Origin of the sequence: Streptomyces sp. NPDC090499 (assembly GCF_044769305.1) — a bacterium.
Lineage (GTDB): Bacteria > Actinomycetota > Actinomycetes > Streptomycetales > Streptomycetaceae > Streptomyces.
The window spans coordinates 167,447-397,042 of record NZ_JBIVXP010000008.1 but is presented as its reverse complement, the minus strand read 5'-3'; the positions used below and the strand labels follow the sequence as shown (position 1 = coordinate 397,042).

Below are 229,596 nucleotides of genomic sequence, written 5' to 3'. Positions count from 1 at the left end.
CTGGTTGATGGTGGCGGCGGTGGCGCCGGGCTTGACGACGTAGAACTGGTCCAGCGGGATGGAGGTGCCCGCGTTCGCCGGCCAGGAGACTCCCCGGGCGTTGGTGCGCTTGGCCGGGACGAAGACCTTGTAGTCGTTGCCGTCGAGGTAGAGGAACGGCTTCTCGCGCGAGACCGGGGTGTTGTCCAGCGTGGTGTAGGAGCCGGTGGCGAAGTCGGTCGCGGGTGCGCCCTGGACGCCGGAGAAGGTCATGTTCCAGACGCCGTTGGTCCAGCCGCCGACCGAACTGTCGCGGGTGTACCACTGCTGCTGGGAGTACGGGCCGACGGTGCCGTCGATCTTCGAGTCGGCGATGTAGCCGCCGGAGGCCCAGCCGTAGCCGTTCGGGGCGAGGTTGAGGCCGCCCTTGACGTGGATGCGGCGGAAGGGGGCCGCCTGAGCCACGGCCCACCGGTCGGTGCCGTTCGACGGCGTGATGGCGAGGTTCTCCGCGGAACGCCAGAAGTTCTGGGTGGCGTTGCCGTTGAACCAGCCGGCGTCGACCGTGACGTCACCGTTGATCTGGGTGTCGTCGGGGTCGAGGCCCAGCCCGGAGATCGAGGTGTAGAAGCCGATCTGGGCGTTGATGCCGCTGTAGGTGCCCGGCTTGAGCAGGAACTGGTAGCGGCCGGTGCCGAACTGGGCCGACTCCTGCTGGGCGAAGACGGAGTCGAACTTGGCCTGGAGGTTCGGCGTGGACGGGTCGACGACGATCACGTTGGGGCCGAGGTCGCCGCCGCCCTGGACCGGGGGCGTGCCGGTGGTGGTGCCGAAGACCTGGAACTCCCAGAGCGAGTAGCCCCACTGGGTGGCGCGGTGCACGCCCAGCATCCGGACGTAGCGGCCCTGCCCGGAGACGGTGAGGGTGTCGGTGCCGCCGTCGCCGCCGGTCACGGACTGCAGGTCGGTCCAGTTGCTGCCGTCGGCGGAGATCTGGACCTTGTAGTCCTTGCCGTAGGCGGTCTCCCAGTTGAGGACCACCTGGCTGACCTGGGCGGTGGCGCCGAGGTCGACCTGGAGCCACTGGTCGTCGGTGAAGGCGGACGACCAGCGGGTGCCGGTGTTGCCGTCGACCGCGTTCACGGCGGTGGTCCCGGCGTTCTCCTCGGAGGAGGCGGTGGCCGTCTTCCCCTGCGACAGCGGGGCGTCGGCCGCATGGGCCGCCGGCGCGTGGGCGGCGGGCAGGGCAAGCAGCGCCGCCATGGCGGCGAGCACTACGCCCAAGGATCTCAGTCGTCTCATCAGCGGCTCCCTGAAGTGGACGTGGGGGCGCGGACAACGACCGCGACCCACGGCTTAGTTCAGGTTTTGATTTAAGTGGTGAGGCAACTGCGCGACAAGCCTTCGGGAGCGGATTTCTCAGCCGCCGCGGCCCCGCGGCAGGTCACCGGGACCGCCGCGGGACGAACGCCGGACGCCGTCAGAGGCCGCGCTGCGCGTACATGGCGGCGAGGTCGCCCGACAGGGCGCCCTTGGCCCAGCGGGTGATGTCGTCGGCGAGCACCTCGTGGGCGCCCGACTCGACACCGTCGAGGGCCGCCGCGGCGATGTCCTCGGGCTTCGCCTTCGGCCCGTCGGCGTGCGCGGCCATGTCGGTGTCCACGTAGCCCATGTGCAGGCCGGTGACGCCGATGCCGCGCGGCTTGAGCGCGAGGCGCAGGCTGTTGGTCTGCGACCAGAAGGCCGCCTTCGAGGCGCTGTAGGCGCCGCCCTCGGCGAGCCAGGACAGCACCGAGTGGACGTTCAGGACGTGGCCGCCGCCGTTGCGCTCGATGACCGGGACGAAGTCGCGGGCGAGCAGCAGCGGGCCGTAGAAGTTGATCTCGAACTCGCGGCGGATGTCGTCGAGCGGCGAGGTCAGGAACTGGGTGCCGAGGGCGATCCCGGCGTTGTTGACCAGGACCGTGACGTCCTGCGCCTGCTCGACGACGGCGGCCACGGAGGCGGGGTCGGTGACCTCCAGGGGCAGCGCCACCGCGTCGGGGTGGGTGACGGAGCGCGGGTCGCGGGCGGTGGCGTAGACCTTGCCGGCGCCGCGCGCGTACAACTCCTCCACCAGTGCCTTTCCGACGCCGCGGCTGCCGCCGGTGACGAGGACGACGGAATCCTTGATCGCGGTCATGACACTCACGCTCCAGACGTGCACAGAGATCGGAAACCGATCGGTTCCCTCGGTTCCCGGCCATAGTAAACCGATCGGTTTCCATCTTCAATCGCCGGGGGTGCCACCGGGCCGTTGCCCGGAGCGGATGTCCTTACGGGCAGGGCTGGTTACTCGATCCAGTTCCTTGCGTCCGACCTCTGGCTACGGACTCCTACCGGGCGGTATACAGACCCCCGACACACGCGTGCGGGCCGCCCGTCGGGACCGGTTCCGTACGCGTCCTGGTTCCAGGGGGGATCTGCATGGCGTACGGCATCCCGTCCGACGGTTCGGCGAGACGGCACCGGCGGAGGGCCACCGTGGCGGCGGCGCTGGGCGGCTGCGCCCTGGTGGCCGCGTCCACGGCACCGGCCGCGGCGCACGGCGGCGGCCACGGCTCCGGCCACGACCGCGGCACCGGCTATGTGGCGCTCGGCGACTCCTACACCGCGGGCCCGCTCATCCCGACGCAGGTCGACGCGAACTGCGCCCGGTCCGACCACAACTACCCGTCACTGGTGGCGGCCGCCCGGCACGTGAGCGCCTTCAAGGACGTGAGCTGCAGCGGCGCGACCACCGCCGAGATGTGGAAGGCACAGGGCACCAACGGCCCCCAGCTCGACGCCGTGCAGCGGAGCACCGACCTGGTGACCGTCCAGATCGGCGGCAACGACGTCGGGTTCAGCTCGATCATCGGCACCTGCGCGGCCCTCAGCTCCAAGGACCTGACGGGCAACCCCTGCCAGCAGTACTACAACGCGTCCGGCACCGACCAGCTGACGGTCAGGATCGCGCAGACCGCGCCCAAGGTCGACAAGGTGCTGCGGGCGATCCGCGCCCGCGCCCCGCACGCCCGGATCCTGGTCGTCGGCTACCCCGACCTGCTGCCCGACGACGGCAGCGGCTGCTACCCGACGGTGCCGTTCGCGGCCAAGGACTTCCCCTACCTCCGCGACACCGGCAAGCGGCTGAACCTCATGCTGCGCCTGGTCGCCGCCTGGAACGGTGCCCGGTACGTGGACACCTACGGCCCGACCGTCGGCCACGACATGTGCAAGGCGCCCGCCGACCGCTGGATCGAGCCCCTGCAGCCGACCTCGCCGGCGGCCCCGGCCCACCCCAACGCGAAGGGCGAGGCGGCCATGGCGCAGGCGGTGCTCGACCGGCTGGAGCGGCGCCACTGAGCGCTCCGCCGGGACTGCCGCGAACTCCCGGACTCCCCGGTGGGCTCCTGAGCGGCCCCGGCGCCCCGACACCGCGGGCCGTACGGCCCCACAGGAGGGACCGCGGAGCGGTTCGCGATAGGTTGACCTGCATGAGCGACAACGTTTATTTCGACATCTCGATCAACAACGAGCCGGCCGGCCGGATCGTGTTCAGCCTGTTCGACAAGGTGGTGCCCGACACGGCCCGCAACTTCCGTGAGCTCGCCACCGGGCAGCACGGCTTCGGGTACGCCGGTTCCGGCTTCCACCGGATCATCCCCCAGTTCATGCTCCAGGGCGGTGACTTCACCCGCGGTGACGGCACCGGCGGCAAGAGCATCTACGGCGAGAAGTTCAAGGACGAGAACTTCGAGCTCAAGCACGACCGCCCGTACCTGCTGAGCATGGCCAACGCGGGCAAGAACACCAACGGCTCGCAGTTCTTCGTCACCACCGTCGTGACGTCGTGGCTGGACGGCAAGCACGTCGTCTTCGGTGAGGTCGTCGAGGGCCAGGACATCGTCGACAGGATCGAGGGCTACGGCTCCCAGAGCGGCGCTCCCAAGGCCAAGGTCGAGATCACGGCGAGCGGCACGGTCTGATCCCGGACCGGCGTCCTTCCACGGGGGGACCGGGCGGCTCGCCCGGTCCCCCCGTGCCGTCGGTCACCGCGGGCCGCGCTCGCGCCGCGGTTCCGCCTGCGGCGGGGACCGCCCGGCCGGGGAGCCGTGCGCGGTGAGGTGCTCCAGAACCTCGGCGAGTTCCTTGCAGGCCTCCTCGACGGAGCGCCGGGTGTTGTGCTGCTCGGTGATGACGGCGGACAGGAGCAGTGCGGTCAGCGCCAGCGAGCCGTTGAACAGCTGCAGCTTCAGCATCACCTGCACCGGGGAGAGCCGGGCGAACGCGCCGACGCCGTCCCTCGCGGCGATCGCCGCCATGACCGACGTGAACAGGGCGCACAGCATGCTCCCCGCCAGCCGGAACCGCAGCGCGGCCCAGATCACCACCGGGTAGACGAGGAACAGCGCGCTCATGGTGCTGTGCGTGGCCACCGTGACCAGGACGACCGTGACGGCCGCGAGGGCCAGCGCCTCCTTCCAACGGGCCGCGGACGGGGGCCGGCGGGCCTCCCACAGCACCAGCAGGACCGGGGTGACGATCAGTACGCCCATCGCGTCCCCCACCCACCACGCCAGCCAGATCGACCAGAAGTGGCTCGCGGCGAGCTTGCCGACGAGGAGCAGGGCGACCACGTCGACGGTGGAGCTGACCAGCATGGCGGCGAGCGCCCCGAGGAACACCAGGGCGAGGCCGTCCCGCAGCCTGCCCAGGTCGGTGCGGAAGCCGGCCCGGCGCAGCATCACGCAGGCGCAGACCGGTCCCGCCGTGTTGCCGACGATGATGCCCACGACGTCGAGCCCGGGCGGGCCGAGCGACAGCACGAGGAGGAAGGCGCCCAGCGAGACGCCCGGCCAGCAGCCCAGGCCGAAGACCAGCAGACAGGCCAGCGCCACGCCGGTCGACGGATAGACCGGGGTGAAGACGGCACCCTGGACGGTGAGCCGGCACAGCAGACCGAGCCGTCCCGCCGCGAAGTAGCAGGTGGCTACCGCCAGCGTCCGGAGGGCGAGGACGGCCGGCCGGCGCAGCTCCCGGTAACCCACCACACCAGACATCACACACCGAGGCGGCCGCCTCGGCGAGGCGGGAAGCACGCGCACCCGGCCCGGCGGACGCCCTCCGGTGCCCGGAGGCTACGGCCGGACGTCGTCCGGGTCGTCGTGGCCGAGGACCAGCACGGCCGCGTCGTCCTCGTGGCCCACCCGTTCCGCGCCCTTGATCACGGCGGCGGCCAGGGACTGCGCCTCCAGGCCGGCGACGGCGGCGACTCCCGCGAGCCGCACCACCTGGTCGAGCCCCTCCTCGATGGGCATCGACGGCCCCTCCACCACCCCGTCCGTGAGCAGCACGACCATGCCGCCGGTGGTGAGCCGGTGACGGGCCACGGGGTACTCGATGCCCGGTCCGATGCCCAGCGGCGGGCCGCCCTCGTCCTCCCCGAGGCCGGACTTTCCGTCGGCGGTGGCCCACACGAACGGGACGTGGCCGGCCCGGGCGCTCTCCAGCAGCCCGGTCTCCGGGTCGAGCCGCATGAAGGTGCAGGTCGCGAAGAGGTCGCTGCCCAGGGACACCAGGAGGTCGTTGGTACGGGCGAGCAGTTCGCCGGGCCCGCCGGTCACCGTGGCGAGCGCCCGCAAGGCCGCCCGGACCTGGCCCATGAAGGCGGCCGCCTCGATGTTGTGCCCCTGGACGTCGCCGATGGACAGGCCGATACGGCCGTCGGGCAGGGTGAAGGCGTCGTACCAGTCGCCGCCCACGTTGAGTCCGAAGCAGGCGGGCGCGTACCGGACGGCCAGGTGGAAGCGGGGGGTGTCGGGCAGGTCCCGGGGCAGCATGCCGCGCTGGAGGGCGACGGCCAGCTCCACCTGGGAGCGCTGGTACTCGGCCCGCTCGCGTGCCTGGGCGGTGAGCGACCTCAGTCTGGCCAGCAGCTCGTCGTCGTCCGTTGCGCGCTTGCGGGGCATGGATCACTCCGGCCGAGGCTTCATCCTTACCAGGGCAAACCCCTAGGTTTTTACCTTTACAGGATCATAGTGCGAACGGTGGGCGAGCGGACGCCGCGGCGGCGGCCGGGCACGGCCGGACGCCGCCGGACGGGTCGGTTCACCCCTCGCGCATACCGTCCGGGCGGCGGGACGCCCGGAGTGTGCCGACCGTCTTGAGCAGCCGGTCCGCCGGGTCGCGCAGCCGGGGATGGGCGAGGACGGTGTTCCGCAGCCCGCGGACCGGCCGGCGCCACAGGCGGTGCGCCGCGGCCACCGGATGGGCGCGGGTGGCGAAGCCCTCGCCGACCCGCAGTTCGCGGGTCTTGAGCCAGTCCTTGTACTCCTTGTCGCCGCGCCCCAGGTCGACGAGGGTGACACCGCCACGGGCCGCCGCCTCCGCGGTGCGCAGATGCATCATCAGCCCCGGTGAGTAGTAGTGCAGGTCGGGGTCGTAGGCGGTGAACCAGGCGGCCAGTACGGTGGCCGAGCGCGGGCCGAAGTGCGCGGCCACCGGCCGGTCGCCGGCGTAGAGCACGGAGAGCACTCCGGTGAAGTGCTCCTCGCGGACGTGGAAGAGGTGGTCCACGAGGTCGACGATCCACGGGCGGGCGAAGCGGTCCATGCGGCCGGTCCGCCGGTACTGGGCGGACTTCCAGCGCATCAGGGTGCGCAGCGCCGCGGGGTCGCGCTCGTCGGGCTCGAAGCGCAGGTCGCCGATGTCGCGGCCGAGGCGCCGCTCCTTTTTCAGGGTGGTCTTCGCCAGGCCGGGGTAGGTGGCGCGCAGCCACTCGGGGTAGCCGCCGTCGCCGGGCTTCACGTCGATCACCGGCGAGGCGAAGGTGCCGGTCAAATGGGGGGCGAAAGGTCTCTGCTCGGCGACCAGGTGGTCGAACTCGAAGATGGACATCCCGCAGGCGCTCAGCACTTCCTGGGCGTCCCAGCCCACTCCGGGCCGGTGCACCAGCGCCTGGCAGTCGGAGAGGCCGAGGCCGACGGCCCGGCCGACGCCGAGGGCGTTGCGCTCGTACGGGAGGAAGCCGACGGGTTCCCCGCCCTCGCGCAGGACCGCCACCCGGACGCCGGCCCGGTGCTTGCCGACGCCGATCGTGAACTCCGGGGCCAGAAAAGGGTTTGCGTACTCCGGCGACTCGTCCATCGCGTGGTGCCAGGCCCGGCGGAGCGGCTCGGTCAGCTCGCCGGGTCTGTGGATCGTGATGTCCACCTCAGATCAACCGCCCCTCGGCCGACGAGGTGTGTGAAGCATGACTGCACTGGCCTCTGGATCGCATGGGCGACCGCTCCCCCCATAACGCGTGTTCCGCGTTCTGCCGTTTCTACGAACAGCTCCTGTTCCCCGCTGTACACCTTCGTTCCGGGACCGGCGACGGGGTCGCCGGTCCGGAGGTGTCGCTCAAACGTCGCGAAACAGTACGCACGCTGTCAAGGGTGCCACTGTCGGGGCAGGTTGGGGGTGGGTGACTCGGACTTTCCCGGCCCTTTCCGTCGGTTCGCCGCCGGATCGCCGTCCGGCGGGCGCCGTCAGGTCGCCGTCGCCGCGGCCGCCGCACGGCCCGCCGCGCGGCCGGAGAAGAGGCAGCCGCCGAGGAAGGTGCCCTCCAGCGAGCGGTAGCCGTGCACCCCGCCGCCGCCGAAGCCGGCGACCTCACCGGCCGCGTACAGGCCGGGGACCGGCGAGCCGCCGCTGTCCAGGACGCGTCCGGAGAGGTCGGTCTGGAGGCCGCCGAGGGTCTTGCGGGTGAGGATGTTCAGCCGGACGGCGATCAGCGGGCCGGCGCTGCTGTCCAGGATCTTGTGGATCGGCGCGGTGCGGCTGAGCGAGTCGCCGATGTAGCTGAGGGCGTTGCGGATGCCCTGGACCTGGACGTCCTTGGAGTACGGGTTGTCGATCTCCCGGTCGCGGGCCTCGATCTGCCGTTTCAGGTCGGCGAGGTCGATGAGGTTGTCGCCGGTCAGCTTGTTCATGCCGGTGACGAGGTCGGTGAGGTTGTCGGCGACCACGAAGTCGGCGCCGTTGTTCTTGAACTTCTCGATGGGCTCCGGGGTCTGCCAGATCCGGGAGAGCAGCTGCCAGACGTTCTTGTTGGTCAGGTCGGGGTTCTGCTCGGAGCCGGAGAGCGCGAACTCCTTGGCGATGATCTTCTGGGTGGTGACGAACCACGAGTAGTCGTAGCCGGAGGCGGTGATCGACCCGAGGGTGTGCAGGGTGTCGTAGCCGGGGATGTCGGGCGTGCCGAAGCGGCGGCCCTTGGCGTCGAACCACATGGAGGACGGGCCGGGCAGGATGCGGATGCCGTGGTTGGGCCAGATCGGGGCGTAGTTGCGCAGGCCCTCGGTGTAGTGCCACATCCGGTCGGGGTTGACGATCCGGCCGCCCGCCTGTGCGGTGATGCCGAGCATCCGGCCGTCCACGTGCGCGGGCACGCCGGTCACCATGAACTTGGGCGGGGTGCCGAGCCGGGCAGGCCAGTTCTGCCGTACCAGGTCGTGGTTGGCGCCGATGCCGCCCGAGGTGACCACGACGACCGGGGCCCGCAGCTCGAAGTCGCCCACGACGGTACGGCTGCTGGGCGTGCCGCGGGCCGCGCTGCTGGGCTCCAGGACCGCGCCGCGCACCCCGGTCACCGCCCCGCCGGTCGTCACCAGCTCGTCGACCCGGTACCGGAACTTGAAGGTCACCTTGCCGGCGGCGACGGCCGCGCGGACCTTCTTCTCGAAGGGTTCGACGACGGCCGGGCCGGTGCCCCAGGTCACGTGGAAGCGGGGCACGGAGTTGCCGTGGCCGTCGGCGAGGCCGCCGCCGCGCTCGGCCCAGCCCACGATCGGGAACCACTGCACACCCAGCCCGGAGAGCCAGGACCGCTTCTCGCCGGAGGCGAAGTCCACATACGACTCGGCCCACTTGTAGGCCCAGTGGTCCTGGCCGTCCGGGTCCTCGACGCCCCGGTCGAATCCGGCCGTGCCGAGCCAGTCCTGCCAGGCGAGGTCGTGGGAGTCCTTCACGCCCATCAGCCGCTGTTCGTCGGAGTCGACGAAGAACAGCCCGCCGAAGGACCAGAAGGCCTGGCCGCCGAGGCTCGCCTCCGGCTCCTGGTCGAGCAGCAGCACCTTGCGGCCGGCGGCGGCGAGTTCGGCCGTGGCGACCAGGCCGGCGAGACCGTGGCCGACGACGATCGCGTCCGCGTCCTGCGACTCGGCGGCGAACGCCCCGGCCTGGCCGAGAGTCATGCCGGCGAGCGCGCCGCCGGCCACCGTCAGCACCTGGCGGCGGGTGAACCGGGACGACTGCTCGGCGCCTTCGGGCGCGGCTGCGCCTGCTCTGGGATTCTCCATGGGGGGTTGCCTTCCGTACGGATGCGGGCGGTGCGGGAGACACGACGGGGACTGCCGGGGACGGCAGGGTGTTACCGACGGTAGCCCATGGTGGGAGCGGCGACCAGAGTCGTGCGCGACCGGATCGCGGGCGAACTGCCGCACAGGCGCGCCGAGTTGGGCCGCGCGGCGACCAGCTCCGCCCGACCCTGCCGCGATCGAGTGTTTCCTATAGGATTTTCTTCCGATTCCTCCCCTCTCGCGACACGGGAATCGCCATCTGTCGAATCAACCCAGATGGAAACGGTTCTTGTCGCAGACCTTGACGCGCACACCCGCCTGTCCCACGATCACCGCATCGATTTCCTATCTGATCCGGAAGGGGTGGGCGATGCAGTTCCCGACCAGATCCGTCCTGTCCGGGGTTCTCGCGGCGACACTGCTCGCTGCCGGGACCGCGGCCTGCACCTACCGCAACGCACCCGCACCCGCCGCCGGGCAGGCCCCGGCGGCCGGACACACCGGCGACGGCGCCGACCTGGCCGACGGGTCGGGGACCAGGGTGGCCCTGGTGCCCGGCGGCGCCCACCCGTACTTCCAGCCGTGGAAGGCCGCGGGGGCCGCCGCGAAGAAGGCCTACGGCCTCGGCGACGTCACCTTCGACGAGACGGCGGAGTGGGACCAGCAGAAGCAGAACAACCTGCTGTCCACGCTGGCGGCCCGCGGCTACAACGCCTTCGGGGTGTTCGGGGTCTCCCCCACCGACATCAACACGACCTTCGCCGACCTCAGGTCGCAGGGCTTCCCGGTGGCGTCCCTCGGCTCCTGCCCGGCCGGCGACGAGGACGAGGCCGACTTCTGCCTCTCCACGGACGTCGGACTCGCCGCCTACAGGGCCGCGAAGGCCGCCATCACGGCCATGGGCGGCAAGGGCACGCTGGTCCATCTGACCGGCAACAACGTCGACGCCAACACCCAGTTGCGGATCAAGGGCGTGGCCCGGGCCGTCAAGGAGTCCGGCGGCAGGGTGAAGCTCCTGCAGACCGTCACCGACATCGACACGGATCTGCAGACCGCCCAGAAGGCGGTGTCCGACCTCATGGCGGCCAAGGGCGGCCAGATCACCGGCATCGTCGCCACCGCCTACAACCCGGCCGTCGCCGCGGCCGACGCCGTGAAGTCGTCCGGCTCGAAGGCGAAGGTCGTCGCCATCGACGACGACGCCAAGATCCTGAGCGGCATCAGGCAGGGCACGGTCACGGCGACCGTCGTGCAGAACCCCACCGGCCAGGCCGAGATCGGCACCTGGGCGCTCGCGCTGCTCCAGACGAAGCAGTGCACCATGCGCGACCCCGGGGTGGCGGTCGACTCCGGCTCGTTCGTCGTCACCAAGGCGAACGTCGCCGACTACGACGCGGCGCGGCAGCAGAAGACCCGGCAGCTGAAGACGGCGTTCGCCGACAAGTACCTCTCGTGCGGCTGACCGCCTCGAAGGACCCCGAAGAGCCCTGAGAACCCTGAGAGCCCTGAGAACCCTCGGCACCCGAAGAAAAGCCCTCAGCGCCCGAAAGAGAACGGACATCGATGACCATCATCACGACCGCGGCCGCCCGGCTGGTCGACATCGCCGTCGAGACGGACCGCACCGACGCGGTGCAGTCCTTCGTCAAGCAGGAGACGATCCTGGTCGACCTGACGACGGCGGACGGTCTCGCGGGCACCGGCTACGCGTACACGATCGGCACCGGCGGCACCTCCGTCCTGGCCCTGCTGCGGGACCATCTGCTGCCCGCCCTCGTCGGGCAGGACGCCCGCAACGTCGAGGCGCTGTGGCAGCGGCTGTTCGCCCTGACCCGGGCGACCACCACCGGCGCCATCACCTCCCTCGCCCTCGCCGCCGTGGACACCGCCCTGTGGGACGTGCGCTGCAGGCGGGCCGGGGAACCGCTGTGGCGGCTGGCCGGCGGGCACCGCCGGGAGGTGCCGGTCTACGACACCGAGGGCGGCTGGCTCCACCTGAGCACCGAGGATCTGGTCAAGGGCGCCCTGCGGGCCCAGCAGGCGGGCTGGGCCGGCGTCAAGATCAAGGTGGGCAGGCCGCATCCCGCCGAGGACGCCGAGCGGCTGCGCGCGGTACGCGAGGCGGTCGGGCCCACGCTGCACGTCATGACCGACGCCAACCAGTCCCAGACCGCGTCCTCGGTGCTCCGGCTCGCGGCCGCGCTGGAGCCGTACGACCCGTACTGGCTGGAGGAGCCGCTGCCCGCGGACGACATCAGCGGCCACGCCCGGCTGGCACGGGCGACCCGGATCCCGGTGGCGGTCGGCGAGTCCATGTACTCGCTGATGCAGTTCCGCAGCTACCTGGAGACGGGTGCCGCCTCCGTCGTGCAGGTCGACGCGGCCCGGATCGGCGGCATCACCCCGTGGCTGAAGGTCGCGCACCTGGCGGAGAGCCACAACGTGGCGGTCTGCCCGCACTTCCTGATGGAACTGCACGTCAGCCTCGCCGCCGCGGTGCCCAACGGCAGCTTCGTCGAGTACATCCCGCAGCTGCGGGCCGTGACCCGGACCGAGCTGGCCATCCGCGAGGGTCTCGCCGTGGCCCCGGACGAGCCGGGTATCGGCATCGACTGGGACCAGGACGCGCTCGACGACCGGAGGGTGGCATGACCGCCTCCGTCAGTCCCCCGGACACCGTCCCGGAGGCGAAGACGGCCGGTCACCGGATGCCGTTCTGGGTCAACCAGCGGCTCGGTCTGCTGGTCCTGGTCATCGCCCTGAGCGTCCTGTTCGGCGCGCTGCGGCCCGCCTTCCTCGACCAGCGTCTGGTGCTCTTCCCACTGCTGCGGGACGTGGCCACGCTGACCGTGGTGGCGCTCGCCCAGACGGTCGCCCTGTCCGTGGGGCACATGAACCTCGCGGTCGGCCGGATGGCGGCCTTCGGCGCCATGTTCGCGGGCCTGGGGTACGACAGGCTGCAGCTGCCCATGCAGCTGGGCCTGTTGCTGTGCCTGGCCGCGGGCGCGGCGATCGGCGCGGTCACCGGCTGGCTGATCGCCCGTACCGGGGTGAGCTCCTTCGTCGTCACACTGGCGATGGACTTCGCCCTGCTGGGCCTGGTCTCCCTCATGTACTCGGCCCTCACCGAGGACGCCGCCTTCACCAGCCGCCCGGCCGGCATCGACGCCCTGCGGTCCTATTCGCTGGCCGACATCTGCGTGGGCCCGGTCTGCGGCTCGCCGGCCGTCCCGCAGCTGGCCCAGTTCACCGTGCTCGCCATGCTCGGCCTCGGCTTCCTGTACGGCTGCACCCGCGTCGGCAGGGAGCTGCTCCTCACGGGGGCGAACCCGGCCGCCGCCGAGCTGTCCGGCATCCCCACCGGACGCCGGATCCTGCTCGCCCACACCCTCTCCGGGCTGCTCGCGGCGCTCGCCGGGTTCATGGCCGCGGCCGGCACCGGTACGTTCCGCGCCTCCATCGGCGACGACTTCATGCTGCCGTCCTTCCTCGGCGCGGTGCTCGGCGGCACCCTGCTCACCGGCGGGGTGGTGTCCGTGCTGGGCACGCTACTCGGCACCGCACTGGTGGGCGTGATCCGCAAGGGGCTCGACCTGCTCGGCGTCGGCCTGGAGAGCCTGAACATCTACCTCGGCTGCATCCTGCTGCTCGCCCTGTCGGCCGACCGGATCCGCACCGTGGTGTCCTATCGCAAGGTGGTGCGCTCCACATGAACGGCATGAACCCCATGAACCACATGAGCCGGACGAGCACGATCCGCGACCCGCAGAGCCGGGCCGCCGCGGCGCTGCACCGGTTCTCCCGTACGACGGCGGCCATGCTGCTGGTGGTCGTCGTGGCAGGGGCGGTGGTGCTGGAGGTGGCGTCGTCGGGCTCCTTCTTCGAGGGCGCCTCGGTGCGGGTCTTCCTCCAGTACCTGGCCACCCCGGTCCTCATCGGCCTCGCCCAGATGGTGGCGCTCTGCGTGGGCCAGCTCAATCTCGCGGTCGGCGCCCTGGGCGGCTTCACCGCCTGCCTGACGGGCGTCCTGATGGCCGACCACGGGGTGCCCGCCCCGGTCGCCGTGCTCGCGGGACTGCTGACCGCGACCGCCGTCGGCCTGGTGACCGGTGTCGTCATCGTGGCCACGCAGATCAACGGCTTCATCGTCACCCTCGCCACGATGACGATCCTCCTGGGCGCGCAGTACCGGCTCGTCGGCACCCGGACCGTCGACGGCTACTCGTCCACGCTGCGCGACCTGGGCACGGCGGCACCGCTGGACGTCCCGCTCGTCTTCGTCACGGCGGTCGTGGCGGCGGTCCTGCTGGCGGCGTTCATGTACCGCACGGTCGCGGGACGGCGACTGCTCGCCGCGGGCGGCAACCCGCTGGCCGCCCGGCTGTCGGGCATCTCGACCGACCGGCAGATCGTGGCCGCGCACACCCTGTCCGGGCTGCTGGTCGGGGTGGCTGCGGTGACGGCGACCGCCTCGCTGCCGGGCGTGAACCGCAGCGTCGGCGGCGACTGGCTGCTGCCGAGCTTCGCCGCGCCGATCATCGGCGGGGTCGCCCTCACCGGGGGTTCCATCGCGGTGTTCGGGACCGTGCTCGCGGCCTTCGTGACCCGGCTCATCGACGCGGCCCGCGCCCAGTTCTCGCTGGACCCGAGCTGGGTGAACCTGCTGATCGGCCTGGTCGTCCTCGGCACGGTCGCCGGCGGGCACCTGCACCGGACGCGGCTGGCGCAGGCCGCCGCCACGCCGTCACCACAGCCGGGAGCCGCCCGATGAGCACGGTCCTCCTCGAATGCCACGACCTGGTGAAGGTCTTCCCCGGGGTCCGCGCCCTGGACGGCGTGGAGCTGCGGCTGACCGCCGGCAGTGTGCACGCGCTCCTCGGTGAGAACGGCGCCGGCAAGTCCACCCTCATCAAGGTCCTGACCGGGGTGCACTCCCCCGACGGCGGCACCCTCGCCTGGTGCGGTGAACCGGTCCGGCTGCGCTCTCCCCTTGAGGCGACGCGGACCGGCATCGGCGTCGTCCACCAGGAACGCAACCTCGTCCCGGGCTTCTCGGTGGCCGAGAACATCACTCTGCAGAAGCCGCCCGCGCGCCGGGGACTGGTCGACCACGCCGCCATGACCGCACCGGCCGTCGCCTGCCTGACCGAGCTGGGTGTCGACCTCGACCCGGCCCGGCCGGTGCGTGAACTGTCCGTCGCCCAGCAGCAGTTGGTGGAGATCGCCAAGGCCCTGTACACCGAGAGCCGGGTGCTGCTGCTGGACGAGCCCACCGCGTCGCTCTCCCCGGAGGAGACGGAGCGGCTGTTCGAGGCGGTCCGGCGGCTCACCGGGCGCGGCGCCTGTGTCGTCTTCGTCAGCCACAAGCTGGAGGAGGTCTTCGCCCTCTGCGACACCGTCACCGTGCTGCGGGACGGGAAGTCGGTGCTGGAGTCCGCGCCGCTTGCCGACCACTCGCACGACGACATCGTGAGCCTGATGGTGGGCCGCGCCCACGCGGCCGCCGAGATGCGCCCGCGCACGGTCGACCGGTCCGCGGCGCCGGTGCTGGAGCTGGACGGGGTCGCCACGGCCGGCGGGCACCGGGACATCGGTCTGGCCGTGCGTCCCGGGGAGATCGTCGGCCTGTACGGGCTGGTCGGCGCCGGGCGCAGCGAGCTGGTCAAGGCGGTGCTCGGCCTGGACCGCATCACCGCGGGCGAGGTCCGGGTGCACGGCAGGCCGGTCCGGATCGGCTCGCCCCGCCAGGCTCTGCACGAGTTCGGCATCGGCTACGTGACCGAGAACCGCAAGGAGGAGGGCGTCTTCCTGGAGCAGCCGATCGTCCGCAACATCACGGTGACGGTGTGGAAGCGGCTGGCCAGGGCGCTCGGGTTCGTTCCGGCGGGTGAGGAGCGCGCAGTGGCCCAGGACCTCGTCGACCGGCTCGGCATCAGGATCACCGGGCTCGCGCAGAACGCCGGTGAGCTCTCCGGCGGCAACCAGCAGAAGGTCAGCCTCGCCAAGTGGCTGGCCGCCGACACCCGGTTGCTGGTCGTGGACGAGCCGACGGTGGGCGTCGACGTCCGTACCAAACGCGCCTTCCACGAACTCATCCGGGACCTGGCCGACGGCGGGCTGCCCATCCTGCTGATCAGCAGCGACCTCGCGGAGACGGTCACCCTCGCCGACCGGATCGTGGTCATGACCGACCACCGCGTCCGCGGCGAGGTCGACAACGACCGGGACTACGACCGGATGAGCGGTCGCATCATCCGCCTGATCCACGACCGCGACGCGGTGCGCCCGTGAGGCGGACGGTCCGGCCGGGCCCGGGCGAGTGGTGGGCGACCGCGGAACAGGTGTTCCTCACGGCGTAGCCGGCCCGGCGACGCCGCCGCCGACCTCGCCGCGCTCCTCGCTGCCGCCATCCTCGCCGCCGTCGTCCTGGAGTTGGCGTTCCATGCTGCGGGTGAGGTGCTCGGTCATCGCCTCGGCCGCGCGATCGGGGTTGCGGCGGAGCACGGCCCGGACGATCCGGTCGTGCTCGGCGACGGTCGGGCCGCCGGCGCCGACGACGTCGCCGAGCCGGAAGATGTGCAGGTGCGCGTGGAGGCGCTGCACGGCATCCGCGAGGAGCGGCCGGTGCGCGGCCTGTCCGATCGCCTCGTGGAAGCGCTGGTCGAGGGCGGCGAAGTCACGGTAGGACGCGTACCGTCCGTCGGGGCTGGGCTGGTCCTGCATCTCCTCCACGATCCGTTCCAGACCGTCGAGTTGCTCCTCGGTGGCGTTGGCCGCGGCCAGGGCGGCGGCCCGCGGTTCCAGCAGCAGCCGCATCTCGTAGAGCTCCGCGAGGCCCTGACGGGTCAGCAGCTCCGTGGCCCGGTACCCGGACAGGGCGCGCTTGACCACGAGGCCGTCGGACTCCAGCCGGGCCAGCGCCTCCCGGACCGGGGTGGGCGAGACGCCGAGGGTGCGGGAGAGCGCGTCGATGCCGACGCGGGCGCCGGGGGCGATCTCGTGGTCCATGACCATCGCCTTGATGCTCTCGTACACGCTGTCCGACAGCGCCTGCCGGACGGGGGGCGGCTCGCCGGGTCCGTCGCCGTCGCCCGGGACCGCGGCCGCGGAAGAGCTGTGCGGCGGCATCCCGGCTCCTCCTTCTCAAGGCCTGCGTGTGGCCCACAGTTTACCCGTGCTACCGCGCCGAGCGGCCCGGAAGTCCTGATCAGGGGGTCGTCGCCCGCCGAGTCGAACCGGCGGGAACGGCTCCGCCCCGGTCTCGCGGAACGCCCCCGTCGGCTCGCACTGGCGTGCTATCACCGGTGCCATGGAGACCGTGGCGACCGAGCCCGTAACCCCGTCCACCCCGCGGCCCGTACGGCTGCCGACGATGGTGCAGGGGTGGCACCAACTGACCTTTCTGCACTGGCCGGTGGCGCCGGAGAAGGTGGCGGGGCTGCTGCCCGCCGGCACCCGGCCGGACACCCTGGACGGGGTCACCTACGTCGGGCTCGTCCCGTTCCTGATGCGGGGCACGGGCTTCGGGCCGGGGCCGGGACTGCCGTATCTGGGCACCTTCTGCGAGACGAACGTACGGCTGTACTCGGTGGACGGGCAGGGCCGGCGCGCGGTGGTGTTCAGGTCCCTGGACGCGACCCGGCTGCTCCCGGTGCTGGTGGGCCGGCTGGGGTTCCGGCTGCCGTACGTCTGGTCCGCGATGCGGCTGCGCCGCGAGGGCGATGTGATCACCTACACCTGCCGGCGGCGGCGCCCGGCGGCCGTGAGCCGGGCGGTCGTGCGGATCGGGGCGCCGGTCACCGAGCCCTCGCCGCTGGAGCACTTCCTGACCGCGCGCTGGGGGTTGCACGTGACCTGGCACGGCCGCACCGCGCACCTGCCGAACGAGCACGCGCCCTGGCCGCTGCACCGCGCGGAACTCCTCGATCTGGACGACGAGTTGGTGGAGGCGGCCGGCCTGCCGGCGATGGACGGACCGCCGGTCAGCGTGCTCTGGTCGCCCGGCGTGAAGGTGCGGTTCGGGACGCTGGAGCCGCTCCGCCCCGAGAGGTAAAGAAATCGTATGGTCTAGTCCAAAGTGAGCTCTGGTCCAGTCCAATTCATTGACGTGACCGCGACATCTGCGGAAGCTGGGGCCCACCCCACACCTCCCCGGCCCCCTGGAGGCACCAGTGAGACCCCTTCGCGCATGTCTGGGCGCGGCGGCCGCCGTCACCCTCGCCGCCGCCGGCACCACGGCGCTCGTCGCGAGCAACGCCTCGGGCGCGACCACCGCGCTGAGCAACCGGTGGTACGCCGCCGCCCCCTACCTGATGCCGCTGGACAACAACCCGCCGGACGCGGCGGCCATCATGGACGCCAGCGGCCTCAAGGCCTTCCAGCTGGCGTTCGTCCTGGCCCCCAACGGCGGCGGCTGCTCGCCCACCTGGGGCGGCACCGCGGCGGTCTCCTCGGACACCGCCGTCCAGTCGGTGATCAACACGATCCGGGCCAAGGGCGGTGACGTCTCCGTCTCCATCGGCGGCTACGGCGGCACCAAGCTGGGGCAGACCTGCGCGGACGCGGCCTCCACCGCGGCGGCCTACCAGCAGGTCATCACCAAGTACGGGCTGCACGCCATCGACTTCGACCTGGAGGAGCCGGAGTACGAGAACACCGCGGCGATCAAGAACGAGATCGGCGCCGCGAAGATCCTCCAGCAGAACAACCCCGGCCTGTACGTGTCGGTGACGACGGCCGGCACGGCGGACGGCACCGGCTGGTTCGGCAAGCAGATGCTGCTGGAGGCCAAGTCGCAGGGGTTCACGCCCAACAACTTCTCCATCATGCCGTTCGACGGCGGGTTCAGCGGGGCGGCCTCGCAGACCAGCGCGCTCACCAACTTCAACGCGATCCTGCAGTCCACCTTCGGCTGGGACCAGGCGACCGCCTACGCCCACGAGGGCTTCTCCGGGATGAACGGCCGCAGCGACACCGGCGAGTACTTCACCCAGGCCGACTTCCAGACCGTGCTCGACTACGCGACGAGCCACAACATGGATCGCTTCACGTTCTGGTCCCTGAACCGCGACCGCCAGTGCACCCCGGTCGACAACAACGGCACCACGTCCGGGACCTGCTCCAGCGTCGCGCAGAGCGCCTGGGACTTCGCCAAGTACTCGGTGAAGTTCGCCGGGGTCACCCCGCCGACCACCACCCCCACCCCCACCCCGACCCCGACACCCACGCCCACCTCGTGCAAGACCGCCTGGAGCGCGACGGCGGTGTACACGGCGGGGAACGAGGTCTCGTACAACAGCCACAACTGGAAGGCCAAGTGGTGGACCCAGAACGAGGTGCCCGGCGCCTCGGAGTGGGGCCCCTGGCAGGACGAGGGCGCCTGCTGACCCCTTGACGGGGCTGGTCCGGACCTTTAGCTTCTCGGGTCATCGACAGTTACGAATGCGTCCGGAGTTCACAGACATGAATGTCAGGTGAGTTCCGGACGCAGCTTTCTGACGAAAGGACCCCCCACGTGAACCGTTCCCGGCTGCTCGCGGCGCCCACCGCCGCGGGCCTCGCCCTCGCCGTCACCGTCCTGCTCGGCGGCAGCGCGGACGCGGCGGACCCGAACGTCGCGCCCGGCGGCAACTTCGACCTGTCCATATGGCAGCTCCAGGAGCCGGTCGGCTCCCCCGGCTCGCCGACCACCATCCCCTCGTCCCGGCTGCAGGGCGCGAACGGCTACCAGGACGCGTACTTCTACACCGACACCCGTGACGGGGCGATGACCTTCTGGGCGCCCGAGAAGGGCGTCACCACCCCGAACTCCAACTACGCCCGCTCCGAACTGCGCGAGATGAACCGGGACGGCAGCGCCGCCAACTGGTCGCTGAGCGGCAGTCACAAGCTGAGCGCGACGCTGCGGGTGGTCTCGGTGACCAAGAACGTCTGCGTGGGCCAGATCCACCTCGGCACCGGCGGCTCCTCCACCAAGCCGCTGCTGGAGCTTTACTACCACTCCAACGGCGACATCGTCCTCGGCACCGAGAACTCCCCGGACGGCGGCCAGACCACGCACGGCGTGGGACACGTGTCGATCGGCAAGACCTGGACGTACACCATCGCGGTCTCCGGCGGGAACACCATCGACCTGACGGTCAACGGCACCACGACCCACTACGCCATCCCATCCTCCTTCAACCAGTACAAGCAGTACTTCAAGGCGGGCTCGTACAACCAGTCGTCCTCCGACAGCACGACCAACGGCGCCCGGGTCGCGTTCTACGGTCTGACCGTCAAGCACGGCTGAGTTCGCCCGGTCCTCCCGCCACGGCGGACGGCCCCCGGTCGCGGTCGGCGCCCGGCATCCCGGCGCCGGCCGCCGAGGAGGCGCCACCGGCGGGCACGACAGGAACGGACTGGCGAATACTCCGCAAGTGGTAGATCTCGCAGGACGGTCGTAGCGTCGAAGAGGACCTGTACGACCGAACGGGCGGGAGCGACCATGCGACCAGTGGTGGGAACGGCGATCGGACTCGGGGCGGCCCTGCTGCTCACGGCGGGCATGACGACGGCCTCCGCAACGCCGCCGACACCGTCGGCGGCGGCGTCGGCCCAGCACCCGGTGCTCGTCGACTGCCTCTGGCACCAGCGGTACCGGCCGGCCGACTTCATCCTGGCCTGCGGCGACGGGAACAGCCTCCTCACCGGCATGCACTGGACCCAGTGGAACGACACCGCGGCGGTCGCCCAGGGCGTGAACATGGTGAACGACTGCAAGCCGTACTGCGCGGCCGGGAAGTTCCACAAGTACCCGGTGACCGTACGGCTCGACCGCCCGACTTCCTGGACGAAGCACCCCAACGTCCAGCACTTCACACGGCTGAACCTGACCTACTCCGGTGCGAAGCCGGAAGGATACGCGCAGGTCATGAAGTACGCCATGTGGAACTGAGCGGGGCCGTCACCCGGCTGCGCGGCATGCGGGGCCACGCCGTGCGCCGGGCGGGCGACGTAGCGGCCACGGCTGCCGCGGCCCGGGGGCGGACAGGCGTCATGTTGGTGTGACCGGTACGCCGGAGCACTGCGCTCCCGTCGAAAGAGGTCACATGCCCCGATTCCCCCGCCGGGCCGTCGTCGCCCCGGCCGTGGTCGCGATCGGCCTGCTCGCGGCGGTTCCGGCCGCGGGCGACGAGCCGGTCCTCTCCCGCCCGCACACCGTCGCCCATTTCGATCTGGCCCAGGGACAGACGCCCGAGAGCGTCGTCGCCGAGCAGGGCGGCTCGGTCGACATGTCCTTCGCGTTCGCCCGGCAGGTCGTCAAGGTCACCCGGGAGCGCCGGGTCCATGTCCTCGCCACCCTGCCCGACGAGAGCCATCCCCGGACGCCCCTGGTGAGCAGCGCGGTCACGCACGGCCTGGCCCGCGCCCACGACGGCACGCTGTACGTCAACTACGCCACCGGCACGAGCAGGACCGGCGTCTGGCGGATCCCGGCGGGCGGTGGCTCGCCCGAGCAGATCGCCCAGCTGCCGGCGGACGGCCTGCCCAACGGTCTGGCCCTCGACGAGCGGCACGGCGTGCTCTACGCCGCCGACTCGGCGCTGGGCACGGTGTGGCGCATCCCGCAGTCGGGCGGCACGCCCACGTCCTGGGCCACCGGCGCCGAACTCTCCGGGCTCCCGTCGGCCACCGGCTTCGGCGCCAACGGGGTCAAGGTGCACAAGGACGCGGTGTGGGTCACCAACACCGACCGGGGCACGCTGCTGCGCATCCCGGTCGGCGCGGACGGCTCGGCCGGGCCCACCGAGACGAGGGCGACCGGCCTCACCGGGGTCGACGACTTCGTCTTCCCCGGGCACTCGGACCTCGTGCTCGCCGCACTGAGCCCGTCCAACGAGGTCGCGCTGGTCGCCCCGGACGGCAGCCACGGCAGCGTCCTGACGGTGCAGGAGGGGCTGTCCAACCCGACCTCGCTGGCGGTGCGCGGCCGCGACGTGTTCGTGGCGAGCGCCGCCTACCTCACCCAGCGCGACCCCAACCTGCTGAAGGCCCTGCTGGGCGCGCACTTCTCCCGCTCGTAGCCGGGGAGGGCGGGGGGGCCGGGCTGACCCGGCCATCCCCCGCCCCTCGGGGCTGTCCGGCCTCAGGCGATCTCGACCAGCAGGTCGCCGCCCTCCACCTGCTGGATGCGGTTGATGGCGAGCCGGGAGACCCGGCCGGCCTTCGGGGCCGTGATGGTGGCCTCCATCTTCATGGCCTCGATCGTGGCCACCGTGGCGCCCGCCTCGACCTCGGCGCCCTCCGCCACCGCGAGCGTGACCACGCCGGCGAACGGGGCCGCGACATGGCCGGGGTTGGCGCGGTCGGCCTTCTCGGTGACCGGGATGTCGGAGGCCGCGGCCCGGTCGCGGATCTGGATCGGCCGCAGCTGGCCGTTGAGGCTCGACATCACCGTGCGCATGCCGCGCTCGTCGGCCTCGCCGACCGCCTGGAGCTCGATCAGCAGCCGGACGCCGGGCTCCAGGTCGACCGCGTACTCCTTGCCCGGGCGCAGGCCGTAGAAGAAGTCCTTGCTGTCGAGGACGCTGGTGTCGCCGTAGGTCTGGCGGTGCGTCTCGAACTCGCGGGTCGGGGCCGGGAACAGCAGCCGGTTGAGGGTGGTGCGGGGCTCCTTGGCCAGGCCCTCGCGGTCCTCGGCGGACAGCTCCGGGGCCGGCTTGGCGGGGGCGCGGCCCTGGAGGGCCTTGGTGCGGAACGGCTCGGGCCAGCCGCCGGGCGGGGTGCCCAGCTCGCCGCGGAGGAAGCCGATGACCGAGTCGGGGATGTCGAACCGGTCGGGCGTCGACTCGAAGTCCGCCGGGTTCACCCCGGCGCCGACCAGGTGCAGGGCGAGGTCGCCGACCACCTTGGAGGACGGGGTGACCTTGACCAGCCGGCCGAGGATGCGGTCGGCGGCCTCGTACATGGCCTCGATGTCCTCGAAGCGGTCGCCGAGACCCAGCGCGACGGCCTGGGTGCGCAGGTTGGAGAGCTGGCCGCCGGGGATCTCGTGGTGGTAGACGCGGCCGGTCGGCGAGGCGAGGCCCGCCTCGAAGGGGGCGTAGACCTTGCGGACGCTCTCCCAGTACGGCTCCAGGTCCTCGATCGCCCGCAGGTCGAGCCCGGTGGGACGCTCCGAGTAGTCGGTCGCGGCCACGATCGCCGACAGGGACGGCTGCGAGGTGGTACCGGCCATGGAGGCCACCGCGCCGTCCACCGCGTCCGCGCCCGCCTGGATCGCGGCGAGGTAGGTGGCGAGCTGGCCGCCCGCGGTGTCGTGGGTGTGCAGGTGGACGGGGAGGTCGAACTCGCTGCGCAGCGCCGAGACCAGCTTGGCCGCGGCCGGGGCGCGCAGCAGGCCGGCCATGTCCTTGACGGCGAGGATGTGCGCGCCCGCGTCGACGATCTGCTCGGCGAGCCGCAGGTAGTAGTCGAGGGTGTAGAGCCGCTCGCCGGGGTCGGACAGGTCGGCGGTGAAACAGAGGGCGACCTCGGCGACCGCGGTGCCCGTCTCGCGTACGGCCTGGATGGCGGGGCGCATCTGGTTCACGTCGTTGAGGGCGTCGAAGATGCGGAAGATGTCGATGCCGGTGGCGGCGGCCTCCTGGACGAAGGTGTCGGTCACCTCGGTCGGGTAGGGGGTGTAGCCGACGGTGTTGCGGCCGCGCAGCAGCATCTGGAGGCAGATGTTGGGGACGGCCTCGCGCAGGGCTGCCAGCCGCTCCCAGGGGTCCTCGGCGAGGAAGCGGAGCGCGACGTCGTAGGTGGCGCCGCCCCAGCACTCCAGGGAGAGCAGTTCGGGCAGGGTGCGGGCGACCACCGGGGCGACGGCGAGCAGGTCCTTGGTGCGCACGCGGGTGGCGAGCAGGGACTGGTGGGCGTCGCGGAAGGTGGTGTCGGTGATGCCGATGGTGGGTGACTCGCGCAGGGCGCGCGCGAACCCCTCGGGGCCGAGCTCGACGAGCCGCTGCCGGGAGCCCGCGGGCGGCTCCCCGGCCGGCAGCGGGGGCAGCTTGGTGGTCGACTCGATCAGGTGGGGGCGCTCGCCGTGCGGCTTGTTGACGGTGACGTCGGCCAGGTAGGTGAGCAGCTTGGTGCCGCGGTCGGCGGAGGTGCGGGCGGTGAGCAGGTGCGGGCGCTGCTCGATGAACGAGGTGGTGATCCGGCCGGCCTGGAAGTCCGGGTCGTCCAGGACCGCCTGGAGGAAGGGGATGTTGGTGGCGACCCCGCGGATCCGGAACTCGGCGACGGCACGCCGGGCGCGGCCGATGGCGGCCTTGAAGTCCCGGCCCCGGCAGGTCAGCTTGACCAGCATGGAGTCGAAGTGCGCGCTGATCTCCGTACCGGCGTGGGTGGTGCCGCCGTCGAGCCGGATGCCGGAGCCGCCCGGGGACCGGTAGGCGCTGATCCGGCCGGTGTCGGGGCGGAAGCCGTTGGCGGGGTCCTCGGTGGTGATCCGGCACTGGAGGGCGGCGCCGTGCAGCTTCACCGTCTCCTGGGACAGGCCGAGGTCGGCCAGGTTCTCGCCGGAGGCGATGCGCATCTGGGCCTGGACCAAGTCGACGTCGGTGACCTCCTCGGTGACCGTGTGCTCGACCTGGATGCGGGGGTTCATCTCGATGAAGACGTGGTTGCCCGCGGGGTCGAGGAGGAACTCGACGGTGCCGGCGTTGCGGTAGCCGATCTCGCGGGCGAAGCGGACGGCGTCGGCGCAGATGCGGTCGCGCAGTTCGGGGTCGAGGTTGGGCGCGGGGGCCAGCTCGATGACCTTCTGGTGGCGGCGCTGGAGCGAGCAGTCGCGTTCGAAGAGGTGGATGACGTTGCCCTCGCCGTCGGCGAGGATCTGCACCTCGATGTGGCGGGGGTCGACGACGGCCTTCTCCAGGAAGACGGTCGGGTCGCCGAACGCGGAGGCCGCCTCCCGGGAGGCCTGCTCGATGGACTCGCGCAGCGCGGCCGGGTCCTCGACCCGGCGCATGCCGCGGCCACCGCCGCCGGCGACCGCCTTCACGAACAGCGGGAAGCCGATCTCGTCGGCCGCGCGGACCAGTTCCTCGATGTCGTTGGAGGGCTGGGAGGAGCCGAGCACCGGTACGCCGGCCGCTCGGGCGGCGGCGACCGCGCGGGCCTTGTTGCCCGTCAGTTCCAGCGTCTGGGCGCTGGGCCCGACGAAGGTGATGCCCGCCTCCTCGCAGGCGCGGGCGAGTTCGGGGTTCTCGGAGAGGAAGCCGTAGCCGGGGTAGACGGCGTCGGCCCCGGCCCGTCGGGCCGCGGCCACGATCTCCTCGACGGAGAGGTAGGCGCGCACCGGATGTCCCGGTTCCCCGATCTCGTAGGCCTCGTCGGCCTTCTGCCGGTGCAGCGAGTTGCGGTCCTCGTAGGGGAAGACGGCGACCGTGCGCGCACCCAACTCGTAGCCCGCGCGGAATGCGCGGATGGCGATCTCTCCACGGTTGGCGACCAGCACCTTGCGGAACATCCCTGGATCCCTTCAGCCTGCCGGCGACGAACACCATGGTGTCAGCCGCGCCCTGCCGTAGCCCGCGCAACATTAGGGGTTGGCCGGACCGGCTGAAGTGCGAAAACCATCACATTGACGTGGTTGAGCGGTTCGGCGTGTCAGCCGCGTGACATATGGGGTTTCGGGGAAGCCGGGAGGGTTGGGGAGTTCGCGGGGCGGCGCGGGGAGGGTACGGAGTGGCGCGGTGGGTCCGGGCGGGGTACCGGCGGGTCGGACCGGGGCGGCCGCGGCGCGGCGTCGAGGCGGCCGGCGAGGCGGGCGAGGAGCGGCAGCCGGCGGCCGTGCAGCAGGCCCAGGACGATCGCGGCGGCCACGGCGATCAGGTGCTCGCGGCCGGCGAGGTTCGGTACGGCGACGGACTCCCACACCATGGAGCCGCCGGTGAGGGTGAAGACGACGGGGGCGCGGCGGACCACCGCGAGGTAGGTGAAGAGGCCCACCACGGCGGCGGACGGTCCCGTGTCCAGGATCCGGCCGACCTCCGGGGGCAGGCCGAAACCCCACCAGCCGGGGCCGAGCTCGACCATCACCCGCGCGGTCATCGTGCCGGCCAAGGTGGTGAGGTAGGCGACGGCGAGGGTGCGGCCGCGGCCGAGGGTGAGTTCGGCGAGCGCGAAGGCGAGGAAGAGCTGGGTGATGCCCGCCCAGACCGGCAGGTCGAGCGCCGGGACGTAGAGCGACACCGGGGTGCGCAGCAGGGAGAGCCACAGGGGCAGGTCGGCGGTGACCCCGCCGAGGTGCCACACCAGCCGCCGGCCGAAGGGGTGCTGGGCGATGCCGTGGAAGAAGATGACGCCGAACGCGGCCACGAACGCCAGCACGAGCCCGGACAGCCCGCGCCGCACCAGCTGCCGTACCGGCTCCACCACGATGGCGTGCCATTCGTCGCACAGCGTGCGCCGCACGAACCGGACCGCCCGCGCGGCCACCCGGCTCCAGTCGCCTTCCATGAAAGGCATCGCCCCCTCGACACCGTCCCCGCCGTCGGCCTGCGCCCTCCAAGAGGTTCTCCGCGGCCGGGCCGTTCCACGCGTCATCGTATAGACGTTTGGATCATTTGCGACGATGCGGGAGCTACGGTCGGCCGGATACCGGCGTCGGATTTATCACCCGTCCACGGCTGAACCCGCACGGCCGCGATCGCGTCCCCCTGAGCGTCGTCCCGGTAAAGGAGCAGTAATGCGCAACCTGTCGCGTCGCACGGTGCTGGCCTCGGCCCTGGGGGCGGCGGTGGCCGCCCGGCCCGGACCGGGGGCGACCGCGCGGCTGCGTGCCCTGGAACGCGAACACGGGGCCCGGCTGGGGGTGTTCGCCCGGGACACCGGTTCGGGGGCGCGGCTCGGGTACCGGGCAGGCGAGCTCTTCCCGATGTGTTCGGTGCACAAGCCGCTCGCGGTCGCCGCCGTCCTGCGCGACCTGGGCGAGGACGTGCTCGGCAGGGTCGTGCACTACGACGAGGGCGATGTCGAGCGGGCGGGCGGCGCCCCGGTCACCGGAAAGCCGGAGAACCTCGCCGCGGGGATGACCGTCGCGGAGCTGTGCGGAGCCTCGATCTCGTACAGCGACAACACCGCGGCCAACCTGTTGCTGGAGCAACTGGGCGGCCCGGTGGCGGTGACGAGGCTGTGCCGTTCGCTCGGGGACGGGGTGACGCGCCTGGACCGGTGGGAGCCGGAGCTGAACTCCGCGGAGCCGGGGCGGGTCACCGACACCACCAGTCCACTGGCCATCGCGACGACGTACGCGAAACTGACGGTCGGCCACGCCCTGGTCGGCCACGCCCTGGCCGGTGCCGACCGGCGGCGGCTCACCGGCTGGCTGCTCGCCAACACCACCGGCGGTGAGCGGATCCGCGCCGGGCTGCCCGCCGACTGGACGGTCGGCGACAAGACCGGAACGGGCGGCTACGGCACCGCCAACGATGTCGCGATCGCCTGGCCGCCGGGCCGGGCCCCGCTCGTCGTCGCCGTGCTCTCCACCCACTCCGACGCCACCGCCGGGGCCGACTCCCCGCTGGTCAGGGAGGCCGCCGCGATCGTGGCGGACACCTTCGGACACGGCGGCGCATAAGATCGTTCACAGCCGGAGCACAGCAAGTCACCTTTCCCGGTGCGGGATTTCTGCGATGAGACCGGAACCGTTCTGTTTCGATCACGAACTCTCGTATAGTGACGCGCAGTTCAGCACCGAGCGTCACAACTCCTTCACCGGACACACATCCCTACCTGCTCCGAGGACCAGACCGGACCGATGACCGCGCCCACGCATCCCGGCGAACGACCTGCCCTCCGTACGCTCGTTCCGACCTTCGCGCTGACCGCGGTGGTGTCGGCCCTCGCGGTCGTCGCCGCGGCGACCGCCGCGCCGGACTCGGTACGCACGCCCCTCGCCGTCGGCGCGAGCGCGGCCGCCCTGCTGCTGTGCGCGGCGGTGACCTGGGCCGTGCACGCGGCGCGGGCCGCCCGCGCCGCCCGGCGCCGGCTGGAGGCGGTGAGCCAGGACATCGGGCGGCTGCTCCAGCAACAGGCCCGGACCACCGAGGAGGCGCGCCAGGAGCAGCAGCGGCTGATCGACGAACTGGCGCAGCAGCGAAGCGAGTTCGCCGACTCCTTCGAGCAGGAGCGGGCGCGGATCCACCAGGACAGCGGCCAGGAACTCGACTGGTACCAGCAGGAGAACGCCCGGCTCACCGCTGAACTGGAGCGCGCCTCGCGGGAACGCGCCGCCGCGATCGCCGCCGCCGGCAACGCGGCCGGACGCATGCAGGCCCTGGCCACCGCCACCCTCGCCGACCTGCGGACCATGGAGGACCGGCACTCCGACGAGGAGGTCCTCGCCGACCTGCTGCACCTCGACCACCGCACGGCCCAGGCGGGCCGGCTCGCCGACTCCATCGCCGTGCTCACCGGGGCGCGGTCCGGCCGCCGCTGGGCGCGTCCGATCAGCATGGAGTCGATCCTGCGCGGTGCGATGGGCCGCATCAGCGGCTACCGCCGGGTGCGGGTGCACTCGGTGAGCGAGACGGCCGTCGCCGGGCACGCCGCCGAGGGTGTCATGCACGCACTGGCCGAACTCCTCGACAACGCGGCCAACTTCTCGCCGCCCACGGCCGAGGTCCACGTGTACGTGGAGGAGGTGCCGGCCGGGGTGATCGTGTCCGTGGAGGACAGCGGGCTGGTGATGGGCGAGGTGCAGCTGCGCCGCGCCGAGCGCGCGGTCGCCGGTGACAGCACCGAGCTGGGCGGTCTGGCCGGCACCCGGCTGGGGCTCGCGGTGGTGGGCCGGCTGGCCCGCAAGCACGCCCTGAAGGTGTCGTTCCGGCCGTCGGCGCGCGGCGGCACAGGGGTGCTGATGCTGGTCCCGCAGGACCTGCTGACCCGCCCGGTCGACGACGAACCCTCCTCGGCACAGGAGACGGATCCGGCCGCACCGGTACCGGCCCCGCTCGACCCCGTACCCGTGCACGAGTCGGCCGCCGAGCCCAACGAGGACGACGACGAGGACGGGGCCACCGGGCTGCCCAGGAGGCGCCGCGGCCGGACCCTCGCCGAGGCCGAGCGCCGGGCGGCGCCCCAGCCGCCGGAGCCGCGCCCCGCGCCCGCCGCCGCGGACGCCCAGGTCCGCGCCGCCCGCTTCAACAGCTTCCGGCAGGCCGTCCGCCCGGCCACGCACGACGCCCACTCCGCCGAAACCGCCGGCGCGGCCGGCGAACCGGCGGCCCCGTACTCCCCCACCCCCGCGCACGACCCGGTCCCCGCGCCCCACCCGGAGCCCGGTCCAGAGCTCACGTCCCACCCGCATGCGTACCCGGAAGGCGACCCCACTTCATGACCGGCAGGACCACCGCCGACGACAAGCTCACCTGGCTCATCGAAGGCCTTCTGGAGCGCACCCCGGGCGCGCGGCACGCCCTGGTGCTCTCCCGTGACGGGCTGAAGCTCTGCCGTACCCCGGAGCTCTCCGTCGACCAGGCCGACCAGCTCGCGGCGATCGCCGCCGGCATCCAGTCGCTGTCGCACGGGGCGTCCGTCGAGTTCGGCGACGGCAGCGGCGGCGTGCGGTCCGCGATGACCGAGTTCTACGGGGGCGTGCTGTTCATCGTGGAGGCCGGCGAGGGCGCCCACCTGGCCGTGGTGACCAGCGAGGACGCCGACCCCGGGCTGGTCGGGCACAACATGAGCGAACTGGTCGAGCAGCTCGGCGAGCACCTGACCGCGCAGCCCCGCACGTCATGAGCCGCCCGGGCAGGGACGACGCGCCCGACCGCCTGTACACCATCACCGGCGGCCGCAGCGGCACCGGCCCCGACAGCCCCTTCGACCTGGTCACCCTGGTCGTCGCCGAGTCGGAACCGACGCCCGGCATGCAGTCGGAGCACGCGGCGATCCTGCGCCTGGCCGAGTTCCCGACCTCGGTGGTGGAGATCGCCGCGGAGCTGAGGCTGCCGGTGAGCATCACCAAGATCCTGCTGGGCGACCTGCAGGCGGCCGGCCGGGTCAGCGCCCGCCACCCCCACCGGCCGGCCATCACCGACCCCGACATCCTGGAGCAGGTGCTCGTTGGACTCCGCAACCTCTGACGCGCGCACCCCGTTGGGTGCCTCCGCCGACCACGGTTTCAAGATCGTGGTCGTGGGCGGTTTCGGCGTCGGCAAGACCACTCTGGTCCGCTCGGTCAGCGAGATACGTCCCCTCAACACCGAGGAGACGATGACCCAGGCCGGCGAGGCGGTCGACGACATCCGCGAGGTGCGCGGCAAGTCCGCGACCACCGTCGCCTTCGACTTCGGCCGGATCACCCTGGACGCCCGCAACGTGCTGTACCTGTTCGGGGCGCCGGGCCAGGAGCGGTTCTGGTTCCTGTGGGACCGGCTGTTCTCCGGCACCCTCGGCGCGGTCGTGCTGGTCGACACCCGGCGGATCGGCGACTCCTGGTACGCCATCGACCGGCTGGAGAAGCACGGCACCCCGTTCATCGTGGCCTGCAACGACTTCGGCGGCCCCGTGCACACGCCCCAGGACGTCCGGCACGCCCTCGACCTGGACCCGCACGTCCCGCTGGTCAACTGCGACGCCCGGTCCCGGGAGTCCGGCAAGCAGGTGCTGATCACGCTTGTCCAGCACGTCAAGAACCGGTACGCCGGCCCGTCCGCACCGGCGGACCTGCCCCGACAGGAGTTCGTGTGACCCCCGAAGCCGTGCCGCTCGGCGGCCCCCGGTTCCAGACCGAGCCGGCGCGTCTGTACCGCGAGATCCGGCGCGACCACGGTCCCGTCACCCCCGTCGTGCTGGACGGCGACGTGCCTGCCTGGCTGGTGGTCGGCTACCGCGAGCTGCACCAGGTGACCGGCGACCCGGTGCTGTTCAGCCGGGACTCGGAGCTGTGGAACCAGTGGGACACGATCCCCGACGACTGGCCGCTGCTGCCGATGATCGGCCGCAAGCAGCCGTCGATCCTCTACACGGTCGGCGAACGGCACCGCGAACGGGCCGGGATGATCAGCGACGCGCTGGAGGCCGTCGACCCGTTCGAACTGCGCGGCCACGCCGAGCGGTTCGCGGACGAGCTGATCGACGGGCTGTGCACGAGCGGCGAGGCGGACCTGATCGGCCAGTACGCGATGCTGCTGCCGGTGCGGGTCCTTGCCCGGCTGTACGGCTTCGCCGACGAGGAGGGGCCCGGCCTGGTCACCGCGCTCAACGACATGATCGACGGGCGGGAGCGGGCGATCGCCGGGCAGCAGCATCTGGGCTCGTCCATGGCGCAGTTGCTGGCCGACCGGAAGGCGGACCCGGCCGACGACGTGGTGTCGCGGATGCTCCAGGACAAGAGCGGCTTCACCGACGAAGAGATCATGCAGGACCTGATGGTCATGATGGCGGCCGGGCACCAGCCGACCGCCGACTGGATCGGCAACTCGCTGCGGCTGATGCTCACCGACGACCGGTTCGCCGCCTCGCTGTTCGGCGGGCGCAACAGCGTCGCCGAGGCGATGAACGAGGTGCTGTGGGAGGACACCCCCAGCCAGAACATCGCGGGCCGCTGGGCCTCCCGCGACACGCAGCTGGGCGGCCGCCGGATCCGCGCCGGCGACCTGCTGATCCTCAGCTTCCAGGGCGCCAACTCCGATCCGCAGGTGCGCACCGACGCCTCCGCGCTGACCGGCGGCAACTACGCGCACTTCTCCTTCGGGCACGGCGAGCACCGCTGCCCGTTCCCCGCCCAGGAGGTCGCCGAGGTGGTCGCGCGGACCGGGATCGAGGTGGTCCTCGACCGGCTCCCGGACATCGACCTGGCGGTGCCCGCCGACAGCCTCACCCGCCGGCCCTCGCCCTGGCTGCGGGGGCTGACCGAGCTGCCCGTCCGGTTCACTCCCGTACCCGCCCTGTAGTCACCAGCGACAGTTCGGCGCAGCAGCACACCGATCGGCGCAGTACTCCGACCCTGCCCTGGGAGGCATGCCACGATGACGACCGGTACCGAAGAAACCCGGATCGCCCTCGACCCCTTCGTCACGGACCTCGAAGGCGAGAGCGCTCGGCTGCGCGCCGCCGGTCCGCTCGCCGCCGTGGAACTGCCCGGCGGAGTCCCCGTGTGGGCCGTCACGCACCACGCCGAGGCGAAGGCGCTGCTCACCGACCCCCGCCTGGTCAAGGACATCAACGTGTGGGGGGCCTGGCAGCGCGGGGAGATCGCGCCGGACTGGCCGCTGATCGGCCTGGCCAACCCCGGCCGCTCGATGCTGACCGTGGACGGCGCCGACCACCGCAGGATGCGCACGCTGGTCGCGCAGGCGCTCACCCCGCGCCGGGTGGAGCAGATGCGGGAGCGGATCCAGAAGCTCACCCAGGACCTGCTCGACGGCCTCCCGGCGGACCAGGAGACTGTCGACCTCAAGGCGGCCTTCGCCTACCCGCTGCCGATGTACGTCGTCGCCGACCTGATGGGCATCGACGAGGCCGAACTGCCGCGCCTGAAGGTGCTGTTCGAGAAGTTCTTCTCCACCCAGACCCCGCCCGCGGAGGTCATCGCGACCCTCACCGAGCTGGCCGGGATCATGGCGGCGACGGTCGCCGCCAAGCGGGAGGAGCCCGGCGACGACCTCACCAGCGCGCTGATCCTGGCCTCCGAGGACGGCGACCACCTCACCGACCAGGAGATCGTCTCCACCCTGCAGCTGATGGTGGCGGCCGGGCACGAGACGACGATCTCCCTGATCGTGAACGCGGTGGTCAACCTCTCCACCCACCCCGACCAGCGGGCCAGGGTGCTCTCCGGCGAGGTGGACTGGCCGGCGGTGGTCGAGGAGACCCTGCGCTGGTCCACCCCGACCTCGCATGTCCTGATCCGGTTCGCCACCGAGGACGTGCCGGTCGGCGACAAGGTGCTCCCGGCGGGCGACGCGCTCATCGTGTCGTACGCCGCGATAGGCCGCGACGAGAACGCGCACGGGCCGAGCGCCGGGGAGTTCGACGTCACCCGCGAGTCGCCGAACCGGCACATCTCCTTCGGGCACGGCCCGCACGTCTGCCCGGGTGCCGCGCTCTCCCGGCTGGAAGCGGGCGTGGCGCTGCCCGCGCTGTACGACCGCTTCCCCGGCCTGGACCTGGCGGTGCCGGCGTCCGAGCTGCGCAACAAGCCGGTGGTCACCCAGAACGACCTCTTCGAGCTGCCGGTCCGGCTGAACCCCTAGCGGGTGTGCACGGAGTACGACTTGGCTCCGGTGCCGGCCAGTTTCCCGCCGTCGACGATCAGGTACTCGTCACGGACGGGCCGGCCGGCCAGCCAGTTCTCCAGGATCTCCCGGGTGCCGGCGGCGTAGCGGGCCTGGGCGGAGAGACTGGAGCCGGAGATGTGCGGGGTCATCCCCTGGTGCGGCATGGTGCGCCAGGGGTGGTCGGCGGGCGCGGGCTGCGGGTACCAGACGTCGCCCGCGTACCCGGCCAGCTGCCCGCTGCGCAGCGCCCGGTCGACGGCGTCCCGGTCGACGATCAGGGCCCGCGCGGTGTTGATGAGGTAGGCGCCGCGCTTCATGGTGCCGAGCAGCTCGTCGCCGAACAGGCCCTCGGTCTCCGGGTGCAGGGGCGCGTTGACGGTGACGACGTCGCAGTGCGGGGCCATGGCGGCCGCGCTCTCGTGGAAGGTCAGGTTCAGCTCGCGCTCGACGGACTCGGGCAGCCGGGTGCGGTCGGTGTAGTGCAGCTTGACGTCGAAGGGCGCCAGGCGGCGCAGCACCGCGGTGCCGATCCGGCCCGCGGCGACGGTCCCGACGTGCATGCCCTCCAGGTCGTAGGACCGGCTCACGCAGTCGGCGATGTTCCAGCCGCCGTCGAGCACCACCTGGTGCGAGGGCAGGTAGTTGCGGACCAGGCCGAGGATCATCATCACCACGTGCTCGGCGACGCTGATGCTGTTGCAGTACGTCACCTCGGCGACCGTCACCCCGTGCGCGATGGCGGCGTCGAGGTCGACGTGGTCGGAGCCGATGCCGGCGGTGACGGCGAGCTTCAGGTTCTTCGCGGCGGCGATGCGCTCGGGGGTCAGGTACGCCGGCCAGAACGGCTGCGAGATCACGACGTCGGCGTCGGCCAGCTCACGGTCGAAGACCGAGCCCGCGCCGTCCTTGTCGGAGGTGACGACGAGGGTGTGGCCGGCCTGCTCCAGGAAGGAGCGCAGGCCGAGTTCGCCGGAGACGCTGCCCAGCAGGTGGCCGGGGGTGAAGTCGACGGCCTCGGGCGTGGGGGTGGTCTGGCCGCCCGGGTAGTGGTCGATGACGGGGATGTCGTCGCGGGCGTAGGTCTTCGGGTATCCGTCGGTCGGGTCGTCGTACAGGACGCAGAGCACCTTGGCCATGACGGCAGCTCCTCAACTCCGTTGCGGATGGTGCGTTCCACGATCCTCGGAGGTAAGTGCGCAGGTCAAAGCGAACGTCACTATCCGGTGATAGGCCGCGCCTATCACCGGTCGGCGCCGTCCAGGACGGCGTGCAGGCGGCTGTCGAGGGCGTCCCTGAGACCGGCCTCCCGGGCGACCTTCACCAGGGCCTGGGCGAGCACGGACTGGGGCTCGCTGCGGGCGACGACGAGTCCGACCCGGGGGCCGTGGGCGGGGCCCTCCAGCGGGACCACACGCATGCCCTCCGGGACGCCGAACATGTGCAGCCACGCGTGCGAGATCACGCTGGACCAGCGGCCGCCGGGAAGGTGGGCGTAGAGGCCGGCCACGCTGTCGGACTCGACGGCCGGGACGGGGGCGGCGCCGTCGGCGGCGAAGCAGTCGTCGATGATCCGCCGGTTGCGCATCCGCGGCCCGAGCAGGCACAGCGGGAGGGCGGCGGCCTGCGACCAGGTGGCCGTGGCCGCGCCGCCGAGGGGGCCGGTGAGCGGGGTGAGCAGGACGTAGCGCTCCTCGTAGAGCGGGAAGCGGCGGACCTGGCGCAGTTCGTCGTCGTCCAGGTAGGTCATGGCCGCGTCCAGTTCGAACCCGGCGAGGCCGCGCCGGATGTCGGCGGAGGACAGTGACTCCATGGCCACCCGGGCGTGCGGATGCCGGTCGCAGAAGGGGCCGGTGAGGAGGGAGGCGACCGGGACGGCGGTGGGGACGATGCCGAGGCGCAGGGTGCCGCTGAGGCCGTCGCGCAGCGCCGACAGCTCCTGGCGGAGCGCGTCGCCCTCGGCGAGGATGCGGTGCGCCCAGGCCAGTACGACCTCGCCCTCGGGGGTCAGGCCCTCGTAGCGGCGGCCCCGGCGCACGATCGGTACGTCGAGTTCGTGTTCGAGTCGCCGTATCGCGGCGGACAGGGAAGGCTGCGAGACGTGGCAGGCGGCGGCCGCCCGGGCGAAGTGCCGCTCGCGGGCGAGCGCGACGAGGTATTCGAGCTGGCGCAGCAGCATGCGGCCTCCGCGGGCGGTCCCGGCGACGGGTGAGGGATACGGGCTCCGGGTCCAGGTGTACCCGATCGGCGGTCGCCCGTTTGACTTCGAGTGCTCTTGAAGTCGTAGCGTCCATCAGGAAACGCGTCAGCGGGAAAGGCTGGGATTCACATGCGACAGCGCAATCTGCGGGATCTTCAGGTGAGCAGCATCGGCCTCGGGTGCATGGGCATGTCCGCCTTCTACGGCACCGCGGACGAGGGCGAGGGCGTGCGGACCATCCACCGCGCGCGGGAGCTCGGGGTGACCTTCCTCGACACCGCGCAGCTCTACGGACCGCTCACCAACGAGTCGCTGGTCGGCGAGGCGGTCCGGGGGCACCGGGACGCGTACGTGATCGCCACGAAGTTCAACTACCGGATGGACCATGCCGTCCCCGGTGACATGAGCAGCATCGGCCCGCAGGACGGCTCGGCCGAGCACGTCCGCAGCTCGATCCACGGCTCGCTGCAGCGTCTGGGCACCGACTACATCGACCTGTACTACCAGCACCGCGTCGACCCGAACGTGCCGATCGAGGAGACCGTGGGCGCGCTGGCCGAGCTGGTCGCCGAGGGCAAGGTGCGGCACATCGGGCTGAGCGAGGCGAGCGCGGAGACGATCCGGCGGGCCAACGCCGTGCACCCGATCGCGGCCGTGCAGACCGAGTACTCGCTGTGGAGCCGGGACCCGGAGGACGAGGTGCTGCCCGCCTGCCGGGAGCTGGGCATCGGGTTCGTCCCGTACTCGCCGCTGGGCCGCGGCTTCCTCGCCGGCCGGTTCTCCTCCCCCGAGGACCTCGACGCGAACGACTGGCGCCGCACCGGTCCCCGCTTCACCGGCGACAACCTGGAGGCGAACCTGCGGCTGGCCGCCAAGGTGCAGGAGATCGCCGCCGAGAAGGAGGTGACCCCGGCCCAGCTGGCCCTCGCCTGGGTGCTCGCCCAGGGCGAGGACATCGTCCCGATCCCGGGCACCAAGCGTGTCACCTACCTGGAGCAGAACGCGGGCGCGGTCGACGTCGAGCTGACCAAGGACGACCTGGCCCGGATCGAGGCCGAGGTGCCGCGGGCGGCCGGCGAGCGCTACGACGAGGCCGGGATGCGGTCCGTGAACCTCTAGGGAGCCGTGAACCTCCCCGGGGTGCCGTGCGGCGCCGCCGGGGAGGCGCCCGGCTCGCGGTGGCCGGTCCCCAGGCGGTGGCGCAGGCTGGTGGCATGGGCAAGCTGCAGGGCTGTGTGACGGGACTGCGGCGGTCGTGGCAGTCGTCGCACGCACTGCTGCTGCTCCCGGTCCTGCTCATCCTGGTGATCACGGTGGCGGACCTGCGTACGCCCGAGAACATCCATCTGGGACCCGCCCTGGTCATCGCCCCGGCGCTCACCCCGTCCTTCGCGGGCCCCCGGTCCACCGCGCTGATCGGGGCGATCGCGGTGGTCGCCCAGGTGGTGATCGCCGTGTTCCACGGCGGGCTGACCACCGCGAACCACATCGTGCAGATCGTCACCCTGACGGTACTCTCCGTGATGGTGGTGGTGTATAGTGCGGTCCGTGAGCGGCGCCGCGCCCAGCTGGCCCAGGTGCGCACGGTCGCCGAGGCCGCACAGCACGTCCTGATGTGGCCGCTGCCCGAGCACATCGGCCCGCTGCGGATCGCCTCGCTGTACCTGGCCGCCGAGGACGAGGCGCAGATCGGCGGCGACCTGTACGCGGCCACCCGCTGCGACGACGAGGTCCGGGTCCTGATCGGCGACGTACGGGGCAAGGGCCTGTCGGCGATCGGCGAGGCGGCCCTGCTGCTCGGCGCGTTCCGGGAGTCCGCCCACCGGCACGTCGGCCTGCCGGACCTCGCCGTCGCCCTGGACCAGAGCGTGCAGCGGTACGCCGCGGACCTGGAGCCGCCGGAGGAGGCGGGCGAGCGGTTCGCCACCGCGCTGCTGGTCGAGATCCCCGACGCGGACCCGGTCACCCGGATGACCAGCTCCGGCCATCCGCCGCCGCTGCTGCTCAGCCCGGGGCACGCGGTCACCGTGCCGAGCCTGCACCCGTCGCCGCCGCTCGGTGTGCCCGAGTCGGGCGGCGGCTCCGAGCACACCCTGGACGTGTTCTCCTTCGAGCCCGGTGACACCCTGCTGCTCTACACCGACGGTGTCGTGGAGGCCCGGGACGCGCAGGGCCGCTTCTACCCGCTCGCCGAGCGGGTCGCCCAGTGGACGGACGCCTCCCCGGAGGCGCTGATGCACCACATCCGGCGCGACCTGCTGGCGCACGCGGGCGGCCACCTCGGCGACGACGCGGCCCTGATCGCCCTGCACCGCACCCCGACCGTGCACCACCGTCACCACCACGGCGTCCTCGGCCACGGCTCCGCACGGTCCTGAGCGGTCGCGCCATCCCCCGTGCCCCTCTGGGGCGCCGCGCAACCGCCGGACCTCGCCGCACCCGCTCGGCGGGCCTCAGAACTCCGTGGTCTGCGACTCCAGGTACGTCTTCAGGAAGGCGAGCTTCGCGTCGCTGTCGGCCACCGCGATCGGGCCGGAGTTCGCGCCGAGCTCCATGGTCCGCGGGGTGTCGGTGGCGAGGGCGGGCCAGTTGGTCAGTGAGCCTCCGTTCGGGTCGCCGGTGGCGGCGAAACGGGCGACGTAGGAGGCGGTGGTGTCGGCGGTGTCGTAGTCCTTGGAGGTCCAGGGGCGGTCGGTGTTGTAGAGGTAGCCGAGCAGGTAGTAGACGTCGGAGCCCTCGAAGGCGCCGGTCGCGGCGGTGCCGATGACCGGGTTGGTGTCGTCGTAGCCGGGCGGGACGCGGGTCCAGAAGTAGGTGTGGACGGCGCTGGAGTTCGCGGCCGTGTCCTTGAACTGGGTCGCCCACAGGAAGGCGGAGACGCGTTCCTCGTCCCGGGCGTAGGCGCTGAACTGCCGGGCGGCCGCCGTGTCGCCGTCCGCCGGGTAGAGGTCCAGGAAGGTGTCCGCAAGCCCCAGCGGGCCGAACTCCGCGCGGGCGTAGGCCTGGAACGCGTCGAGGGTCAGTTTCAGGTCGGGCGAGGCGCCGTTCGCGTCCTTGCAGACGCCGGTCAGGACGGGCACGTCGGTCTCGGCGCGGGCTTCGAGGACGGCGGTGTAGGTGTCGGGCAGGACGTGCCCGTCGAGGACGTGACCGAAGTCGGCGGCGGTGTCGGCGACGGCGCCGCCGACGATGTCGTCGGCGTCCAGCGCGCGCAGGCCCGCGAGATCGGCCGCTCCCAGCCGGGCCGCGAAGTCGGTGCCGTCGGCCTCGGCGGCGGCGAGGGTCCGGTAGCGGCCGGTGTCCCGGGCGAGCGCCGGGTCCTTGGTGTACCGGACGCCCGAGGAGAGCAGGGCGCGGTGGTAGAGGCCCCTGGCCTGCCGGGACGCGAGCAGGATGTGCACGATGGACGCGCCCTGGGACCAGCCCGCCAGCGTGACCCGGTCCGGGTCGCCGCCGAACCCGGCGATGTTGCGCCGGACCCATTCCAGCGCCGCGACGACGTCCAGGATGCCCCAGTTGCCGGAGCCGCCGTACGCGGATTCCGCGGTCAGCTCGGGGTGGGCGAGACCGCCGAGCGGGCCGACACGGTGGTCGAGGGTGACGACGACCACGCCCTTGGACGCGAGCAGCGAGCCGTTGTAGATCTCCTGGCCCGACCACAGGGCCTGCTCGCCGCCGTACAGCCAGACCAGGACGGGGCTGCTGTTTCCCGAACCGGCGGCCGCCGTCCAGATGTTGAGGTTCAGGCAGTCCTCGCCGAGTTCGGGCACCTGGTCGGCGGGGACGCCCGTGACCGGCTGCGGGCAGGCGGGGCCCCAGGAGTCGGCGGCGCGGACCCCGTCCCAGGAGGGGGCCGGCTGCGGCGGCCGCCAGCGGTTGGCACCGGCGGTGGTGGCGGCGTACGGGATGCCCTTGTAGACGGTGACGCCGCGCAGGCCGCCCTGGACTCCGGTGACCTGGCCGGACTCGGTGGAGATCACGGTGACGGCGGCGGTCTTCGCCTCGGCCGGTGTGGCCTGCGTGCCGAGCAGTCCGGCCGCGGTGGCGGCGCCGAGGAAGCCGCGCCGGCTCAGCCGGTTCGGCCGGTTCAACGAGGCGGAAGGCATGTCTGTGTCGCTCACGGGGTCTGCCTCTCGGGGCGGTGGGGGGGGAGGAACCGACGAGCAGCCTGGCCTCGGGCACGCCCGGCGGCAACCGCATCCGGGGGACTCACAGCAGGTCAACAGCGTCTGACAGCAACCGAGTTGGGCGATCTGTTCAATTGTCTTTGGGTCAAAGTTAAGTCGTAAGGGTGGTCTTCGGCAGGAGCTGACTGCGAGACTCCGCTTCGCCTTTCACCGACAGGGAGTCCCCCATGACCGCACTGCAATCCCCCACCCGCAGACGGCCGCTCCGCAAGGCCCTCGCCGCCGCGCTCGGCGCGCTCGCGCTGGTCGTCGCCGTGCCCGCCACCGCGCACGCCGACGTCCTGACGCTGCTGCCGCAGAACGCCGACGGTCTGGAGCAGACGTTCTCCCCTGCCTACGACTACGACGGCGACGGCTGCTACGCCACCGCGGCCATCGGCGCCGACGGGACCATCAACCCCGGTCTCTCGCTCGGCGGCGACGTCAACGGCCACTGCCACGACTACGCGCAGCTCGCCAACGCCAACACCTACTCGCGCGAGAAGTGCAACAACGGCTGGTGCGCGGTGATGTACGCCAGCTACTTCGAGAAGGACCAGGCGACGTACGGGCCACTGGCCATCGGGCACCGGCACGACTGGGAACACGTCATCGTGTGGATCCAGAACAACCAGGTGCAGTACGTCTCGGTGTCCCAGCACAGCAGTTACCAGGTGGCGGCCGCCTCGGCGATCCGGTTCGACGGCACCCACCCGAAGATCGTGTACCACAAGGACGGCCTGTCCACCCACGACTTCCGGTTCGCCAACACCAACGACGACCCGCCGGAGAACGTGACCGGCGGCTGGTTCTTCCCGCGCCTGGTGGGCTGGGACGGCTACCCGGCGGGCTACCGCGACAAGCTGATGAACGCGGACTTCGGCGACGCCACCATCAAGATCAAGGACGGCTCGTTCAACGCCAACCTGGGGTACTCCATGCCGTCCGGGATCTCGTTCGACCCGAACGCCTGAGCCGGCCGCTCCCCGTGGACGACCGTGCCGGGGCCGGGAAGGTGAGCCCGGCCCCGGCACGGAACCCGTGCTACGGCTTGCGGGCGACCGCTCCGTACATCGCGATGTCCTCGTCGCGGATGCCCTGCTCGCCGGTGCCGTCCGGGTGCCACTTGTGCACCTGGACGATGCCCGGCTCCACCAGCTCCAGGCCCTCGAAGAACTCGTGGGCCTCGTCGATGGTGCGCAGCCGCATCGGCATGTTGCGGGCCGCGTACTCGCGGGCGACCCGGCCCACCTCGTCGGGCGCGAACTCGGCGGTGCCGATGGACATCGCCAGGTAGCTGCCGGACGGCAGCGGTTCGAGCAGCCGCCGTACGACACCCACCGCGTCGTCCGCGTCGAGCATGAAGTGGACGATGGCGATCACGGTGAGGGCGACCGGCTTGTCCAGGTCGAGGGTCTCGCGCAGTTCCGGTGCCTCGTAGAGGTCCGTCAGGTCGCGGAAGTCGGCCTCGATGTACGCCGTCCGGCCCTCCGGCGTGCTGGAGAGCAGACCCTGGGACAGGGTGAGGACGATGGGGTCGTTGTCCACGTAGACGACCCGGGAGTCCGGGGAGACCGCCTGGGCAATCTCGTGGAGGTTCGGGGAGGTGGGGATGCCGGTCCCGACGTCCAGGAACTGGCGCATCCCCGCCTCCTCGGCGAGCCAGCGCACGGCGCGGTTCATCCAGTCGCGGTTGGCGCGCATGTGGATCGGGAGCGCGGGCCACTCCCGGGACATCGCGTCGCCCGCCTCCTGGTCGGCGGGGTAGTAGTCCTTGCCGCCCAGGATGTAGTCGTAGATCCGTGCGGAGTGCGCGTTCTCGGTGTCGATGCGGTCGGCCGGCCATCCGTTGTCGGGCAACGCCGTGTCTCCCATTCAGGTGAGGGATGCGGGGGTGTTCGGGGGCTGCGCGGTGGTGCGTCGGGGGTGGGGGGTCGGGGGTGGGGGGTTGGTTGAACGATCAGCTATAGCAAGGTGGTTCCGGGAAATCCGATCACATCAGGAAGTCGGCGTCACCCGCCTTCACACCGGACAGGAAACTCGTCATCTCACGGGGTGTGAAGACCAGCGCCGGTCCGTCGGGGTCGGTCGACTGGCGTACCGCGACCCGGCCGTCGGCGAGCTTCTTCACTTCGACGCAGGCGCCGCCGGCGTCGTCGCTCCACGGCTTGGACCAGCCGCGCGCGCCGAGTTGCCGGGACGGGATGCCGTTGCGTATGGGGTGGTGCACGTCAGAGCTCCTTGCGAATCGCACCGAGGAGAGCCTCGGTCTTTCTGGCGGGCGTTGCCTGCGCGCCCAGCCGGTCCAGGGCCTCGCGATAGACCACGACGTCGTCGTTCTTGTCCAGGTAGACAGCGCCCACCAGGCCGTTGAGATAGACGATGTCGGGCAGCTCGGGGGCCTTGAACCGGAAGAGGTGGTACGCGCCCGCGCGCATGGCGGGGTGCGGGCCGTTGGCGAACGGCATGATCTGCAAGGTGACGTGGGGGAGCCGGTTGATCTCGATCAGGTGGTCGACCTGGGCGCGCATGACCTCGGACCCGCCGACCGGCCAGCGCAGCACGGTCTCGTCCATCACCACCCACAGCCGCGGCGGGGCCGGCCGGGTGATCAGCTCCTGGCGGCGCATGCGCAGCGCCACCATGCGCTCGGTCGCCTCGCTCGGCGCGTGCGGGTTGCCGGCGCCGAGCAGGGCGGCGGCGTAGTCGCGGGTCTGCAACAGGCCGTGCACGAACTGGTTCTCGTAGGCACGGATCTGCAACGCCGCCTGTTCCAGGCTGAGATAGGCGGCGAACCAGTCCGGCATCACGTCGCGGTAGGTGTGCCACCAGCCGCGCTTGTTGGCCTCGCGCACCGACTGCAGGAAGGTGTCGACCTCCTGGCGGTCCGTCACGCCGTAGACCTGCAGGAGTTTCTCGGCGTCGGCCAGCCGGAGCCGGGCCACCTTGGCGGCCTCCATCCGGCGGATCGTGGAGTGGCTGACCCCGATCGCGGCGGCCGCCTGCTCGTAGGTCAGCCCGGCCCGGGTCCGCATCTCCTCCAGCTGCCGGCCGAGGATCATGCGCAGGACGGAAGGGGCTCCGCCCCAGTCGGTCTCCGAGGTCACGCCGTACCCCCTCACACCAGGTTCCAGGGTCACCGTCTCACGTGGTCGTGATCGTTCACGTACGGGTTCGATCACTTCCTGCCGGGAGCAGCATGCACTTCGCTTCTTGCAATTTTCAACTTGCCGGTTGCGAGGCGATGTTGGCAGATGCCAGAGTGGAGGTACTGCTCCGGCCGACCAAGGAGCAGGCGAAGCAGTCCAGTTGGGGGAAACTGAGCTGCGGCCCGGAGCCGCCCAGGCGCGGGTCGTCGTCTGCCCCCGAGCGGCCCGGGACGGACGCGACCGATCAGCCCCCACGCTGCGAAGCCGGACGAAAGGCGCACGGCGATGGCCCCGCCCTCTCTCCCCCAGCCGCTCGACCGACTGCCCGAGGACCACATACCCGGCCTGCCCCGGCCGGCCCTGGCGGCCGCCGCCGAGGGCCCGTACCGCCCGTCCGACGCGACGGGCGTCCCCAGACCACCCGGAGGCGAACGCCTCGGTCGACTCCCTGGGCCGCAAGGCCTCGACCGGTTCGCCTCCGGGGACCGTCCCGCCCCGCGCAGCCGGGTCTTCGACCTGGCGCCGACGCCACGCGCGGTGGGCAACGCCCGCCGGAGCGTGGGCGAGCTGCTCGGCTCGTGGGACGTGTGCGAGGAGGCCCTCGACAACGCGGTCCTGGTGACCTCGGAACTGGTCACCAACGCGATCGTGCACTCGGCCGGCCGGCGGATCGTCTGCCGGGTGCACGCCGGCGCCGACCGGATCCGCATCGAGGTCGAGGACCAGAACAACGGGGGCATCACGCTCCCGGCGCCCCGGCGGGCCAAGCCCGACGAGCAGAACGGGCGCGGCCTGTTCCTCGTCGACGCGCTCAGTCTCGACTGGGGCGTCACGGCCGCGCCGGAAGGGCGGCCCGCCGCCCGCGTCGTCTGGGCCGAGCTGTCGACGGCACCGGACGCACCGCTCACCACCCCCCACGCCTCAGGAGGCCCCCCGACCCATGGACCGTCCCCCCACTCCTGAACCCGCCGCCGACCCCTCCTGGACCCGCACCCGCCCCAAACCCGGCCCGGAACAACCCCACACCGCTCCGGCCTGCTGAGCCGTCGGCACCGCACCACCGGCCGGGACGCGTCCGTCCCGGCCGCGCCGCTCCGCCGGCCGGGCACCGCCGTTCACTCCGCCGCGTGGGCCAGCAACGCGGTGGCGGCCGCCCGCAGTTGTACCGCCGCGGTCACACAGGCCGTCGCCTGCCGCTCCAGGGCGGCGCGGCTCCACTCCGGGGCCCCGGCGCAGTCGTCCAGCCGCTCGGCGGCGCCCCGCAGCCGCTCGGCGTAGCCGTCCATCCGGTCCGCGTCGGCTCTCAGGCCGTCGACGTACGCGAGGAGTTCCGGGGCGGCGGTGGCGGGACGGGGTTCGGTCACCATGAGGTTCACCTGCACTCGGAGGGACGCCTAGCGCGGCAGCACCGCGCCGGCGCTTCTGTGGGCCACGAACCGGGGGCTGGTCAGGACGAACCCCGGCCGCACGGCGTCGAGTTCGAGGATCTGGAGGTGCCGGGCGAGCGGCCCGTGGGCGCCGTCGAGCCGCAACCGCAGCCGGGGCCTGGCATGGACGCGCGGCCTGCCGCGGGCGCGGACCAGGGTGCGTACGGTGCTCCCGCCCCGGCGCCCGTAGAGCACCCAGTCCGGCTCGGGACAGCGGGCGCCCGGACCCGGCCGGCCCTCCACCGAGACTCCCAGCTCGGGGGCGTGGACGCGCAGTTCCCGCCCCTGCAGCTCGACGTCGGCGCAGCCGCGCACGGCCGGCTGGGCCCACAGCTCCGCGGCCACCGCCCGCGCCTCCTCCGTGCCGACGGCGAGCGCGACCACGTACCGTCCGGTGCGCCGCAGGTCGGCACGGCGCAGCAGGTCCGCGGCGAGGTCGTAGCCGTGCGGCCGCCACAGGTCGTCGACCAGCACCGACAGACCGAGCTCCGTGTAGGGGCCGATGGTGGTGCAGCGGTGCTCGTAGAGGGAGAGCACGGCGAGGGCGCGGCGGCCGAGCCGGGTGGGGACCATCCAGGCGACGTCGGGCAGCAGACTGCGGGCCACGTCGGTGTCGACGGGGAAGCACAGGTGCGCGGCCGAGGAGTCGTAGTAGCGCACCGGCACGTCGACCGGGCCCGCCGAGGTGGCGAGGCCGGTGGTGGGGACCGCCAGGAACGGGTAGCCCTCGGGCGGGCGGCCGCGGTCCCTGAGCCGGTAGACACGGGTGCGTTCGACCGGGCCCCGGTAGGGGGCGAGGGCCCGGTCGACGTCGGACCGGGCCTGCGGGATCACCGTCTCCAGGTCGTCGATGTACACGCGGAGCAGGTGGCAGCGCGGGAACTCGCGGGTGGGGCCGGGGTAGTCGACCCGGTACCGGTTGGGGTGCGGGGCGCCGGGACCGTCCAGGGCCGGGACGATGTCGTGCCGGTTGGTGATGCCGGCCACCCAGGTGCGCGGGTCGGCGGGCCTGCGGTCGTCGGTCTGCGCGCCGACGACGGCCACGTGGGTGACCCGGTAGGCGCGGCAGAACTCGTCGTCCTGCGCGAGGTTCAGCAGCGCGATCCCGCCCTCGCCGTGCCCGACCAGCGCGAGGTCGGCGCCGCGCGGGATGCCGTGGTCCCGGATCGCCAGCAGGATCGAGCGGGTGTACGGCGAGTCGGTCAGGAACAGGTTGCGCCAGGCGCCGGCGAGGTCCTGCGGGGAGTCGTCGCGGGGGCGGCCGGGGGCCGTGCCGGGCGCCTGGACGACGTACCGGAGCACCCCGTCGGGGCCGCGCACCTCCTGGACGAGCACGCGGGCGTCTCCGGCGAGCACGTCGATGTTGCGCAGGAAGCCGAGGAAGGAGCCCTCGGTGGCGAGGGACCCGGTCTCCTGCGCGGACGGTTCGACGGCCTGGGCGCCGCCCGCGCCCCGGTCTGCGCCCGCGAACTGGGAGGCGCCGGAGCCCCGGACCGGGCCGGCGGTCAGCTGCCGGCCCGCGGTCAGCGCCCAGGCGGTCTCGTCGCTCAGCGGGTCCTCGTCCAGCAGGCCCCGGACGGCGAGGAGCTCCGCCAGGATCGGCGCGAGCGCCGACAGCGAGCGCTGGGCGTCCCGGTCCTTGAAGAGGTCCCGCAGCGCGTGGACGGCCGCCTCCGGGTCGCGGTCGTCGCGCACCGCGTCCGCCAGCCGGCGCATGCCCGGGTCGCGCCCGACCTCGGGGTGGTCGAGGAGTACGGCGGCGGTCCTCAGCCGCAGCGCGGTGACCGCCACCAGCGCGGCCAGGCTCGCCCGGCCCAGCGCCTCCCCCGCCGCGCCGAGCAGGTGGCCGACGCCGTCCGGCGCGACGATCGCCGAGCCGCCGAGGCCCTGCCTGTTGGTGAGCGTCCGCAGCAGCGCCCAGCGGGCGGCCAGGCCGGTGCGCGGGCGGCGGCGTGCGGAACCCGTCAGCGCCGGGGCGAACAGGGCGGAGCTGGTCCGTGCGGAGACCTCGCGGATGCCCTCGGCGACGGCCACCACGTCACGGGCGCACTCCCGCAGCATCTCGGCCGCGGGCGGCCCGCAGGCACGGTGCTCCGCTGCCATCCGGCGCTCCCTCGGATCGACGACATGGCCTGCTCCCATCGTGTGCCCTGGCTCCGGGGCCCGCACCTTCGTCCGTCCGGGTGACCGGCGGCGGCGGACGGGTCAGGCCTCGCCGGCGAGGCCGGCGGCGACCGTCGCGCCCAGTTCCCAGCACGCCTCGATGTCGGCCTTGCGGGGCTCTCCGGTCACCGTGACCGGTTCGGCCGCCCGGCGCCAGCCGAGGCCGGTGGTGATGGAGTCGAGGGCACGCAGGGCGCCGGTGACGTCGTTGCCGCCGTGCACGTAGGCGCCGAAGGGGCGGCCGCGGGTCTCGTCCAGGCACGGGTAGTAGACCTGGTCGAAGAAATGCTTGAGGGCGCCGGAGAGGTAGCCGAGGTTGGCCGGGGTGCCGAGGAGGTATCCGTCGGCCGCGAGCACGTCGGTAGCGGTGGCGGACAGCGCCGCCCGGCGCACGACCCGCACGCCCTCGATCTCCGGGGTCGTCGCCCCGGAGACCACGGCCTCGAACATGGCCTGGCAGTGCGGTGAGGGGGTGTGGTGGACGATCAGCAAGGTGGGCACACCGGCACCCTGCCGTGCGCTGCCCGCCGACGGCAAACGGCGGCGGGCAGGGACTCAGGGCTGGACGGGCATGCTCCAGCAGTTGGAGCCGGCCGGTACGCCGGACAGCCGGGCGGTGAGCCAGGCGACGGCGTCGCCCTGGTCGGTGAGCAGGGGTTCGAGATGGTTCAGCAGGGCCCGGCCGGCGGACGGCAGGAGGACCGGCACGTAGGTGACGTCCGCGCCCTCGTCGCACCAGTCCACGGCGAGCTGCCGGGCCTGCGCGTGCGGGACGAGGTCGTCGCTGACGCCGGTGGCCAGCCGTACCGGGCTCGCGGGGGCGGTCCGTCCGATGCGCTGTGCGTCGAGGAAGGCCTGGAGGACGGGCTCCTCGGCGACGACCTCGGAGATGGAACTGCCGTCGTTCGTCCAGGCGGTGCTGTGCTGGGAACCGTAGGCGAGGAGAGCGTCGCCGACGCACATCGTCGACAGGTCGGTGAGGGCGGCCCGGCCCGCCGTGCCGAGGTGGGCGTCGACGATCGGCGCGAGCGCCGGATCGGCCTGCACGAAGCCGTTGACGGCCCAGCCGAGGGCGCCCGCGAGGTCGCTGCCGTCGATGGCCGCGGTGACGGCGGTGAGGTCGGCGGGCGGTGCCCCGGCGTAGGTGCCGGAGAGGGTGATGTCCGGGGCGTAGGCGGGCTGCAGTTCGGCGGCCGCGGCGGTGGCGCCGCCGCCCTGGCTGTAGCCGAACAGGCCCACGCGTGAGGCCGCGGTGACCGAGGCGCCGGGCAGGTTCCGGGCGGCGCGTACGGCGTCCAGGACGGCGTGGGCGCCGTCGAGCCGGTTGACGTAGGTGTGCAGCCGGTCCGTGGCGCCGAGCCCCACGTAGTCGGTGACGACGACCGCGACGCCCTCGGCGAGCAGCCGGTAGATCGACAGGTCCTCGTAACCGACGGACACCGTCTGGCCGTTGAGGATCAGCGGGTACTGCAGGCCCATGGAGGCGGCGCACTGGTCGCCCTGTCCCATGGTGCCGGGGGCCAGCGCGACCAGCGGGCGGGCGCCGGGGCCGAGCCAGGGGAGGGTGGGCTCGATGTAGGCGCCGGTGACGGCGACGGGGTCGCCCGCCGAGTCCGTGGACCTGTACATCAGCCGGGTCGCGGTGCCCGGCAGCGGGCCGGGCAGGCTCGGCAGGCTCAGGGCCAGCGGGAGGGCTTCGGTGCGGACGAGGGCGCCGTCGGCCGTGGGCAGGGTGGCCGGCGGGTCGTAGAAGGCGGGGATGGTGACACCCCTGGAGACCTCCGCCCGGGAGGCCGTGGCCTGCAGGGTCTGGAGACCGAGACAGGCGGCGACGGCGACGGCGGTGGCCAGCAGGCGGACGCGGACAGGCATGGGGAACCTCCTGGACGTGGGAGGTGCGGAGGACGTCCCCGGAGCGGCCGACGGGGCGGGTGCGGTTTACCCGACGGTAACGAGCCGTGCATTACCGGCGGTAGCAGTCGTCAGGTTACGGTTCAGTAATGTGACGGTCAGTCAACGGATGAGTGCACCAGGCGGGTACTGGGCGCGCATTCGTACGATGAGCGGGAGTGGCCGGCGCGGTCGGCAGGGGGAGGCCCGGGGTGGGAACCCTATGGAGGCGCGTGGCGCTGCTCGCGCTGTCGGCGGGGCTGCCGGCGGGGTGCCGGGTGTCGGCACGCTCGGCCGACGTCACGGTGTCGGGGCAGGGTTCGAGCGGGGCGGCCCAGCGCGCGGGCACGGTCGGCACCGCCGGTTCGGCGTGCGCGCTGCCGGTCACGTTCGGCATCGCCACGGGCTGGGCGGCGAAGCCCGTCGACGGGCTCGCCGCGGTCGCGTCGCACGGCGTGGACGGCGACACCATGGACGGCCTGCTGCGGCAGGGCCCGGTGACGCTCGTCTGCGAGCTGGACGCCAGGCCGGCCGGGGTCGTCGGCTTCCTGCGGGTGTGGACCGGGAAGCCGGGCAGCGGCGACGCCCGCGCGGTGCTGCGCGCGTTCGTGGCCGCCGAGGACGGCACCGGCCGGGCGGCGTACCGGAGCTTCACCTCCGGCGGGCTGTCCGGAGTGCGGGTCGACTACGTCCGCACCAGCGAGCTGCTGGGCGGGAGCGCGAAGGAGTCGGCGCTGGCCGTGGTCACCCGGCACGGCCCCGTCGTGCTGCACCTGGGCGGGCTCGACAGCGCGGAGCACGACGAGATGCTCCCCGCGTTCGAGCTCGCCCAGGACACCCTGCGCAGCAGGTGACAGGTCAGAACGAGGACCGCTTGGTGCGCCACAGCAACGCGGCCCCGGAGAGCAGCAGCAGGCCGCCGAAGACGGCCGGCCACAGGTGGGCGCCGGTCTCGGCGAGACCGCCCTGGACGGCCTGGGGCTCGGTCTGCGAACCGGTGGCCGGGGTCTCCTGGCCGGCCGGGGCGGCGACCGCGGTGCCGGTGGGCGAGGCGGCGGCGTTGCCGGTGGGCGACTCGGTGTCGGGGCGCTGTGTCGGTGCGCTGATCACGCCGCCGCCCGACGACTTCGTGGTCGACGTCTTCTTCGGCGACGGAGTCGCGTAGACCCTCGGCAGCCCGGTGCCGCCGGAGCCGGAACCGGAACCAGGGGCGGTGGCGGTCTCCGTGGCCGGGGCGCCGGCCGGGGGCTCGGACGACGGCTGGTCGGACGACGGCTGGTCGGACGACGGCTGCTGGGACGACGGCTGCTCGGTCGCCGGCTCGGACGGCTCGGCGCTCTGCGTCTGGGCCGGCGGCTCCACCGGGCTCGCGGTCTCGCTCGGCGCGGACGGCTCCGCGCTCTGGGACGGCGGCTGCTCGTCGGCGCCCGCGCCGCACGTGCGGCCGGAGTTGATGCAGTCGACCATCTTCCGCATCAGGCTCTCGTCGAAGACGTTGATGAAGTCGCCGTGGTCGGTGACCGGCTTGTGCAGCTGCTCGGGGAACGAGTCCACCGCGAACAGCGGGACCGTACGGCCGCCGTCCTGGAGGCTCGGCGCGGCCACGTCGTAGACGATGCGCTGCACCAGCTGCGGGATGGCCTGGAAACCGGCCGGGCAGCTGCCGTCGGGGCCTTCGAACGCCACGTGGGTGCGGTGGTTGGCGCTGTCGATGTTCCGGCCGTCCCAGCAGCTCTGGAACCGGAACGTGCGCACGACGTCGCTGCCGGAGGGGCAGAGCGGGTACTTGTCCTTGAGCTGCCGGTCCTCGTAACCGGTGCAGCTCCAGGAGGCGTTGGCATTGGTCGGGCCGTTGACGAACGCCTTGGCGTCGCCGGTGATGATGCGCAGCAGCCGCGGCATCTCGGTGACCTTGGAGGTCGGGTTGCCCTCGAAGGTCAGCGTGACCTCCTTCGCGGTGACGATCTGCCCGGCGTTGCCCTCGGTGCCGCCGCCCGGCTTGTCGGCGTCCCGCTCCTGCTTGCCGTTCTGCAGTCGCAGCACGGGCCAGTAGTACGTGGACTTGTCGCCCTGGTCCGCGCAGCTGGTGTCCGCGTTCGCGAGGTCCTGGTCGCTGGCGAAGGCGTTGTTGGACTGGTTGCCGATGTAGTCGTGGAAGTGGTGGGCACCGTTGGAGACGCCGGGTGCGACGATGACGTTGTCCGAGTTGAACAGGCCGTTCGCGTTGACGCCGCAGCTGGAGCCGAAGGTGCCGGTGGAGCCGCCGGACTGCTCGGCCGGGGTGGTGACGTTCGGCTGGACCGAGGTGATGTCCGCGTAGTCGGAGGCGACCGGTCCGTTGCCGCCCTGGCCGCCCGCCCCGGTGCCCTGGCTCGGCGCGGCGCTGCCCTGGCCGCTCTGGCTCGGCGTGGCGCTGCCCTGGGGGGCCGCCGACTGCCCGGCGCCCTGGTTCGAGGAGCGCAGGGTGCAGGCGGCGAGGTCGTCGAGGCCCTGCGGCCGGTCTCCCTCGCGGCCGATGGCGTCGGCGATGCGCTGGAGCGACTCGGACCGCTTCGCCTTCAGCGGGTCGATGATCGTCTGGCCGGCGAAGCCGGGGTTCTCCTCGATCTCGGCCGCGGACTGGGTGAGTTGCTGGTAGGCGGCGGCGACCTGCTGGTCCATCTGGGCGAGTTCACGGTCGACGTCCGCCCGGGCGCCGTCGGGCACCGCCGTCAGCCGGCTGCCGACGTCGGGGCAGTAGATCGTGGGCGCGGACAGCACCTGGCCGGTGGCGACCTGCCCCTGGCCGTCACCGTTCTCGGTGGCCGAGGCATAGACGTTCACCGCGACCAGTCCTCCGCCGCCGAGCATCAGGGCGACCGCTGCGAAGGTCGCGCGTTGTGCGCCGGTCGGGCGTCTGCGCCTGTTGCGTCTCAAGGTCGTTCCCCTGCATGTCGTGGGCGGCCGGGCATGGAAATCCCCGGCCCTATACGGCCCGCGGCGCCGCCGTGTTCAACAGTCCCGGGAATTCACGGTGACCTCACAGAAAGCGGGCGCCCCGGAAGCGGGGGAACGCGACCCACGGCAACGCTCCGGTGACCCTGCGAATGCACTGGATGCGCGCGAAATGCCGTTCCGTACGGTCGAGTTCCGAACGCTACGACGAACATCACAAATACGTATCGGACATTAGCCACTTCAACCTTCACACGAGTGACACAAGTTGGCTAAGTTGACGGGCAAGCCGCTCGGCTCCCCCCGGCGAATCCCGTCGGGCCGCGCGGCCTCCGCCGAGTCCGGTGCCCCTCAGGGGCTGGTCCGGAGCCGGGGACCCAACCGACCACTGGGGTGAATCGGCCGCCGTCCGCAAGGGCAAAGGCCGTAGGGCATGCCTTCCGGACTCGACCGCCCGAACCCGACAGCTAACCCGGTAGGCGGAGTACGGAAGGAGCACGACCCCTCAATGGCGCCCGAGAGCCGTGACGAGGTTCGACAGCGGATCGACAGCCTCTACGACCAGGCCGAGAACGCCACCGGGAACTACAACGCCACCCGTGCGATGAGCGGGGGCTCGCGCTCACGCGGCGTCCCGCTGTTCAAACGGACCCGTCGTGACGACCCGGGCCTCGACAACATCGCCCGGGAGTGGTTCGAAGGGGCGCGCTCGAGACTGGGGCCGAGCGTGCCGGCCGCGCTGCCCACCGACCGGCAGCCCGCCCGCCCCGGGCCGCGCCGGCCTGTCAGCGCCATGGCAGCGGACCTGCTCGGCCAGCTGGAGGACTCCGGCCCGGCCCGGCTGGAGCTGACCGCGGGGCCGTCGGCGCAGAGCGAGATCGAGGTCGTCCGCGAGCTGCCGGCGCGTCCGAGGCTGGAGTTGACGGCGGGGCCCGCCGCGGCGCTGCCCGCGGGACCCTCGGGTGCGCCCAGGGCGCTGCCTGCCGCCGGGCCGCAGCGGCCGACGCCGGGTGCTTCGAAGACCAGGAACCAGCTCAAGCTCGCCAAGGCGCGCGAGGTGCTGTCCCAGCGCACCGGGCAGCGCGCGATCGCCGCCCTCGACGCGGTCCCTGCCCCGGCCCCTGTCGCCCAGGCCGTTGCACCGTCGTCCAGCCCCTGGCCGACGCCCGAAGCGCAGGCCCCGGTGCAGCCCTGGCAGGCGCCCCCCGTCGGCATACCGAACCAGCGCACCGGCAGCGGCTCCTCCGCCGCCACCCGCGCGCTCCCGGCGGTGACCGAGACGGGCGGTATCCCGATCGTGTCCCCGTCGGACACCGGTACCTTCCGCATCATGACCCCGGGGGGTTCCGACAGTGCCCCGACCCGGGCCGCGGCGGACGCGGGCGGCTTCCGTGTCATGACCCCGGGCGGCTCGGGCGGCGGAACCTACCAGACCGCGCCCGTCATGGACGCGGGCGCCGCCCAGGCTCCGGCCCCGGGGGACACCGGCTCCTTCCGCATCATGACGCCGGGCGCCACGGGCTCGTTCCCGATGCCGACCCCGGCCGACGCGGGCGCGTTCCCGGCCGCGGACCCCATGGCGGGCACGAGCGCCTTCCCCACCGCCGACCCCATGATGGGCACGAGCGCGTTCCCGGCCGCCGACCCCATGATGGGCACGAGCGCGTTCCCGGCCGCGGACCCCATGGCGGGCACGAGCGCGTTCCCGGCCGCGGACCCCATGGCGGGCACGAGCGCCTTCCCCACCGCCGACCCCATGATGGGCACGAGCGCGTTCCCGGCCGCGGACCCCATGATGGGCACGAGCGCCTTCCCCACCGCCGACCCCATGATGGGCACGAGCGCCTTCCCCACCGCGGGTCCCACGAACAGCGGCGCCTTCCCGACCGCAGCGCCCACCGCTGCCGCCCCGGCCCCCGGGCCGATGGACGTCGGCGGTTTCCGGATCATGTCGCCGAACGCGTCCGCCGCCTACACCGACGTTCCACCGTTCGCCGCCGACACCGCCTACGGCAACGGCACGTACTCCACGGCGTTCCCCGCCGCCCCCGCCCCGCCCATGGCCGCCGTGCCGCCGGCCGCCCCCTTCGCCGCGGCACCCGTCGCCGACCTGCCCGGCGCCTACCCGGCAGGCATGCAGTCCGCCGACGGCACCTACGCCTACGCCTACGCGGCCACCATGGCCATGCCCACCGCGATGGCAGCACCCGCCATGGCGATCCCCGCGCCGATGGCGGCGCCTGTGGCAGCCCCCATGGCGGCGCCCTCCGCACCGCAGGCCTCCGCGATGCCGGCGGCCATGACCATGCCGCCCGAGGCGATGATGGCCGCCGCGCCCGCCATGGCGATGCCCATGGCCGCCCCCGCCCCGGTCGTCACCGCCCCGCTCCCCACCACGCCCCTGCCGACCGCGCCTCCGCAGGCCCCGGCCCCGGTGCCCACCGCAGCCGCGCCCGGCGGCTACGCCGACCCCGGTGCCTTCCTCCAGCCGGGCGTCGCGGCCGAGCCGGGCAAGGCGATGAAGGCGCTCGCGTTCGCGCGGGAGCAGATCGGCCGGCCGTGTGTCTGGGGAGCGACCGGGCCGGGGGCGTACGACGCGTCCAGCCTGACCCAGGCCGCCTGGCGCGCCGCCGGCGTCACGCTGCCGCGCACCGCGCCGGAGCAGACGCTGGCCGGCACCCCGATCACGCTGGCCGCCGTCGAGCCGGGTGACCTGGTCTTCTTCTTCGACGACGACAGCCACGTGGGGATCTACGCGGGCGGCGGCACGATGGTGCACGCGCCGAGCCCCGGGGCGGTCATCCGCGAGGAGTCGATCTACAACGCCGGGGAGTCGGCGATCCACCGGGTGATCCGCCCGGCCTGACCCCCGTGACCGTCGGGCTCAGACCCTCCGCCGCCGGGAGCGCCAGCTCGCGTGGTGGTCCAGGAGGGTCTGCTCGACGGGCCGGTAGGCGAGGCCCAGTTCGCGGATGCTGCGGCCGTTGTCGACGCGGAAGCGGATGCCGAGGTGCTTGCGTATGTAGTCCTGGGTGAGGCCGAAGAGCGGGCCCAGGACCCGTACCGGGCCGTGCGGGAGCGCGGTGCGCGGCAGGCGCGGGTCCCAGGGGTGGCGGGTGCGGATGATCCGGGACATCTCGTGGAAGGACGTCATCGTCTCGTTGGCCACGATGTAACGGCCCCTGGCCGCCGGGTTCTCCGCGGCCGCGATGTGCGCGTCGGCCACGTCGCGGACGTCCGCGGTGGTGAAGCTGAAGTCCGGGGCGCCGTAGCAGAAGTAGCCCTTGAACAGCTCGTCGAGCAGGAAGAGGCTGCCGGACTCGGAGGCGGGTGTGAGGGAGGGGCCGAGGATCAGGCCGGGGTTGATCGAGACCAGGCGCCAGCGGTCCTGGGCGGCCTCGGCGTCCCGGGCGGCGCGCTCGGCGACCGTCTTGGCGTAGTGGTAGGGGTTGTTCGCCACGGTGCTGGTGGTGTTGAAGTACTTCTCGGTCAGCACCTCGCCGGCCATCTCGCGGACGTCGGCGTAGTCGCCGAAGATCGCGCCCACGGTGGAGGTGAGGACCAGGGTCTCCACCTCCGGCGTGCGCTCGACGCCGCCGAGCACGTTGCGGGTGCCGAGCAGCGCCGGGTCCACCACGTCCCGTTGGCCGTCCCCGATCCGTTCCGGCATCAGGAACGGTGAGGCCACGTGGAAGACGGTCGCGCAGCCGCGGAACGCCTCGTCGAAGGAGCCGTCCCGGAGCAGATCGGCCTCGAACAGGTCGAGCCGGCCGGGAAAGGCCTCCTGGAGCTCCCACAGGGGCCGTACCTTCGTCGCGTCGGACGCGCGGCGGACGGTCGCACGGACCCGGTACCCGCGCTCCAGCAGCCGGCGTACCAGACGGCTCCCGACGAATCCGCTGCCGCCGGTCACCGCGACGGCCGTCTCCCCGCGTGCTGCCACGCTCTCACCCCTCGCCCTCCGGCCACCGCGCCTCGGTGCGCCGCAGGGGACAGGGTGGTGCATGTGCCGTGCGCACGCCAAGCACCAGGAGGCCATCGGGACGCCCCGGAGACCATAAGCCGGACCCGATACACCTCATAAGATCGGCTTATGAGGTCATAGAGCGGACCCGCGTACTAACTTAGGACTGCCTTAGTTTAGGCTTCCCGTTCGAGATCGACTGTCCTCACTCGAAGGGAACCTGATCATGCCGCGCCCCCTGCGGGTAGCCATCGTCGGAGCCGGCCCCGCCGGGATCTACGCCGCCGACGCCCTGCTCAAGTCCGGGGTGGCCGCCGAGCCCGGCGTGTCCATCGACCTCTTCGAGCGGATGCCCGCCCCGTTCGGCCTGATCCGCTACGGCGTCGCCCCCGACCACCCGCGCATCAAGGGCATCATCACGGCCCTGCACCAGGTGCTCGACAAGCCGCAGATCCGCCTCTTCGGCAACGTGGACTACCCCACCGACATCAGCCTCGACGACCTGCGCTCCTTCTACGACGCGGTGATCTTCTCGACCGGCGCCACCGCCGACCGCGAGCTGCGGATACCCGGCATCGAGCTGGACGGCTCCTACGGCGCCGCCGACTTCGTCTCCTGGTACGACGGCCACCCGGACGTGCCGCGCACCTGGCCGCTCCAGGCCGGGAAGGTCGCGGTCCTCGGCGTCGGCAACGTGGCCCTGGACGTGGCCCGCATCCTCGCCAAGACCGCCGACGAGCTGCTGCCGACGGAGATCCCGCCGAACGTCCACGACGGCCTCAAGGCCAACAAGGCCCTCGAAGTGCACGTCTTCGGCCGCCGCGGCCCGGCGCAGGCGAAGTTCTCCCCGATGGAGCTGCGGGAGCTGGACCACTCCCCCAACATCGAGGTCATCGTCGACCCCGAGGACATCGACTACGACGAGGGCTCGATCGAGACCCGGCGCGGCAACAAGCAGGCCGACATGGTCGCCAAGACCCTGGAGAACTGGGCGATCCGCGACGTCGGCGACCGCCCGCACAAGCTCTTCCTGCACTTCTTCGAGTCCCCGGTGGAGATCCTCGGCGAGGACGGCAAGGTCGTCGGCCTGCGCACCGAGCGCACCGCCCTCGACGGCACCGGCAACGTCAAGGGCACCGGCGAGTTCAAGGACTGGGACCTCGGCGCCGTCTACCGCGCCGTCGGCTACCTCTCCGACAAGCTGCCCAAGCTGCCCTGGGACATCGAGTCGGGCACCGTCCCGGACGAGGGCGGCCGGGTCATCGAGGAGAGCGGCGGTCACCTCCGGTCCACGTACGTCACCGGCTGGATCCGGCGCGGCCCGGTCGGCCTCATCGGCCACACCAAGGGCGACGCCAACGAGACGGTGTCCAACCTGCTGGACGACTACGCGAACGGCCGCCTGCAGACCCCAGAGGCACCCGCGCCGGAGGCCGTGGAGGCCTTCCTCGCCGAGCGCGACGTCCGCTTCACCACCTGGGAGGGCTGGTACCGGCTGGACGCCGCCGAGAAGGCGCTGGGCGAGCCGCAGGGCCGCGAGCGCGTCAAGCTCGTCGAGCGCGAGGACATGCTCCGCGAGAGTGGCGCCTGAGGCGCTGGGACGTGACGGGTGAGAGGGGGGCCGACGCACTGCCGCCGGCCCCTTTCTCGTGCCTCTTTCCCATGCCTCCCGGCGGCGGGAACGGGGCCCGCCCCTGGCGGATGGTCGGGCGGGCCCCGTTCCCGGCACCATTCTCCGAGGCCGGCCCGATCAGGGGCACGGGTGAACCGGCATCGGGTGGCGCACTCGGTTCGCACCCCGGGTGCGGGGCGCACGCGCCGTACGCGGGCGGCCCCCGCTCTATGAGACACGCTCCCGGGCGGCGATACTGGAGGACGCACTCCTCTCCCACCAGCAGATTGGCCCATGTCGAACTCCACCGCCGACCGTGCCGTCCTTCCGCCGACCGTCTGGGCCGCCCGCGGCCGCCACACGGGTCCGGACTCCGAGGAGGTGATCCGCAGGATCCTGCGCAGCCGCAAGGAGACCGGCGTCCTCGACGACTTCGCGGAACCCCCCGTGCCCGGGGACTCCGCCCGACGCCTCTTCGAGGCCCGCTGGCGCGTCGACGACGGCACCGTGACCGTGCGCGCCCGGCTGACCCTCGCCGTCGACCTCCAGGGCCGCCAGGCGGGCCGGGAGTGGCAGCTCGTCGCCGAGGCCGACCGGCCCTGGGACGAGGCCTGGCCCTCCCCCGCGGTGATGTTCTGGCCCGACGGCGAGGAGGCCGGTGACGGCGGCGAGGCCGCCTGGGACTACCACCCGGTGGTGGCGGGCGTCAGGCTCCGCACGGTCAACCCGCTGCCCGCCGACGACAAGGACATGCGCCGGGTGCTGCGGGACGCGGCGAAGGACGCCTGGTGCGTCAACCTCGTCGTGCACGAGGCGATGACCCCCGACGCGCTCGGCCGGCTGCCGCTGGTCCGGCAGCTGCCGCCCGCCCTCGCGCACCGCGTCGTGGAACACCGGGCCGCGCCCCAGCAGTTCCGTGCCGTCAACTGGGCGCTGCGGGACCTCGGCGTCGAGGTCCCGCGCGGCGGCGCCGTACTGCTGCCCCCGGACCCGGCGCCGTCGGGCTACGACGCGCAGGAGTACGCGGTGCGCAGCGTCTTCCTGGACGGCTCGGAGCCCGCCGAACTGATCGCCGCCGTGCGCCGGTTCGCGGCGCTGCCGAAGCCCGCGCCGCAGGGCGCCGAGGAGGCGCTGGCCGATCTGCGGGACAACTGGACCCTGATGACGCTGGAGGAGGAGCTGGCGCGCGAGCGCAAGCGCGTCGCGCAGTACGCCGAGGCGCTGGAGGCCATGACCAGGTCCCGGGACCTGTACCGGGAGGCCGCCGAGCGGGCCGACGAGGCGCTCGCCGCCCTCCGCGACCACCCCGCCCCGGCGGCTCCGGCACCCCAGACCGCCTCCCCCTTCCAGCAGTTGACCCGTGCCTTCAAGGGGCTGCGGCCGCCGAAGGACAGTGCCGGCCCTGCGGTCATGCCCGAGGACGAAACCGGGAAGACGGACCAGTGAGAGACCCCGGGCCGGATCGGGGCCGGACGACAGGACAGCCATGGACACCACCACGACCGTGCTCGTGATCTGCGCGATCGTCGCCGCGGCCCTGCTGGCCGGCGCCGTCGCGGTACTCGTACGGCTGGTCCGCACCCGGCGCACCCTGCGCCGGGCCGGGCTGCCGACCGGCTCGCGCTGGGTGTTCTGGGGCGCCGTCCTGTACCTGGTGCTCCCCACCGACCTGCTGCCCGACCCGATCTACCTGGACGACATCGGCGTCCTGCTGCTGGCCCTGCGCTCGATGCGCGCGGCCCTGCCGGCCGCGGAGGAGACGGAGCTCTGACCGGCCGGGCATGATGACGTCATGCGCGCCACGTTCACCGGTGTCCCCGGTCTGTCCTCGACGCCCGAAGTCGCCGTGGTCGTCGACGTGATGCGCGCGTTCACCGTGGCGGCCTGGGCGTTCCACCGGGGCGCCGAGCGGATCGTGTTCGCCGAGACCCGCGACGAGGCACTGGAGTTGAAGACCCGGCACCCCGGATGGCTGGCCTTCCAGGACGGCCCGGTGGTGCCGGGCTTCGACCTGGCCAACTCACCGGCCCAGCTGCGCTCGCTGGACATCGCGGGCCGTACGGTCGTGCAGAAGACCACCGCCGGGACGACCGGGGCGCTCGCCGTCGCCGGAGCCCGGCTGCTGCTGTGCGCGAGCTTCGTGGTCGCCGGGGCGACGGCAGCCGTGCTGCGGCGCGAGCGGTCCGCGGCGGTCACCTTCGTGGTCACCGGGGAGGGCGGGCGGGCCGCGGAGGACCTGGCCTGTGCCGAGTACATCGCTGGTCTGGTGGCCGACGGTTCCGTGGCCCCCGGCCCGTTCGTGGAGCGGGCCCGGAACTCCGGCGGTGCGGCGCGGCTCGCCGAGGGCCTGCGGCTGGGCTGGGAGGGCGTGCACCCCGAGGACGTGCCGATGTGCCTGGAGACGGACGTCTTCCCGTTCGCCATGACGGCGGCGCGGGAGGACGGTCACCTGGTGCTGCGGCCGGTGGGCGGGGGCTGAGCCGGCCGGTCCGCCGCCCGGTCCGTCTCCGGGGGTGCATGTTCGGGCCGTCGTGACGCATTCTTGCTGTGTCACCCACCCGGCGGTGCGCGGACGAGGTAGGACCCGATGACTGGGAGCGACGAGCACGTGGGCCGGGCGCGTGAGCGGCTGACCGCGCTGCTGGTCGAGGCGTCGACCGGCGCCCTCGGCGCGGCGGATGCCCACGTCGCCGGGGTGTACCTGCGCTCCGGCACCCCCGGGCTGCTCCGGCTGGCCACGCTGGTGGGGCTGCCCGGCCCGCTGTTCCGGCCCTGGTGGCGGCTGCACGTGGACCGGCCGTTCCCGGTCGCGGACGCCTACCGCCTCGGGACGCGGGTGGTACTGCCCAACGCGACCGAGATGGTGCGCCGCTATCCGCAGTTCGCGGCGGGCCTGCCGTTCCAGTTCGGTTCGGTGTACACGCCCGTGCCCGGGGCGGAGCCGTCCTTCGGGGTACTCACCGTGCTGCTTCCCGGTACCGCGGACACCGTGGACGAGCTGCCGGACCTGGACCGGCTGTGCCGGCTGGCCGAGCGGCTGGGTGCCGGGCTGCGCGAGCTGGTGGCCGTGGAGGGGGACGCGGCGGTCGCCTGGGAGGGCGAGCCGGTGTGCGTGAGGCCGCCCGTGCCCCGGCCGGGAACGGCCCGGGTGGGCCGTTTCACCTGGGATCCGGTCACCTCCGCGGTGCACGCCGACGACCGGCTGCACGCCCTGCTCGGCAGGGCGCCGGAGGATTTCCCCGGCACCGGCGCCGAGCTGGCGGTGGCCGTGACACCCGCCGACGCGGACGACGTGCTGACCGCGCTGCACGAGACCGCGGCCGGCAAGCCGCCGTACACCCCGCTGCGGGTGCGGGCCGCGGACGGCGCCCCGCTCCTGCTGGAGCTGTGGCCGCCGCCCGGCGCCGCCGACCCGTCGCTGGTCTCCGGGATCGTCGTCGACCCGGGCCCGGCCGCCGCCGCCGACGGAGCGGCCGACCTGCTCCCCGAGGGCGTCTTCTGCCTGGACCGCTCCGGATTCGTCCGGTACGTCAACCCGGCGGCCGTCCGGCTGGCCGGCCGGCCGCGCGAGGAGCTGCTCGGCCGCCCCCTGGCGGAGGCGATGCCGTGGCTGAGCGGGCCGCCGTACGACGACCACTGGCGCGGGGCGCTGCTCGCCCGCGGCCCGGTGCACTTCCAGGTCCGGCGCGGCGGCGCCGCGGAGGGCGACTGCCTCGCCCTGTCGGTGCACCCGGGCCCGGACCTGGTCACCTGCACGGTCGTCCCGGCCAGCCGGATCGACCCGCCCGTGGACCTGTCCCCCGCGGCCGGGCCGGACGCGCCCGGGCGGTCGGGCGGCCCCTCGATGACCCCGCTGTACCGGCCGATCGCCCTGGCGATCGCACTGACCGACGCGGTGACCGCCCGGCAGGTGTCCGCGGTGGTGATGCAGGAGTTGCTTCCCGCGTTCGGCGGCCGCCGGCTGGCCATCTACCTGCTGCAGGACCGGCATTTCTACCTGGCCTGGGAGACGGGCTTCCCGCCGGGCTTCCTCGCCCCGTTCGACGGCGTGGGTCTGGACGCCCGCATCCCCGGTGTGGAGGCCCTCACCACCGGCCGGCCCCTGTTCTTCGAGTCGATGCGGCGGCTGGCGGACACCTACCCGGGCCTCGCCCTGGACGCCGACGTGGGCGCCCGCGCCTTCCTGCCGCTGATCGCCTCGGGGCGCCCGGTCGGCACCTGCATCCTCGGCTTCGAGACGGAGCGGAGCTTCAGCAGCGAGGAACGGACCGTCCTGATGGCGCTCGCGGGCCTGATCGCCCACGCGATGGAGAAGGCCAGGCGCTACGACAGCGAGGCCGCCCTGGCCCGCGGTCTCCAGCAGGCGCTGCTGCCCCGCCGGCTGTCGGCGCACCCGCAGGTGGAGACCGCGGGCCGGTATCTGCCGGGCACCCAGGGGATGGACGTGGGCGGCGACTGGTACGACGTGGTCGGGGCGGGCGACGGCCTCGCACTGGTCATCGGCGACGTCCAGGGGCACGGCGTGCAGGCGGCCGCCACGATGGGGCAACTGCGCAGCGCGGTCCGGGCGTTCGCGCTCAGCGACCGGCCGCCCGACGAGGTGCTGAGCGGCACCAACCGGCTGCTCATCGACCTCGACCCGGGCCAGTTCGCGAGCTGCTGCTACCTGCGTCTGGACCCCGCCACCGGGCGCGCCCGGATCGCGCGGGCCGGTCATCCGCCGCCCCTGCTGCGGGCTCCGGACGGCTGTACCCGGGTCCTGGAGATCCCCGGCGGCGTCGTCCTGGGCGTGGCCCCGTGGGCCCGCTATCCGGTGACCGAGCTGGAGCTGGCGCCGGACGCGATCCTGGCCCTGTACACGGACGGGCTGGTGGAGCGGCCGGGCGCCGACATCGACGACGGCATCGCGGCGCTGGGGGCGGCCCTGGCCGAGGCCGGGGCGGTGTCGGGGCGGCGCGGAACCCGTAGCCTCACCGGGGTGGCCGACCGGCTCACCGCCATGGCCCGGCACGCCACCGACCGCCCCGACGACGTGGCGCTGCTGCTCGCCACCCGCCGTCCGGCGGCCGCAGACCGGGGGTGATCGGGACACAACGGGGTATCGACCCGGTTACCGCGGGGGACGCTCTCGCCTCGTGCGGCCCGGCAGTGTAGACATGGGCTCATGGTCCGTCAGCCCGGCCGGTCCGACACTCGGCCGTCCCGATCCGGGGCTCCGCGCGCGCCGCTCGCCCGGCGGGTGCGGGAGCCGAGCGGGCCGGGGCGCATCCGGTCCGGACGGCTGTGGTCGGCGCTGAGCGGCCGCAGCGTGGCCGGGCAGGTGTTCGTCCTGCAGGTCGCGATCGTGCTGCTGCTGATCGTGTCGGCGGTGCTGGCGCTGGTGCTCCAGGTGCGGCACGACAGCAGCATGGAGGCCCGCAACCGGTCCCTGGCCGTCGCCCAGACCTTCGCCGACGCCCCGGGCACGGCGGCGGCGCTGCGGCTGCCCGACCCGACGACGGTGCTCCAGCCGCGGGCGGAGGCGGCCCGCAAGTCGACGGGCGTGGACTTCATCGTCGTCATGAACACCGAGGGGATCCGGTACACGCACCCCAAGCCGGACCGCATCGGCAAGAAGTTCGTCGGGACCATCGGGCCCGCGCTGGCCGGCGGGACCGTCACCGAGGAGGTGCACGGCACCATCGGCGAGCTGGTGCAGGCCGTGGTCCCGGTCCGGGACGCGGACGGCAAGGTGGTGGGCCTGGTGTCCGCCGGCATCACCACCGCGCACGTGGGCGGCACCGCCGACCAGCAGCTGCCGCTGCTGCTGACCGCGGCCGCCGCGGCGCTGGCCCTGGCGACGGCGGGCACCGCGCTGGTCAGCCGCCGGCTGCTGCGCCAGACGCACGGTCTCGGCCCGGACGAGATGACCCGGATGTACGAGCACCACGACGCGGTGCTGCACTCCGTGCGGGAGGGTGTCCTGATCGTCGGCGGCGACGGCCGGCTGATGCTCGCCAACGACGAGGCGCAGCGCCTGCTGGACCTGCCGGCGGACGCCGAGCGCCGCCGGGTCCTGGACCTCGGCCTGGACGCGGAGACGGCGAAGCTGATCGCCTCCGGGCGGGTCGCCACCGACGAGGTGCACCTGGTCAAGGACCGGCTGCTGGCCGTCAACCAGCGCCCCATCGAGGTGCGCGGCGGCCCGCCCGGCAGCGTCGTCACCCTGCGCGACTCCACCGAACTGCGGGCCCTCTCCGGCCGCGCCGAGGTGGCCCGCGAGCGCCTGAACATGCTGTACGACGCCGGGGTGGGCATCGGCACCAGCCTGGACGTCACCCGCACCGCCGAGGAACTCGCGGAGCTGGCCGTGCCGCGGTTCGCGGACTACGTCTCCGTCGACCTGTACGAGGCGGTCCTCAAGGGCGAGGAGCCCAAGCCCGGGGACGCGCTGCGCCGGGTGGCGTGCACCGGCATCCGCAAGGACGCCCCGCTGTACCCGGTCGGCGAAAGGTTCCAGTTCGTGCCGTCCTCGCCGCAGGGCCGGAGCCTGCGCACCGGCGAGTCGGTCGTCGAGCCGCGGCTGCGGGAGGCGCCCGGCTGGCGGGCCCAGGACGTGGAGCTGACCGGGCGGATCCTGGAGTTCGGCATCCACTCGCTGATCACGGTGCCGCTGCGGGCCGGGAACATGGTGCTGGGCCTGGCCAACTTCTGCCGTTCGGAGAAGCCCGCCCCGTTCGACACCGAGGAGCTGGCCCTCGCGGAGGAACTGGTGGCCCGCGCCGCCGTCTCCATCGACAACGCCCGCCGCTACACGCGCGAGCACAGCATGGCGGTCACCCTGCAGCGCAGTCTGCTGCCGCGCAGCCTGCCCGCGCAGAGCGCCCTGGACATCGCCTACCGCTACCTGCCGGCCCAGTCGGGCGTGGGCGGCGACTGGTTCGACGTGCTCCCGCTGTCCGGGGCCCGGGTGGCGCTGGTGGTCGGGGACGTGGTGGGGCACGGGCTGCACGCGGCGGCGACCATGGGACGGCTGCGCACCGCGGTGCACAACTTCACGTCGCTGGACCTGCAGCCGGACGAGCTGCTGGGTCTGCTGGACGAGTTGGTGGGCCGCATCGACCTGGACGAGACCCCGGCGGACGACGCGGACACCACGGCCACGATCACCGGCGCCACCTGCCTGTACGCGATCTACGACCCGGTGTCCCGGCGCTGCACGGTGGCCCGGGCCGGCCATCCGCCGCCGGCGCTGGTCAGGCCGGACGGCAGTGTGGAGTTCGCGGACGTGCCGGCCGGCCCCCCGCTGGGCCTGGGCGGGCTGCCCTTCGAGACCGCCGAGCTGGAACTGGCGCCGGGCAGCAGCCTGGTCCTGTACACCGACGGGCTGGTGGAGGACCGGCAGCGGGACATCGACGAGGGGCTCGAACTGCTCGCCGGCGCCCTGGAGTCGGCGGCCGGCGGCACCCCGGAGGAGACCTGTGCGGCCGTCCTGGAACGGCTGCCGGCCCGCCCCAGTGACGACGTGGCACTGATCGTCGCCCGGACCCGGGCGCTCGGCGCGGACCGGATCGCCGAGTGGCAGGTGCCGGCGGATCCGGCGGCCGTCTCCGAGGTGCGGGCCAGGGTGACCCGGCAGCTGGCGCACTGGGACCTGGACGAGCTGTCGTTCACCACCGAGCTGATCCTCAGCGAGCTGGTCACCAACGCCATCCGGCACGGCCGGCCGCCCATCGGGGTACGGCTGCTGCGCGACAGGACGCTGATCTGCGAGGTCTCCGACGGCAGCACCACCTCCCCGCACCTGCGGTACGCGGCGAGCACCGACGAGGGCGGCCGGGGCCTGTTCCTGGTCGCGCAGATGGCCGAGCGGTGGGGCACCCGGTACACGCCCGCCGGGAAGGTCATCTGGGCGGAGCAGCCGCTGCCGTGACCCTCAGCCCAGCGCACGGTCCAGGTTGAAGGCGGCGCTGATGAGGGCGAGATGGGTGAAGGCCTGCGGGAAGTTGCCCTGCTGCTCGCCGGTGCGGCCGATTTCCTCGGCGTACAGGCCGAGATGGTTGGCGTAGGTGAGCATCTTCTCGAAGGCGAGCCGGGCCTCGTCCACGCGTCCGGCGCGCACCAGGGCCTCCACGTACCAGAAGGAGCAGATGGAGAAGGTGCCCTCGTCGCCGCGGAGTCCGTCGGGGCTGGCCTGCGGGTCGTAGCGGTAGACGAGGGAGTCGGAGACCAGGTCCTCGGTGAGGGCGTCCAGGGTGGACAGCCACTTGGGGTCGGTCGGGGCGATGAACTTGGCCAGGGGCATCATCAGGAGCGAGGCGTCGAGGACGTCGCCCCCCTCGTGCTGGACGAAGGCGGCGCGCCGCTCGGACCAGCCGCGGTCCATGATCCGCCGGTAGATGGTGTCGCGGCACTGCCGCCAGCGGGGCAGGTCGGCGGGGAGGCCGCGATGGTTGGCGAGGCGGATCGCCCGCTCGATCGCCACCCAGCACATCAGACGCGAGTAGAGGAAGTTCTTGCGGCCGCCGCGGGTCTCCCAGACGCCCTCGTCGGGCTGGTCCCAGTGGTCGCAGACCCAGCCCACGAGGCGGGTGACGTCGTCCCACTGTGCGCTGGAGATGGGTTCGGCCCATTTGTCGTAGAGGTAGATCGAGTCGATGAGGGCGCCGTAGATGTCGAGCTGGAGCTGGCCGGCGGCTCCGTTGCCGACCCGGACCGGGGCGGAGCCGCAGTGGCCCTCCAGGTGGGTGAGCTCGCGTTCGGGCAGGTCGGAGCGGCCGTCGATGCCGTACATGATCTGCAGCGGGCCGGAGGCGAAGCCGTCGCCGGGGCTGATGTAGGTGGTCACGAACTTCATGAAGGCCGCGGCCTCGCCGCTGAAGCCGAGCCGCAGCAGGGCGTAGACGGCGAAGGCGGCGTCGCGGATCCAGACGTAGCGGTAGTCCCAGTTGCGTTCGCCGCCGAACTGCTCGGGGAGGCTGGTGGTGGGCGCGGCGACGATGGCCCCGGTGGGGGCGTAGGTGAGCAGCTTCAGGGTGAGCGCCGAGCGGTGCACCATCTCGCGCCAGCGGCCGCGGTACCGGGACTGGTGGAGCCAGCGCCGCCAGTAGCAGACCGTGTCCTCGAACTGTTGTTGCGCCTCGGCCCGGGCGCAGCCGCGCGGTGCGATGTCCTCGCCGGCCTGGTCGAGGGCGAAGACCGAGGACTCGCCCTCGGTGAGCTTGAAGTCGGCGCAGGCGTCCGGGCCGTCGCTCTCCAGGGCGACCGTGGAGGTGAGCAGCAGGGACTTGGCCGGGGACTCGAACAGCGCGGTGTCACCGAGCATGCGCAGGGTGTGCGGGTCGGCGCCGTAGTTGAAGCGGGGGGCCACCCGGACCCGGAAGGGCACGGTGCCGCGCACGCACAGCACCCGGCGGATCAGCCGGTGCCGCGCGCACTCCTCGGACTCTCCCGTCACCGGCATGAAGTCCTGGACCTCGCCGACGCCCTCGTCCGTGAAGAACCGGGTGATCAGCACGTTCGTGTCGGGGAAGTAGAACTGCTTGGTCCGGGCCGGTACGGCGGCGGCCAGCGCGAAGAAGCCGCCGCGCTCGGCGTCCAGGACGGCGGCGAAGACGCTGGGGGCGTCGAAGGACGGGCTGCAGTACCAGTCGATCGTGCCGTTGCTGCCGACCAGGGCCACGCTGCGCAGGTCACCGATCAGTCCGTGTTCGGCGATCGGCAGGTAGCGGGGGCTCCCGGGCGCATTCTGGTAGAACGGCTGCTCGGCCATCGTGACGGCCTCCCCGGAACGGATGTACGGTCACCATACAGCTTAAAAGGGGCGAACAGCTCTCCGGGTCCGGCCCCGGCCGCTCGGGATGCGGGGCAGGGCCGGGCGGGCAATCGTGAGAGTGTGCACCCCGCTCCGTGAAGGAGGGACCATGTCGACCTCAGAATCCGAAGCGTCCCGGTCGTCCGAGGACCGCGCCACCCCCGACTCCCTGCTGCACAGCGCCCCCGGCACCGGGGTGGCGCCCGAGGACCTCGTGATGGCGTCGGGCCGGGACGTCACCCCGGAGACGCTGGAATGGGCCAGGAAGAAGATGGAGCGCGAGGGGCCGAACTGCATCGAGCGGCTCCTGCCCTGACGCCGGGGGCCCGCGGGGGCCCGTGACGCGCGCAACGGGCCTGGTCCGTACCGGATTTCACGCACAGGTTGCCCGTTCACCCTTTCGAAGCGGGGGCGGCTGCTGACAGACTCCGCAGGGTGCCCGACTTCGACATGCTCGTCATCGGTTCCGGACCCGGCGGCCAGAAGGCCGCGATCGCCGCGGCCAAGCTCGGCCGCCGGGCCGCCGTCGTGGACAGCCCCGACATGGTCGGCGGCGTGTCCATCCACACCGGGACCATCCCCTCCAAGACCCTGCGCGAGGCGGTCCTCTACCTGACCGGCCTGACCCAGCGCGACCTGTACGGCCAGAGCTACCGGCTGAAGGAGGACATCACCGTCGCCGACCTGACCGCGCGCACCCAGCACGTGGTCAGCCGCGAGGTGGACGTCATCCGCAACCAGCTCTCCCGCAACCATGTCACCCTCTGCTCCGGCACCGGCCGGTTCGTCGACCCGCACACCGTCGCCCTGCGCGAACCGAACGGCAACGAACGGCTGCTGACCGCCGAGCACATCGTGATCGCCACCGGCACCCGGCCGGCCCGCCCGGACAGCGTCGAGTTCGACGGCCGCACCATCATGGACTCGGACAACGTGCTGTCCCTGGAGCGGGTGCCGCGCTCCATGGTCATCGTCGGTGCCGGCGTCATCGGCATGGAGTACGCCAGCATGTTCGCCGCGCTCGGCAGCAAGGTCACCGTGGTCGAGAAGCGCGCGGCCATGCTCGACATGTGCGACGTCGAGGTCGTCGAGTCGCTCAAGTACCACCTGCGGGACCTGGCCGTCACCTTCCGGTTCGGGGAGACCGTCGCCGCCGTCGAACGGCATCCGCGGGGCACGCTGACCGTGCTGGAGAGCGGCAAGAAGATACCGGCGGACACGGTGATGTACTCGGCGGGCCGGCAGGGCCTGACCGACGGACTCGACCTGGACAAGGCGCGCCTGTCCGCGGACCGGCGCGGCCGGATCAAGGTGGACGAGCACTTCCGCACCGAGGTGCCGCACATCTACGCCGTGGGCGACGTCATCGGCTTCCCTGCGCTCGCGGCGACCTCGATGGAACAGGGCCGGGTCGCCGCGTACCACGCGTGCGGGGAGCCGGTCGGGCAGATGGACAACCTCCAGCCCATCGGCATCTACACGATTCCGGAGATCAGCTTCGTCGGCCGGACCGAGGACCAACTCACCGCGGACAGCGTGCCGTTCGAGGTCGGGGTGGCCCGCTACCGGGAGCTGGCCCGGGGCCAGATCATCGGCGACTCGCACGGCATGCTCAAGCTCCTGGTCTCCCCCGAGGACCGGCGGCTGCTCGGTGTGCACTGCTTCGGTACCGGAGCGACAGAACTGATCCATATCGGTCAGTCGGTGATGGGTTGCGGTGGCACGGTCGACTACCTGGTGGACGCGGTGTTCAACTACCCGACGCTCGCGGAGTCGTACAAGGTTGCGGCCCTCGACGCCACCAACAAACTGCGGCAGCTCGACCGGCTGGAGGACTGAGGGGCTGGAGGAACCGCTGCTTCCGGTGTGAGAGTTGTCGGCACCAAGTGGCATATGTGATTACCGGTCGGTCAGCTTGAAAGGTCAAAGCGTGCCGCTATAGTCACACCCACACACGCGGTGTGACCGTTCGCCGACTCTGGGCATGCGGCCCTCACCACCTTTCTCTTCCGACCGGTCCTCGCCCGAGGCCATCCCTCACCGGGTGCGGGGCAGGTCGTGCACCCCCCACCCGTACCGCCGCGGGTCTGCACTCCCGTGCGCCCTGCACGACCGGAAAGCAGCACAACCATGAGCAACAACAGGGGCAGAGGGCTCCAGGCCAACGCCCTCGGCACGTTCGACACCGTGGTCATGGCCGTCGCGGGCAGCGCACCGGCGTACTCGCTGGCCGCGACCACCGCGGTGCTGGTCGGGGCGGTGGGGCTGGGCAGTCCGGCGGCCCTGTTGTGGTGTGCGATACCGATGCTGGGCATCGCGCTCGCCTTCAGCTACCTGGGCCGGATCGACGTGAACGCGGGCGCGAGTTACTCCTGGGTGGGCCGCACCCTGCACCCGTTCCTCGGCTTCGTCAGCGGCTGGGCGCTGGTGGTGTCCGCGACCATCTTCATGGTGGCCGGCTCGCTGCCGGCCGGGTCGATGACGCTGTCCCTGTTCGACGCGGACCTCGCCGACAACGTGGCCCTGTCCACGGTGGTCGGCGCCGCCTGGTTCCTGGTCATGCTGGCGGTGGTGCTCGGCGGCGCCCGCCTGACCGTGCGCGCCCAGCTGCTGATGTCCGGCATCGAACTGGCGATCCTGCTGCTCTTCGCGGTGCTGGCCCTCTTCCACACCGGCAACGCCCGCGCCTTCGACTGGTCCTGGCTCGGCTTCTCGCACTTCGACGGCGTATCCGGCTTCGCCTCGGGCGCGTTGATCGCCGCGTTCTACTACTGGGGCTGGGACGTCACCAGCAACCTCAGCGAGGAGACCCGCAACTCCCGCCGGACCACCGGCCTCGCGGGCCTGATCGGCGTCGGCATCGTCTTCGCCCTGTTCGAGGTCTTCACCATCGCCGTGAACGTGATCCTGTCCGAGGACCAGATCGCGGCGAACAAGGCCAACGTGCTGGGCGTGCTGGGCGAGCAGATCTGGCCGGGCTGGGGCGGCAAGCTGCTCATCGTCGCCGTGATGCTGTCCACCATCGCTACCCTGGAGACGACCCTCATCCAGGTGACCCGCTCGCTGTTCGCGATGGGCCGCGACCGGACGATGCCGACCGCCCTCGGCAAGGTGCACCGCACCTGGAACACCCCGCACGTGGCGATCGGGGTGGTGGGCGCGGTGGCACTGACACTGTTCATCGCCTCCAACGCGCTGGGCTCGGTGGGCGAGATCCTCTCCGACGCCATCTCGGCGATCGGGCTGCAGATCGCCGTCTACTACGGTCTCGCGGGTCTCGCGGTGGTGGTGGCCTACCGCAAGATGCTCTTCAGATCGGCAGCCAACTTCCTGCTCGGCGGGCTGTGGCCGCTGCTCGGTGCGGTGTTTATGTTCTGGATCTTCGTCGAGTCGCTGGGCGACCTGAGCACCGCGGCGATCGCGATCGGCGTCGGCGGCCTGGCCGTCGGCCTGATCCCGATGCTCTGGTACTGGAAGCAGGGCAGCGACTACTACCGTCCGGCCAAGCTGGACGCCACCCGCACCGTCGAGGCGGACTACGTCCCCGACGAACCCACCACCGTGTACGCCCAGGCTTACGAAGGCCTCCCCACCGACTTCTGAGGTACGAGTCAGATGGCGCGCGACCGTTTCGCCCCCGACTTCGACCCGGACTGCGGGGATGCATCCCTCACCTCGGCCCGGCAGGACATCGTCATCGGCCGCTGGCAGGGCCTCAGGGAACTGCTGCGGACCACCGGCCCGGACTGGCTGGCCCGGGGGCACCGGGTCCGGCTGCTGGCGCAGGCCTGCGCGGGCAACTCGACGGCGGAGTCCTGGCTGGCCGCCGAGCCGCACGGCGCCGACGCGCTGGTGCTGCGGGCGGCGACCGAGACGGCCCGGGCGTTCACCCTGGCCGTCTCGGCGGGCCGGGGTGTCCCGATCGACCGGGCCAGGATCGACACCGCCGTGCTGGCCTGCCTGGCCGCCGCCGACGCGTACCCGCAGGACCCGACCCCCTGGGTCTCGCTGATCTCGGTGGCCCGGCTGTACCCGACCGGGGTCCGCCGGCAGGAACTCGCCCGCTGGTGGGACGAGTTGCACCGGCGCGACCCCTACAACGTGGAGGGCCACCTCCAGGTGCTCCACTACTACTCCGCGCGCTGGCACGGCACGCACGGCCTGATGTACGACTTCGCCCGGGACGCGGCCGGGGTCGCCCCGCCGGGCTGCCCGCTGCCCGTCCTGGTGCAGTACGCCCGCGTCGAGGAGTTCCGGTACACCCTGGACGCGGCGCAGGGACAGCAGAACGCGGTCGCGCTCAGCCAGCACTGGAAGCACGACGGCGCGGTCAGCGACGTACGGCGCACCTGGGAGCGCTGGATCGCCCAGCGCCCCGAGGGCCCGGTCGTCCCGGGCGAGCTGCGCGACCTCAACCACCTGACGCACGCGGCCTGTCAGGCGGGCGTCACGGACCTCGCGGTGGAGCTGCTGCGGCTCCAGGGGCGGCGGGCGACCCGCACGCCGTGGTCGTACACCGGGGACGCGGAGAAGCAGATCGTGAAGTGGCGGGCGGATCTGAAAGTACGCGGCTGATCAGCGCCCCCGAAGGGGCGCTGGGGGTACCCCCGGCCGAAGGCCGGGGGAGGAACTGCGCGACCAGCCACGACGGCGCCGCAGTCGACACCCGGCACAGCGCGGCGCTTCAGGCGGGGCGCTCAGCCCTCGGTCTGCTCAGCAGGCCGGGCGAGGCCGGTGGTCCACTTCTCCTCGATGCGCCCCGCCTTCCAGATCACCAGGGCGATCGCCCACGTGGCGAAGAAGAGGCCGACGATGACGAAGCCGACGGTGTTGAGGTCGAGCCCGGCGACCCAGTCCCAGAAGAGGCCGTGCAGGCCCATCTTGTCGGCGAGCAGGCCGAGGAGTTCGACCGTGCCGATGATCAGCGCGACGGCGACGGACAGGCCGGTGATGGTGAGGTTGTAGTAGACCTTGCGGACCGGCTTGGAGAACGCCCACTCGTAGGCGAAGTTCATGAACGAGCCGTCGATGGTGTCCAGGAGCGCCATGCCGGCCGCGAAGAGCACCGGCAGGGTCAGGATGGCGTACCAGGGCAGGCCGGAGGCGGCGCCGGAACCGGCGAGTACCAGCAGGGCGATCTCGGTGGCGGTGTCGAAGCCGAGGCCGAAGAGCAGGCCGAGCGGGTACATCTGCCACGGCTTGCGGATCGAGCCGGTGACCCGGCCGAGGAAGCGGTTCATGAAGCCGCGGTTGTTGAGCTGGGTCTCCAGGGCGGCCTCGTCGTAGGCGCCGGAGCGCATCTGCCGGAAGACCTTCCAGATGCCGGCCAGGATGACGAGGTTGATGCCGGCGATCAGGTAGAGGAAGGTGCCGGAGACGGTCGTACCGATCAGGCCGGTGACGTCGTGCAGGTGCGAGTTGTCGTCCTGGACCGGTCCGGCCAGGGTCTTCATGCCGAGCGAGAGCAGCAGGGCGAGGCCGAAGACGATGCTGGAGTGGCCGAGGGAGAACCAGAAGCCGACCGACAGCGGACGCTGTCCCTCACCCATGAGTTTGCGGGTGGTGTTGTCGATGGCCGCGATGTGGTCGGCGTCGAAGGCGTGCCGCATGCCCAGCGTGTACGCGGTCACGCCGATGCCGATGCCGAAGGACTCGGTGCCGACGCTGAAGTGCTGCGGGGCGATGATCCCGACCAGGGTGCCCCATCCGATGACGTGCAGGGCGAGCACGAAGCCGGCCATCCCGCCGACCCTGATCCACTCCTGCCGTGTCATGGAGCCCCGGACACGGTGCCAGGCCGAGCGCTTGGTCTCGGCCTGGGCGGGGAGGGACGGAGCGGAACCAGGGGCGGCCGTCATCGGGAGGTGACATCCTTCGGTCGAGCGATGGGCAGCTGCCATGGACAGCCTTGTGCCATCCTCCCGTACTTGCACATCGTTCGCAGTAACGCCCGCGACAGGGCTTCACCAAGAGAACACCATGGGAAGGTAAAGACCGGTCAGGCCGACAGCAGGCCGCTCCCCAGCCAGTCCTCGGCGTTCTTCACGCCGGGCAGGGCGAAGAAGTAGCCGCCGCCGGTCGGGGAGATGTAGTCGACGAGCGGCTCGTCGATCAGCCGGGTCTGGGTGGCCTCGAACTGGCGCTGGACGTCCTGGTTGTAGCAGCAGAAGACCAGGCCCATGTCGAGGTTGCCGACGCTGTCGATGCCCCGGTCGTAGTTGTAGCCGCGGCGCAGGATGCGGGAGCTGTCGGTCTTCGCGGTGCGCGGGTTGGCGAGCCGGATGTGGGCGTCCAGCGGGATGGCGCTGCCCTTCGGGTCCCTGGCGTAGTTCGGGATGTCGGTCTCCTTGGCGCCGTCCAGCGGGGCGCCGGTGTCCTTGCGGCGGCCGAACATCAGCTCCTGCTCGCTGAGCGAGACCCGGTCCCAGAACTCGACGAGCATCCGGATGATCCGGACGACCTGGTAGCTGCCGCCCGCCGCCCAGGCCGGCTCGCCCTGCCCCTCGCCGACCCAGATCAGCCGGTCGGTCTCCCGGGCCGAGTTCACGTCCGGGTTGGCGATGCCGTCCTTGAAGCCCAGCAGGTTGCGCTGGGCGCCGGTCGGCCGCGGGGCGTTCTGGAAGCCGTCGATGCGCCACTTGATCTGCATGGCGCCACGGGTGTGCTTGGCGATGTCGCGCAGGGCGTGCAGGACGGTGTCGGTGCTGTCGGCGCATATCTGCAGCGAGAGGTCGCCGTGGCACTCGGCGGCCTTCAGGTTGTCGTTCGGGAAGGTCCGCATCGGGGTCAGCCGGGCCGGCTTCGCCTTCGCCAGGCCGTAGCGGTCGTCGAACAGGGATGCGCCGACGCCGACGGTGACGGTGAGCGCGTCGGAGGGGACCTCGGGGCCGAGGATGCCGTTGTCGGCGGGCGGCGCGCCGACACCGAGGTCCTCGGGGGTGCCGCCGGAGGTGAGGAAGCGGGCCCGTTCGGTGATCGTCTTCAGCAGGTCGGCGAGCCCCTGCCGGCTGTCGGCGAGGACGTCGAGGGAGACGAAGGTGGCGGCGGCCGGTGCCGGGGTGAGGATGCCGGCCTGGTGGGTGCCGTGGAAGGGGATCTTCGCGGTGCCGGTCGCGTCGGCGGCCTGGGCCTCGGCGGTGCCACCGGCCTGGCTCAGCGCGAAGCCGCCGCCGGCCAGGACCGCGCCCGCGGCGCCGGCGCCCAGCGCCGTCCGCACGAAGGAGCGGCGGCCCGTGCCCATCGGGCAGGACGGGGTGTCGGCAGCGGACATCGGAGGGTTCCCTTCGTCGTACGGGTGCGGGTGCGGTGCGGGGTTCATCAGGCCGACTTCCTGATCTCCAGGAGGTCCGGCACCGGGGCGAGGTCTTCCAGCAGCTGTCCGGTCGCTCCGGCGATCCGCTGCCGGGTGACGGTGTCGAGCTGCTCGACCGGGGTCCAGCTCGCGCCCCGGTGCTCGGCGTCCAGGAGCTGCTGGAGGCGGGCGATGTCCGCGTCGACGGCAGGCAGCAGCTTCGGCGCCCGGGTGGTCAGCAGCGGCCGCAGCACGGTGAGCAGCTCGCGGGTGCCGGCGAGGTTGGCGTCCGCGGTGGCGAGGTTGGTGCCGCTGCCCTCGTCGGTGTCGGCGGTCAGCTCGAACTGGAGGGTGTTCTCCAGGATCTCGTGGGCGCGCAGCGGCAGGTCGCCCGGGTCGAACTCCTGGGTGGGGAAGGCCTTCTGGAGCCCGGCCGCGGCGTCGGCGAGGGCCTGGACCGGAGCCTTCAGCTGTCCGGCGGTCTGCGCGTGCCACAGCCCGTACTCGACCCGGTGGAACCCGGCGAAGTCCTTGTCGGTGACACCGCCCGGAAGCCCGTCGGCACGCCCGTTGATCTTCTGGTCGTAGTCCTCGAAGGTGCCGTAGGCGGCGCCGAGGGAGGAGTAGGTGAGGTGCGCGGCCAGCCAGTCGGTGCGGGCCTTGGCGAGGTGGTTGCCCGCGATGTCGGCGTCCAGGGTGCGGGTCTGGGCGACGAGGGTGGCCAGGCCTTGTTCGACGTACGCCCGGTAGGCCTTGAGCGGTGCCGCGAGGTCGTTCTCGGAGACGGGTACCACCGCCTTGGTGCTGCCCGTGCCGCCGCTGACGGTGACCGACGCGGAGGTGACGGCCTTGCCGCTGGAGGGGACGCAGCGCCAGGCGTAGGTGCCGCCGGCGACCGTGGCGACCAGGTCCCGGGTGGTGCCGGGGGCGAGGCCCTCGACCTCGCCGTAGACCGCGTTGCTGCTCGGGTCGATCAGGTACACCTCGGAGGTCTTGTCGCCGGTGTTCTGCATCTGGAAGGTCTGCCGGCCCGGCTTGGGCGCGGTGAAGCCCTTGCCGCACTCGGTCTCGGAGACGGCGACGGTCTCGCCGCTCGTGGACTTGGGCCCGGCGAGGGCGACGACGAGCCCGGCGACGACGGCCGGGACGGCTACCACGGCGACCGGCACCACCCAGACGGGCCTGCGCCGCACGGCCCTGGCGGGCCGCGGCTCGGACTCACGGACGGCGGGCTCCGGCTCCAGTTCCAAATCCGGCTCTGGCTCCAGTTCCGGTTCCGGCTCCGGCTCCTCCTCCGGCTCGGCAACGGCCGGCTGTGGTGCGGACGTGGCGGCGGCCGGCTCCGGCGCGGTGGCGCGCGCTCCGGGCACCCCGCGCACCCCGCGCACGAACAGGGTCATCACCACGGCGAGGTAGCCGACGTAGCCGACCACCTGGAGCCAGGTCATCGCCGGGGTGATGTTGAGGACGCCCTGGAGGAGGGTGCTGTACCAGGAGCCCGCGTCGATGTGGCTGCTGAGGTCGAAGACGTAGGCGGTGTTGCCCGGGAGGACGCCGCCCTCCTGGAGGTCGCGGAGCCCGTAGCCGAGGACGCCGGCCGCGATCACGATCAGGACGGCACCGGTGTAGGTGAAGAACTTCGTGAGGTTGATCTTCAGTACCCGGCGGTACAGGCCCCAGCAGAGTCCGGCCGCCAGGACCAGGCCGATCCCGGCGCCGGTCAGGGGTCCCGCCGACTCGCCGGCCGCGCGGGCGGTGGTCCACAGGAACAGCGCGGTCTCCAGGCCCTCGCGGCCGACCGCGAGGAACGAGGTCAGGATCAGCACGCCCGAGCCCATGGCCAGGGCGCCGGTGACCTTCTCCTTGATCTCGCCGGCGAGGGAGCGGGCCGAGCGGCGCATCCAGAAGACCATCGCGGTGACGAAGGCGACCGCGATCACGCTGAGGGTGCCGCCGAAGGCCTCCTGGGCGGTCGCGGAGAGGGAGGCGGCGGTGAAGGTGAGGACCGCGCCGAAGCTCATCGCCAGTGCGATCGCGGCCAGGACACCCGTCCACACCTGAGGCAGCCGGTTTCTGGCACCCGCCCGCACCAGCGTGGCGACGAGGATCGAGACGATCAGCCCGGCCTCAAGGCCTTCCCTCAGTCCGATCAGGAAACTCGGAAACGCGTCGTCCCACATCCGTCGCAGCCCTCCCCCGGCAGGCCCGTCCCCGCCCCTTGGCTCGAACTTAGTGAAGGCATGCCTTACTCCGCCGACCATGATGACTACACCCATGTAGTCACTCGGTCATGAACGGGCAATGGTGCGGCAAAAGCCGCGGCCGAACACGGCGCGCGCCCCCGGGAACGCCCACGGGACGGCAATCGTCTACATTCGGGTAGACCGTCTACAGGTTCGTAGTCACCACCCGCGTTGCACCGCATCACACCGAAGGGGCTGTCGTCGGCGTCATGGACCGCAGGAGGACCGCGGAGTTCGCGGGGAGTGTCGCGCTCGGGGCCTGGGCGGCCTTCGCCGTGCTCGCGCTGGTGGTGGCGGGCCGGCACGGCGCCCCGCTCGCCCTGGACCGCACCGCGCTGGCCTGGTCCCTCGGTCACAGAACCGACGTGGCGGTGGCCGTGGCCCGGGGGATCACCGCGACCGGCACCGGGGTCGTGCCGTACGCCCTGGTCGTGGCGGCCGGGCTGGTCGTGGGCCGCACCCGGCGGCAGCGGCTGGTCGCCGCGCTGCTCGGCGCGGGCTGCCTCGCCCTGGGGCAGACGGTCCGGCGGGCCGTGCTGGAGCTGATCGCCCGGCCCCGGCCGCCGCAGGCCGACTGGCAGACGTCGGCCTCCGGCTGGTCCTTCCCGTCCGGCCACACCACCACCGCCGCGCTCGCGGCCGGCCTGGTGATCCTCGCGATCCGGACGAGGGCCCCGCGGGGCCGCACCCCGTGGTGCGCGGCCGTCGCCTGCTGGGGGCTCGCCGTGGGGGCCACCCGGGTGTTCCTCGGCGTGCACTGGTGCACCGACGTGATCGGCGGCTGGCTGCTCGCGGCCGGGTGGCTCGGGCTCTGCGCGTGCCTGGCGGCCCGGTGGCTTCCGGACCCGTGGGCACCGGACGGCACACCGGAGAGACCGGTGGCCGCGCGCTGAGTCGGGGCCCGGCGCCCGGCCCGTCCGGGCGGGTGCGGCGCCGGCCCGCCGTCTTCCGGGCCAGGTCCCCGGTCGAGGTCGGGGCCGCCGGTCGCCGGGTGGTCGTCACAGCGCCCGGCGCCGTACCAGCAGACCGAGCACCACCAGGCCCGGCAGCAGCGGCAGCCACATGGTCAGCAGCCGGTAGCCGAGCACGGCGGAGGCGGCCGCGGCGGCCGGGGTCCCGGAGGCGGTGAGGGCGAACGCGAGGGCCGCGTCGAGGGAGCCGAGGCCGCCCGGGGTGGGCAGCAGCGCGGCGGCGCCGCTGGCCGCGAGGTAGAGCAGCGCCACCCGCGCCGGGGGCAGCGGCAGCGCGACCGCACGGGTGACGGCGAAGAGCACCAGCGCGTGCAGCCCGGCGAAGGCCAGCGAACCGCCCCACAGCGCGGCCGCGCGGACCGGACGGGCGTGCAGGGCCCGGATGTCGGCGGCCACCGCGGCCACCGCGCCCCGGCAGCGCGGCCACACCCGGGCCCGGAGCAGCAGCACGCCCGGGACGGCCGCGGCGGCCACGGCGAGGAGCGCGACCCCGGACACACGCGGGATCCGCAGCAGCCCCGGGCACGCGGGAGCGAGCGCGGCGATCAGCGCCAGCCGGACCACGGCCCCTGCGGCCGCCTTGACCGCGAGGGCCGACGCACCACGGGCCGCCGTGATTCCGCAGCGCATCAGGAACCGCAGGTTCACCGCGCCCGCACCGAGTCCGGCGGGCAGCACGTGGTTGGCGGCCGACGCGGCGAACTGGGCCGCCACCAGCCGGCCGCCGGGCAGCCGGCGGGCGACCGAGCCCTGCTGGGCGAGCGCGGAGGACACCCACGTCCCGGCCGCCGCCACTGCCGCCACCAACAGCCACCTCTGGTCGGCGCCGGCCAGCCGGACCGCGCCGTGCGCCACGACCGGCCAGTGCCGCCGGACCAGCCAGCCCGCGCCGAGCAGCAGCACCAGGCAGGCACCGCTCTGCCAGTAGAGTCCCCGGCGGCCCATGACGGGCGTGGCGTTCACGTTCGAGACCATCGAAGCACCCACCCCTGTTCCCCTGCGGCGCGCAGGACCCTCCACGGGTTCAGGGACAAACACTGACAAATTAAACGGACTTACCGGCGGAGGCAGCGCGGGTACGTCCATACGAACGGCGGCACTACGCGCTGTAAGGTTGTGCCATGGCTGGCACAGGGTCCCGCGGCAGGACGGAGCGGCGCAGCGCCGGAGAGCTGGAGAGCGAGGTCCTGGCGGCCCTGTGGGCGACCGAACGCCCGTTGACCCCGGCCGAGATCCAGACCGAGATCGGCGGCGGACTCGCCTACAACACGGTCCACACCATCCTGAAGCGGCTGTACGACAAGGGGCTCGTCCTGCGCGACGCGGCAGGGCGGCGCGGCGCGTACCGGCCGGCGAAGAACGCGGCCGAGCTGACCGCCGAGGCCATGCACGAGGCCCTGGACCGGGGCCCGGACCCCATCGCGGCGCTCCAGCAGTTCGTGTCCGGGCTGAGCCCGGAGGAGGAGCGGGCGCTGCGGAACCTGTTCGCCGGAGGCGGCGCATGAGGTTCGACGTCTACACCCCGCTGCTGGTCTCCCTGCTGCTGCCCCTGGTCAGTCCGGTGATAGCCCGCCGGGTCGCGCCGGCGCTGGCGGCACGCGTCCTCACCGCCGCCGCGGTGCTGACCGCCGCCGCGGCCACCTGGTCGCTGATCCTGCTGACGACGGCCCTGCTGGGCGAGGCCCCGCCGGTGGTCCGGGAGGCCCACGAGGACGGACGCCCGCTGGCCGACCCGGTGCCCGAGGTGATCGGCCTCGCCGCCTGCCTGGCGCTGGTCATGGTGGTCTGGCGGGTGCAGCGGGCGGTGCGTGCCGAGCGGCGCACCCGGCGGGCGCTGCGCCGGCTGTGCGAGGGGCATCCGCGGGACACCGAGCTGGTGGTGGCCGCCTGCGAGGTGCCGCAGGCGTTCGCGATCCCGGGCCGGCCGGGCCGCATCCTGGTCACCTCGGCGATGCTGGGCGCGCTGGCACCGGCGGAACGGCGGGTGCTGCTCGCACACGAGCGCGCCCATCTGCGCCACCGGCACGGCCGGCTGGTGACGGCCGTGACGCTCGCGGCGGCCGCCAATCCGCTGCTCGCCCCGGTCCGTTCCGCGGTGACCTTCCTGGCGGAGCGCTGGGCGGACGAGCGGGCGGCGACCGAGGTCGGGGACCGCGACACCACCGCCCGAGCCCTGGCCCGAGCGGCCCTCAGCGCCCGGCCGGGCTGCGCCCTGAACTTCGCCGATCGCGCGGTGACCCGCCGGATCGCGGCGCTGCAGACGGCTCCACCGCCCTCGCTGTGGCCGGCCGCCGCGGCCGTCCTCGCGCTCGGCGTCGGAGCCGCCCTGTTCGCGGCGGACGCGACGGACGATCTGGTGCGGCTCCTCTTCAACGCCCTCACGTAGGCGCCCTGCAAGGGGCGCTGGGGGTCCCCCGGCCGAAGGCTGGGGGAGGAACTGCGCGATCAGCCACGACGGCGGCGCGGACGACCGACACCGCCGTAGGGGTCCGGAGGCATTGCGACGTGCCGGTCGAGTGTGGTTGATCGCGCAGTTCCCCGCGCCCCTTACGGGGCGCTCAGCTCGGTCGAGTCGGTGCCCGGTGTGGTGGCTGGCCGGGGGTCGGCCCGGGACGGACCGGGGGCACTGCCCGTACCGCCGGGCTCTCCGTGCCCACCGTCACCGGCTCTCCGTGGTGGTGCACGGTGAGCGGTGGGCCGTCCAGCAGGGTGTACGTCGCCTTGTCGGCGCCGATCTCCACCCGCAGTCTGCTGTCGCGCAGCTGCAGGCTGAAGGTGAGCCGGCGCAGCCGCTCCGGCAGCCGGGGGGCGAACCTGGCCCCGTCGTCGTAGTGCCGCAGCCCGCCGAAGCCGGCCACCAGGGCCATCCAGGTGCCGGCGAGGGAGGCGATGTGCAGTCCGTCGCGGGTGTTGTGCTCCAGGTCGTCGAGGTCCATCAGCGCGGCCTCGGCGGTGTAGGCGTGGGCGAGCGTGAGATGGCCTGCCTGGGCGGCGACGACGGCCTGGCAGCAGGCGGACAGCGAGGAGTCGCGGACGGTCAGCGGCTCGTAGTAGGCGAAGTTGCGGGCGATGTGCTCCGCGTCGAAGTACGACTCGCAGGTGTACATCGCGAGGACCAGGTCGGCCTGTTTGACGACCTGCTTCCGGTAGAGGTCGAAGTAGGGGAAGTTCAGCAGCAGCGGGTACTGCTCGGGGCTGGTGTTCTCGAAGTCCCAGCGCTGGTAGCGGGTGAACCCGGCGCTCTGTTCGTGGACGCCCAGCTCGTGGTTGTAGGGGATGTGCATGGACTCGGCCGCGTCCCGCCAGGCGGCGCTCTCCTCCGCGTCGACGCCGAGCTCCGCCGCCTGCCGCGGGTGGCGTTCGACGGCGTCCGCGGCGGCCAGCAGGTTCGCGCGGGCCATCAGGTTGGTGTACGTGTTGTCGTCGGCGACCGCGCTGTACTCGTCGGGGCCGGTGACGCCGTCGATGTGGAAGGCGCCGCGGCTGTCGTGGTGGCCGAGCGAGCGCCACAGGCGGGCGGTCTCCACCAGCAGTTCGACGCCGGTGTCCCGTTCGAAGTCGGTGTCGCCGGTGGCGGCGACGTAGCGGACCACGGCGTCGGCGACGTCGGCGTTGACGTGGAAGGCGGCGGTGCCGGCCGGCCAGTAGGCCGAGCCCTCCGGTCCCGCGATGGTCCGCCACGGGAACGCGGCCCCCTGCAGACCGAGCTGAGCGGCGCGTTCGCGGGCGGCGGGCAGGGTGTTGTGCCGCCAGCGCAGCGCCTCGGCGACGGCGCCGGGGGCGGTGTGGGTGAGGACGGGCAGCACGAACATCTCGGTGTCCCAGAAGGCGTGCCCGTCGTATCCGGAGCCGGTGAGGCCCTTCGCGGGTATCGCCCGCTGTTCGGCGCGGGCGCCCGCCTGCAGGACGTGGAAAAGGGCGAAGCGGACGGCCTGCTGGACCTCCTCGTCGCCGTCCACCTCCACGTCGGCGCGGGACCAGAAGTCGTCCAGGTACGCCTGCTGCTCGTCGGCGAGCCCCTGCCAGCCCTCGTGGGCGGCGGCCGCGAGCGCCGCGTCCACCTGGTCGGCCATGGCGGGCAGCGAGCGCACCCCGGACCAGCCGTGGGCGACGAACTTCTCCACCCGCAGCCGCTGCCCGGGCTCCAGGACGGAGGTGACGGTCATCCGGGCCACGTCCACGCCGCTCTCGGAGCGCACCGAGGTCCGCTCGGGACCGGAGACGGTGTGGTCGGCGGCCACCGCGACCCGCAGACCGCTGCGCCGGGTGCGGTGCACGAGGCGCAGCCGCTGCCCGGCGGCGAAGTCGTCCTCCTGCTCCAGCGGCGACTGCAGCGCGAGCGCCGCACGGGGGTCGCCGTTCGACTCGGGCAGTTGCTCGTTGGCGACCAGCTCGGACTGGACCACGATCCGGCAGCGGCGGTCGACGGCCTCCACCTCGTAGGCGACGGCGCCGATCGCCCGCTGGGTCAGCGACACCAGCCGGGTCGACCGCACCCGGACGGTGGAGCCGGCCGGCGAGGTCCACTCGCAGGTCCGCTGCAGGACGCCGCGGCGCAGGTCGAGCACCCGCTCGTGGGCGACGAGGCGGCCGTAGCGCAGGTCGAAGGGCTCGTCGTCGACCAGCAGCCGCAGGATCTTGCCGTTGGTGACGTTGATGACGGTCTGCCCGGACTCCGGGTAGCCGTAGCCGGCCTCGGCGTACGGCAGCGGGTGCACCTCGTGCACGCCGTTGAGGTAACTGCCCGGCAGGCCGTGCGGTTCGCCCTCGTCGAGGTTGCCGCGCCAGCCGACATGCCCGTTGGACAGGGCGAAGACCGACTCGCTCTGCGCGAGCACGTCCAGGTTGAGCGTGGTCTCGCGGACCGTCCAGGGCTCCACGGCGTACGACCGTTGGGTGATCACTCCTTGCCTCCCAGCTCGGCGAGGTCCTTCACGACGGTGTCCGCGCCGTGTGCGTACAGGGCGTCCGTCTGCCCGACGCGGTCCACGCCGACGACGTACCCGAACCGGCCCGCCCGGCCCGCGTCCATCCCGGCGAGGGCGTCCTCGAAGACGGCGGCCGCGGCGGGCTCGACCCCGAGGTCGTGGGCGGCGGCCAGGAAGGTGTCCGGGTGCGGCTTGCCGGGGAGCTGCCGCTCGACGGCCACGACGCCGTCGATCCGGACGTCGAAGAAGTGCTCGGCGCCGATCGAACGCAGCACGTCGCGGCAGTTGGCGCTGGAGGAGACGATCGCGGTGCGCAGCCCGTGCGCGCGGACCGCCTCCAGGTAGCGCAGGGTGCCGTCGTAGGCCTCGACGCCCTGGGTGCGGATCTTCTCGAGGAGCAGTTCGTTCTTGCGGTTGCCGAGGCCGTGCACGGTCGGGGCGTCCGGCGGGTCGTCCGGGGTGCCCTCGGGCAGGTGGATGCCGCGGGAGTCGAGGAAGGCGCGGACCCCGTCGGCGCGCGGGCGTCCGTCGACGTACTCGTCGTAGTCGGCGACCGCGTCGAAGGGCCGCTGTCCGTCGTGGCCGCGCAGGAAGGCGTCGAAGGTCTCCTTCCAGGCCGCCGCGTGCACGACGGCCGTCTTGGTGACGACCCCGTCGAGATCGAAGAGACAGGCCTGGATGGTGTCGGGCAGACCGAGTGCACTCATGTCCGGCATCTTCCCCAGCGAACGGCTTCCAGGGGGTGGCGCCCGCCACACTTCCCGGTCCTGATGTCACACTTTTTGCGTGCCGCTGACTTTCGACGACCTTCTCGACCGCGCCTGTTCACTCGCAGGACGGGCGGCTCCGCGCGCGATCCTCGGCATCGCGGGCAGCCCCGGGGCCGGCAAGACGACCCTCGCCGAGCATCTGGTACGGGAGCTGAACGGCACCGGTGAGCCGTGGGCCGTGCACGTGCCGATGGACGGATTCCACCTGGCAGACGTCGAGTTGGACCGCCTCGGGCTGCGGGACCGCAAGGGGGCGCCCGCGACCTTCGACGCGGGCGGGTACGCGGCACTGCTGCGGCGGCTGCGGGCCGAGCCGGACGTCGTGGTGTACGCGCCGGGCTTCGAACGGGTCCTGGAGCAGCCGATCGCGGGCACGATCCCCGTCCTGCCGACCGCCCGGCTGGTGGTGACGGAGGGCAACTACCTGCTGCTGACGGACGGTTCGTGGGCACGGGTGCGGCCGGCCCTGGACGAGGTCTGGTTCTGCGAGACCGACGAGGCTGAGCGGGTGCGGCGGCTGGTCGCCCGGCACGAGGAGTTCGGCAAGGGGCACGAGCAGGCGGTGGCCTGGGTGGCGGGCACCGACCAGCTCAACGCCGACCTGGTCGCGGCCACCCGGGACCGGGCGGACCTGGTGGTTCCGGAGACGGCGCTGCCCGTGCGGAGGACGTCGCGGGCCACTGTCGATCCGGCCGCCTCCCGTTCGACGCCGTGACGCAGCGGCGGCGCCCTCCCGTGTCCCGTGCGGGATGCAGCAGGCCCGTCGCCCGCGTGAACGGTGCCGTCGGGCGCGACCGGGCCGACGAGTGGCCCGCCGAGCAGCGCGGGCGCGCCGCGGCCGGTCGCCTTCTGGTCGCCGTGCCGTTCTTCGTGGCCGCTGCCGCTGTCTAGCGCACCACGCGGTGGCGGAGGTAGGTGACCCCCGAGTCGAAGGTACGGGTCTCGACGCGTTCGAGATCCACGCGGCGGTCGTGGCGGGGGAAGTACGGAGTGCCGCCGCCGACCAGCACCGGGTAGACCATGGTCCGGTACTCGTCGATGAGACCGCGTTCGGCCGCCTCGACGGCGAGCGTCGCGCCGCCGATCGCGATGTCGCCCGCTCCCGGCTCGGCGCGCAGGCGCTCGATCTCCTCCGCCACGCTGCCGGCGGCCAGCCGGGCGGCCTGGCCCCGCACCTCCGGCAGGGTGGTGGAGAACACCACCTTCGGGAGCGGGTTCCAGAGCGCGGTCCATTCGCGCTCGGCGGCGTCGAGCGCGGGATCCTGGTCGGCGGTCTCCCAGTACAGCATCGTCTCGTAGAGACGCCGTCCCATCAGGTGGACGTCGACCTCCCGGATCTCCTCGATCCAGAAGCGGAAGACCTCCTTGTCGGGCGCGGTCCAGTTGAACGTGCCGTCCGGCCCGACGATGTAGCCGTCGAGTGACATGCTCATCGAATAGGTCACGCTGCGCATCGGGAGTCCTCCTGCTCGGGAACGGGTTCGACAGTACGACCGCCGGGGACCCCAGGACTCATCGACGCGCGCGGGACGACCCCTAGCAGGCGGTCAGGGCCAGTTCGGGCACTCCGTGCTCGTCCTCGGCGCCGATGGCGGCCGTGAACTCCTCGGTGTGCACCGTCAGGTCGCCCTCGAAGGACGGCGCGAAGTCACCGCCGGGCCCGTACCGCACGGCGAACACGTGCAGGTGGTCCGGTGCGCCCGGCGCCGGTTCGGCCTCGTAGGCCGTCGAGGCGACCAGGTGGCGCCAGCCCTCGTCCGGGTTGCCGTACCCGCGCGGGTCGGCGGCGAGGGCGAACGCGGCCTGCTCCTGGGTGAGTTCGGCGCGCGCGTCGAAGTGGTCCGCGCCCTGCCCGGCGGGGTGCGTGAGGCGCAGGACGCCCGCCGCGGCCACCTCGCCCTCGGCGACCCGCCGTACCCGGTCGCCGTCGTCCGCCGCGTAGGGCAGCCCGGCCAGCAGGTACGGCGTCCCGCCGAGCCGTTCCACGGCCACCGTCACCCACAGCCGGGTGCCGTCCGTGACGTACAGCGATCGCACGTGGCGCAGCACGTGGTCGCGGCCCACCACCGGCTTGCAGACCAGCTTGGCGGTCAGGCCGTCGGCGTGGACGTCCCGGACCCGGACCTCGCCCATCGGGCGGCAGTACAGGAAGCCGTCCAGGACCGGGCCGAAGCCGTGCTGCCGGTTCACCGCCGCCGGCAGATGGTAGGTGCCGCCGGCCTCGATGAGAGAGGGGGTCATGCGGCTGTCGAAGGCCACCGAGACGTCGCCCGAGCGGAGTTGGTGGCGGGCCGGGTCCGTCGACGGTTCGCGGTGCCAGTCGGTGGGGTCCTGGATCTGCCAGACCAGCATCCACGCGAAGTGCCCGTCGACCCCGCCGTCCGGCTTGACCGCGTGCCGGCCCCAGTTGGTGTCGCCCCGGTAGCGGCCCAGGTCGGAGCCGATCCGGGCGCCGAAGTAGCGGAGCCCGAGGACGGATTCGAAGCCGGAGTGCTGTTCGCTGTAGCGGGGGCCGCCGTTGTCGAAGCCGCCGCTCGGCAGGCGGGCGTCGAGGTAGCGGGCGAGCGCGTCGCCGTCCTCGGCGAACATCTCCGCGCCGCTGATCCGGTGGGCCTGGGCCAGGAAGGACAGCGAGATCGGGCCGTAGTTGTTGTCGTAGGCGCCGCCGTGCTCGGGCGGCAGCAGCGCGCCCCGGTCGAGGACGCGGTGGGCGCGGATCCGGTCGGTGTACAGGGCGAGTGCCCGCTCGCGGACCGGCTCGGCCTCCTCGGGCGGGAGGTGCCGCGCCAGCATCAGTCCGCCGACCACGCAGCCGATGGCCTGGTTGCCGGCCTCCTGCGGGTTGAAGAAGGTGGCCTCGGTCAGCCAGCGCCAGTAACCGCGGCCCACGTCGAGCAGTTCGGTGCGCTGTCCGTCGTCGACCAGGCCGTCCGCGAGGTCGAGGATGTTCACGACCTGGAGCAGCGCCCAGACCGTGCTGGGCCAGTCCCCGATCGGGTGCGCGCCCGCTGCCAGGACGTAACGGGCGTACGGGAGACCGGAGTCGCGGACGGTGAGGTTGGGGTAGCCGGGGTTGTCCCCGGTGTAGACCCGTTCGCGCAGGTGGAAGGCGAGGCTGCGGCGCACCGCCTCCGGCAGCCGCGGGTCCTTGGACCGCTGCCAGGCCAGGGCCAGCAGGGAGGTGACGCCGAGGGAGGTGTCGCCGATGTCGTCGTCCGCGTCGGGGTGTTCGAGGTTGCCCTCGGGGGTGAGGCGGGCCAGGGCCTGTTCGACGACGTCGGCGAGGACCGCGTCGTACGCCTCGGGGGTGGACGGCAGGTCGTGCAGCGGGCCGAGTTGGCGCGGCAGGTGCATCGGAGGAGGTCAGCCCTTCGTTCCGGAGGTGGCCGTGGCGTGGGTTGTCAGGGGCGGCGGGCGCGCAGGGCGACGCTCAGCGTCTGCGGGCCGTGCCCACCGAGGTAGACGCGGTTTCCGGTGGTCGCGTCGGTGCCGCCCACCACGGTGTGGTCCTGCCCCGGGTCGTACCGTAGTACGTCCGCCCGGTCCGGTCCGGCGAGCGGTTCGCCGGCCTCGACGCGGGCTTCGACCCGGATCTCGTCGGCACCGGCCCGGTAGGTCATCGGCCCGGTCGTCAGGCACCAGCGGCCGTCACCGATCGGTACGGCGCCCTCGGGAACGCCGCCCGGCCGGAAGGTCAGTTCGAGGGCCCAGGGCACCGCCGGTCCGCTGATGTCGATCCGCAGGTCGGCGCCGTCCTCGCGCAGGTCGACCTCGACTCGGGTCGTGTGAGAGACCTCGTCCCGAGGGCGGTCGGGGAAGGCCATCGACGCGGAGAAGCGGCCCTCGTCCAGCAGGCGGTAGGCGCCGTCGTCGCGCCTCCGGTCCTTCGGCAGCGGCTGGTAGTAGGCGGTGGTGAGGGTTTGGGTGAGCCGGTACCGGTGGTCGGCGAGCTGTTCCATGTCGGCGGCGCGGAACGGGCCCAGGTCGAAGAACACCCGCGAGAGGCGGACCGCGTCGAGGACGGCGGCGCCGGCGAACATGCGCAGGAAGGTGGGGTTGCAGGCGAGGCCCGAGCGGATCCGCCGGTGCTCGGGCACGTCGGAGCCGCCGTACACCACGGTGTGCGCGGTGGCCGAGGCGTGTGCGGCGAGGCGTGCGGTGGGGAGGTACCGGTCGCGCGGGAGCTTCTCCGCGTCCGGGGCCGGCAGGGCTCGGCACAGATCCGGGGTGAGGAGGGTCTGGGCGAGCAGGTCGGAGTCGTCGATGCCGTCGGCGGCCGCCAGGCGGGCCGCGCGCGCGAAGTCGCCCCGGCCGGTGCGGATCGCGAGCAGCCGGTAGTGCGGCAGATAGGGCCACAGCGCGAACGACAGCTTCTGGTCCTGGCGGCGCGAGTGGACGGTCTCCACCGTGCCGTCCGGCCTGATCAGGTCCAGGGTCACGGCGAGGTTGCGTTCGACGGCGTCCAGCAGGTCGGTACGCCCGAGCACCTCGGCCAGCAACAGCAGCGACGGGTTGGTCACGATGGACGCGTAGACGGCACTGCGTTCCGAGTACAGGCCCTCCGTGTCGATGTCGACGCCCTCGGCAAGCCACTCGTCGACGCGGGCGAGCAGCCGGTCGTCGGGGAACGACCGGTGCAGACGGGCGAGCGCCGCGCTCAGCTCCCAGCGGTGGTTCGGGGTGTGCACGCCACCGGTCAGGAGACTGGCGGTGGCGGCGCCGGCGATCTCGGCGAGCGCGGCCGTCACCTCGGCCAGTTCCGGTCCCGCGGCGGCGGCGAGGACATACGCGTCGCACACGTCGTTGACGGTGAACGCGGAGTCGGGCGGCGACTGGACGTTGTCGCCGCCCGCGAAAAGACCGGAGGGCGTCTGCACGGCCCGCAGGGCGCGGAGGTGGGTCATCGCGGCGGCGACCGCCTGTCCGCTGCCGTGCAGTGCCGAGTCCGGGGAACGGTATGCCGCGACCAGCGTCTTCACCCGCCGCGCCAGACCACGGTGCGGCACGCCGGCGGGTTCCACGTCCGGGTCGGCCGCCAGGGGGACGGCCGTCTGGTCGGCGGCGCGCGCCGCCGCGCGGACGAACTCGTGGTCGAGCGGGGTGGGCACGGTCAGTCCTTCAGTCCGGCGTTGATGTCGGCGCTCATGACGTACCGCTGGAACACCAGGAAGACGAGGATCAGCGGAATCATGGAGATGACCGATCCGCCCAGCAGCACCGACCAGTTGATGTTCTGCGCCCCCACGAGACTCTGGATGCCGATCTGCACGGTGAACTTGTTGGGGTCGTTGAGCATCAGCAGCGGCCAGATGTAGTCGTTCCAGCGCCACTGGAAGGACAGGATGGCGAGGGTCAGCATGATGGGCCGGGAGATCGGCACCATGATCCGCAGGAAGATCGACAGTTCACGGGCGCCGTCGATGCGGGCGGCCTCGACGAGCTCGTCGGGGACCGTCAGGAAGAACTGGCGGAACATGAAGCAGCCGGTGGCGGTGAGCACGGCCGGCAGGATGATGCCGGCGAAGGAGTTGTAGAGGCCGAGGTCGCGGACGACCAGGAACTCCGGGGCGAGCATGACCTCGGACGGCAGCATCGTGGTGGCCAGGATGCAGATGAAGAAGGCCTTGAGCCATCTGTTGTCGTACTTGGCCAGCGCATACCCGGTGCAGCAGCTGACCCCCACCGTGAGGATCGTCGTGATCACGCACACGAGGGCCGTGTTGATGAAGTACTGGGAGAAGTTGGCGCTGTCCCAGGCCGCCTTGTAACCCGACAGGGTGGGGTTGTGCGGAAGCACCGTCAGCGGAAGGGAGAACAGGTCTCCCGCCGGCTTGAAGGAGCTGAGGACGAACCACAGCACCGGCAGCCCGTAGAGGGCGGCCAGGATCCACAGCAGTGTCGTCGCGGGTACCGCGCGCCGGAGCCCGCCGTCGCGCCCGCCGCGGGGTCGCTTCCCGGAGCGGGCCTTCACGGAACCGGCGTCGACCGGACGCGGCGTGTCTGTGGTGGTCATCGGTTCTCCATCCGCCGGTTGGCGATCAGCTGGATGATCGCGACGGCCATCAGGATGAGCATGAGCACGAACGACGCGGCGCTCGCGTAGCCGATCTGGCCCCGGTTGAATCCGGTCTGGTAGATGTACTGGACGAGCAGGTTGTTCGAGGTGCCGGGCCCGCCGTTGTTGAGGGAGACGAACAGCGGGTACTCCTTCATCGCGTTGATCGTGTTGAGGAGGATGACGATGAACGACGTCGGGGCGATGCTCGGCAGCGTGATGCTGATGAACTGGCGCCAGGGGCCCGCGCCGTCGAGCGAGGCCGCCTCGTAGTACGAGGTGGGCACGTTCTTGATCGCCGCGATGAACAGCAGCATCGAGAAGGCCGTTCCCCACCAGGCGCCCGCCATCACGACCACGCCCAGCGACAGGTCCGCGTTCGACTGCCACGCGATCGCGTGCCCGCCGAGCTTCTCGATGACGTAGTTGATCAGTCCGAAGTTCTCACCGAACAGCCACCGCCACAGGACACCGACGACGATGGGCGAGATGAGCCACGGGATGAAGAAGATGACCCGGGCGAACGAGGCGCCCTTGGCCTGCCTGCTCACCACCAGGTTGGCGATGAGGAGCGAGAGCACGAAGTTCAGCGGGACGACCAGCACGGTGTACAGCAGCGTCCGGAACAGCGCGTCGTAGAAGGTGGAGTCACCGAACAGGTTCGTGTAGTTGTCCAGTCCGACGAACTGGAACGCCCCCACGCCCGTGTAGTTCGTGAAGGAGTAGACGAGCCCGATCACCGCCGGCCACACGAAGAACAGTGCGAAGAGCACGACGTTGGCCGCGATGAGGACGAGCGGCGCGAGGGTGTAGGTCGTGCGTCGCCTGGGCGGGCTCCCGGACACTGCCGAGGCGCGTTTTGTCATCTTCCTGACTCCGTGCTGTGGGGATGGATTGCGGTGGGCTCACGCCGTGAGCCCGGCGTCACGTGGTCGCCCGGGGCGGGCGGCGGTGTCGCGACCCCGCCGCCCGGCCCGCGGGCCTGCGATCAGCCGCCGACCTGCTGGTTGTAGCCGTCCACGATGTTCTGGAGGGCCTTGTCGGCCGACTGCTGACCGTTGATCGCCTTGCCGAGCTCCGTCTTGGTCGGGTCGGTGGTGAGGCTCTTGCCCTTCAGCACCCACGCGGTCTGCGCGTTGTTGAAGTAGCCCGAGATCGGGGCGTAGAGCGGGATCTCCTCGTTGTAGAGCTTGAAGGCCGCCTGCGCCGCGTCCGAGGTGAAGGGGTACTTCGGGCTCAGACCGCTCTCGACCGGAAGGAACCCGGAGGTCTCGACCAGCTCGGTGTACTGCTTCGGGTCGTAGACCCAGGACATGAACTTCTTGGCGGCGGCGGACGCGTCGCTGTTGTTGTTGAAGCCGACCATCATGCCGCCGCTGTTGACGTCACTGGCCTGCACCGGCTGGGCGGGGGTCGGGACGCTGGCCCAGTCGAACTTCTTGATGCTGTCCGCGAAGGCGGCGACCTGCCACACGCCGGACCAGTAGGCGACCACGTCACCGCTCTGGAACATGGCGGACGGGTCGGCGCCGCTGGTCCACACCGACTTCGGCATGACCTTGTCGTCGTTCAGCCCGACGAAGTAGTTCACGGCCTTCTTGGTCGCGGCGTCCGCGGAGAACTTGCCGGAGGAGTCCGCGTGGACGTACTTCCCGCCCATCTCGTAAACCATCGCGCGCAGCCGGGACGGCGACTGGTCGAAGGTCAGCGAGTACTTGGCGCCGGTCTTCTCGCGGACCTTGTTGGCCGCCGCGATGAACTCGTCCCAGGTCCACGTGTCCGACGGCGAGGTCGGGACGGCGACGCCGGCCTTCTTGAACAGCGTCTTGTTGATGAACAGGCCGGACGCGGTGACGTCCGAGGGGATGGACAGCACCTTGCCGGACGAGTCCTTGGCGAGGAAGTTGCTGTTGATGTTGTAGCTCTTGTTGTTGGCGATGGAGCTCAGGTCGATCAGCTTGTTCGACCAGATCGGGTCGAGCGCCGGCACGTCCGCGACGTCGGGCAGCGAGTTCGCCTGGGCGGCGTTGTGCAGCTTCGTCGGGTAGCCGTCGTAGGGGATGTTGACGAGCTTGACGTTGACGCCGGTTTCCTTCTTGTACTGCGCCACCAGCTTCTTCCAGCCCGCGTCCTGTCCCGGGACCGTGGAGATCCAGAACGTCAGCGACTTGGAGGTCCCGCCCGAGCCGGAGCCCGACCCGCAGGCGGAGAGCAGCAGGGCTCCTGCCGAGGCCACGGCAGCGAGGGGAAGCAGGCGGCGCATACCGCCGCGGCCGAGTCGGCTGGAACGCCGCACACCCACAGTGGTCATCTTCGATCCCATTTCTTCGGAGGGACTGAGCACGGCGCCGGCTGAGGCGGCACGGGTGCATTTTGAAGGAAAAGTCGCTTTCCGGGGGGCGCGGCCTCGCCCGGCCGCATCGTCCACGCGGAGTGAGGTCCCCGGCCGTCCTGGCCGTCACCGCTCGGGCACGCCCTCGTGCGGTTGCCGTACGTCGCGTACGGGCTGGGAGGCTCGCCCCAAGCCGGCGTCCCGGCCGACTTAGAAAGCGCTTGTCCGGACATTGGCAGACCGATTAGGAACCCGTCAATCCTTCACCCGCGCGCCTTCGGTCACGGTTTGGACTCCCTTGACCACGGCGAGCCGGGCGGCACCCACCACGGTACCGAGATCGCCGATCTGGCTGCTGACCACCTCGGTGGGCCAGCTCAGCCGCCCCAGCTCGGCCCGCACTCCGGGCAGGACCTGCGGGTCCGCGCCCGTGCTGCCGCCCAGGACGATCAGCCCCGGGTCCAGTACGGCGGCCACCGCGGCGGCCAGCCGGCCCACGTCGGCGGCATGCCGTGCGACCAGGGCACGTGCGGGCTCCCGGCCCTGGGCCGCCAGCGCGAAGAGCCGTTCGGCGGTGCGCGGGCACGGACCGTCGGTTTCCGGCCAGGCCTCGGCGGCCCGGCGCAGCAGGGCCTGCGAGCCGACGTAGGCCTCCAGGGCCTCCTGGCGGGGCTCCCGGTCGTCGTCCCAGGGGTAGGGCAGCCGGGCGAGCTCACCGGCCGCGCCGTTGGCGCCGCGCAGCACGTGGCCGCCGATGACGATGCCCAGACCGATACCGACGCCGATCCGCAGGTAGCCGAAGGTGTGGCGGCCCCGGGCGGCGCCCTCGTGGAGTTCGGCGAGGGCCGCGCAGTTCACGTTGTTCTCCAGGTGGACGGGGACTCCCGGCGGCAGGGCGACGGAGACCGCGTCGAAGACGGGCCCGGCCTTGGCGGTCGCCGGGCGCATGCCGGTGCCCGCCCGGCCGGGGGCGGTGACGTCGCCGATGGCGACGACGATGGCCCGCAGTGGGGCGCCCGCCGGCAGCGCGTCCAGTGCCTCGCGGACGGCGTCGGCGGCCCGGGTGCGGGGCGTGTCCGCCTCGGCGAGCAGGGTGCCGTCCAGGGCGCAGGCGCGGACCCGGGTTCGGGCCGGGCCGAGGTCGACGGCGAGGACGGAGCCGGCGGCGGGCCCGAGGCCGTAGACGGCGGCGGAGCGGCCGGTGCCGCTGGAGGCGGTGCCCGAGTGGGTGGCGAGCCCGGCCCCCTCCAGCTCCACGACGGCGGCGGAGACCGTCGGCTTGGACAGGCCCGCGAGGCTCGCGAGCTGCGGCCGGGTGGCGCTGCCGGCCTGGGTCAGTACGGCGAAGACCGCGCCGGCGCTCTCGGTGAGCCGGGGGGCCTCAGCCACGACGTGTTCCACAGTTCCCCCATGGGTCAGGGGCCGCGCTCCCCCGGGTGGCGGGAGATGCGGCGATGCGGTGCCGTTGTGCCGCGCGGTTGTGGCCTCGACAGCGTCCCGTTGATCGAGTCCGCGGCAACTCTTGACGCACTGTACTTCGTTAGTTAACTTCCTAACGAAGTACACGGTACTCGCCTGCCGTGCTCCGCAAGAAGCCCGTCCCGGGGCTTCCCGACTTGCTCAACTCCGGTCCGGCCAGACACGGTTCGCCCGCCGTCGTAGCACAGCGCAAAGCTCTTCGGCGCTGTTCGCCCAGACGACGAAAGAGGATCCGTGCAGGACACACCTTCTCTCCCGTTGGTGGTCGGTATCGACGTGGGCGGCACCAAGACCCAGCTCCGCGCCGCCGTCGGCGCGGACCGGGTCGCCGACCTCGTCCGTCCGAGCAGCGGCTGGCGGCCGCACGACGCGGCCGCCGCGGCCCGCTGGCTGACCGCGCTGGTCCACGACGCCCTGCCCTCCGGCACCCGCCCGGCCGCCCTGGCCGTCGGCGGGCACGCCTGCGAGACCCCCCGTCAGTGCGCCGGCATCGCCGCTGCCCTGCGGGACCTCCTCGACGTGCCGGTCCGGGTGGTGGGCGACGCCGAGCTCCTCGTCCCCGCCGCCGGCCTGGACAAGGGGGTCGGCCTGGTCGCCGGCACCGGCTCGGTGGCCGTCGGCAGGCAGGCCGACGGCAGCCCCGTGCAGGTGGGCGGCTGGGGCGCGGTCCTCGGCGACGAGGGCGGCGCCGCCGGACTGGTCCGGGACGCCGCCCGCGCCGTCTGGGCCGCGCACGACCGCGGCGAGGCCCCGGACGCCCTCGCGGCCGGACTCGTCGCCGCCTTCGAGGTGGCGGAGGTGCCCGCGCTCGGCGCCGCCCTGGAGAGCGCCTCCGACGTCTCCGCCGAGTGGGGCCGGCACGCCCCGGTGCTCTTCGCCGCGGCCGACGCGGGCTCCCGGCTCGCGGCGGACGTGATAGCCGACGGCGGCCGTGCCCTCGCCGGCCTGGTGGCCCGGCTCGCCGCGCGCGGTCTCGCGGTGGACGACGTGGTGGTCGCGGGCGGCACGATCCTGTCCCAGCCGCGCCTGTACGACGCCTTCGCCGACGCGCTCGCCGAGGCGGTACCCGGCGCCCGGCCGCAGCCGTTGCGGCTCCCGCCGGTCGAGGGAGCGGTGGCGCTGGCGCGTTCGGTCCTGTGAGAAACCTGTCCGCAGCCCGTCGGGTCCCGCAGCACTGGACCACGGGCCGTTCGAGGCTGCGAACGCGCAGGTCCCGGGCGGTTCTTCCTGTGAACCACGGAACCGCCGTTCAACTCCGGGTCACACGACGGTCGTCGGGCGATGACCGCGGGGACACGAACTCACCCTAGAACTTCGCTCGTTCAACACTTTTCCCACGCGAACCCAGACGCTCGCGCGCAACTGGAGCATCTGGGTTCGCGTGAACTCCCCAGAATTCAAGAGAGGCACACCCATGCCGTCACCTGCCGGGCACCACTCCGCTTCTCCGACCCGTGGCCCCGCCGTCGGCCGACGGGGATTCCTGAAGACCTCGCTCGGCGCGTCGGCGGGTGTGCTGGCGGCCCCGACCTTCGTCGGCTGGCTCGCCGCCGCCGACGCCAAGGCCGCCACGGCCCTGGCGTTCGTCGACGACTACAAGACGAACATCAGCACCAACCTCACCGCCGACACCAACGCGGTGGTCCGCATCCTCGGCGGCTTCGCGCGGATCTGGAAGACCGGTACCGCCTGGAACACGGGCAGCGTGCTGCGCGCCGACATCCTGCGCGACAACATGCGCTACTGCGCCAAGATCACCAGAAAGCGCAGCGCCGCCGACGCGAAGAAGGCGTTCATCTACGACCGCCAGCACCAGAGTTACGCGATGATCGCCGGCCTCGGCCCGCTCGCCGACGTCTACCGGGCCGGTGCCCTCGCGGTCACCTCGATCACCAGCGCCCCCGACGGCACGCCCGCCACCACGGTCAACGACGCCGTCCCGGCCGGCGCCCCGGCGGGCGCCGCGCTCGGCGCGGGCTCGCACGACTCGGCGCTGGGCAAGGTGGCCACCCTGGTCGACACCCTGCGCGGCAACTACGCGTCCGGCAACCCGTCCAAGTACGCCTACCAGTACCCGCGTCCGTGGCGCATGAACGAGGACAGCCAGGTCGTCGACACCGGAAAGACCGACGCGTACGGCTTCCCGGTCTACGACTCCGAGGTGGCCGTCGCCCCGCAGCTGCTGCGCCAGCGCAGCACCTCCCCCACCGACGACGGCGGCTTCCCGTCCGGCCACACCAACGCCTTCCACCTGGCGGGCCTGGCCTACGCGTACGCGGTGCCGGAGCGCTTCCAGGAGCTGGTCACCCGCGCCCTGGAGCTGAGCGACACCCGCATCGTCGCCGGTATGCACAACACGGTCGACGTGATCGGCGGCCGCATCATGGCCACCGCGCTGGCCGCCGCCACCCTCGCCGACCCGGCCAACGCCGACCTCAAGGCGGCCGCCCGCGCCCAGGCCCTCGCCTACTTCGCGGCGCAGACCGGCTCCACCGCCGACACCCTGTACGCCTACGCCCACTCGGCCGGCACCGCGACCGACCCGTACGCCGACCGCGCGGCCAACGAGCGCGCGGCCACGCCCCGGCTGACGTACATCCTGGACCGGGAGGGCCGCGAGCTGCCGTTCGACGTGCCCAAGGGCGCGGAGGTGCTGCTTGAGACCCGGCAGCCGTACCTCACCGCCGACCAGCGCCGTGAGGTGCTGCGCACGACCGGCCTGCCCTCCGGGTACGTGCTGCTGGACGGCCCGGAGCAGTGGGGCCGCCTCAACCTGTTCGCCGCGGCGGACGGTTACGGCGCCTTCGACGCGGACGTCACCGTCACCCTGGACGCGGCGGCCGGCGGGTTCGCGGCGGCCGACGCCTGGCGCAACGACATCGACGGCCACGGCGGTCTGACCAAGAAGGGCACCGGCACGCTGGCCCTGACCGGCGACAACAACTACCGGGGCGGCACCGTGCTGGCGGCCGGCACCCTGGTCGCCGCTTCCGGGGACGCGCTGGGCCGCGGTGACGTCCGGGTCTCGGCCGGCACCCTGCGGGTCGCCTCGGAGCTGTTCGTGCGCGGCACGTACACGCAGGACGCGGGCGCCCTCGCCGTCACCCTGGCCAAGGGCTGCAAGGCGCCGCTGACGGTGAAGCACCTGGCCGTCCTCGGCAAGGGCGCCACCCTGTCGCTCACCCTCGACACCGAGCGCCCGCCGGCCGCGGGCAGCACCCTGCCGGTCGTCGACGCGCCCCGGCTGCGCGGCCAGTTCGACAAGGTGGAGCTGAACTCCGCCACGCTGCGGGCCGTACCCGTGTACACGGCAGACGGTCTGTCGGTACGACTCGTGAAGCGGTGACGCGCCCGGTGGCGGGAGCGATGCGACAGTAAGGCCCATGGCTGCTCGTGATCGCTCCCGTCACCGCGGGCCCGGTGTCCCCGCGGGGCGGATGATGGCAAGCGAACAGCAGTCGGTCCTCGAACCCGGCGTCCCCGACCTCCCCGACAGCCCCGGCCCCCTCCCCCGGCCCGCCGCCGCGGCCCGCCTGACCGCCGCCCTGCGCGCCCGCCGCAGGTGGCTGGTGCCGGTCCTCACGGTGCTGCTGCTCGCCCAGATGGCGGCGGCCATGGTGACCACCGCCGTGCAGCAGACCCCCACCATCGACGAGCCGGTCTACGTGGCGACGGCCACCGACTACCTCCACGAGCACCGGCTGCGCTACAACACCGAGCACCCGCCGCTCGGCAAGCTGGTCGTCATGGCCGGGATCGCCGTCGCCGACCCGCACTACGACGCGGCGTACCGGGGCGACCAGGGGCAGGTGGGCCGGCATCTGCTGTACTCGTCCGGCAACGACCCCTGGCGGGTGATGCTGTGGGCACGGCTGCCGGTGATCGCGCTGACGCTGCTGTTCGGTCTGGTGGCGTTCGCCTTCGCCCGAGAGGTCCTCGGTGCGGCCGCCGGGCTGCTGGCGCTCGCCCTGTACTGCTTCTCGCCGGACCTCGTCGCGCACGGCTCGCTGGCCACCCTGGACGTGCCGTCCGCCGGGTTCGTGCTGACGTCTGCGTGGCTGGTGTGGCGGGCCCGGCGCCGGCCCCGGCTGTACCTGCCCCTGGCGGGGGCCGCGCTGGGGGCCTCGGTGGCGACGAAGATGAGCGCGCTGCCCGCGATCCCGGTGCTGGTGGCGCTGGCGGTGCTGGCGGTGTGGGGGGCGCGCCCGGGGCGTGCGCGGCGCGCCCTCGCGGCCGCGGTCGTGGTGACGGTGACGGCGGTCGCCGTCGTCTGGCTCTCCTACCTGGCGGTCGATCCCCGGCTGCGTGCGCTGTCCGCCGAGCCGGTGCCGGCGGTGCACGGCCTGCGGGGCCTGCTGACCGGCCTGCTGCCCTTCCCCGAGTCCTACCGGGACGGCATGCGGATGCAGTTCGCGCTGGAGGACTACCCCTGGCAGGGCTATCTGTTCGGGCACCTCTACACCGGCTCGCGCTGGTACTACCTGCCGGCCGCCCTGCTGGTGAAGACCCCGCTCGGCATGCTGGCGCTGTGGGCGGCGGGTGCCCTCGCGCTGCTCGCGGTACGGCGGCTGCGGCGGGCCGCGCCCTACCTCCTGCTGCCGCCGGCCGTGCTGCTGGCCTCGGCGATGACCGGGTCACGGGACTTCGGGACGCGGTACGCGGTCTTCATGCCGATGTTCCTCGCGGTGGCCGGGGCCGCGGCCCTGACGGTGCGCCGGCGCTGGGCACGGCCGGTCGGCGGGGCGCTGGTGCTGTTCGTCGCGGTGAGTTCGCTGCGGACGTTCCCGTTCTATCTGCCGTACGCCAACGAGGCGTTCGGGGGTCCGGCGAAGACGCATCTGTGGCTGCACGACTCCAACGTGGACTGGGGGCAGGACCTGGGCAGGCTCGCCGACCGGCTGGCGGAGCGCTACCCGGGCGAGCGGATCTGGCTGGTCTACAAGGGCAGTGGTGTCCCGGCGTACTACGGGATCCACGCCGCCGACCCCCGCAAGGTGCCGCCGGGGCAGGTGCACGGGCTGCTGGTCGTCTCGGACTCGTCGGCCGCCAAGGCGCGGGGCGGACTGGCCGAATTGATCGACACCAGCCGTCCGGTCGATGATGTCGGTCATTCGATCACCATCTATCGGCGGTGACCGTACGATCCACCCGATCCGCCGGCGAGGGCCACCGCATCCGTCGCCGGCGGGCACCGGAATCCCGGTGCTGTTTCCGCATCCTGGGCGTTCGGCGCCAGGACGGTCCGGCGTACCGCACAACCCCTGGTCACCACGGTCCGTGAGCTATGTTGAGTCCTCGTGGGAGACAAAGGAGGCGCTTCGGTGCCATCGCCGCAGCAGGCACGAGCACAGGCATCCGCGATCACCTCGGGCAAAACCGTGCCGGAGGCGGAGGCCGCGCCCACCTCCCAGCTCCGTGAGCTCTTCGACGGCCCCCGGCTCTCCCCCGGCCAGCGCCGCATCGCCCAGTACCTGATCGACCACATCACCGAGGCGGCCTTCCTGTCGATCACCGACCTGGCCGAGCGGGCCGGGGTCAGCCAGCCGTCGGTGACCCGGTTCGCGGGTGCGGTCGGCTTCAGCGGGTACCCCGCGCTGCGCGAGCGGCTCCAGTCGATCGCCCTGCGCACCCTGGCGGGCGGCACCGGGGCCGCCACCGAGCAGCGCAGCAACGAACTCCAGGCCGCCGTGGACGCCGAGATCGAGAACCTGGAGAACCTGCGCCGGGACTTCGCCGACCCGGACCGGGTGATCTGGATCGGCCGCGAGCTGTCCCAGTCGTCGCCGCTGACCGTGCTGGGCCTGCGCATCTCCGTCTCGCTGGCGGAGTACTTCGCCTACGCCGCCCGCCGTATCCACCCCGACGTCCGGCTGGTGACCCGGGGCGGCAGCGTGGCCTACGACGCGCTGCTGCAGTCGCGCGAGGCGGGCGGCACCTGGGTGCTGGCCTTCGGCATGCCGCGACACGCACAGGAGACGCTGACCGCGATCCGGGTGGCGCGCACGGCGGGGCTGCGGGTCGCGCTGGTGACCGACCTGGCGCTCGGCGCGCTCGCCGACGAGGCCGATGTCACCTTCAGCACCGGCATCGGGGCCCGCCTGGTCTTCGACACCTACGCGGCGCCCGGCCTGATGGCCGCCGCCCTGCTCCAGGCCATGACCGACGCCGATCCCGAGCGCACCCAGGCGCGCCTGGAGGAGTACGAGCAGGTCGCCGAGGAACACCAGTTCTTCCTCAAGGACTGACCCGGATCCGGTGCCCCCGCGGGACCTCGTAAGGGGAGTATTCACCTCATTTCACGCATGAATGTTTTCATGCGTCTTGCAAACCGGACGGCATATATAAATACTGCTCACGGATCACCCACCCGGCCCACTCCGGGCATGTTCCGCACCGAGGACGCACCGCTCGCACCCGCCCCGAGAAAGCCGACGGACCGCCCATGCGCACGCAGCACCACCCGCAGTGCCGGCGGCCGGCGTCCGGGGCCTCGCACGGACACCCCCAGCCGCCGTCTCCTACCCGCGTCGGCGCCGGGGTTGTTCGAACGGGCATCGCCTGCGCGATCCGCCCGCGGCGGCTCCGGCCATCCCCTAGGCCGGAGCCGCCAAGACCTCCGTCGAGCACCCTCACGACGCCGCACACCCGGAAGCGATGACCATGACTCTGACGACGACCGCGCGCATCAGCCCCGACTGGCCCTGCCAGGTGAAGGCACCGGGCAGTTACGACTGGGAGCGCTCCGCCGCCAAGTGGCTGCGCGAGCTGGTCCCGGCCCGCTATGCCAGCTATCCGGCACTGATCAGGCACCCCGTGCTGCTCGCCCGGCACGCGCAGATCCAGGTCCAGCAGGAGGTCCGGGTGGCGCGCACGGCGCTGCAGACCGCACGGGCCGAGCTGCCCCTGCTGGGCCTGCCGGAGTCGGTCATCGAGCACACCATCAAGCTGTACGCGGCGGAGGTCATGCAGCTGCAGCACATCGCCCGCAGCGTCCGCGTGGTCACCGAGGCGCTCGTCGGGCACAGCACCGGCCGCTGACCATATCCGTTCACCGATGCCCATATCCTTCACGGATCGGGTACGAGTGTGATCGGAGGCACCGACTTGTGCCATGCTCGACCCGTGACGAGCGAGTACGTGCCTGCCGTGGAAAGCGGCGCCGTCGCCGAGCTGGCAGCCCTGGCCAGGATCGTCTCCAGGCAGCGCGCCGAGCTGGACCGGCTACGGGAGTCGGCGGCCACTTCCGCGGTGGTGGAGCGTGCCAAGGGTGCGCTGATGGCCACCACGGGCTGCTCCCCCGACGCCGCCCACGAGGCGCTGGCGCAGCGGGCCGAGGCCGGCAACCGCACGCTGCTGGAGGAGTGCTGGCTCACCCTCGGCGCCCTGATGCCCACCCCGCCCGCCGCCACGGTCCCGGACGCCGAACCGCTCGCCCCGGCCGCGCCCCCCGGGTCGCCCGCCCCGCCCGGCACCGCCGAGGTCCTCAGCCGTCTCGGCACGGCCCTGCTGCACGTCGGCTCCCCGCAGGACCTGGCCGAGGCGTTCCACGAGCACCTGGCGCCCCGGGTCGACGCCGACGCGGTGCTGCTGTACCGGCGGCTGCCCGGCGACGGGCTCGAACTCGTCGGGCACGCGGGACTCGACGCCACGCTCGCCGCCCGGTGGCACCAGGTGCCCCCGCTGCAGGGGATCGCCCCGCTGGAGGTGCTGAAGGCGGGCGAGCCGCTCTGGCTGGAGCACTTCGCCGAGGACCGGCAGGTCTACCAGCTCATCGACGAACCGCCCGGCCACTGGCTGTCCCGGGCCTGGGTGCCGCTCACGGCGGACACCGCCCTCGGGGTACTGCGCCGCCCCGCGGCCCGCTTCTCACACGCGGACCGTGAGCTGCTGCAGTCCGGCGCCCGGCTCGGCGCCGGCCGGCTCGGCGCGCTCGGCACCCTCGACACCCCCTCGGAGCCGGTGGCCTCGGGTCTCGCCACGGCCGTGCAGTCGGTGCTCGACGCACTGCCGGGAGCCACGGTCCTGCTGATCCCGCTGCGCACCGCGGCCGGGGAGGTGGAGGACTACCGCATCGAGGCGGCCACTCCGGGTGCCGTCGACATCCTGGGCCGCACCGGCCGGGAGCTGATCGGCTCGCACATCCTGGAGAGCTATCCCTCCGTCGCCGGGGAGTCCCTGTGGCAGGGGTACCTGAAGGCGCTCTCCGGAGACGAGCCGTACGAGGGCGAGCCGTTCGTCTACGAGGAGATCGTCGCGGGGGTGACCGTGACCGCCACCTACTCGGTGCGGGCGGCGCGGGCCGGCGACGGGCTGCTGGTGACCTGGCTGCGGCACGACACCGAGGAACGGCAGGAGCAGCGGCTGGCGGAGCTGCAGCGGCTGGGCAACCTCGGCTGGGCGAACTGGAACCTGGTCACCCGTCAGGTCAACTGGTCGCCGCAGGTGTACACGATCCTGGGCCGCGACCCGGGGCGGGGAGCGGTGCCGCTGGACCTGCTGCCCGACCTGGTACTGCCCGAGGACGCCCACGCGCTGGCCCGTGCCGTCACCGAACTCGCCCGTTCCGGCCGGTCGTTCGACGTGCCGTTCCGGATCAGGACCGGGAACGCGGTACGGCACCTGCGGGCCGTCGCGGAGGCGGTCAGCGCCGCGGACGGCACGGTCGTCGAGGTGCACGGCTTCGTGCAGGACCTCACCGCGCAGCGCAGCGCCGAACTCGCCCTGGTGGACAGCGAGCGCGCGATCCTCGTGCAGCGCGGCGTCCTGGACGCCGAACGGGCGCTCGCCGCCCGGCTCCAGCACGCGCTGCTGCCGCTGCCCAGCAACCCGCTGCAGCTGCACGGGCTGCGCGTCGAGGTCGCCTACCTGCCCGCACAGGCGGGGGTGCACGTCGGCGGTGACTGGTTCAGCGCCATCGAACTGCCCGACGAAGCCGCGCTGTTCGTGGTCGGCGACGTGGCGGGCCACGGTGTCGACGCGGTCGCCACGATGGCCCAGCTGCGGTTCACCGCCAAGGGCATGGTGAGCACCGGCTCCTCCCTGACCGGTGCGCTGGCCCGGCTCAACTTCCTGCTCCTGCACTCGCGCGACGCCCAGTCCACCGCGACGCTCGTCCTGGCCCGCTACGACCCTGCCGAGCGGCGCCTCGCCTGGGCCCAGGCGGGGCACCCGCCGCCGCTCCTCGTGCGCGGCGGCAGGGCCTACCGCCTCGACCGTCCGGCCGGCATGCTGCTCGGCGCGTCGGCGGATCCCGTCTACGAGTCCGCCGAGTTCCAGCTGGAGCCCGGCGACCGGCTGCTGCTGTACACCGACGGCCTGGTCGAGCGGCCCGGCGAGGACATCGACGCGGGCCTGGACCGCCTGGCCGCGGCCGCGCTCGCCGCCGGCCCCGCCTCCCTGGACGACCTCCTCGCCGCGACGCTGACGGGCGAACGGCGCGACGACGTGTGCGTGCTGGACATCCGGGTGCCGGTGCAGGGCGAGCGGCAGGCGCCGCTCCGGGCGGTCAGCCACCGGTGAGGCTGGTGCGGGACTCCAGGGAGCGGCGGGTGTCGTCGCCGTAGACACCGCGTTCGTCGCCGCTGATGCCGTACCAGACCTGGAAGCGTTCCACGGCGGCGGTCAGGGCGGCGTCGTAGGTGCCGCCGGTGGAGCCGTCGCGGTACACGTCCGGGATGCGCAGCAGACGCTGCTCCAGCTCGACGACGTCGGGGCCGGTGTCGCCCTGGCGGAGGGTGCCGGCGCCGTCGGGGTCGGTGGAGGTGTCGGAGGCCGGCGGGGTCGAGGCCGGTGCCGTGCTGGCCGGCTCGGACGGCTGGGCGGCCTCGGCGGTGCCCTCCCGGCCGGGCAGCAGCAGGGCGCAGCCGAAGCCGACCAGGGCGGCCGCGCCGACGGCCACCACGACGGCGGCCCGGCGCAGTCCCGGCCCGAAGCCGAAGACACGGGACGGGTCGGCGCCGTGGCCGTACCCGCGGCCGCCGGGCGCGGCGCGCGGGCCGTCGGTGACGGGCGGCAGTTCCTGGGTCTCGTCCTCCGTGCCGGAATCGAAGGAACCGACACCGGAGCCGAAGGAACCGGCCCCGGCCCCGGTGCCGGAACCGGCGGCCGGCTCGAAGGCCTCGAAGTCCGCGGGGCCCCGGTTCCCCGCCGCCTTTCCTTCCCTCGCGTCTGTCGCGTCTCTCGTCTCCCGCGTCCGCTCGGCGGCCTCCGCCTCCGCGTGGAACTCGCGCATCAGCTCCGCGAGGGTGTCGAGCCGGCGGGGGCGCAGGACCCGGACCGGTTCCAGGACCGGTCCGCGGTGCGGCCGTTCAGGGTCGGGCGGTGTCGACACACTGCTCTCCTTCCACTCCCCGTGCGCACGGGGAGTCCGCGATCCCCGAGAACACATACGGGGGGACCGCCCCACCGGTTCAGCGCGGGAGCCGGTGCGGGCCCAGGACGGCCGGCGGAGCACTCAGTCCCCTGCCTGATGCACCGAGTGCCATGCAGGTCGGCGGAGTGCTACGTTCGCGTCCATGAGCTCCAGCAGCGTGGCACCGCCCGTCAAGCCGCCCATGCGGGACGCCCTGGTGGGGGCCGCCTTCCGGCTCTTCCTCGAGCGCGGGTACGAGCAGACGACCGTCGACGACATCGTCGCCCTCGCGGGGGTCGGGCGCCGGTCGTTCTTCCGTTACTTCCCGTCCAAGGAGGACGTGGTCTTCCCCGACCACGAGGGGTGCCTGGCCGACATGACCGCCTTCCTCGCGGCGGGCGACCCGCGGTGCGAGCCGGTGGGGCGGGTGTGCGACGCGGCCCGGCTGGTGCTGCGGATGTACGCGGAGAACCCGACCTTCTCGGTGCAGCGCTACCGGCTCACCAAGCAGGTCCCGGGGTTGCGCGCGTACGAGCTGTCGGTGGTGTGGCGCTACGAGCGCGCGCTCGCCGAGTACCTGCGCGGCCGGTACGCGGGCCGCCCCGACGGGACGCTGCGGGCGGACGTCGTCGCGGCGGCCGTGGTCGCGGCGCACAACAACGCGCTGCGCTCCTGGCTGCGTTCGGACGGCCGGGTCGACGCGGACGAGACGGTCGGCCACGCCCTCGGGTACGTGCAGGCCGCGTTCGGCACCACGGCCGCCGGCCCCGCCGCTGGCGGGGCGTCGGCGGCGCTGTTCGGCGGCGCGGCGGAACACCCGGACGACGTGGTGGTCCTCGTCTCCCGGCGGGACGCCCCGCTGTGGCGCGTGGTCCAGGAGATCGAGACCGCGTTCGGCCGCGCCTGAGATCCGGAAGACCTCATATTCGGGGTACGCAGTGCCTTTACGGTTGGCACTGAGTGCCATATTCTGTCGGCGTGCACGGTGGCACGGCCAACCGGGCACTGGCGTGCCCGGCCGGGTCCGGACACGCGGGATTCCGGGCGAGCGCAGGGAGTTGACCAGCGTGTACCACCACTCGACGAGCGCCGCGCAGTCGGCGGTCGGATTCGCGACGGGCGTTCTCGACCCCGCACCCGCGGACCGCGCCAAGGACGCCATCGTCTACCAGCGCTGCACCTGGTGCGGCACCGCGATGTACCACCGGCTGCTGTGTCCGGTGTGCCAGGGCAGCGAACTGCGGACGGAGCGCAGCGAGGGCACGGGCACGGTCCGCCACTCGACGGTGGTGCACCGCAACACACCCGCCGCGCGCAACGTGTCCCTGGTCGAGATGGCCGAGGGGTTCGTGGTCCGGGGCCGGGTCATGGGCCCGCCGATCGGCATCCACAGCGGTGACCGCGTCAGGCTCTCCACGGCCAAGGACCCGGTGCGGGGCGAGCCGGTCTTCCAGCTGCTGGACGAGCCGTACCGGGCCTGGACCTGACGGTCGGAAATCCGGTTGCCCGGCGGCCGGGGCGCCGGGCGAGGATGTTCCCATGAACGACGAACCGGCCCAGGTGGCGGCTGCGGTCGCTGGCGAGCTGCGGCTCATGGATCCCGCGGTGCGTGCCTCCCGGGAGTCGGCGGCCGAGCTGCTGGACCCGGAGTTCGTGGAGGTCGGCGCCTCCGGCAGCAGGTACGGGTACGAGCAGCTGCTCGCCGAACTGCCCGACAGACCGGGCGCGTCGACGGACGGCCCCCGCTACGAACCGTCCGGCATGACCGGCGTCGCCCTCGCCCCCGGCCTGGTACTGGTGACCTTCGAGGCCCGCCTCGGCGACCGCCGCTCCCGGCACAGCTCACTCTGGCGCCGACGCGACGAGCGGAGCGGCCGGCGGATGTACTACCACCACGCCACGGTCGTACCACCCGGCGTCGAGTAGCAGACTCCCCGCACGCGATCCATCCACTCCCGCCCCACAGGCAACCCACAGACTCGGCTCCCCGTCCTCCGGGACGCGAGGGGCTCCCCGGAACGGCCGGGGCGGCCCGTGCTCGCGTTCCGAGGAGGAGGAACATTGGTCCGTACCCGGCGCATATGGGTCACCGCGGCGGCGGTGCTCGCGCTTGCGGGAGGAGTGTCCGGAACCACGGCGCACGCTCAACAGGCCCCGGCCGCAGCCGTGTCCGACGGGAAGCTGCCGCCGGGCTGGCACATCGACCAGGGCCGGCAGGCGCCCCAGTTGGTGTGGCGGTCCGGCAGACGGGTGCCGATGGGGGACGCACGGGTCGAATTCCGTGCGGACGGGCGGCTGTTGGGGGTGCCGAGGCCGGAGCGGGACGGGCACACCTTCCGGCTCGGCCTGGACGGGGCGCCGACAGGAGCGCTGAAGAACCTGCAGGTCTGGTCCGGCGGACGCCGGTTGGACACCCGACCGAGCGCGGAGGCGTCCGGACCCGCGGCGGCGGTCACGCCCCCGGCCCAGCTGCCCGCCAATCCGGTGGACCCGGGCAAGCCCGGTCCGTACCGCACCAGGACGGGCTCGTACCGGCTCAGGTCGGTGCGGCTGCCCGGGTTCTCCGTCCCGGTCGAGATGCAGGCCGTGGTGGTCGCCCCCACCGGGGTCTCCGGGGCCCGCCCGCTCGCGCTGTTCCTGCACGGCCGCCACGCCACCTGCTACGCCCCGCACGGCGGCTCCGACGACGCCTCCGGCGCCTGGCCGTGCCCGGCCGGGACGCTCCCCATACCGAGCCACCGCGGTTACCTGCGTGACCAGCAACTGCTGGCCTCCCAGGGCTACCTGACGGTGTCGATCTCGGCCAACGGCATCAACGGCCAGGACTGGCAGGCCGAGGACGGCGGCGCGCAGGCCCGTTCGTCCCTGATCCGGCTGCACCTCGCACACTGGGCCGACTGGGCGCGCGACCCGCGCCACGCACCCCCGGTCGTGCGCGAGGCACCCCGCGCCGACCTCTCCCGGGTGCTGCTGATCGGCCACTCGCGGGGCGGCGAGGGCGTGAACCGGGCGGCGCTGGACAGCCTGTACCCGCCACCGGCCGGCCAGGACGGCTACCACGGCAAGGTGCGCTGGCACGTCAGCGGGACCGTGCTGATCGGCCCGACCGTCTTCGGCCAGAACCCGGTCCCGGACGTGCCGTCCCTCACGATCCTGCCGGGCTGCGACGGCGACGTCTCCGACCTCCAGGGCGAGGTGTACGTCGACGGCACCCGCGCCGTCAGCAGCGGCAAGGCCCTGCACAGCGCGGTGTACGTGATCGGCGCCGACCACAACTTCTTCAACACCGAGTGGACGCCGGGTCAGGCGCAGGCCCCCGCGGAGGACGACTTCTCCGACGACCCGGACCACCCGGACCCGGTCTGCTCCCCCGGGGCCGCGACCCGGCTGACCGCCGACCAGCAGCACCGGGCGGGCTCGGCGTACATCGCGGCGGCGGCCCGGCTGTTCGTCACGGGGGACGACAGGGTCCGCCCGCTGCTGGACGGTTCGGGGCGGCGGGCGCCGTCCGCGGACCCGGCGCGGGTGCTCGCGCACGCGGTCGGCGCGAACCGCGGTGCCGGGTTCCTGCCGGACGGCAAGGTGACGGTGACCGGTGGCCGGCTGTGCTCGGCGGTCGATCCCGACCCGGCGGTGGCCTGCCTGGGCGGGGGCACCACGGGTGTCTCGCCGCACTTCGCGCAGTGGGAGACGGGACGCGAGGCCGGCCGGCACGCGATCGCGCTGCACTGGACGTCCGCCGGGTCCGCGGCCCGCATCCGGGTGGCGCGGCCGGTCTCGCTCTCCGGTGCCGAGGCACTCGCGCTCCGGGTCTTCGTGCCGCCGAACTCCCGGGGCACCGCTCTCGACGTGTCCGTCACCGACAGCCACGGCCGGCGTGCCACGCTGGGCCGGGTCCGCGTCGACGGTCTGCCCGGCAGCGACCGCACCGCGTCCTACTGGGCGCGTGAACTGCGCGTACCGCTCACCGCCGCCCACCGGGCCGGCCTCGACCTGCGGTCCGTCACCTCGCTCGACCTGACGCCGCGTTCGGGGTCCGGACGGGCCTGGCTGATGGACGCCTGGGGCTGGCGGCCGGGTACCCCTGCGGTCCGCGCGGCCGGGCTGCCGCGCGTCGACGTCGGCCGGCTCACGGTCGACGAGGGCGACTCGGGCGTGCGCACCTACCACGTTCCGGTGCGGGTGTCCGGGCGGGGCAGCGGCCAGGTCCGGGTGTACGTCGTCGACCCGGCGACCGGTACCGCGAAGGACCGCCTGGTCACCGTGGGCCCCGGCGGCCACGGCATCGACGTGCCGGTCAAGGTGCGGGGCAACACCCGCTACGGCGCCGACGTGCCGTACGACGTGCTGGTCAAGGCCGTCCACGGGGCGGTCGTCGGCTCCTACCGGGGCGGGGTGACCGTGCACGACGACGACCCGGCACCCACCGTCACCGTGACTCCGCTCGCGGACCGGGTGACCGAGGGCTCGGCCCTGAAGTGGCGGATCTCGCTGTCGGAGGCCGCGGACACGGACATCGGCGCGCTGTTCGTGCCGGTGCCGGTCGGCAGCGGCGGCACGGAGCTGTCCACCAAGGACGTCGACCCCGGCTGGCTGGCCGACGTCTCCGGCGCGGCTCCCGACCCGGAGCGGCCGCTGTCCCAGGTGGACGGCCTGTACCTGTGGCTGGACGTGCCCGCGGGGCGGACGAGCCTCGACGTGACCGTGCCGACCGTACCGGACCAGGTCGCCGAACCGGCCGAGTCGGTGGCCTTCCGGCAGACGGACGACGGCGGCAACCCGCTGCCCGGTGGGCTCGCGCTCACCGGCACGGTGCTGGACGCCTCGTAGCGTTCCGCGCGCCCTGAGGAGGCCCCGGCCTTCTCAGGGCGCCAGGGTCACCCGGATGCCGACCGTGCCGTCGGCGCCCCTGCGCAGCCTGCTGCCGAGGAGGGTGAGGCGGCCGGTGATGCCGTACTTGCGGGCGATGAGGCCGCGGTAGCGGGCGGCGGTGGCCGCGTCGGTGATCTCGGCGGTGGCCCGGACGCGGTCGCCGGTCGGGTTGCCGCGCAGGTCGCAGGGGCCGACCGTGACGTCGGCCCGGCGGCGGATGCGCTTGACCTTGAAGGAGTCGGCGACCGTCCAGACACCGAGCGCGTCCCCGTCCCGAACCACCCACACCGGGGTGGGGACGGGGGTGCCGTCCTTGCGGTAGCTGGTGACCAGCAGGTACTTGCCGGAGCCGAGCCGGTCCAGGGCCTTACCGGTGTTGTCGTCCATGCCCGGAGTCTAGGCGGACCCGCGCGCCGGAGGGGGCTGGGGGGCACCCCGGCCGAAGGCTGGGGGAGGAACCGCGCGACCTGCCCCCACCGGCCCGCGGTCGGAGAACCGCGCAACCGGCGAAGCCCTCAGACGTCCGCCCGCCGGCGGAGCAGTTCGAGGTACCTGCGCGCGAACAGATACGCGTCACCGGGCCAGCGGGCCGACAGATAGGTGCCGTCCTCGACGACGAAGGCGTGGGTGTCGTCGGTCGCGGTGCCGCGCCGGGTGAGCTCGCGGGGGCCCCGCTCGAACTGGGCGGCGGGGTCGGCGAGGGCGGCGCGCACCTCGTCCTCGACGTACGCCGGGTAGGTGCGGTAGTAGCGGCCCAGGCGCCAGGCGGTGGTCAAGTAGGCGGTGCGTTCCATGTACTTGGGCAGGCAGGTGGTGCGGCGGCCGGACAGGACGCTGCGCCCGGTGGCCGGGTCCGCGGTGCGGGCGAGGACGAGGACGCCGTGGCAGATCGCGCCGACCGGGCGGCCGAGCGCCCAGAACTTCCCCACCTGGTCGCGCAGTTCGGCCGAGCCGAGGTACTGGCGCATGCCGGGTGCGTGGCCGCCGGGCAGCAGCAGCCCGTCGAAGCCGGTGACGTCCAGGTCGGACCAGGCAGCCGTGGCGGTGAACTCCGGTGCGGCGGTGAGCTGTTCGTAGAACCGCCTGGGTTCGTCCTCGGCACCGAGCTGCCCGAACAGGACGCCGGTGAGCAGCCGGGGGTCGGCCGCGGGCCGGGTGCCGGCGCGTTCGGTGGCGAAGACGACCTCGTGGCCGGCCCGGGTCAGCTCCCGCCAGGGCACGGCCACCTCGGTCACGTCGAAGTCCCGGTCGGGAAGCGGCATCAGCACACGCATGCGGCCATGATGCCAGCCGCGCGGTCACGCCTCACGCGAGCGTCACGCCGCACGCGAGGGTCATGCCGTTTGTGAGTGGCACGCCTCACGCGAGCGCCGCCGCCATCCGCCGTACCGCCTCGGTGATCACCTCGGGCGAGGTGGCCAGGTTGAACCGGACGTGCCCGGCGCCGCCGGTTCCGAAGCGGAGGCCGGAGTTGACGGCGACCCGGCCACGCTCCAGGAAGACCTCGGCCGGGTCGTCGCCGAGGCCGAGGGCGCGGCAGTCGAGCCAGGCGAGGTAGGTGGCCTCGGCGGGCCGGTAGCGGACGCCGGGCAGGTGGCGGTCGAGCAGGCCGGCCAGCAGGCGCCGGTTCTCGTCGAGGCCCGCGAGCAGGGCGTCCAGCCAGGCGGTGCCGTCGGTCAGCGCGGCCGTGTGGGCGAGGACGCCGACGTGGCTCGGGCCGTGGCTGACCTCCTCGGGCAACCGGGCGAGGTCGGCGGCGGCCCCGGGTCCGGCCAGGGCGAGCGCGGCCTTGAGGCCGGCCAGGTTCCAGGCCTTGGACGCCGACATCAGGGAGAGCCCGCGTTCGGCGCCCGGCACGCTCAGGTACGGCACGAAGCCGACGCCCCGGGCGGTGAGCGGGGCGTGGATCTCGTCGGCGACGACCCGGACGCCGTACCGATCGGCGAGGGAGGTGACGGCGGTGAGCTCGTCGGCGGTGTGGACGGTGCCGGTCGGGTTGTGGGGGCTGCACAGCAGATAGCCGGCCCGGCCGCCGCCGAGCCCGCGGAAGGCGCCCTCCAGCACGTCGAGGTCGATCCGTCCGCCGGCGCCGAGGGGGGCCTCCACCACCCGCCGGTCCAGGTGCGTGACGAACTGGTAGAACGGCGGGTACACCGGCGAGTTGACGACCACCGGGTCGCCGGGCCCGGTGACGAGTCGCAGCATCTCGACCACCCCGAGCATCACGTCGGGGACGATCGCGGTGCGGGCCGTGTCGAGCCCGTGCCAGCCCCAGCGTTTCGCGGCGAACGCGGCGAGCGCCTCGGCGTAGGCGGTGCCGGCCGGGTAGCCGGTGTCGCCGAGTTCCATCGCGGCCGTGACCGCGCGGACCACCGCCGGGGCGAGCGGCACGTCCATCTCGGCGACCCACACCGGGAGCACGTCCTCGGGGTAGGTGCGCCATTTCATGCTGGTACGACATCGCAGCCGGTCGAGGGTGAGGGCGCGCAGCGGGTTCGGCTCGCCCGGATTCTCCTGCGGGATGCTGGTCATGGGCTCAAGATAGGCGGCCGGGGCGGGGCCGGGAACGAGGCGTACGGCCGTGCCGCACTGCCACGGGATCGTAAAGATCACTGGCGCTGTGAACACCCTGGGGGCCGCCCGCGTATGGAGAGCAGGGCGCTCGACGACCGGAGGGCCCCGCGGTGCAGACACCGCGCGTTCGGGGTTTCGGGAGCCATGGATGAGGCACGCACGACGACGGGTCGTCCGGCGGGGGACACAGCTGGCGGCGGTCGGCGGACTCCTTCTGGGGGGCGCGATGGTCACTACGGCCATGGCGAGCGAGACGTCCGGCACGTCCGCCGTCCCGTTCAGTTCGGGCTCCGCGACCGAGGCCGGCAACACCGGTGCCGCACTGGTGGCGAAGCTCGGCACCGCGCGGACGGCGGGCAGCTGGATCGGCGCCGACGGCAGGCCGGTGGTGGCGGTGACCGACGCCGGGGCCGCGGCGATGGTGAAGCAGGCGGGCGCCGAGCCCAAGATGGTGTCGCACAGCATGAACGAGCTGAAGGCGGCGACCGCCACGCTGAAGGCCGCGCCGCGGGTGACCGGCACGGCGTGGGTGGTGGACTACAAGACGAACCAGGTGATGGTGGAGGCCGACAGCACGGTCTCCGCCTCCGACTGGTCGGACCTGAGCCGGGTCGCCGCGGGCATCGGCGGTTTCGTGCAGATGCAGCGCTCCGAGGGGAAGTTCACCACCCGGCTGAACGGGGCGCAGCCCATCCTGTCGACGGGCGGCCGCTGTTCGGCGGGGTTCAACGTGACCAACGGGACCACCGACTTCATCCTCACCGCCGGTCACTGCGGTCCCGCCAACACCATCTGGTTCGACGAGGGCCAGGGCAACGACCAGCAGGTGGGCACCACGATCGACACGCAGTTCCCGGGCAACGACTTCTCGCTGATCCAGTACGCGAACGGGAAGGCCGGTGACAACGCGGACGTGGTCGCGATCGGCAACGGCCAGGGCGTGCGGATCACGGGGGCGGCCGATCCGACGGTCGGCGAGAAGGTGTTCCGCAGCGGCTCCACCAGCGGGCTGCACGACGGCACGGTGACCGCGCTCAACGCGACCGTCAACTACCCGGAGGGCACGGTCACCGGCCTCATCCAGACCAATGTGTGTGCCGAACCGGGCGACAGCGGTGGCCCGTTGTTCTCCAACGGCATCGCGCTGGGGGTGACCTCGGGCGGCAGCGGTGACTGCACCACGGGCGGGGTGACGTTCTTCCAGCCGGTGACGCGGGCGATGGCGGCGCTGAACGTGCAGCTGATCGTGACGAAGCAGGCCGCCGGACAGGCCGCCCAGGGTGCGACGCCCGCGCCGTCCGCTTCGGCCAACCACAGCGCCATCGCGCCGAGCGCGGCCTCACCGGGTTCGTCGGCGCCGGTCACCGGGGACGACACCAGCCTGATCGCCCGGCTCACCGACACCCGCAACGTCGGTCCGGGCCTGCTGGTGATCGGGGGCAGTCTGATCGCGCTGGTGGGCGCCCGCTTCATCCGCGCGGAACAGGACCGCAAGGCGTACCAGCGCTACTACTCGGCCACTTGGGGCTGACGGGGGCGGCACGAGATCTGCCGCGCGAGGTCGCGCGAGGTCTTGCGAGAAGGGGCACCCGTCCGCTGCGGGTGCCCGGGACGGGCCGGTCAGGCCGTCTGGCCCGGCTGCTACGGGGTCGCCGCCGCCCATTCGAGGACGAGCCGCTGGTACTCCTCGCGCTGCTCGGTGCTCAGTGTCCCGCCCGACCGGAGCCACAGGGCCCGGATCTCCTCGTTGACCTCGTCGGCCGATCGCTCGGTGACGGTTTCAACAGTGGTGGACATGGTGTGAAGCATATGCCGGTCGACGTGAAGGCGCCGTGAGTAAGTACGATCGATCCGGACATATCGGACCGTGTTACTCATCACGTCAATGTGTCAAGCACCGGCGGGAGTTCGATGCGGCCCGGCAACGCCCGCACCTGCGGAAACGGCAGTTCAGCCGCCGGCCCGGCCGAGCACCAGGACCTGGATCGCCAGGACGGCCGCGCCCCGCGCCCAGTCGTGGAAGTCGGAGACCTTGGTCTCCAGGCCGATCGGGGCGGCGAGCGGATGCCGGTGGGCGCGGACCGTCTCGCGCACCGCGTCACCGGCCACCCCCATCAGGCCGACACCTTCCCCGGCCAGCAAAATCTTCTGCGGCATGACGAAGTTGGCGATCTGCGCGAGCAGCGCGCCCAGCGCCCGGCCGGCCTCGCCGATCACCCGTGCGGCCATCGGCTCGCCCGCGGCGGCGCCGGCGAGGATCTCCTCGTACGACGCGTCGCGGCCGGTGGCGGCCCGCACCTGGTAGCGGATGCTGGGGACGGTGAGCAGCGACACGGCGCTGCCGCGCTCGCCCTGCGGGGTGAGCGGGCCCAGCGGGTCGATGATCCAGTGCCGCCCGAAGCCGCGGTCCTCCTCGGCGCAGGGGACCCGCCTGCCGCCGAGCACCAGGCCGTAGCCGATGCCGGCGCCGATGGTCAGGACGACGAAGCGGTCGAGTCCGCGGCCGGCGCCGAACCAGGTCTCGGCCTCGACCAGGGCGGCCACGTCGTTCTCCACGACGACCGGCAGCCCGGTGCGCTCCCGCACCAGCCCGGCCAGCGGGACGTCGCGCCAGGACAGGTAGGGCGACTCGCCGACCACCGAGTTCTCGCGGACGAACCCGCCGACGCCGATGCCGATGCCCGCGATCGCGGGGTGGCGGCCGGCGAGTTCGGCGGTCATGTCGGCCAGCAGGTCGGCGACGCACTTCGGGTCGTGGCCGGTGAGCGGCCGGTCGAGGCGGGCGACGATGTCGCTCCTGAGGCTGGTGACCACGGCGTAGACCATCTCGTCGGTGATCTTGAAGCCGAGGAAGGACCGGGACTCGGCGACCACGGCGAGCGGCTGCGAGGGCCGGCCCTGGCGCGTCTCCGGGGCGCCCGCCCAGGGGGCCTCGACGAGCAGGCCGGATTCGATCAGCGGCTTGGTGAGGCGGGTGAGGCTGCCCTGGGAGAGGTTCAGCCGACGGGCCAGTTCGGTGCGCGACAGCGGGCCGTTGACGAGCACCTCGATCGCCACGGAGCGCTCCGCGGAGCTCAGCGGCAGCCAGTCGGTCACGGCTTTCCTTTTCTTCCGGAACTGAAGCAACCAAGCCACCTTACTGTGCGCCGGGTGCGCCGCATAAGCGCCCTGCTCGCACCTTCCTGACTTCCTTCCGCCCCTTGACGCCAAGATTCTTCCGCGACGAAAGTAACCCCCATGACTTTCTCACTCGGCATCGTCGGCGCCGGACAGTTCTCCGGCCAGTTCGCCACGCTGTTCCAGGCCCATCCCGGCGTCGGCGACGTGTACGTCACCGACCTGCTGCCCGAGCGGGCGGAGAAGCTCGCCGCCGCCCAGGGTCTGGCGGGTACCTTCCCGTCGTACGAGGCCATGCTGGAGTCCGGCGTCGACGCGGTCGCGATCTTCACCCAGCGCTGGACGCACGGCCCGCTGGTCCTGCAGGGCCTGAACGCCGGCAAGCACGTGTACTCCGCGGTCCCCATGGCGATCACGACCGAGGAGATCGCCGCGATCATCGACACGGTCAAGGCGACCGGGCTGACGTACATGATGGGCGAGACCAGCCAGTACAACCCGGCGACCGTGCACGCCCGCAACCAGATCGCCGAGGGCGCCTTCGGGCGGCTCTTCTACGCCGAGGGCGACTACGTCCACGACATGGACCTCGGCTTCTACGACGCCTACCGCTACAGCGGCGGCGAGAACTGGAAGGCCACCGCCAGCTATCCCCCGCTGCTCTACCCGACGCACGCGGTCGGCGGGGTGCTCGGCGCCTGGCAGACGCACGCGGTGAGCGTGTCGGCGATCGGGGTCGCGGACGACCGGGGCGACGGCGTCTTCGACAAGGAGGTCAGCCAGTTCGGCAACGACATCTCCAACGCGACCGCGCTGTTCGAGGTGGCGGGCGGCGGCTCGTTCCGTACCAACGAGTTCCGGCGGGTGGGCTACCCGTCGCACATCCGTGAGTCCCGCTTCCGGTTCTTCGGCACGGAGGCGAGCATGGAGCAGCTGGCGACGGTGGCGCTGTGGCAGGACAAGAAGGGCGTGCAGGACATCAGCGAACTGCTCGAACCCAAGCCCACCATGTCCCCCGACGACCCGTCCCTCCAGCACATCGCGCCGGAGCTGCGGGCCGCCTTCACCTCAGGGTCGGCGCCGGTGCACGACCGGGCCCGGCTGCCGCGCGAGTTCGACACGCTGCACAACGGGCACGAGGGCAGCCACCACTTCCTGGTGGACGACTTCGTGACCGCCGTCAACACGCGCAGCCTGCCGTCGGTCAACGCGTGGGTCGCGGCCCGCTACACCCTGCCGGGCATCATCGCGCACGAGTCCGCGCGGCAGGGCGGGGCCCGGCTGGAGATCCCGGACTTCGGGGACGCCCCCGAGAGCTGAGCCGCAGCCGCCGGCCGGAGCCGGCGGCGGGCCGGGTGCCGTCAGGTGCCCGGCTTGCGGCCGTAGACGTAGACGTCGTCACCGGTCTTCAGCAGCGACCAGTACTTCTTGGCGGTGGTGGTGGTCATGTTGACGCAGCCGTGCGAGCCCGGCGGGTTCCACATGCTGAGGCCCACCGAGTGGAAGGCCTGGCCGCCGTCGAAGAACTGGCTGTAGGGCATGGGCACGTTGTAGACGGACGAGACGTGGTCGATGTCACGCCAGTAGATCTTCTTCAGACCGGTCCGGGTCTCGAACCCGTTGCGGCCGGTACGGACCGGGACCGGGCCGTAGACGAGCTTGTTGCCGTCCTGGATCCAGCTCAGCTGGAGCGTGAGGTTGACGCAGGCGATGCGTCCCTTGTTGGTCGGGCACTTGCCGTCCTTGTTGGGCTTGTTCCCGACGGCCTTCTGCTTGTTCATCAGATCCATCACGCCCCAGGTGACGGGACCCGCGTACCCGACGGCCGGCGTGATGCCGTGCTTGTTCTGGAAGGCCCGGATCGCCTTGCAGTCGGCGGTGGACTGCTTGCCGTCGACCGGCCGCCCGAGGAACTTCTCCACCTGCTTCTGGTACGGCCCGGCCTGCGTGGTGCAGCTCGCCGCCTGCGCAGGAGCGGAGGTGAGGGCGAGCGTGAGCGGCGCCACAAGGCCCGTGACACCGAGCACAACGGCACTTCGTCTGCGTATGTCCCCCATATGACGTCTGTCTCCTTCTACAGTTTTTCGGTTTTTCCTGTGCTGTGGTCTCGTCGTACTGGACCGCCCGATGCGCGGCATTGGTTGTAGCCCGGGGCGGCCTGTGACGAAACGGTTAACTTAGCCGCCGCGGCCGCCGCGGCGGGCACCGGTCCACCTACCCGGAAGTGGACCGCGCCACAGCACCGTGGCCGACCTAGTGTGCGAGGCATGCATCCCGCGCTCGCCGGCGATCTCGCCCGGCTTCCCGAACTCCTCCAGTCCGCGCGCGACGAGGCCGCCCGTGCGGCGGCCGGGTCGGCCGAACGCCCGGTGGCCGCGCTGGGGCCCGCACCCGCGCGGGCGCCACTGCCCGAGCAGGGGGAGGGCGGTGCCGGCGCGCTGGCCCGGTTCACCGAGCGGTGGGCGCCGGGAATGTCCGCCTCGGCCGGGCCACGCTACCTGGGTTTCGTCACCGGCGGTGTGACCCCGGCCGCCCTCGCCGGCGACTGGCTGACCTCGGTCTACGACCAGAACCTGGCCGGCGACGCCGGTTCCTGGGGTGCCGCCCTGGAGCGCGAGACCGTCGCCTGGCTGGCCGGGTTGTTCGGGCTGGGCGACGCGCACGCCGGGGCATGTGTGACCGGGGCCACGATGTCGAACACCGTCGGGCTGGCGATCGCCCGGGAGTGGCTCGGGGAGCGGCTCGGGGTGGACGTCTCCCGGGCGGGCGCCGCCGCGCTCGGTCCGGTCGACGTGCTGTCCGGCAGCCCGCACTCCAGCGTCGGCAAGGCGCTGTCGATCCTCGGCATCGGCCGGGACCGGCTGCGCCCGGTGCCACTGCTGCCCGGCAACCGGGAGGCGGTGGACGTGACCGCCCTCGACGCGGCACTGGCCGGGCTGGCCGGACGCCCCGCGATCGTCGTCGCCAACGCGGGCACCGTGAACACCGTCGACTTCGACGACCTGCGCGCGATCGCGGCCCTGAAGCAGCGGTACGACTTCTGGCTGCACGTGGACGCCGCGTTCGGTGCCTTCGCCGCCCTCTCCCCCGCCCACGCCCCGCTCGTCGCAGGTCTCGACGCGGCCGACTCGGTCTGTGTGGACCTGCACAAGTGGCTCAACGTCCCCTACGACGCGGCCGTCCAGTTCACCCGCCGCCGCGACCTCCAGGTGGCCGTCTTCCAGAACGAGTCCCCGTACCTGGGCCTGCCGACCGGCACCCCGGACTTCCTGCACCTCACTCCGGAGACCTCCCGCCGGATGCGCGCGCTGCCGGCCTGGTTCGCGCTGACCGCGTACGGCCGGGACGGGCACCGCGAGATCGTCGAGCGCAACGTCACCGAGGCCCGCCGCCTCGGCGCCGGCGTCGAGGGGCTGCCCGCCCTGCGCCTGCTCGCCCCGGTCCGCCTCAACGTCGTCTGCTTCACCCTCACGGACCAGCCCACGCAGGAACGGGTGGCCGCCCTGGCGCGGGCGGTCGCCGCGTCCGGGGAGGCGTTCCTGACGCCGACGGTGTACCGCGGGGTCCCGGCGCTGCGGGCGGCGTTCAGCAACTGGCGGACCACCGAGGACGACACCCGGCGCGTGCTGGCGGTCCTCGCGTCCGCCTCAGCCGCGCTCTGAGCCGAGCCGGGCCTCCCGGTGCGGCCGCAGCGCCGCGTGGAACCCACTGTGCACGGCGGTGAGTCCGCCGTCGACGCTCAGGGTGGTGCCGGTGATCCAGGCGGCGTCGCGGGAGGCGAGGAAGGCGACGGCCGCGGCGATGTCCTCGGGTTCGCCGACCCGGCCGAGCGGGTACAGCGAGCGGACGGCGTCGAGTTCGTCGTCCCGGCCCGCCCAGGCCGAGGTGCGGACCGTGCCCGGCTCCACCAGGTTGACCCGCACCCCGCGCGCGGCCGCGTGCCCGGCGAGGGTGCGGGTCAGCGAGCCGAGGCCGGCCTTGGCGGCGCTGTAGGCGTGGTTGCCGAAGTCGGCGCGGGCGTTGACGGAGCCGATGCTGACGATCGCGCCCCGGCCGGAGGCGGCGAGATGCGGAAGGGCCGCACGGCAGCAGCGGTGGACGCCGGTGAGCGTGATGTCGAGGTCGAGGGCCCACGCGTCGTCCGGCTGGTCCTCGAAGCGGGGGAGGTCCGGGGTGCAGTGCGCGGCGCAGTTCACCAGGACGTCGAGTGTGCCGAAGACGCCGACGGCCCGCTCGACGGCCGTCTCCACCGAGTCCCGGTCGGCGACGTCACAGGCGAACGCCTCGGCAGCCGGCCCCTGTTCGCGCAGCGCGGCCGCCGTCCGCTCCGCCTCGACCAGGTCCCGGTCGGTCACCAGCACCCGCGCGCCCTCCTCGGCCAGCCGGCGGGCGACGGCCGCGCCGATGCCGCGGGCCGCGCCCGTGACGAGAACTCCGTATCCGGCAAAGCGAGTCAGTCCGGTCATGACGACGACCGTACGGGCCGGACGATCAACAGGACAGATACCGTGCGCACATGACCGCGTTCCTGCAGCAACTCCCGGCCCTGATGGGCGTCGTGATCGGCGCACTCGGTTCGTATCTCGCGGTGGTGCGCGGTGACCGGGCGCGGTTCCGGCGGGACCAGCAGGCGCGCTGGGAGGAGCGGCGGCTGGCGGTGTACAGCGACTACGCGCGGGCGCTGAAGAAGACGGTGAACCTCACCTACCGTGTCGCGGCCCATCTCGGCAACGATCCGCATCCGCACCCGATCTCCCCGGCCGAGGCCGAGCCGCTGCTGGCGGCGGCCACCGACGGCCGTGATCCGGCCGGGGAGGCGCTGATCATGCTGGGCAGCCGGGAGGTGGTGGAGCAGGCACGGGCGTGGGTGACCGCGGTGATGGCCATGGAGCGGTTCATGCGCTCCGGGACGGTCGACCCGGACGCCTGGCAGGACCTGCTGGCACGCCAGCGGGCCTGCCGGGAGCGCTACTACACCGCCGTACGCGAGGATCTCGCGCTGCCTCCCGGGCATCCGGCGCTCTGGCCGACCCGGCTGGAGTCGGACGGCTGAGGAGCGTGCCGGTCCCGCGGTGGCCGGTGGCGGGCCCTCCGCGGAAGCCGACTTCGCGTGCGGGTCAGTGTCCTCGGGCGATCCACTCCGCCAGCCCGGGTGCCTCGGCGCCGATGGTGGTCGAATCGCCGTGCCCGGTCAGGACCTTCGTCTCCGGCGGGAGGGTGAGGAGCTTGTCCCGGATGGAGTCGATGATCGTCGGGAAGTGCGAGTACGACCGTCCGGTGGCGCCGGGGCCGCCCTGGAAGAGGGTGTCACCGGTGAAGACGACGCCCAGGCCGGGTTCGTGGAGGCAGACGGCGCCGGGTGCGTGGCCCGGCGTGTGCAGGACGGTCAGGTCGGCACCCGCGGCCTCGATGACCAGCCCGTCGGACAGGTGGTTGTCGGGGTCGCGGTCGGGGTGGGTGAGCTTCCACAGCGGCAGGTCGTCGGGGTGCAGCCAGATCTTGGCGCCGGTGAGGTCGGCGAGGGCGGGCGCGGCGTCGATGTGGTCGTTGTGGGCGTGGGTGCAGACGATCGCCTTCAGGACGCGGTCGTCGACGGCCTCGGCGATGGCCTGGGCGTCGTGGGCGGCGTCGATGACGATCACTTCGCGTTCGTCGCCGACGATCCAGACGTTGTTGTCGACGTCCCAGGTGCCGCCGTCGAGGGTGAACTGCCCGGAGGTGACGAGGCGTTCGATGCGGGTGGTCATCACAGCACCACCACCGAACGCAGCACGTCCCCGCCGTGCATCCGCTCGAACGCCTTCTCCACCTCGTCGAGCTGGATGGTCTCGGTGACGAAGGCGTCCAGCGGCAGCCGCCCCTGGAGGTGCAGGTCGATCAGCATGGGGAAGTCGCGGGAGGGCAGGCAGTCGCCGTACCAGGACGACTTGAGCGCGCCGCCGCGGCCGAAGACGTCCAGGAGCGGCAGTTCCAGCTTCATCTCGGGGGTGGGCACGCCGACCAGGACGACGGTGCCGGCGAGGTCGCGGGCGTAGAAGGCCTGCCGGTAGGTCTCCGGGCGGCCGACCGCCTCGATGACGACGTCGGCGCCGAAGCCGCCGGTCAGGCCGCGGATCGCCTCGACGGGGTCGGTCTCGCGCGAGTTGACGGTGTGGGTGGCGCCCAGGGAGCGGGCCTTGTCCAGCTTCCGGTCGTCGATGTCGACGGCGATGATCTTCGCGGCGCCCGCGAGCCGGGACCCGGCGACCGCCGCGTCGCCGACCCCGCCGCAGCCGATCACGGCGACCGAGTCGCCCCGGCCGACGCCGCCCGTGTTGATCGCGGCGCCGATGCCCGCCATCACCCCGCAGCCGAGCAGTCCGGCGACCGCAGGGGAGACGGCCGGGTCGACCTTGGTGCACTGCCCGGCGGCGACCAGTGTCTTCTCGGCGAAGGCGCCGATGCCGAGGGCCGGGGAGAGCTCCTGGCCGGTCGAGGCGAGGGTCATCTTCTGCTTCGCGTTGTGGGTGTTGAAGCAGTACCAGGGCCGCCCGCGCAGACAGGCCCGGCACTGGCCGCACACGGCACGCCAGTTGAGGATCACGAAGTCACCGGGCGCGACGTCCGTGACGCCCGCGCCGACCGACTCCACCACTCCGGCGGCCTCGTGGCCGAGCAGGAAGGGGAACTCGTCGGTGATACCGCCCTGTTTGTAGTGCAGGTCGGTGTGACAGACCCCGCAGGCCTGCACCTGTACGACGGCTTCGCCCGGTCCCGGGTCGGGCACCACGATCGTCTCGACCCGCACGGGCTCGTCCTTGCCCGGTGCGATCACGCCGCGTACTTCCTGCGCCATGGGCCTGCCCTTTCGTCGCTCTGCTGACGTGCTGTCTTCCGACCCTACGCGGGAACGATCAGCGACGGCACGCATCCATCGACGCGGATCGTCCCGCACCGCCGCCGTTCGTGTCGCCACTCCCTCCCCCACATACCCCCCGGGGTACCTCTGCTACGGTGATGAACATACCCCCGGGGGTAATTCACCGGGGATCGAGGAGAGGAGTGTCCGCCGTGTCCTTCGTCGACACCATCGAGGTGCCCGGACTGGGCAACCGCAGCTATCTGGCGGGCGGGGCGCACGGCGCCGTCGTGGTCGATCCGCCCCGGGACGTCGACCGGGTGCTGGCGGCCGTCACCCGGCGCGGGGTGCGGCTCACCCAGGTCGTGGAGACGCACGTGCACAACGACTACGTCTCCGGCGGCCTGGAGCTGGCCCGGCTGACCGGGGCCGCGTACGTGGTGCCGGCCGGGGCGCGGGTGGCGTACGAGCGGGTGCCGGCGGCCGACGGGGACGTGCTGGAGATCGAGGCGGGCCTTGCGCTGCGCGCGCTGGCCACCCCGGGGCACACCCCGCACCACACGTCGTACGTGCTGGAGGAGAGCGGCCGTGCGGTGGCCGTCTTCACCGGCGGTTCGCTGCTGATCGGCACGGTCGGCCGGCCCGATCTGGTGGAGCCCCGGCTCACCCTCGAGCTGGCGCGGGCCCAGCACGCCTCGGCGCACCGACTGGCCGCCGAGCTGCCGGACGCGACGGCGGTGCTGCCGACGCACGGCTTCGGCAGCTTCTGCTCGGCCGGGGACGGGTCCGGGCCCGGGTCCGCCACCACCATCGGGCGGGAGCGCGCGGTGAACGAGGCGCTGCGCAGGGACGCCGACACGTTCGTCGCGGAGCTGCTGGCCGGGCTCGACGACGTACCGGCGTACTACGCCCACATGGGCCCGCTGAACTCCGGGGGTCCCGCTCCCGTCGACCTCACGTCGCCGGGCCGGGCGGAGGCGGCGGAGATCGCGGCGCGGCTGGCCGCCGGTGAGTGGGTGGTGGACCTGCGCAACCGGGTGGCGTTCGCCGCGGGACATGTCCCGGGCACCCTGAACTTCGAGGCCGACGGACAGCTCGCGACCTATCTGGCCTGGCTGCTGCCCTGGGGCCGGCCGGTCACGCTGCTCGCCGAGTCGGCCGCCCAGCTCGCCGCCGCCCAGCGCGAGCTCACCCGCGTCGGCATCGACCGCCCGGCGGCGGCGGCCACCGGCACGCCCGAGGCCTGGCTGCGCGCGGGCGAGCGGCCCCGCTCTTTTCCCCGGGCCACCTTCGCGGAGCTGTCCGCACGCGGCGCGCAGGACGTCGTCGTCCTGGACGTGCGCCGGGACACGGAGCGGGCCGAGGGCCACCTACGGGGTTCGCTCCACATACCCCTGCACCAGATACGGGACCGGCTGGGCGAGATACCCGGCGGCACGGTGTGGGTGCACTGCGCGGGCGGGATGCGGGCCGCCGTCGCCGCCTCCCTCCTCGACGCGGCCGGGCGCGACGTGGTCGCCGTGGACGACGGGTTCGCGGCGGCCCACGCGGCCGGGCTGCCGATGGCCCGGCTCACCCCGGCCGAGGCGCGGGAGCGCACGGACGCGGACGCCGTCCTGCTGGACGTCCGCGAGGCCGACGCGTGGGCGGCCGGACACGCACCGGGGGCCGTGCACGCCCCGCTGTCCGGGCTGGCGGCCGGGGCTCCGCTGCCGCCGGCCGCGGCGGACCGCGCGCTCGTCGTGATCTGCCGCTCGGGGCGGCGCTCGCGGGAGGCGGCCGCGCTGCTGACCGCCCGGGGGCTGGACGCCGTGGACGTGGTGGGCGGGATGACCGCCTGGCGCGCGGCAGGCCTCGCGGTGACCGCCGAGGGCACCGCCGGATGAGCGCGCTCCTGCTCGCCCTCGGCGCCGGAGCCGTCACCGGGCTGGCGCTCGGGGCCCTGGGCGGCGGCGGCAGCGTGCTGGCCGTACCGGCACTGATCTATCTGCTCGGCTTCACCCCGGCCGCGGCCACCACCGCGAGCCTGGTCGTCGTCACCGTCACCTCGGCCACCGCGCTGGTCGCGCACGCCCGCGAGGGCGCGGTGCGCTGGCGGGCCGGTGCGGTGTTCGCGGCGGCCGGGATCGTTCCGGCGGCGGTCGGTGGGGCGGTCTCCCGGCAGCTGCCGGCGGCGCTGCTGACCGGGGCGTTCGCGGTGCTCGCCGCCGTGGCGGCCCTGCGCATGCTGCGGCCGACGACCGCCCCGGCCACGGCGCCGGTACCGGCTCGGGCGTCCCGGGTGGCCGGAGCGGGCGCCGGGCTCGGCGCGGTGACCGGCGTGCTCGGGGTGGGCGGCGGCTTCCTCGCCGTGCCGTCCCTGGTGAACGTCGTGGGGCTGCGGATGCGCGCGGCGGTCGGCACGAGCCTGCTGGTCATCACGATCAACTCGCTCACCGCGCTGGCGGCACGCTCCGGTTCGGCGGCGGACGTCGACTGGTCGGCCGTGGGCCCCTTCGCCGGGGCCGCGATCCTCGGCGCCTGGGACGGCAGACGGCTCGCGTCCCGCCTCTCCGCGGCCACCCTCCAGCAACTCTTCGCCTACGCACTCCTCGCGGTGTCCGCGTTCATGCTGGCCGACGCGATCGCCTGACGCGCCCCCGAAGGGGCGCTGCGGGAGGAACTGCGCGACCAGCCACAACGACGCCGCACATCCGGCGCAACCCTGCGCCCCGCAAGGGGCGCGAGGAACTGCGCGACCAGCCACGACGGCGCCGCAGACGGCAGACGGCAGACGGCAGATCGCGGCGCCCGCGGCGAAGCCGCTCAGGCCAGCGACAGGAACAGCTTCTCCAGCCGGGCCTTCATCTGCTCCGTGGTCTCACCGTCCGCGCCACCCCGCCCGGGATCGGCGATGCACTGCTGCAGCCCGGTCGCGATGATCGCGAAACCCGCCCGGTCCAGGGCGCGCGAGGCCGCCGCGAGCTGGGTGACCACGTCCTCGCAGTCGCGGCCCTCCTCGATCATCTTGATCACGCCGGAGATCTGCCCCTGCGCCCGGCGCAGCCGGTTCAGCACCGACTTGAGCTCGTCGCCCTCGAACTGCAGCTCCACGACCACCACTCCTCACATACCCGTAGGGGTATGTTACCCGCCCCTCGGGCGAACCCGTCACCCATCACCGCAAGGAAGGATCGCACCCGCGATGACCGCTACTCCCCCGAACCCGGATCTCACGCCCGAACAGGCCCTCGCCCGCCTGCCGGAACTGACCGTCGTCGACGTCCGCACGCCCGGCGAGTACGCCGCCGGCCATGTGCCCGGCGCCCACAACATCCCCCTGGACACCCTGCACCGGGCCCTGCCCGCGCTCCGCACCGCGGACGGCGGCCTCCTCCTGGTCTGTGCCTCCGGCGCGCGGGCCGAACGCGCCCGGACCGTCCTCGCCGAGCACGGCATCCCGGCGGCCACCCTCACCGGCGGCACCAGCGGCTGGGCCGCGCGCGGTCACGCACTGCACCGGCCGCGGGGCGGGTCACGTGCCACCTGGGCCATGGAGCGCCAGGTGCGGTTCACCGCCGGGTCGGCCGTCCTCGTGGGCCTGGCCCTCGGGCTGCTGCACCCGGCCTGGCTGCTGCTGTCGGCGGGGGTCGCGGGCGGCCTGGTGTTCTCGGCGCTCACCGACACCTGCGGGATGGCCGCGGCCCTGGCGAGGCTGCCGCAGAACCGGCCACGTCCGGCCGACCTCGACGCGACCCTGGCGCGGCTCGGTTCCGCCCGTGGCTGACCGGGCGCCGGAGCCGGGAGCGGCCGTCGTAGCCTGGGGGCGTCGGAGGGCGCCGCCCGCCGCCCGGACGAGGAGCACCGTGACCGCCGCTGACGCACTTCCGACCAGGCAGCCCGGGGAGCCCGTGTTCCGGCTGCTGCTCTCCTACGTCCGGCCGCACCGCTGGGCCCTGCTGGCCGGTGCGGTGCTCTCGCTGGTGACGGGTGCGACCGGGCTGCTGCTGCCGCTGGTGGCCCGGGGGTTGATCGACGACCTGTCCCACGACCGTTCCATCACCGGCAAGTTGCTCGCGATGGCGGGTCTGGTGGTCGCCAACGCCGGGGTGGGTGCGCTGGGTTCGTACGTGCTGCGGCGTACCGCGGAGTCGGTGGTGCTCGGGGCTCGGCGCACCCTGTCGTCGTATCTGCTGAGGCTGCGGATCACCGCGGTGGACCGGACCGAGCCCGGTGACCTGATGGCGCGGATCACCTCGGACACCACCCTGCTGCGCGAGGTCACCACGGACTCGCTGGTCGCGCTCGGCACCGGCGGGCTCACCCTGGTCGCCACCGTGGTGATGATGGGGGTGGTCGATCCGGTGCTCCTTGCCGTCACCCTCGTCGTGATCGCCCTGGCGGGTACGGTGCTGGGCACGATCGTGCCGCGCATCAACCGGGCGAGCCGCCGGGCGCAGGACGCGGTCGGGGTGATGGGGGCCTCGCTGGAGCGGGTGCTGGGCGCGCTGCGCACGGTGAAGGCGTCGGGCGCCGAACACCGGGAGGAACGCGCCCTGCACGAGGCCGCCGAGGAGTCCTGGCGGCAGAGTGTGCGGGCCGCCAAGTGGTCGGCCGCGGCGGGCAACACGGCGGGGCTCGCGATGCAGCTGGCGTTCATCACGGTGCTCGCGGTCGGCGGGGCCCGGGTGGCGACCGGCGCGATCGGGGTGGGCACGCTGGTGGCGTTCCTGCTCTACGTCTTCTATCTGATGCAGCCGATCCAGCAGGTCGTCGGTGCGATCACCCAGTACCAGACCGGCGCCGGCGCGCTCGCCCGGATCCAGGAGGCGCTGCGGCTGCCGGCCGAACCCCCTTCCCGGCCCGCCGAGTTGCCGTCCACCGGCGCCGAACCGGCCTCCGTCGCCTTCACCGACGTACGCTTCCGCTATGCCGACGAGCTGCCGTACGTCCACCACGGCGTCAGCTTCGAGGTCCCCGCGCGGGGCATGACGGCGTTCGTCGGGCCGTCCGGCGCGGGCAAGACCACCGTGTTCTCGCTGATCGAGCGGTTCTACGACCCGGAGTCCGGCACGGTCGCGGTGGACGGCCGTCCGGTCGCCGACTGGGAACTGCCGCTGCTGCGTTCGGCCATCGGGTACGTCGAGCAGGACGCCCCGGTGCTGTCGGGCACGCTGAGGGACAACCTGCTGCTCGGCAACCCGGAGGCGGACGAGGACGCGGTCGCGCGGGTGCTGAAGACGACCCGGCTCGACGGTCTGGTCGCCCGGCTGCCGCAGGGTCTCGAGACGCTGGTCGGCCATCGCGGCACCAAGCTGTCGGGCGGGGAGCGTCAACGGGTGGCGATCGCCAGGGCGTTGCTGCGCCGGCCCCGGCTGCTGCTGCTGGACGAGGCCACCTCTCAGCTGGACGCGGTGAACGAGGCGGCGCTCCGGGACACCGTCGCCGACGTGGCGCGCTCGACCACGGTGCTGGTGGTCGCGCACCGGCTGTCGACGGTGACCATGGCGGACCGGATCGTCGTCATGGACGCGGGCCTGGTCCGCGCGGTGGGCACGCACCGGGAACTGGTGGCGGCGGACCCGCTGTACGCGGAGCTGGCGGCGACGCAGTTCCTCGCCTCGGAACACTGAGAGCACTGGGAGCACTGGGAACGGACGACAAGGAGGGCCGCCCCTGCCGGGACGGCCCTCGGTGTGCGGCGCGGTCAGGCTTCGACGGCCGGCAGCAGCCCCGTGGCGGGTGCGGCCAGGTCGGTGACCTGGTGCAGTTCGCCGAGCTTGTGGACTCCGTTCAGCCCCTGCACCTGCTCCGAGACCTTCGGCATCTTGTCCCGGTACTCGGTGGGGATGTCGCTGCGGGTGACCGAGTCGAGCACGCCGAGCGCGGTGAGCTTCCCGGGGTGCTGCGCGCCCGCGTCGGCCGCGTTCGCCAGCGGCGCGGCGAGGCCGGTGACCCCGACGGCAAGGCCGACGGCGGCGACGATACGTCGTGTTGAGATCATGTCCTCAGCAACGCCCCCGGCACCGGCCCGGACACGGGCAGCCGCTCCCCCTCACCCGCAAGGCGGAGCGCGCGGCCTGCGCTTGCCGACCCCGGCGGCGCGGGGGACGCTCGATGTGAGGGGCTCGCGCGGCCCGCTCCGCATCGGGTCGCGGGCTCCCGCAGGAGGTCACCATGGGCACCGCGACGGGTTCCACGTTCGACACCGACACGCTGCGCCGGGCGATAGAGGGGAACACCGGGAACAGTCTTCTGGCGCTCTACGCGGACGACGCGGAGATCCGCATCATCGACCGCAACACCCAGCCCAGCCACCCCAAGGTCCTGCACGGCCGCCGGGACATCGCCGCGCTGCTGGACGACGTCTACAGCCGCGACATGACGCACACCCTGGACCGGTGCATCGTCCAGGGCGACCAGGCCGCCTTCAGCGAGTCCTGCGAGTACGGGGACGGGGTCCGGGTGCTCGCCGAGTCCATGATCATGCTGCGCGACGGCAAGATCGCCGAACAGATCATGATCCAGGCATGGGACGAGTAGTCGCAAGGACCGGGAGGGTCCAGGTCAGCTCGCGGCTGACCTGGACCTTCTCGGCGCGGGCGACGCTGGGCCACGCCCACCGCCCACGGCCGCACGCCGGTACCGCGCTGCTGCGGGCGCTCCTGCGGACCGCGCACTGCCGGCGGAGACACCGGACGTCTCGGTTACCCTGAGGGCGGGCCGTGACTGGCGCTGAGGTGGAGCACCACCGGGGAGCGGTCCGCACTGTCGTTGCCGTGCGCCTGGGCGATCAAGGTCGAACCAGCTCAGGAGTGTGCACATGACCCAGGCCCGCCTCATCGACGGCACCGCCGTCGCCCGCCGCATCGTCGAGGAGACCGCGCAGCGGGCCGCCGACCTCACCGCACGGACCGGTGTCACACCGTGTCTGGCGACCGTGCTGGTCGGCGAGGACCCCGCCTCCGTCACCTACGTCCGGATGAAGCAGAACCGCAGCCGCAGGGCCGGTATCGCCTCCCGGCACGTGGCCCTGCCCGCCACCACGACCACCGCCGAACTCGTCGCAGTACTACGCGAGTTGTCGACCGACCCGGCCGTGCACGGCATCCTGCTCCAGCACCCGGTCGGCGAACACATCGACGAGCGCGCCGCGTTCGAGGCGATCGCGCCGCAGAAGGACGTGGACGGCGTGACCTTCGCGTCGTTCGCGACGATGAGCTTCGGCCTGCCGGGCTTCGTCTCCTGCACCCCCGGCGGCATGCTGCGCCTGCTCGACGCGTACGGCGTCGACCCGGCCGGGAAGCGCGCGGTGGTCGTCGGCCGCAGCGCGATCCTGGGCAAACCGGCCGGGATGCTGCTGCTCGCCCGCGACGCCACCGTCACCTACTGCCACTCCCGCACCCGCGACCTGTCGGCGGCCGTCCGCGAGGCGGACATCGTGGTCGCCGCCGTCGGCCGGCCCCGGCTGATCCGGGGCCGGGACATCAAGCCGGGCGCGGTCGTGCTCGACGCCGGCTACAACGAGGGCAACGTCGGCGACGTCGACTTCGACACCGCCGTCGAACGGGCGTCGCTGATCACGCCGGTGCCGGGCGGGGTCGGCCCGACGACCATCGCCGTGCTGCTGGAGCAGACGGTGGCGGCGGCCGCCCGGCAGCTCGGGGCGTGAGGGTCAGCGCAGCCAGGCGCGGTACTCCATGACGTCGCCGGCCCGCACCCCGTACGCGGGGTCGTCGCGGGTGAACGTGGTCTCCAGGCCGAGTACGGCACCGGTGGCCGGGTCCAGGATCAGCATCCGCCGCCCGCCGGTGCCCTCGGCCAGGACGTAGGCCTGCCCGGTGCGGCCCAGCCGGTCGGTGACCTGACCGGCGGGCCGCAGCCCCTTCGCGTCGGCGAACAGCTCGGCCAGGGCCGCCGTCTCGCGTGCCCCGAGCGTCCAGTTGTCCAGCAACTCCGCAGTGGCGTCGAGGAGTTCGGACGCGGTGAGGGTGCCGCTGTGGATCAGGTCGGTGAGGTAGGCGCGGAGCTTGGCGGGATCGTGCGGGGGCGTGGACAGGGGCGGGGCGTCGCCCCACATCGGCGGGAACGTCCGCCGGCTGAGCACCTGGCCGTCCTCGACCCGGCCCGTGCCGGTCAGGACGGGCCGGCCCGCGTGGTCCGGGTCGGTGGCCACGACCACCTCGGTGTGCGTGCCGTCCGCCCGCCAGCGCACCACCCGCTCCTCGGGCAGGGTCACCGGTGGCCTGTCGTCGCTCATGGCCAGGCTCCAGGACTGCACGTGGGTGCCCCGGCGCAGCGCCGGGGAGCCGTCCGTGGCGGCCACGGCGGCGAGTTCCGCGACCTGAGCGAGCGGGACTGCGGTGGAGTGGGCGCGGACGGTCAGCGGCCGGGGTGCGGCGACGGCCGGGGCGCCCGAGGGCCCGCCGAACAGCACGGTCAGCGTGGTGGCCGTCACGACGGCGGCCGCGGCCGGCCCCCACAGCAGGCGCGGCCGGGCCCAGGTCCGGCGGCCGGAGCCGGCGTCGTGCAGCAGCCGGACGAGGTGCCGTTCGGCGTTGTGGTCGAGAGGTCCGTCGCCGAAGTGGGGGCCGTCGGCGGGCGCCGGGTCGGCGGCGCGCAGCAGGTCGAGTTCGTCAGCCATGGCGGTGTTCCTCGGGAAGGGCCTCGGCGGCGGGCGGGCGCAGTCGGTCGATCTCGGCTCTGAGCCGGTGGCGGGCGCGGTGCAGCCGCATCGCCGCCGCCCGGCCGCCGCAGCCCAGGGCGACGGCGATCTCGTCGGCGCCGAGTTCCTCCCACGCGGCCAGCCGCAGCACCTCCTGGTCGGCCGGGGACAGCCGGGCCAGCGCGTCGTGCACCCAGGCGCCGGGGCGCTCGCTGTCCGGGGCGGCCACGATGTGCCGTGCGTGCGCGGTCTGGTCGTTGCCCAGCCGGTCCAGCAGCCGGCGCCGGCGCCCGTGTCCGCGTACCGCGTTGGCGAGGCAGTTGCGTGCCACGCCGTACAGCCAGGGCAGCGGGGCCGCCGGCAGGTCGGCGCGGCGGCGCCAGGCCACCGTGAACACCTCCGCCACCACTTCCTCCACCTCGCCGGTCCGCCCGTCCAGTCGCCGCGCGACATAGCGGCTGACCGCCCAGTAGTGCTCGCGATAGGCAGCGGCGAAGATCTCGTCGTTGCTCATGTCCCGTTCGTGTCCGGCACCTTCCCGATCGTCACACCCGGCTCCGTGACGCTCGTCGCATCCGTCGAGTGTGACCGGTGGGCACGGCGCGGACACAGGCGGGGCATGAGGAACCTCAAGTGGCTGACGACCACGGATCACAAGACGATCGGGACGCTGTACCTGGTCACGGCGTTCTCGTTCTTCTGCGTGGGCGGGGTGATGGCCCTGCTGATGCGCGCCGAGCTGGCCCGCCCCGGTCTGCAGATCATGTCGAACGAGCAGTTCAACCAGGCGTTCACGATGCACGGCACGATCATGCTGCTGATGTTCGCGACCCCGCTGTTCGCCGGTTTCGCGAACTGGATCATGCCGCTCCAGATCGGCGCCCCGGACGTGGCCTTCCCGCGCCTGAACATGCTGGCCTACTGGCTCTACCTGCTCGGCTCGACCATCGCGGTCGGCGGCTTCCTCACCCCGCAGGGGGCGGCCGACTTCGGCTGGTTCGCCTATGCCCCCCTCTCGGACGCGGTGCGCTCGCCGGGCATCGGCGCCGACATGTGGATCATGGGCCTGGCGTTCTCCGGCTTCGGCACCATCCTCGGCGCGGTCAACTTCATCACCACGATCATCTGCATGCGGGCCCCGGGCATGACGATGTTCCGGATGCCGATCTTCGTGTGGAACGTGCTGCTGACCGCCGTGCTGGTCCTGCTCGCCTTCCCCGTCCTCGCCGCCGCCCTGTTCGCGCTGGAGGCGGACCGCAAGTTCGGCGCCCACGTCTTCGACGCGGCCAACGGCGGGGCACTGCTCTGGCAGCACCTGTTCTGGTTCTTCGGCCACCCGGAGGTCTACATCATCGCGCTGCCGTTCTTCGGCATCATCTCCGAGGTCATCCCGGTCTTCTCCCGCAAGCCGATGTTCGGCTACCTGGGTCTGGTGGCCGCGACCATCTCGATCGCCGGACTCTCGGTGACCGTCTGGGCCCACCACATGTACGTCACGGGCGGGGTCCTGCTCCCCTTCTTCTCCTTCATGACCTTCCTGATCGCCGTCCCGACGGGAGTGAAGTTCTTCAACTGGATCGGCACCATGTGGCAGGGCTCGCTGTCCTTCGAGACGCCCATGCTCTGGACCATGGGCTTCCTGGTGACGTTCGTCTTCGGCGGCCTGACGGGCGTGATGCTCGCGTCCCCGCCGGTCGACTTCCACGTCTCCGACTCGTACTTCGTCGTCGCCCACTTCCACTACGTGGTCTTCGGCACGGTCGTCTTCGCGATGTTCGCCGGCTTCCACTTCTGGTGGCCCAAGTTCACCGGCAAGATGCTCGACGAACGCCTCGGCAAGATCACCTTCTGGACCCTGTTCACCGGCTTCCACGGCACGTTCCTGGTCCAGCACTGGCTGGGCGCCGAAGGCATGCAGCGCCGCATCCCCGACTACCTGGCGGCGGAGGGGTTCGCCACCCTCAACACGGTCTCGACGATCTTCTCGTTCCTGCTGGGCTCGTCACTGCTCCCGTTCTTCTACAACGTCTGGAAGACGGCGAAGTACGGGACGAAGGTCGAGTCGGACGACCCGTGGGGCTACGGCCGCTCCCTGGAGTGGGCGACGTCGTGCCCGCCGCCGCGCCACAACTTCACGGCCCTCCCGCAGATCCGCAGCGAGTCACCGGCCTTCGACCTGCACCACGCCACCGTGGAGCGGGAGTTGAGTGCACGATGACGGCCAGGGGGGAGGAACGGGCACTGGTCGCCCAGGTCGAGGGCCATCTGCTGCTGGCCGCCACCCGGGCGGAGGGCCGCGCGGCGGGGGTACGGGTGGCGGACCGGCTGGGGTGGCTGACCGATGTGCAGCGGGACGATCTCCAGCGCCAGTTGGAGTCGGAGTACCTGGCGCTGGCCCGTCTGTCCTGGCGTCGTACCGCAGAGCGCGCCGAGGACCTGCGACTGGAGTACGAGCAGAGATACCGGGCCGTGCGCCGACGACTTCTGACAGGCCTCCTGCTGATCTGCGCCTTGTTCACGGCGGCGACCCTGGTGATGCTGACGCCGTGAGCTGAGCGCCCCCGAAGGGGCGCGGGGCTGTGACTGATATGCGGCTGCCGCCGCGTGTGCGCGACCGGCCACAGTCCACCCGCGCCCGACGACCTACCGGCTCAACTCTGGCTCCACTGCTGGTTGGTCCCGCCGTTGCAGGTCCACAGCACCAGCGAGGACCCGTTGCCGGTGGCCGCGCCGTACACGTCCAGGCACAGCCCGGCGTTGACGTTCGTGATCGTCCCGTCCGAGTTCACGTTCCACTTCTGGTTGTTCTGCCCGTTGCAGTCCCAGATCACGACCTTGGTGCCGTTGGTGGTGCCCTGGTTGTACGCGTCCAGGCACTTGTTGCCGTACACCACGAACTCCTTGCGCGAGGTGTACGTCCAGGCCTGGTTCTGGCCGCCATTGCAGTCCCAGATCTCGGCCTGGGTGCCGTTGGTGATGGTGTTGTTGTAGACGTCGGCGCACCGGCTGGACTGTCCGCCCACGAGGAGGGTGCCGTTGGTGCCGGGGATCGGACTGACCGCGATCGAGCCGAGCGTCGGCAGCGAACTCCCCGTGAAGGTGAGCGAGTTGCCCGACCCCTTGCTCAGGTCGGCCTGCACCGAGACCGTGCCCTGCGAGGACCCGGTCGGCGGGAAGGAGACCGTGGTGGCGGTCTGGCCGTTGACCTGGAGGGTGCCGGTGACGGCGGTGGAGCCGGTGTTGGTGTAGGCGACGTCGACGACGTCCAGGCCGGTGCTCGCGGCGCCGACGCCGGTGTACCTGCCGGTGGAGGACGCGCTGTAGCTCGTGCCGGCCGCCTCCGTACCGCCGCTCACCTTGAGCATGACCGAGCCGCCGGCCGGCACGCTGGCGGTGTAACTCGTCGCGTACGAGCCGAGGTTCGACTGCGCCCACAGGTCCCGCACGGTCGACGAGGCGCCGGTCAGGCCGAGGTCGGACCAGCGGGCGGTGATGTTCGCCGCGGAGGAGGTGCGGTTGAGGAGGACGACCGCACGGTTGCCGGTGCCGGCCAGGACCTTGCTGTAGACCTGCAGACCGGTGGTGTCCTCGGCGACCTTGACGCCCTGCAGCCCGCGCGCGTCCTGGTCGACACCGATGACGTCGGAGTTCTTGAGGATGCCGGCCGTCTCGCTGGTCATCGTGGTGAGGTCGTTGCCGGCGAGCAGCGGGGCGCCGGAGATCGCCCACAGGGCCATGTGGGTGCGGTTCTGGGCCGCCGTGAGGCCGGACATGCCGACGGTGAGCATGTCGGGGTCGTTGTAGTAGCCGGTGTGCTGGGCGGCCGGGTGCAGGGTCTGGTCGAAGTTGGACAGGACGGCCGACTGGGACGCGGTGCCGCCGTAGTAGTAGATGTCCGTGCTGGTCCGCCACATGGGGGCAAGGCCCGTCGCCCAGTTCCAGGTGTTCTGGTAGCCCCAGTTGCAGATGGACAGGGTCAGCGGGCGGCCGGTGGTGGCCGCGGCCGTGGCGACGGCCGAGCTGATCGACTTGTAGGTGGTGGCCGCGTCCAGGCCCTCGGCGTCGCCGCCGCACCAGTCGACCTTCACGAAGTCGAAGCCCCACTCGGAGAACTGGAGCATGTCCTGGGCGTAGTGCCCCTCGCTGCCCGTGTTGGCGGCGGCAGGACGGCCGGTCGGGTAGTAGTAGCCGCAGCCGTTGGCGCCCGCGTCGGTGTAGATGCCGGCCTTCAGGCCCTTGCTGTGGATGTAGTCGGCGATGGCGCTCATGCCGCCGGGCCACTCACCGGTGTCGACGGTGATGTTGCCGGAGCTGTCGCGGGTGCCCTGCCACCAGCCCTCGTCGATGTTGATGTACTTGTAGCCGGCGGCCGGGAGCCCGGCCGCGACGAAGGCGTCGACCTGCGCCTTGATGACGTCGTAGTCGATCTTCGCCGCGAAGCTGTTCCAGGAGGCCCAGCCCATCGGGGCGGTGGGCACCGAGACCTGCGCCGCGGTCGCCGCCCGAGCCGGTCCCGGAGCGGCGAAGAGGAGCGCGGCCGCGGCCGTCAGGGTCAGGGCCAGGGTGCGTACGGCAGCGGCCCACAGGTGTCGTACGAGACCGCTGCCGGTCGATCTGGGCGGGGGGTACATGCGGCTCCTCCACGGGGGTGCGCGAGGGGTACGACTCACATTTGTTCGTGATACCGAACATGGATCGGTGTTCCGAACGTGTCGCGGGCCGACCGTAGAGCCGCCGGAGGGGTAAGTCAACGACTGCGACAGGAGTGAAGTCCCGTCCGCCTTCGGGTCGTTCACCCCACGCCCGCCCGCGTGCCGCCGATCCGGACCGCGGACCGATGCCGCCCCGCTCCCATCCCGGCCGTCCGCGCCGGCTTGCACATCACCGCAAGCGCGCGCTACGGTCCGGGCGACGTACGAAAGCCACTGCCCGGTAGGTAGTCCGGGTGACGCCTCAGCGTTCGTGCAACGGCCTGGTCAGGTCACCCGTGCGTCCTTTGTCGAACTCGAACAAGGGACGGTCATGTCTGACCTGAAGGTTCTCGTCGCCGGTGCCGGTCTCGGCGGTCTCACTCTCGCCCAATCGCTGCGCAACCACGGGATCGACGTCGCGGTCTTCGAACGCGACGCAAGCCCGTGGGACCGGCCCCAGGGCTACCGCCTCCACCTGGACGCCGACGCGCTCAACGCCGCTCGCGAGGTCCTCCCGGCCGACCTCCACGCGGTCTTCGACGCAACCGCGCAGTACACCGAGGCGTTCACCACGATCCTGGGCACCGACCTGTCGGTCATCAAGCGCCTGCCTGCACAGGACGACCACGGCCAAGGCGTCTGGCCCGCCCACGACGGACCGGGATCCCACGCCAACGTCGACCGCGCGACCCTGCGCCAGATCCTGCTCGCCGGCCTGGAGCACACCGTGCGTTTCGGAAAGACCCTCGACCACTACGAGAGCGACTCCGAGGGGGTGACCGCGTACTTCACCGACGGCTCCCGGGCGCACGGCCACGTCCTCGTCGGCGCCGACGGCATCCGCTCGGCCGTCCGCCGCGGGCGGGCCCCGCACCGCGACACGGCCGACGCCGGGATCACCGCGGTCTACGGCCGTCTGCCGAGGGCGGCGGCCGAGCCCTTCGTGCCCGCCGAAACCATGACGGACATCTTCACCATCGCTTCGGACGAACGGAAGGTGTTCCTCGGACTCGGCTGCGTCCGCTTCCCGGCCTCCCCTGCCGACGCGGTGGCGCGCTTCGCCCCCGGGGTCGCGATGCGCGACCAGGACGACTACGTCGTGTGCATCGTGGGCGGCCGCCACGAGTTCTTCCCGAACGCGGACGGCGCACTGCGCGCCCGCTCGGGTGAGGAACTTCGCCGCATCGCCGCCGAGGTCCTCCGCGACTGGCCGACCGGTGCCGCCGACCTCGTCCGCAGTGCGGATCCGGCCTCCTTCTTCCTCGTCGAGATGTACACCAGTGTGCCGACCGCGCTCGACGCACCCACCAACGTCACCCTCCTCGGGGACGCCGTCCACGCGATGACACCCACCCTGGGCCGCGGGGCCAACGTCGCGATGCGTGACGGAGCCCTGCTCGGCCGCGCACTCAAGAAGGTCGCCGACGGGCAACTCGCCCTTGCCGAAGCCCTGACCGCCTATGAGCGCGACATGCTCGCCTACGGCTTCTCCGTCGTACGAGAGGCGGCCCGGGTCGGCCGCCTGCGCATGGCCCAGAACCCTCTTCCCGAGTAACCGCCCGCGCGGAGCCGGTGCCGCACTCCGACCACATTCGCACCCACACCCGCACTACCAAAAGTAGTCACTGCCTTACGCCACGTGATGGCATGGGGCTGCGCGTCGACGCCGACCACCTCCCAGTGCGGCTCCCGCGGGAGCCGCGGCAAGGAAGGCACCAAACATGACTGTTCGTGTGATCACAGGCCAGGGCATGGACGCCTGCCCGGACGGATTCCTGGCACTGTACGAGCACAGCGACTACAACGGGCCCAACGGGGGCGGCCGGATCCTGCTCACCGACGAGTCCATTCCGAACCTCAAGACCCACGACTTCAACGACGTGACCTCGTCGGTCATCAAGAAGATGCCTGGCCGTTGGGTGACGCTCTGGACCGCCACCCAGTACGGCGGCACGAGCTTCCCGCTGCAGGGCGACATCATCGAGTACCGCACCATGACGGACTTCTCGAAGATCGACGTGAAGCAGAACGACACCATCTCCTCCGTACAGCTCAACTGACAGGTGCCGGTGCCGTGACCGCCTAGGTTCGCCGGGTGGGTGGTCGTGACACGCGGATGCGCGGTCGGTCTGCTACCGCGCGCCTCCGGGCGTCCACCCCTCCGGCCGCAGGATCCCCACCAGCAACCGCACCAACTCCTCCACGACGTCGTCCAGCGTCGCCTCCACCCACCCCGCGCTCCAGTCGTGCAGCAGCCCGTTCACGCTGCCGATGAACGCCGTCGCGGCCAGCCGGTAGTCACGCGGCGCCGCGTCCCCCCGCGCGACCGCCGCGTTCGCCTCGGTGCATATCAGCTCCACCCACCGCGCCCGCCGCGCCAGCCGCTGCTCCTCCAGCGGTGGACTGACCCCGATGATCTCCACGAAGGCGATGCGGATACGCCGCGGATCCGACGTGACGTCACGGGCGTAGGCCCGGAACAGCACCGTCACCCGATCGACCAACGGCAGCGGTTCCGCCTCCGCGAAGGCATCGGCCACCGCCCGCTCGGCCCACCCGTTGACCTCCAGGTGCAACGCGGCGAGCACATCCTCCAGGGTCTGGAACTCCTCGTAGAACTGACGGGTCGACAGACCCGCCGCCTGGCTCAGCGCGGCGACGGTCGTGGCACGGAACCCCGGTGCCTCGCCGAAGAGTTGGAGCGCCGCGTCCAGGAAGCGCCGACGCCGGTCGGCCTTGCGTTCCGCGGCGGACCGGCCGCCGTAGCGACCTGTCGGTGCCTTGAGCCTGCCCGCCAAGATTGCCCCCTCCGTCGACCGCCCGATGGCCAATTTTCTCGCGTACGCCTCTTGTGGAGTCATCCACCCCCTCCTTACTTTTCAGTAAGTTCGTTTTGAACGCGCCCGTGTTCAGATTCGTGACCCTGTGACCGCACGCGCGCGTCCCCACCCCCCTCAAGAGGAGAGAGCAGTCATGCCTGCTTTCAGACCCAGGCACCTTTGCTCCGTGGCCGCCGCCCTCGCCCTGACCGTCGCCGCGCCCGCGACCGCCGCCACCGCCGCGGCCGACGCCTCGCTGCGCGAGGTGCTGTTCGTCGGCAACAACTGGGACGGCACCGCGACCGTCCTGAACTCGTCCGGCGACTTCGCCAAGGTCGGCCAGATCAACGTCGTCCCCGACAAGGACGCGCGGATCGCCGAGATCAACGCCGACCCCATCAAGTGGATCTACTACACGTCGATCCGCAACGAGGTCGGCCAGGGCCACGACCAGTACGTGGACGACATGTACTCCACGCCGGACGGGAGGTCCGTGGTCGTCTCGCGCCCGAGCTTCGCGGACGTCGTCTCCATCGACCTCGCCACCGACAAGATCAACTGGCGCTTCCCGGTGGCCGGTTACCGTGCCGACCACATGGCCGTCTCCCCCGACGGCACCAAGGTCGCGGTCTCGGCGTCCACCGCGAACAAAGTGCAGGTGCTGGACATCAACACCGGCACGGAACTGGGCGAGTTCGCCACCGGTGACAAGCCGCACGAGAACGTCTTCAGCCCCGACGGGAAGTACATCTGGAACATGTCGATCGGTGAGGTCACCACCTCGCTGGACGACCCGGTCTGGGACTGGACGAAGGGCGACCGGCACATCACCGTCGCCGACGCCACGACGTACAAGCAGGTCAAGACCATCGACATGCGGGCCCGGCTGGACGCGATCGGGCTGACGGACTTCTCGGACGCGGTCCGGCCCGCGGCCTTCACACCCGACTGGTCGAAGATGTACTTCCAGGTGTCGTTCTTCAACGGCTTCCTGGAGTACGACATCGCCAGCGACAAGATAACCCGGGTGAAGACCCTGCCGGCGAACCCGGCGACCAGCACCGACCGCACCACCTGGCTCCTCGACTCTCGCCACCACGGCATCTCGATGAAACCGGACGGCACCAAGCTGTGCGTCGCCGGGACGATGGACAACTACGCCACGATCGTCGACCGCGCGACTCTGCAGGAGGGGCCGCTCATCACGGCGTCCACCCCGTACTGGGCCACGGTCAGCGGTGACGGCAAGGACTGCGTCATCTCGGAGAGCGGCGCCGACCAGGTGACGGCCATCGACTTCGGCACCGGCCAGAAGGTGACCTCGGTCCCGGTCGGCGACCACCCGCAGCGCGTCCGGCTCGGCCATGTGCAGACCGACTGGACTGGCGCGTCCGGTAGTTGACGGTTCATCAGGGCCTTCGGTCTCCGGGGTGCGCGGCACCCCGGAGACCGAAGCACTGCTCAGAACTTCGCAGCCACCCAGGCGGCCAGTTCCGCCTTGGCCGCAGTGAGCACGGTGGAGCTGGGCGAGGTCGCCCCGTTGGTGACCAGCGCGAAGTGCAGCACGCCGGAGTCCGAGTCGGTGAGCAGCAGTCGGCGGCTGCCCGTCCCACCCGGTTCCGCCGCCACGCCGACCGGGGTCGAGGACGTGTACGCCGGGGGCGCGTAGGACGTGCCCAGGTCGGAGACGACGGTGGTGGACGCGGTCGCGAAGGAGGCCGGTAGGTGGAGTTCGGTCGGTGCGGTGGCGCTGCTGGAGCGCCAGACCTGGACGGCGTACTGTCCGGAGCCCACCAGCGCGGCCACGTTCGGCAGCGAGCTGGGCACCGGGTTCCAGGTCAGGGTCGTGGAGCCGTCCCGGGAACGGTCCTCGTAGGTGAAGGCGAGGGTGGAGCCCGAGGTGGCGGACGGGTAGATCCGGTCGAGCAGCCGGGCGTCCTGACGGAGCGTCACGGTTCCGGAGTCGGTCATGTCGACGGCCGACATGTCCTCGTCGTTCCAGGCGTCACCGGAGGTGAGGACCTTGTCCGGGTTGTCGTTCATCAGCTCGTGGTGGCGGCCGTTGTAGATGTCCCACTGCCACTGGGTGCCGGAGAGGACCGGTCCGGAGGAGGCCGGGGTGGACCACCAGTTCGCCCCGGAGAGGCGGGAGTCGAGGGCCTGGTACATCGCCTTGTCGACGGTGGGCGCCTTGCCGGAGGTGGTGCCGGAGAGCGGGTGGCCGAACTCGCTGACGATCGCGGTCGTCCCGGCGGCCGAGGCGCGGTCGCGGACGGTGCCGAAGTCGGTGGAGTACTGGCCGTCGGAGGCGTTGCCCCACATCAGGATGCCGGAGATGGCCTTCTGGTCGTAGAAGTGGGTGTTGAAGACGTACCTGGAGCCGAGCGTGCCCGCGTCCAGCAGGCCGCCCTCCTCCTTGGTGACGTTGCCGTTCCAGAACAGGTTCGGTTCGACGAGGGCGGGCTTGCCGCTCCAGCCGGCGGCGTCCATCCGGGCCCGGAACTTCTGGTAGAAGGGCCACAGCCGGTTCTGCTCCCAGGTGCGGGAGGTCTCGCCGGAGTCGTAGCGGCCGGCGTACGGCTCGTTGTACGGGTCGAAGCCGACCACGCCCGCGAACTCGTCGGACGTGAGGTGCTGGGCCAGGTAGGCCATGCTGGTCTGGGCCGTGGCCAGGAAGGCGTCCTGGAGGCCGTAATTGTTGTGCCAGAAGTCGTACTGGGCGTCCTGGACGGCCGCGTTCTGGGTGATGTTCTGGCCCCAGAGCAGGCAGATGCCGCAGTACTCGGTCGGGTAGTCGCCGAGCTCCACCGCCCACTGCGGGGCGCCGTCGCCGGTGTACCAGCTGCCCGAGTTGAACAGGTAGCGGGAGTACAGGTCCTGGTGGAAGTCGGGGAAGACGCGGATGCCGGCGTCGAGGAACGCCTGCATCTGCGCGGTCGCGGCGGCCAGGTAGGCGGTGTCGACCTGGCCCTGGACGGGTTCGGCGTGCGCCCAGGAGAGCAGGAAGCGCACGGCGTTGCCGCCACCGAGGGCGCGCACCGCGGTGGCCGACTTCTTCGCGTCGGCCACCGAGGCGAAGGGCAGGCCGCTGTTCTCCTCCAGCTTGGTCTCGCCGGAGACGTTGTAGCCGCGCAGCACGACCTCACGGCCCTGGCCGTCGGTGAATCGGCCGTTCTGCACGGTGAGCGCGGTGCCGTCGAACCAGAGGGAGTCGGACGGGGTGGCTGCGGTGGCGGACGGGGCGCCCGCCACCGCGAGGAATCCGCAGAGGACAACCAGGACAACGATCAGTCGTGCCCGGATATTCGTCATGTCCATTACAGTCCGGTGATTTCCGGACACAGTCAAGACTTCTGACTCACGAGTAAGTTGGCGTACCGGTTCGCTCACCCGGCCACGCGACCGGTCACGTTCAACAGGTACTCCTTGCGGCTCAGCGGGTTGTGGTCGGTCCGCGGCCGCTCCGGGACCGGCCCCCGCACCACCGGCGCGTAGTGGTCGAAGGCGGTCTCCAGCTCGCCCTCGCCGCGGGTCAGCCCCGGCAGCCGCTGTTCGAGACCGTGCACCCGGGCCGCGGGCACCGCGCCCTCCAGGACCGCGAGCGTCCCCTCGGTCCCGGTCCGCTGCGGCACCGCACCGAGCACGGCGAGCACCGGCAGCAGCGCGCCCAGCGTGTCCACGGGGGCCTCCAGGCGGAAGCGGTGCATGGGCTCGTGCACCAGGGTGCCGGCCCGCCGCAGCGCCTCGGTGAGCACCAGCGGGGTGAGACCGCGGAAGTCGTAGCCGGTGCTGGACATGCTCTTGTCGAAGCCCTGGTGGGCATGGCTCTGCCGGGGCGAGTAGCCGGAGTGCGTCATGGTCACCGTGCAGTCCGGGATCCGCCAGCCGTGCAGCCCCTGGCCGAGGGACTCGCGCACGCTGTCCTCGACGGCCTTGAAGAAGGCGTACGGCATCGAGCCCAGCTCCACCTCCAGACGGAAGCGGACGCCCGCGCCCGGCGGGGCCGGCTCCACCCGCAGGCCGACCGTGGCCAGGAAGGGGTTGCCGTCCTTCTTGTTGACCTCGACGGCGGCTCCGCTGCCGGTGAGCCGTTCGACGCAGATGACGGTGGTCTCCCGGAAGGTGACGTCGAGGCCGTACTCGTCGGCGAGGGTCGCCTGGATCACCTCCTTCTGCACCTCGCCGTAGAGGGAGACGGAGGTCTCCTGCCGTACCTCGTCGTGCCGGACGTCGATCAGCGGGTCCTGCTCGGCGAGCTGGCCGAGGGCGACATGCAGGGAGCGGCGGTCGGTGCCGGGGCCGGGGACCACGACGGTCTCCAGGGTCGGGGACGCGAAGTGGTGCTCGTACGCCCGTCCCGGCAGCCCGAGCGTGTCGCCGATCCGGATGCCGCCGAGCCCCCACACCTTGACGATCCGCCCGGCACCGGCACTGTCCCGCCGGAGATCGGTGCCGTCCTCGAAGACGCTGAGCCCGGTGACCCGGCCCTCAGGCCGCCCGCCGGTCGCGGCGCGGCTTCCGAACGGGACCCGGTCGCGGACCCCGAGGGTCCCGGAGAACAGGCGCGCGTACGCGACCTTCTCTCCCGCCGGGCCCCGCTCCACCTTGAAGACCGTGCCGGAGAACGGGCCGGCCGGGTCGCCGTCGGCGGCCGGGAGCAGCCGCTCGATGCCGGCGATCAGCTCGGGCACGCCGGCGCCGGTGGCGGCGGAGCCGAAGTACACCGGATGGACCACGGCCCGCCGGGTCTGTCCGGCGAGGGCGGCGCGCAGCCGGGGCTCGGGGACCCCGCCGTCGAGGTAGGCGGCGAGCAGCGCGTCGTCGTGGTCGGCGAGCGCGTCCAGCGCGGCCGGGCCGAGGCCGGGCAGGAAGCGGGCGGCGCGGGTGCCGAGCGCGGTGGCGCGGCCCATCGGGACGAGCGGGACGGCGAGCCTGCGGGCCAGCTGGGCGAGCACGGCATCGTCGCGGGCACCGCGCCGGTCGATCTTGTTGACGAAGAGCAGCGTGGGGATGCGCAGCCGCCGCAGGGTCCGCATCAGGACCCGGGTCTGCGCCTGGACGCCTTCCACGGCCGAGACGACGAGGACCGCGCCGTCCAGGACACCGAGCACCCGCTCCACCTCGGCGATGAAGTCCGGGTGGCCAGGGGTGTCGATGAGGTTGACGGTGACCCCGTCGAGCGGGAACGACACGACCGCCGACTTGATGGTGATCCCGCGCTGCCGCTCCAGGGCGAGCGTGTCGGTACGGGTGCTGCCGGCGTCGACGCTGCCGAGCTCGTCGGTGACGCCGGCCGTGTGCAGCAGCCGTTCGGTCAGACTGGTCTTACCTGCGTCGACGTGGGCGAGGATTCCGAGATTGAGCATGTGCACTGGGCGTGATGTCCTTCGGCATGGGTGGGGTTCCTTCCTCGGCGGACATGCACGCAGTGCGCATCGGTGGTCCTCTCTCGGTGACGTCGGGTGAGGGAGCAGTGCAGCAGGACGGGCCCGGCGGCGGCAATCGATTAACGCTCAACAAATGCCCCGCCGCAGCACTCGCCGCCCCCTTGACACGGTTCTAGAGTGACCTACATCACGCCGCCTGGCTGAAATCCCCCGGTCCCGGTCCCTCGGGCCCGCAGCCCGGTCTGGAGGCCACATGACCCACATCAAGGTGACGGTGGACGGCACGCGCTACGAGGACGAGGTGGAACCCCGTCTGCTGCTGGTCCACTACCTGCGCGACCGTCTCGGCCTGACCGGCACCCCGATCGGCTGCGACACCTCGAACTGCGGCGCGTGCACGGTCGACCTGGACGGGGCGACCGTCAAGAGCTGCTCGGTGCTGGCCGTCCAGGCGGACGGCTGCACGGTGACCACCGTGCAGGGGCTGGCCGCGGACGGGGAGTGGACGGCGCTGCAGCGCGCGTTCCACGAGCAGCACGGCCTGCAGTGCGGCTACTGCACGCCCGGGATGATCATGGCGGCCCGCGATCTGCTGAGCGAGCACCCGCACCCCACCTCCGACGAGGTCAGGCAGGCCCTGGAGGGCAACCTGTGCCGGTGCACGGGCTACCAGAACATCGTCCGCGCGGTGCTCGCCGCCTCCGGACAGCCGGACGGACATCCGGACGGGCAGCAGGCCGGACGGCAGGCCCCCGCCGGGCAACAGGTACCCGAGGAGGCCACGGCATGACCGACCAGGCCGTGAAAGCCGCGGCACCCGAGATCGGCCGCGCCCGGCTGCGCAAGGAGGACGCCCGGCTGATCACCGGCCAGACCAACTGGACCGACAACATCCAGGTCGCCGGAGTGCTCCACCTGGCCGTCCTGCGCAGCCCGATGGCGCACGCCCGCCTCACCCGGGTCGACGTCTCCCCCGCCCTCGAACGCCCCGGTGTCGTCGCCGCGTTCACCGGCGCCGACCTCGCCGAGGGCCTGGGTTCGCTGCCCTGCGCCTGGCCGGTGACCGAGGACATCGTGCTGCCCGACCACCCGCCGATCGCCGTCGACGAGGTCCGGCACGCCGGCGACCCGGTGGCCGTCGTGGTGGCCCGCGACCGGTACGCCGCCGCCGACGCGCTGGAGGCGATCGAGGTCGACTACGACCCGCTGCCCCCGGTCCTCGACCTGGAGGCCGCCCTCGCCGACGACGCCCCGCTGGTCCACGCCGACAAGGGCACCAACCGCTGCTACACCTGGCCGCTCGCCACCGGCGAGAGCTTCGAGGCGGTACGGCAGCGCGCCGAGGTCACCCTCAAACGCCGCTACCACCAGCAGCGGCTGATCCCCAACGCCATGGAACCGCGCGCGGTCGTGGTCGCCCCGCTCGCCGCCTCCGGCGAGTACACGGTCTACTCGGCCACCCAGATCCCGCACATCCTGCGGATCATGCTGGCCGCCGTCACCGGCGTCCCCGAGCACAAGCTCCGGGTGATCGCCCCGGACGTGGGCGGCGGCTTCGGCTCCAAGCTCCAGGTGTACGGCGAGGAGGCCGTCGCGCTCGCCGTCGCCCGCAGGCTGGGCCGGCCCGTGAAGTGGACGGAGTCCCGCTCCGAGGGCTACCTCGCCACCCACCACGGCCGCGGCATGATCCAGGACGTCGAGGTCGCCGCCACCCGCGAGGGTCGGCTGCTCGGCCTGAAGGTGGACCTGACCGCCGACATGGGCGCCTACCTGATGCTGGTCACCCCGGGCATCCCGATCCTCGGCGCCTTCATGTACCCGGCGATCTACAAGATGGACGCCTACGATTTCACCTGCACTGGCGTCTTCACGACCCGGACGCCCACCGACGCCTACCGCGGTGCCGGACGCCCGGAGGCCACCTTCGCCATCGAGCGGATCATGGACGAGCTGGCCGCCGAACTCGGCCTGGATCCTGTGGAGTTGCGGCGCCGGAACTGGATCCGGCACGAGGAGTTCCCGTACACCTCGATCGCCGGGCTGACCTACGACAGCGGGAACTACGAGGCGGCGACCGAGAAGGCCCTCGCGCTGTTCGGGTACGAGGACCTCCGTGCCGAGCAGCAGCAGCGCAACGAACGCGGCGACCCGGTGCGCCTCGGCATCGGCGTGTCGACGTACACCGAGATGTGCGGGCTGGCGCCGAGCCGGGTGCTGCGGGATCTCCGGTACGCGGCCGGCGGGTGGGAGGCGGCGAGCATCCGCATGCTGCCCACCGGCAAGGTCGAGGTGGTGACCGGCACGAGTCCGCACGGGCAGGGGCACGAGACCTGCTGGAGCCAGATCGCGGCCGACGTGCTGGGCGTGCCGTTCGAGGACGTCGAGGTGGTGCACGGCGACACCCGGTCCTCCCCGCAGGGCATGGACACCTACGGCTCGCGGTCGCTGGCCGTCGGCGGCGAGGCCGTGCACCGGGCGGCGACGCAGGTGGTCGAGAAGGCGCGGAAGGTGGCCGCGCATCTGCTGGAGGCCAGCGAGCAGGACCTGGAGTTCACGGACGGCGTGTTCGCCGTGAAGGGCTCCCCGGAGGCGCGGAAGACCATCCAGGAGATCGCCTTCGAGACGTTCACCGGCCATGACCTGCCCGACGGCGTGGAACCGTCCATCAACGCCGAGACGGTGGTCGACCCGGAGAACTTCTCCTACCCGCACGGCACCCACCTGTGCGCGGTCGAGGTCGACACGGAGACCGGGCGGACGAGGATCAGGTCGTACGTCTGCGTGGACGACGTCGGCCATGTCGTCAACCCGATGATCGTCGAGGGCCAAGTGCACGGCGGTCTCGCGCAGGGCATCGCGCAGGCGCTGTACGAGGAGGCCGTCTACGACGACGAGGGCAACCTCGTCTCCGGGACCATGGCCGACTACCTGGTGCCGTCGGCGGCGGACCTGCCGGACTTCGTCACCGACCGGACGGAGACCCCGGCGGCCTCGAACGCCATGGGGGTCAAGGGGGTCGGCGAGGCCGGAGCGATCGCGTCGACGCCCGCGGTGGTCAACGCCGTGGTGGACGCGCTGCGCCCGCTGGGCGTCACCGACGTACGGATGCCGTGCACCCCCGAGCGGGTGTGGCGAGCGGTGAAGGAGGCGTCGGCATGATTCCCCCGGCATTCGAGTACACCCGTCCGGCCGACGTCGACGAGGCGGTGCGCGCGCTCGCGGACGCGGGCGAGGACGCGAAGGTGCTGGCCGGCGGGCAGAGCCTGCTGCCGCTGCTGCGCCTGCGGCTCGCCTTCCCGGAACTGGTCGTGGACGTCGGCCGGATCCCGGAGCTGCGCGGGGTCCGCGAGGACGGCGACACGCTCGCCATCGGCGCGCTGACCACCCACCACGACGTCCTCCACGACCCGCTGGTACGGCGGCACGCCGGGCTGCTGGCGGCGGCCACGGCCACCGTCGCCGACCCCGCCGTACGGCACCGGGGCACCCTGGGCGGCTCGCTCGCGCACGCCGACCCGGCCGGGGACCTGCCCGCCGTGGCGCTCGCCCTCGACGCCGGACTGGTCGTCGCGGGACCCGGCGGCCGGCGCACGGTCCCGGCCCGGGAGTTCTTCGTGGACTACCTGCAGTCGGCGCTCGCGCCCGACGAACTCCTGGTGGAGGTGCGGATCCCGAAGACGGACGGCTGGGGGTTCCACTACGCGAAGTTCCAGCGGGTCGCCCAGTCCTGGGCCGTCGTCGGGGTCGCCGCGCTGGTGCGGCGCACCGACGGGCAGATCGCCGAGGCACGGATCGGGCTCACCAACATGGGCTCCACCCCGCTGCGGGCCGCCGCGGCCGAGCGGGCGCTGTCCGGTGCCGACGGCCCGCAGGCCGTGGCGCGGGCCGCCGAGGCCGCCGCCGAGGGCACCCGGCCCGCACAGGACCTGTCAGGCTCGCCCGAGTACCGGGAGCACCTCGCACGGGTGCTGACCAGGCGGGCCGTACTGACCGCCGCCGGAATGGGGTGAGCGCCGATTCCCCCGATGGACGACCCGGAGCAGGTGGGGGCCCGACTGGCGGAGACGGGCTATCTCGTCGACGAGGGGCTGGCCGTCACCTGCTTCCTGGCCCTCAGACTGCACCGGCCGCTGTTCTGCGAGGGCGACGCCGGCGTGGGCAAGACCGCGCTCGCCGCCGCCCTGGCCGAGGCGCTCGGCTCGCCGCTGATCCGGCTCCAGTGCCACGAGGGCATCGACGCCTCCCAGGCCCTGTACGACTGGGACTTCCCGCGCCAGCTGCTGCACCTGAGAGCCGCGGAGGCGGCGGGCGTCCAGGACGCGGACCGGCTGGAGAGCGAGCTCTACGACCGGCGCTTCCTGATCGCCCGGCCCCTGCTGCGGGCGATCCAGCAGCATCCCTCGGTGCTGCTGGTCGACGAGATCGACCGGGCCGACGACGAGTTCGAGGCGTTCCTCCTCGAATTGCTGTCCGAGTACTCGGTGACGATCCCCGAACTGGGCACGCTGCGGGCCGAGGTGCCACCGGTGGTGGTCCTGACCTCGAACCGGACCCGCGAGGTCCACGACGCGCTGAAGCGGCGGTGCCTCTACCACTGGTTCGACCATCCCTCCTTCGCCCGCGAACTGGCCATCGTGCGCAGCCGGTTGCCGCGGGTGTCGGCCCGGCTGGCCGAGCAGGTCACGGCGCTTGTGCAGGCGCTGCGGGGCGCGGACCTGGTCAAACCGCCGGGGGTGGCCGAGACGCTCGACTGGGCCGAGGCGCTGGACGCGCTGGGGGCGAGCGAGGTGGACGCCGAACTGGCCGTGGCGACCCTGGGTTCGGTGCTGAAGTACCGGGAGGACACCGAGCGGGCGCGCGGGCTCGACCTCTCGGCGGTCCTCGCGGCCCGGGGCGGGTGACCGGGCATGGGCGCGGCGCTGTCGGGGACGGCCGGGGTACCGCCGGCGGATGCCGTACTCCTGGGCTTCGTACGGGCGTTGCGGGCGGCTGGGGTGGATGCGAGCGCGGAGCGCGGGTACGCGTTCCTGCGTGCCGTGGCCGAGCTGCGGCCGGAGGTGCGCTCGGACGTGTACTGGGCTGGGCGGGCCACGCTGTGCGGCGGTCATGACGACCTGGAGCGGTACGACAGGGTGTTCGCCGGCTACTTCGCCGCGTCCGGCGCCCCCGCCCGGCAGCCGGTGCGCACCGCTCCCCCGCCCCGGCTGCGGCTGGTCGTACGGGAGACCGGCCCGGCCCCCGCTGCCGGTGCCGCGAGCGAGCCGCCGGGGCCGCCCACCGCCGTCCTCGCCAGCGCCGCCGAAGTCCTGCGGCACCGCGACGTCACCGAGCTGGATCCCGCCGAACGGGCCCAACTGCGCCGCCTGCTGGCCGCGTTCACGCTGGCAGGGCAGACCCGGCGCTCGGCGCGGCGCCGGCCGGCCCGCCGCGGAGAGGTCGATCCGCGGCGCACGGTACGGGAGTTGCTGCGGCGCGGCGGGGAACCGGCCCTGCTGCGGCGGCACGCGCGGGTGGCCCGGCCGCGCCGGGTGGTGCTGCTCGTCGACGTGAGCGGTTCGATGGGCCCGTACGCCGACGCCCTGCTGCGGTTCGCGCACGCGGCGGTGCGCGCGGGCCGCACGGAGGTGTTCACGGTCGGCACCCGGCTGACCCGGGTGACCCGTGAACTGTCGCACCGGGACCCGGACCTGGCGATGGCGGAGGTCGCGGCCGCGGTCCCCGACTGGCGAGGGGGCACCCGACTGGGCGAACTGCTGCGCGAGTTCCTCAACCGGTGGGGGCAGCGTGGCATGGCGCGGGGCGCGATCGTCGTCCTGCTCTCGGACGGCTGGGAGCGCGGCGATCCGGAGCTGCTCGGGCGGCAGATGCGCCGGCTGCACGGTCTGGCGCACCAGGTGGTGTGGGCGAACCCGCGCAAGGCGCGGCCCGGTTACGCGCCGCTGGCGGCCGGGATGGCGGCGGCGCTGCCCAGCGTGGACGCCTTCGTGGCGGGGCACAGCCTGGCGGCTCTTGAGCGGCTCGCCGCGGTGGTGCGCGGGGCGCGGGCCGGCGACGCGCCGGAACAAGAGCCGGGAAGGCAACCGGGAACGGGCCCGGGAGAAGGACCGGAGAAGGGAGCGGACGGTGCGTGAGATTCTGCCGACGCTGGCCGGCTGGCACGCCGCCGGGATCCCGTTCGGCCTCGCCACGGTGGTCGCGGTCAGCCGCAGCGCGCCGCGCGGACCCGGCGCGGCCATGGCCGTGGGTCCTGACGACGAGGTGGTGGGCAGCGTGTCCGGCGGCTGCGTCGAGGGCGCCGTCTTCGAGCTGGCCCAGGAGGTCGTCGCGACCGGCGAGCCGTCCCTGCAGACCTTCGGCTACAGCGACGCGGACGCGTTCGCGGTCGGACTGACCTGCGGCGGCGAGATCACCCTGCTGGTCCGGCCGGTGACCGCGGACTCCGACCCGGCGTTCGGCGCGGTGGCCGGGTCGGTCGCAGCGGGCGAGCCGGTGACCGTGGCGACGGTGGTGGACGGGCCCGCACGGCAGGGCGCCACACTCGACGTCTGGCCGGACCGGGCGGCGGGCTCGCTCGGCACGACCGGCCTCGACGTCGCCGTCACCGCCGACGCGCGCGGCGAACTCGCGCTCGGCGCCTCCGTCCTGCGGCACTACGGCCCGCACGGCGAACGCCGCGAGGACGCGGTCACCGTGTTCCTGCAGTCGTTCGCGCCGCCGCCCCGGATGCTGGTCTTCGGCGCGATCGACTACGCGGCCGCGGTGGCCCGCATCGGCGACTTCCTCGGCTACCGGGTCACCGTCTGCGACGCCCGCCCGGTCTTCGCCACCCCGAAGCGTTTCCCGGCCGCCGTCGAGGTGGTCGTCGACTGGCCGCACCGCTACCTGAGCGGCACCGCCACCGACGACCGCACGGTGATCTGCGTGCTCACCCACGACCCGAAGTTCGACGTGCCGCTCCTTGAGGAGGCGCTGCGCAGGCCGGCCGCCTACATCGGGGCGATGGGCAGCCGCCGGACCCACGACGAACGGCGCGCCCGGCTGGCCGGGTCCGGTCTCACCGAGGCCCAACTGTCCCGGCTGCGCTCACCGCTCGGCCTCGACCTCGGCGCCCGTACCCCGGAGGAGGTCGCGGTGTCCGTCGCCGCCGAGATCGTCGCCCTGCGCTGGGGCGGCAGCGGCGCGCCGCTGGCCACGACCACCGGTGCCATCCACGCGCCCGCCGTCCGCTGACCGGGGGCCGCCAGGAGGAGCAGAAGGAGCGAGTCATGGAACTGCACCACGAGTTCAGCGTCCCCGTCCCGGTCGACGACGCCTGGCGTGCGCTCCTGGACATCGAACGGGTGGCGCCCTGCCTGCCGGGCGCGGTCGTGGAGGACTTCGACGGCAGGACGGTGACCGGCTCGGTGAAGGTCAGGGTCGGCCCGGTCACCGTGACCTACCGGGGCACCGCGGTCTTCGAGGAGCAGGACGGGACGGCCCACCGGATGGTGCTCGCGGCGAGCGGCCGGGAGACCCGCGGGCAGGGCACCGCCAGGGCCACCGTCACCGCGACGCTCACCGAACGCGACGGCGGTACGGCCGTGTCGGTGCGCACCGACCTCACGGTGACCGGCCGCCCCGCGCAGTTCGGCCGCGGGGTGCTGTCGGAGGTCGGCGACCGGCTGGTGGGGCAGTTCGCGGACTGCCTCGCGACCCGGCTGGCCGAACGGCCGCCCGGCCCCGGCGGCGCACCGGAGCCGCCGGGCGAGCACGTCGGGGAGGCCGAACCGGCTAAGCCGCTCGACCTGCTGCGTACGGCCGGGGTACCGGTGGCCAGGCGGGCCGCCGCGGTGGCCGCCGTACTCACCGTGCTCGCGGTGGCGGCGGCACGGCTGTGCAGGCGCCGGCGGCAGCACCCCCGGCACCGGTGACGTGTTCCGTCATCGGAAACATGTGAGACGAAAACGTGTGAGACGAAAACGTGTGAAAGAAACCGCGGTTCAGCACCGCACACGGAAGCATGCGGGAGGAAGGCCCGTATACGTCACCGGCAGTGCCGGCTCTGCATGCGCAAGTCCGACGCCCGTCCGGTTCGGCTCCCGTCGTCATCCGCGTGTGGTCATGTCACCGGACCAACCGCTGCCTGCAGCCACGTTCCCGGCTCGCTCGCCGGGCACCGGGCCTCGGTTGCCGCGGACTTCAGACGTGATCAGCGGGAACATGAGATGGGCTGTTCGGACCAGATGGTCTTGCGGTTCTGGCCATGGCGGCAGCCCCAGCGCTCGGCGAGCTGAGCGACGAGGAACAGGCCGCGTCCTCCCTCGTCCGTGGTGCGAGCGCGGCGCAGACGAGGTTGGGCGCTGTTGGAGTCGGTGACCTCGCAGACCAGAACACCGCGGCGGATCAGTCGCAGTTCCGCCGGCGGACGACCGTGGCGGATCGCGTTGGTGACCAGTTCGCTGACGATGAGTTCGGTGGGGAAGAGGAGGTCGTCCAACCCCCATGCGGTGAGTTGACGGGTCGCCCACCGCCGGGCCTCGGAGACGGCAGCCGGATCGGCCGGTATCCGCCAGTGCGCGGTGTCCTCGGCCGGTACGACGCGGGTGCGTGCCAGCAGCAGGGTCGCGTCGTCGCGCGGTGCTTCGTCCACCAGCTCGTCGAGGAGAGCCCTGCCGGTCTCGTCCAGAGCGATGTCGCGGCGGCAGGACGTGGCGAGCGCTTCGGTCAGCCGTCGGAGCCCGTCATCGATGTCGTGCGCGCGCCGGTGAACCAGCCCGTCGGTGTAGAGCGCGAGGACGCTGCCCGGCTCCAGGTCGATCACCGTGGTCTCGTACGGCATGCCGCAGACGGCGAGGGGTGGCCCGGGGAGGAGGTCGACCGCGCCGGCTGTCCCGTCGGGCCGGACGAGCACGGGCGGTGGGTGTCCGGCACTGGCCATGGCGCAGCGCCGGGTGACCGGGTCGTAGACCGCGTAGAGGCAGGTGGCGCCCATTGCGTCGTGGCCGCCGGGCGGTGCTTCCGCCGCGAGGCGCTGCACGAGGTCGGCGATGCGGGTGAGCAACTCGTCCGGTTCCAGTTCGAGGTCGGCGAGCGTCTGGATGGCGGCGCGCAGACGGCCCATGGTGGCGCTTGCGGGGATGCCCTGGCCGATCACGTCCCCTGCGACGAGGGCCACCCGGAGGGAGGGCAGGGGAATGGCGTCGTACCAGTCGCCGCTGGTGCCCTCTCCGCGGCCTGTGGGCAGGTAGACGCCTGCGGTCTCGGCTGCCGGGGTGTCGGTCGTGGCCGGAGGAAGGAGGCTCTGTTGCAGGGCCATGGCCGCTCTGCGCTCGCGCGTGTGGCGGCGGGCGTTGTCGATGGCGAGCGCGCCTCGTGAGGCGATCTGCCCCATGAGATCCACCTCGTCCTCGGTGAACGGTTCGGACAGCCCGGTGCGCCAGAGCACGATCGCGCCGAGGGTGAGGCCACGGGCGTGCAGCGGTGCTGCCATCACCGCGACCGTGTCCTGCGGGAGGAGTTGGTCGACCAGCTGCGGGCCGCCGGTCAGGGCGACGAAGTCGTCCCGGCCGTAGACGACCGTCTCGCCGCGCTGGAAGCGGCGCAGGAGCGGGTGGTCGGACAGGGGCGGGACGTTGCTTCCGGCCTTGATGCCGGGCGGCCAGACCGTTGTGGCCGGCGCCAGGGCGGCGTTGCGCAGATGAGGATCCCCGCCGCCCAGCCGCTCGACGGGTTCTTCACCGTCGAACACGGCCTGCGCGAGGTCGACCGCGGCGCGATCGCCGAAGGCCGGTACGAGGACGTCCGCGAGATCCTGCGCGGTCCGCGCGACGTCCAGGGAGTCTCCCACACGCTCGGCAACTTCGCGGGCGAGATCCAGCTGCCGGCGGGCACGCAGTCCGTCGGTGTCGTCGATGTACAGCGCGGCGACCCCCGTGGGGTGGCCTTGTGCGTCCTCCAGACGGAAGGCGGACAGCGACAGCGCGTGCCGCCGCACCGGATGGTGCCGCCAGCTCACGTGCTGGTTCCTGCCGAGCACCGGAATGCCCGTTCGAAGGACCTGGCGCAGTACCGCTTCGACGCTCTGGGCGTCCTCCGCGCACAGCACGTCACACAGCCGGGCGCCGGGCTGCACGGGACGGCCGTCGGGAGTGTCCGGCATGGCGTTCGTCTGTACGGTGGTGAGGTCCGTGTCGTGCAGGGCGATCGTGATCCGGTTCTGGGCGGACAGTGCACGCAGGAGCGCCGCGCCGCGCTGGCGGCCGGTGACGTGAGGGGTGGGGGCCGCGAGCACGAGGAAGTCCGCCGAGCCCTTCACCCGTGTGGTCCGGAAGGTGACGTCGATCGTGTCGCCGCGCTGGTGTCGCAGTCGTATCCGGCCGGTCGCCGGCCATTCCACGACCCTGCGCGGGCCGTGCGGGAGGTCGGCCACCAGTTCCTGCACCGGGCGGCCGTGGACCTCGTCGGCGCAGAACCCGGTCAGGTCCTGTGCTGTGCCGGTCCACCCCACCACCGTGCCTCGATCGTCGAGCAAGGCTGCGGCAATACCGTCGAAGGCGGGTGGCTTGCCGCCGGGGCCGATGCCGGAGAGGCTCGTCGCTCCTTGGGAGGCGCCTGCCGGGTCGGCGTTTTCAACACTGGATGTGTCCATGTATCTGGCTTCCATGAGGGTCCGCGGCTGCGGGGGAAGGTCGTCCTGCGACGGCTGCCGGCACTCAGACGGCGCCGGCGGTGGAGGGCAGGTCCTGTTCGGCCCAGACGACCTTGCCGTCTGCTGCGGAGCGGGAACCCCACCTGCGCGACAGTCGCGCGACCAGGTAGAGGCCGCGGCCGTGCTCGTCGAGAGTGCCGGGATGACAGGGGCGCGGTCGGCCGGTGCTGGTGTCGGAGACCTCGCACGTCAGCACCCGGTGCTGGATGAGCCGCAGGCGGCTCGGTCCGCCACCGTGGCGGATCGCATTGGTGACCAGTTCGGTGACGATCGACTCCATGGGTGCCACCAGCGGTTCCAGACCCCATTGCCTGAGCTGGCGGACGGCCAGGTGCCGGACTGCCGGGACGGTGACGAGCTCGTTCGGCAGGTCCCACGAGGCGACCTGGGCGGGTTTCAGTGCGCGGGTCCGCGCGAGGAGCAGGGTGACGTCGTCGGCTGATGCCCGAGCCGGCAAGGTGTCCATCGCCCGCGAGCACAGTTCCTCCAGGGAGGCACCGGGTTCTCCCAGGGCGGCGCCCAGGCGCTGCAGGCCGACGTCGATGTCCTCGTCGCGGGATTCGATCAGGCCGTCGGAGTAGAAGGCGAGGACACTTCCTTCGGGCAGGTCAAGTTCCACGGACTCGAAAGGCACCAGGCCGAGCCCCAGGCCCAACGGGGCCCCGGCGGGCAGGTCGGGGACGGTGACCCTGCCCCGCTCGTCGACGACCAGGGGCGGTGGGTGCCCGGCCCGCGCCAGCGTGCACCGTCGGGTGACCGGGTCGTAGACGGCATACAGGCAGGTGGCACCCACCGCCGTTGGGACCGGGTCGGAGACGTCGCAGTCTTCGTCGTTCAGCCGCCGGACCGTGTCGTCGAGGTGTGCCAGCAGTTCGTCCGGCGGCAGGTCGAGGTCCGCGAGCGTGCGTACGGCCGTGCGGAGCCTGCCCATGGTCGCCGCGGCGTTGATGCCGTGCCCGACCACATCGCCGACGACGAGGGCCACCCGCGCGCCGGACAACTCGATCACGTCGAACCAGTCGCCTCCCACGCCGTGGTCCATGTCGGCCGGCACGTAGCGCGAGGCCACCTCGATGGCGGCGCCGCCCTGCACGTGGTGGGGAAGCAGGTCGCGTTGCAGGGTGAGGGCCGTGGTGCGCTCGCGCGCGTACTGGAGGGCATTGTCCAGGCAGAGCGCAGCCCGGGTGACGAGTTCCTCGGCGAGGAGCAGATCGTCCTCCTGGAACGGCGTCTGTTCCTCGGAGCGGCCGAACAGCGCCAGCCCCAGCACGCAGTGCCGCGCACGGATGGGCACGACCATCAGGGAGTGGACGCCGCTGTCCCGCACCTTCCGCGCCCGCACCGGGTCGTGGTCGACCCACGGACCGGCCTGGGTGTCGAGCACTGGTTCGAGGTGTGACCTGCCCGTGCGCAGGGCGGCTGCGAACGATGAGCTCGGGTGGGCGTGGATCACCTCTTCCCGTACCCACGGCGACTCCAGGATCCCCAGGTCCACGGAGGCCAGACCGGCGCGCCGCAGCAGCGGCGGGCGGCCGTCTGTCGTGCCGATGCGTGCCGCGGGCTCGACACCGAACGGAACGGACTCGACCAGATCGACGAGGGCGTGGTCGGCCAGCAGGGGCACGGCGACCTCGGCCAGTTCCTGCCCTGTCTGCATGACGTCGAGGGTGCTGCCGATGCGTGTACTCGCCTCGCTGAGGATGGCCAGGCGCTCGCGCGCACGCCGGTTCCCGGTGACGTCCACGGTCATGGAGCACACTCCCATCGCCGTGCCGTCCACGTCCTGGAGGCAGAAGAACGAGGCCGAGAACGCGTGCTCACGGCGCCCGTCCGTCGGCGGCCACGCCCGGTACTCGTGGACCATGGTGGTACCGCTCTCCAGCACCTGCCGCATCACCACCTCGAGCGCTTCGGCCTCCACCGCGGGCAGCGACTCCTTCAGACGGCGTCCGAACCGCCGGTCAGGGGGAACGCCGTCGTTGCGCTCCATGACGTCGTTCACCCAGGTACAGCGCAACCGCGGGTCGTACACGGCGATGCCGATCGGTGCATGGGCAAGGAGAGACTCCCGCACCGGTCCGTCGGAGGGCCCCGAGGACAGGGCGCCTATGTCGGTCACGGACACCAACCACCGGGTACCGGCGTTCTGCCCCCACAACAGCGAGACCCGCAGCGACATCCTGAGCGTGCGGCCGTCGCGGTGGCGGACCGCGGCGGTGCCGGACCAGCCACCTCGGGCACGGCACTCCTCGGCGAACAGCGAAGCCCTTCGGGGCTCCTCGGGAGGCGGCAGCACGTGCACGGCGGATCGGCCCACCACTTCCGCGGCCGAGTACCCGACGAGTTGCTCAGCGGCCTGCGTCCACGCCGCCACCGTCCCGTCCGCATCGATCATCGCTATCGCCGCGTCCGGTATCTCGCTGGGGCTCACCGGCTCTGCGGGTGACGCGTGGTCCGTGTTCGTCATCGTGGTTGATCCCTTTCAGTGCGGAGGTGAGGGAGGGCCGGCGTGGGCGCGGCCGCCCGACCTTCGCCACTCATGGGTCGATTTACCCATTTCTGATGAAATAGTCAGATACGACCGCTTCATCGTCAAGGCCACCGAAACTGATCGTTCAATCAAATGGGGCCGCACAGTGCGACGAGGGAGGCGCGGCGACCCCTGTCGCCACCGGCACCGCCGACCGCCAGACGGCGGAGCCGGGCCATGACGTCCAGGTGGACAATTCAGACCATCAGCGCGATGATGAATTCATCAGGACTGGTGACTTTGTGTACGGTGTGTGATGTCGATGTCCGCCTCCCCCAGGAATCGCTTCGAACGCCGTCGGGCCGAGACCCGGCAGGCACTCGTCCGCGCCGCTCGGCAACTGCTGGCCGATTCGGGTGATACGGGCGCCAGCATCCGGACCATCGCAGAGCTCGCCGACGTGGGCTTCGGCTCGTTCTACAACCACTTCACGTGCAAGCCGGACCTGTTCGACGCGGCAGTGGCCGATGCCCTTGAGGAGTTCGCACGAGCCGTCGACGGGCATCTGTGCGGCGTCGACGACCCCGCCGAGCGCCTCTCCGGCGGTATGCGGCTCAGCGCACGCATGGCCGACTCACACCCGGAGATCATGCGGATCCTCTGTCACAGCGAGCTCGGACGCATCTGCGCCGGCCGCGGACTGGCTCCGCGCGCGAGGCGCGACGTGGAGCAGGGCATGGCTTCCGGCCGCTTCACCGTGGTCGACCCGATGGTCGCCCTGACCGCGCTCGACGGCAGCCTGCTGGCGCTCGTGCAGCTGTGGTTCCGTCAGCCCGAGGCCGACAGGGACCAGGCAGCGGGAAAAATGGCCGAGATGCTCCTGCACATGCTCGGCCTCTCCGCGGACGAGGCCCGTGACCTCGCCCGGCGGCCCCTTCCCGCTGCGGCGTGAAGACGATGTGCTGTCCGCCGACGGCACGGCTGCACAGGTGGACAGACAGGTGCCGGGGTCCGCGGAGCATGGCGCTCCGCCGGTACCGCGGCGGGTCCTCGACCTGGCGGGCGCTGCCCAGGCGGAGAAGCAGCGCGGCCCAGCCGCCTTTCCCTCACACACCGCGCGGCTGCGGTTCGCAGCCGACGATGCCGGCCGGTGGGGCGCAAGGAGCGACTCCCGCACCGTCATCCTGAACGTGTGGCCGTGGGGGTGGCGTATCGCCGCGGGCCTGTGTGCGCACCCCGGGAGTGCGACAGCAGGTGAGCGGCGGCGGCCGACCCTCTCTCCGGTGTCGGGCATCTCGCGGGAGCCCACCGGTTCGGCGAGGTGCGTGTGGTCGGCCGTCTACGTCCCGGTCCATGCCATCGGTGCGGAAGCAAGAGTGCGGCGGCACGTGCTGCGGCCCTCTGCGCAGCCGTCCGTCGTTCACCACGGCGGCTTCTGCCGGCCCGGCCGACGGGAGGGGGTTTCTCCCCGGCGCCCGTGATCGCTGTGGCCGCTTTCGGTGTCCAAGAGCCTCAACGGCCTTGGGACCGCCTGTGATCCGCAACGGCGGGTTTGCGAACGCCGTCGGGCGGGACGAGTATTTTCCTAGACCCGACGGATGCCGGCGCCGTTCGGATGCCGTACCGGGCCCCTTCGGCCCGGCACGCTCTCAGCCACCGGACACGCAAGCTGCGCGGCCAGGGCCTCGGCCGGGATGACAGGTGAGACATCCGGCCGAGTCGCCTGACAGGGGGCTCGAGAACCGCTCCACGCCTGCGTGACCACGTCGATGGCCCCGTGGGACGGAAAGCAGAGCGGAAGGAGTCTGCTCATGCGGATCGTCGTGGACCTGAATCGATGCCAGGGATATGCGCAATGCGTGTATCTCGCTCACGAGGTCTTCAGGTTGGGCGGCCAGGAGGCGCTCACCTACGACCCGAACCCCGATGACGAGCGGCGACTCCAGGTCGAGCGAGCCGCTGCGGCCTGCCCGGTGCAGGCGATCATGGTCGAACGCCTGGACGGCGCGGAGGGGAGTGCGTCGTCATGACCTTGCCGGCGACGGTCGCGGAGCTGGTGCGCGAGTTCAGGGCCAACGGGCGGATCGTCATCGTGGGTGCCTCGCTGGCCGGGCTGCGGGCCGCGGAAGCATTGCGGGAGGAGGGCTTCACCGGTTCCCTGACCATCATCGGGGACGAGCCGTACGAGCCCTACGACCGTCCCCCGCTGTCCAAGCAGGTACTCAAGGGCTGGGTGCCGGCCGACCACACCAAGCTGCCGCGCCTGCGCGAAGTGGACGCGCAGTGGCGGCTCGGGGTACCCGCCGTCGGGCTGGACCGGGTCGCCAAGCAGGTGCGCCTGGCCGACGGCGAGCACGTCCCGTACGACCGGTTGCTCATCGCCACGGGCACCCGGGCGCGGCGATGGCCGAACCCGGACGAGGCCGCCCTGGACGGGGTCCACACGATTCGCTCGCGTGACGATGCCGCCCAGCTGCAGAAGGCACTGGCCGAGTCGCCGTCCCGGGTCCTGGTCGTCGGCGCCGGGTTCATCGGCTCGGAAGTGGCCTCGGTCTGCCGCGAACTGGACATCCCGGTGACCGTCGTCGAGCGGGGTTCGGCGCCGCTGGTCGGCGCGCTCGGCGAGGTGATCGGGGAGGTCGCCGCTCAGATGCAGCGCGATCACGGCGTGGACCTGCGGTGCGGGCTGGGGGTGTCGTCGCTGGAGGGCGACCTGGGCGGGCACGTGCGGCGCGCTCGGCTCTCGGACGGCGCCGTCGTGGACGCCGACGTGGTGGTGGCCTCGCTGGGGTCGATCCGCAACGTGGAATGGCTGGAGGGCTCCGGGCTGGCGGCCGGCTTCTGGGGCGTCGGGTGCGACGCCGGTGGTCGTGCCTTCGACATCAACGGTGTGGTCACCGACAGCGTCTACGTGGCAGGGGACGTGGCGCGTGCGCCGCATGTGCTCTACGAGTACCAGTTCCTGGCGATGGAGCACTGGGACAACGCCGTTTTCGGCGCCCAGGTCGCGGCGCACAACATGGTGAACCTGGAGCCCCACTACCGCCCGCATCTGCTGCTGCCCGGCTTCTGGTCCGGTCAGTTCGGCGTGAACATCAAGTCCGTCGGCGTGCCGCCTTTCGGTGACGAGATCGTCTTCACCCAGGGATCGGTCGAGGAGCGCCGTTTCGCTGCCGCCTACGGTCACCGGGGCCGCATCGTCGCCGCAGTCACCTTCGACCACGGCAAGTGGCTGGAGTACTACGGGAAGCTGATCGAGCAGTCCGGTCCGTTCCCGCCCCCGCCGCCGGGCTGGGACCAGCCCACCGACATGAAGCCGATGCCGGCCGAGTTCCCGGACCCCCGGGTCCCGACAGCGGTCCCCGACGTCGTCCTGACCGGCCATGCCCCGAGCGAGCGGACGGCCGAGTTCCGGCCGCGCCGTCACTGACGCGCCCGCCGCATCGGGCCGGGCGGGCGGACAGCACCGACAGGAAGAAGGAGGGAGCCCCGTGGTCGAGGAAACCCCCTGGCAGCAGGCCCTCCGCTACGCCAACCGCGCCAACCCGTACCCGTTCTACGAGGAACTGCGCAAGACACCGGTGGCGCGGCAGCCGGACGGCACCTATGTCGTCAGCACCTACCGGGAGATCGTCGAGCTGCTCCACGACCCCCGGGTCAGTTCGGATCCACGGAAGTGTCCCGCCCCGGCCGCGGCCCAGGCGGCGGGCTCGGCGGAGCCGGTGGCCGAGCCGATCAGGCAAGCGCTGACCGAGCCGAACATCATCACCTGCGACCCGCCCGAGCACGACCGGGATCGCCGGATGATGATGCCGCACTTCGCCGGCCCGCCCCACGCGCCTCACCTGGTATCCGACCTGGAGCCTGACATCCGCCGCATCGTCGGCGGCCTCCTGGACGACATGCAGGGCAGGAACCGGATCGACGCCGTCGACGACTTCGCCTACCCTCTGCCGGTCACGGTGATCTGCAAGGTCCTGGGTGTGCCCCTGGAGGACGAAGCACGGTTCCACCAGTGGATCGAGACCGCCCTGGACGCTCTGGACTTCGGCCCCGAAGCCGCGTCCGAAGAGATCCAGAGCCGGCAGGCCGGAGGGCGGCAGGCCGTGCAGGAGTTCGGGCAGTTCGCGGCCGAACTCCTCGACAGGTACGCCCGGCAGCCCGGCCCGGGAATGCTCTCGGCGATGGTGAACGAGGACGGCCCGGAGGGACGGATGTCCAAGGGCGTACTCGCGAGCAACGCCCTGCTCCTGATCTTCGCGGGACACGAGACCACGGTCAACCTCATCGCCCACAGCGTGCTCACTCTGCTGCGCCACCCCGATGCGCTCGAAAAGCTGCGCCACCGGCCCGAGCTCATCGTGCCCGCGGTGGAGGAACTGCTGCGCTTCGAATCGTCGGTCCAGTTCTGGCACACCCGCTCCGCCGTGGAGGACATCGACATCGCCGGTACCACCATCCCGGGAGGAGCGCCGATCTTCCTGGCGTACGGCTCGGCCAACCGGGACCCGCAACGGTTCACCGACCCCGACCGACTCGACCTCGAACGCCGCGACAACCAGCACCTCGGGTTCAGCCAGGGCATCCACTTCTGCTTCGGCGCACCGCTCGCGCGGCTCGAGGTCCAGACAGCGGTCGGCGAGTTCGTCCGCCGGGTGCGGAACCCGCGCCTCGTCGAGGACCCGCCGCCGTACCGGCACAACCAGATCTTCCGCGGACCGCGGCACGTCCTGATCGACATCGACGGCATCCGCGACTGACTCAGAGGGCGTGAAGGACCACTATGCGAGCTCTCCAACTCGTCGGATGGCGGCAACCGCCCGAGCTGCGCGAGGTACCGGTCCCCCAGCCCGCGCCGGGGCAGGTACTGGTGAAGATCGGAGGTGCCGGTGCGTGCCACTCCGATCTGCACATCATGGAGGCACCCGCACCGCTGCCCGGCTTCACGGATCCGCCGTTCACGCTCGGCCATGAGAACGCGGGATGGGTGGAACGGCTGGGAGCGGGTGTCACCGGGTTCGCGCCCGGCGACCCCGTGATCGTCTACGGCTCCTGGGGCTGCGGGGTGTGCGCCAACTGCCGGGAGGGCCGTGAGAACTACTGCCACAACCTCGGTGGTCAGGGCCCCGGCCTGGGAGGTGGTCACGACGGCGGCATGGCCGAGTACCTGCTGGTGCCGGCAGCGCGCTACCTGATTCCGCTGCGCGGCCTCGACCCCCGCCAGGCCGCCCCGCTCAGCGACGCCGGGCTGACCAGCTATCACGCCGTCAAACGGTCCCTGCACCTGCTGGGGCCGGGGTCGACCGCGGTCGTGATCGGGGCCGGCGGCCTGGGCCAGATGACCATCCAGATTCTGCGCGCACTCAGCACGGCGACCACCGTCGTCGCCGTCGACACCGACGCCGGCAAGCTGGAAACCGCCCAGCGCATGGGCGCCGACGAAGCACTGCTCCCGGGTGACGAGACGGTCGAGCGCATCAAGGAGATCACGGGGCGACAAGGCGCTCAGCTCGTCCTGGACTTGGTCGGCGCGGCCCCGACCCTACGGATGGCCGCCCAGGTGGCCAGGGTGCTCGGTCACCTGACCATCGTCGGTCTCGGCGGCGCAGCCCTGCCCGTCAACTTCTCCAGCCCGCCGCACGAGTGCTCCGTCGCCTCGCCCTACTGGGGCTCCCTCACCGAACTGACGGAGGTGATCACCCTCGCCCGGCAGGGAAAGATCAAGATGCTGGTCGAGCACTTCCCCCTGGAGCGCGCCGACGCCGCCTATCGGCTCCTGCGCGACGGCAAGATCCAAGGACGCGCCGTCATCATCCCCTGGGCGTGAGTACCGACGCGTCAACCCGAACCGGACACCACCACATGCGCCACGGCCGCTGGTATCGGCCAGGAGACTTCGGATCCCGACCCGGCTTCGGCAGGGCACGCTCCACGAACAGGCCGGAGGAGCCTGCTCGTGGAGCACCCCCGGACGCCACGAACCGCCGCCCTTTCCACCGAGCGACATGAGGCTGATCGGGCGACGATGGACATGCAAGGCTCATGACGGCGCTGTTCCCAGAAGGAGGCAGGTGCCATGACAGCTCCTTCCGATTCCCCCGGCCCCGCTCCCTCACGCGGCACCGAACCACAAGAAGGCCCCCTCGCCGAAGGCATGGCCGCCCTGGCGAACCTGGGCTGGCAGATTCTGCTCACCATGGGCCTCGCCACCATCGCCCTGGGCGTCATCGCCCTGGTCTGGCCGGGCGAGACACTCCGCGTGGTCGGCATCCTCTTCGGTGTCTACCTGTTGGCCACCGGTGTCTTCCAACTCGCCGCCGCCTTCGGCACCCACGTTCCCCGGCATCTCCGCGTCCTGCACTTCATCACCGGCGCGGCCTCCCTCCTGCTGGGGCTCCTCTGCTTCCGGGGCACCCTGGAGACAATTTTCCTGCTCGCCCTGTGGATCGGCTTCAGCTGGCTGCTGCGCGGCACCTTGGAGACGGCCGCGGCGGCCTCCGCCCCGGACATGCCGGCGCGCGGCTGGCACGCGGCTTTCGGGATCATCGGCGCCATGGCCGGCATCGTGATGATCGTCATGCCGTTCGCCTCGATCGCGACACTCACTCTGGTCGTGGGCGTCATGGCCGTGGTTCTGGGCCTGACCGAGGTGGTCCGCGCCATCAGGACACGCGTCGAGATCGGCCACCTCGCTCCCAGCACAGGCTCCCGGGGGCGCCCCCTGTTCCACGCACGTCCGCACCCCCAGCACTGATCGGCGAAGCCGACGGGACCGGACAGAGCCGTCCCACGCGTCCGCCGATCACGACTCCGCCCTCGCCGAGAACCAGCTGGAACGGCTGTTCACCGGGCAGACGGCCCTGCAGGTCGACCTGCCCGGCCCGGCCTACCGATTCGCCTGCGCGGCGGCCCGTCCCGGCGACCGCCATCCGGTGGGCACGACGCCCGGCCGATGGCGGGGAACCCAGACCCGCAGTGCCCGAGGACTGATCCGGCACAGCACGGGAGTCGGCAGGGTGACGGCTTCGCCGTCCAGCCCGACGGAGACGACCGGGGCGTCGGCGTGGACGACGACGTCGTCGGGTGTCGCGAGACGGGTCAGCCCGTGCAGCTGCCCGCTGCGCAGTCGGGCGGCCGTTTCGGCGGGCGTCTCCGCCCTGGCGGCCAGTACCCCCAGCAGGCCCGAGTCGAGCTGTGCACGCCTGCCGAGCCCGGTCGGGTCGTCGACCTGGTAGGGGTTGTTGCTCACCAGCACGGCATCCGGCCGGTCCACAGTGAGCAGCCCGGCGCGCACCGCCAGCTCCGGACCCGCGTGCCGTGCCAGGAACTCCGGAAGGACCCGTACCATCGTGCCGATCTTGTCCTCCCGATAGGACGGATCCTGTACCAGGGCCGCATACGCTCCGAACGACACGTTGTTGACGAACGCCCGCTCCCCCGCGTACCCGAGATCGACACGCAGTTCGAGGCCGTCCGTGAGGGCCTTCAGGGCGGCCGAAGGGTCAGCGCGGTCCAGGCCGAGGTCCACCGCGAAGTGGTTGCGGGTACCGGCCGGAACGGCCATGAAAGGCAGGCCGCTCTGCGCAGCCACCGCGGCGACCAGTGCCAGCGTGCCGTCGCCGCCGACCACCCCCAGCAGATCCGCACCGTCGTCCACCGCACGGCGGGCGACAGTGGCCACGTCCTGGGCGAGGGAATGATCGATCAGGAAGACCTGGACTCCCAGCGCACGGGCCCGTTCCACGATCCGGAACCGGCTCGCCTTCCCTCCCCCCGAACGCGGATTCACGATCAGCCAGGGCCGCCGGGCCCCGGTCGCCGGTAGCGACGCACCCTCGGTCACGGCACAGACCGACAAGCCGCACGCATCGGCCATGCGCACATCAGCGGTGGCGGCAGAACTGCCGCTCCCACGTCCGCGGCTGACGTCGGCGTCTCCCAGCGGGCCGGCAGTCCGGCGCTCGCACCCGCGGCCACCGCCACCATGACATTTCCTTCGAAGGTTACGGACTTAGGGCACCAGCTTGCGGCCCGGCCCGAGCATCCGCATCCGGACGCGCGTGGCCGTCCCGCCACCGTCGTCGAAGCCCGAACGCACGGTGGGGGCGTCCTCCCTTCCTGGCACTCCTGCGCGTGGTCCGCCTCCGCCGCCTTCACCTTCGACATTTCCATACACCGTATGGTAATACTGTGAGGGCAGTTCCGTACGACGTATGGAAATGCTCGCCCCCACCACGCCAGGCGCCACATATCGCCTGACCGAACCGTCGTCGGCGCAGATCACGCCCTCGGAAAGGAAAGATCATGAAGAAGCTCACGAAGCGCATCGCCCTCACCGTCTCCTCCGTTGCGGTTGCGGGTGGCGCCGTCCTCTGCGCCGGGGGCACCGCATCGGCCGCCTCCCTTGCGCCCGCCCACGTCACACGGCCGTCCGACCGGGGCACCACCGCTGATCACAGCTGGGACCACGGTGTCGGCTACCTGCTCGAGCGGGGCTACTCCTGCGACGAGGTCCGCGGCTGGTACCAGGACCACGGCACCGGCTCGCCCCGGCACGACTGCGACGGGCTCTCCTACCGTGACGGTCACTTCTACCGCTGGCAGAGCGAAGCACACGGCGCGACGCCGGACAGGTCGTACCGGCACGACGGAGACCGCAGCGAGCACGACGGCCGGCGCGGGGACCACCGCGAACCGAGCCGCGACGACCGGTGAGACCGGGACTACGCCAGGCCGCGAGCCCGAGCGGTTTCCCCCGGCCCGTGCCCTGCCGACGGCAGGAACCCGCCCTGCGGTCGGGGTCGGCGTCCCCGACCGCGGGCCGAGTGAGTGCCGCGCAGCTCACCGTGCGCTCCGCCGGTGCCGTCCGTCGCCCGCGCCCTGCCGTACCGCCTCCTCCCGCACTGCCTCTAGGCCGCACGCCGGGCGTGCGGCCCCACCGAGCCACGCCCAGGAGCGGAAGCCGATGAAGAAGTCCTTGAAGACTCTGGAACGGCGGACGACCGTGCAACTGGTCGTCTCGCACACCTGCTCACTGCCCGTGGGCGTACGTCTTCGGTATGAGCCCACCGATCCCTATGTCGTCCGTGCGGTCTTCTTCGCCGACTGTGACGAGCCGGTGGAATGGGTCCTGGGGCGGGACCTGCTGGCCGACGGACTGGAGGGGCCCGCTGGCTACGCGGACGTCCGGATCTGGTCGGCCGCGGGGCGGGGCGACCGGTCGATATACATCGCCCTCGGGTCTTCCGCGGGCACCGCGTTGCTCGAGGTCCCCGTGCAGGACGTCACGTGCTTCCTTCAGGACACGGAGACTCTGGTGCCACGGGGCACCGAGTCCGTACACATCGACTGGGATGCCGAACTGGCGCACCTCTTCCCCCAAGGCTGACCGCCGGCCGTCCATGCCCAGAACCCGGAAGAAAAGGAACAAGTGTCGTGCCCCAGTACCAGCTTCGCGTCTACACCCTGCGCAGTCCCGACGCGCTCTCCGCCTACGAGAAGATCTGGGCCCAGCACATTCCCGGCATGGCCGAGCACCGGATCACCACACACGGAGTCTGGACGGTGCCCGCGGCGCCGGGAAGCGAGACTCCCCGGCTCTACGCCCTCGTTTCCTACCGGGACGCCGACGACGTGCCGGAGCGGCTGGAGGCCTACCTGTCGAGCCCTGAGTTCCGCGCGGACATGGAGGGCTTCGACATCGGCCAGATCGTCGGCCTCGACGAGACCCTGCTGACGCCCACCGTGGACTCACCCTTGCGCTGACGCCGCCAGGAGGGCCGGCCCCCGGCGGCTCTCCTGCTCGACGACGGCGACGCGTTCCTCGGGAAGGGCGCAGCACCCCCTTCCCGAAAGGCCACCTCGGCGGCTCGGCGCAACTCGGCCAAGGCGCTCGCCAGACGTCGACGGGCGTGAGCGAGAACGGCGAGTTCGGGGCTCGGTGTCAGGTCCGTCAACCGTGCCGCGGGCGTCCAGGGAGGCGTTCACCACCGCCAGGGCGATCCCAATGCGGTCCACGCGCGGCGATCGGTGATCAGGCCGGCGACGGGCAATCCCAGCCCGCAGGGACCCTCCGGGGTGATCGGCAGCACCGACGCCAAGCGCACGTGAGGGCCATCCGGCCACGGCGCAACCGACCGCAAGCCGACCGCCGAGGGCGCAACAGGCGGGAGCCGGGACGCGGAACGCCCGCGGACGAATCGGACGCGGGTCCGCTCCGGGCGGCGCCGACGCCACAGGTCGGCCGCCCGGCCCAGCCGCAACGCACCGCGCGCCCGCAGAGGCCGCATCAGGACGGTCTCTTCGCGGGGGACGACCCCCCTCGCACGTCACGGCGCGTCGCGGCCCACACCCGCCCGGCGATCGACGCGCTCGGGCCGCAACGCCTTGCAGCCACCGGCTCAGCGGCCGGCGCCCCGGCCGTTGCGACCGGCGGCGAGCCGGCCCTCCAGACCCGTGATGAGCGTGTCGATCACCAGCCGGAACATGTGGTCCCGGTCAGGGCGTGCCCGGTCTGCGTCCGTCACCCCGTCCGCGCCGACGACGGCACCTGGGGGCTTGAGGCTCGCCCACTGCTGGAGCGAGCCGTTGAGTTCAGCGCCGAGGACACCGACGACGACGGCCACCATGAGAGCGGCGGTCTCCGGGACCTCCGGCTGTGACACCCCGGCAGCGGCCACGATCGCGGTGAGCGCGGTCCAGAACGGGTCGTCGGGCTGAATGAAGTCCGGCTGACCGAAGGAGTAGGCCATCAGCTCGGGATGACGGTGCGCCAAGGTCCGGAAGTCGGTGGCGAGCAGTCGGATGCGCTCCTGCCAGGGAGCGTCCTGAAGCGTCACGGTGCGGAACTGGGCGCCGACCGTTCTCGCCACGCCGCGCAGCACGGCTTCCTTGTTCGGCACGTGGTGGTACAGCGACATCGGGTTCGCGTCGAGCGCGGTGGCGAGCTTGCGCATGGTGAGCGCCTCGACCCCGTCCTCGTCGATGAGCCGCAGGGCCGCGGCGTAGATCCCGGCCTCCGTCAGAGGCACGTCCCTCTTCCTCGTGCCCCGCGGGGGACGTCTCACCTGCTTTTCCATACCTCGTACGGTACCAGTTTCATACATCGTACGGAAATGATCCGCATCGCAGAGGCCGGACAGACGGCCGGGGTTGCCTCAAGTTTCCATACGTCGTACGGTACTGGTTCCATACGGCGTATGTTTCCGTACGGCGCCAAGGCATCGACCTGCGCAGCGCGCCCTTGCCCACCCCACCCCCTCCCCCCTCCATGCAGAGGAGCAAGCCATGACCACGCACTCCGCGAACGACCTTCGCCCCATCCGGTCCCCCCGCGGGATCCCCCTGCTCGGCCACACCCCGCAGATCCCCGACACCAACCCGGTGGAGTACTTCAACGAACTGTCCAAGCAGTTCCCCGAAGGCATCTACGGCATGGACATCGCCGGCATCGAGCAGGTCTTCGTCTACGACCCGGACCTGGTGGCCGAGGTGTGCGACGAGACACGGTTCTTCAAGCAGATCGAGAAGACGCCGCTGAACCATGTGCGGGACTACACGGGGGCGGGCCTGTTCACGGCCCACCAGCACGAAGAGGAGTGGGCCATGGCCCACCGGATCCTGCTGCCGGCCTTCAGCCAGCGGGCCATGAAGACCTATTACGGGCAGATGCTGGAGATCGCCCAGAACCTGGTCGGCAAGTGGGAGAGCCGGGAGGGCCGGCCGGTAGCCGTCACCGACGACTACACCCGGCTCACCCTGGACACCATCGCCCTGTCCGGGTTCGGATACCGCTTCCGGTCCTTCGACAAGGAGGAACTCCACCCCTTCCTCAACTCGCTGCTGGAGTCGCTCATCGAGTCGATGCGGCGCTCCCAGGAGCTGCCGATGATGACCAGGCTCCGCAAGGCGGACGACAGGAAGTACCGCGAGAACATCCAGCTGATGCGCGACCTGGTCGAGAGCGTGATCAAGGAGCGTCGTGAGGGGAAGGGCACCGGCGAGGAGGACCTGCTCGGCCTGATGCTGCAGGCCACCGATCCGGAGACCGGCAGGCTGCTGGCGGACGACAACGTCCGCGACCAGGTGGTGACCTTCCTGATCGCCGGTCACGAGACCACCAGTGGCCTGCTCTCGTTCGCCACGTACTCCCTGATGCGCAACCCGCACGTCCTGGCGCAGGCGTACGCCGAGGTCGACCGCCTGCTGCCCGGTGACACGGTCCCGGACTACGACACGATCATGCAGCTGGACGTGATCCCGCGGATCCTGGAGGAGACCCTGCGCCTGTGGGCTCCCATCCCGCTGATCGCCAAGGCGCCCATCGACGACACCGTCATCGGCGACCGGTACGAGCTGAAGAAGGGGACCAGGGCCAACATCCTCATGGGCGCGCTGCACTCCCACACCAAGGCGTGGGACCGGCCGGACGAGTTCGACATCGACCGGTGGCTGCCGGAGAACCGTGTGGAACAGCACCCGCACGCCTACAAGCCGTTCGGCAACGGTGTGCGTGCGTGCATCGGCCGCCAGTTCGCACTCACCGAGGCCCGCCTGGCGCTGGCGCTGGTGCTGCAGAAGTTCAGGTTCTCCGACACCACCGACTACAAGATGGACGTCCGCGAGGCCCTGACGCGCAAACCCGGCGACTTCCAGCTGGTCGTCCGCAAGCGCCAGGAGCACCAGCGCACCGTCTTCGGCGCCGCGGACCTGCAGACCGGCGACACGCAGGCGCAGGCAGCGGTCAGCGGCGTCGGCGTCAACCTGACCGTCGCCTACGGCTCCAGCCTCGGTTCCTGCGAAGACCTGGCGCGCACCATCGCCGACCGCGGGGAGCGCTCCGGCTTCGGCACCACGCTGATGAGCCTGGACGAGCTGGGCGACAACCTGCCCGCCGAGGGTCTGCTCGCCGTCGTCGCCGCGAGCTACAACGGCAAGGCCCCCGACAACGCCCAGCGCTTCGACGACCTGCTGGCCGCCGGACTGCCGGAGAGGTCGCTGTCGAACGTGCGGTTCGCGCTGCTGGGCGCCGGCAACACGCAGTGGGTGGCCACCTACCAGGCATTCCCGAAGCGGATCGAGGAAGGTCTGCTGGCCGCCGGCGCCACTCCGGTCGTCGAGCGCGGCATCGCGGACGCCGCCGGTGACTTCGACGGCATGGCCACCCGCTGGATGGACACCCTGTGGGCCACCCTCGCCGAGGAGTACGCCGCCGACACCTCCGAGGCGAGCGGCCCGCGCTACCAGGTCCAGCTGCTCGCCGAGTCCGACGTGCGCCCCGCCATCGTCTCCGAGCAGGCGTACCCGCTCACGGTGGTGGCCAACGAGGAACTCGTGGCGGATGCGACCGGCCTGTGGGACTTCGCCATCGAGCCGCCGCGCCCGTCCGCGAAGTCCATCACCTTCGAGCTGCCCGACGACGTCAGCTACGACACCGGCAACCATCTGGCCGTCTTCGCCAAGAACGAACTCGCTCTGGTGGAGCGTGCGTTGAGGCGGTTCGGGGTCGACTACGACCAGGTGCTCCGGCTCGACCAGCCCGGCGGCGGCCGCACCCACCTGCCGGTCGGCACCCCGGTCACCGCCGGCATCCTGCTCACCGAGTTCCTGGAACTGCAGGACGTGGCCACCCGCTCCCAGATCCAGACGCTGGCCGAGTACACCCAGTGCCCGTGGACCCGGCCGCAGCTCCAGGCGTACACCGCCGACACCGAAGAGGCGGAGGAGCACTACAGCAAGGAGATCCTCGGCAAGCGCATCTCGGTGCTGGGCCTGCTGGAGCGCTTCCCCGCGATCGAGCTGCCGCTGGCGGTCTTCCTGGAGATGACGGGCCCGATCCGTCCCCGCTTCTACTCCATCTCCTCCGCCTCGTCGGCCAACCCGCGCCACGTACGCCTGACCGTCGGCCTGCTGGAGGGCCCGGCGCTGTCCGGCGACGGCCAGTACCGCGGTACCTGCTCCTCCTACATCGCGGGCCTCGAACCCGGAGACGTCGTGTACGGGTACGTCCGCGTCCCCTCCCCGACGTTCGCCCCGCCCGCCGACCCCGCCACGCCGCTGATCCTCATCGGCCCCGGCACCGGCATCGCGCCGCTGCGCGGCTTCCTGGAGGAGCGAGCCTGGCAGCACGCAGGCGGCACCGAGGTCGGCATGTCGCAAGTCTTCGTCGGCTGCCGTCACCCGGAGCACGACTACTTCTACCAGCAGGAGATGCAGGACTGGGAGCGGGCCGGGATCGCACAGATCCACACCGCGTTCTCGGCCGTGGCCGGCCACCCGGCGCGGTTCGTGCAGAACGCCATCGCCCATGCCGCCGACACGGTGTGGCAGGCCATCGAGGCCGGCGCGTACATCTACGTCTGCGGTGACGGCCGCCGTATGGCACCGGCCGTCCGCGAGGCGCTGGCCGCCGTCTACCGCCAGAAGACCGGCTGCGGCGACGAGACCGCTCAGGCGTGGCTCGCCCAGCTGGAGGCCGACGAGCGCTACCAGCAGGACGTCTTCGCCTGACCGCCGCACGCCGTCAAGGCGTGTGACCCCCAGCCGCCGGGAGGCGTGCGGCACCCCCGCTGCCTGCCGTATGCCTCCCGGCCACCACAAGCCATTCAGACACCGCATGGCACCCGCCGCCCCGAAACCGTCGGGTGCCGCTCACAGAAAGCAGAACTTCATGGACACCATGCTCGCCGGACGCTTCCACCTGGACAGCAGGAAGTTCGCCGTGGAGGAGGTCCCCATCCCCGTACCGGGCCCGGGTGAGGTCCTCATCGAGGTCAAGGCCGCGGGCGTCTGCCTCTCCGACGTCCACCTGCTGGACGGCTCCCTCGTCCCGCTGTTCGCCGCCTCCGACACCGTCACCGTCGGCCACGAGGTCGCCGGTGTGATCCACACGCCCGGTCCCGACCTCAAGCGCGGCCTGGCCGTCGGCACCCGCGTCACCCTGGAGGCCGGCAAGACCTGCGGCAGGTGCGCCGGCTGCGTGCGCCGCCGCCCCTGCACCCAGATGCTCACCGCCGGCATCGACTACGACGGCGGCTGGGCCGAGTACGTGATCGCCCGCGAGGACACCCTCATCCCCATCCCCGACAGCCTCCCCTTCGACCAGGCCGCGATCATCCCCGACGCGGTCTCCACCCCCTACGCCGCCGTCGTCACCACCGCGGGCGTCCGTCCCGCCCAGTCCATCGGTGTCTGGGGCGTGGGCGGAGTCGGCGCCCACAACGTACGCGTCGCCCGCCTGGCCGGCGCCGCCCCGATCATCGCCGTCGACCCGCTGCCCAGCGCCCGCGAGCGCGCCCTCGCCTTCGGCGCGGACCACGCCCTGGACCCGGCCGCCCCCGACTTCGCCGACCAGGTACGCGCGGCCACCGACGGACGGGGCCTGGACTTCGCCTTCGACTGCGCCGGCGTCCCCGCCGTCCGCGAGCAGGCCGCCTCCGTCCTCGGCCTGGGCGGCTCCCTGATCCTGGTGGGCATCACCCCCAGGCCGCTCACCATCACCGAGGGCCTGACCTTCAACTACCTGCAGAAGCAGGTGCGCGGCCACTACGGCGGCACCCCGGAGTCGGTCACCGAGCTCGTGCGGCTGACCGCGGCCGGCCGCCTCGACCTGGCCCCCTCCATCACGGACCACATCCCGCTCGTCGACGCGGCCGACGCGGTCAGCCGTCTCGAGAACAAGACCGGCGACCCGATCCGCCTCATCCTCGTCCCCTGACGCCTGTCAGCAGGACACCAGGCCACCTCGGGCAGGGGTGAGTGGGCGCCGGTGCTTGAGGGAGCACCGGCGCCCACGGCTTTCCGGCGACCATGGAGAGACAGAACCATGCAGACGACCGACGCCCTGGGCCGTACTCCGCAGCGCAGGAATGCTCAATCCAACCGCAGGCGCATCCTCGCGGCCGCGCGGCAGAGTCTCCGGGAGGACCCCGACGCGAGTGTCGACGTCATCGCCGAGGCGGCCGGCGTCGCCCGGCGCACCTTCTACGGGCACTTCCCCAGTCGGCATGCGCTGATCGCCGACCTGACGAGCGAAGCAGGCGTTGAACTCCGGCAGGCGTTCGCCGCAGCCCGTACCCCGGTTGCCGGCCCGGCCGAGGCGCTGACGCGGATGGTGCTGGCGGCATGGGCGGTGGGTGACCAGTACCGCATGCTCATCGCCCTGGGGCGGCGCCATCCGGGCGAGGACGCGTTCCGCGCCACCCTGGCACCGGCCCGTGAGGAGGCCGTCGCGAACCTACGGCGCGGTCAGCGCGAAGGCGTCTTCGCGGACCACCTTCCAGCACCCGTCCTCGCTCAGGCGCTGGAGGCGCTGATGCTGGCCCTCGCCGAGGAGAGCGCCGCGTGCCCGTGGGAGGACGCCACCGGTGAGGCCGCGGCGACCACGTTCCTCGTCGCCGCCGGCGTGGCACCACGGGCGGCCGCGCTCCAGGTGCAGGACGTCGTCAGGCGGATTCGGGCAGCCGGCGCCGGGTGACCTCATGGGCGTCGTCCGGGGGGACGCCGAGCATGCGCAGGACCATCTCGGCCAGGTCGGAGGCGGCCTCGTCGCCGTCGAGGTCCGGGCGGTCCAGCCGGAGAGCCACCAGGGACAGCAGGGTGCCCCCCAGGGCGGACAGGGCGGTGGTCGCGTCGCCGCAGCTGAAGCGGCCCGACGCGATGCCGGTCTCCAGGTCGCGCAGGGCGCGCGGGGCGAGGCCGCGGTCGGAGTGGATATGGGCCAGTCCGCGGTCACGCAGGATCCGCAGGAGCTCCGGGTGGGAGTCGGCCATCCGGGCGGTGAGCCGGAAACCGGCCGAGACCAGCTCGGCCGGGTCGTCGATGCCTTCCACACGCGCGTCGATGACCTGCCCGAACTCCTCCAGGGCGTCCGTCACCGCCGCGTCGAACAGCTCCGTCTTCGACTCGAAGTGGTTGTAGAAGGACCCGAAACCGACATCGGCGCGCTCGGCGATCGCCTGGATGCTGGCGCTGGTGTCCCCGGTCTCCGCGAGGATCTGCCGGGCCGCACGGACGAGCGCCTGCCGGGTCTCGGCGCGGCGCCGCTCGAAGCGGTTCTTGGGCGGGGCTGACGTCGGCATACGGCCCAGTGTAACCACCGACACGATGACACTGCCATTACTGATGAGATCCTCAATTATTTGGGCCACCTCTATTGACGACGAGAAACGGCAGAGTTGATGATTTCCTCATTACGGCAGCGTTGCTTGGAGGGCACCATGTCCCACATCCCGGTTAACAAGGGCGGTCCTCTGACGCCCCACCAAGACCTCCACAGTGAGCAGGGCGCCCTGCGCGGAGAGCACCCCGGACGGTCCCGGAACCCCGTGATCAAGGTGGCGGACCTGGCCTGGCTGGAGTTCGAGAAGCCCGACCTGGACCGGGCCGAGGTGTTCGCAGGTGACTTCGGCTTCGCGATCGCCGCCCGCACCCGGCACGAGCTGTGGCTGCGCGGCACCTTCGAGGGCCCTCCCTGCATGGTCATCCGGCGCGGGAGCGCATCCCGCTTCATCGGGCCGGCGTTCCGCGCGGCCGAGCGGGCCGATGTGGACCGGCTGGCCGCCGCCGTCGGACACACCGCCCGGGACATCGACGTCCCCGGCGGCGGCCGATCGGTCGCCCTGTTCGACCCCTCGGGCCTTCCGGTCCGGGTGGTGCACTGCGCCGAACCGCTGCCCGCACTGCCCGGGCAGGAGCCGCTGGTCCTGAATTTCGGCACGGATCACCGCCGTACCAACGCCACCCAGCGCCCGCCCCGCGAGCCGTCCCGCATCCAGCGCCTCGGCCATGTGGTGCTGGAGACACGGACGTTCGCCCGCACCCTGGACTGGTACCTGGACACCCTCGGGATGATCGTGTCCGACTTCCTGTTCCTGGACGGGCAGCGCGAGCGTGGGCCGACCATGGCGTTCATCCGCTGCGACCAGGGCAGCCGGCCCGTGGACCACCACACCCTCGCCCTGCACCTGGGCCCCGGTACCGGCTACGTCCACTCCGCCTACCAGGTCACCGACCTCGACGCGATCGCCGCCGGCGGGGAGTACCTGGCCGAGCGCGGCTACCGGCGCAGCTGGGGGATCGGCCGGCACATCCAGGGCAGCCAGCTCTTCGACTACTGGCGCGACCCCGACCGCTTCATGCTGGAGCACTTCGCCGACGGCGACCTGTTCTCCTGCGACCTCGAACCCGGCTGGGCGCCGATGTCGGCGAGCGGCCTGGCCCAGTGGGGCCCGCCGGTCACCCGCGACTTCCTGGGCACCAACCCCTCCCCCGCCAAGCTCCGCGAGGTCATGACGGCCCTGCGCGGCGACAACGAACTCGACCCCGCACGCCTGCTGGGCCTGATGAAAGCGATGAGCTCATGAGCACCAACGTTCTGCGCACCCCCGACGGCTGGTGGGCCGTCCGGAGCGAGCGCGCCGTCCGCATCGAGACCAAGGCGGTCACCACCGCCGAACTGATCGCCGACCGGGAGGCCGTGCAGGAGGCCGCCGCCTCCGGCGAGAGCGGCACACCCCTGGCCGGCCTGGTGGCGCTGCCCCCGGTCACCACCCCCTGCCGGGTGGTGGCCCAGATGGTCAACTACCGCAGCCACGCGAAGGATTCGGGCTTCACCGGCGACATCCCGCCCACCTTCTTCCGCAAGGCGTCCGGCTCGGTGAGCGGCCCGCACGACACGATCGTCCGCCCGGCACACGTGAACTTCCTCGACTACGAGGTGGAGCTCGGCCTCGTCATGGGCGCACCGCTGCCCGTGGGCACCGTCGTGGAGGAGCAGGACCTGCCGTCGTATGTCGCCGGGCTCGTCCTCACCAACGACGTCAGTGCCCGCGACGTCCAGCTGACCAAGACCCAGTTCTACGAGAGCAAGTCCTACCCGACATTCACACCGACGGGGCCGTACCTGGCCCTGCTGGAGCCCGAGGACTTCACCCGTCTGATCGACCTGCGGCTGCGACTGAACGTCAACGGCGTACCGCGCCAGGACCGCACCCTGGCCGACATGATCGTACGACCGGCGCAGGCGCTCACCCTGCTCGCCCGCTTCCAGACCCTCGCCCCGGGCGACCTGCTGCTCACCGGCACACCCGGCGGCACCGCCCTGAAGGCCCCGCCCAAGCCGGTCGAGAAGATCGCCGCCCTGCTGCCGCCCGCGCTGAAGTGGAAGGCGTTCTTCAACGGCCAGGCCAAGAACCCCCGGTACCTGCGCGACGGCGACCTCGTCACCGCCACCATCGCCACCCCCGACGGGCACATCGACCTGGGCGAGCAGCGGACCGCTGTGGCGGACGCGAGGTGAGCACCGCATCCCGGAGACAGGTGGTCATCATCGGCGCGGGACCCGTGGGCGTTACGGCCGCGCTTCTGCTGGCCCGGCACGGAGTGCCCAGCCTCGTCCTGGAACGCCACCGGGACGTCTACCCCTTGCCACGCGCTGTCGTCGTCGACGACGAGGTCCGCCGGATCCTGCAGAGTGTCGGCGTCCACGAGAAGTTCGCCGCCCTCGCCCGGCCGGCACGCGGGCTGCGGCTGCTGGACGCCCGGCACCGCGTGATCGCCGAATTCACGCGGTCGCGGCACGGGCATCACGGCTTCCCCCAGACCAGCATGTTCGACCAGCCGGACCTGGAGCGGCTGCTGCGCGACGCTCTGGCGCGCCGCCCGGAGTGCGAGCTGTGGGGCGGCGCGGAGGTCGTGTCCATCGCCCAGGACACGGACGGGGCGGCACCGGTCCGGGTCACCTTCCGCCGCGACGGCAGCGACGAGGACGAGCACGTGTGGGCCGATGCCGTCCTCGGCTGCGACGGCGCGGGCGGCCTCACCCGCGAGGCCATCGGCGCCGTGTGGGAGGACCTGCACTTCGAGGAGAGCTGGCGGGTCATCGACGTACGCACCAGCCGCCCGGTGCGGACCTGGGAGGGCGTCGACCAGATCTGCTGCCCCACCCAGCCCGCCACCTTCATGCGCCTCGGCAAGGACCGCTACCGCTGGGAGTTCCGGCTGCCCGCCGACGTACACCTGGACGGCCCGGACGGCCGGGAACGCCTGCGCGAGCTGGTCGCCCCCTGGGTGGACCTGCCGTCCGCCGCCTCCTGGAGCGACGACTTCGAGGTGATCCGGCAGGCGCAGTACACCTTCCGGGCCCGCCTCGCCGACCGGTGGCGCCGGGGACGCGTCTTCCTGCTGGGCGACGCGGCCCACCTCACGCCTCCCTTCATCGGCCAGGGTCTGTGCGCGGGCCTGCGCGACGCCCGAAACCTCACCTGGAAGCTCGCCCGTGTTCTCCGGCAGGGCGCGGACGACTTGCTTCTGGACACGTACGAGCGCGAGCGCAAGCCGCACGCCCGCTACGTGATCCGGCTCGCGGTGGCCATCGGCTGGGCCATGACGGGCGGGCAGGACCGTGGCGCCGCACTTCGCCGGGCCGTCGTCGGCGCGGCCTGCCGCCTCCCCGCCGTGACCGCGGCGGTGAGCCGCGACCTCAGCCCCGCGCTGACCGCCGGCCCACTGGTTCGGCGCCGCCCCAGGCGCATCGGACGCGGGCTGACCGGCACCTTCTGCCCTCAGCCCTGGGTGATCGTCGACGGCAGGCGAACGCGCCTGGACGACGTCCTCGGAGACTCCTTCGCCCTGCTGACCGCCGTGCCGTCCACCCCGCACATGACGGCCCTGGCCACGGCACTCGACGCAGCCACGATCCACGTCGACACCCTGGATGACGACGGCGTCCTGGGCGCCTGGCTGGCGCGCGGCCGGGCCGACGCCGCCCTGCTGCGCCCCGACCGCGTCGTGATGGACACCGTCCCCGCCGGGACCGGCCGCTTCCCGGACCCCACGGCCTGGGCCTCCCTGCTCCACACGGCCCGCCGCACCACCGATGCCCGGTCCGTCCCCACGCCGAGGAGCACCACACCATGACCACCCAGCACTCCACACCGCTTCCGGAACCGTTTCTGCCGCCCGACCCGAAGACGGCCGCCGGCAGCCGCATCGCGGACTTCGCCCGCTGGGCCGCCCGGCACCAGGGCGCCGAAGGCATCCAGGACTCCACCGACTACCAGGCCCTGCACCACTGGTCCGTCACCGACCTCGAAGGCTTCTGGTCGGCAGTGTGGAAGTACTTCGACATCGACGCCGCCACCCCGTACGAGCGGGTGCTGGCCGAGGAGACCATGCCCGGCGCCCGCTGGTTCACCGGCGCCACCCTCAACTACGCCCACCACGCACTGCGCAACCTGCACCCGGACGCACCCGCGATCACCGCGCTGGACGAGACAGGGGCCGGCTACGAGATCACCGGCCGGCAGCTGCGCGCCCAGGTCGCCTCCGTCGCGGCCACCCTGCGCGACCTGGGCGTCGAACAGGGCGACCGGGTGGTCGGCTACCTGCCCAACACACCCCACGCCGTCATCGCCTTCCTCGCCACGGCCAGCCTGGGCGCGGTGTGGTCGGTGTGCGGCCAGGACTACGCCCCCACTGCCGCAGCCGACCGCTTCGCCCAGCTCCAACCCACGGTGCTCATCACGGCGGACGGCTACCTCTTCAACGGCACCCGCCACGACCGCCGCGCAGCCTCCCTCGAACTGGCCGACGCCCTTCCCGCACTGAGCGCCGTAGTGCTCGTGGACCACCTGGGCCTCACCTGGCCCGAGACCCGGCACGCCGGCCTGACGGTGCCCTGGGAAGACGCGGCCACCCGCACCGAACACCTCACCGTCACTCCGGTGCCGTTCGACCATCCGCTGTGGATCGTCTTCTCCTCCGGCACCACCGGCCTGCCCAAGGGCATCGTCCACGGCCACGGCGGCGTCCTGGTCGAACACCTCAAGATCCTCGCCCTGCACTGCGACCTGGGCATCGGCGACCGTCTGCTGTGGTACACCACCACCCACTGGATGATGTGGAACCTGGTCGTCTCCACTCTGCTGACCGGCGCCACCACCTGCACCTACGACGGCAGCCCCGCGCCGGTGGCCCGCCCGGACGTCCTGTGGGAGCTGGCGGCCCGCCACAGGGTCACCGTCTTCGGCACCAGCCCCCAGTACCTCCTGGCCATGGCCAAACTGGGCATCGAACCCGCCGCGCACGACCTGTCGGCCATCCGCGCCGTCGGCAGCACCGGCTCCGCCCTGCCCGCCTCCGCCTACCCCTGGGTCCGCGACCACGTGGGCACCGGTGTCCAGCTGGCCTCCACCAGCGGCGGCACCGACGTCGTCTCCGCCTTCGCCGGCAGCGCCCCCACGACCCCCGTCTGGGCGGGCGAGGTGTCCGCCCCCAACCTCGGTGTGGCGCTCGCGGCGTACGACGAAGCGGGACAACCGGTCGTCGACCAGGTCGGCGAACTGGTCGTCACCCGCCCCATGCCCTCCATGCCGCTGTACTTCTGGAACGACTCCGACGGCACCCGCTACCGCGACGCCTACTTCACCGCCTACCCGGGCCTGTGGCGGCACGGCGACTGGATCACCCGCACCTCCCACGGCTCGGTGATCGTCCACGGCCGCTCCGACGCCACCCTCAACCGCAACGGCGTACGCCTGGGCAGCGCCGACATCCACGACATCGTCGAACGCCTCCCCGAGATCACCGAGGCCCTCGTCATCGGTGCGGAGGAACCCGACGGCGGCTACTGGATGCCTTTGTTCGTCGTCCCCGCGCCCGGCGTCACGCTGGACGACGCCCTGCGCGAGACGATCCGCGAAGCCATCCGGACCGGCGCCTCGCCCCGCCACGTCCCCGACGAGATCCTCGCGGTGCCGGCCATCCCGCACACCAGGACCGGCAAGAAACTCGAGGTCCCGGTCAAGCGCCTCCTCCAGGGTGTCTCCGTCGAGCAGGTCCTCAGTCCGTCGGCCGTCGACAACCCGGACCTGGTCGCCTACTTCGCCGGCCTGGGAGCCGACCGCCGCCAGGCCCGTCAACCGCACACCGTCGAGGACGCTTCATGAGCCTCTCCGCCGCACTGGCCTGTGCCGGCTTCACCGTGCTGTGATCACCCACGTGCGCAAGGGGGCGGACCGCCCGGACCCGTCCCCACGGCGGGGTGTGCGGCCCTGGTCTCGTGGTATCTCGTGCTCCCTGCCGGTGTCGGGACGTGACCCCGGCCGAGCGGTCCTGCGGTACCTGTGACACGCAGGACCGTCCTGCTCGTCGGCTGCTGCGCGTCGGCGGCGCAGCCCCCTCAGTTCTGTGAGCGAGCCCGCGCCTGCGCTGGCAGACTGAATCTGTGGTTCCGCTGACGGCCGCGGCCGAGCAGGCCGCGGCCTCATCTCTCACCGGCGCCGGTGTGGTGTCGACCTGCGCGTTGCTCTTCACCGTCGCCTCGTTCTGGTGGCTCAACGCCAGGCAGGGTCGCCTGAAGTCGTGGGAGCCTCATGCCTTCGCAGCGATCGTGCACTCTTCCACGGCCCGCCTGCGACTCCCGCTCGTCCTTCACAACACGGGCCCGAAACCGATCGTCGTACAGGACCTCCTCCTGACCTTTCCTGACGAGCCCGCTTCCCACCTGCCGCTGCTGTGGGTGTCCTCACCGTCCCGACTCCAGCCGGGGCCGGACGAGGACGCGAGACTGCCGGCCGGCTTCGTCGTTGCCGGCAGGGAAGCACGGCAGCTCTTCATCGAGTTCGAGGCACCCTTCTCCGGGTTGATGCCGGAAGCCCGTGACTACAAGGTCCAGCTGCAAGCGAGGGTCGGCCACCGCAAGGGGTGGCGCCGCCTGCTGACGTTCACCCTGCGGGCCGCCAACATCATCGATCCGGATCGCTACACCGTCTACAACAACGCACCGGTCGAACTGACGAAGGAAGATCAGAAAAGAGCGGACGCCGCGCTCGTCGAGCTGCTGGAGGAGCAAGGGGACGGATCCGCTCCGGGCGGCGGAAGTCAGCGGAATTCTTCGCATGACGACGGCGACGCCGGCGCAAGCCGCTGATGCGGCACCCGCCGACCGAGAACGTGCCTGAGGCGAGCACAGGAGTGCACGACTGCTGCGGCTTCGCCCAGCCTGGGATCTCCACACCGATGCGGGCGGCCGCCGTCCCCATGAACCCCGCCGGGCTGGCAGGCCCTGGTGAGGATGCCGGTCGAGAACGCCCGCACGGGTCCGCCGAACGAGCCGTGGCCGACGTACCGGACCGCTCGCCTCGCCGACGGCCGCCCGACCGCAGCCCCCTCTCTCCGGCACCCCTCCCGCGCAGGCGGAGACACTGGCACCGACCGCCGTCTCCTGCCCATCGGAACTCGACGGCAGGGCCACCTGCTGCACCGGCCCGCCATGAAGGCCGCGCAGGAGAAGCGGTGGAGCAGGATCGACGGGGTCGGGACCGCACCCTGACGGACCGCACCCTGACGGACCCGCTCAGCGCGGCGGCAGCCGGTGCAGGGTCACCTCCGTCAGGGTCCCGTCCGCGACGGTCGCGGTGAGGTAGGTGCAGTGCGGCTGGCGTCGGCGGTCGGTCGGGGAGCCGGGGTTGAGCAGGCGCAGGCCGCCGGGGGCCGTGGTGTCCCAGGGGATGTGGCTGTGCCCGAAGACCAGCACGTCCAGGTCGGGGAAGCGGGCGGCACAGCGGGCCTCGCGGCCCTGGGCCGGACCGGTCTCGTGGACCACTCCGAAGCGCAGGCCGCCCAGCTCGGCGTGGGCCACCTCGGGGAGCCGGGCGCGCAGGCCCGGACCGTCGTTGTTGCCGTACACCCCGACGAGCCGGCGGCTGCGGCTCTCCAGCAGGTCGAGGGTGGCCTCGTCGACCCAGTCGCCGGCGTGCAGGACGACGTCGGCGCGCGGGAGTTCGGCGAGGAGTTGGTCCGGGAGCCGCTTGGCGCGCAGTGGGAGGTGGGTGTCGGAGGTGAGGAGCAGGCGCACCCGGCCAGGGTAGGCCAAGGGGCCCCGCGGAGATCTTCAGCCCTGACTAAACAGTTCTGGCTTAACAGTTCCAGCTGGACAGTTCCGACTGGACAGTTCCGGCTGACGGTTCTACGGTGGGCGCATGGCAGAGATCTCCGACTCCGCGACCCGCGCGGCGCGCGACCTGCGCGTGATGTTCAGCAGGATGCGCCGCCGCATCCGCGAGGTGGCCCAGGACGCGGACCTCACCCCGTCCCAGGAGTCGGCCCTCACCCTGGTCTCGAAACACGGCGCGGCCACGGCCAGTGCGCTGGCCTCCGCCGAAGGGGTGCGCCCGCAGTCGATGGCGGCCACCCTGGCCGCGCTCGACCAGCAGGGCCTGATCCGCCGCAGCCCCGACCCGACCGACGGCCGCCGCCAGCTGGTCACCCTGACCGAGGCCGGCCAGTCCCGGGTCGAGGGCAACCGCCAGGCGCGCGACGAGTGGCTGGCCCGCGCCTTCCAGGACCGGTACACCGAGGACGAGCGCCGGACCCTGCTCACCGCGATCGAGCTGCTCGAACGGCTGTCGCGCCCGTGATACCGAGGCTCACCGCAGGAACCCGCAAGGACACCCGCCCGGCCCCCGCCGGATTCGACCGGCGGCTGATCGCGCCGATGGTCCTCGGGTCCGTACTGAACCCGATCAACTCCTCGATGATCGCGGTGGCCCTGGTACCGATCGGCATCGCCTTCGGGGCCCCGCCCGCCGAGACGGCCTGGCTGGTCACGGCGCTCTACCTGGCGACCGCCGTGGGCCAGCCGGTGATCGGCCGGCTCGTGGACATGTACGGGCCGCGCAGGCTCTACCTCGCCGGCACCGGCCTGGTGGGCGTCGCAGGGCTGATGGGCGCCCTCGCCCCCACACTGGGCGTGCTGATCGCGGCGCGGGTACTGCTCGGCTTCGGCACGTCGGCGGCGTACCCGGCGGCGATGCGGCTGACCCGCAGCGAGGCCGAGCGCACCGGGCAGGACAGCCCGGCCGGCGTGCTGACCGCGCTCGCCGTGTCCGCCCAGACCGTGGCCGTGGTCGGTCCGACGTTGGGCGGGATACTGATCGGCGCCGGCGGCTGGCACCTGGTGTTCACCGTCAACGTGCCGCTCTCCGCGGCCTGCCTGGTGCTCGGCGTGAAGTGGCTGCCGAGGACCCCGACCGCCGGGCAGCGGCAGCAGCAGCGCATGGACCTGCCCGGCATGGCCCTGTTCGCCGTCCTGCTGGTCTCGCTGATGCTGTTCCTGATGAGCCCGGGACCCGGCCGCTGGTACCTGCCGGCGCTGACCGTGGCCACGGCCGCCGTCTTCGCCGCCCGGGAGCTGCGGGTGCCCGATCCGTTCGTCGACCTGCGCGTCCTCGGCGGCAACGTCCCGCTCGTCGTCACGTACGTGCGCCAACTGCTCGCGTACACCACCTCGTACGCCTTCCTGTACGGCTACACGCAGTGGCTGGAGCAGGGCCGCGGGCTCAGTGCCTCCACGGCCGGGCTCGCGCTGCTCCCGCTGTCGGCCGCCGCGCTCGTCACCGCCACGGTCACCGGCCGCCGGGAGGCCGTCCGCGGCAAGCTGGTGATCGGCTCCGTGCTGCAGATCGCGGGCTGCGCGGCCCTGCTCCTGGTCGGCGCCGGCAGCCCGGTCTGGCTGCTGCTCGCGGTCGGCGCACTGCTCGGCGTCCCGCAGGGCCTGCTCGGACTCGCCGCGCAGACCGCGCTGTACCGGCAGGCCGACCCGGAGCGGATCGGTTCCGCGGCCGGACTGCTGCGCACCTTCATGTACCTCGGCGCGCTGGGTGCCTCCGCCGCCACCGCGGCGTTCTACCCGCACCGCGCCGACACGGGCGGGCTGCACGGCCTGGCCCTGTTCATGCTCGCCGGCTCGGCACTGCTGCTGGCGATCACCCTGCCGGACCGCTCGCTGGCCCGGCTCACCCCCGCACCCCGTCAAGCCCCCCGAAAGGCCTGATCCACCCCATGTCTCTGAGCACGCTCGACCCGCGCACCGCCCTTGTCGTCATCGACCTTCAGCAGGGCATCGTGGGCATGCCCACCCAGCCGTACAGCGGCCCCGAGGTGGTGGCCCGCACGGTGGAGCTCGCCGACGCCTTCCGCGCCCGGGACCTGCCCGTCGTCCTGGTCCGGGTCTCCTTCGCGGCCGACTTCGCCGACGCCGTCCCGGGCCGCACCGAGCGCCAGGCCCGCGGCCTCGCCTTCCCGGAGGGCTGGGACACCGTCGTCGACGAGCTGTCCGGTCACGAGGGCGACATCCACGTCACCAAGCACAACTGGAGCGCCTTCCACGGCACCGACCTCGACGTCCAGCTGCGCCGCCGGGGCGTCACCCAGATCGTGCTGACCGGCATCGCCACCAGCATCGGTGTGGAGTCCACCGCCCGGGACGCCTACGCGCACGGCTACCACGTGACGCTCGCGACGGACGCCATGGCCGACGGCGACGGCGAGGCGCACGCCGGCAGCGTCGAGCGGATCTTCCCGCGGCTCGGCGAGTCCGGCAGCACGGCCGAGGTCCTGGAGCTGCTCGCCAAGACCCACGGCTGAACGCTGATACCGGACGGCTTCGCCGGGGCGGGTTCCCACTGCCCCGGCGAAGCCGTCCGGTACGCCGCAGGGCGGCCGACGTGCTCGATGAGCCGTCGGCCGCCCTGCGGCGCGTTGCTGCGAAGTGCTGTAGGCCTTACGCCGACATCTCCTTGCGGATGAGCGGGAGCCCCTCCGCGAGGGCCTGCCGCCAGTCCCGCAGCGGTTCCAGACCGGCCTCGGACCACCGGTCGTGCCCGAGGGCGCTGTAGGCGGGGCGGGGTGCCGGGCGGACGAACGCCTCACTGGTGGTGGGGCGGACCCGCTCGGGGTCGGCGCCGAGCAGGCGGAACACCTCCCGGGCCAGCTCGCACCAGGTGGCCGCGCCGGAGTTGGTGCCGTGGAAGACGCCGTGCGCGCGGTCGTCCCTGCCCAGGCGGGGACCCAGGTCGGCGATCCGGGCGGCCAGGTCGGCGCTCCAGGTGGGCTGGCCGCGCTGGTCGTCGACGACGTCGAGGGTGTCCCGGCGGGACTCCAGTTCGATCATCGTGCGCACGAAATTCTTCCCGTGCGTGCCGTACAGCCAGGCGGTGCGGACCACCGCGCTCGCGCCCGGGAGTTCTTCCAGGACGGCCCGCTCGCCCGCGAGCTTGGTCCGCCCGTAGGCGGTGCGCGGGGCGGTCGGGTGGTCCTCGGGGTACGGGCTGGTGCGCGCCTCGCCGTCGAAGACGTAGTCCGTCGAGACGTGCACGAGGCGGGCGCCGTGCCGGGCGGCGGCGCGGGCCAGCAGGCGCGGGCCCGCGCCGTTGATCAGCAGGGCCCGCTCCTCGTCGGTCTCGGCGTCGTCGACGGCGGTGTACGCGGCGCAGTTGACCACGAGGTCGGGCCGGTGCTCGGCGAGCGCCGAGTCCACCGAGTCGGCGCTGGTGATGTCGAGGCCGGCGCGGCCGAGGGCCACGGCCTCCTCACCACGGCGGGCGAGTTCCTCGGTCACGTCGTGGCCGAGCATGCCGCCCGCTCCGGCGACGAGCCACTTCATCAGTGCTTCTCCTGCTCCTTGCGGGACTCCAGGGCGGCGCGCTCCTTGAGCGGCTCCCACCAGTCCCGGTTGTCGCGGTACCAGGCGACGGTGTCGGCGAGGCCGGAGGTGAAGTCGTGCTTGGGGGTGTAGCCCAGCTCGTCGTGGATCTTGCTCCAGTCGACGGAGTAGCGCTGGTCGTGGCCCTTGCGGTCGGCGACCCGGTCCACGCGCTCCCAGTCGGCGCCGCAGGCTTCGAGGAGCAGCCCGGTGAGCTCCTTGTTGCTGAGCTCGGTGCCGCCGCCGATGTTGTAGACCTCGCCGGCTCGGCCACCGGTGCGGACCAGGTCGATGCCCTGGCAGTGGTCCTCGACGTGCAGCCAGTCGCGGACGTTGCTGCCGTCGCCGTACAGGGGCACGTTCTTGCCGTCGAGGAGGTTGCTCACGAAGAGCGGGATGACCTTCTCGGGGAACTGGTGCGGCCCGTAGTTGTTGGAGCAGCGGGTGACGCGGACGTCCAGGCCGTGGGTGCGGTGGAAGGCCAGCGCGAGCAGGTCCGAGGAGGCCTTGGAGGCGGAGTACGGCGAGTTCGGCTGCAGCGGGTGGGTCTCGGGCCAGGAGCCGGTCTCGATGGAGCCGTAGACCTCGTCGGTGGAGACGTGCACGAACGGGCCGACGTTGTGGCGCAGGGCCGCGTCGAGCAGGGTCTGGGTGCCGACCACGTTGGTGCGGACGAACGCGCCGGCGCCGTCGATGGAGCGGTCCACGTGGGACTCGGCGGCGAAGTGCACGACCTGGTCGGCGTCGGCCATGAGCCGGTCGACCAGCTCGGCGTCGCAGATGTCGCCCTGCACGAAGGTCAGGCGGGGGTGCGACGCGGGCAGGTTCGTCAGGGTGCCCGCGTAGGTGAGCTTGTCCAGCACGGTGATGTGCGGCGCGTCAGGGGCGGTGTCGGCGAGCAGGCCGCGGACGTACGTGGAGCCGATGAAGCCGGCGGCGCCGGTGACGAGGAGATTCATGAACGGATCTGCACCTTGCTGTGGTCTCCGAGAACGAGGCGGTGGGCGCTGGGGGTGCCGGGTGCCGGGGTGACCTCGACGTGCCGGCCGATCAGCGAGGACTCGATCCGGCCCACCCCGTCGATGGACGAGTCCCGCAGCACTATGGAGAACTCCAGCTCACTCTCGGTGATCCGGCAGTTCTCGGCGACCGACGTGAAGGGGCCCACGTAGGAGTCGCCGACGACGGTCCCGGCGCCGATCACGGCGGGGCCGACGATCCGGGAGTTGGTGACGCACGCACCGGCCTCGACGACCACGCGGCCGACGATCTGGCTGGCCTCGTCGACCTCGCCGTCGATGCGCGGCTCCTGGGACTCCAGGACGGTCCGGTTGACCTCCAGCATGTCGACGACGTTGCCGGTGTCCTTCCAGTAGCCCTTGATCACCGTGGAGCGCACGTCGGCGCGCTGGTCGATGAGGTGCTGGATGGCGTGGGTGATCTCCAGCTCGCCGCGCCAGGACGGCTTGATGGCGCGCACGGCGTCGTGGATGGCGGGCGTGAAGAGGTAGACGCCGACCAGGGCGAGGTCGCTCTTGGGCTCCTGCGGCTTCTCCTCCAGGCCGACCACCTGACCGTCGGCGTCCAGCTCGGCGACGCCGAAGGCGCGCGGGTTGGGCACGTGGGTGAGGAGGATCTGGGCGTCGGGGCGGGTCTGCCGGAACTCGTCGACGAGTCCGCTGATGCCGCCGACGATGAAGTTGTCGCCGAGGTACATGACGAAGTCGTCGTCGCCGAGGAACTCGCGGGCGATCAGCACCGCGTGGGCCAGGCCCAGCGGCTGGTCCTGGGGGATGTAGGTGACGTCCAGGCCGAACTTCGACCCGTCGCCGACCGCCTCCTCGATCTCGGCGGCGGTGTCGCCGACGATCATCCCGACCTCGGTGACGCCCGCGGCGGCCAGGGATTCGAGCCCGTAGAAGAGCACGGGTTTGTTCGCCACCGGTACGAGCTGTTTCGCCGATGTGTGGGTGATCGGCCGCAGCCGTGTGCCGGCACCGCCGGAGAGCACCAAAGCCTTCATTCGCTACACCTTATAGGTGAACATCTGGTTTAGACGTTCTTCTTTTTTCCTGACTGGTTACGACAGTATGGCCTTGGCGCGGACGTCATGTGACCACGAGGTGCCCCGGAACGGCATCCCGTCCGTTTTCTCTGCGTTTTCCCTGCGGTTTCTCCGCAGGTCAGGAGCCTTCCGGCCGGGCCGCGGCGCGTGCCACGTCGGCCTCGATCTCGGACCTGGACCGGCCCTCGTCGCGGGCGTACTCGTTCACCGCGGTCAGTTCGTCCCGGGCCAGGTCGCGCCAGGCGCGCAGGGCGGTCTCGTAGGTCTCCGACTGGGCGCCGCCCGGCTGCTGCCGGGCCGGTGGCCCGTAGGTGTCCCGCAGTTCCAGGACCATGTCGTGGGCCGCGTCGGCCGCGCGGTGCTTCGCCACCAGTTCTTCGAAGGTGTGTGCCACGTCATGGACACTAAGGAGAGTCGGGCCGCGCCGCCTGTCGAGAGCGCGGCGGTCAGTCCGCCAGGACGAGCTCGGCCCACACCTGCTTGCCGCCGCTGGCCGGCACGGTCCCCCAGGCGGTGGACACCGCCTCCACCAGGAGGATGCCGCGCCCGCCGGTGGCCTCCCAGCCGATGTTGGTCGGTTTCACCGGGCTGCGCGGTGAGGCGTCGGCGACGGCGATCCGCAGCCGCTGGTCCACCAGGGTCAGGTCCAGCCGGACGGGTCCGTCGGTGTGGATGAGGGCGTTCGTGACGAGTTCGGAGACCACCAGCAGCGCCGAGTCCATGGCCGCGTCGGTCACGCCCCAGGAGCGCAGGGTGCGCCTGCTGAAGCGGCGGGCGTGCCGGGCCGCCTCGGGGACCCGCCACACCGTCCAGCTCTCCCGCAGCGGGCGGACGGCCATGCCGTCGTAGCGCATCAGCAGCAGGGCCACGTCGTCGGCGCGGTGGGCGCTGCCGAGCAGCGTGTCGGCGACCAGGCCGAGGTGGGCCGGGTCGGTGCCGGCGAGGTCGCGGGCGAAGCGCGCCATGCCCTCGTCGATGTCGGCGTCGGGGGACTCGACCAGGCCGTCGGTGGTGAGCGCGAGCACGGTGCCGGGGCGCAGGCTGAGCTGGGTCATCGGGAACTCGGTCCGGCCGAGCACGCCGAGCGGCGGGCCGCCCTCGGTCTCGGCGATCCGTGTGGTGCCGTCCGGCTGGCGCAGCACCGGCGGCAGGTGTCCGGCGCGCACGCACCAGGCGGTGCCGTCCTCCATGTCGACGTCGACGTAGCAGCAGGTGGCGAAGAGGTCGCTCTCCATGTCCAGGAGCAGCCGGTTGGCGTGCGAGACGACCACGTCGGGGGTGTGCCCCTCGGCGGCGTAGGCGCGCAGCGCGGTGCGCATCTGGCCCATGAGGGCGGCGGCGCTCGCGTTGTGGCCCTGGACGTCGCCGATGACGAGGGCGACGTGGTTGTCGGTCAGCGGGATCACGTCGTACCAGTCACCGCCGACCTCCAGCCCGCCCTCGGTGGTGGGCAGGTAGCGGGCGACGGCCTCGGCGCCGGGCAGCCGCGGCAGCCGGCGCGGCAGCAGGGCGCGCTGGAGCATCCCGACGAGTTCGTGCTCGGCGTCGAAGGCGTGGGCGCGCATCAGGGCCTCGCCCGCGAGGCCGGCGGAGGCGGTGAGCAGGGCGCGCTCGTCGGGGCCGAAGTCGTGCGGGGCGTCCCAGCCGATCAGGCAGGCGCCGGCCATCCGGCCGCCGGCGGGCAGCGGGAGGACGGCGAGGCCGCCGGGACCGACCTCGGCGAGGGCGGGTTCCAGGGCGGCACGGGCGGGCCAGATCTGCGCGCGGCCCTCGCGCAGGGCGGCGGCGAGGGTGGGCATGGACCGCACCGGGGCGTCCGGCCACTCGCTGCGCCACTCGCTGCGCCACAGCTCCGGCCAGGACTCGGCCTCGGGCGGGTCGAGGACGGTGACGACCAGGCGGTCGTTCTCCAGTTCGGCCAGGGCGATCCGGTCGGCCTTGAGCGGCCCGCGCAGCGCGTGCACGACGGCCTGGCCGACGTCCTTGACCGTCCGGGCGGTGGCCAGGGCGGCTGCCAGCTGCTGCACACGGGTCACGTCGGTGACGTCCGAGCGGAGCGTGGAGGCGTCGGCGACGGTGCCGGCCAGCCGGGCCGGGTGCCCTTCGCCGCCGGGTACCAGCCGGCCGCGCAGCCGCAGCCACTTGGGCGGCCCTGAGGGCTGCAGGATCCGGAACTCCAGCTCGCGGTCGCCGATGGACATGTGGTCGGCCTCGACGACGGACATCAGGGCGGGCAGGTCCTCGGGGAGGGTGCGGCCCAGCAGTGTCTCGACCTTACCGTCGAACTCGTCGCGGCCCATCCGGAAGAGGTCGAGGATGCCGTCGCCGACCGCGATCCGGCCGGTGTCCATGGCGAGGCTGAAGGCGTTGGCGGGCAGTTCGCCGGCGTCCGCGGCCGGTGGCAGCGGGGCGGGCAGGGCGATCGCCTCGGCCACCAGGTCCAGGCAGGCGCGGTCCTCGGGGCCGAACCCGTCGTCGCGCTCGCTGACGGCGACGAGGAGCCCGGCGCCGCCGGGCAGCGGCAGGACGGCCAGCCAGAACTCCTGGGACGGCGTCCGCCGCGCCTCGGGGCAGTCGGCCAGCTCGTCGGGGCCGAGCCAGACGGAGCGCCCGGTGCCGTACGCCTCCGCCGCCGGGGACCGCCCGACCGCCGGGTAGGCGTCGCGCAGCCCGTACAGGGTGCGGGGCAGGCCCGCCGACTCGGCGAGGCGCAGCACGGTCCCGTCGTCGGCGGGTGTGTACACCCCGGCGAGGGCCGCGCCCGCGAAGACCAGCGCCTGTTCGAGCACGCGGCGGAGCCGATCGGGTGCGCCGGGATCGCCAGTGAGCGTTTCGAGGGCGATTTCGGCGCGATCCGTTCTCGTTCCGCGTATCGCAGCACCCTCACTGACCACGCCGCCATTACAGCGCTTATGAGGCGTCTGCGCAGCCCCTGTGACCGTTCCGTGGAGGTCGGGGGCCGGCGTGCTCGAAACCCACCGAACATGTCTTGACCCGTGCGTTCCGCACGGCGATCTCGTGACAGACGTGACTGTCCGCGACCGTGCGGTGCCTGGAAGTGTCGGGGCCGGCCCACGGAGGGGGAGGCGGATGGACGGACGGTACGAGGTCTACGCGCTGGCCGACCGGCACTTCTACGACACACCGGACCGGCTCGGGACCACCGGGCCGCGGACGGAACGCCTGTTCGCGGCGGCGCGTCGCGCGGTGCCCGAGGGCTGGCGCGCGGCGCGCTCCGGGGACTGGCTGACCATGACCCCGCTCGGCGCGGACGGCACGCAGCTGCCCTCGCCCGCCCAGGGCTGGAAGATCCACTCATCGGCCACCCGGGCGAACGCGGAGCGGATCGCGGCACTCGTGTGGGACTACTGCGTGCCGCGCCGCATCCCGTTCAAGTTCGTCCCGGGACCGCAGCTGCTGCACCTGCGCAACGCCAAGTACGCGGCCCGCGACACCAGCGGGAAGTTCGTCACCGTGTACCCGCCCGACGAGCACCGGCTGCAGGAGGTGCTGCGGGAACTGGGCGCGCTCCTGGAGGGATTCGAGGGGCCGTACATCCTGACCGACCTGCGCTGGAACGACGGGCCGCTGTACGTCCGCTACGGCGCGTTCGCGCGCACCTACGTCGTCGACGAGCGCGGTGCGCTGGTGACGGCGGTGCGGGACGGTGCCGGCAGGCCGGTGCCGGACCGGCGGACGCCGGCCTTCCAGGTGCCGGAGTGGGTGACGCTGCCGGAGTTCCTGCGGCCGCAGCTGGCGGCGCGGGAGGCCACGAGGGTGGGCGAGCTGCCGTACCGGATCGAGAAGGCGCTGCACTTCTCCAACGGCGGCGGGGTGTACGCCGGGACCGACACCCGGGACGGACGGCGGGTGGTGCTGAAGGAGGGGCGGCCGCACGCGGGGCTCGCGGCCGACGGCGCCGACGCCGTCGCCCGGCTGGGCCGGGAGAAGGCGGCCCTGGAGGCGGTGGCCGGCACCGGGGTGGTGCCCGAGGTCCGGGACTGGTTCACGCTGGGCGAGCACCGGTTCCTGGTGATGGACCTCCTGGCGGGCCGCCCGCTCAACGCCTTCTTCGCCGAACGGCATCCGCTGCTCACCGCGGACCCGGATCCCGCGGCGGTGCGTGACTACACGGCATGGGCGCTGCGCATCCACCGGAAGGTGACGGCGGCCGTGGCGGCGGTGCACGCGCGCGGGATCGTCTTCAACGACCTGCACGTCTTCAACATCATGGTCGGGCCCGACGAGGAGTCGGTGTTCCTCATCGACTTCGAGGCGGCCGCCCCGGTCGCGGAGAACGGCCGTCAGGTGGTCGCCCACCCCGGCTTCTTCGCCCCGCCGGACCGCAGGGGCGCAGAGGTGGACCGGTACGCCCTGGCCTGTCTGCGGCTCGCCCTGTTCCTGCCCGTGACCTCGCTGTTCGTCGTGGACCGCGGCAAGGCGGCCCATCTCGCGGACGTGATCGCCGGTCAGTTCCCGGACGTGCCGCGCGAGTTCCTGGACGAGGCGGTCGCGGAGATCACCCGGGGCGCTCCGGCCGCGCGTCCGGTCGTCCCGGCGGAGTGGCCGCACAGCCGGGACTCGATGGCCAAGGCGATCCTCGCCTCCGCGACCCCCGGGCGCGACGACCGGCTCTTCCCCGGCGACATCGCCCAGTTCGGGGACGGCGGCGGCCTCGGCCTCGCGCACGGCGCGGCCGGGGTGCTGTACGCCCTGGACTGGGCGGGCGCCGGACGGTACGAGGAGGGCGAACGCTGGCTGCTGGACCACACCGCGTCCCCGCCGCCCGGCACCCCGCTCGGCCTGTACGACGGTCTGGCGGGCGTCGCCCACGTCCTGGACCTGCTCGGCCACCGGCAGCGCGCCCTGGACCTGGTGGCCGGCGTCCTGCGGGAGAACTGGCGCAGCCTCTCCTCCGACCTGCACGGCGGCCTGGCCGGTCTGGGCCTGGTCCTGGACTCCCTCGCCGACGCGACCGGCGAGAGCGAGCTGCGCGCCCGCGCCGCCGAGGCCGCGGAGATCCTCCTGCGGCGGCTCGCCGAACCGCTCCCGGACACGCCCCGGCGGCGCGCCGGGCTGCTGCGGGGTGCGACCGGGCCCGCGCTGTTCCTGCTGCGGCGCCACGAACGGACCGGCGACGCCGGTCTGCTGGCGGCGGCCGGGCGGTCGCTGCGCCGGGACCTGGACCGCTGTGCGGTGCAGCAGGGCGGGGGCCTGGAGGTCGACGAGGGGTGGCGCACGCTGCCCTACCTCGGCGACGGCAGCGTGGGCATCGGCATGGTGCTCGACGACTGGCTCGCCCACGGGAGCGACGGGACCGGTGACTTCGAGCGCGCACAGGCCGCGATCCGCACCGCCGCCACCTCGCGTTTCTACGCCCAGCCGGGCCTCTTCCAGGGCCGCGCGGGCATGATCCTGCACCTCGCCCGCACCGGCGCCGACCCGGACAGGCTCGCTTCGCAGATCGACGGTCTGGGCTGGCTGGCGATGGCCTACCAGGGACAACTCGCCTTCCCCGGCCACCAGATGATGCGGCTCTCCATGGACCTGGCCACCGGAACCGCCGGGTGCCTGCTGGCGCTCACGGCCGCCCTCGACGGCGGCCGCGCCGCCCACCTGCCGTTCCTCCCGCCGCCACCGGCGGCCCCCAGAACACGGCTGCGCGCTTCGGCGCGGTCGTGACACAACCCCGTCCCCGACAACACCCGGGGGGCCGCTCGGTCCCCGGAAAGGACACGCTATGGCACTGCTCGACCTGCAGACGATGGAGTCCGAGGAAGGTCACGACGGCGGCGGCGCCAGCACGGTGAGCCTGCTGTCGTGCGTCTCGGCGGCGAGCGTCCTGCTCTGTCTCTGACCGGCACCACGAAACCGGCTCCGGGCGGCCCCCTCCTTCGGGAGGGGTCCCGTCCGGGGCCTTCGCCGATACGAGGGCTGCCGCGATGACCCGACCTCCGCACCCCGACCCGATGCGCACCGCCCTGCACCACGCCGGGGCGCGCTGCGCCGCCCTGTGCCTGGTGGGTGCGGCGGCCACGGCGACGGGGCTGCTGCTGCCCGCGGTGCTGGGCCACGCCCTGGACCTGCTGCTGGCGGGCGCCCCGGCGACCGCGTGGGAGGCCCGGGCCGCCGGCCTGGTGCTGCTGCCGGCCCTGCTGGACGGTTGCGCGAGCGTGCTCGCCGGGACCGTCGACGCGCGGGCCACGGCCGGGCTGCGCAAGCGGGTCACCGGGCACGTGCTGGCGCTGGGCCCGCGCGCGGCGGCCCGGTTCGGCGCCGGGGACCTGGTCGCCCGGCTGGTCGGGAACGCCGCGCAGGCCGGGACCGGGCCCGCGGCCCTCGCCGCGCTCCTCGCCGCAATCGCCGGTCCGGTCGGCGGGGTGGTCGCGCTCGGCCTCGTCGACCCGTGGCTCGCGGCCGTGTTCCTGGCCGGGGCACCCGTACTCGCCCTGCTGCTGCGGGCGTTCACCCGGGACACCTCGGCGTGCGTGGCCGAGTACCAGCGCGCGCAGGGAAGGATCGCGACGGCGCTTGCGGAGGCGGTCGGCGGCCACCGGACGATCGTGGCCGCCGGTCTCCAGGCCCGGGAGGCGGAGCGCGTGCTGCGCCCGCTGCCGGACCTCGCCCGCGCCGGGCACCGCATGTGGCGGGTGCAGGGCCGGGCCGCCGCCCAGGCGGTCACCGTGGGCCCGCTGCTCCAGCTCGCGGTCGTGGCGGTGGCCGGCCTGCTGCTCGCCCGGCACCGGATCTCGGTCGGCGAGGTGCTCGCCGCCTCCCGCTACGCGGTCCTCGCGACGGGCGTCGGCGTGCTGGTCGGACAGCTCACCACCGTCGCGCGGGCGCGCTCGTCCGCGAGCCGCCTCGGCGAGGTGCTGGCCCTTCCCGCGCCGGCCCACGGCACGCGGCCGCTCCCCCCGGGCCCCGGCCACCTGGAACTGCGCGCGGTCACCGCCCGCCGCGGTGGCCGCACGGTACTGGACGGCGTCGACCTGGCCGTGCCCGGCGGCACCGCCCTCGCGGTCGTCGGCCGGTCGGGCACCGGCAAGTCCCTGCTGGCCGAACTCGCGGGCCGGCTGGCCGATCCGGACGCCGGGGAGGTCCTGCTGGACGGCGTCCCGCTGCCCGCGCTCCGCCACGACGCGCTGCGCCGGGCCGTCACCTGTGCCTTCGCCCGCCCGGCCCTGCTCGGCGGGACCGTCGCGGACTCCATCGCCCTCGGCCTCACCTCCCCCTCCCCCGCCGAGATCCGCTCCGCCGCCGCCAAGGCCCAGGCGGACACGTACATCAGCCGCCTGCCCGACGGCTGCGCGACCCGGCTCACCGACGCCCCCCGCTCCGGCGGCGAGTCCCAGCGCCTCGGTCTGGCCCGCGCGTTCGCGCACCCCGGCCGGCTGCTGATCCTCGACGACGCCCTCTCCAGCCTGGACACCGTCACCGAACACCGCGTCGCCGCGGCCCTGCTGGCGCCGGGCCCGGGACCGACCCGGCTGATCGTCGCGCACCGCCCGTCGACCGCGGCCCGCGCGGACGCGGTGGCCTGGCTGGACGGTGGCCGGGTGCGGGCGGTGGGGACCCATGCGGAGCTGTGGCGGGACCCGGAGTACCGGGCGGTGTTCGGGGCGCGCCCGGAAAAGGGTGCGGCCCGGTGAGCGCCCCGCTGCTCCGGGTGGGCCGGGCCGTGCCGGTGCGCCTGGTGTACTGGTCGCTGCTGGAGGCCGGGCAGACCTTTCTGCTCGGCTACGCCCTGGCCCGCGCGCTCGACGCCGGGTTCCTGGCCGGGGACGCGCGGACCGGGCTGTGGTGGCTCGCCGCGGCCGCGGGCGCGGTGGGGGCGGGGGCGTACGGGACCCGGCGGGTGTACGGGGTGGTCGCCGACCTCGTGGAGCCGGTGCGGGACCGGCTGGTGGCGGGGGTGGTCGCGCGCGGGGTGCGGGAGGCCGACCCGGGGGCGTTGTCCGGGCTGACCCAGCAGGCGGAGATCGCCCGGGACACCCTCGCGGGGCTGGTGCTGGTGTCCCGGTCGTTCGTGTTCACGGCCGCCGGCGCGCTGACCGGGCTGTGCGCCCTCGCACCGCCCCTGCTGCTCGTGGTGCTGCCCCCGCTGCTGGCCGGGCTGGCCCTGTTCGCGGCGACGCTGCGCCCGCTGGCCCGCCGGCAGGAGGCCTTCCTGGCCGCCGACGAGGCGCTCGCGGCGGAACTGGGCGAGGTGTGCCCGGGGTTGCGGGACGTCACCGCGGCGGGGGCCGAGGAGCAGGTCGCCGCGCAGGCCGGGGAGCGGGTGGACGCCGAGTTCCGGGCCGCCCGGGCGCTGGCCCGCTGGAGCGTCGTACGGGTGGCGGCGCTCGCGGTCGGCGGCCAGCTGCCGCCGGTGCTGCTGCTCGCCGCCGCGCCCTGGCTGCTCGCCCACGGTGTGACCGCGGGCGCCCTGGTCGGCGCGCTCGCCTACGTCACGCAGTCCCTGCTGCCCGCCCTGCAGAACCTGGTGCACGGTCTGGGCACCGGCGGGGCACGCCTCACGGTAGTCCTGCGCAGGCTCCGCCCGCCCCCGGATCCCGGCCCGCCCCCGGCACCGGCCGCGGAGGCGACCGCGGACGCGACTGCGCAGGCGACCGCGGACTCCCCGGCTCTCTCCTTCTCCGCCGTCACCTTCGCCTACGGCCCGGCGAGCTCCCCCGTCCTGGACGGACTCGACCTCGTCGTGCCGTGCGGCGGTCACCTCGCCGTCGTGGGCCCGAGCGGGATCGGCAAGTCGACGCTGACCGCGGTGGCCGCCGGGCTGCTGAGCCCGGCGCACGGCGTGGTCCGGGTGTGCGGCCGTCCCGTGCCGGGGGCGCGGGCGGCCGCGCTGCGGGTGCTGATCCCGCAGGAGGCGTACGTCTGCACGGGCACCCTCGCCGAGAACCTGGGGCTGCTGCGCCCGGACCCCGTGCCGGGTCCCGAGCTGCTGGCCGCGGCCGAGGCGGTCGGGCTCACGCCGCTCCTCGACCGGCTGGGCGGTCCGCACGCCCCGGTGCGGCCGGCGGCGCTGTCGGCGGGTGAGCGGCAGCTGATCGCGCTCACCCGGGCCTACCTCTCCCCCGCCCCGCTCGCCCTTCTCGACGAGGCGACCTGCCATCTCGACGCGGAGGCCGAGGCCCGCGCCGAGCGGGCGTTCGCCGCCCGGCCCGGCGGCACGCTGGTGGTCGTCGCGCACCGGATCGGCTCGGCCCGCCGCGCCCGGCGGATCCTGGTGATGGACGGCCCCCGCACGGCCTACGGCAGCCACGAGGAGTTGCTGCGCGGCTGCGCCCTCTACCGGGAGCTGACGGCGCCCGGCGAGGCCGTCGGGTCACAGCCACCCCTCGCCCTGTGAGATCCGGATCGCGTCGACGCGGTTGCGGGCCCCGGTCTTGCGGGTGATCGCCGCCATGTAGTTGCGCACGGTCCCGTGCGACAGGTGCAGACTGCCGGCGATCTCCGCGATGGACGCCCCGCCGGCCGCCAGCTCCAGCACGCTCAGCTCCCGTCGGGTGAGCGGGATCTCGGCCGCCCTGAGGAAACCGAAGCCCAGCGAGTCGTCGACGAAACGTTCCCCCTCGGCGGCGCGCCGGATCGCCTGCACCAGCCGTTCCGGTGCGCCCGCCTTGTCGACGTAGCCGAGCGCCCCCGCCTCCGCCGCCCGCTTGAGCAGCCCCGGCCTGTTCGCACCGGCAAGCACGACGAGCCGCGGCGCGGGCGCACCGGGCTCCGCCGGGCGCAGGTCGGCCAGCGGCGGCACGCCGTGGGTGCCGGAGCTGTCGAGGTCCGCCGCGCACACGTCGGGCCGCAGCTCCCGGACCCGCCCGCGTGCGCGGTGCCACGGCGTGTCGTCCACGCTCAGCCCCGGTTCCCGGCGTAACCACTCCGCCAGGACCGATCTCACGAGACACACGTCGTGCACCAGAAGTACCCGGATCACCGCCGCCCCCTCAGCCAGACATACGTCGGTTCTTCCGTTCAAGGTGTGGAACGCGTGCCCCATTGTTGGCGCCGTCCACCATGCGTGGGCGCGAAGATCCGGCCATCAGGGTGCGCGGGGGCGCACGCCCGGCGCTCGTACCCCGGCCCGCGCTTCTGCTGCGGGGGAATGTGCCGGGGCGAACGGGGTACCCCGGCCGGTCCGCTGCGGGGGCCCACGCGGCTCTCGCCGTGCGCCGGTCGCCGCCACGAGGGAGCCTTGATCCCGAGGAGCGACGCGCGACCGGACGAGGAGGTGGTCGGGCGTGTCCGACGGGATGGGGGCGCCTCCGGCCGGAGCGGAGCCGGCTGCCGAGGTGCCGGCGACCGACGGCAGCCGCTCCGGCAAGCCGCTGTTGTCACTGGCGCTGGCCTCCATGATGGAGGAGGTCCAGGCGCACTCCGGTGCGGTCTACCTGCTCGCGGCCGACGAACCGGTCCTGGAGATGTCGGTGACGGCGGGGCTGCCCCGGGCCTTCGCGGCGCCCTGGGAGCGGGTCGGGCTGAGCGCGCCGATCCCGGTCGCGGACGCGGCCCGCGAACGGCGGCTGGTGTGGGTGGGCGGCGAGGAGGACATGGCCCGCAGGTACCCGCGCATCGCGGTGGTCCTCCCGTACGCGTTCGCGCTGGCCGCACTCCCGCTGGCGACGCCGGACACGCTGTACGGGGCGGTGTACGTGACCTGGCCCGGTGCCCATCCCACGGTGCTGTCCGACCGGGAGCGGGAGTCGCTGACCGCGGCCTGCGACCGGCTGGCGGTGCGGCTGGAGCGGGTCGCCCGGGAGCACCGTCCGCTGCGCACCGAGCCGGATCTGCTGGCGGCGCCCCCGTCGGGGGTGGCGGGCACGTTCGGCACGGTGGAGGCGGCGCGGATGGTGGGGCGGCTGCCGTACGGTCTCGCCTCGCTCGATCTGCACGGCCGGGTCGCCTTCGCCAACGGTGCGGCGGCCGAACTCCTCGGCATGCACATCGACGACCTGCTGGGCACCCAGCCGTGGGTGTCGGTGCCGTGGCTGAACGACCCGATGTACGAGGACCGCTACCGGGCGGCGCTGCTCAGCCAGCATGTGACGTCGTTCGTGGCGCTGCGACCACCGGGCGACTGGCTGTCGTTCCGGATGTATCCGAGCACGACCGGGCTGACCACCCGGATCAGCCGGGCGCGGGCGGTCGCCGAGATGGTGGGGGCGACGCCGCGCGCGGACTCGGCGCCGGCGCACCGGCTGGTCACCATCTCGCAGGTGCTGAGCCTGGCCGGGGCGCTGACCGAGGCCGTCGGGGTGCAGGACGTGGTGCAGCTGGTGGCGGACGAGGTCGCCCCGTCCGTCGGCAGCCAGGCCGTGGTGGTGCTCGGCTCGCGGGGCGGGCGGCTGCACGTGCTGGGGCACCGCGGGTACGAGGAGCCGCGGACCGTGGAGCGCTTCGACGGCCTCCCGCTGGCCGAGCGCACGCCCGGCACCCATGTCCTGAACACCGGCGTACCGGCGTTCTTCGAGTCTGGGCAGCAGCTGGAGCGGCTGTACCCGGACCGGCACGAGACCCCGGACGGGTTCGCCGCCTGGGCGTACCTGCCGCTGATCGCGTCCGGCCGCCCGGTGGGCACCTGTGTCCTCGCCTACGCCGAGCCGCACGCATTTCCCGCCGACGAGCGTGCCGTCCTCACCAGCCTGGGCGGGTTGATCGCGCAGGCGCTGGAGCGGGCCCTGCTCTACGACGCGAAGAACCAGCTGGCGCACGGTCTGCAGGCGGCCCTGCTGCCCCGCTCGCTGGCCCCGCCGGCCGGTATCGAGGCGGCGGCCCGCTATCTGCCGGCCATGCACGGCATGGAGATCGGCGGCGACTTCTACGACCTGGTGCCCACCCGGCCGCTGGCCGCGGCGGTGATCGGGGACGTGCAGGGGCACAACGTGACGGCGGCCGGGCTGATGGGGCAGATCCGTACCGGCGTACGGGCCTTCACGAGCGTCGGGCAGGCGCCGGAGGAGGTGATGTGCAGCACCAACCGGCTGCTGATCGACTCCGGTGCCGAACTGTTCGCGAGCTGTCTCTACCTGCGGCTGGACCCGGAGCGCGGGCGCGCGGTGATGGCGCGGGCGGGGCATCCGCCGCCGCTGCTGAGACGTCCGGACGGGCGGGTCCGGGTCCTGGACCTGGCCGGGGGCCCGTTGCTGGGCATCGACTCGGAGGCGACGTACCCGACCACCGAGGTGTCGCTCGCGCCGGGCTCGGTGCTCGCCCTGTACACCGACGGGCTGGTGGAATCCCCCGGCGTGGACATCGAGGACGCCCTGGTCGGTCTCGGGGAACTGCTCTCGGAGAACGGCGACCAGCCCCTGGACCGGCTCGCCGACACGCTCGTGCGGCACAGTGCGGCGGCGCAGGAGCGGGTCGACGATGTCGCGGTGCTGTTGCTGCGGGCCGAGGCCGACAACTGACCTGTGCCGACGGTGTCCGGTCCGGCCCTCCCGCCGGAGGGCCGGACCGGACACCGTCGGCGGGGCAGCGCCGGCAGGCCGAGCGAGGGTCGGTCAGTGGGAGGACGAGGTGTTGTCCGCGCCGGTCCCGGACTGGTCGCCGGTGCCCGTCTCGTCGCCCGTGCCGGACTGGTCGCCGGTACCGGTCGCGTCCCCGGTGCCGCTCTGGTCGCCTGCGGTGGCGGACGGGTCGGCGGTGCCGCCGATCTGGTCGCCGCCGGCCTGGTCGCCCGCGCCGGCCTGGTCGCCGGCGCCGTTCTCGTCGCCCGCGGTGGCGGACGGGTCGGCCGTCGCGCTGCCGTCACCGGCACCCGCGCCCGCGCCCGCGTCGCCGAGGGTCGCGCCGGTCGCCTGGAGGGCGGCGGTCACCGGCTGGAAGAAGGTCTCGCCGCCGGAGGTGCAGTCACCGCTGCCGCCGGAGGTCATGCCGACCGCGCCGCCGTCCTGCGTGAACAGCGAGCCGCCGCTGTCGCCGGCCTCGGCGCAGACGTTGGTCTGGATGAGACCGGTGACGGTGTCGACTCCGTTGGGGTCGGTCTCGCTCTGGAAGTTGACGGTGGCGTCGAGGCCGGTGACCTGGCCGTCGTGCAGCCCGGTGGTGGAGCCCATCCGGAACACGGTCTCGCCGACGGTGGCGTCGACGGCCTGGTTGATGGCGACGGTCTGGCCGTTGCCTATGTTGACCTCGCTCGGCGCCTGGGTGGTGGCGTCGTTGTACTTGACGAGCGAGAAGTCACCGTTGCCGGGGAACTGCGCCTGGTCCACGGTGGCGATGGGCTGGCCGGTCTCGGAGTCGGACCAGTCCTTGGCCGCGACCCCGCAGTGCCCGGCCGTCAGGAAGGCGGGGCTGCCGTCCGAGGCGGTGACGTTGAAGCCGAGGGAGCAGCGGACGGTGCCGTCCTGCACCTGGGAGAAGATCGCGTCGCCGCCGGAGACGAGGGTCTTGAAGGTGCCCGACGACTTCTTGAGGGTCGCCATGTTCGAGCCGAGGCTCTGCACCGTCGACTGCAGCGTGTCCCACTTGGTGCCGGTGACGGTGGAGTCGGCGGTGACCACGACCTTGTTGGTCTTCGGGTCGACGGCCCAGGCGGTGCCGGGGATGGTCGCCTTGGTCTTCAGGGTCTGGGCGACGGCGGCCAGTTCGGAGTTGCTGTTCTGCACCTGGCGGACGACCGCGCCGGCCTTCTCGGCCTGCACGACGATGTTGTTGTCGCCGCTGATGACGTTGACGACGAGCTGCTGCTTGCCGCTGTCGTAGTAGGACCCGGCGAACGCCTGGCCGAGCAGGTCCTGGAGCTGCGAGGCAAGGTCCGAGGCGTCGGTGGCCTTCAGGGTCTTGGGGGCAGCGGTGGTGGCGCCGGAGGCGTTGTCCTGGGACGCGTTGGCCATCGGCAGCAGGAAGGCCGCAGCACCGAGTGCCGCGACACCGCCCACCGCGACCGCGGCCTTGCGCTTCGGAATTCGCTTGTGACTCAAACTTCTCGACCTCCAAGGGACGGAGTGTCTGCCGTTGCGGGGCAGTCGTTCGTGAGCGGCGCCTGGATGGCCATAGGTACGGGCGGGTCACGTGGTGCGTTCAATTCCGTTTGCCAACTTCCTTGACCCGGTGCTGAATCGGCCATGGCGCGCCCGTGGGGGGACAGATCCGCGTGCCGGGCCGCCGGGCCGGGAACAATCCCCCATATGACGATGACCACCGCCGAAGCCGACAAGATCCTCTCCGCCAACTTCGCCCCCTGGGTGCTCGATCTCGGGCTGGCCGTCGAGGCGCTGGGCGACGACCGGGCGGTACTGCGTCTGCCCTGGTCGGACCGGCTGTCCCGGGAGGGCGGCGGGCTGTCGGGGCAGGCGCTGATGGCGGCGGCCGACACGGCGACGGTGATCGCGGTCTCGGCGGCCCGGGGCGGCTTCGTGCCGATGACGACGGTGCAGCAGTCGACCTCGTTCCAGCGCGCGGTGACCGGTTCGGATGTCCTGATCGAAGCGGTGCTGACCAAGCTGGGCCGCCGGATGGCGTTCGCCGAGATCACGATGAGCGATCAGCGGTCGGGTGCGCTCGCGGCACGGGCGAGCACGGTGTACGCACTCCTGGGCTGACACCGCGCACCGCAGGCCGCACAGAAGGAAACGGTCAGCGACCGTCCCTTCACGGTCCGTTGCGATCACGGACCGGAATCATTGCTTCAGGGAATCTGCACATCCAATACCCAAGCGGGTCACGGGAAGCGGCGGATCTGCACAACCGCGCGCCCCTCGCCGTGCCCTTGGCCCGGAGTGCCGGATTCGCCGCCGGGTGGGCAAGCCGTGCGGCCGGGGCGAAGTCGTGCGCCTTGTGAAGGAGTCGCCGACAAGCGGTGCGCGCGCCTGCACGGTTGCGCCCTTTTGGGACTCAAGTGCCCAGGTGAGACGCATGGTTGATTGGAAGCGCGGACCGTGGGCGTGCTTTGATCCATCGCACCGCGGGGGCCGCGAAGGGCTTCCGGAAACGGGCGCCCGGCGCTCGCGGTCGCGGCCGTCCGTTCGTCCCCCCAAGGGCCGTGTTCGTCCCTGAAGGGCGTCGGGGGGCCGCTCTCCCCCTTGTGAATACCCATATGAAGGGAAGTTCCATCATGAACTCCACCCCCCAGGTTGAGACCGTCGAGATCTCCGACGCCGAGCTCGACAACGTCTCCGGCGGCCTGTCCCTGAACGCCGTCGGCACCGTCACCGGCCTGGTGGACAGCGTTGCCCCGGTTTCCGGCCTGGTCAACACGGTCGTCGGCACCGTCGAGGGTGTCACCGGCCTGAACACCCAGCCGGTCACCAACCTGGTCGCCGGTCTCTGATCGCACCTCGTTACCGCTGAGTCCCGGAGCCGGTTCCCGGCTCCGGGGCTCTCGGGCGTTCTGAAACACCCGTGTCTCTCCCCTAGGTGAGGGAAGTTCCGTGCAGTTCCGCCAACAGGCCCTCGCCAAGCTCCAGTCACCGGAGGAGCTGGATCTCCCGGTGCGGTTCGCCCGTCCGCAGGGCTGGCTCGCGCTGTCCGTCTCGGTCGTCGTGATGGCGGCGGCGTCGGTGTGGGCGGTGACCGGTTCGGTCGCCTCCACGGTGAGCGCGCAGGCCATCCTCACCCACGGGCAGGGCAGCTACATCCTGCAGAGCCCGGTCGCCGGGCAGGTCACCGCCGTCCTCGCCGAACAGGGTGAGCGGCTGCCGGCGAACTCCCCCGTCCTGAAGGTGCACACGAGCCAGGGCGACTCGGTCGTCCGCACGGTCGCCGCGGGCCGGATCAGCGCGCTCGCCGCGACCATCGGGCAGATCATCCAGACCGGTACGAACGTCGCCGCCGTGGAGAAGGTCGCCCACACCTCGGACCCGCTGTACGCCACGGTGTACGTCCCCGCCGAGAACGCCTCGTCGATCCCCGCGAACGCCCCGGTCGACCTGACCGTGTCGTCGGTGTCGACGCAGGAGTACGGCGTGCTGCGCGGCCACGTGAAGTCGGTGGACCGCGCCGCCCAGTCGGCGCAGTCGATCGCGGCGTTCCTCGGCGACAGCCAGCTCGGCGACCAGTTCACGAAGAAGGGCCGCCCGGTGGCCGTACTGGTCCGGCTGGATCCGTCGCGGAAGACGAAGAGCGGCTACAAGTGGTCCTCGGCGGACGGGCCGCCGTTCCGGCTCGACTCCATGACCCTGGCCTCGGGCTCGATCCGGCTGGCCGACCAGCGCCCCGTCGATTGGCTGCTCCCGTGACCACCGCCCAGGAGACCCGCGGCCGCCGACGCGCCGCGCCGCCCAAACGACCGGTCCCCAAGGGCCGCGGCCGGACGGTCCGTACCCCCACCGTCCTCCAGATGGAGGCCGTCGAGTGCGGAGCCGCCTCCCTCTCCATGGTCCTCGGCCACTACGGCCGCCATGTCCCGCTGGAGGAGCTGCGCATCGCCTGCGGTGTCTCCCGCGACGGCTCCCGTGCCAGCAACCTTCTGAAGGCGGCGCGCAGTTACGGCCTGACCGCCAAGGGCATGCAGATGGACCTGGCCGCCCTCGCCGACGTGCAGGGGCCGGCGATCCTGTTCTGGGAGTTCAACCACTACGTCGTCTACGACGGCATGGGCCGCCGCTTCGGCCGCCGGGGCGTCTACATCAACGACCCCGCCAAGGGCCGCCGGTTCGTGCCGATGGAGGAGTTCGACGGCAGCTTCACCGGCGTCGTACTGGTCCTGGAGCCGGGCGACGGCTTCGAGCGGGGCGGCCGGCGCCCCGGCGTCCTCGGTGCCATGCCGGCCCGGCTGCGCGGCACCGCGGGCACCATGCCCGCCGCCGTCCTGGCCAGCCTGCTGCTGGTGGTCGTGGGCGCGGCGGTACCCGCGCTCAGCCGCCAGTACATCGACCTGTTCCTCATCGGCGGCCAGACCTCGCTGCTCACCGTGCTGTTCGCCGCGATGGGCACCTGCGTCCTGCTCACCCTGGTGCTGACCTGGCTGCAGCAGGCGAACCTGCTGCATGGCCGGATCGTCTCCTCCACCCTGACCAGCGCCCGCTTCCTGCGCCACCTGCTGCGCCTGCCGGTGACCTTCTTCGCCCAGCGCAGCCCGGCCGACCTGGTGCAGCGCCTGCAGTCCAACGACCAGGTCGCCGAGACCCTGGCCCGCGACCTCGCGGCGGCCGGCGTGGACGCCGTGGTCGTGGTCCTGTACGCGGTGCTCCTCTACACCTACGACGTCCAGCTCACCTTCCTGGGCATCGGCGTGGCGCTGCTGAACATCGTGGCGATGCGGCTCGTCGTACGGCTGCGCGCGACCCGGACCGCGAAGCTGCGCGCGGACACCGCGCGGCTCACCAACACCTCCTACACCGGCCTCCAGCTGATCGAGACGATGAAGGCGACCGGCGGCGAGGACGGCTACTTCCGCCGGTGGGCGGGGCAGCACGCGAGCACCCTGGAGGAGCAGCAGCGGCTCGGGGTGCCGAGTGCCTGGCTCGGCGTGGTGGCCCCGACGCTGGCCACCGTCAACAGCGCGCTCATCCTGTGGATCGGCGGCATGCGGGCGGTAGAAGGGGGTATCTCGGTGGGCCTCCTGGTCGCCTTCCAGTCCCTGGTCACCCGCTTCACCGCGCCGCTGACCCGGCTCAACGGCGTCGCGGGCCGCATCCAGGACTTCGCGGCCGACGTGGCCCGTCTCAAGGACGTGGAGAACTTCGAGGCGGACCCGATCTACGCCCGCCCCGGCACCGGCGACTCCACCCGGCGGCTGCAGGGCCATGTGGAGCTGCAGAACATCAGCTTCGGCTACAGCCCGCTGGACAAGCCCCTGCTCACCGGCTTCGACCTGACCGTCGGCCCCGGCCGCCAGGTGGCCCTGGTGGGCGGCTCGGGCAGCGGCAAGTCCACCGTCTCCCGGCTGATCTCGGGCCTGTACGCCCCCTGGGAGGGCGTGATCCGCATCGACGGGCAGCGCCTGGAGGACATCCCGCGCGGCGCGCTGGCCGCCTCCGTCTCCTTCGTCGACCAGGACGTCTTCCTCTTCGAGGGCTCGGTGCGCGACAACGTGGCGCTGTGGGACCCGTCGATCCCGGACGAGGCCGTGGTGGAGGCGCTGCGCGACGCGGCCCTGTACGACGTGGTGGCGCGCCGGCCCGGCGGGATCCACAGCAGGGTCGAGCAGGACGGCCGCAACTTCTCCGGCGGCCAGCGGCAGCGCCTTGAAATCGCGCGGGCGCTGGTGCGCCGGCCGAGCATCCTCGTCCTCGACGAGGTGACCAGCGCCCTGGACGCCGAGACCGAGCTGACCGTCATGGACAACCTGCGGCGCCGCGGCTGCGCCTGTGTCGTGATCGCGCACCGGCTGAGCACGGTCCGTGACAGCGACGAGATCGTCGTGCTCCAGCACGGCACGGTCGTGGAACGCGGGCGGCACGACGAGCTGGTGGCACACGGCGGGGCGTACGCCGCGCTGGTCAGGGAGCGATGAGATGACGACCGTGGACCAAGGCGACCTCGTACTCGGCGCGTTCGGCTCGCTGGGCAACCGGATCGACTGCACCGGCTTCACCCGCCTCGACCTCGAAGGCCCGCAGGTGCTGTGGCTGGTGGCGGCCGGCGCCCTCGACCTGTTCGCGGTGGACGCCGAACAGCAGGGCCACTGGCACCATCTGGGCCGTCTGGAAGCCGGCTCCCTCCTGCTCGGCCCGGTCGCGGGACCGCAGCACACCCTGGTGGCCCGCCCGCTCCGCGACTGCGTGGTCCACCGGATCGGCCTGCGCGAGCTGTACCAGCCCGCCCACACCCAGACCTGGTCCTACGACGAGTACGGCAACCCCCAGTACGTACCGCCGACCACGAGCCCGCTGGAGTACGCGCTCGCGCTCGGCGTCGGCCGCGGCCTGTCCATTCTCTTCCAGGCCCCGATGACCGACGGCGAGCGGGCCGCGACCCCCACCGACGACGACGTCTTCTGGATGCAGGTGCCGCCCGGCAGCGTGCAGTACGGCTCGCTGTACGGCACGGAGGCGGCCGCCGACCTGCTGATGGACCCCGCGCTGTGGCAGAGCATGGTCGACCAGCAGTACCGGCTGCTCACCACCCTCGACCGGTGGATCGAGCAGCTGGAGCGCACCCACGAGACGCGTACGGCGGCCGGTATCAGAGCCGGTGAGGCGGTCCGGGCGCAGGCCGACCGCACGCTCCTCGCCTCCATCGGCAAGGCGGACAGGCGCACCACGGCCGCCGACGCCGACGCCTCCTACGCGGCCTGCAGGCTGGTCGCCGAAGCCGCGGGCATCACCCTCGCCGAGCCCGCGCAGAGCGGTACGGAGAGCGACCGCATCGACCCGGTCGAGCGGGTGGCCCTCGCTTCCCGGGTCCGCACCCGGGCGGTACGGCTCGACGGCCGCTGGTGGCACGACAACGTCGGCCCGCTGGTCGGGCATCGCGCCCTGTCCGGCGCTCCCGTGGCGCTGCTGTGGCGGCGGGGCGGCTACGTGGCCGTGCATCCGGCGACCGGCCGCGAGACCCCCATCGAGAAGGCGAACGCACCGGAGTTCGAGCCGCGCGCGGTGATGTTCTACCGGCCGCTGCCCGACAAGGCGCTCAGCCCGCTCGGCCTGCTCCGGTTCAGCCTGCGCGGCACCCGCGGCGACCTCGGCAGTCTGCTGCTCGCCGGGCTGGTCACGGTGGCGATCGGCGCCCTCGTGCCGATCGCCACCGGCAAGGTGCTCGGCGACTACGTGCCCAAGGCCCAGACGGACCTGATCGTCCAGGTCTGCCTGGCGGTGATCGTCAGCGCTGTCGTGTCGGCCGCGTTCACGCTCCTGGAGAACATGACCATCCTCCGTCTGGAGGGCCGGATCGAGGCGACCCTGCAACCGGCCGTCTGGGACCGGCTGCTGAGGCTGCCGACGAAGTTCTTCACCCAGCGCTCGACCGGTGAGCTGGCCAGCGCCGCGATGGGCGTGAGCGCGATGCGCCGGCTGCTGGCGGGGGTCGGTCCGGTGGTCGCCCAGTCGGTGACCGTCGGGGCGATGAACCTGGGCCTGCTGTTCTGGTACAGCGTGCCGATGGCGCTGGCCGCCCTGGGCATGCTCGTGGTCATCGCCGCGCTGTTCCTGGGGCTCGGGCTGTGGCAGGTGCGCTGGCAGCGCCGGCTCGTGGTGCTCGGCAACAAGCTGAACAACCAGGCCTTCCAGACCCTGCGGGGGCTGCCGAAGCTGCGGGTGGCGGCGGCCGAGAACTACGCGTACGCGGCCTGGGCGGGCGAGTTCGCGCGCAGCCGGGAGCTCCAGCAGAAGGTGGGCCGGATCAAGAACCTCACCACGGTGCTGGGCTCGGTCTACCTCCCGGTCTGCACGCTGCTGATGTTCATGCTGCTCGCCGGCCCGGCGCGGGGCGCCATGGACGCGGCGGCCTTCCTCACCTTCAACACGTCGGTGACGATGCTGCTCACCTCGGTCACCTCACTGACCGGTTCCTTCGTGTCGGCGGTGGCCGCGCTCCCCCTCTTCGAGGAGATCAAGCCGGTCCTGGAGGCCGCCCCCGAGGTCCGCACCGCCAGCACCCGCCCCGGCCCGCTGTCCGGCGCCGTCGAGGCCCGCCGCCTGTCCTTCCGGTACTCGGACGACGGTCCGCTGGTCCTGGACGACGTCTCCTTCGCCGTCCGTCCGGGCGAGTTCGTGGCGGTCGTCGGCCCCAGCGGCTGTGGCAAGTCGACCCTGCTGCGGCTGCTGATCGGCTTCGACAGACCGGTCTCGGGAAGCGTGCTGTACGACGGCCAGGACCTGGGCGCCCTCGACCAGTCGGCGGTCCGCCGCCAGTGCGGGGTGGTGCTCCAGCACGCGCAGCCGTTCACCGGATCGATCCTGGACGTCATCTGCGGCACCGAGCCGTACACCCCCGAGGAGGCGATGGCGGCGGCCGAGATGGCGGGGCTCGCGGAGGACATCAAGCGGATGCCGATGGGGCTGCACACGATCGTCGCCGGGAGCGGTGCGATCTCCGGCGGCCAGCGGCAGCGGCTGATGATCGCCCAGGCGCTGATCCGGCGCCCACGCATCCTGTTCTTCGACGAGGCGACGAGTGCGCTCGACAACGACACGCAGCGCACGGTCATCGAGAGCACCCGCAAGCTGAACGCCACCCGGATCGTGATCGCCCACCGGCTGTCCACGGTCCTGGACGCCGACCGCGTGATCGTGATGGAGGACGGCAAGGTCGCCCAGCAGGGCCCGCCGGCCGAGTTGCTCGCCGACACCGGCGGCCGGCTGCACGAGCTGGTGCGGCGGCAGCTGGCGTGACCGGTCAGGCGTCGATGCCCGGAACGGGGGCGCCTGAGGGCAGGCCGGCGTCGCGATAGCCCTGGTAGTACTCCTTCCAGGGCGCGGTGACGCCGGCGTGCGGACCCTGGAAGTGCTCGCCGCGGGCCTTGGCGTCGAGGGCGGCGAGGCAGACCTCCCAGCCGGCGCTGTTGCGGGCGGCGGTGTTCTCCTCGGCCAGGACGTGCGTGAGGGTGAAGCGGGTGCCGTCGGGCCCGGCGTCCTCCAGGTCGAAGCGGATCTCGTCTCCGCCCCAGTCGAAGGTCAGGTTCCGGGGCGGGTCGACGGCGAGCACCGTGCCGTGCGACTCGGGCATGTTCGGGTCGCCGGTGAACTTGACGGCGCCGCCGGGGCGCAGGTCGAACTCGGCGCGGGACGGGAACCATCCGGCGAGTTCGTCGGGATCGGTCACGAAGTGCCAGACGCGGTCGACGGGGTGGCCGTACAGGCGGCTGAACCGGACGGCGGGCCGGCCGTCGTCGAGGGTGACGTAGGTGCCGGTGAGTTCGGCGGGCATGGGGATCAGTCCTTCGAGGTGGGGGCTTCCGGGTGGTCCGCCGTCTCGTCCAGGCGGCGGCCCAGGGCGTCCAGACTGCTGTTCCACAGCCGGCGATACGGGGCCAGCCAGGCGTCGAGTTCGGCGATGGGTGTCGGGTCCAGGGCGTAGACGCGGCGCTGCGCGTCCTGCCGCACCCGGACCAGGCCCGCCTCCCTCAGCACCTTGAGGTGCTTGGACGTGCTCGGCTGGCTGAGGCCGCAGGCGTCCACGATCTCGCCGACGGGGCGTGGACGGGTGAGGAGGAGGCCGACTATGGCGCGTCGGTGGGGGTCGGCCAGGGCGGTCCAGAGGGTGTCGGCGGACATGGCTTCAATATGCCCAGGCAGTTATATTCCTGTCAAGGAATATCCGACACCCTGAACGCATCGAGGCCCCGGGCGGTCCACCGCAGCCGTTCCGTCGACCATGATCGACCCGCACCCCCAGCGAAACGTTGCCGTTTCGCTGAAAGTGGTCTAGGCTCGATGTGTACGAAACCGTTTCGTTCGCGGTGCTGTAGACGCCGTGCCAACGAAACGGCTTTTTGGTAAATCCCGAACGACTTCCCTGGAGTGGTTCTCGCATGTCTGAGAAGACTTTGGCCGACGACGTCCGCGTCGGTACCGAGGAGGCCCCACCGGTCGCCTCCTCCAAGCGGTGGTGGATCCTCGCGGTCATCGCCATCGCCCAGCTGATGGTGGTGCTCGACGCCACCATCGTGAACATCGCCCTCCCGTCCGCCCAGGCCGACCTCGGGTTCTCCGACGGCAACCGGCAGTGGATCGTCACCGCGTACGCCCTCAGCTTCGCGTCCCTGCTGCTGCTCGGCGGCCGGATCGCCGACCTGTTCGGACGCAAGAACGCCTTCCTCATAGGGGTCGTCGGCTTCGCCGCCGTGTCGGCGCTGGGCGGTGCCGCGAACGGCTTCGGGATGCTGGTCACCGCGCGAGCCCTCCAGGGCGCCTTCGGCGCGCTGCTCGCCCCGACCGCGCTCTCGCTCCTCAACACCACGTTCACCGACGCCCGTGAGCGGGCCCGGGCGTTCAGTGTCTACGGTGCCATCGCCGGTGCCGGCGGTGCGGTGGGCCTGCTGCTCGGCGGTGTCCTCACCGACACGTTCGACTGGCGCTCGACCCTGTACGTGAACGTCGCGATCGCGGTCGTCGCCTTCGCGGGCGGCATGGCGCTGCTGCACAACCACCGTGACGCCGGGAACGCCAAGCTGGACGTGCCGGGTACGGTCCTGGTCGCGGCCGGTCTGTTCTCGCTGGTCTACGGCTTCTCCAACGCCGAGTCGCACGACTGGGGTTCGCCGCTGACCTGGGGCTTCCTGATCGCCGGCGTCGTGTTCCTGGCAGCCTTCGCGTGGTGGCAGACCAAGACCGAGCACCCGCTGCTGCCGCTGGGCATCCTCATGGACCGCGACCGGGGGGCCTCGCTCCTCGCCGTGCTGATCTCCGCCGGCGGCATGTTCGGCGTGTTCCTCTTCCTCACCTACTACCTGCAGCTGAACCTCGGCTTCAGCCCGACGAAGACCGGCGTAGCGTTCCTGCCGATGATCGGCGGTCTGATGGTGACGGCGCAGATCGGCACCCAGGTTCTGGTGCCGCGGCTCGGCCCCAAGGTGGTCGTCCCGCTGGGCTTCGCGGTCTCCGCGGTCGGCATGGCCTGGCTGACCGGGATCGGCGTCGGCTCCAGCTACGTCAGCGCGGTGCTGCCGCAGCTGATCATCACCGGCCTCGGCCTGGGCCTGGTCATGCCGGCGGCCATGCAGCTGGGCACCGGCGGGGTGACGGCCGACGAGGCGGGCGTCGCCTCGGCGACGGTCAACGCCATGCAGCAGGTGGGCGGTTCCATCGGCACGGCGCTGCTCAACACGCTGGCTGCGAGCGCGGCGACGGACTACCTGGCCGGTAAGGACGCGACCAGCAAGCTGGTGCAGGCGCAGGCGACGATCGAGAGCTACACGACCGCGTTCTGGTGGTCGGCCGGAATGTTCGCGGTCGGCGCGGTCATCGCCTTCCTGCTGTTCCGCAAGGGGGTGCCGCAGCAGGACCCGGACGCGGCGCCGGTCGTCCACATGTAGCTTCCGCAGAGCCGCAGGGACCGAGGGGCCGCCGTCAGCAGGGAGACGGCGGCCCCTCACCGTTGTTCTCCGCGGGTGGGCTGCCGCCGATCGCGCAGCCCCTCCCCCTCCCGACTCCCCTAAAAGGGCGCCAGGTCAAGCCCCTTCATGAAAGTTCACGCTGTCGAGTGAACCTGATCTTGCGCCGCCGGAAGCAGGGATGGCAGACCCGGCCAGCGGGTACCAACTCGGCCCCTGTCCGCCCCGGCGAGGTGGAGCTCTGAGATGACACCGCAAGCCGACGACCCCGAGCTGCCGGCCGGCAACTCCTGCGCGCGCACCCACCGCAGCGGGGCGTACCACGTCGTCGAGGTGTGCGGCGAGGTCGACATCGCCACCGAGGGGCTGCTCGCCGAGCATCTGCTCGCGGTGACCGCCGGCGCCGGGCCGGACGTGCTCGTCGACCTGCGGCGGCTGGACTTTCTCGACTGTTCGGGGCTGCGGGTGCTGTGCCGGGCCGAGGCACGGGCCAGGGAGCGGGGCGGGCGGCTGCGGCTGGTGTGCGAAGGGCCGCGGATTCCGCGGCTGTTACGGGCTGCGGGACTGCTGGGACGTTTTCCGCCGCTCCCCGGCATTCCCCGGGACGGGAACGCCGGAGAGCGGCGGTGATGCCGGGGGTCGGACGGGCAGCCCCACACCACCCGTCCGCCCCCCGGTGCGAGATCGCAGGTCCCCGCCCCAGGGGCCGCACTCCCCAGTTGCGGACCTGTCCGGCAGTCACGAGGACCGTGCGATCCCGGGCTCAGAAGGCGAAGACGTTCGTCCCGTAGGCATCCCTCATGCACTGGTTGCCGAAGGTGTGCTCGTAGGAGACGCGCTTGCCCTGCCAGACGCCTTCCACCGTGACCACGACGGGGTCGTACAGCTTGGTACACCACACGTCGGCTTTGGGTACGAGGGCGTTCAGGTCACCGCCGGCGCCGCGCAGTTCGGCGCAGGCCTCGGCGGCCGCCGGGTGGGTCCCGGAGGCGCTGGGGGCACAGTTCAGGGTGACGGCGCGCTCGGGCGTGGCGGTGGCCGCCGCTGTGCCGTGGCCCGTGGTGAGCACCAGGGCCGAGGGGGCGTAGAGCGAGCTCGGGGCGGCGACGGCGGCCCCCGTGAGGGGTCCGCAGACGGCGGCGGCCGTAAGGCCGATGGTCGCTGCCCAGCGCGCGGTGGTTCGCATTGTGTGCATCCTTCCGCTCGGTTCGACGGGTGCCGCCCTCGGCCCGGTGGGTGCCGGGGCGGCGGGCGCCACTCTGCCGAGTCCGCCGCCGAAACACACATCGAACCCACAGGTTTCAGTAACCTTGCGTATTGAATCAGTGGCGTGAAGTCACGGAATTGGAACGCGTCGACCGCTCAACGGAGCGGTTCTTGATCGCCCGAAGCGGCCAGATGGCCTGATCCCATCGCCTTGTTAATCGTCCTGAAACATTCCGCTTCCGCTGTCGGCGGACTTCCCGGCAAGCCCTTGCCTTTATTCTGCAACGGAGTAATCGTCATTACATGATTACTCAGGAGCAGCGAGACAAGATCCGCGGCTGGTTCGCCGGCCGCCTGCCCGACGACCTCTTCGAGGAGCTGGTCGAGGTGACGGTCGACCGCGAGGAGGTCACCGTCATCGGGCGCATCCCCGGCCCCAAGCTCGCGGACGGCGCGTCGGACGCCGAGCGGGAGGCGGCCGTAGAGGGCCGGGTCCAGGAGTTCCGGGAGCGCACCCGGGAGGGCCGGATGGCCGTCGCACGGGAGGCCGAGCACCAGTTCCGGCGCAAGGTCTCCTGGGGCGTGGAGTGTTCGGGGCAGCGGGCGCTGTTCACGCATGTGGCCGCACCGGTGATGACCCGGCTGCGCCAGCCCGAGCGGGAGGTCCTGGACACCCTGATCGCCGGCGGCGTGGCGCGCAGCCGCAGCGAGGCACTGGCCTGGTGCGTGCGCCTGGTCCAGCGCCACACCGACGACTGGCTGACGGAACTGCGCGATTCACTGGAGCACGTCGAGAAGGTCCGAGCGCAGGGCCCGGACGCCCCCCAGGACTGAACCGGCCGCCGGGCGGCGCCCCGAGGGGCGCCGCGGGCGGCCCGCGGAGCGCTCAGTGGCCGGCGAGTCCCGCCGGCTGCGCCGAAGGCCCCTCGCTCCCGGCGATGGAGAGCGAGCCACGGCTCTGCGACGGTACCGGGGCGTCGGTCAGCCAGTGCTGGCCGCTGGTGTGGTCCCGGACCTTGACCACGATGTCCGAGCCCGGGTCCACCCCACCCGTCGCGAGGGCGAGGGTCTCGTCCCAGCGGGGCAGCAACTCGCCCTGGGCGGTGAGGCCGTAGCGCACGTCCGCGCTGCGCTCGGCGCCCTCGTCGACGCAGGTGCCGAGGATGACCACCCCGGCGTCCGCGTGCGAGTCCAGGCACAGGTCCCGGCCGGCCGCGCTGCGCAGCTCGCCGTCGCTCTCGTACGTCCACTGCTGGGTGGAGGCCGAGGAGCACACCGCGAGCACGACGCCCGCCCCCGCCTTCGGGTCACCGTTGATGTCCAGGCAGAGCTGCGCGGCGGCGTTGCGCAGCCGGGTCGTGTGATCGGCGGCGGGCAGCCCGGCCGTGCCGGAGGTGGGGGTCGCCTCGGGCTCGGAGTCGCCGGGCACCAGGCCCGCGGTGGCGACGGCGTCGCTGCCCTCACCGCCGCCGGACAGCGTGCTGACGGCGAGGACGGAGGCGAGCAGTCCCGCACCGGCCACGCCGACACTGGTCAGCAGCGTCTTCGACGACCAGGAGCCGGGCGGACGGCGCACCTGCACGGGGATGCGGGCGAGGAGCCGGGTCCGGGCGGCCGCACGCCGGCGGCCGCCGCCTCCGGCACGCCGGGCGGCGGCGCGGGTGAGGGGAACGTCCGCTCCGCCCTTGCGTCCCGGGCGCGTGTCGAGGTAGCGGCGGGCCCCCCAGCCGAGCACCGCCTCGACCAGGAGTACGCCCAGTCCGCCCTCGACATGGCCGAGTTGCTCGGCGGCGGCCCTGCAGTACGGGCACTCCGCCAGGTGTGCCCGGACGTCCGGCAGCAGGGCACCGCCGCGGCGGATCGGCACGTCGAGGAGCCGGTTGTAGTAGCGGCACTCCTGGGACGGCGCGAGTTCCCGGTGGGCTCGGACACAGCCCTCGCGGAATTTCTCCCGGGCGTCTTCGAGAGCAGCCGACGCGGTTGCCGTGTCCATGCCCAAAAGACCGGCCGGTACGGTTATCGGTTCCGCCTCCACCTCGGCGTGCCAGAGCAGGCTCTGAGCGAGCGCCGGAAGGCCCAGGAATGAACGCTCCGCGAGGATGCGGTTTTCCGGGGTCATGGACTTCGTGGCGCGCATACCACGCCCGCCGGCCGGCTTCCCGAGGTCCGGGAGAACCTCCGCTATTCGGTCCTCCACGGCCCAGTTGGCGACCGTGTCGCGGACGGAGACCAGCAGGCGCGGCCGGATCGCGTCGGCCGTCTCGCCGAGCGCCACCCGGTCGAGGACCTGGTGGAAGGCGGCGGCCGCGACCATGTGCGCGACAGGACCGGAGGCGGCCAGGCAGATGACCGCGTATTCCTGGACAGGCCGCCAGTGCCGGGCCATGAGCAGCGCGGCGGACCGGGATGCCTCGATGTCCGAACCGGCTCGCAGCGGGGCGGCGAGCGACTCGTCGGACTCCCCCGCACCACCGCCCGGCGGCGGATAGGAAGGGCGAGGCGGGTGGGGGGTCGACACGGAGCGGATTCCTTTGGTGCGGTGGTGCGCACCTCATCGGCGCGCATGCGGGGAGCGGGAATTCGCCGACACGGTGTCGGTACGGTGTCGGTCGCGTTCCTCAACTGCCGAATTGGACCAGGCCATTACCCCGCGCGGGTATTCACCCTCGCACAAGTCTCACACAAGCAACAAGGCGCCTGTACAACATCGACAGCATTGACAGAAAGTCAGAAAGGCGGCGGTGGCTATTGCCCCTTCATGGCCGCATTCACCATTCCGCGCGCCCCGTGTGAACCGTGCGCCCGCGCCGGTCCCGCGCGCACGGTCCCGGCCCGCCCGTACGGGTGGTCCACTGATGACCGGCCCTCCTCACGAGGCCCCGCGCGGAACGGCGGCTCTTCCGCGCGAAACAGGCCGCCGGCCCCGTTCCTCCCGCCCTCGGCCGGCGGCCCCGAGGGCCGCGGGGGCAGCTCTCCCTGCACGTCCGGGCAGGCGTCAGAGCTGCCAGGAACGGAGCCGGTCCGCCGCGGCGTAGACGTCGGCCTTGCCGCTCATCAGATCGCGGGCGAGGTCGACGAGGGCGCCGTAGGGCGGGTCGATGCCGACATCGCTGACGTACATGTAGGCCACGGCGGTCGCGCAGGCGAACCGTGCGTTCGCCGAGGGCAGCGGCTTGAGCAGGGCGAGGGTGTGCAGCAGGGCCGCGGCCCGCCAGGCGGCGTCGGAGTCCACGCCGAGGCGCGGCGGGTCGACCCGGTGCCGGGCGACGGCGGCGACCAGCGCCGAGAAGTCGTTGATGGTGGGCTGCTCCGGCATGACTTCCTCATGGCGCTGGAGCAGCCAGGGCACGTCGATGTGGATGACCGGCGGCATGGCTCAGGCGGCCTCGCCCTTCGCGGGCGGCTGCTCGTCGTCCGGGAACGCCTCGGCGAACTCGGCGGCGTGCGCCGCGAAGAAGCGGCGGAACTCCTCCGCCCCCTCCTGGAGCGCCCGGTGCCGGGCGATGTCGGCGGCGGCCGCCTCACGGACGAGGGCCTTCATCGACGTACCGCGCTCCTTGGCGATCTGCCGGAGGTCCTCAAGTTCGCGGTCGCTGAACTCCACGTTGAGAGCTGGCATGCCCTTCACGGTACCGCGAGGGTACTCCACCGTAAATACCCGCAGGTCAAGACCGACTCGCGACGGTACCGGCGGGCCGGAGAGCCATGTCCGTTTTCCGCCGGTCGGCGAGGCTGCGGCGCGCCAGACTCGGTGTCACGACGAGAGTGAGGCATCAGATGGACGTGTACACCCTGTACGACAGCCCGCTGGGCGAGCTGTGCCTGACCGGCGCGGAGTCGGCCGACGGCTTCGTCCTCACGGCACTGTCCCTGCCGGGGCGGCGCGGCGCCGGGGGCGTCCGCGCCGACCGCCCGTTCGGCGCCGCGGTGCGCCAGTTGGACGCCTACTTCAGTGGCCGGCGCACCCGCTTCGACCTGCCCTGCGCCGCCCGGGGCACGGAGTTCCAGCAGCAGGTGTGGCGGGCGCTCGACGACATCCCGTACGGCACCACGACGACGTACGGCGAACTGGCGGCACGGCTCGGCGCGGCCCGGTCCGAGGTCCGGGCGGTGGGCGCCGCGATCGGCGCCAACCCCCTGCTCGTGATCCGGCCCTGCCACCGCGTGATCGGCGCCGACGGCTCGATGCGCGGGTACGCGGGCGGGGTCGAGAACAAGGTACGGCTGCTCACGCACGAGGGCGCGCTGCAGCCGATGCTCGGCTGAGCCGCCCGCCCGGCCGCCTCAGACGTCGAGGCGGCTGATCCGCACCGCGCCCGCGGCCGTCCCCGGGTGGGCACTGGTCAGGGTCAGCCGGATCCGGGAGCCGCGCGCCGCGGTGAACGTGATGGCGGTCGGGGTGTCCGAGGCGGACGCCCAGTCCACGGCCGTGTCCCGCACCGCCCGGTACGCCGTGCCGTCCCAGACGGCCACCTCGACCGAGGCGGGGAGGGCGTGCGTGGCGTCCACGGTGAAGGAGACGTCCACCCGGTCGTAGGTGCGGGTGCGCCCGTGGTCGACCGACACCCAGTCCGTGGTCCGGGCGCCGCCGAAGGCGGGCAGCAGGGCGGTGGCCGACTTGGCGAAGGCGTTGGACCAGCCGGTGGCCGGGTCGCCGTCGAGCATGGCTGCCGGGAGGGTGTCCGGACGGCCGGAGTAACTGGCGTCCGCGCTGGGGTGGTCCGGCGGCGGCGGGTAGTCCGGGCCGAAGACCGGGGCGGGGATGCTCGCCGCGGTGCGGGCCGGGGTGGTGTGCAGGGTGGCGGTGTCCGTGCGCAGGCCGGTCACCCGCGCGGTCACCTTGAGGGCCCCGGGCTTCGTACCGGAGCGGACGACGGCGAGAGCCTTGCCGTGGAAGGCGGTGCGGGTACTGGCCTGGTAGCGCTCGGCGCTCTCCTCGCGGCCGTTGTCGAGCCCGGCGAGCGAACCGCCGGTCACCGCGAAGGAGATGAGGTGCTCGGCGTCGGGCACCACCACGCCGTGCGCGTCGACGATCTCGGCGGTGACGAAGACCAGCGAACGCCCGTCGGCGGCCACGGACCTGCGGTCGGGGGTGAGGCGGACGCCGTGCGGGGCGCCGGCGGTGCGCAGCACGTCGGTCGCGACCACCTTGCCGTCGCGCCTGGCCACCGCCTTCAACTCGCCCGGGATGTAGGGGACTTTCCAGCTCAGATGCAGTTTGCCCGCGCTGCCGTTGGGACTGGTGTAACTGCCCGGGTAGGGGCCGGTGGTGAAGGTCCTGTCGTCGCCGGTGGCCTCGGTGGTCTCCAGGTAGGTGCGGCCGTCGGTGGTCTTCTTGGTGTCGAACTCCCTCACCCCCAGGGACGTTCCGTTCAGGAACAGCTCGACGGAGGGCACGTTGGCGTACGCCCACACCTCGACCGTGTCCCCCTCCTCGTGGTTCCAGCTCATCGGCAGCAGGTGCACCATCGGCTCGCTCACCCACTGGCTGCGGAAGAGGTGGTACATGTCCTTCGGGAAGCCGGCCGTGTCGACCGCGCCGAAGAACGACGACTTCACCGGGAACACGTCGTACGGTGTCGGCTCGCCGATGTAGTCGATGCCCGACCACAGGAACTGCCCCGCGAACCACTTCCGGTCCCGGTCCTTCTTGTGGCCGTACTCGCCGCTCATCGTCCAGGAGGCGAGGTTGTTGTCGTAGGACGAGGTCGCGCGGCGGCCGGGAGTGTGGTTCTCGCCCGTGTTGAGGTGTTCGGGCTCCTGGTACGCGCCGCGGGTGGAGGTCTCCGAGGAGGACTCGGACTCGAAGAGGAACAGGTGCGGGTAGGCCGCGTGCAGCGCGTCCACGGACCTGGCGGTGTTGTAGTTGAGGCCGAGGCCGTCGAGCTTGGCCAGCATCAGGTCGGCGGCGGAGCCCTGCCTGGGCACGCTGCGGTACTTGTCGGAGCCGATGACCAGGGGGCGGGTGTCGTCGGCGGCCCGGATCGCGGCGATGATCCGGTCGGCCATGGCGAGGCCGGCGGTGGAGGTGGAGTCGGGGATCTCGTTGCCGATGGACCACAGGACGACGGCGGGCGAGTTGCGGGCGGCGAGGACCATCTCGGTGGCGTCGGCCTCGCACCACTCGTCGAAGAAGCGGCCGTAGTCGTATCGGGTCTTGCCGGTCTTCCAGCAGTCGAAGGCCTCCACCATCATCACGATGCCCAGTTCCTCGCAGACCTCGATCATCTGCGGCGAGGGCGGGTTGTGCGAGGTGCGGAAGGCGTTGACGCCCATCGACTTCATGATGGTCATCTGCCGGCGCACCGCGTCGGCGCTGATCGCCGCGCCGAGGGCGCCCTGGTCGTGGTGGAGGTCGACGCCCCTGATCTTGGTGGGGACGCCGTTGAGGGAGAAACCCTCGTCGGGGTCGAAGCGGAAGCTGCGGATGCCGAAGACCGTACGGCAGGTGTCGGTGGTGGTGCCGCCGACCCGGAGTTCGGTGTGCAGGGTGTAGCGGTACGGGGCTTCGACGGACCACAACCTCGGTTTCGCGACGGTCAGTTCATGGGTCACGGCGGTCGCGTCGGAGCCGGTCCCGGTGACCGTGACCGTGGAGGTCGTCCGGGCGACGGTGCGCCCGCCGGGATCGACGATCCGGGAGACCACCGTGACGTCCGCGCCCTCGCCGGACTCGTCCACGACGGCGGTGCGCACCCGCACCACGGCCCGCTCCGCGGTGATGTCCGGGGTGGTGACGTACGTCCCCCAGCGCGCCACGTGCACCGGCTCGGTGACCACCAGGCGGGCCTCGCGGTAGATGCCGCTGCCCGAGTACCAGCGACTGCTGGGCAGCTGGTTCTGCACCTTGACCGCGAGCACGTTCTCGGTGCTGCCGTCGGTGTGCAGCAGGCCGGTGAGGTCGAAGGCGAAGCCGGTATAGCCGTAGGGGTGGCGGCCGACCTGGGTGCCGTTGCAGTAGACGTACGCGTCCATGTAGACGCCGTCGAACTCCACCGAGATCCGTTTGCCCGCACAGCCGGGCGGCAGCGTGAAGGCGAGCCGGTACCAGCCGAGGCCGCCCGGGAAGAAGCCGGTGCCGCTGGTGGTGCCGTGGTCGGTGGTGGGGGTCTGCTCGATGCTCCAGTCGTGCGGTACTGCGACCTGCCGCCAGGCCGAGTCGTCGTACCCGGGGTCGGCGGCGTCCGCGTAGCCGCCGGTCGGGTCGGTGATCCCGCCCGGATTGACCAGCGCGAACCGCCAGCCGTCCCGCAGGGCGACCGTGCGGCGCCCGCTGACCTGCAAGGACGTATCCGCGTCCGGGGCCGCCCAGGCGCCCGGGGCGCCCAGCAGGGCGCCGGCCGTCGGGGCTGCCGTGGCGGCTGCCAGAACCGATCTGCGTGTGACCGTCATGGTGCGGCTCTCCCTCATCAGGGCCCAGAACTACTCACAACTGATCGTGAACAAACAGATTCTGACGGGGTGGCACTTGTGCCCGTCAAGGGTCCGGACGGCTCCGCCCACCTCTTTCGTCCCGGCGGCCGGTCCCCGTTCGGCACCCCGGACAGGCCCCGGCCCCGACCGGCCGCCTCTCGCCGCTTGCCGGTCACGGGAGGGTCCGAAGCACTACCCTGAACACGAGTGGTGCACCTGTTGACTGTGAGTGTGCGCTTGGGAGTGGCGAGATGAGCCGGGTCTATCCCTTCGACGATGCGGCGACGGCCCGGGCTGTCATCGGCGAGGACGGCACACTGACCGAGTGGAGCGAGGGCGCGCAGCGGCTCCTCGGCCATCCGGCCGAGGAGGTCGTGGGCCGGCCCGCGGCGTTGTTGCTCGCCGGGGACCTCGCACCGCGCGCGCCCGTCGGCACCCGCTGGGACGGCACCCTCGGACTCCGCCACCGGGACGGCCGTACGGTCCCGGTCTGGCTGCTCGCCCACCACACCCCGGCCCACGACGAACGGCCCGGCCAGTGGGTGGTGGTCTCACCGCTGGACGGCGGCGGACCGCGCACCCCGGACGATCCGCTGGCCACGGCCGCGCTGACGCAGTCACCGTGCGCCATCGCGGTCTACGACGACCGGCTCAGGCTGCGCCGGATGAACGAGGCGATGGCCCAGGTCATCGGGCTGCCCGAACGGCGGGTCCAGGGGCTCAGGGTCACCGAGATCGGCGGCAAGCCGGAGAGCGGCGACCTGGAGCGGAGCATGCTCCGGGTGCTGGCCTCGGGCCTGCCGCTGGACGTGCAGACGTACATGCGGACCGGCGGCGAGGACCGGGCGCACGCCTGGCTGGCCCGGATGGCGCCGGTCACCGACGCCGCCGGGCGGGTGTGGGGCGTGAGCCTGGCCGCCCACGACTTCACCGAGAACTACCTGGCCAGGGAGCGGCTCCAGCTGGTCAACGCCGCGAGCGTGCGGATCGGCAGCACCCTCGACGTCGTCCGAACGGCCCAGGAGCTGGCGGACGTCTGCGTCCCGGCCCTCGCCGACCTCGTCACCGTCGACCTGCTGGACCCGCCGGAGGACGGCGGCGACCTCCCGGCCCGGCTGAGCGCGCCGGTCACCCTGCGCCGCATCGCGCACCAGTCCGTGCTCCCCGGCGTCCCCGAGGCGGTCCTCAAGCCCGGTCAGACCGAGGTCTACCCGGCCACCTCACCGCAGGCGGACTCGCTGACCGCGGGGCACACCATCGTCGCCTCGGTGTCGGCCGGCGAGCTGGACGAGTGGCTGAACTGGAACAAGGTGCGCGGGGAGCGGGCGCGTGAGTTCGGCGTGCACTCCTCGATGTCGGTGCCGATCCAGGCCCGCGGCACCACCCTGGGGGTCGCGGTATTCCGGCGGCACCGGCGGCTCGACCCGTTCGGCCCGGACGACGTGCTGCTCGCCGAGGAGATCACGGCGCGGGCCGCCGTGTGCATCGACAACGCCCGCCGCTACTCGCGCGAGCGCGAGACGGCCCTGGCCCTGCAGCGCAGCCTGCTGCCCCGGACCCTGCCGCGCACCGCTGCTCTGCAGGCCGCGTCCCGCTACCTGCCGGCGGCGCGGGCCGGGGTGGGCGGCGACTGGTTCGACGTGATCCCGCTGTCCGGGCTGCGGGTCGCCATGGTCGTCGGGGACGTCGTCGGCCACGGCGTGCAGGCGTCGGCGACCATGGGCCGGCTGCGGACCGCCGTGCGCACCCTCGCCGACATCGACCTGGCCCCGGACGAGCTGCTCACCCACCTCGACGACCTGGTGCTGCGGCTCTCCGAGGAGCAGGGCGGCGAAGGCAGCCCCGGTGAGGTCGGCGCGACCTGCCTGTACGCCGTCTACGACCCGGTGTCGCGGCGCTGCACGCTGGCCCGCGCCGGGCACCCGCCACCGGTCCTGCTGCGTCCGGGCCGCCTCCCCCAGCGGCTCGACCTGCCCGCCGGTCCCCCGCTGGGCCTGGGCGGGCTGCCGTTCGAGTCGGCCGAGGTGACCCTGGACGAGGGCACGGTCCTGGCGATGTTCACGGACGGGCTGATCACCTCCCGGCACCGGGACCCGGACACCGGCCGACGGCTCCTGCACGAGGCGCTGGCGGCGGACAGCGACTCGCTGGACGAGACCTGCGACCGGATCCTGCACGCCCTGCTGCCGTCGGGCGGCGCGGCCGACGACGTGGCGCTGCTGCTGGCCCGCACCCAGGGGCTGCCGCCGACCCGGGTGGCGTCCTGGGACATCCCCGCCGACCCCGCCCTGGTCGCCCCGATCCGCAAGCAGGTCGTGGAGCAGCTCGACGTGTGGGACCTGAGCATGGCCGCCTTCACGACGGAGCTGGTGGTCAGCGAGCTGGTCACCAACGCCATCCGGTACGGCGCCCACCCCATCGGGCTCCGGCTGATCCACGACACGACCACCCTGATCTGCGAGGTCTCCGACACCAGCCACACCGCTCCGCACCTGCGCCGGGCCAAGACCTGGGACGAGGGCGGGCGGGGGCTGCTGCTGGTGGCCCAGCTGACCCAGCGGTGGGGTACCAGGCATACGGCGGAGGGCAAGACGATCTGGGCCGAGCTGTCCCTCTTCGAGGACGAGATGCCCTGAGTGCGCCGCTGGACCGTGGGTCGGGTGCGGCGCCGTTGTGGCTGGTCGCGCAGTTCCTCCCCCAGCCTTCGGCCGGGGGTACCCCCAGCGCCCCTGATGGGGCGCGCTGCAGAACCGCAGGTTTTATTCGGCCGCCGCGGACAGGTGCTCGTGGACTGCGCGCCAGTCATCACCCGTCGTGCGGTGCAGGACGATGGTCTCGCGTTCGTGCAGGACCTCCTCGCCGGCCCTGGTGGAGACGCGGGTGGTCACCGAGTGGGTGAAGACGGCGGTGTCGCCGAGGAGTTGGAGGCGGCGGTCGGCCGAGTCGCAGGCGAGGACGCGGAAGCCGTCCTCGTCGCTCCACTTCTGCCACAGGGCGCGGTACTCCTCGGTGGAGTCCAGGCGCCGGCCGGTGGTGTGGAAGACGAAGGTGGCGTCGGGCGCGAAGGCGGCGAAGTAGTCGTCGGTGCGGCCCTCGGCGAAGGCGGCGATCAGGGCGTCCGCCGCGGCGAGGGCGGTGTCGTGGTCGTTGTTCAAGGCTTCGGCTCCGAGATCCGGGCCACGGCGCGGACGGGTGCGCCGTCCGCGCCGGGCAGGTGCAGGGGGAAGAGGCTGACGTGGACGTCGTGGCCGGTGTGCTGGGCGTCGAGGACCTCGGCGAGGTTGGTGAGGTTCTCGGCGATGACGGCGTCGGCGCCGCACAGGATGCGGTGGGCGGGGAGGGTGTCGCCGGGGGTCGGGTCGACGCTGAGGGCGTCGATGCCGACGGTGTGGATGCCGCGGGCGACGAGGAGGGCGGCCGCCGCCTCGGTCAGGTGGGGGTGGTCGTGGTAGGCGTCGGTGCCCCAGTGCGCCGACCAGCCGGTGGCGATCAGCACGATCCGGTCCGCCGGGACGCGGGCGAGCAGGTCGGTCCCGATGGCGGCCCGGGGCGCGAGGCCCCGGGCGTCGACGACGTGGGCGGGGCCGTCGAACCGGTTCAGCGGCAGCTGGTCCAGCGTGGGCAGGCCGTCCTCGATGTGGGACGGGGCGTCCACGTGGGTGCCGGACTGCGAACCCATGTGCACCTGGAGGACGTTGATCCCGTCCCGGGCCATGGTGAGCGCGGGCCGGATGTCCACCTGCGGGTCGCCGGGGTAGACCGGCATGCCGGTGCGCAGCGGCACGGACAGGTCGATCAGGCGCATCCCGCTCACACCTCCGCGGGCTCGGGGGCCGCGACGGGGGCGCCGTCGGCGGCGATGATCGGCGGCACCGGGGTGTCGACGGCGCGCACCAGCCGCGGGCCGTCGGGGCCGAAGACGGCGCGGGGTTCGGGGAAGAGCCACAGCAGGGCCAGGTAGAGGACCGCGGCGAGGCCCAGGCCGACGGGCAGGGAGATGTCCACGCCGCCCGCGAGGTCGCCGAGGGCGCCGACGAACTGGCCGGGGAGGTTGACGAACTGGACCGCGAGCAGGGCGGCGGCCAGCCAGGCGGCCATGCCGCGCCAGTTCCAGCCGTGCGTGAACCAGTAACGCCCGCCCCGCTGACGGCGGTTGAAGACCTGGAGCGAGTCCGGGTCGTACCAGCCGCGGCGGGTGAGGAAGCCCAGGGTCATGATGACCATCCACGGCGCGGTGCAGACGATGATCAGCGTCGCGAAGGTGGAGATGGACTGGGTGAGGTTGGCGGCGAACCGGCCGACGAAGATGAAGGAGATCGACAGGACGCCGATGAACACGGTGGCCTGCACCCGGCTGAACTTCGGGAAGACACTGGCGAAGTCGAGGCCGGTGCCGTAGAGCGAGGTGGTGCCGGTGGACATGCCGCCGATCAGCGCGAGCAGACAGACCGGCAGGAAGTACCAGGAGGGCGAGACGGCCAGCAGGCCGCCGACGTAGTCCGGGGCGCTCGGGTCGAGGAAGTTCCCGGCCTTCGCGGCGATGATCGAGGCGGTCGCCAGGCCGAAGAAGAACGGCAGGATCGTCGCGATCTGGGAGAGGAAGGCCGCGCCCATGACCCGGCGGCGCGGGGTGTCGGCGGGGATGTAGCGGGCCCAGTCGCCGAGGAAGGCGCCGAAGGAGACCGGGTTGGAGAGCACGATCAGCGCGGAGCCGATGAACGCCGGCCAGAAGCCGGGGGTGCTCAGCGAGTGGAAGCTGCCCTGGTAGCCGGGGTCGAAGTCGCCGCCGAAGGCGAAGAGGCCGAGGACGAAGAGCAGGGAGGCGGCGGCGACCGCGATCTTGTTCACGAAGAGCATGAACCGGAAGCCGTAGATGCACACCGTCAGCACCAGCGCGGCGAACAGGCCGTAGGCGAGCGCGTACACGCCGTCGTTGGTCGGCAGGTGGAACATCCGGTGCGCGCCGCCGACCAGGGCGTCACCGGAGGACCACACGGAGATGGAGAAGAAGGCGACCGCGGTCAGCAGGGAGAGGAAGGAGCCGACGACCCGGCCGTGCACGCCCAGGTGGGCGGAGGAGGAGACCGAGTTGTTGGTGCCGTTCAGCGGACCGAACACGGCGAGCGGCGCGAGGATCAGCGCGCCGACGGCGAGCCCGAGGCCGGTGGCCGCCAGGCCCTGCCAGAAGGAGAGCCCGAACAGGATCGGGAAGGCGCCGAGGACGCAGGTGGCGAAGGTGTTCGCGCCGCCGAAGGCGACCCGGAACAGGTCCAGCGGCCGGGCGGTGCGGTCGGCGTCGGGGATGCGCTCGACGCCGTAGGTCTCGATCTCGGTCAGCGACGGGGCGTCGTGCTGCTCCGCTTGGGGGCTGGGGGTCATGTCTGCTCCTCGCGGTGGACGGCGGAGTCCAGGGTCAAGAGGCTGATCAGGTCGTAGGCCACGTGGGACGCGGCGAACGACGTGATGTCGGCGTGGTCGTAGGCGGGGGCGACCTCGACGACGTCGCCGCCGACGAGGTTGAGCCCGGCGAGGCCGCGCAGGATCTCCAGCAGCTCACGCGAGGTCATGCCGCCGGCTTCCGGGGTGCCGGTGCCGGGGGCGTGTGCGGGGTCGAGGACGTCGATGTCGACGGACACGTACAGCGGCCGGTCGCCGATGCGCTGCCGCAGCGCGTCCACGGTCTCGTCGACGCCGCGGCGCAGTACGTCGGAGGAGGTGACGATGCCGAAGCCGAGCCGGCGGTCCTCCTCCAGGTCCCGCTTGCCGTACAGGGGGCCGCGGGTGCCGACGTGGCTGAGCGCCTCGGTGTCGACGATGCCCTCCTCGACGGCGCGGCGGAACGGGGTGCCGTGGGTGTACTCGGCGCCGAAGTAGGTGTCCCAGGTGTCGAGGTGGGCGTCGAAGTGGAGCACGGCGACCGGTCCGTGCCGCTTCGCGACCGCGCGCAGCAGGGGCAGCGCGATGGTGTGGTCGCCGCCGATGGTCACCAGCTTCGTGCCGTCGGACTGGAGGCGGGAGGCCTCGTGCTCGACGGTCTCGATCGCCTCGTTGATGTCGAAGGGGTTCACCGGGATGTCCCCCGCGTCGGCGACCTGCGCCGTCGCGAACGGGGACACGTCGAGCGCCGGGTGGTAGGGGCGCAGCAGCCGGGACGCCTCGCGCACGGCGGCCGGGGCGAACCGGGCGCCGGGCCGGTAGGAGACGCCGGTGTCGAAGGGGACGCCGACGACGGCGATGTCCGCGCGGGACACCTCGTCGAGACGCGGCAGCCGGGCGAACGTCGCGGGTCCCGCGTAGCGGGGGATCCGGGAGGAGTCCACGGGTCCACGGGGCTCGGTCGTCATGGGGAACCTTCCTGTCGAGCCTTGGGCGTGCACCGCCGGGTGGGCGGACCCTGGACCGGAGCTGGTGGTTCCGGTAACGGGGGGGATGCCCAAGTGTGCGGACGGCCGGCCGGCAGGGTCAATTGTTGACGGCACGAAGAACTACAGTGGTCTTGTGCCCGACCACAAAGCAACGCCGCGCTCCGTCCTCACCGTGGGCGACCTGCTGTCCTTCCCGGCGTTGCAGATGCGTCTGCTCGCGGGCGCCGGCGGCCTGGGCCGTACGGTCTCCTGGGCGCACGTCAGCGAGCTGGAGGACCCCACCCCGTGGCTGCAGGGCTCGGAGGTCCTGATGACCGTGGGCCTCGCCGTGCCGCGTGGCGGCGAGGCGCAGCGGCGCTATCTGGAGCGGCTGGACGACGCGGGCGTCGCGGCCCTCGTGCTCAGCACCCAGCTGCGCACCCCGCCACTGCGACAGGCCTTCCTCGCGGCGGCCGAGGAGCGCGGCTTCCCGGTCCTGGAGGTGCCGCTCACCGTTCCCTTCGTGACCATCGCGCAGGAAGTCGCCGCCGCGGTCAGCGAGAAGTCCGCCGAACGGCTCGGCGCCCAGCTCCAGGTCTTCGGCGCGCTGCGCTGGATGGCCGAGGAGAACCTGGACATCCCCGCGCTCTTCGACCGCCTGGAGCAGCTCAGCGGCTACCGCATCTTCCTGTGCACCCCCCAGGGCCGCCCGCTGCTGCCCGGCGTCCCGGCACCGGAGGACCTGTCGGTGCTGCCGGCGCATCCGGACGCCCCGCCGACCGTGCCCGGCGGCTTCGTGCTCCCGGTCCTCGGTCCGGGCGGCGCGGCCGGCTACCTGGTGGCGCTGGAACAGGCCGGCGCCCGCCCGGCCGGGCTGGCCGTCGTCCAGCACCTGGCCACCGTCGCCGCCCTGCGGCTGGCGATGGTGCGCCAGGAGCGTGAGGTGCTGCGACGGGAGGGCGCGGAGACCCTCGCCGAGCTGCTCCAGGACACCCTCGATGCGGCCGGCGCCCAGCGCCGCCTGGCCCACCACGGTCTGGACGCCCAGCGGCCGGTCGTCCTCGCGGTGCTCCGGCGTACCCAGGACGAACAGCTGGCCGGCGCCCTGGCCGACCACCCGCACCTCACCCTGCGCCGCGGCGAGGACCGGCTGGTGCTGGCGGAACCCGGCTTCACCGAGGCGCTTTCCGAGCTGCCGGGCGCGGTGTGCGGGGTGAGCCGGCCCGTCACCGTCGGCGAGCCGCTGCGGGTCGCCCTGCAGGAGGCGGAATGGGCGGCCGGCCGCGCGGAGGAGGCGGGCAAGCCGCTGCTCCACTACGGGGAGGACGCGACCGGACGCTGGCTGCCGGAGGACCGCCGGCTGCTGGCGGCCCTCGTCGAGCAGGTCCTCGGCGCGGCCCTGCGCTACGACCGGGCGCACGGGTCACAGCTGCTGGTCTCGGTCCGCACCTGGATGGAACGCGACCGTCGCACCGAGGACGCCGCGGCGGCTCTGCACATCCACCCCAACACCCTCGCCTACCGGCTGCGCCGCTTCGGCGAGGTGACCGGCCGGGACCTGTCGACGACGGCCGCCTTCACCGAGGTCTGGTTCGCCGTCCGGGCGGCGACCGAGCTCGGCGTGGCGGTCGCCGGACCGTAGCGGACGCCCGCGACACGTCGCCGCCCGCCGATCACGAAAGCAACGGTCACGAGCCCGCCCGGCATACAGTCGGTCACGCTCGGCACCGCACGCGGAAGGGACGGCTCAGTGTCGGAGAACCCACAGCACGCCCATCCCGGCGACGCCCCGGACGGCCCGAGCTGGACCCGGGCGGTGACGGTGCTCCAGGACGCCGCTCCCCTCACCATCCCCGAGGGCGCGTCGGCGATGACCATCCGCGTCGAGTGGGAGCCCGGCGATCCCGGAACCCCACCGCACCGCCACACCGGCCCGGCGTTCGGGTACGTCGTCAAGGGCGCGGTCCGCTTCGAGCTGGAGGGCGAGGCCGAGCGGATCGTGGCGGCCGGCGGCACCTTCTGGGAGCCGGGCGGTGACGTCATCCACTACCAGGACGGCAACGCCCTCACCGACGCCAGGACCGAGTTCGTGGTCACCATGATGTGCGCGCCGGGCAGGCCGATGCTGGAACTGGTCGAGGCCGAGGAGCTACGGCAGCGCGCCCATCTGCGCGCTCCCCGGCCTGCGGGCTGACCTGGGTGCCCGACCCTGCCCGACCCTGGCCGGGCGCTGCGCCGGAGGTGCCGTGTGTCGACTGCGGCGCCGTCGTGGCTGGTCGCGCAGTGCCTCCCCCAGCCTTCGGCCGGGGACCCCAGCGCCCCCTCGGGGCGCCGAACCCGCTCAGTCGCTCGTCAGGACCACCAGCTGTTGAGTCGCGCGGGTCATCGCCACGTAGCGGTCGACACCGCCCGTCACCCCCGTGCCGAACTTCTGCGGGTCGACGAGGACGACGAGGTCGAACTCGAGGCCCTTCGACAGTTCCGGGGTGAGCGCGCCGACCCGGGGCGTCGGTGTGAACCCGGGGTCGCCGATCACGCAGGCGACGCCCTCGGCGTGGGCGGCGAGCCAGGTGCCGAGGATCTCGTCCCGCTCGGACACGGATGCGTGGACCACGGGCAGGCCGCCGCCGCGGATCGAGACCGGCACGTTGGCGTCCGGGAGTACGGCCCGGATGACCGGCTCGGCCTCCGCCATGACCTCTTCCGGGGTGCGGTAGTTGATGCTGAGCGAGGCCAGTTCGATCCGGTCCAACCCGACCCGTGCCAGGCGTTCCTGCCAGCTCTCCGTGAACCCGTGCCGTGCCTGGGCGCGGTCCCCGACGATGGTGAAGCTCCGGGACGGGCAGCGCAGCAGCAGCATCTGCCACTCCGCGTCGGTGAGTTCCTGGGCCTCGTCGACGACGATGTGGGCGAACGGGCCGGCCAGCAGGTCGGGGGCGGGGACGGCCAGTTCGGACTCGTCGACCAGGCTGACCTTGGCGTCCTGGCCGCGGAGCATGATCACCAGGCCCTCGCCGTCGGCGCCGTCGGCGCCGGAGTCCCGGACGGCCCCGATCAGGTTGTCGACGACCTGGGTCATGCGCTCGCGCTGGGCGGCGAGCACGGCCTCCTGCCGCCGCCTGCGCCGGGAGCTCTCCGGGTCGCCGAGCCGCTGCCGGGCCGCGTCCAGGAGCGGCAGGTCGGACACCGTCCAGGCCTGGGCGTCGGCGCGCTGGAGCCGGCGTACGTCGTCCGGTCCGAACCAGGGGGCGCACAGCCGCAGGTAGGCGGGCACCGACCAGAGGTCCCCGACCAGGTCGGTCGGCTCCAGCAGCGGCCAGGCGCGGTCGAGGGTGTCGACCAGGTCCCGGTCCCGCTGCAGCGCCCTGCGGAACTCCTCGGGCGCCACGTCGTCGCCGCGGTGCCTCTCCAGCAGGATGGTGGCCAGCTCCTCCCAGATCTGGTCGCGTGCCTCGTTGTGCGGGGTGCCGGGAGCCGGTGCCCGGAACGCGTCGGCCCAGTCGTCGGCGGTCAACCGGAGGTCGCCCCAGTCGGTGGTGACGGTCATCCCCCGGTCCGGGGGCTCCTCGTAGAACCGGACGGCGGTCTCGACCGCCCGCACCATGTCCGCGGACGACTTCAGCCGGGCCGCCTCCGGGTCGGTCTCGACCGCGGCAGCGGCCCCCTCGTCGACGAGGTCCCGCAGGAGGCAGGTCTGCACGCCCTCCTCGCCCAGGCTCGGCAGGACGTCGGAGACGTAGTTCAGGTAGGGCCGGTGCGGGCCTACGAACAGCACCCCGCCCCGGCGGTGGCCGAGCCGCGGGTCGGAGTACAGGAGGTGGGCGGTGCGGTGCAGGGCGACGACCGTCTTGCCGGTGCCCGGCCCGCCGTCGACGACGAGGGCGCCGCGGGATCCCGCGCGGATGATCGCGTCCTGGTCGGCCTGGATGGTGGCGAGGACGTCCCGCATCCGCTCCGAGCGGTCGGCGCCCAGGCTGGCGATGAACGCGGACTGGTCGTCGAGCGCGGCGTGCCCGTCGAGGCCGTCGGCGGTGAACACCTCGTCCCAGTAGTCGCTGATCCGGCCGTCCGTCCAGCGGTACCTGCGTCTGCTGCGCAGCCCCGCCGGGTCGGCGTGGGTCGCCGCGAAGAACGGCTCGGCGGCGGGCGACCGCCAGTCGATCAGCAGCCGGCGCCCCGTGCTGTCGGTGAGGCCGAGGCGGCCGATGTACACGGGCTCGGGGTCGTCGGCGGCGACGATGCGCCCCAGGCACAGGTCCAGGCCGAAGCGGCGCAGGGTGCGCAGCCGGGCGGTCAGCCGGTGGACCTCGGTGTCCCGGTCCATCGCGGCGCGGCCGGTGCCGCCGGGGGCCCTGAGCTCGGTGTCGAGGCGGTCGGACAGCTCGGCGATCGTCCGGGCGAGGCACTCGCCGATGGCGGCCAGGTGCCGCTCGTCGTCGGCGATCAGGGCCGGGTCGGCCTTGGCGGAGAGCCGTTCGGGCAGGTCGAAGGGGCTGGTGGTCAGGGGGTTCAAAGAATCAGCTCCGTGGGGTGGCCGTACGGCCGCAGGCACGTACGGCAGGGCGTCCGGGAGGACGGGACGAACAGGCGAACAGGCGAACAGGCGAACGCGGGGGGACGGCGACCGCCGTCCGGGGTCGGTCTCGGGTCGTGGTGGGCGGCCGGCGGGTCGCGGGGCCGTCGTGGCCGGTCGTGCCCACGCGGCGGGGCCGCACCGGCGGGCAGCGCCCGCGGTGGCCGTGTGCGGGGGCTCAGGCGCCGGCGAGGAGCAGCCGCGCGGCCACGGTGGCTCCGTCGGTGCGCATCGTGCCGGCCACGGCGGCGGCACGGGCGCGGGTGCCGGGGGTGAGGGCGGTCGCGAGCGCGGCCGAGAGCGAGTCGACGGTCGGTACCGGGCCGTCGTGGGCCGCGCCGATGCCGAGTGCGGCCACCCGGGCGGCCCAGTGCGGCTGGTCCACGATCTGGGGGACGACCACCTGGGGCACCCCCGCGACGGCGGCCGTCGTCGTGGTGCCCGCGCCGCCGTGGTGGACGACGGCGGCGACCCGGCGGAACAGCGCCTGGTGGTTGACCTCGCCGACGGCGAAGCGGTCGGCGCCGTCGCCGGGGGCGAGGTCCGCCCAGCCGCGGCCGATCAGCACGCGCCGCCCCTGGGCGCGTACCGCCTCGACGGCCACCCGGGCGGCGTCCGGGGCGCCGCGCATGGCCATGCTGCCGAAGCCGACGTACACCGGCGGTTCACCGGCCGCCAGGAACGCCACCAGGTCGGCCGGCAGCGGGCGGGTGTCCGGCAGCAGCCACGCGCCGGTCTGCACGAGGTCCAGGTCCGTCATCTCCTGCCACGGGGCAAACCCCGGGTCGGCGGCCAGCCAGGGCCGGTCGGTGAGGACGTGGTCGCGGACGTTGTCCACCGGAGGCAGGCCGAGCGCGGCCCGGTGGGTGTTGAGCGCCTGGCCGTACAGGGCGTTCACCCGCTCGGCGTCCACCTTCCACAGCGTCGGCAGGTCGGCGTCGGCAGGGGCCGGGCGGCCCGGCCGGCCGGCGGGCGGGAAGCGCGAGGACGGCAGCCCGGCCGGGTGGAAGCAGGCCGGCACGTAGCGGATGCCCAGCTTCTCGGCCACCGACCGCGCACCGGCCGGCATCAGGCCGCTCGCCACCAGCGCGTCGCAGCCCTCGGCCGCCGGGCCGACCGTGTCGAAGTGCGCGGCCACCAGCTCGGGCGCGAGCTTGAACGCGTCCTCCGGAGCCGGGTTCGGCCGGGTCACCAGCGCGCGCACCGACGGCCCGA

Annotated in this window: 187 protein-coding genes and 2 riboswitches (2 of these 189 only partly in view); of the genes, 108 read left to right on the top strand and 79 right to left on the bottom strand. The window is 72.5% G+C overall.

Annotation, left to right across the window (positions count from 1 at the left end; genetic code table 11):
- Both ACIQVL_RS29360 and ACIQVL_RS29355 read right to left on the bottom strand, forming a co-directional pair.
- Positions 1-1,281: the 5' portion of a discoidin domain-containing protein gene (locus tag ACIQVL_RS29360; RefSeq protein WP_403476800.1), read on the bottom strand. It extends 855 nt beyond the left edge of the window; 1,281 of the gene's 2,136 nt are visible here — the first part of the coding sequence; its start codon is at positions 1,279-1,281; its stop codon lies off the left edge, out of view.
- A 178-nt stretch (positions 1,282-1,459) separates the two neighbouring features.
- Positions 1,460-2,161, bottom strand: coding sequence for an SDR family oxidoreductase (locus ACIQVL_RS29355; RefSeq protein WP_403425810.1), 702 nt, complete (start codon positions 2,159-2,161; stop codon positions 1,460-1,462).
- A 284-nt stretch (positions 2,162-2,445) separates the two neighbouring features.
- On the opposite strand from ACIQVL_RS29355, the gene ACIQVL_RS29350 reads away from it, so the two are divergent.
- A complete protein-coding gene (locus ACIQVL_RS29350; RefSeq protein WP_403476799.1) occupies positions 2,446-3,366 on the top strand; it encodes an SGNH/GDSL hydrolase family protein in 921 nt (306 codons plus the stop codon).
- Positions 3,367-3,497: 131 nt separating this feature from the next.
- Complete coding sequence (locus ACIQVL_RS29345; protein ID WP_403425815.1) at positions 3,498-3,989, top strand: peptidylprolyl isomerase; 492 nt, start codon at positions 3,498-3,500, stop codon at positions 3,987-3,989.
- A gap of 63 nt (positions 3,990-4,052) precedes the next feature.
- Here ACIQVL_RS29345 and ACIQVL_RS29340 read toward each other — a convergent pair whose 3' ends face one another.
- From ACIQVL_RS29340 to ACIQVL_RS29325, 4 genes are all read right to left on the bottom strand, one after another.
- Positions 4,053-5,063, bottom strand: coding sequence for an MASE1 domain-containing protein (locus ACIQVL_RS29340; protein WP_403425816.1), 1,011 nt, complete (start codon positions 5,061-5,063; stop codon positions 4,053-4,055).
- Positions 5,064-5,141: 78 nt separating this feature from the next.
- The gene (locus ACIQVL_RS29335) at positions 5,142-5,972 is read right to left on the bottom strand and encodes a PP2C family protein-serine/threonine phosphatase (protein WP_403476798.1); all 831 of its coding nucleotides are present in this window, start codon (positions 5,970-5,972) and stop codon (positions 5,142-5,144) included.
- Between the two features lie 139 nt (positions 5,973-6,111).
- Entirely contained in the window at positions 6,112-7,215 is a 1,104-nt protein-coding gene (locus ACIQVL_RS29330; protein ID WP_403476797.1) for a GNAT family N-acetyltransferase, read from the bottom strand.
- A gap of 317 nt (positions 7,216-7,532) precedes the next feature.
- Positions 7,533-9,344, bottom strand: a complete 1,812-nt coding sequence (locus ACIQVL_RS29325) for an FAD-binding dehydrogenase (protein WP_403425822.1) — start codon at positions 9,342-9,344, stop codon at positions 7,533-7,535.
- 370 nt (positions 9,345-9,714) lie between these two features.
- Here ACIQVL_RS29325 and ACIQVL_RS29320 point away from each other — a divergent pair, with 370 nt between their 5' ends.
- The 5 genes from ACIQVL_RS29320 (at position 9,715) to ACIQVL_RS29300 (ending at position 15,635) form a co-directional block, all read left to right on the top strand.
- Positions 9,715-10,806 (top strand): sugar ABC transporter substrate-binding protein, encoded by a 1,092-nt coding sequence (locus ACIQVL_RS29320; protein ID WP_403425824.1) that lies wholly within the window; start codon positions 9,715-9,717, stop codon positions 10,804-10,806.
- Positions 10,807-10,907: 101 nt separating this feature from the next.
- Positions 10,908-11,996: a mandelate racemase/muconate lactonizing enzyme family protein gene (locus tag ACIQVL_RS29315; protein WP_403476796.1), complete on the top strand. Its 1,089-nt coding sequence runs from the start codon at positions 10,908-10,910 to the stop codon at positions 11,994-11,996.
- Positions 11,993-13,057, top strand: coding sequence for an ABC transporter permease (locus ACIQVL_RS29310; RefSeq protein WP_403425828.1), 1,065 nt, complete (start codon positions 11,993-11,995; stop codon positions 13,055-13,057). The genes ACIQVL_RS29315 and ACIQVL_RS29310 overlap by 4 nt, the downstream gene beginning before the upstream one ends.
- A gap of 5 nt (positions 13,058-13,062) precedes the next feature.
- Entirely contained in the window at positions 13,063-14,115 is a 1,053-nt protein-coding gene (locus ACIQVL_RS29305) for an ABC transporter permease (protein WP_403476833.1), read from the top strand.
- The gene (locus tag ACIQVL_RS29300; protein ID WP_403476795.1) at positions 14,112-15,635 is read left to right on the top strand and encodes a sugar ABC transporter ATP-binding protein; all 1,524 of its coding nucleotides are present in this window, start codon (positions 14,112-14,114) and stop codon (positions 15,633-15,635) included. The genes ACIQVL_RS29305 and ACIQVL_RS29300 overlap by 4 nt, the downstream gene beginning before the upstream one ends.
- Before the next feature lie 57 nt (positions 15,636-15,692).
- On the opposite strand, the gene ACIQVL_RS29295 is transcribed toward ACIQVL_RS29300, so the two are convergent.
- Positions 15,693-16,472 (bottom strand): GntR family transcriptional regulator, encoded by a 780-nt coding sequence (locus ACIQVL_RS29295; protein ID WP_403476794.1) that lies wholly within the window; start codon positions 16,470-16,472, stop codon positions 15,693-15,695.
- A 181-nt stretch (positions 16,473-16,653) separates the two neighbouring features.
- Between ACIQVL_RS29295 and ACIQVL_RS29290 the strand changes: the two genes are divergently transcribed.
- The 5 genes from ACIQVL_RS29290 (at position 16,654) to ACIQVL_RS29270 (ending at position 21,409) form a co-directional block, all read left to right on the top strand.
- On the top strand, positions 16,654-17,397 hold the full coding sequence (locus tag ACIQVL_RS29290) for a YqjF family protein (protein ID WP_403476793.1): 744 nt from the start codon (positions 16,654-16,656) through the stop codon (positions 17,395-17,397).
- Between the two features lie 118 nt (positions 17,398-17,515).
- Complete coding sequence (locus ACIQVL_RS29285) at positions 17,516-18,730, top strand: carbohydrate-binding protein (RefSeq protein WP_403476792.1); 1,215 nt, start codon at positions 17,516-17,518, stop codon at positions 18,728-18,730.
- Positions 18,731-18,858: 128 nt separating this feature from the next.
- Complete coding sequence (locus ACIQVL_RS29280; protein ID WP_403476791.1) at positions 18,859-19,635, top strand: polysaccharide lyase family 7 protein; 777 nt, start codon at positions 18,859-18,861, stop codon at positions 19,633-19,635.
- Between the two features lie 195 nt (positions 19,636-19,830).
- Entirely contained in the window at positions 19,831-20,280 is a 450-nt protein-coding gene (locus tag ACIQVL_RS29275; protein ID WP_403425838.1) for a hypothetical protein, read from the top strand.
- A gap of 154 nt (positions 20,281-20,434) precedes the next feature.
- Positions 20,435-21,409, top strand: a complete 975-nt coding sequence (locus ACIQVL_RS29270; RefSeq protein ID WP_403425840.1) for an SMP-30/gluconolactonase/LRE family protein — start codon at positions 20,435-20,437, stop codon at positions 21,407-21,409.
- Positions 21,410-21,471: 62 nt separating this feature from the next.
- Here the strand turns inward: ACIQVL_RS29270 and ACIQVL_RS29265 are convergent, their stop codons facing one another.
- Together ACIQVL_RS29265 and ACIQVL_RS29260 are read right to left on the bottom strand one after the other, a co-directional pair.
- Positions 21,472-24,846, bottom strand: coding sequence for a pyruvate carboxylase (locus ACIQVL_RS29265; protein WP_403476790.1), 3,375 nt, complete (start codon positions 24,844-24,846; stop codon positions 21,472-21,474).
- Positions 24,847-24,986: 140 nt separating this feature from the next.
- A complete protein-coding gene (locus ACIQVL_RS29260; protein ID WP_403476789.1) occupies positions 24,987-25,847 on the bottom strand; it encodes a hypothetical protein in 861 nt (286 codons plus the stop codon).
- 220 nt (positions 25,848-26,067) lie between these two features.
- Between ACIQVL_RS29260 and bla the strand changes: the two genes are divergently transcribed.
- From bla to ACIQVL_RS29225, 7 genes are all read left to right on the top strand, one after another.
- The gene (gene bla / locus ACIQVL_RS29255; RefSeq protein ID WP_403476788.1) at positions 26,068-26,958 is read left to right on the top strand and encodes a class A beta-lactamase; all 891 of its coding nucleotides are present in this window, start codon (positions 26,068-26,070) and stop codon (positions 26,956-26,958) included.
- Positions 26,959-27,138: 180 nt separating this feature from the next.
- Positions 27,139-28,719 (top strand): ATP-binding protein, encoded by a 1,581-nt coding sequence (locus tag ACIQVL_RS29250; RefSeq protein ID WP_403425847.1) that lies wholly within the window; start codon positions 27,139-27,141, stop codon positions 28,717-28,719.
- Positions 28,716-29,123, top strand: coding sequence for a roadblock/LC7 domain-containing protein (locus ACIQVL_RS29245; RefSeq protein WP_123979438.1), 408 nt, complete (start codon positions 28,716-28,718; stop codon positions 29,121-29,123). The genes ACIQVL_RS29250 and ACIQVL_RS29245 overlap by 4 nt, the downstream gene beginning before the upstream one ends.
- Positions 29,120-29,467 (top strand): DUF742 domain-containing protein, encoded by a 348-nt coding sequence (locus tag ACIQVL_RS29240; RefSeq protein ID WP_366360709.1) that lies wholly within the window; start codon positions 29,120-29,122, stop codon positions 29,465-29,467. Before ACIQVL_RS29245 ends, ACIQVL_RS29240 begins: the two co-directional genes overlap by 4 nt.
- The gene (locus tag ACIQVL_RS29235; protein WP_403425851.1) at positions 29,448-30,074 is read left to right on the top strand and encodes a GTP-binding protein; all 627 of its coding nucleotides are present in this window, start codon (positions 29,448-29,450) and stop codon (positions 30,072-30,074) included. Before ACIQVL_RS29240 ends, ACIQVL_RS29235 begins: the two co-directional genes overlap by 20 nt.
- Entirely contained in the window at positions 30,071-31,279 is a 1,209-nt protein-coding gene (locus ACIQVL_RS29230; RefSeq protein WP_403425854.1) for a cytochrome P450, read from the top strand. The genes ACIQVL_RS29235 and ACIQVL_RS29230 overlap by 4 nt, the downstream gene beginning before the upstream one ends.
- Before the next feature lie 75 nt (positions 31,280-31,354).
- Positions 31,355-32,581, top strand: a complete 1,227-nt coding sequence (locus tag ACIQVL_RS29225; RefSeq protein ID WP_403425856.1) for a cytochrome P450 — start codon at positions 31,355-31,357, stop codon at positions 32,579-32,581.
- Here the strand turns inward: ACIQVL_RS29225 and ACIQVL_RS29220 are convergent.
- Together ACIQVL_RS29220 and ACIQVL_RS29215 are read right to left on the bottom strand one after the other, a co-directional pair.
- Positions 32,578-33,741, bottom strand: coding sequence for an NAD-dependent formate dehydrogenase (locus ACIQVL_RS29220; RefSeq protein ID WP_403425858.1), 1,164 nt, complete (start codon positions 33,739-33,741; stop codon positions 32,578-32,580). The two genes, ACIQVL_RS29225 and ACIQVL_RS29220, sit on opposite strands and share 4 nt — an antisense overlap.
- Before the next feature lie 104 nt (positions 33,742-33,845).
- Positions 33,846-34,781 carry a LysR family transcriptional regulator gene (locus ACIQVL_RS29215; RefSeq protein WP_403476787.1) on the bottom strand — a complete coding sequence of 312 codons (936 nt, stop codon included), beginning with the start codon at positions 34,779-34,781 and terminating at the stop codon, positions 33,846-33,848.
- A 150-nt stretch (positions 34,782-34,931) separates the two neighbouring features.
- On the opposite strand from ACIQVL_RS29215, the gene ACIQVL_RS29210 reads away from it, so the two are divergent.
- Positions 34,932-35,921, top strand: a complete 990-nt coding sequence (locus ACIQVL_RS29210) for an aldo/keto reductase (RefSeq protein ID WP_403425861.1) — start codon at positions 34,932-34,934, stop codon at positions 35,919-35,921.
- Positions 35,922-36,016: 95 nt separating this feature from the next.
- Positions 36,017-37,180, top strand: coding sequence for a PP2C family protein-serine/threonine phosphatase (locus ACIQVL_RS29205; protein ID WP_403425863.1), 1,164 nt, complete (start codon positions 36,017-36,019; stop codon positions 37,178-37,180).
- Positions 37,181-37,255: 75 nt separating this feature from the next.
- Here the strand turns inward: ACIQVL_RS29205 and ACIQVL_RS29200 are convergent, their stop codons facing one another.
- Positions 37,256-38,923, bottom strand: a complete 1,668-nt coding sequence (locus ACIQVL_RS29200) for a carboxylesterase/lipase family protein (RefSeq protein WP_403476786.1) — start codon at positions 38,921-38,923, stop codon at positions 37,256-37,258.
- Between the two features lie 233 nt (positions 38,924-39,156).
- Between ACIQVL_RS29200 and ACIQVL_RS29195 the strand changes: the two genes are divergently transcribed.
- Positions 39,157-39,942: an NPP1 family protein gene (locus ACIQVL_RS29195; protein WP_403425866.1), complete on the top strand. Its 786-nt coding sequence runs from the start codon at positions 39,157-39,159 to the stop codon at positions 39,940-39,942.
- A gap of 70 nt (positions 39,943-40,012) precedes the next feature.
- Here the strand turns inward: ACIQVL_RS29195 and ACIQVL_RS29190 are convergent, their stop codons facing one another.
- From ACIQVL_RS29190 to ACIQVL_RS29180, 3 genes are all read right to left on the bottom strand, one after another.
- A complete protein-coding gene (locus ACIQVL_RS29190; protein ID WP_351960557.1) occupies positions 40,013-40,828 on the bottom strand; it encodes an SAM-dependent methyltransferase in 816 nt (271 codons plus the stop codon).
- Positions 40,829-40,961: 133 nt separating this feature from the next.
- Positions 40,962-41,198 carry a DUF397 domain-containing protein gene (locus ACIQVL_RS29185; protein ID WP_177233215.1) on the bottom strand — a complete coding sequence of 79 codons (237 nt, stop codon included), beginning with the start codon at positions 41,196-41,198 and terminating at the stop codon, positions 40,962-40,964.
- A gap of 1 nt (position 41,199) precedes the next feature.
- Positions 41,200-42,075: a helix-turn-helix domain-containing protein gene (locus tag ACIQVL_RS29180; protein WP_403425868.1), complete on the bottom strand. Its 876-nt coding sequence runs from the start codon at positions 42,073-42,075 to the stop codon at positions 41,200-41,202.
- Between the two features lie 327 nt (positions 42,076-42,402).
- Between ACIQVL_RS29180 and ACIQVL_RS29175 the strand changes: the two genes are divergently transcribed.
- Entirely contained in the window at positions 42,403-43,080 is a 678-nt protein-coding gene (locus ACIQVL_RS29175; RefSeq protein WP_403425870.1) for an ATP-binding protein, read from the top strand.
- 152 nt (positions 43,081-43,232) lie between these two features.
- Here ACIQVL_RS29175 and ACIQVL_RS29170 read toward each other — a convergent pair whose 3' ends face one another.
- The 4 genes from ACIQVL_RS29170 to ACIQVL_RS29155 form a co-directional block, all read right to left on the bottom strand.
- Entirely contained in the window at positions 43,233-43,484 is a 252-nt protein-coding gene (locus tag ACIQVL_RS29170; protein WP_403425872.1) for a hypothetical protein, read from the bottom strand.
- 27 nt (positions 43,485-43,511) lie between these two features.
- On the bottom strand, positions 43,512-45,647 hold the full coding sequence (locus tag ACIQVL_RS29165) for a hypothetical protein (RefSeq protein ID WP_403476785.1): 2,136 nt from the start codon (positions 45,645-45,647) through the stop codon (positions 43,512-43,514).
- Positions 45,648-45,749: 102 nt separating this feature from the next.
- Complete coding sequence (locus tag ACIQVL_RS29160; protein ID WP_403425875.1) at positions 45,750-46,208, bottom strand: flavodoxin family protein; 459 nt, start codon at positions 46,206-46,208, stop codon at positions 45,750-45,752.
- A 54-nt stretch (positions 46,209-46,262) separates the two neighbouring features.
- Entirely contained in the window at positions 46,263-47,579 is a 1,317-nt protein-coding gene (locus ACIQVL_RS29155) for a lipase family protein (RefSeq protein WP_403476784.1), read from the bottom strand.
- A gap of 251 nt (positions 47,580-47,830) precedes the next feature.
- On the opposite strand from ACIQVL_RS29155, the gene ACIQVL_RS29150 reads away from it, so the two are divergent.
- A complete protein-coding gene (locus ACIQVL_RS29150; RefSeq protein WP_403476783.1) occupies positions 47,831-48,451 on the top strand; it encodes a lipoprotein in 621 nt (206 codons plus the stop codon).
- A 4-nt stretch (positions 48,452-48,455) separates the two neighbouring features.
- Here the strand turns inward: ACIQVL_RS29150 and ACIQVL_RS29145 are convergent, their stop codons facing one another.
- A complete protein-coding gene (locus ACIQVL_RS29145; RefSeq protein ID WP_403476832.1) occupies positions 48,456-50,447 on the bottom strand; it encodes a DUF1996 domain-containing protein in 1,992 nt (663 codons plus the stop codon).
- A gap of 407 nt (positions 50,448-50,854) precedes the next feature.
- Positions 50,855-51,029, top strand: a riboswitch (cyclic di-AMP (ydaO/yuaA leader).
- A 10-nt stretch (positions 51,030-51,039) separates the two neighbouring features.
- On the opposite strand from ACIQVL_RS29145, the gene ACIQVL_RS29140 reads away from it, so the two are divergent.
- The gene (locus tag ACIQVL_RS29140; protein WP_403476782.1) at positions 51,040-53,397 is read left to right on the top strand and encodes a C40 family peptidase; all 2,358 of its coding nucleotides are present in this window, start codon (positions 51,040-51,042) and stop codon (positions 53,395-53,397) included.
- Positions 53,398-53,415: 18 nt separating this feature from the next.
- Here ACIQVL_RS29140 and ACIQVL_RS29135 read toward each other — a convergent pair whose 3' ends face one another.
- A complete protein-coding gene (locus ACIQVL_RS29135) occupies positions 53,416-54,474 on the bottom strand; it encodes an NAD-dependent epimerase/dehydratase family protein (protein ID WP_403476781.1) in 1,059 nt (352 codons plus the stop codon).
- A 247-nt stretch (positions 54,475-54,721) separates the two neighbouring features.
- On the opposite strand from ACIQVL_RS29135, the gene ACIQVL_RS29130 reads away from it, so the two are divergent.
- The 6 genes from ACIQVL_RS29130 to ACIQVL_RS29105 all read left to right on the top strand — a co-directional run bounded on the left by ACIQVL_RS29130 (position 54,722) and on the right by ACIQVL_RS29105 (position 64,019).
- Complete coding sequence (locus tag ACIQVL_RS29130) at positions 54,722-56,086, top strand: FAD-dependent oxidoreductase (protein WP_403425884.1); 1,365 nt, start codon at positions 54,722-54,724, stop codon at positions 56,084-56,086.
- Between the two features lie 315 nt (positions 56,087-56,401).
- Complete coding sequence (locus ACIQVL_RS29125; protein ID WP_403476780.1) at positions 56,402-57,553, top strand: hypothetical protein; 1,152 nt, start codon at positions 56,402-56,404, stop codon at positions 57,551-57,553.
- A gap of 40 nt (positions 57,554-57,593) precedes the next feature.
- Positions 57,594-57,878 (top strand): YkvA family protein, encoded by a 285-nt coding sequence (locus ACIQVL_RS29120; RefSeq protein WP_403425888.1) that lies wholly within the window; start codon positions 57,594-57,596, stop codon positions 57,876-57,878.
- Between the two features lie 21 nt (positions 57,879-57,899).
- The gene (locus ACIQVL_RS29115; RefSeq protein ID WP_403476779.1) at positions 57,900-58,586 is read left to right on the top strand and encodes a 2-phosphosulfolactate phosphatase; all 687 of its coding nucleotides are present in this window, start codon (positions 57,900-57,902) and stop codon (positions 58,584-58,586) included.
- 108 nt (positions 58,587-58,694) lie between these two features.
- A complete protein-coding gene (locus ACIQVL_RS29110; protein WP_403476778.1) occupies positions 58,695-61,190 on the top strand; it encodes a SpoIIE family protein phosphatase in 2,496 nt (831 codons plus the stop codon).
- A gap of 81 nt (positions 61,191-61,271) precedes the next feature.
- Positions 61,272-64,019: a SpoIIE family protein phosphatase gene (locus ACIQVL_RS29105; protein WP_403425894.1), complete on the top strand. Its 2,748-nt coding sequence runs from the start codon at positions 61,272-61,274 to the stop codon at positions 64,017-64,019.
- A gap of 3 nt (positions 64,020-64,022) precedes the next feature.
- Here the strand turns inward: ACIQVL_RS29105 and ACIQVL_RS29100 are convergent, their stop codons facing one another.
- Positions 64,023-65,858: a glycoside hydrolase family 15 protein gene (locus ACIQVL_RS29100; protein ID WP_403425896.1), complete on the bottom strand. Its 1,836-nt coding sequence runs from the start codon at positions 65,856-65,858 to the stop codon at positions 64,023-64,025.
- 151 nt (positions 65,859-66,009) lie between these two features.
- Here ACIQVL_RS29100 and ACIQVL_RS29095 point away from each other — a divergent pair, with 151 nt between their 5' ends.
- The 4 genes from ACIQVL_RS29095 to ACIQVL_RS29080 all read left to right on the top strand — a co-directional run bounded on the left by ACIQVL_RS29095 (position 66,010) and on the right by ACIQVL_RS29080 (position 70,475).
- Positions 66,010-66,216, top strand: a complete 207-nt coding sequence (locus ACIQVL_RS29095) for a hypothetical protein (RefSeq protein ID WP_351714734.1) — start codon at positions 66,010-66,012, stop codon at positions 66,214-66,216.
- A gap of 119 nt (positions 66,217-66,335) precedes the next feature.
- On the top strand, positions 66,336-67,739 hold the full coding sequence (gene sthA, locus ACIQVL_RS29090; RefSeq protein ID WP_403476777.1) for a Si-specific NAD(P)(+) transhydrogenase: 1,404 nt from the start codon (positions 66,336-66,338) through the stop codon (positions 67,737-67,739).
- A 291-nt stretch (positions 67,740-68,030) separates the two neighbouring features.
- Positions 68,031-69,503, top strand: a complete 1,473-nt coding sequence (locus ACIQVL_RS29085) for an APC family permease (protein WP_403425900.1) — start codon at positions 68,031-68,033, stop codon at positions 69,501-69,503.
- A 12-nt stretch (positions 69,504-69,515) separates the two neighbouring features.
- Positions 69,516-70,475, top strand: coding sequence for a hypothetical protein (locus ACIQVL_RS29080; protein WP_403476776.1), 960 nt, complete (start codon positions 69,516-69,518; stop codon positions 70,473-70,475).
- Positions 70,476-70,597: 122 nt separating this feature from the next.
- On the opposite strand, the gene ACIQVL_RS29075 is transcribed toward ACIQVL_RS29080, so the two are convergent.
- The 3 genes from ACIQVL_RS29075 to efeU all read right to left on the bottom strand — a co-directional run bounded on the left by ACIQVL_RS29075 (position 70,598) and on the right by efeU (position 75,371).
- Positions 70,598-71,758: a HoxN/HupN/NixA family nickel/cobalt transporter gene (locus tag ACIQVL_RS29075; RefSeq protein WP_403476775.1), complete on the bottom strand. Its 1,161-nt coding sequence runs from the start codon at positions 71,756-71,758 to the stop codon at positions 70,598-70,600.
- Positions 71,759-71,898: 140 nt separating this feature from the next.
- Positions 71,899-73,170, bottom strand: coding sequence for an iron uptake transporter deferrochelatase/peroxidase subunit (gene efeB, locus ACIQVL_RS29070; protein WP_403476774.1), 1,272 nt, complete (start codon positions 73,168-73,170; stop codon positions 71,899-71,901).
- Between the two features lie 47 nt (positions 73,171-73,217).
- Positions 73,218-75,371, bottom strand: a complete 2,154-nt coding sequence (gene efeU / locus ACIQVL_RS29065) for an iron uptake transporter permease EfeU (protein WP_403476773.1) — start codon at positions 75,369-75,371, stop codon at positions 73,218-73,220.
- Between the two features lie 272 nt (positions 75,372-75,643).
- On the opposite strand from efeU, the gene ACIQVL_RS29060 reads away from it, so the two are divergent.
- Positions 75,644-76,327, top strand: a complete 684-nt coding sequence (locus ACIQVL_RS29060; protein WP_403476772.1) for a phosphatase PAP2 family protein — start codon at positions 75,644-75,646, stop codon at positions 76,325-76,327.
- A gap of 105 nt (positions 76,328-76,432) precedes the next feature.
- On the opposite strand, the gene ACIQVL_RS29055 is transcribed toward ACIQVL_RS29060, so the two are convergent.
- The gene (locus ACIQVL_RS29055) at positions 76,433-77,350 is read right to left on the bottom strand and encodes a lysylphosphatidylglycerol synthase domain-containing protein (protein WP_403426266.1); all 918 of its coding nucleotides are present in this window, start codon (positions 77,348-77,350) and stop codon (positions 76,433-76,435) included.
- A gap of 176 nt (positions 77,351-77,526) precedes the next feature.
- On the opposite strand from ACIQVL_RS29055, the gene ACIQVL_RS29050 reads away from it, so the two are divergent.
- Complete coding sequence (locus ACIQVL_RS29050; RefSeq protein ID WP_403425912.1) at positions 77,527-77,910, top strand: BlaI/MecI/CopY family transcriptional regulator; 384 nt, start codon at positions 77,527-77,529, stop codon at positions 77,908-77,910.
- Entirely contained in the window at positions 77,907-78,791 is an 885-nt protein-coding gene (locus tag ACIQVL_RS29045) for a M48 family metalloprotease (protein WP_403476771.1), read from the top strand. Before ACIQVL_RS29050 ends, ACIQVL_RS29045 begins: the two co-directional genes overlap by 4 nt.
- 172 nt (positions 78,792-78,963) lie before the next feature.
- On the opposite strand, the gene ACIQVL_RS29040 is transcribed toward ACIQVL_RS29045, so the two are convergent.
- Entirely contained in the window at positions 78,964-81,309 is a 2,346-nt protein-coding gene (locus ACIQVL_RS29040; RefSeq protein WP_403425917.1) for a glycoside hydrolase family 65 protein, read from the bottom strand.
- A complete protein-coding gene (locus ACIQVL_RS29035) occupies positions 81,306-82,040 on the bottom strand; it encodes a beta-phosphoglucomutase family hydrolase (protein WP_403425918.1) in 735 nt (244 codons plus the stop codon). Before ACIQVL_RS29035 ends, ACIQVL_RS29040 begins: the two co-directional genes overlap by 4 nt.
- A 79-nt stretch (positions 82,041-82,119) precedes the next feature.
- On the opposite strand from ACIQVL_RS29035, the gene ACIQVL_RS29030 reads away from it, so the two are divergent.
- Positions 82,120-82,818: a nucleoside/nucleotide kinase family protein gene (locus ACIQVL_RS29030; RefSeq protein WP_403425920.1), complete on the top strand. Its 699-nt coding sequence runs from the start codon at positions 82,120-82,122 to the stop codon at positions 82,816-82,818.
- Between the two features lie 172 nt (positions 82,819-82,990).
- On the opposite strand, the gene ACIQVL_RS29025 is transcribed toward ACIQVL_RS29030, so the two are convergent.
- From ACIQVL_RS29025 to ACIQVL_RS28995, 7 genes are all read right to left on the bottom strand, one after another.
- Positions 82,991-83,557, bottom strand: coding sequence for a dihydrofolate reductase family protein (locus ACIQVL_RS29025; RefSeq protein WP_403425922.1), 567 nt, complete (start codon positions 83,555-83,557; stop codon positions 82,991-82,993).
- Between the two features lie 82 nt (positions 83,558-83,639).
- On the bottom strand, positions 83,640-85,457 hold the full coding sequence (locus ACIQVL_RS29020; RefSeq protein ID WP_403476770.1) for a hypothetical protein: 1,818 nt from the start codon (positions 85,455-85,457) through the stop codon (positions 83,640-83,642).
- Between the two features lie 47 nt (positions 85,458-85,504).
- On the bottom strand, positions 85,505-87,211 hold the full coding sequence (locus ACIQVL_RS29015) for a hypothetical protein (RefSeq protein ID WP_403476769.1): 1,707 nt from the start codon (positions 87,209-87,211) through the stop codon (positions 85,505-85,507).
- A 2-nt stretch (positions 87,212-87,213) separates the two neighbouring features.
- Entirely contained in the window at positions 87,214-88,116 is a 903-nt protein-coding gene (locus tag ACIQVL_RS29010; RefSeq protein WP_403425927.1) for a carbohydrate ABC transporter permease, read from the bottom strand.
- Complete coding sequence (locus ACIQVL_RS29005) at positions 88,113-89,024, bottom strand: carbohydrate ABC transporter permease (protein ID WP_403425928.1); 912 nt, start codon at positions 89,022-89,024, stop codon at positions 88,113-88,115. Before ACIQVL_RS29005 ends, ACIQVL_RS29010 begins: the two co-directional genes overlap by 4 nt.
- A 122-nt stretch (positions 89,025-89,146) precedes the next feature.
- Complete coding sequence (locus ACIQVL_RS29000) at positions 89,147-90,469, bottom strand: ABC transporter substrate-binding protein (protein WP_403425930.1); 1,323 nt, start codon at positions 90,467-90,469, stop codon at positions 89,147-89,149.
- 276 nt (positions 90,470-90,745) lie between these two features.
- Positions 90,746-91,879 carry an ROK family transcriptional regulator gene (locus tag ACIQVL_RS28995; RefSeq protein WP_403476768.1) on the bottom strand — a complete coding sequence of 378 codons (1,134 nt, stop codon included), beginning with the start codon at positions 91,877-91,879 and terminating at the stop codon, positions 90,746-90,748.
- A gap of 324 nt (positions 91,880-92,203) precedes the next feature.
- Between ACIQVL_RS28995 and ACIQVL_RS28990 the strand changes: the two genes are divergently transcribed.
- The 6 genes from ACIQVL_RS28990 (at position 92,204) to ACIQVL_RS28965 (ending at position 101,488) form a co-directional block, all read left to right on the top strand.
- Positions 92,204-93,109, top strand: coding sequence for an N-acetylglucosamine kinase (locus ACIQVL_RS28990; protein ID WP_403476767.1), 906 nt, complete (start codon positions 92,204-92,206; stop codon positions 93,107-93,109).
- Between the two features lie 274 nt (positions 93,110-93,383).
- Complete coding sequence (locus ACIQVL_RS28985) at positions 93,384-95,315, top strand: phosphatase PAP2 family protein (RefSeq protein WP_403476766.1); 1,932 nt, start codon at positions 93,384-93,386, stop codon at positions 95,313-95,315.
- Between the two features lie 37 nt (positions 95,316-95,352).
- On the top strand, positions 95,353-97,104 hold the full coding sequence (locus tag ACIQVL_RS28980) for an ArnT family glycosyltransferase (RefSeq protein WP_403476765.1): 1,752 nt from the start codon (positions 95,353-95,355) through the stop codon (positions 97,102-97,104).
- A gap of 186 nt (positions 97,105-97,290) precedes the next feature.
- Entirely contained in the window at positions 97,291-98,214 is a 924-nt protein-coding gene (locus ACIQVL_RS28975) for a MurR/RpiR family transcriptional regulator (protein ID WP_403425938.1), read from the top strand.
- A gap of 409 nt (positions 98,215-98,623) precedes the next feature.
- A complete protein-coding gene (locus ACIQVL_RS28970; protein ID WP_403425940.1) occupies positions 98,624-99,007 on the top strand; it encodes a hypothetical protein in 384 nt (127 codons plus the stop codon).
- A gap of 84 nt (positions 99,008-99,091) precedes the next feature.
- Complete coding sequence (locus ACIQVL_RS28965; protein WP_403476764.1) at positions 99,092-101,488, top strand: SpoIIE family protein phosphatase; 2,397 nt, start codon at positions 99,092-99,094, stop codon at positions 101,486-101,488.
- Here ACIQVL_RS28965 and ACIQVL_RS28960 read toward each other — a convergent pair.
- Positions 101,475-102,299 carry a peptidoglycan-binding protein gene (locus ACIQVL_RS28960; protein WP_403476763.1) on the bottom strand — a complete coding sequence of 275 codons (825 nt, stop codon included), beginning with the start codon at positions 102,297-102,299 and terminating at the stop codon, positions 101,475-101,477. The genes ACIQVL_RS28965 and ACIQVL_RS28960 overlap by 14 nt on opposite strands.
- Positions 102,300-102,483: 184 nt before the next feature.
- On the opposite strand from ACIQVL_RS28960, the gene ACIQVL_RS28955 reads away from it, so the two are divergent.
- The 4 genes from ACIQVL_RS28955 to ACIQVL_RS28940 all read left to right on the top strand — a co-directional run bounded on the left by ACIQVL_RS28955 (position 102,484) and on the right by ACIQVL_RS28940 (position 107,150).
- Positions 102,484-103,227 carry a TetR family transcriptional regulator gene (locus ACIQVL_RS28955; RefSeq protein ID WP_403476762.1) on the top strand — a complete coding sequence of 248 codons (744 nt, stop codon included), beginning with the start codon at positions 102,484-102,486 and terminating at the stop codon, positions 103,225-103,227.
- 160 nt (positions 103,228-103,387) lie between these two features.
- Positions 103,388-103,807: a Zn-ribbon domain-containing OB-fold protein gene (locus tag ACIQVL_RS28950; protein ID WP_403426268.1), complete on the top strand. Its 420-nt coding sequence runs from the start codon at positions 103,388-103,390 to the stop codon at positions 103,805-103,807.
- Positions 103,808-103,859: 52 nt separating this feature from the next.
- Positions 103,860-104,246: a DUF4440 domain-containing protein gene (locus tag ACIQVL_RS28945; protein ID WP_403476761.1), complete on the top strand. Its 387-nt coding sequence runs from the start codon at positions 103,860-103,862 to the stop codon at positions 104,244-104,246.
- A 135-nt stretch (positions 104,247-104,381) separates the two neighbouring features.
- Positions 104,382-107,150, top strand: a complete 2,769-nt coding sequence (locus ACIQVL_RS28940; RefSeq protein WP_403476760.1) for a hypothetical protein — start codon at positions 104,382-104,384, stop codon at positions 107,148-107,150.
- 33 nt (positions 107,151-107,183) lie between these two features.
- On the opposite strand, the gene ACIQVL_RS28935 is transcribed toward ACIQVL_RS28940, so the two are convergent.
- The 3 genes from ACIQVL_RS28935 to ACIQVL_RS28925 all read right to left on the bottom strand — a co-directional run bounded on the left by ACIQVL_RS28935 (position 107,184) and on the right by ACIQVL_RS28925 (position 109,724).
- Complete coding sequence (locus ACIQVL_RS28935) at positions 107,184-107,579, bottom strand: PPOX class F420-dependent oxidoreductase (protein WP_403425953.1); 396 nt, start codon at positions 107,577-107,579, stop codon at positions 107,184-107,186.
- A 128-nt stretch (positions 107,580-107,707) separates the two neighbouring features.
- Positions 107,708-108,466 carry a type 1 glutamine amidotransferase domain-containing protein gene (locus ACIQVL_RS28930; RefSeq protein WP_403476759.1) on the bottom strand — a complete coding sequence of 253 codons (759 nt, stop codon included), beginning with the start codon at positions 108,464-108,466 and terminating at the stop codon, positions 107,708-107,710.
- Between the two features lie 85 nt (positions 108,467-108,551).
- Entirely contained in the window at positions 108,552-109,724 is a 1,173-nt protein-coding gene (locus ACIQVL_RS28925; RefSeq protein WP_403425957.1) for a MalY/PatB family protein, read from the bottom strand.
- 190 nt (positions 109,725-109,914) lie between these two features.
- On the opposite strand from ACIQVL_RS28925, the gene ACIQVL_RS28920 reads away from it, so the two are divergent.
- Positions 109,915-111,297, top strand: a complete 1,383-nt coding sequence (locus tag ACIQVL_RS28920) for a S1 family peptidase (RefSeq protein ID WP_403425959.1) — start codon at positions 109,915-109,917, stop codon at positions 111,295-111,297.
- A gap of 110 nt (positions 111,298-111,407) precedes the next feature.
- On the opposite strand, the gene ACIQVL_RS28915 is transcribed toward ACIQVL_RS28920, so the two are convergent.
- Both ACIQVL_RS28915 and ACIQVL_RS28910 read right to left on the bottom strand, forming a co-directional pair.
- The gene (locus ACIQVL_RS28915) at positions 111,408-111,563 is read right to left on the bottom strand and encodes a hypothetical protein (protein WP_351500593.1); all 156 of its coding nucleotides are present in this window, start codon (positions 111,561-111,563) and stop codon (positions 111,408-111,410) included.
- A 153-nt stretch (positions 111,564-111,716) separates the two neighbouring features.
- Positions 111,717-112,862: an ROK family protein gene (locus ACIQVL_RS28910; RefSeq protein WP_403476758.1), complete on the bottom strand. Its 1,146-nt coding sequence runs from the start codon at positions 112,860-112,862 to the stop codon at positions 111,717-111,719.
- Between the two features lie 141 nt (positions 112,863-113,003).
- On the opposite strand from ACIQVL_RS28910, the gene ACIQVL_RS28905 reads away from it, so the two are divergent.
- Complete coding sequence (locus ACIQVL_RS28905; RefSeq protein WP_403476757.1) at positions 113,004-114,203, top strand: Gfo/Idh/MocA family protein; 1,200 nt, start codon at positions 113,004-113,006, stop codon at positions 114,201-114,203.
- A 41-nt stretch (positions 114,204-114,244) separates the two neighbouring features.
- Here the strand turns inward: ACIQVL_RS28905 and ACIQVL_RS28900 are convergent, their stop codons facing one another.
- Complete coding sequence (locus tag ACIQVL_RS28900) at positions 114,245-114,940, bottom strand: L,D-transpeptidase family protein (protein ID WP_403425965.1); 696 nt, start codon at positions 114,938-114,940, stop codon at positions 114,245-114,247.
- 210 nt (positions 114,941-115,150) lie between these two features.
- Between ACIQVL_RS28900 and ACIQVL_RS28895 the strand changes: the two genes are divergently transcribed.
- A complete protein-coding gene (locus tag ACIQVL_RS28895) occupies positions 115,151-116,545 on the top strand; it encodes a pyridoxal phosphate-dependent decarboxylase family protein (protein ID WP_403476756.1) in 1,395 nt (464 codons plus the stop codon).
- On the opposite strand, the gene ACIQVL_RS28890 is transcribed toward ACIQVL_RS28895, so the two are convergent.
- A complete protein-coding gene (locus ACIQVL_RS28890; protein ID WP_403425968.1) occupies positions 116,531-117,349 on the bottom strand; it encodes an SDR family NAD(P)-dependent oxidoreductase in 819 nt (272 codons plus the stop codon). The two genes, ACIQVL_RS28895 and ACIQVL_RS28890, sit on opposite strands and share 15 nt — an antisense overlap.
- Positions 117,350-117,399: 50 nt before the next feature.
- Here ACIQVL_RS28890 and ACIQVL_RS28885 point away from each other — a divergent pair, with 50 nt between their 5' ends.
- Positions 117,400-117,936 (top strand): hypothetical protein, encoded by a 537-nt coding sequence (locus ACIQVL_RS28885; RefSeq protein ID WP_403425970.1) that lies wholly within the window; start codon positions 117,400-117,402, stop codon positions 117,934-117,936.
- Between the two features lie 64 nt (positions 117,937-118,000).
- Here the strand turns inward: ACIQVL_RS28885 and ACIQVL_RS28880 are convergent, their stop codons facing one another.
- Both ACIQVL_RS28880 and ACIQVL_RS28875 read right to left on the bottom strand, forming a co-directional pair.
- Entirely contained in the window at positions 118,001-118,630 is a 630-nt protein-coding gene (locus tag ACIQVL_RS28880) for an MBL fold metallo-hydrolase (RefSeq protein ID WP_403425972.1), read from the bottom strand.
- The gene (locus ACIQVL_RS28875) at positions 118,630-119,718 is read right to left on the bottom strand and encodes an S-(hydroxymethyl)mycothiol dehydrogenase (protein WP_403476755.1); all 1,089 of its coding nucleotides are present in this window, start codon (positions 119,716-119,718) and stop codon (positions 118,630-118,632) included. Before ACIQVL_RS28875 ends, ACIQVL_RS28880 begins: the two co-directional genes overlap by 1 nt.
- Positions 119,719-119,933: 215 nt before the next feature.
- On the opposite strand from ACIQVL_RS28875, the gene ACIQVL_RS28870 reads away from it, so the two are divergent.
- Together ACIQVL_RS28870 and ACIQVL_RS28865 are read left to right on the top strand one after the other, a co-directional pair.
- Entirely contained in the window at positions 119,934-121,607 is a 1,674-nt protein-coding gene (locus ACIQVL_RS28870; RefSeq protein WP_403476754.1) for a rhodanese-like domain-containing protein, read from the top strand.
- Positions 121,604-122,353: a sulfite exporter TauE/SafE family protein gene (locus ACIQVL_RS28865; protein WP_403425977.1), complete on the top strand. Its 750-nt coding sequence runs from the start codon at positions 121,604-121,606 to the stop codon at positions 122,351-122,353. The genes ACIQVL_RS28870 and ACIQVL_RS28865 overlap by 4 nt, the downstream gene beginning before the upstream one ends.
- A 173-nt stretch (positions 122,354-122,526) precedes the next feature.
- Here ACIQVL_RS28865 and ACIQVL_RS28860 read toward each other — a convergent pair whose 3' ends face one another.
- The gene (locus tag ACIQVL_RS28860; protein WP_361291823.1) at positions 122,527-122,814 is read right to left on the bottom strand and encodes a metal-sensitive transcriptional regulator; all 288 of its coding nucleotides are present in this window, start codon (positions 122,812-122,814) and stop codon (positions 122,527-122,529) included.
- A gap of 91 nt (positions 122,815-122,905) precedes the next feature.
- Here ACIQVL_RS28860 and ACIQVL_RS28855 point away from each other — a divergent pair, with 91 nt between their 5' ends.
- Complete coding sequence (locus ACIQVL_RS28855; protein WP_403476753.1) at positions 122,906-123,487, top strand: rhodanese-like domain-containing protein; 582 nt, start codon at positions 122,906-122,908, stop codon at positions 123,485-123,487.
- Positions 123,488-123,566: 79 nt separating this feature from the next.
- A complete protein-coding gene (locus ACIQVL_RS28850; RefSeq protein ID WP_403425981.1) occupies positions 123,567-125,333 on the top strand; it encodes an ABC transporter ATP-binding protein in 1,767 nt (588 codons plus the stop codon).
- 74 nt (positions 125,334-125,407) lie between these two features.
- Here ACIQVL_RS28850 and ACIQVL_RS28845 read toward each other — a convergent pair whose 3' ends face one another.
- A complete protein-coding gene (locus tag ACIQVL_RS28845; RefSeq protein WP_403476752.1) occupies positions 125,408-125,704 on the bottom strand; it encodes a hypothetical protein in 297 nt (98 codons plus the stop codon).
- A gap of 173 nt (positions 125,705-125,877) precedes the next feature.
- On the opposite strand from ACIQVL_RS28845, the gene ACIQVL_RS28840 reads away from it, so the two are divergent.
- Positions 125,878-126,243, top strand: coding sequence for a nuclear transport factor 2 family protein (locus ACIQVL_RS28840; RefSeq protein WP_403425985.1), 366 nt, complete (start codon positions 125,878-125,880; stop codon positions 126,241-126,243).
- Between the two features lie 172 nt (positions 126,244-126,415).
- Positions 126,416-126,498, top strand: a riboswitch (ZMP/ZTP riboswitch).
- Positions 126,499-126,523: 25 nt separating this feature from the next.
- Positions 126,524-127,372 (top strand): bifunctional 5,10-methylenetetrahydrofolate dehydrogenase/5,10-methenyltetrahydrofolate cyclohydrolase, encoded by an 849-nt coding sequence (locus tag ACIQVL_RS28835; RefSeq protein WP_403425987.1) that lies wholly within the window; start codon positions 126,524-126,526, stop codon positions 127,370-127,372.
- A gap of 3 nt (positions 127,373-127,375) precedes the next feature.
- Here ACIQVL_RS28835 and ACIQVL_RS28830 read toward each other — a convergent pair whose 3' ends face one another.
- Together ACIQVL_RS28830 and ACIQVL_RS28825 are read right to left on the bottom strand one after the other, a co-directional pair.
- On the bottom strand, positions 127,376-128,344 hold the full coding sequence (locus ACIQVL_RS28830) for a CU044_5270 family protein (protein ID WP_403476751.1): 969 nt from the start codon (positions 128,342-128,344) through the stop codon (positions 127,376-127,378).
- Entirely contained in the window at positions 128,337-128,879 is a 543-nt protein-coding gene (locus ACIQVL_RS28825) for an RNA polymerase sigma factor (protein WP_403476750.1), read from the bottom strand. The genes ACIQVL_RS28830 and ACIQVL_RS28825 overlap by 8 nt, the downstream gene beginning before the upstream one ends.
- Positions 128,880-128,984: 105 nt before the next feature.
- Here ACIQVL_RS28825 and ctaD point away from each other — a divergent pair, with 105 nt between their 5' ends.
- Complete coding sequence (gene ctaD, locus ACIQVL_RS28820) at positions 128,985-130,583, top strand: cytochrome c oxidase subunit I (RefSeq protein ID WP_403425992.1); 1,599 nt, start codon at positions 128,985-128,987, stop codon at positions 130,581-130,583.
- The gene (locus tag ACIQVL_RS28815; protein ID WP_403476749.1) at positions 130,580-130,915 is read left to right on the top strand and encodes a hypothetical protein; all 336 of its coding nucleotides are present in this window, start codon (positions 130,580-130,582) and stop codon (positions 130,913-130,915) included. Before ctaD ends, ACIQVL_RS28815 begins: the two co-directional genes overlap by 4 nt.
- 101 nt (positions 130,916-131,016) lie before the next feature.
- Here the strand turns inward: ACIQVL_RS28815 and ACIQVL_RS28810 are convergent, their stop codons facing one another.
- A complete protein-coding gene (locus ACIQVL_RS28810; protein ID WP_403476748.1) occupies positions 131,017-132,996 on the bottom strand; it encodes a ricin-type beta-trefoil lectin domain protein in 1,980 nt (659 codons plus the stop codon).
- A 391-nt stretch (positions 132,997-133,387) separates the two neighbouring features.
- On the opposite strand from ACIQVL_RS28810, the gene ACIQVL_RS28805 reads away from it, so the two are divergent.
- Positions 133,388-134,611, top strand: a complete 1,224-nt coding sequence (locus tag ACIQVL_RS28805; protein WP_403425997.1) for an FAD-dependent oxidoreductase — start codon at positions 133,388-133,390, stop codon at positions 134,609-134,611.
- Between the two features lie 166 nt (positions 134,612-134,777).
- Entirely contained in the window at positions 134,778-135,116 is a 339-nt protein-coding gene (locus ACIQVL_RS28800; RefSeq protein ID WP_403425999.1) for a peptidase inhibitor family I36 protein, read from the top strand.
- Between the two features lie 72 nt (positions 135,117-135,188).
- Here ACIQVL_RS28800 and ACIQVL_RS28795 read toward each other — a convergent pair whose 3' ends face one another.
- Positions 135,189-135,854, bottom strand: a complete 666-nt coding sequence (locus ACIQVL_RS28795) for a TetR/AcrR family transcriptional regulator (protein WP_403426269.1) — start codon at positions 135,852-135,854, stop codon at positions 135,189-135,191.
- Between the two features lie 175 nt (positions 135,855-136,029).
- Between ACIQVL_RS28795 and ACIQVL_RS28790 the strand changes: the two genes are divergently transcribed.
- Complete coding sequence (locus ACIQVL_RS28790) at positions 136,030-137,277, top strand: YncE family protein (RefSeq protein ID WP_403426001.1); 1,248 nt, start codon at positions 136,030-136,032, stop codon at positions 137,275-137,277.
- A gap of 59 nt (positions 137,278-137,336) precedes the next feature.
- Here ACIQVL_RS28790 and ACIQVL_RS28785 read toward each other — a convergent pair whose 3' ends face one another.
- Together ACIQVL_RS28785 and ACIQVL_RS28780 are read right to left on the bottom strand one after the other, a co-directional pair.
- Positions 137,337-139,193, bottom strand: a complete 1,857-nt coding sequence (locus ACIQVL_RS28785) for a cellulase family glycosylhydrolase (protein WP_403476747.1) — start codon at positions 139,191-139,193, stop codon at positions 137,337-137,339.
- Positions 139,194-139,261: 68 nt separating this feature from the next.
- The gene (locus tag ACIQVL_RS28780) at positions 139,262-141,247 is read right to left on the bottom strand and encodes a GTP-binding protein (RefSeq protein WP_403476746.1); all 1,986 of its coding nucleotides are present in this window, start codon (positions 141,245-141,247) and stop codon (positions 139,262-139,264) included.
- Between the two features lie 268 nt (positions 141,248-141,515).
- Between ACIQVL_RS28780 and ACIQVL_RS28775 the strand changes: the two genes are divergently transcribed.
- The 7 genes from ACIQVL_RS28775 to ACIQVL_RS28745 are packed head-to-tail and all read left to right on the top strand — an operon-like array spanning position 141,516 to position 149,172.
- Entirely contained in the window at positions 141,516-142,052 is a 537-nt protein-coding gene (locus ACIQVL_RS28775; protein ID WP_403426007.1) for a (2Fe-2S)-binding protein, read from the top strand.
- Positions 142,049-144,421, top strand: coding sequence for a xanthine dehydrogenase family protein molybdopterin-binding subunit (locus ACIQVL_RS28770; RefSeq protein WP_403476745.1), 2,373 nt, complete (start codon positions 142,049-142,051; stop codon positions 144,419-144,421). The genes ACIQVL_RS28775 and ACIQVL_RS28770 overlap by 4 nt, the downstream gene beginning before the upstream one ends.
- Entirely contained in the window at positions 144,418-145,272 is an 855-nt protein-coding gene (locus ACIQVL_RS28765) for an FAD binding domain-containing protein (RefSeq protein ID WP_403476744.1), read from the top strand. Before ACIQVL_RS28770 ends, ACIQVL_RS28765 begins: the two co-directional genes overlap by 4 nt.
- Before the next feature lie 15 nt (positions 145,273-145,287).
- Entirely contained in the window at positions 145,288-146,163 is an 876-nt protein-coding gene (locus ACIQVL_RS28760; RefSeq protein WP_403426013.1) for an AAA family ATPase, read from the top strand.
- A 6-nt stretch (positions 146,164-146,169) separates the two neighbouring features.
- Positions 146,170-147,393, top strand: coding sequence for a VWA domain-containing protein (locus ACIQVL_RS28755; RefSeq protein ID WP_403476743.1), 1,224 nt, complete (start codon positions 146,170-146,172; stop codon positions 147,391-147,393).
- Positions 147,386-148,492, top strand: coding sequence for an XdhC family protein (locus ACIQVL_RS28750; RefSeq protein ID WP_403476742.1), 1,107 nt, complete (start codon positions 147,386-147,388; stop codon positions 148,490-148,492). The genes ACIQVL_RS28755 and ACIQVL_RS28750 overlap by 8 nt, the downstream gene beginning before the upstream one ends.
- Positions 148,493-148,527: 35 nt before the next feature.
- The gene (locus ACIQVL_RS28745) at positions 148,528-149,172 is read left to right on the top strand and encodes an SRPBCC family protein (protein ID WP_403476741.1); all 645 of its coding nucleotides are present in this window, start codon (positions 148,528-148,530) and stop codon (positions 149,170-149,172) included.
- 278 nt (positions 149,173-149,450) lie between these two features.
- Here the strand turns inward: ACIQVL_RS28745 and ACIQVL_RS28740 are convergent, their stop codons facing one another.
- On the bottom strand, positions 149,451-151,889 hold the full coding sequence (locus ACIQVL_RS28740) for a SpoIIE family protein phosphatase (protein ID WP_403476740.1): 2,439 nt from the start codon (positions 151,887-151,889) through the stop codon (positions 149,451-149,453).
- Positions 151,890-151,953: 64 nt separating this feature from the next.
- On the bottom strand, positions 151,954-154,416 hold the full coding sequence (locus tag ACIQVL_RS28735) for a SpoIIE family protein phosphatase (protein WP_403426022.1): 2,463 nt from the start codon (positions 154,414-154,416) through the stop codon (positions 151,954-151,956).
- A gap of 319 nt (positions 154,417-154,735) precedes the next feature.
- Here ACIQVL_RS28735 and ACIQVL_RS28730 point away from each other — a divergent pair, with 319 nt between their 5' ends.
- The 6 genes from ACIQVL_RS28730 to ACIQVL_RS28705 all read left to right on the top strand — a co-directional run bounded on the left by ACIQVL_RS28730 (position 154,736) and on the right by ACIQVL_RS28705 (position 161,173).
- Entirely contained in the window at positions 154,736-155,371 is a 636-nt protein-coding gene (locus tag ACIQVL_RS28730; RefSeq protein WP_403426024.1) for a TetR family transcriptional regulator, read from the top strand.
- A gap of 859 nt (positions 155,372-156,230) precedes the next feature.
- On the top strand, positions 156,231-156,449 hold the full coding sequence (locus ACIQVL_RS28725) for a ferredoxin (protein WP_403426026.1): 219 nt from the start codon (positions 156,231-156,233) through the stop codon (positions 156,447-156,449).
- Positions 156,446-157,849, top strand: a complete 1,404-nt coding sequence (locus tag ACIQVL_RS28720) for an NAD(P)/FAD-dependent oxidoreductase (RefSeq protein ID WP_403426027.1) — start codon at positions 156,446-156,448, stop codon at positions 157,847-157,849. The genes ACIQVL_RS28725 and ACIQVL_RS28720 overlap by 4 nt, the downstream gene beginning before the upstream one ends.
- A gap of 61 nt (positions 157,850-157,910) precedes the next feature.
- Positions 157,911-159,179 carry a cytochrome P450 gene (locus ACIQVL_RS28715; RefSeq protein ID WP_403426029.1) on the top strand — a complete coding sequence of 423 codons (1,269 nt, stop codon included), beginning with the start codon at positions 157,911-157,913 and terminating at the stop codon, positions 159,177-159,179.
- Positions 159,180-159,202: 23 nt separating this feature from the next.
- Entirely contained in the window at positions 159,203-160,246 is a 1,044-nt protein-coding gene (locus tag ACIQVL_RS28710; protein WP_403426031.1) for an NAD(P)-dependent alcohol dehydrogenase, read from the top strand.
- A gap of 249 nt (positions 160,247-160,495) precedes the next feature.
- Positions 160,496-161,173, top strand: a complete 678-nt coding sequence (locus ACIQVL_RS28705; RefSeq protein ID WP_403426033.1) for an HdeD family acid-resistance protein — start codon at positions 160,496-160,498, stop codon at positions 161,171-161,173.
- A gap of 132 nt (positions 161,174-161,305) precedes the next feature.
- Here the strand turns inward: ACIQVL_RS28705 and ACIQVL_RS28700 are convergent, their stop codons facing one another.
- The gene (locus ACIQVL_RS28700) at positions 161,306-162,163 is read right to left on the bottom strand and encodes a diacylglycerol/lipid kinase family protein (protein WP_403476739.1); all 858 of its coding nucleotides are present in this window, start codon (positions 162,161-162,163) and stop codon (positions 161,306-161,308) included.
- A 560-nt stretch (positions 162,164-162,723) separates the two neighbouring features.
- On the opposite strand from ACIQVL_RS28700, the gene ACIQVL_RS28695 reads away from it, so the two are divergent.
- From ACIQVL_RS28695 to ACIQVL_RS28685, 3 genes are all read left to right on the top strand, one after another.
- Entirely contained in the window at positions 162,724-163,134 is a 411-nt protein-coding gene (locus ACIQVL_RS28695; RefSeq protein WP_403426037.1) for a hypothetical protein, read from the top strand.
- 250 nt (positions 163,135-163,384) lie between these two features.
- The gene (locus ACIQVL_RS28690) at positions 163,385-163,807 is read left to right on the top strand and encodes an SsgA family sporulation/cell division regulator (protein ID WP_403426038.1); all 423 of its coding nucleotides are present in this window, start codon (positions 163,385-163,387) and stop codon (positions 163,805-163,807) included.
- Between the two features lie 47 nt (positions 163,808-163,854).
- Positions 163,855-164,184: an NIPSNAP family protein gene (locus ACIQVL_RS28685; RefSeq protein ID WP_403476738.1), complete on the top strand. Its 330-nt coding sequence runs from the start codon at positions 163,855-163,857 to the stop codon at positions 164,182-164,184.
- Between the two features lie 635 nt (positions 164,185-164,819).
- On the opposite strand, the gene ACIQVL_RS28680 is transcribed toward ACIQVL_RS28685, so the two are convergent.
- Positions 164,820-165,449, bottom strand: a complete 630-nt coding sequence (locus ACIQVL_RS28680; protein ID WP_403476737.1) for a TetR/AcrR family transcriptional regulator — start codon at positions 165,447-165,449, stop codon at positions 164,820-164,822.
- Between the two features lie 256 nt (positions 165,450-165,705).
- On the opposite strand from ACIQVL_RS28680, the gene ACIQVL_RS28675 reads away from it, so the two are divergent.
- The 3 genes from ACIQVL_RS28675 to ACIQVL_RS28665 all read left to right on the top strand — a co-directional run bounded on the left by ACIQVL_RS28675 (position 165,706) and on the right by ACIQVL_RS28665 (position 170,893).
- Positions 165,706-168,927, top strand: a complete 3,222-nt coding sequence (locus ACIQVL_RS28675) for a bifunctional cytochrome P450/NADPH--P450 reductase (RefSeq protein WP_403426044.1) — start codon at positions 165,706-165,708, stop codon at positions 168,925-168,927.
- A 160-nt stretch (positions 168,928-169,087) separates the two neighbouring features.
- Complete coding sequence (locus tag ACIQVL_RS28670) at positions 169,088-170,134, top strand: zinc-binding dehydrogenase (protein WP_403426047.1); 1,047 nt, start codon at positions 169,088-169,090, stop codon at positions 170,132-170,134.
- A 108-nt stretch (positions 170,135-170,242) separates the two neighbouring features.
- A complete protein-coding gene (locus tag ACIQVL_RS28665) occupies positions 170,243-170,893 on the top strand; it encodes a TetR/AcrR family transcriptional regulator (RefSeq protein ID WP_403476736.1) in 651 nt (216 codons plus the stop codon).
- Here ACIQVL_RS28665 and ACIQVL_RS28660 read toward each other — a convergent pair.
- Positions 170,862-171,497, bottom strand: a complete 636-nt coding sequence (locus ACIQVL_RS28660) for a TetR/AcrR family transcriptional regulator (protein ID WP_403426052.1) — start codon at positions 171,495-171,497, stop codon at positions 170,862-170,864. The two genes, ACIQVL_RS28665 and ACIQVL_RS28660, sit on opposite strands and share 32 nt — an antisense overlap.
- 138 nt (positions 171,498-171,635) lie before the next feature.
- Here ACIQVL_RS28660 and ACIQVL_RS28655 point away from each other — a divergent pair, with 138 nt between their 5' ends.
- From ACIQVL_RS28655 to ACIQVL_RS28635, 5 genes are all read left to right on the top strand, one after another.
- Entirely contained in the window at positions 171,636-172,781 is a 1,146-nt protein-coding gene (locus tag ACIQVL_RS28655) for a VOC family protein (RefSeq protein ID WP_403426054.1), read from the top strand.
- Complete coding sequence (locus ACIQVL_RS28650; protein WP_403476735.1) at positions 172,778-173,716, top strand: fumarylacetoacetate hydrolase family protein; 939 nt, start codon at positions 172,778-172,780, stop codon at positions 173,714-173,716. Before ACIQVL_RS28655 ends, ACIQVL_RS28650 begins: the two co-directional genes overlap by 4 nt.
- Positions 173,713-175,335 (top strand): bifunctional 3-(3-hydroxy-phenyl)propionate/3-hydroxycinnamic acid hydroxylase, encoded by a 1,623-nt coding sequence (locus ACIQVL_RS28645; RefSeq protein WP_403476734.1) that lies wholly within the window; start codon positions 173,713-173,715, stop codon positions 175,333-175,335. Before ACIQVL_RS28650 ends, ACIQVL_RS28645 begins: the two co-directional genes overlap by 4 nt.
- A complete protein-coding gene (locus tag ACIQVL_RS28640) occupies positions 175,332-177,365 on the top strand; it encodes an acetoacetate--CoA ligase (RefSeq protein WP_403476733.1) in 2,034 nt (677 codons plus the stop codon). The genes ACIQVL_RS28645 and ACIQVL_RS28640 overlap by 4 nt, the downstream gene beginning before the upstream one ends.
- Before the next feature lie 278 nt (positions 177,366-177,643).
- Complete coding sequence (locus ACIQVL_RS28635; protein WP_403476732.1) at positions 177,644-178,348, top strand: hypothetical protein; 705 nt, start codon at positions 177,644-177,646, stop codon at positions 178,346-178,348.
- A gap of 426 nt (positions 178,349-178,774) precedes the next feature.
- Here ACIQVL_RS28635 and ACIQVL_RS28630 read toward each other — a convergent pair whose 3' ends face one another.
- Positions 178,775-179,275 carry a metallophosphoesterase family protein gene (locus tag ACIQVL_RS28630; protein WP_403476731.1) on the bottom strand — a complete coding sequence of 167 codons (501 nt, stop codon included), beginning with the start codon at positions 179,273-179,275 and terminating at the stop codon, positions 178,775-178,777.
- A gap of 124 nt (positions 179,276-179,399) precedes the next feature.
- Here ACIQVL_RS28630 and ACIQVL_RS28625 point away from each other — a divergent pair, with 124 nt between their 5' ends.
- From ACIQVL_RS28625 to ACIQVL_RS28615, 3 genes are read left to right on the top strand one after another with little or no spacing between them, the layout of a single operon-like run.
- Positions 179,400-179,837 carry a MarR family winged helix-turn-helix transcriptional regulator gene (locus tag ACIQVL_RS28625; RefSeq protein ID WP_403426065.1) on the top strand — a complete coding sequence of 146 codons (438 nt, stop codon included), beginning with the start codon at positions 179,400-179,402 and terminating at the stop codon, positions 179,835-179,837.
- Positions 179,834-181,252, top strand: coding sequence for an MFS transporter (locus ACIQVL_RS28620; RefSeq protein WP_403476730.1), 1,419 nt, complete (start codon positions 179,834-179,836; stop codon positions 181,250-181,252). The genes ACIQVL_RS28625 and ACIQVL_RS28620 overlap by 4 nt, the downstream gene beginning before the upstream one ends.
- A gap of 8 nt (positions 181,253-181,260) precedes the next feature.
- Complete coding sequence (locus tag ACIQVL_RS28615; RefSeq protein ID WP_403426069.1) at positions 181,261-181,845, top strand: hydrolase; 585 nt, start codon at positions 181,261-181,263, stop codon at positions 181,843-181,845.
- Between the two features lie 136 nt (positions 181,846-181,981).
- Here the strand turns inward: ACIQVL_RS28615 and rfbD are convergent, their stop codons facing one another.
- The 5 genes from rfbD to ACIQVL_RS28590 all read right to left on the bottom strand — a co-directional run bounded on the left by rfbD (position 181,982) and on the right by ACIQVL_RS28590 (position 187,861).
- Positions 181,982-182,863, bottom strand: a complete 882-nt coding sequence (gene rfbD / locus ACIQVL_RS28610) for a dTDP-4-dehydrorhamnose reductase (RefSeq protein WP_403426071.1) — start codon at positions 182,861-182,863, stop codon at positions 181,982-181,984.
- Positions 182,863-183,861, bottom strand: coding sequence for a dTDP-glucose 4,6-dehydratase (gene rfbB, locus ACIQVL_RS28605; RefSeq protein ID WP_403426072.1), 999 nt, complete (start codon positions 183,859-183,861; stop codon positions 182,863-182,865). The genes rfbD and rfbB overlap by 1 nt, the downstream gene beginning before the upstream one ends.
- Positions 183,858-184,925 (bottom strand): glucose-1-phosphate thymidylyltransferase, encoded by a 1,068-nt coding sequence (locus ACIQVL_RS28600; RefSeq protein ID WP_403426074.1) that lies wholly within the window; start codon positions 184,923-184,925, stop codon positions 183,858-183,860. The genes rfbB and ACIQVL_RS28600 overlap by 4 nt, the downstream gene beginning before the upstream one ends.
- A 160-nt stretch (positions 184,926-185,085) precedes the next feature.
- On the bottom strand, positions 185,086-185,361 hold the full coding sequence (locus ACIQVL_RS28595) for a hypothetical protein (RefSeq protein ID WP_403426077.1): 276 nt from the start codon (positions 185,359-185,361) through the stop codon (positions 185,086-185,088).
- 52 nt (positions 185,362-185,413) lie between these two features.
- Positions 185,414-187,861, bottom strand: a complete 2,448-nt coding sequence (locus tag ACIQVL_RS28590) for a SpoIIE family protein phosphatase (RefSeq protein WP_403426079.1) — start codon at positions 187,859-187,861, stop codon at positions 185,414-185,416.
- A gap of 196 nt (positions 187,862-188,057) precedes the next feature.
- On the opposite strand from ACIQVL_RS28590, the gene lanKC reads away from it, so the two are divergent.
- From lanKC to ACIQVL_RS28570, 4 genes are all read left to right on the top strand, one after another.
- A complete protein-coding gene (lanKC, locus tag ACIQVL_RS28585) occupies positions 188,058-190,649 on the top strand; it encodes a class III lanthionine synthetase LanKC (RefSeq protein ID WP_403476729.1) in 2,592 nt (863 codons plus the stop codon).
- Between the two features lie 58 nt (positions 190,650-190,707).
- Positions 190,708-190,824 (top strand): SapB/AmfS family lanthipeptide, encoded by a 117-nt coding sequence (locus ACIQVL_RS28580; protein WP_093506696.1) that lies wholly within the window; start codon positions 190,708-190,710, stop codon positions 190,822-190,824.
- Between the two features lie 85 nt (positions 190,825-190,909).
- On the top strand, positions 190,910-192,616 hold the full coding sequence (locus tag ACIQVL_RS28575) for an ABC transporter ATP-binding protein (protein WP_403476728.1): 1,707 nt from the start codon (positions 190,910-190,912) through the stop codon (positions 192,614-192,616).
- Positions 192,613-194,319 carry an ATP-binding cassette domain-containing protein gene (locus ACIQVL_RS28570; RefSeq protein WP_403476727.1) on the top strand — a complete coding sequence of 569 codons (1,707 nt, stop codon included), beginning with the start codon at positions 192,613-192,615 and terminating at the stop codon, positions 194,317-194,319. The genes ACIQVL_RS28575 and ACIQVL_RS28570 overlap by 4 nt, the downstream gene beginning before the upstream one ends.
- Here the strand turns inward: ACIQVL_RS28570 and ACIQVL_RS28565 are convergent.
- Positions 194,296-194,904, bottom strand: a complete 609-nt coding sequence (locus ACIQVL_RS28565) for a LuxR C-terminal-related transcriptional regulator (RefSeq protein WP_403426088.1) — start codon at positions 194,902-194,904, stop codon at positions 194,296-194,298. The two genes, ACIQVL_RS28570 and ACIQVL_RS28565, sit on opposite strands and share 24 nt — an antisense overlap.
- Positions 194,905-195,220: 316 nt before the next feature.
- On the opposite strand from ACIQVL_RS28565, the gene ACIQVL_RS28560 reads away from it, so the two are divergent.
- Positions 195,221-197,377: a SpoIIE family protein phosphatase gene (locus tag ACIQVL_RS28560; protein WP_403476831.1), complete on the top strand. Its 2,157-nt coding sequence runs from the start codon at positions 195,221-195,223 to the stop codon at positions 197,375-197,377.
- Positions 197,378-197,470: 93 nt separating this feature from the next.
- Here the strand turns inward: ACIQVL_RS28560 and ACIQVL_RS28555 are convergent, their stop codons facing one another.
- Positions 197,471-198,892: a S1 family peptidase gene (locus tag ACIQVL_RS28555; protein ID WP_403426090.1), complete on the bottom strand. Its 1,422-nt coding sequence runs from the start codon at positions 198,890-198,892 to the stop codon at positions 197,471-197,473.
- A 207-nt stretch (positions 198,893-199,099) separates the two neighbouring features.
- Here ACIQVL_RS28555 and ACIQVL_RS28550 point away from each other — a divergent pair, with 207 nt between their 5' ends.
- The 5 genes from ACIQVL_RS28550 to ACIQVL_RS28530 all read left to right on the top strand — a co-directional run bounded on the left by ACIQVL_RS28550 (position 199,100) and on the right by ACIQVL_RS28530 (position 206,185).
- Complete coding sequence (locus tag ACIQVL_RS28550; RefSeq protein ID WP_403426092.1) at positions 199,100-199,513, top strand: PaaI family thioesterase; 414 nt, start codon at positions 199,100-199,102, stop codon at positions 199,511-199,513.
- Positions 199,514-200,025: 512 nt separating this feature from the next.
- Positions 200,026-200,241, top strand: a complete 216-nt coding sequence (locus ACIQVL_RS28545; protein ID WP_293991413.1) for a type A2 lantipeptide — start codon at positions 200,026-200,028, stop codon at positions 200,239-200,241.
- A gap of 100 nt (positions 200,242-200,341) precedes the next feature.
- The gene (locus ACIQVL_RS28540) at positions 200,342-201,148 is read left to right on the top strand and encodes an HlyD family efflux transporter periplasmic adaptor subunit (protein WP_403426094.1); all 807 of its coding nucleotides are present in this window, start codon (positions 200,342-200,344) and stop codon (positions 201,146-201,148) included.
- A complete protein-coding gene (locus ACIQVL_RS28535; protein ID WP_403476726.1) occupies positions 201,145-203,367 on the top strand; it encodes an NHLP family bacteriocin export ABC transporter peptidase/permease/ATPase subunit in 2,223 nt (740 codons plus the stop codon). The genes ACIQVL_RS28540 and ACIQVL_RS28535 overlap by 4 nt, the downstream gene beginning before the upstream one ends.
- A gap of 1 nt (position 203,368) precedes the next feature.
- A complete protein-coding gene (locus ACIQVL_RS28530; protein WP_403476725.1) occupies positions 203,369-206,185 on the top strand; it encodes an NHLP bacteriocin export ABC transporter permease/ATPase subunit in 2,817 nt (938 codons plus the stop codon).
- Between the two features lie 4 nt (positions 206,186-206,189).
- On the opposite strand, the gene ACIQVL_RS28525 is transcribed toward ACIQVL_RS28530, so the two are convergent.
- A complete protein-coding gene (locus ACIQVL_RS28525) occupies positions 206,190-206,720 on the bottom strand; it encodes an SRPBCC family protein (RefSeq protein ID WP_403426099.1) in 531 nt (176 codons plus the stop codon).
- Positions 206,721-206,725: 5 nt separating this feature from the next.
- Entirely contained in the window at positions 206,726-207,067 is a 342-nt protein-coding gene (locus tag ACIQVL_RS28520; RefSeq protein WP_403426100.1) for an ArsR/SmtB family transcription factor, read from the bottom strand.
- Between the two features lie 257 nt (positions 207,068-207,324).
- Between ACIQVL_RS28520 and ACIQVL_RS28515 the strand changes: the two genes are divergently transcribed.
- Together ACIQVL_RS28515 and ACIQVL_RS28510 are read left to right on the top strand one after the other, a co-directional pair.
- Positions 207,325-208,827, top strand: a complete 1,503-nt coding sequence (locus ACIQVL_RS28515; RefSeq protein ID WP_403426102.1) for an MFS transporter — start codon at positions 207,325-207,327, stop codon at positions 208,825-208,827.
- Positions 208,828-209,091: 264 nt separating this feature from the next.
- The gene (locus tag ACIQVL_RS28510; RefSeq protein WP_403426104.1) at positions 209,092-209,475 is read left to right on the top strand and encodes an STAS domain-containing protein; all 384 of its coding nucleotides are present in this window, start codon (positions 209,092-209,094) and stop codon (positions 209,473-209,475) included.
- Between the two features lie 133 nt (positions 209,476-209,608).
- Here ACIQVL_RS28510 and ACIQVL_RS28505 read toward each other — a convergent pair whose 3' ends face one another.
- Entirely contained in the window at positions 209,609-210,031 is a 423-nt protein-coding gene (locus ACIQVL_RS28505) for a subtilase-type protease inhibitor (RefSeq protein WP_403426105.1), read from the bottom strand.
- A 323-nt stretch (positions 210,032-210,354) separates the two neighbouring features.
- On the opposite strand from ACIQVL_RS28505, the gene ACIQVL_RS28500 reads away from it, so the two are divergent.
- Entirely contained in the window at positions 210,355-210,885 is a 531-nt protein-coding gene (locus tag ACIQVL_RS28500; protein WP_403426107.1) for a hypothetical protein, read from the top strand.
- A 52-nt stretch (positions 210,886-210,937) separates the two neighbouring features.
- Here the strand turns inward: ACIQVL_RS28500 and ACIQVL_RS28495 are convergent, their stop codons facing one another.
- The 3 genes from ACIQVL_RS28495 to ACIQVL_RS28485 all read right to left on the bottom strand — a co-directional run bounded on the left by ACIQVL_RS28495 (position 210,938) and on the right by ACIQVL_RS28485 (position 213,670).
- Complete coding sequence (locus ACIQVL_RS28495) at positions 210,938-212,569, bottom strand: RICIN domain-containing protein (RefSeq protein WP_403476724.1); 1,632 nt, start codon at positions 212,567-212,569, stop codon at positions 210,938-210,940.
- A 477-nt stretch (positions 212,570-213,046) separates the two neighbouring features.
- Positions 213,047-213,424: a toxin Doc gene (locus tag ACIQVL_RS28490; protein ID WP_293991433.1), complete on the bottom strand. Its 378-nt coding sequence runs from the start codon at positions 213,422-213,424 to the stop codon at positions 213,047-213,049.
- A gap of 3 nt (positions 213,425-213,427) precedes the next feature.
- Positions 213,428-213,670 (bottom strand): hypothetical protein, encoded by a 243-nt coding sequence (locus ACIQVL_RS28485; protein WP_403426110.1) that lies wholly within the window; start codon positions 213,668-213,670, stop codon positions 213,428-213,430.
- Positions 213,671-213,828: 158 nt separating this feature from the next.
- On the opposite strand from ACIQVL_RS28485, the gene ACIQVL_RS28480 reads away from it, so the two are divergent.
- On the top strand, positions 213,829-214,317 hold the full coding sequence (locus ACIQVL_RS28480; RefSeq protein ID WP_403476723.1) for a methylated-DNA--[protein]-cysteine S-methyltransferase: 489 nt from the start codon (positions 213,829-213,831) through the stop codon (positions 214,315-214,317).
- An 18-nt stretch (positions 214,318-214,335) separates the two neighbouring features.
- On the opposite strand, the gene ACIQVL_RS28475 is transcribed toward ACIQVL_RS28480, so the two are convergent.
- Positions 214,336-217,443, bottom strand: a complete 3,108-nt coding sequence (locus ACIQVL_RS28475) for a glycoside hydrolase family 2 TIM barrel-domain containing protein (RefSeq protein ID WP_403476722.1) — start codon at positions 217,441-217,443, stop codon at positions 214,336-214,338.
- Positions 217,444-217,715: 272 nt separating this feature from the next.
- Here ACIQVL_RS28475 and ACIQVL_RS28470 point away from each other — a divergent pair, with 272 nt between their 5' ends.
- The gene (locus tag ACIQVL_RS28470; protein ID WP_403476721.1) at positions 217,716-220,100 is read left to right on the top strand and encodes a SpoIIE family protein phosphatase; all 2,385 of its coding nucleotides are present in this window, start codon (positions 217,716-217,718) and stop codon (positions 220,098-220,100) included.
- Between the two features lie 123 nt (positions 220,101-220,223).
- On the opposite strand, the gene ACIQVL_RS28465 is transcribed toward ACIQVL_RS28470, so the two are convergent.
- From ACIQVL_RS28465 to speB, 4 genes are read right to left on the bottom strand one after another with little or no spacing between them, the layout of a single operon-like run.
- Complete coding sequence (locus ACIQVL_RS28465) at positions 220,224-220,619, bottom strand: YybH family protein (RefSeq protein ID WP_403476720.1); 396 nt, start codon at positions 220,617-220,619, stop codon at positions 220,224-220,226.
- A complete protein-coding gene (locus tag ACIQVL_RS28460) occupies positions 220,616-221,269 on the bottom strand; it encodes a cyclase family protein (RefSeq protein WP_403426120.1) in 654 nt (217 codons plus the stop codon). The genes ACIQVL_RS28465 and ACIQVL_RS28460 overlap by 4 nt, the downstream gene beginning before the upstream one ends.
- 5 nt (positions 221,270-221,274) lie before the next feature.
- Positions 221,275-222,843, bottom strand: coding sequence for a purine-cytosine permease family protein (locus ACIQVL_RS28455; protein ID WP_403476719.1), 1,569 nt, complete (start codon positions 222,841-222,843; stop codon positions 221,275-221,277).
- Positions 222,840-223,808, bottom strand: coding sequence for an agmatinase (gene speB / locus ACIQVL_RS28450; protein ID WP_403426124.1), 969 nt, complete (start codon positions 223,806-223,808; stop codon positions 222,840-222,842). Before speB ends, ACIQVL_RS28455 begins: the two co-directional genes overlap by 4 nt.
- Before the next feature lie 154 nt (positions 223,809-223,962).
- Between speB and ACIQVL_RS28445 the strand changes: the two genes are divergently transcribed.
- Together ACIQVL_RS28445 and ACIQVL_RS28440 are read left to right on the top strand one after the other, a co-directional pair.
- Positions 223,963-225,450: a PucR family transcriptional regulator gene (locus tag ACIQVL_RS28445; RefSeq protein ID WP_403426126.1), complete on the top strand. Its 1,488-nt coding sequence runs from the start codon at positions 223,963-223,965 to the stop codon at positions 225,448-225,450.
- Between the two features lie 108 nt (positions 225,451-225,558).
- Positions 225,559-226,002, top strand: a complete 444-nt coding sequence (locus tag ACIQVL_RS28440) for a cupin domain-containing protein (protein ID WP_403426128.1) — start codon at positions 225,559-225,561, stop codon at positions 226,000-226,002.
- 147 nt (positions 226,003-226,149) lie between these two features.
- Here the strand turns inward: ACIQVL_RS28440 and helR are convergent, their stop codons facing one another.
- Together helR and ACIQVL_RS28430 are read right to left on the bottom strand one after the other, a co-directional pair.
- Positions 226,150-228,321 (bottom strand): RNA polymerase recycling motor ATPase HelR, encoded by a 2,172-nt coding sequence (gene helR / locus ACIQVL_RS28435; RefSeq protein WP_403476718.1) that lies wholly within the window; start codon positions 228,319-228,321, stop codon positions 226,150-226,152.
- A gap of 238 nt (positions 228,322-228,559) precedes the next feature.
- A protein-coding gene (locus ACIQVL_RS28430) for a glycosyltransferase (RefSeq protein ID WP_403476717.1) crosses the window boundary here: on the bottom strand, positions 228,560-229,596 show its 3' portion. Its footprint extends 163 nt past the window's final position; only the last 1,037 of its 1,200 coding nucleotides appear in the window; the start codon falls outside the window, past its right edge; its stop codon occupies positions 228,560-228,562.

Excerpts from the sequence above, each read along its gene's own strand:
- ACIQVL_RS29355 (WP_403425810.1), bottom strand. The coding sequence starts at position 2,161 with ATGACCGCGATCAAGGATTCCGTCGTCCTCGTCACCGGCGGCAGCCGC.
- ACIQVL_RS29350 (WP_403476799.1), top strand. The coding sequence starts at position 2,446 with ATGGCGTACGGCATCCCGTCCGACGGTTCGGCGAGACGGCACCGGCGG.
- ACIQVL_RS29345 (WP_403425815.1), top strand. The coding sequence starts at position 3,498 with ATGAGCGACAACGTTTATTTCGACATCTCGATCAACAACGAGCCGGCC.
- ACIQVL_RS29340 (WP_403425816.1), bottom strand. The coding sequence starts at position 5,063 with ATGTCTGGTGTGGTGGGTTACCGGGAGCTGCGCCGGCCGGCCGTCCTC.
- ACIQVL_RS29335 (WP_403476798.1), bottom strand. The coding sequence starts at position 5,972 with ATGCCCCGCAAGCGCGCAACGGACGACGACGAGCTGCTGGCCAGACTG.
- ACIQVL_RS29325 (WP_403425822.1), bottom strand. The coding sequence starts at position 9,344 with ATGGAGAATCCCAGAGCAGGCGCAGCCGCGCCCGAAGGCGCCGAGCAG.
- ACIQVL_RS29320 (WP_403425824.1), top strand. The coding sequence starts at position 9,715 with ATGCAGTTCCCGACCAGATCCGTCCTGTCCGGGGTTCTCGCGGCGACA.
- ACIQVL_RS29315 (WP_403476796.1), top strand. The coding sequence starts at position 10,908 with ATGACCATCATCACGACCGCGGCCGCCCGGCTGGTCGACATCGCCGTC.
- ACIQVL_RS29310 (WP_403425828.1), top strand. The coding sequence starts at position 11,993 with ATGACCGCCTCCGTCAGTCCCCCGGACACCGTCCCGGAGGCGAAGACG.
- ACIQVL_RS29305 (WP_403476833.1), top strand. The coding sequence starts at position 13,063 with ATGAACCCCATGAACCACATGAGCCGGACGAGCACGATCCGCGACCCG.
- ACIQVL_RS29300 (WP_403476795.1), top strand. The coding sequence starts at position 14,112 with ATGAGCACGGTCCTCCTCGAATGCCACGACCTGGTGAAGGTCTTCCCC.
- ACIQVL_RS29295 (WP_403476794.1), bottom strand. The coding sequence starts at position 16,472 with ATGCCGCCGCACAGCTCTTCCGCGGCCGCGGTCCCGGGCGACGGCGAC.
- ACIQVL_RS29290 (WP_403476793.1), top strand. The coding sequence starts at position 16,654 with ATGGAGACCGTGGCGACCGAGCCCGTAACCCCGTCCACCCCGCGGCCC.
- ACIQVL_RS29275 (WP_403425838.1), top strand. The coding sequence starts at position 19,831 with ATGCGACCAGTGGTGGGAACGGCGATCGGACTCGGGGCGGCCCTGCTG.
- ACIQVL_RS29270 (WP_403425840.1), top strand. The coding sequence starts at position 20,435 with ATGCCCCGATTCCCCCGCCGGGCCGTCGTCGCCCCGGCCGTGGTCGCG.
- ACIQVL_RS29265 (WP_403476790.1), bottom strand. The coding sequence starts at position 24,846 with ATGTTCCGCAAGGTGCTGGTCGCCAACCGTGGAGAGATCGCCATCCGC.
- ACIQVL_RS29260 (WP_403476789.1), bottom strand. The coding sequence starts at position 25,847 with ATGCCTTTCATGGAAGGCGACTGGAGCCGGGTGGCCGCGCGGGCGGTC.
- bla (WP_403476788.1), top strand. The coding sequence starts at position 26,068 with ATGCGCAACCTGTCGCGTCGCACGGTGCTGGCCTCGGCCCTGGGGGCG.
- ACIQVL_RS29250 (WP_403425847.1), top strand. The coding sequence starts at position 27,139 with ATGACCGCGCCCACGCATCCCGGCGAACGACCTGCCCTCCGTACGCTC.
- ACIQVL_RS29245 (WP_123979438.1), top strand. The coding sequence starts at position 28,716 with ATGACCGGCAGGACCACCGCCGACGACAAGCTCACCTGGCTCATCGAA.
- ACIQVL_RS29240 (WP_366360709.1), top strand. The coding sequence starts at position 29,120 with ATGAGCCGCCCGGGCAGGGACGACGCGCCCGACCGCCTGTACACCATC.
- ACIQVL_RS29225 (WP_403425856.1), top strand. The coding sequence starts at position 31,355 with ATGACGACCGGTACCGAAGAAACCCGGATCGCCCTCGACCCCTTCGTC.
- ACIQVL_RS29220 (WP_403425858.1), bottom strand. The coding sequence starts at position 33,741 with ATGGCCAAGGTGCTCTGCGTCCTGTACGACGACCCGACCGACGGATAC.
- ACIQVL_RS29215 (WP_403476787.1), bottom strand. The coding sequence starts at position 34,781 with ATGCTGCTGCGCCAGCTCGAATACCTCGTCGCGCTCGCCCGCGAGCGG.
- ACIQVL_RS29210 (WP_403425861.1), top strand. The coding sequence starts at position 34,932 with ATGCGACAGCGCAATCTGCGGGATCTTCAGGTGAGCAGCATCGGCCTC.
- ACIQVL_RS29205 (WP_403425863.1), top strand. The coding sequence starts at position 36,017 with ATGGGCAAGCTGCAGGGCTGTGTGACGGGACTGCGGCGGTCGTGGCAG.
- ACIQVL_RS29195 (WP_403425866.1), top strand. The coding sequence starts at position 39,157 with ATGACCGCACTGCAATCCCCCACCCGCAGACGGCCGCTCCGCAAGGCC.
- ACIQVL_RS29175 (WP_403425870.1), top strand. The coding sequence starts at position 42,403 with ATGGCCCCGCCCTCTCTCCCCCAGCCGCTCGACCGACTGCCCGAGGAC.
- ACIQVL_RS29170 (WP_403425872.1), bottom strand. The coding sequence starts at position 43,484 with ATGGTGACCGAACCCCGTCCCGCCACCGCCGCCCCGGAACTCCTCGCG.
- ACIQVL_RS29165 (WP_403476785.1), bottom strand. The coding sequence starts at position 45,647 with ATGGCAGCGGAGCACCGTGCCTGCGGGCCGCCCGCGGCCGAGATGCTG.
- ACIQVL_RS29155 (WP_403476784.1), bottom strand. The coding sequence starts at position 47,579 with ATGCCTGTCCGCGTCCGCCTGCTGGCCACCGCCGTCGCCGTCGCCGCC.
- ACIQVL_RS29145 (WP_403476832.1), bottom strand. The coding sequence starts at position 50,447 with ATGCTCGGCGGCGGAGGACTGGTCGCGGTGAACGTCTATGCCTCGGCC.
- ACIQVL_RS29140 (WP_403476782.1), top strand. The coding sequence starts at position 51,040 with ATGGCGCCCGAGAGCCGTGACGAGGTTCGACAGCGGATCGACAGCCTC.
- ACIQVL_RS29130 (WP_403425884.1), top strand. The coding sequence starts at position 54,722 with ATGCCGCGCCCCCTGCGGGTAGCCATCGTCGGAGCCGGCCCCGCCGGG.
- ACIQVL_RS29125 (WP_403476780.1), top strand. The coding sequence starts at position 56,402 with ATGTCGAACTCCACCGCCGACCGTGCCGTCCTTCCGCCGACCGTCTGG.
- ACIQVL_RS29120 (WP_403425888.1), top strand. The coding sequence starts at position 57,594 with ATGGACACCACCACGACCGTGCTCGTGATCTGCGCGATCGTCGCCGCG.
- ACIQVL_RS29115 (WP_403476779.1), top strand. The coding sequence starts at position 57,900 with ATGCGCGCCACGTTCACCGGTGTCCCCGGTCTGTCCTCGACGCCCGAA.
- ACIQVL_RS29110 (WP_403476778.1), top strand. The coding sequence starts at position 58,695 with ATGACTGGGAGCGACGAGCACGTGGGCCGGGCGCGTGAGCGGCTGACC.
- ACIQVL_RS29105 (WP_403425894.1), top strand. The coding sequence starts at position 61,272 with ATGGTCCGTCAGCCCGGCCGGTCCGACACTCGGCCGTCCCGATCCGGG.
- ACIQVL_RS29100 (WP_403425896.1), bottom strand. The coding sequence starts at position 65,858 with ATGGCCGAGCAGCCGTTCTACCAGAATGCGCCCGGGAGCCCCCGCTAC.
- ACIQVL_RS29095 (WP_351714734.1), top strand. The coding sequence starts at position 66,010 with ATGTCGACCTCAGAATCCGAAGCGTCCCGGTCGTCCGAGGACCGCGCC.
- ACIQVL_RS29085 (WP_403425900.1), top strand. The coding sequence starts at position 68,031 with ATGAGCAACAACAGGGGCAGAGGGCTCCAGGCCAACGCCCTCGGCACG.
- ACIQVL_RS29080 (WP_403476776.1), top strand. The coding sequence starts at position 69,516 with ATGGCGCGCGACCGTTTCGCCCCCGACTTCGACCCGGACTGCGGGGAT.
- ACIQVL_RS29075 (WP_403476775.1), bottom strand. The coding sequence starts at position 71,758 with ATGACGGCCGCCCCTGGTTCCGCTCCGTCCCTCCCCGCCCAGGCCGAG.
- efeB (WP_403476774.1), bottom strand. The coding sequence starts at position 73,170 with ATGTCCGCTGCCGACACCCCGTCCTGCCCGATGGGCACGGGCCGCCGC.
- efeU (WP_403476773.1), bottom strand. The coding sequence starts at position 75,371 with ATGTGGGACGACGCGTTTCCGAGTTTCCTGATCGGACTGAGGGAAGGC.
- ACIQVL_RS29060 (WP_403476772.1), top strand. The coding sequence starts at position 75,644 with ATGGACCGCAGGAGGACCGCGGAGTTCGCGGGGAGTGTCGCGCTCGGG.
- ACIQVL_RS29055 (WP_403426266.1), bottom strand. The coding sequence starts at position 77,350 with ATGGGCCGCCGGGGACTCTACTGGCAGAGCGGTGCCTGCCTGGTGCTG.
- ACIQVL_RS29050 (WP_403425912.1), top strand. The coding sequence starts at position 77,527 with ATGGCTGGCACAGGGTCCCGCGGCAGGACGGAGCGGCGCAGCGCCGGA.
- ACIQVL_RS29045 (WP_403476771.1), top strand. The coding sequence starts at position 77,907 with ATGAGGTTCGACGTCTACACCCCGCTGCTGGTCTCCCTGCTGCTGCCC.
- ACIQVL_RS29035 (WP_403425918.1), bottom strand. The coding sequence starts at position 82,040 with ATGAGTGCACTCGGTCTGCCCGACACCATCCAGGCCTGTCTCTTCGAT.
- ACIQVL_RS29025 (WP_403425922.1), bottom strand. The coding sequence starts at position 83,557 with ATGCGCAGCGTGACCTATTCGATGAGCATGTCACTCGACGGCTACATC.
- ACIQVL_RS29020 (WP_403476770.1), bottom strand. The coding sequence starts at position 85,457 with ATGCACCTGCCGCGCCAACTCGGCCCGCTGCACGACCTGCCGTCCACC.
- ACIQVL_RS29010 (WP_403425927.1), bottom strand. The coding sequence starts at position 88,116 with ATGACCACCACAGACACGCCGCGTCCGGTCGACGCCGGTTCCGTGAAG.
- ACIQVL_RS29005 (WP_403425928.1), bottom strand. The coding sequence starts at position 89,024 with ATGACAAAACGCGCCTCGGCAGTGTCCGGGAGCCCGCCCAGGCGACGC.
- ACIQVL_RS29000 (WP_403425930.1), bottom strand. The coding sequence starts at position 90,469 with ATGACCACTGTGGGTGTGCGGCGTTCCAGCCGACTCGGCCGCGGCGGT.
- ACIQVL_RS28985 (WP_403476766.1), top strand. The coding sequence starts at position 93,384 with ATGCCGTCACCTGCCGGGCACCACTCCGCTTCTCCGACCCGTGGCCCC.
- ACIQVL_RS28980 (WP_403476765.1), top strand. The coding sequence starts at position 95,353 with ATGGCTGCTCGTGATCGCTCCCGTCACCGCGGGCCCGGTGTCCCCGCG.
- ACIQVL_RS28970 (WP_403425940.1), top strand. The coding sequence starts at position 98,624 with ATGACCATGACTCTGACGACGACCGCGCGCATCAGCCCCGACTGGCCC.
- ACIQVL_RS28955 (WP_403476762.1), top strand. The coding sequence starts at position 102,484 with ATGAGCTCCAGCAGCGTGGCACCGCCCGTCAAGCCGCCCATGCGGGAC.
- ACIQVL_RS28945 (WP_403476761.1), top strand. The coding sequence starts at position 103,860 with ATGAACGACGAACCGGCCCAGGTGGCGGCTGCGGTCGCTGGCGAGCTG.
- ACIQVL_RS28935 (WP_403425953.1), bottom strand. The coding sequence starts at position 107,579 with ATGGACGACAACACCGGTAAGGCCCTGGACCGGCTCGGCTCCGGCAAG.
- ACIQVL_RS28930 (WP_403476759.1), bottom strand. The coding sequence starts at position 108,466 with ATGCGTGTGCTGATGCCGCTTCCCGACCGGGACTTCGACGTGACCGAG.
- ACIQVL_RS28925 (WP_403425957.1), bottom strand. The coding sequence starts at position 109,724 with ATGACCAGCATCCCGCAGGAGAATCCGGGCGAGCCGAACCCGCTGCGC.
- ACIQVL_RS28920 (WP_403425959.1), top strand. The coding sequence starts at position 109,915 with ATGAGGCACGCACGACGACGGGTCGTCCGGCGGGGGACACAGCTGGCG.
- ACIQVL_RS28915 (WP_351500593.1), bottom strand. The coding sequence starts at position 111,563 with ATGTCCACCACTGTTGAAACCGTCACCGAGCGATCGGCCGACGAGGTC.
- ACIQVL_RS28905 (WP_403476757.1), top strand. The coding sequence starts at position 113,004 with ATGACTTTCTCACTCGGCATCGTCGGCGCCGGACAGTTCTCCGGCCAG.
- ACIQVL_RS28900 (WP_403425965.1), bottom strand. The coding sequence starts at position 114,940 with ATGGGGGACATACGCAGACGAAGTGCCGTTGTGCTCGGTGTCACGGGC.
- ACIQVL_RS28895 (WP_403476756.1), top strand. The coding sequence starts at position 115,151 with ATGCATCCCGCGCTCGCCGGCGATCTCGCCCGGCTTCCCGAACTCCTC.
- ACIQVL_RS28890 (WP_403425968.1), bottom strand. The coding sequence starts at position 117,349 with ATGACCGGACTGACTCGCTTTGCCGGATACGGAGTTCTCGTCACGGGC.
- ACIQVL_RS28885 (WP_403425970.1), top strand. The coding sequence starts at position 117,400 with ATGACCGCGTTCCTGCAGCAACTCCCGGCCCTGATGGGCGTCGTGATC.
- ACIQVL_RS28880 (WP_403425972.1), bottom strand. The coding sequence starts at position 118,630 with ATGACCACCCGCATCGAACGCCTCGTCACCTCCGGGCAGTTCACCCTC.
- ACIQVL_RS28875 (WP_403476755.1), bottom strand. The coding sequence starts at position 119,718 with ATGGCGCAGGAAGTACGCGGCGTGATCGCACCGGGCAAGGACGAGCCC.
- ACIQVL_RS28865 (WP_403425977.1), top strand. The coding sequence starts at position 121,604 with ATGAGCGCGCTCCTGCTCGCCCTCGGCGCCGGAGCCGTCACCGGGCTG.
- ACIQVL_RS28855 (WP_403476753.1), top strand. The coding sequence starts at position 122,906 with ATGACCGCTACTCCCCCGAACCCGGATCTCACGCCCGAACAGGCCCTC.
- ACIQVL_RS28845 (WP_403476752.1), bottom strand. The coding sequence starts at position 125,704 with ATGATCTCAACACGACGTATCGTCGCCGCCGTCGGCCTTGCCGTCGGG.
- ACIQVL_RS28840 (WP_403425985.1), top strand. The coding sequence starts at position 125,878 with ATGGGCACCGCGACGGGTTCCACGTTCGACACCGACACGCTGCGCCGG.
- ACIQVL_RS28835 (WP_403425987.1), top strand. The coding sequence starts at position 126,524 with ATGACCCAGGCCCGCCTCATCGACGGCACCGCCGTCGCCCGCCGCATC.
- ACIQVL_RS28830 (WP_403476751.1), bottom strand. The coding sequence starts at position 128,344 with ATGGCTGACGAACTCGACCTGCTGCGCGCCGCCGACCCGGCGCCCGCC.
- ACIQVL_RS28825 (WP_403476750.1), bottom strand. The coding sequence starts at position 128,879 with ATGAGCAACGACGAGATCTTCGCCGCTGCCTATCGCGAGCACTACTGG.
- ctaD (WP_403425992.1), top strand. The coding sequence starts at position 128,985 with ATGAGGAACCTCAAGTGGCTGACGACCACGGATCACAAGACGATCGGG.
- ACIQVL_RS28815 (WP_403476749.1), top strand. The coding sequence starts at position 130,580 with ATGACGGCCAGGGGGGAGGAACGGGCACTGGTCGCCCAGGTCGAGGGC.
- ACIQVL_RS28810 (WP_403476748.1), bottom strand. The coding sequence starts at position 132,996 with ATGTACCCCCCGCCCAGATCGACCGGCAGCGGTCTCGTACGACACCTG.
- ACIQVL_RS28805 (WP_403425997.1), top strand. The coding sequence starts at position 133,388 with ATGTCTGACCTGAAGGTTCTCGTCGCCGGTGCCGGTCTCGGCGGTCTC.
- ACIQVL_RS28800 (WP_403425999.1), top strand. The coding sequence starts at position 134,778 with ATGACTGTTCGTGTGATCACAGGCCAGGGCATGGACGCCTGCCCGGAC.
- ACIQVL_RS28790 (WP_403426001.1), top strand. The coding sequence starts at position 136,030 with ATGCCTGCTTTCAGACCCAGGCACCTTTGCTCCGTGGCCGCCGCCCTC.
- ACIQVL_RS28785 (WP_403476747.1), bottom strand. The coding sequence starts at position 139,193 with ATGGACATGACGAATATCCGGGCACGACTGATCGTTGTCCTGGTTGTC.
- ACIQVL_RS28775 (WP_403426007.1), top strand. The coding sequence starts at position 141,516 with ATGACCCACATCAAGGTGACGGTGGACGGCACGCGCTACGAGGACGAG.
- ACIQVL_RS28770 (WP_403476745.1), top strand. The coding sequence starts at position 142,049 with ATGACCGACCAGGCCGTGAAAGCCGCGGCACCCGAGATCGGCCGCGCC.
- ACIQVL_RS28765 (WP_403476744.1), top strand. The coding sequence starts at position 144,418 with ATGATTCCCCCGGCATTCGAGTACACCCGTCCGGCCGACGTCGACGAG.
- ACIQVL_RS28760 (WP_403426013.1), top strand. The coding sequence starts at position 145,288 with ATGGACGACCCGGAGCAGGTGGGGGCCCGACTGGCGGAGACGGGCTAT.
- ACIQVL_RS28755 (WP_403476743.1), top strand. The coding sequence starts at position 146,170 with ATGGGCGCGGCGCTGTCGGGGACGGCCGGGGTACCGCCGGCGGATGCC.
- ACIQVL_RS28745 (WP_403476741.1), top strand. The coding sequence starts at position 148,528 with ATGGAACTGCACCACGAGTTCAGCGTCCCCGTCCCGGTCGACGACGCC.
- ACIQVL_RS28740 (WP_403476740.1), bottom strand. The coding sequence starts at position 151,889 with ATGGACACATCCAGTGTTGAAAACGCCGACCCGGCAGGCGCCTCCCAA.
- ACIQVL_RS28735 (WP_403426022.1), bottom strand. The coding sequence starts at position 154,416 with ATGACGAACACGGACCACGCGTCACCCGCAGAGCCGGTGAGCCCCAGC.
- ACIQVL_RS28730 (WP_403426024.1), top strand. The coding sequence starts at position 154,736 with ATGTCGATGTCCGCCTCCCCCAGGAATCGCTTCGAACGCCGTCGGGCC.
- ACIQVL_RS28725 (WP_403426026.1), top strand. The coding sequence starts at position 156,231 with ATGCGGATCGTCGTGGACCTGAATCGATGCCAGGGATATGCGCAATGC.
- ACIQVL_RS28720 (WP_403426027.1), top strand. The coding sequence starts at position 156,446 with ATGACCTTGCCGGCGACGGTCGCGGAGCTGGTGCGCGAGTTCAGGGCC.
- ACIQVL_RS28710 (WP_403426031.1), top strand. The coding sequence starts at position 159,203 with ATGCGAGCTCTCCAACTCGTCGGATGGCGGCAACCGCCCGAGCTGCGC.
- ACIQVL_RS28705 (WP_403426033.1), top strand. The coding sequence starts at position 160,496 with ATGACAGCTCCTTCCGATTCCCCCGGCCCCGCTCCCTCACGCGGCACC.
- ACIQVL_RS28695 (WP_403426037.1), top strand. The coding sequence starts at position 162,724 with ATGAAGAAGCTCACGAAGCGCATCGCCCTCACCGTCTCCTCCGTTGCG.
- ACIQVL_RS28690 (WP_403426038.1), top strand. The coding sequence starts at position 163,385 with ATGAAGAAGTCCTTGAAGACTCTGGAACGGCGGACGACCGTGCAACTG.
- ACIQVL_RS28675 (WP_403426044.1), top strand. The coding sequence starts at position 165,706 with ATGACCACGCACTCCGCGAACGACCTTCGCCCCATCCGGTCCCCCCGC.
- ACIQVL_RS28670 (WP_403426047.1), top strand. The coding sequence starts at position 169,088 with ATGGACACCATGCTCGCCGGACGCTTCCACCTGGACAGCAGGAAGTTC.
- ACIQVL_RS28665 (WP_403476736.1), top strand. The coding sequence starts at position 170,243 with ATGCAGACGACCGACGCCCTGGGCCGTACTCCGCAGCGCAGGAATGCT.
- ACIQVL_RS28660 (WP_403426052.1), bottom strand. The coding sequence starts at position 171,497 with ATGCCGACGTCAGCCCCGCCCAAGAACCGCTTCGAGCGGCGCCGCGCC.
- ACIQVL_RS28655 (WP_403426054.1), top strand. The coding sequence starts at position 171,636 with ATGTCCCACATCCCGGTTAACAAGGGCGGTCCTCTGACGCCCCACCAA.
- ACIQVL_RS28650 (WP_403476735.1), top strand. The coding sequence starts at position 172,778 with ATGAGCACCAACGTTCTGCGCACCCCCGACGGCTGGTGGGCCGTCCGG.
- ACIQVL_RS28640 (WP_403476733.1), top strand. The coding sequence starts at position 175,332 with ATGACCACCCAGCACTCCACACCGCTTCCGGAACCGTTTCTGCCGCCC.
- ACIQVL_RS28625 (WP_403426065.1), top strand. The coding sequence starts at position 179,400 with ATGGCAGAGATCTCCGACTCCGCGACCCGCGCGGCGCGCGACCTGCGC.
- ACIQVL_RS28615 (WP_403426069.1), top strand. The coding sequence starts at position 181,261 with ATGTCTCTGAGCACGCTCGACCCGCGCACCGCCCTTGTCGTCATCGAC.
- rfbD (WP_403426071.1), bottom strand. The coding sequence starts at position 182,863 with ATGAAGTGGCTCGTCGCCGGAGCGGGCGGCATGCTCGGCCACGACGTG.
- rfbB (WP_403426072.1), bottom strand. The coding sequence starts at position 183,861 with ATGAATCTCCTCGTCACCGGCGCCGCCGGCTTCATCGGCTCCACGTAC.
- ACIQVL_RS28600 (WP_403426074.1), bottom strand. The coding sequence starts at position 184,925 with ATGAAGGCTTTGGTGCTCTCCGGCGGTGCCGGCACACGGCTGCGGCCG.
- lanKC (WP_403476729.1), top strand. The coding sequence starts at position 188,058 with ATGGACGGACGGTACGAGGTCTACGCGCTGGCCGACCGGCACTTCTAC.
- ACIQVL_RS28580 (WP_093506696.1), top strand. The coding sequence starts at position 190,708 with ATGGCACTGCTCGACCTGCAGACGATGGAGTCCGAGGAAGGTCACGAC.
- ACIQVL_RS28575 (WP_403476728.1), top strand. The coding sequence starts at position 190,910 with ATGACCCGACCTCCGCACCCCGACCCGATGCGCACCGCCCTGCACCAC.
- ACIQVL_RS28560 (WP_403476831.1), top strand. The coding sequence starts at position 195,221 with ATGGGGGCGCCTCCGGCCGGAGCGGAGCCGGCTGCCGAGGTGCCGGCG.
- ACIQVL_RS28550 (WP_403426092.1), top strand. The coding sequence starts at position 199,100 with ATGACGATGACCACCGCCGAAGCCGACAAGATCCTCTCCGCCAACTTC.
- ACIQVL_RS28545 (WP_293991413.1), top strand. The coding sequence starts at position 200,026 with ATGAACTCCACCCCCCAGGTTGAGACCGTCGAGATCTCCGACGCCGAG.
- ACIQVL_RS28530 (WP_403476725.1), top strand. The coding sequence starts at position 203,369 with ATGACGACCGTGGACCAAGGCGACCTCGTACTCGGCGCGTTCGGCTCG.
- ACIQVL_RS28525 (WP_403426099.1), bottom strand. The coding sequence starts at position 206,720 with ATGCCCGCCGAACTCACCGGCACCTACGTCACCCTCGACGACGGCCGG.
- ACIQVL_RS28520 (WP_403426100.1), bottom strand. The coding sequence starts at position 207,067 with ATGTCCGCCGACACCCTCTGGACCGCCCTGGCCGACCCCCACCGACGC.
- ACIQVL_RS28515 (WP_403426102.1), top strand. The coding sequence starts at position 207,325 with ATGTCTGAGAAGACTTTGGCCGACGACGTCCGCGTCGGTACCGAGGAG.
- ACIQVL_RS28510 (WP_403426104.1), top strand. The coding sequence starts at position 209,092 with ATGACACCGCAAGCCGACGACCCCGAGCTGCCGGCCGGCAACTCCTGC.
- ACIQVL_RS28505 (WP_403426105.1), bottom strand. The coding sequence starts at position 210,031 with ATGCGAACCACCGCGCGCTGGGCAGCGACCATCGGCCTTACGGCCGCC.
- ACIQVL_RS28500 (WP_403426107.1), top strand. The coding sequence starts at position 210,355 with ATGATTACTCAGGAGCAGCGAGACAAGATCCGCGGCTGGTTCGCCGGC.
- ACIQVL_RS28490 (WP_293991433.1), bottom strand. The coding sequence starts at position 213,424 with ATGCCGCCGGTCATCCACATCGACGTGCCCTGGCTGCTCCAGCGCCAT.
- ACIQVL_RS28485 (WP_403426110.1), bottom strand. The coding sequence starts at position 213,670 with ATGCCAGCTCTCAACGTGGAGTTCAGCGACCGCGAACTTGAGGACCTC.
- ACIQVL_RS28480 (WP_403476723.1), top strand. The coding sequence starts at position 213,829 with ATGGACGTGTACACCCTGTACGACAGCCCGCTGGGCGAGCTGTGCCTG.
- ACIQVL_RS28475 (WP_403476722.1), bottom strand. The coding sequence starts at position 217,443 with ATGACGGTCACACGCAGATCGGTTCTGGCAGCCGCCACGGCAGCCCCG.
- ACIQVL_RS28470 (WP_403476721.1), top strand. The coding sequence starts at position 217,716 with ATGAGCCGGGTCTATCCCTTCGACGATGCGGCGACGGCCCGGGCTGTC.
- ACIQVL_RS28460 (WP_403426120.1), bottom strand. The coding sequence starts at position 221,269 with ATGCGCCTGATCGACCTGTCCGTGCCGCTGCGCACCGGCATGCCGGTC.
- ACIQVL_RS28455 (WP_403476719.1), bottom strand. The coding sequence starts at position 222,843 with ATGACCCCCAGCCCCCAAGCGGAGCAGCACGACGCCCCGTCGCTGACC.
- speB (WP_403426124.1), bottom strand. The coding sequence starts at position 223,808 with ATGACGACCGAGCCCCGTGGACCCGTGGACTCCTCCCGGATCCCCCGC.